Source organism: Neobacillus camarae (genome assembly GCF_054950115.1).
In genome coordinates this window covers 398,187-628,872 of record NZ_JBUCKX010000004.1, presented here as the reverse complement: position 1 = coordinate 628,872, position 230,686 = coordinate 398,187, and the positions used below count along the sequence as shown (strand labels likewise).

The window sequence follows — 230,686 nt, the reverse complement described above, 5'->3', positions numbered from 1 at the left end:
ACTCACCGCATGAACATATGTCCACATATGGCAAATAAGCTTTAATGGCTTCCCCAGCTTCCTGCTGGCTCCATAGTTTGGCCCGATAATTAAAGTCAAAGCTGGTCATGACCCCAAGTTCCTTGGCTTTCTGCAAAGAAACCAAGACCACTTCCCTCATGCCTGGTGCCAGTGCGGCGGTTATGCCGGAAACATGGAACAGGGAGGCATCTTTGAAAATTTCATCCCAATCAAGTTCGGCCACCGTCAACTGCGAAACACTGGAGTACTTACGGTCATAGGTGACTTGGGCGCTTCGTGGGCCCACTCCTGACTCCACATAGTAGGTGCCCAGCCGGTCTCCGCCTTTCAGCAGATAATCAGTATGGACCCCGTAGGATTTTAAATGATTTTCCACTGCCGTTCCCAAACTGTTATTGGGCACTTTACTGACATAATAAACATCATGGCCAAACAGTGAGAGTGAAACACTGACATTGGCTTCGGCCCCGCCATATAGCATATTGATTTGTCTTGCTTGGGTCAGCCGCTCTCCCACATTGGTCGATAATCTTAATAGAATTTCTCCAAATGTCACGACTTTTTTCATAGTTTATGCCTCTCTAGCCGCTTGTACTTTTTCTACATAAAGACGAGCCATTTCCGTAACTTTATCGAAATCACCCGTTTTAGCAGGCGCTACCAAGTTCCCGCCAACACCTACGGCGACACAGCCATTTTTAATCCACTTATCCACATTTTCCAGGCTCACACCGCCAGTTGGCATGATATTGACCTGTGGAAGCGGTGCCTTAACCGCTTTCACGAAGTCCGGACCGAAGGCACTTCCAGGGAACAGTTTCACAACGTCTACCCCGGCTTCTAATGCTTGCGTCATTTCCGTAATCGTCATGCAGCCTGGCATATATGGTATTTGGTACAAGTTACATAGTTTCGCAGTTTCATCATCAAAGCTCGGGCTCACGATATACTGGGCACCTGCCAAGATGGCGATTCTGGCTGTTTGTGCATCAAGCACCGTACCGGCACCGATGACAACATCTTGATTGTTTTCGTAAAAAGAGGTTAGTTCTTTAATGACGACATCGGCATCTTTCACTGTGAAAGTGACTTCAATCCCGTAGATTCCGCCTTTCACGCATGCTTCAGAGATATTAATCGCTTCTTCTTTAGAGTCTGCTCTAACGACAGCGACCACACCGCAATCTACTAATTTTGTGAGCGTTGTTAGTTTTTTCATCTTATCACCTGCTAGTTATTATTTCCTATTTGGAAATTTGATTTACTATATAGAAACTTACAAGACAATTATATATAATTGTATTGAGGATTACAACGAATATCTGAAATTCTATAAAATTTTCACTTTTATCTAAGGTTCTGTTAAATCGGGCTGTTGATTGCAGCGAAAGGTGCTCAGCTAACCCGCGGGGGTCGAGCTTATCTGCTCCAATCAACAGCTAAAAAAATCAACATAATGGTTTAACAAAGCCTTATCTAAAATAATTTACAATACGAAAAAAGTTGGGTGGAATTATGACGGAGACTAAACAGCTTTACGGCACCGTTCTCATTAAAGCAGATCAAATATTGGCGTATTTAGCCGCAGCGGACACGCCACAGTCACTAAATCAAATTGCAAAAGGGGCAGGTTTGACGAATCCCACTGCCTTAAAGATTCTCGACACCTTAACGGTAATCGGTTATGTCCGTAAAGATGAAGAAACGAAGAAGTTCAAGCTTGGCCCGTCTCTTATCCGGTATGCCAACAGGGCGATGAATCAATATGATATCAAGGAACTTGCCCAACCCTATCTGAAACAGTTGCAAACCGAAACAGGAGAAACTGTCCACCTCGGCATTCAAAACAATTCCCATATCGTGTATATCAACAAATTGGAAAGCAACAAGCCGATTTGTTTATATTCCCAAGTTGGAAAAAATTTACCGTTATACTGTTCCGCAATGGGCAAAGCAATACTGGCGGAAAAGCCCGATTCAGAAATCCAATCTTATATAGATCAAACGGAGTTTAACCGGTTTACTCCGTACACCATTACCGATAGTCAACTGTTCATGGATGAAATCGGCCGGATTCGAAAACTTGGCTATGCATTTGATAACCGTGAACATGAGGACGAAGTTTTTTGCATCGGCATGAGCCTTACCTTAAATGAAAAAAATTTCGGCGCCTTCAGTGTCAGCATCCCCTTTTTCAGGATCAATGAAGCGTTTCTCCACGATATCCTAGCGGCGATGAACAAATGCAGACAGAATCTATTAATAGACTTGGAAGATGCTTTTCCGGTTTAAAACAACAAAAGCTCCATCAGCCAGAGATTGCCTTTACAGCTGATGGAGTATTTTTTTAGAAATTTTTCCGGTATTCTGCCGGAGTATAACCCGTATATTTCTTAAAACAAATGCTGAAATACTGCGGGTTGCTGTAGCCTACCTTTTCGCTGACATCGCTTGTCCTGACTTTGCCTTCCCGCAACAACTCCATCGCTTTTTTCATGCGGAGCTCAAGCAAATAATCCCCAAAGTTAAACCCTTTTTCCAATTTAAACAAGTTGCTTAAATAAGGTGTGCTAACATGGATTACTTCAGCCAACTTTTGCAGGGTCAAGCCCCTGTCATGATAATTCTCTTTCATGTACTCAATGGCTTGGTCAACATGGCTAAAATTATTTTTATCCTTCCGTTTCAACATCGCTGCTGACCATTGCTCGACCAGTTTATTGAGAATCTCTATCATATCAGTAAGCGTTTGCATCCCCATGATGGTTCCATACATTTCCGAGGTGTTAAAGCTTTCTGTCTGTTCCTCATTCCACTTCTCCATTTCAAAAATCAGCAGGGTGCTGAATTTCAGGGCGATGACTCTTAAATCGGCTAACGTAACCGTCTTTGTTTCAAGGACAGCCTGGTTTAGCTGTTCGAGTGTTTGTTTCACTTTATCCGGTAAGCCGAGCTTGATTTGGTTTTCCAGTTTGGCTTGTAAATTCGCCAAATCTGTCTCCGGTTGATGATCCCCGGAAACCGTATCCTCGAAAGAAATGACTCTGCCAGTGCCCATGATATGCCGCAAATCCAAGGCCAGGCGGGATTCCAGATACGCATGGCGGAGTTCAAACAAGTTACCATAGGTTCTGCCATAGCTAATCGTGACAGGCTGCATGGCCTTACGGCTCACAAAGTCAAATAATTCTTGGGCAAGCTGCACCTTGGCGCCATCTTGGTCATTTTCCAATGATAATAAAGCCGCTATTTCATTGGGGCCCGCATCCAAAACAACTGAATCCACATTGGCAAACAAGGCTTCAGTGATTTCTGCCACTAGTGCCTTAAAATTGGGCCCTTCTGCCTCTTTGTTATACTGCACTAGCATAACTGAAAAGTACGGCCCCGCCATTTGAATCCCTAAATCAGCCAGTTCTTGTTCGATATCCATTTGTTGTTCATTAGCCTCTGCCAGCTTTTGAAAAAAGTTTTGTTGAAGCAACGGGATCGTTTCATGGATGCGTTTCTCCTGCGACATTTTCTCTTCCCATTCCGCCGCCGCCTCTTTTGCCTTCTGGAGCAGCTGATCACCTGTAACCGGTTTTAACAGGTAGTCAAAAGCCCTCAATTTAATAGCCTCTTGGGCATATTTAAACTCTTCGTATCCGGTCAAAAAAATAATTTTGGTGTCCGGGCTGACTTCTTTTACATGTTTAGCCATTTCCAGACCGCTCATAAATGGCATATTAATGTCAGATACCACCACTTGCGGCTGTTCTTTTTTGATTAGATCCAGGGCAACCGCACCGTCGGGGGCTTCTCCTGCCAAGATAAATCCATGCTCCTTCCAAGGGATTGCCTGGCATAGCCCACGGCGAATAATCCGGTCATCCTCCACAACGATTACCTTATGCATGTTTCACACTCTCCCCTTTTGTTTTGGGAATATGGACCCTCACGGTGGTCCCAAGGCCTGGTTCACTTAAAATCGTCAGTCCGTATTCTTTACCAAAATGGATCTTGATCCGTTCATTGACACTTTTCAGACCAATCCCGATAAACGTCTTTTCATCTCGGTAAGAAGACTCTACTTCTCTTGTGATTTCGTTCAATTTCTCTTTTTCTATTCCATTTCCATCGTCTGCCACGTCTAATATAATGTCCGTTCCCGATTGATAGCCTTTGATAGTGATATTCCCTTTACCGCGTTTTTGTTTCACGCCATGGTAGATCGCATTTTCAATCAATGGCTGTAACGAGAGTTTAATAATATTATAGGATAAAATTTCCTCATCGACATCTATGTGATAGGCAAAGTCATCCCCATAGCGCATCTCCTGAATGTACAGGTAATGCTGAATATGCTCCACTTCTTCCCGGATGCTGATAATTTCCCGCCCTTTGCTGATGCCTATCCGGAAGAAACTGGACAATGCGCTGATCATTTGACTGGCATCCTTATTCAGCCCCATATCACACAATCCTTTAATTGAGTAAAGAGTATTGTATAAAAAGTGCGGGTTGATTTGCGCATGCATAATCGCGAATTCGAGTTGCCGTTTCTCCTCCTGTTCCATTTGAATCTGCTCCATTAGCGTATTAATCCGCACAATTAATTCCTTAAAACCGTTATGAAGGATTTTCATTTCCTCGGGGCCAGACATTTCATGGTCTAAGTCAAGGTTCTTTTCATTAAATCGCGCCATCTGAAAAGCCATCCTTTCAAACGGTTTTGAAATAAACCTACCGATAAAATGGGCAAGGAAGATCGCAAAAAAGGCCAGCACGACAATTAATAAAATCGTAAAATGCTTGATATAATTCACCTTGTTAAGGATTTCACTTTCGGGGACAACGGCGGCAATTTTCCAGTTGTTCGACTCAAGGGTATCGTAAATCACAATCATATTTCCACCGACATTACTCTTATAGGTAAACTGACCTTTTTCCTTCGACTCTTTTTGCACGGCATGCAACGTTTCTTGATCCAGCTTGTACTCATTTTTTACATTTTTCGATTCAAAATTTCCATCGGGACTAATTAAGGTCAGGTAGCCATTTTTACCAATTAACGATTTATTCAATACCTTTTCAAAAAAATCTGTCCGTAAGTTAAATAACACCATACCTCTGGTTTTTTCTCCTTCCAACAACCGGAACACCGACATGACTTTATTGGTTTTGTCAAAATTGATGTCGGGGTGGAGATTTTCCCAATAGTAACCTTCCCTGTTCCCCTTAAATTTAGAAAAATATTCATTATAATGGATGGAAGGATAGTAATTATAGGAAGTCCGAAAAAACGAATGCTGCCCGTGTTCATATCCAATCAACACAGATTCCAAAATAACGCTATATCGCGTGTAAATCATTTGTAAATTCCGGTCGATATCTATCCTCGTTTCAGGACTCACTTCCGATTCATCCGTTTCCAATAGTGATTGGACCTTTGGGTCACTTGATAGCGACACAAGCTGCAAAAAGACATCCGATAGCATGTAATCCAGATAATTCTTCGTTTGAAAGATGGTATCATTGACATTTTTATAGGCATTTTCTTCAATTTGCGAGGTGGCCAAAACGGAAGAAACCCACCCTGAAATGAATATAAAAATAATAATGATGGGTAAGTACAGCGTATTGATTGTCGATTTAAACGAGTTGAAAAAATAACGGTTAAAAAAGTTCCTGATCTTTGCAGCCATCATTACCAGACTCCCCGTAAGCAGTTCATGGAAGCGTTTGCTCCTACATAAACAATAAACTATATTTGCCGCTTGGTAAACAGGTATATTTTATCTTAAACTGTTAATTAATGAAGTGAGTTTTCTCTCATTTAAGGAAAAGAGAAAGCTTCCCGCCATTGAAAAGCTTTCTCTTTTTAAAAAAAGCTCTGTTAGATTAGGCTGTCATTTCCGCTCCAATCCACAGTACTTATAAAATCTATCGTTTACCAGAACCTTTAAAAAAATATCATTATATTATTTTTTCAGACCATTTCCATTTCCGTTGCTACGGCTAAAATCCTTATTAAGCGTCAGTGTGATGCTCGGGCCAAAACCGCTCCACCTATATCCTGAGACTGCGGCAAGACCATCCGGGAACTCCTCAGTACCAGCTAATCTTTCACGCTTTGAATATTTGATTCCCTTTGCCACTGCTTCGACTTTAAAGGTATATTCTTTCCCTCTCTTAAGACCCGTTATAGTATAAGATGTTTCTTTTGTGGTCATATCACTATTGATTGGGGTAAATTCTGCTCCCTCAGGCTTAATGGGCTGGCCATTAACATACACCCGATAACCGATGACTTCTTGATTGGCAGCTGTTGCCTTGTTCCAAGAAAGGGTTACACTTTTCCCATCGTCCCCCATTTCCGGATTGATGCCGCCCGCAAACTTAGGAGCCCCGATTGCGTAAGGAACCGCTGTTTCCAGTTCATACGAGGAACCGTATCGCGTTTTATTTCCGGCCAGGTCTACTGCTTCAACCTCAATGATATATTTCGTACCAGGCTGGAGTTCCGTTAACGTATAGTTATTGGATTCAGCGAACCCATAGAATTCTCCGTTTGCATAGACGTTATAGCCAGCGATGCCTGTCTCATCCGTTGCCGGCTTCCAACTAACAGATGCCCAAGTGAATCCCGGGTAAACCACATCCACTGCTTGGCCACTAAAGGTGTCACTTGCAGAAATGGCTGTAGTGGGTTCTTTAATCCGGGTATCATTTGGAAGACCTGGTGCTGTGTTATCTGCCGTTCCCTTCGTTGTCACTTTAGTTTCCGGACCTTCGGAAGTGCGGTTTCCTATTGCGTCTGTTGCTTCCACTTTAAATGAATACTCCTTAGCTGGACTTAGTCCGGTGACTGTTAAGCTTGTCGTTTTCGTTGTTGTATAATCTGCGCTGATTTTCTTTCCATCTTTATAGATGGTATATCCCGCGACTCCTGTTGCGTCGGTTGCCCCATACCAGGTTAAAGTAACGCTCTTTCCATCTTCAGACGATACAGCTTCAACCTTTGCGTCATCTGACCATTGAGGTTCTTGGGACGCATCCGCAGGTGCTGCTGTTGTATTGTCAAAGACAATTCCTGTGGAATTCGTAATTCTCCACGGGTTTCCCCTATTATCTTTAACGTTCGTAAAGGACACATTTTTAAAGGTAAAATCTTTCGCGTAATCCATTTTTACGGAATAGACGTTGTCAAATTTGACATTTTCAAAGGTAATATTTTCGTGATAGACTTCCCCTACATCATTATTGCCTTGTACGAGTATCGCTTGCTTCTTACTGCCGCCTTGATTACGGACTGTTGTATTCTCAACCCTTATGTCCTTAAATTGAGATATTTTTTGTGCCGGTTCGTAAAGAATGGCCGCATTGGCATCTTCATAAGAGGATGTAAACACGAATGGTCCATCTCCATCAATTCCTTCTAATGCATTATCCCGGAAAAGGATGTCTCTTGCTCCGCCGCCCATTGGCGTGTTGGTTTTGGCACGCAGGCCGACATCTGTTTTGTACATAATGTTATCTTCGATTAAAAAGTCCTGGATCCAGCTGCCGGTATGGCTGCCTGTTACCACTCCGCCATGTCCTTCACGGATATAGTTGTTAAAAATCCACGCCTCTCCGGTCGGTTCCTCATCAGCAGCGGCTTGTCCCATCCCGGCTGCAAAGTTAATGGCATCATCACCTGTGTCTACAAAGTTATTAAACACGATAATGTTTTGGGAATCGCCAAACTCAAACCCATCGGCATTGTTGGCATCATAAGTTTTTGCTGTTGTGCCATTTACGACAATGTTTTTGCTGTGAAGGTTGACAATCCCATGGAAGGATGGGTTAAGCTGGGTAATTCCTTCATAATACATGCCGTCAACACCGCGTACGGTAATGAGATTGGAACGGGTAGAATAGGCTGACTTAGCAATCATTCCATCCACTTGAGCTGCATACGTTTGGGCTGCTGCCAATATCCCATATGTATTAGGAGAATCAAGGTTGAGCGGGCTCATTTTCCCATTTTCAACTTTAACGTCGCCGGTTACTTTTGAATTGCTGCCAGCCATTAATTTAGGGAGTTCATTCCCGGCTTCATCAATGGTTGGGGAACTCGGATCTTGCTTCCATCCATTGCCATCGATTGTGCCTTTTCCGACAATGCGGATGTTCTTGAGGCTGCCGTAATCATAAGTATGGGCATTGATGAGGGCATAGGAACGCTCATCTGTTGAGTAATCGTACACCCAGAAATTTCCGCTGTAATCTGCAGGGTCCGGTGAGCCAAGCAAATAGCCGTCCACTTGTAAAGTCATATCAGATTTTAGCCAGATGGCTCCAGAGATAAACTTCCCTTCTGGAATCACTACTTTTGCGCCAGGAGTGGCTGCGTCAATAGCTGCTTGAATGGCTTTCGTATCCTTTGTGTCATCATTCGGTGTGGCACCATAATCAACAATATTAAAAACCTTCGGCACAGCCGTTGTTTTTCCAACTATTTTGTTGGATGGTACAGATTCAATTCCTTCAGCATTGACAGAAGTGACATAAAATTCATAAGACTTATTTGGTATAAGATTTTCAACAGTAAAATTATGAATCAGAATATCAACATGATAATTATCTTTATCGATATTTTTATAGAAATTATCGATATAAGTTTTTGCCGGACCACCATTATCCTTTAAAGCGCTTCCAATTTTCTTGTCATTCATATAGACATTGAAGTCAACAATATCTTTGTAATTCTCTGGTTTGTCCCATACAAGAGTGATGCTGTCTTCATCAAAAGCAAGGTTCGGTATCTGCAGGTTAATAGGAGATGCTGGCGCCGGGGTGCCAGTTTCTGCAAGTGTTTTGGCGCCAAAATTACTTAACGCCAGTAATAAAACTAATATTATTGATAGTGCAGCTTTCAACCTCTTCAACATTTTTCCACCTTTCACCGTCTTTTTATATCAGTCTAGTACAATAGTCCTCCTTCCCCCAAAATTATAGAAACCTTTTCCTATGCATAAAAAGTCAGCATAAGAAAAGGTTTCTATCAGCGTTTTTATAATAAAAATTTAGCAGCCATATCCATTATTTAATCAGGTCGTAGTATGCCATGCTTCCTAAAATAAACGCGCCCATCCCATGCAGGTCATTCGTGGATGTCGGGCGTTCCACATAATAATCATACACCCCTGCTGAAGTGCCAATACAGATGCCGTTTAGATCAAGAGTAGTTTCTTTTTCTTCTACCATGTGTTCCAACAATCCCTTATATGCCTTGTCTACGACGGCACGGTAAGAATCGTCCACATAGCCATGTTGAATGGCTTTGGAAATGAAGTAAATAAACAAAGCGGAGCAGGAAGACTCGAGCCAGTTGTCTTCAAGGCCACCTTTATCAACTACTTGATGCCATAAGCCTGATTTTTCATCCTGGAACTGGACAATCGCCGGGATAAAGCTTTGAAGAGACTGGATTAATTGCTCTTGGCCGCGTTTCTTGTCACCAAGAATTTCAATTAAGTCAATCAATGCCGTCCCATACCAGCCAACGGAACGGCCCCAGAATTCCGGTGAACAGCCTGTCTCAGGGTCTGCCCATGGCTGAACTTTTTTCTCATCCCAAGCGTGATAAAGCAAGCCCGTTTTTTCGTCAATCATATGTTTTCTCATCAGCTTTTCCTGCAAGAGAACCATTTGAATCAATTCCTCTTCATGGAATTGCTGGCTGTACATCAGCATGAACGGTCCGCCCATGAACAGGCCATCGAGCCACATTTGATACGGATATTTTTCTTTGTGCCAGAAACCATTTTCGGAAGTCCGGTTAATGGTATCCAGAGCACTTCTTAAGCGTTTTGCCGCAATCAGGTATTTTGGATTCTTCGTTTTTTCATATAATGGAAACAGCAATATTCCCGTCATGGTAGAGTCCAACTGGTCACGCTCAAAACATACATTTCCTTCTTCATCAATCAGATTATCATAATAGGCTTTGATATATTCAAAGTACTCTTCATTACCGGTAGCCAGATACACTCGATAGACCCCATATAGGTAAACTCCCTGATGATAGTGGAAAGCATTGACCGGCGGCAGATCCTCGGCACGGAATTTTTCCATTAAGGCACGGCTAGCTTTTTCCGCCATCATTAACGGCGTTTCAGTTGTGATTTGTTTGGTTGTCATTCTCCTGTCTCCCTTAACTATTAGATTTTTCCGATTTATTTCCACATTTTACAATTTTATTTACGAATTTACTAGTTTTAATTGCGAATTCCAAGGATATAGACAAACTGGGTGTCAATCGAATCAACACCCAGTCAGGCTATCTTACTTTTTGTTAAAAGTCTTGTCGTATTTAGCTTTCGAATCTTCGATTGCTTTTGCCCATTGATCCAAAAATTCCTTAGCGGTCATCTTACCGCTCATAACAGATTGCACACCTGGGTCAACAATGGTATCAAGGATGGTGCGGTAATCTGGCAGATAGAATGGAGGCATATAAACCTTGGTTTTTGGATTATTATAAATTTCAAATGCTACTTTAATATGTTGTGCGTTTTGTACCCAACTATCTTTTAATACATCTTTGTTGGTTGGGATTTGACCAGTTTGTTCGTTCCAGTAACTTTGTGCTTCGTGAGAGTTTACGAATTCGATAAATTTCCAAGCTTCATCCGGATGTTTAGTAGATTTAAACATACCTAAGTTAACAGCGTTTCCGCCTTCCACTACATAGTTGCCTTTATCTGTTGTTGGAAGTGGGATTAACTTATAGGTGCCATCTTGTAGTGCCTTTTTGTGCTCGCCGTAAGAACCTGGGTTGTGGTGAACCATTGCTGCAACGCCAGTATCAAATGCAGCGATCATCTCTTTATAACCATTGGTGATATCGCTCTTTGGAGTCCATTTGTCATAGTAAGAGAAGTACTTTTTAACAAATTCTTCGTTCTTTGGATCATTGATGTTCGTTTTACCGTTTTTATCAAAGTAATCCAGTCCGCTGTATGCAAACATCGCACGTTGGATGGTGAAGGATGCACCAGCACCGCCGCGGATGGTAAAGCCATAACGGTTTTGAGCCGGGTCACGCAGTTTTTCGATGTCAGTAAAGAAGTCATCCCAAGTTTTTGGTTCTTGTAAACCAGCTTGCTCAAACCAGTCAGTACGGATCCAGAGAGCATCTACGTTTTGTGCATATGGAATACCATAAAGCTTTTTATCCTGGGTAATTTCTTTGTTTACATTAACGGCACCTTCGTTCAATTTCTTGCTGATTTCCGATTTATTATAGTAAGAATCAAGCGGTTTCAAAGCTCCGCGGATGGCAAACTCCGGAAGCCAAGTGGTTTGCAAGGAACCAAGGTCTGGAGTATCCTCAGCAGCAATGGCCGCGTCGTATTTTGATTTTGCCTCACTGTTAGGAATACCTACATATTCGACTGTAATATTTGGATATTTTGCCTCGAACCGCTTAATGACTTCCTCCCATACTGGTGTACGTGCAGGTCCTGCGTTTTCATCCCAGAACGTAAGGGTAACCGGTTCATCGGATTTTTCTGCTGTTTTTTTGGTCGTGCTGGCTTTTTCCTCTGTGCTGCCCCCGCCGCAAGCAGTTAGAAACATACTGGATGCTACAGTAAGAGCAAGAGCAGTCGTTGCAAATTTTTTCTTTAACATGAAACTGCCTCCCTTTATTTTTTTGCCGTTAGGAAAGGATAAAACTTTCCTATCAGGCATAAGTGCAACTACGCCTCATGAACCGCCCTTTAGGGCTCGCCAGTTGGCGAGTTTTCTAATATTAACCTTTCACAGCCCCACCCATACCATTGACAAGGTGCTTCTGCGCATAGGCGAATAACAAGATTGCCGGAATTAAAGCGATTACACTTCCTGCTGCCAAAGCTCCATAGTTGACGTTAAACTCACCCAACATTGTACTTAATCCTACTGGGAGGGTGAACTTGTCTTGCTTGTTGGTCAGCATCAATGCGATAAGAAACTCATTCCAAGTATAAATGAAGGTGAATACACCTGTTGCAACTATACCTGGCAGTAATAATGGAAAGACTACATGGCGTAATGATTGTAGTTTGGAACAGCCATCAATCATCGCTGCTTCTTCTAACTCTTTTGGCACGTTTGAAATGAATCCGCTCATTAAGATGGTGGTAAACGGAATTTCAACCGCTGAATAAGTGATTATTAAGGAAAGTGGATTACTGATTAACCCGAGATTCTTGAAAATGATGAACAACGGAATAATCATCATCGCCCTTGGGATAAACTGGGTGCATAAGAGCATGAGCATGAAAACTCGTTTTCCTTTAAACTGGTATCTTGCTAATGCATAACCCGATAAAGTTGCGCAGACAAGAACCACAATCACGGCTGATACACCGACGATCGCACTATTTTTAAAGAAAGTGGCAAATCCGATATTTGTCCAAGCATTGACAAAGTTATCAATCGTCGGATGTGCCGGCAGGTATTGCAATGGACGTTTGATAATATCTCCCTCTGGCTTAAACGCTGTATTAACTGTCCAGTATAACGGGAAAATAGTGAAGCACAGCATAAAAGTGATGGGAAGATACATGGTTAAAAATCTGTCAGCTTTTTTATTATTAAATAACATCCCAGACGTCACTCCTTTTCATAACGGGATAATTTCAGATAAACCATTGCAAAGATTAACAGGATGGCGAAGGAAACGACTGTTAATGCAGAGCCATATCCGAAATTGCTTCCATGGACCGCTAAGTCAGCTATATACATGGTAAGAGTGGTTGTTGAATGTGCTGGACCACCGCCCGTTAAATTAAACAATAGATCGACGTTGTTGAATTCCCAAACAACCCTTAGTAAGGTAGTCAGGACAATCGTATTTTTTAGTTGTGGCAAGATCACATAGATAAAGGTTTTCCATCTGCTGGCACCATCCACTTTAGACGCTTCATATAATTCTGTAGGAATACTTTGTAAGGAAGCCAGCAAGGTAATCGCGAAGAATGGAATCCCCCTCCACATTTCGGCAATGATTACGGCTGTAAATGCAGTAGTTGTACCGGCCAAGAAAGCCTGTGGTTCATCCACCAATCCTAATTTCATGAGCAAATCGTTCAGTACCCCCATATGTTCGTTAAAGATTAACGACCACATTGAGGATGCAAGTACTCCGGATATCGCCCAAGGAATGAAGGCAACCGCCCGCACCAATCCTCTAAGTTTAAAAGTTTGATTTAATAGTAATGCAACGATCATACCAAAAACCAATTGAAGGCCCACTTCTGATACGACCCATTTCAAGCTGTTTAGCAAGCTTGGGAGAAACATTTTGTCTTCTGTAAAGATGTTTTTAAAGTTATCCAAACCGGCAAAACCATTATAGAATGGTGCTGCCACATCATAGTTTTGAAGACTGTAGTAAAATACTGTCCCTATCGGATAAAATAGAAACCCTATGACTAAGACAAGAGAGGGAAGTATGAATAGGTAAGGGGTAAGATTTCCCTTAGTTATCTTTTTCTTTTTTAATGACTTTTCTGTGTTGATTGTGTTTTCTGTCACTCCGCTTGAAACATTCATCTTGTTTCCTCCTTTCTTGACTACATTCTAAATGAAAACGGTTTCTTAAATAATTAAAGATTTTAATATGTTTTAATAAAATTTTAAGATATTAATGTCTTTTTTTGTCGATTTATTCACAAATTCAGCTCGGTTTACATTTAACATAGCTAAAAATACATAAATGGCTTTACATTGTGCTTTTAGTAACAAACTTCGGGCCCGAACATGCGTAATGCCTTAACCGGGGCTGGGCCATTATTTATGATGGTAAAACTGATGACTTGGGCAGGAATAAACAGCTGATCACCTTTTTTTAGATCTTGGTGATGGTCACCTGTCATGATGGCGGCACTGCCGGAGAGGAGATAAAGTCCCGAAAAAACCCCATCACCCTTTATTTCCATTTGATTTTCTACTTCTACTTGCGTCATGCGAAAATAAGGGGTCCGTTTATAGCCGATTAATTCCACTTCGCGATTGCTCTCCGATTCCGTTAAAGTTTCCGGAGCAACTTGCCATTTCCCCAGAGTTTCCTCCCATGAATAGGAATCGTATTTAAAAATGTCAAACATCTTATCAAACCCAATGCCTTGATGAATTAAGTAATCCTCAATATGCAAGCCGGAAGGGGATGTTCTTTCCATGCGGATAGTAAAATCAGTCGGCTCTTGAATCTCGACCAGCAGGCAGCCTGGCCCGATGGCATGGGGAATCCCCGCTTCAATCAGGAAAGTATCGCCGGGTGAAACATAATATTTATGAAGGCAGCTTAGCATGCCCTCGATATCTTGTTTGTCAAACAACTCTTTCCAATATTCTGTTGTAACACCGGATTTAAAGCCAACATACACATGCGGCGGTTCACCATTAATCTCCCGGCCGCCTACAAAATGCCAGCATTCGGTTTTGCCATAACTTGAATCAAAAAATTGCTTTGCTTTCTCCTTATCGGGGTGAACCTGAACGATCAAACGTTCTGCTGAATCAATTAGCTTGACTAATACTCCCGTCTGGGTGCCGAATCTTTCCACATGCCTTTTTCCTAAAAATTCTTCCGGATTGGCTTCCACTATTTCTTTCAACGTAATGTCCGCATCCAGAAGATCGAGCTTGTTCAACCCGTCATCCTCACGGCCAATTGTTCGGCTGGAAACTATGGAAATCATCCATTCTTCCGGGAAATGACTGTCCTTTGGGTTTTCGGCACCATGGAGTTCTTCAATCAGTTTTCCACCCAAATAGGTCCGCCAAGATCTAGTGGGCTTTAATTTAATCGGATTGGCGCTATCAATTTTCACTCGAGTGTCGTTCATAACCTGTCTGCCTCCCTGATAATTGTGTACCTCCCTTTACATGTTACTTGAAAACGATTTCAGGAAAAATGGATAATTTTTTGGGTTTATTATAAAATTTTAAGATAATTATAGAGATGTCTTTTTACTCTGCTAAATCGGCTGTTGATTTCCGCTTTAGACGTTCAGCGTACCCGCAGGCGATCCGGGGAGCGTCTTCCGCTCCAATCAACAGAGTAAAAAATCAACAGTATCGTTTAACAAAGCCTTTTTTAAAAGGGATTAATAGCATATAAAAAAACATACTAACAGTCATGAATCACTGTTAGTATGTTTTTTATGTTTATATTACTTTTCCACTAACTCTTTAGAATCCTGTAATAACTCCTCTATCTTAATCGGACGCTTTTCTTGGACAGAGCGCCATACACCTTCTCCAACAGCTATAGAATAGGCCCCTGCTTCAGAACCGGCTAGGATAGGGTACTTTCTCGCTGGGTCTGGTCCTAGGAATAAGTCGGAAATCAACACGGGATCGCCTCCGCCATGTCCTCCTGCATTTTTCACGACTTCTATCGTCTCTTTGCCGCCAAATAGCGGGTAATACTCAATCGTCTGCTCTGGATATTTAAATGGAATCCGAGACGGTTCATGGTACTCGGTTGTTTCAATCCGGCCTTTTGTTCCATTGATTGCCAAGCGGTAACCTTCATATGGCAGTGAGAAGTTAATGGAATAGCTAAGCAGGCTGCCGCCATCATATTTCACTGTCGCCGTGTAAGTATCCTCAATGTTGATCCCCTCGTCATAGATACAGGCATCCGGGCGATAGTCTGTGTAAGGGACTTCCTTATATACGCCTGCCAAGAGGTGGTCATCCTTTACACTGTTTTTGCCGCTGCGCGGGTTCCAGCGCATAAAGTAATCACAATTAGCTTGGTCTTCACAAGTGCCGCAAAACCGGCTTGGCACTTTTTGCGGATTAAGGCCGCCGTTCGGACCATAATAGTTAAGAGCGCCAAACGAAAATACTTCCTCCGGTTTTTGATCCAGCCACCAGTTCACTAAATCAAAGTGATGGGTCGATTTATGGATGGACAAGCCTCCTGAGATTTCCCGGTACCGGTTCCACCTTCTGAAGTAGCTGGAGCCATGGAAAGTATCAATATACCAGTTTAAGTCAACGGATGTAATTCTGCCCAATTTGCCTTCCAGAATCATTTCTTTAATTTTTCGATGGAAAGGATTATATCGATAATTGAATGTCACGGTCACATTCGCTTTGCTCTGTTTTTCCGCCTGCATGACCCGGTAAGCATCGGCAGCATTCGTTACCATTGGCTTTTCTGTCATAACGTCAATATCCCTTTTTAAGGCCCCTAGAATATAATCCACATGGGAATCATCTCTGCCTGCAACAACGACACAATCCGGTTTGGTTTGGTCAATCATTTGATCAAATTGATCTGGCGAAAAGGTTGGTACTTGTTCAAGCTGTGGAAATTGATTTTTGCAAACGTTAAAGCGCAGCGAATCCGGGTCTAGCAGTCCAACAATCTGGTTTTCTTCTGAAAATTCATTGATGAGGGGTTTAATAAACATATTAATTGCCCGGTTACTAACTCCACAAATGACATACTTTTTCATTCTCTGGCCTCCAAGTGTATGTGTTGAATAATGTTAACGTTAACATTTTAGCGTGCACAAATATGTTATCGCTTTCTTTTATTTTAATAGATTTTGATTTTTATTCAATGAAAAATATATGAAAAATTAGATGGCCGCTATTTTATATAAAAACTTTTCCTATGATTATCTCCCCCCACTCCAAAAACACAGGAGTAAAGGGGGATAAAAGCTTTGTTTTAGCAGGCTAAACCACAGGAGCAGCGTGTCTTTCCGAGTAATATGGAATAGGCGGCCGGGAATTCCTGATTTACGCGCTGGACCTCTTTGGCAAATTCCTCCTCGGTTTTTGGTACTTCTTTTAATGAATCGGCTTTGGCTTGTGTATCGATGTAAGCCCCTGGGGGAACGAACCGGTTGGGCTTAATGGTCACTCCACCAGTTACGACAGCAGTGGATGAGATAAAGCTGCCTTCCCCAATGGTGGCATTATAGACAATCGCTTTAAATCCAATAAATACTTGATCCTCTATTAAACTTGGCCCATGGATGAGCGACCCATGGGCGCAAGATACTTCATTTCCGATATAAATGGAGAATTTTTGATCGTTTTTATCCACATATTTTTCCTTTAGGCCATGAAGGATCACCCCATCCTGCAAATTGGTGTTACGGCCAATATAAAAAGGCGTACCTTCATCCGCTCGTATACTGACGAACGGTGCGGCAAAGGAGTTTTCGCGGATGGTGACATCGCCTACAACAAAGGTAAATGGACTTAATAACGCTGTCTGGTGGATTTTTGGGGTCAACGGATTCGGATTCCATGATGTCGGTGGATTAGAGCCGACGAAGTAACTGTATATATTATATGGCCCATGATGATGAATTGAATGATTTCTCACTATTAAAGGCCTCCTTTCTGCAACTCCTTATGATTAAATACTTACGTACGATTCTGGAATTCATTCTACATTTCTTGGCTCTTAAATGTGTCTGTTGATTGCAGCGAAAGAAGCTCAGCGAACCCGCGGGCGTGCCGGTCAGCCTCCGGCCCCGTACACCCGCAGGAGTCGAGCTTATCCGCTCCAATCAACAGGGTTACAGCTTGCTTAATGAACAAGCTTGAAGTCAACAATTCAGCTAAATTCAGCTTTGGATTTTTCTAGTATAAAACTAATAATCAGGTGAGAGATTAAAATTAGTTACAAACCGTATATTTGACAACGAACATGGCCTGTAATATCTTATTTAAGGTTGAAATTATTATCCCAATATAATAACTAGGAGTTGAAAGACCGTCATGAGGAAAATCGCACTAATTTTAACAGCACTCCTTTTCGCCCTCACTTTGAGTGCCTGCGGCAATAAAGATAGCAAAAAGGGGAGTACTAGCGAGAAACAAAGCCATTACGACCAAATCAAAGACAAAGGTGAAATTACCATAGGAACGGAGGGAACCTATGCCCCGTTTACGTTCCATGATGATTCTGGCAAACTGACCGGTTTCGATGTAGAAATTGCCAAAGAGGTGTTTAAGCGATTAGGCATTAAACCAGTCTTTGTGGAGACGAAATGGGATGGCATGATTGCCGGCCTTGATTCCAAGCGTTATGACATGGTGGCAAATGAAGTGGCAGTCCGCCCGGAACGCTTAGAGAAATACGACATGTCCGATCCGTATATTGTTTCAAAAGCCGTTTTGATTGTCAGTGAAAACAATAACGATATCAAAACCCTGGATGACTTAAAAGGCAAAAAAGTAGGACAATCTCTAGACAGTAACTACCGTAAAATTGCCGAAGAACATGGAGCAACCAATACCGTGGTTGACGGATTTAATCAAGCCATTGACCTAATTACTTCAGGCCGTATCGATGCAACCCTTAACGACAGTCTTTCTTACCTTGATTTGAAAAAGCAGCGCCCGGAACTGCCGATTAAAGTCGCTTATGACAAAATTGAGAGTACAAACAATGCGTTCCTTTTCAGAAAAGGTGAAGATGAACTTGCCAAAGCAGTGAATGGTGCTCTTGCAGATATGAAAAAAGACGGTACGTACCTAAAAATTTCAAACAAATATTTTAACGAGGACGTATCTAAGTAAAGGACTGGAGCCAAATGTTTGCCGATCAAGAACGATTTGACCGTATTGTAGGAATCCTTAGTGATTCCTTTTTTCCTATTTTGAAAGCCGGGATTCAGTTTACCATACCATTAACATTAATCACTTTCGTATTAGGACTTATCCTGGCCTTCTTTATTGCCTTAGCCCGTATAACCAATATCAAAGTACTTAATGGAGCGGCTAGATTCTTCGTTTGGATTTTCCGCGGCACCCCTTTGCTGGTGCAAATTTTTATTTTGTTTTATGGACTGCCAAGTTTGGGCATTACCCTGAACCCGTTTCCGGCCGCCATCATTGCCTTTACCATCAACGTGGGAGCCTATAGCTCGGAAATTATCCGCGCAGCGATCCTTTCCATCCCGAAAGGACAATGGGAAGCAGCTTACTCGATTGGGATGACTCAATCGCAAGCGATGAGACGGATTATTATCCCGCAAGCGGTCCGCGTTTCCCTGCCGCCGCTTGGCAACTCGTTTATTAGTTTAGTCAAAGATACGTCTCTCGCCGCCACGATTACGGTGACGGAATTATTCCAAAAAGGTCAGCAGATTGCCGCGTATACCTATGAGCCGCTTTGGATTTACATCGAAGTCGCCTTCATTTACCTGATATTCAGTACGATTCTCTCTTATCTCCAAAACAAGTTGGAAGTCCGGTTTGAGAGAAGTGTTGCTAAATAATGGAGGTGAAATCATGATTACAATCAATAATTTGCATAAAGCGTTCGACGGCCTCGAAGTTTTAAAAGGGATTGACCTTTCCATCCCAAAAGGGACAACCGCCGTCATCATAGGGCCGTCCGGCTCAGGAAAAACCACCTTGCTGCGCTGTTTGAACCTGCTGGAAACTCCTGATCAAGGCACAATCGAATTAGGGAACCACTCCATTCAGTTTCAATCAGGCATGAAACTGAAATCGAATAATGTGGTTGAATTTCGAAAGAATACCGGGATGGTGTTTCAAGGATACAATTTATTCCCCCATTTGACCGCCTTAGAAAATGTCATGGAAGGACAAGTCGTTGTTCTAAAAAGGTCAAAAGCCGAGGCGGAAGCTAAGGCAAGAAAACTTTTGGAAAAGGTCGGTCTGAAGGACCGGGCGGATATGTATCCCCATCAATTATCCGGCGGCCAGCAGCAGCGTGTCGGTATCGCAAGGGCGATGGCGATGGACCCGCAAGTCTTGCTGTTTGACGAACCAACTTCTGCTTTGGACCCTGAACTAGTCGGAGAAGTATTAAAGGTCATGAAGGATTTAGCTAAGGAAAATATGACGATGGTCATTGTGACACATGAAATGCAATTTGCACAAGATGTGGCAGACCAAGTCATTTTCATGGACCAAGGTGTGGTAGTTGAAAAAGGCACACCTGAAGAAGTCTTCCAAAAAACGCAAAATCCACGAACTTTACAATTTTTAAATAAAGTATCGGAGAGATAATAATCCAGGTCTAACAAGGAAGAAGCTGAACTATTCAGCTTCTTTTTTGTTTTCCAGCAAATACCTCCAGGGGTTATGATACATCTCACAGACTGACGCCCGAGAAAGGATTACTATGTGTAGGTACAACAGAATGGAGGAAATGAACATGGCACGATTTGAACAGCAGAGAAATTTTTTAAAGTCTAACTTTGTTGAATTTAAAAAAATCAGAACGGACAAAATGAACGGTTTTCCCAAACCGCCGAGCATAAAAACTTATGACCCTTCCGCATCTGTCATTGATCTCCCGGAGGTAACAGAAGATGTTGTAAAAAAACAAAATATATATGATTGCATAAAGGACAGGAGAAGCACCAGATTTTATTGTGATCAGTCCATAAGCATAGAAGAATTATCTTATTTATTGTGGGCCACCCAAGGAATAACGGGCACGACCAAATCCGGGCTGACATTGAGAACGGTCCCCTGCAGCGGCGCCACCCATACATTTGAAACGTATCTTTTCATTATGCGGGTCGACGGCATACCACAGGGAATCTATCGGTATTTGCCAGTCGAGCACAAACTTTTATTTATGTTTGAACTCGATGAAATTGACAATAAACTCGATGAGATTACGCTCGAACAGCCGTTTGTCCCTAATTTCGCCAAAAAAGCTGCTGTTGGATTTGCATGGAGCACGACCCCTTATCGCTCTGAGTGGAAATATGATATTTCTGCCCATAAAAAAATTCTTATCGATATTGGGCATGTCAGCCAGAGTCTTTATTTAGCCAGTGAATCCATCGATGCCGGAGCCTGCGCGATTGGCATTTACGACCAAAACATGGTCGATGGGATTTTACAATTGGACGGCGAAGATGAATTTGTCGTGTTCATGGGTGCAGTTGGAAAAAAACGAAAATAAGCATAAACCATAAACAGGCTGACTCGAATGGGTCAGCCTTCGTTTTCACTTACTTTTGATATTTAGATAATTTGGATGTGACAGATTCTGCTTTTCTTTGTTGTTTCACCTTCAGATTGGAGGCCCATTGGATTTTCGATTCATATTTTTGGGAATGTTCTTTGCTTACCAAGCTTTGCAGCCGGTCCCGATTCTTTTCAATCGATTCCACCAGGGCTTTCAGCCGGCGAGCAGGAAAGGACAGACCAGCTAATACCGTGGTGACCGTAGGGTCCGATTCAGTAATATAGGTTCCCTCGAATAATTCCAGCGGTTCCCCGACCGGCTCAAATATCGATGGTGCATTAATCAGTTTCGCCATTGCTTCAGGCCCTTCATAGATTAACCCGGCGCGGATAACCCCGGTGGATTCAACTGGACAGAAGATGGAGTTTAACCAGGATTGCTGGATTTTACCGGTAACATCGGCCGTGGTTTTTGCATCCGTAATGGCGGCAGAGGAGATGACAGTTACCCCTCGTGTACTGAGGATATTCATTAAATCCGTTTCATCAAAGTTCCCATAAAACGAACTCTTTTTCGTGATTTGGATCACGTGATTAATAGCTTCCATTACCTGTCGATTAGAAGATAGATAGATTTGATGTTTACTGGATTGCGGGTTGGCGCGGCGCAGCTGGTCATTGTCCACAAGGAAGACAGAAGAAAGTGAATCAATTTTTGAGATTTCCTCCAGGCATTCAGCAGCGTTAATCCGGTTGCCTGCCAGTACGTTCCGTTCAGGTACAATAGCGATTGCGCCAATTTGGACACCTGGCAGCTGGTCCAATAGAAGATCAATCAATAACGGGCTCATTCCGGACCCTGTTCCGCCATCTGTCGAGAAGGCCACCAACAGCAGACGGATATTTTTGAATGACTTTTGAACAAAGTCAACCATTTCACGGTAGTTTTCATTAACGGCTTTTAGGCCGATGGATCGGTCCTGTCCGGCACCACTGAACCCTGGAACAAAATACTTCTTTTCCACCCTGGTATTAACGGCCCCGTCGCGCTGGTTTGTATTAATCAGCGCCGCCTGATACCCCATCGTAGAAGCGATTTCTGCTATATTCCCGCCGGCTTGACCGACGCCTAAAATTCCAACTGATTTCATCCTATCCCTCCTTTTCTTACTAAAATAATACTCATGTTTTACCAAATTAGACTTGTTCATTTTAAAATGCACGAAAATAGTTGGAGATCTTTCCACAAAAAAGCCGGTCATGGGAAGAGACCCGGCCGGCAAGAAACTTTGAGTATACTTAGGACCTTAATATTATTGCCATTAAGGATTTATCATCCTTAAGGTTCCAATCGATAAAAATATCCAATACAGATTTATCAAAAATATCCTCGAACCGGCCATCCCGATGAAAATATTTCTTTTCCAGCTCATCCTTCGTAAATAGGAGTTCGGCATCAAAACCTTTTTCAAATAATGCCTTTTCAATTTGAATAAGTATACCCACTCTTTCTATTAAAACAATCGTTGGTGAAATCGGATAGGTAATGATTTTATCTGGTACCTTTTCAACCATGAAGCTAATTCGGGCGATTTCCGACTCAATCTTTTGAATATCGATATTCCCTTTAAAGTTCTCCCCGGTCGACCCTTCTAACACCAAAATAATGATGCCGGAGTTATTGGGGAAATTCCAATCCTGATAGTATTCTTTTACCTCTACTCCAAAAGTCACTTGCACAGCACCTTTTATTTCTTCCAATAGGTGATTAAAAATCTCCCTTCTGGCATGGTCTACATACTTGTTCATCCCTTGCTGCAGCAAGATACTTTCCATCGGAGTTAAAAACCCGCGCATACAGGCAACAAGATGGCTCCTCCCGATAGACGTCTGACACGTCTGAGGACCCCTGCCAAAGTTCTTTCTGATCAGCTTACTAATGTAGCTGCTTATGTATTCTTCTTTGTTATGGTCCAACACCATCTTCAGACTCCTTATTTAACAAATAAAAAAGATGCTGACTAGAAAATTCCATCTATTGTATTATGGACGAAAGCCACAAAGTTATTACTATAATGCAAAAAAAAACACATTGTATAAGGAAATCCTATTACAACATGTTTTTTCTTGTACTTTTAGATATTTCGGTTAAATACAAAAACAAGATAATTCCGATCATGCTCATAATCCCATAAAATAAACAAGTCTTCTATCTGGCGGGGAAAAAGATCCCCAAATAATGTTTTGTGCATCAAATAGCCCCGCTTAATCTCTTTTGATTGATACATTAACAAATCCAGGTTCCCTTTTTTATAAACTAACTCTTCCAGCTGCGAGAGGACCCCATTTGCTTCGATGGCACAAATATTTTGGGTGAATTTTACAATCTTTTGGTTAGAAGGACTTTTATGGTAAAGGGAGCCTACCTTTTCTACCAAATTAAACAGAGCATTCTCAAAAGGCATATTGATTTTTTTCTCTTCGTCAAAAGCACCGTTTTCCAGTAGAACCATTCCTGTATTGGTATCATAATTCCAATCATGCAGGAATGAATCAAACGATACTCCCAAAACCTCTGAAACTACCGGAAAAAATTCCTTGATTACTGCGTTAATCACAGTGGACCGGAAATTTTGCGCCAGGTATAGCTCATTATTTTCCAGAAGCACTTCTTCTGCAGGTGTTATAAAACTCCGCATGTAGACATATAGTCTCATTCCCTTAAAGGATACATAACAGGTCTCTGGTCCTTTGCCAAACCTGCGCTTTACCAGTTTGCTGAACACGCTGCTCAGATAGAGCAAATTTTCCTGAGTTGACTTAATAGTTACCCCCCCTTTCGGCAAAAAACAAAAATGGCCTAACTTCTGGGAAAGAAGTTAGGCCACGGCTAAGACGACTATTTTTATAGTTTCTTCCATTTACCAAACAATACTGAGTATTATTTTGTTTTCTGTAAAAGTTTCATATTACTTTCTGCCAATGACTGCTAGACATTAGCCATTATTATTTTACCACGATAGTTCTATGGCAAGCAAACAAATATTACGAAATGACCGGTAGTTTTACTTCAATCCTGGTTCCTTCTCCGTTACTTTCAATATGAATATTCCCGTTATGCTCTTCAATGATCTGGTAACTTACAGGCATGCCCAGTCCGGTACCATGTTCCTTGGTCGTAAAAAATGGTTCGCTGATTTGGTGGATGATGTCACCTGGAATGCCACATCCTTGATCCATTATCCGGACCCTGACCCATCCTTCATCCTGACAGGACCCTTCAATTCGAAGTACTCCTCCATTCGGCATCGACTCAATGGCGTTTTTTGTATAATTAATAAACACTTGCTTTAACTGGTTTTCGTCCCCGATTATGATTTCCTCACTGAAGCTGTACTGTTTTTCTACTTGAATATTATTTAACAGGGCCTGAGACTCCATAATGGCCAATACTTGTTCCAATAATAAGCGGATATTTAGTTTACCGTAATTCTTTTTGGTTGGTTTCGCAAGAACCATGAGTTCTTTTAAAATCACTTCAATTCTGTTAATCTCCGATTCCGCCACTTTAAAGTACATGGTTTCTCCCTTATGTTCACTCATGATTAGCTGCAAAAATCCTTTGATGGCGGTGATGGGGTTTCTGATTTCATGGGCAATGCCGGCAGCAAGCTGACCAGCCAACGCCTGCTTTTCCGCCAGCAATTCTCTTTCCCGTTTAATTAACGTAATATCATCGATTATCACATAGTTTCCAACCACTTCCCGATCAAACAGGATTGGAAAAGCTGTGACATTTACGTCCATCATTTTCCCTGATTTTATGCGGGTTTTCGAATCAAAATTGGCTAATTTCGCCCTGCTTTTCCTACGAAAAAAAGACTGATCATCATTTAAAATTTCTTCACCGAACAAGCTGCACAAAGTCAGCTCTAATAATTCAACCTCATTCACCCCCAAAAGTGTTTTACAGCAATCGTTCATATAAGCTAATTGCCCCGACATATTTACGATAAAGAAAGGGTCTGCATGATTTGATAGAACAGAGAAATAGCGGTCCACATTTACATCAATATAGATTTCCAGTAAACAATTTAGTCGTTTTATTTCCTCAATCTCCTGCTGCATTCAATCCCTCCCCAAAGTCAAAATAAAAAGCCAAAATAAGCACAGCCATTTCTGTGTCTTATTTTGGCTTAAGAATCTAGCATTCATATCTAGAAAATCATTGCCTATTCAAATTAAACCTTTGGCCTCATACAAGCTAATTTTTTTGCCAATAGATTAGAGCAATTTTCCCTATATCCAATTCTAATACTACACTTTTTTGGATAATTTTACTAGTTATTTTTTTTAATTATACAAGCTTATGGGCATACCACTTTTTCCCTTTGAACCTCATAACAAAAATGGTGCCCCGGACGCCCCACTCGACAATCATGGCAACCCAAACGCCGATGATCCCAAACCCGAAGGTAATTCCCAATAAATAACCAAGGATGACCCTTAGCAGCCACATCGACAGTAATGAGGCAACCGATGTGAAATTGGAATCTCCAGCCGCCCTTAATGCAGATGGCATATTAAAACTTGCTGGCCATAACAAGGGCTGGGCAATCGCCGATACAACAATCAGGGTAAAGATGGTTGGGACAATTTCCGCCGGTGTATGAAAAAGTTTCATTAACAAGTGGAAAAACGGCATCAAAATCACTGAAGTGGCCGCGAAAAGGATGGAGGAAAGTGCCATTAGTGATTTAGTAAATTTCCTTGCATCCTGAATGTTTTTTCTTCCTATACATTGGCCAACCACTGTCACCAAAGCAATACCTATGGCATTAGGACCGATTTGAAACAATAATGTGATTGACCCGCCTATGGCATTGGCTGTCAAGGCCAAAGTCCCCAACTGGACAATAAACGTTTGAGTCAGCAGCTTGCCCCCATTAAAGAAAATCTGTTCCGCTGCAAACGGGAGCCCGATAAACATGACTTTTTTTAAGATGGAAAAATCAAGATGGATTGCGTTTTTTATTTTAAAATGAATCGTTTCGTTGTATTTAACCACATAGACCAGCGACGCCGCCATCCCCAACAATCTGGCAGCAATCGTTGCGATAATCAGGCCTTCCACACCCAAACCCAACACAATGATTAACAATACGTTAAGGATCGTGTTAGTCAGGTTTAACAATAACGAAAGGTTCAAGCACGGCTTGGTTTCTCCTACACCCCTTAGAGCGCCCGTTACTGCTTGAAAGATGGCGATGAGCGGATAGGAGATGCAGCTTCCAATTAAATAGATCTTGGCGTTTTGCATGACATCGGCATCCGCCCTCCCAAACAAGAGGGTTAAAAGGGAAGAATGAAATATGATTACGAGTGCGCCAAGTAATACGGAAAAGAGGCTAACCGCTGATATGGCTTGGGTGGCTGTTTTCGAAACCATTTTCATGTTACCACTGCCCTTAAATTGGGCAACAATGACTGTTCCCCCTGTCGCGACCGCAATAAAAACGTTGACCAAAAAGATATTCAATGAATCTACCATACTCACAGCGCTGACAGCCGCCACACCGGCCGAGCTGACCATCGCTGTATTCAATAGGCTCATGATCACCAAAAAAGCCTGATCGACAAACAGTGGAATGATAATATCAATAATCTGTTTGTAATCTATAGAATCGCCAGTCAAATATTTATTTAGTAAAAAAACAGTCTTTTGCTTTGTCCTCAGTGTCAAAGTTTTCATATCGCTATACTTCTTTTTTGGATAGTGTCAAAAACCTTCATTAATAATACGCAATATTATAGCATGATTATCTGGAAAAAACAGTGTTTTTTCGCCTATCTAAATAAATTGTAATATTTTAACAGATCGACATTTCCTTCATACCTGCATTATGTGCAGCAATCCATAGAATGATATAAAATAGGGGTTACCAGCATACATAAGGAAGGAAGATTTGATGAGTATTACATACGAGGTACTATCCGAAGAAAATATTCATTTCATTCAGGATTTATGTAATGATTTAATGGCTTACCAAAAGTCCAAGGCATGTATTCATCCGGAATTCTTCGATAATATGAACTTTGAAACGAGAATGATCCCTTCATTGAAGAGTGCAACAGCGAATTATATCATCGTTGCCAAAGACGGCAGCGAACCGGTGGGCTATGCCTATAGCAATCTTGCTCCAAAGCACACCTACTCCGGGGGCTTTGCAACCTTAAATTGTGACGCCTTTTTCGACTTTGATTCTGTCCCAACGGAAGAAGTTGGCTGTCTGTCCCAATTCTATATCAAAGACGAATACCGAAGTTTGGGAATCGGCAGTAAATTGTTTCAGTTATCGATGGATTGGCTGCATTCATTTGACCACATAAAGGACCATTTTATATTTGTCTCAAACGGCAACGACCAGGCCTTAGAATTCTATCAGCACAAAGGCTTTAAAGTCAGCCATCAAATCCTTGATGGGTTTATAACCGTATTGAGAAATCGTTAATTTCACGAAAAATATTTTTTCAGAATACCACAGTAAAGAGGAACCTGTCTTTAGGACAGGTTCCTTTTTGTTAACTCCGCTAATAAAACAAGTTCTTAAACCATAATAGGACCGGTTTCACGCTATGTCGATAAACCCACCGTATCGGATGATAAATACAAGTCTTCCAGAGCCAGCGGACAGGGTAATAGACAAAATGCAGCCAAAGCCATTTAAGCCCTTTAAGCAGAAGCTTCACAGTTAAACCGCAAATGCGCAGAACTGGAACCAAGACCTCCCGGTAAAACCAGCGCAGGACATATTTCCAAATCAGATAAAACGGATAATAAAGGATGTAATACAAAAATGGAAAAAGCAGATAAAACCAAACAAATTTGCAAACCGGGACGAGAACCTTTCTCCAAATAAAGAAGCAAATCGAATATAAGAATTGCTGCCATATCCATCGAAAAGGAAGGTAGATTAGATAGTGCCAGATCGGAGTCAAAATGGATTTCCCGATGAATCGAAGGATTGGCAAAAAAATCGTGTCCCATAACCATTGAAGCGGTAAAGCAATCAGATAAGACCAAATGAATTTTATAGCTTGCCATAGCAAATAAAAAGGAAAATAAACAATGAAAACGATGCCCCGTAGTATATATATAATGGATGACTCGATTTCTTTCAAAAACTTCACTTCCTTGAAAAATAAACTTTCAATCTTTTATTCTACATTAAATTGGTTCGGATTGCTGGTATGAGTTCAGTAAAAATCTCATAAACAATGCCACCGAACACAACAATTGCCGGGACAATCAGCAGACCAAAAATAATGTAGGTCAGAATCATTCGGCCCCTTGTTTGGCTGAACCAGTTCGTCATTCGATGGACGAAAAAGGATAGAAGAAATCCCCCGATAATGAACAGACCGGAAAATAAACCAATTCCTAACGGGGCTTGGGGTCCAAACAGTTCGTTGTTTGGATTCGATAAAAAGAAGGGAATACCGAGGATGACTAAATTTATACATCCGTATAACAGGCCCTTACGTCCCCATCTCTTCGGCAGGAAAGAATAAATCATGGTAAAAATAATGCTGTTCGCCAGTGTAAAGCCAATTCCCACTACTACTAACATAAAAGTACCCATGAACGTCAATCCTGATGCCATTTGTGGGAATGCGAGGGCAATGATTTTCATGATTAACCGCAGCAGGAGGCCTGAAATAAGTCCCGTAACAATGGCAGCAAGAAAGCTAACCCCGAACCTGCTGGCGATTTTTGAAAATCGTACCGAGGCTGACTCTTTTACCAATGAATCGCTTTGGATTTGGCTTTTCAATAATGGCCACTCCTTTTCATTTTAAAAATGGGATCCAATGAATATGGTTTACCACCTTAATTATATTTTAATGTTCTTCATTAAGAACATGCAATAATATCTTTTTGGGAGCTGTAAGTGGCGAAAAAAAAAAGCAGGAAACCCCAATCAGGTTCCTGCTTTTGAAATGGCTGATTTATTTCCTGTACTCGGTCTTCACGAATTTCTCCAATGCGGCTAATGAGCGTTCCACTTTTTCGGTATCAATACAATAGGCCATCCGGAAATAGCCCGGACACCCGAAACTGTCGCCTGGGACCAGAATCAGGTCATATTTTAAGGCCTTCTTGCAGAATACATTGGCATCTTCCTCGAGCGCCTTTGGAAAAATGTAAAACGTCCCGTCTGGTTTGACACAGGTGAATCCCAGTTCGATTAATTTTTCATAAAGGAGATTCATATTCGTTTCGTAGACAGACATATCGGATGTCAAATCGACTACTTCTGCTACAGCCAGTTGAATTAGGGATGGCGGACAGTTATGGCCGATGCCTCTGGAAATCTGCCCGCACATGCTGACAATCGAACCGGAATCTTTGCAGGCAGGATTGACGGCAACATAGCCGATCCGCTCTCCCGGCAGCGAAAGAGATTTCGAATAAGAATAGCAGGATAGTGTGTTGTCGTAATAATTAGACACATAAATAGGCTTTGCGCCAGAAAATAAAATCTCTCGATAAGGTTCATCAGATATAATAAAAATTTCATGTCCGTATTCTTCTTGCTTTGCACGGAGAAGTTCGGCGAGTTTAGTAATGGTCTCCGAGGAATAAACAACGCCAGATGGATTGTTTGGCGAGTTTATTAGCACCGCAGCCACCTTCTCTGTCAACATTTCTTCAAACAGTGCAAAATTTATTTGAAAATCTTCTGGATTGGGTGGTACAACTTTCAAGACAGCCCCTGTTAAATCAATGTAAGGATGGTATTCAGGAAAGAATGGAGCAAATGTCAGTATTTCGTCTCCCGGTTCCGTCACACATCGTACAGCATGGGCAATCGCTCCGGCCGCACCGGATGTCATAAAAATATGATTTTCCGTATACTCCATCCCGAACCGCCGATTCAAAGAATCAGCGATTTTTCTCCTGATCGAAGGTATTCCCAAACTAGGACTATATCCGTGAAGCTCTGCAGGGCTTTTACTGGACAATAAATGGATCATTACCTGGGTAAATTCTTCCGGAACCGGAACGGAAGGATTTCCAAGGCTGTAATCAAATACGTTTTCGTAGCCGACTTCTTTTCCTCGTTCAGCGGCAAACTCTGCCAGTTCCCTGATAACTGATTTCCCTTGCAGCATCTTCTTGTATTTTTCTGCTATCATTTATTTTTCCTCCCTGATTTTATAATCCGTTGACAACATGATCTGGACGCCTTCCATTTAAGGCAGTTGCAATATTATTCCAGTTTTTCTTGTGTGCGCGGTAGAAATAACTTGTCGTAATCCCGCCAATATGAGGTGAAAATATTATTCGGTCTTCAAATTCACTTGGCAAATTCAAAAGAAGGTTATCACGGGTGGTTGGTTCCGGAGCCACCGTATCCAACCCTGCCCCTTTAATCGTGCCAGTTACTATCGCATCATAAAGGGCTTCATTGTCAACGATTTCCCCACGAGCAGTATTCACGATATAGGAAGTTGGCTTCATATGGCTTAAAAACTCACGGTTAATCATTCCCGTCGTTTCAGGAGTGACCGGACAATGAATACTGATGATATCGCAGGTACGGGCCATTTCATCCAAATCCATATACGACACATGATATTCCTCTTCCATATCTGCTGGCTTTCTGGTTTTTGTGTAATAGTATGTATCACATTCAAAAGGATCCAGTCGCTTGGCTGTTGCCTTGGCAATGTCCCCAAAACCAATCAGGCCAATTTTACAGTCAGCCAACTCGGTAATCCCCTCGACCATCATTCTTTCCTTTATTTGAATCTGATGGCCTTCCCGTTCTGTCCGGTCACCAACAAGGATGTTTCGAAGCAAGGCCAGCATTAACAGAACCGTCTGCTCGGCTACGGCACCAGCATTGGCCCCTTTGCAATTGCAGACATATATGCCTCTTTGTTTCGCTGTTTCACAGTCAATTCCGTTAAACCCTACCCCTTCTGACTGAATGATTTTCAGTTTCGGCATTTGTCGGATGACGTTTCCGGAAAGCTGCGCCATCGGATCTATCGCAATTGCGTCTGCGTCGGAGGCTGCTTGCAACAGTTCCTCATCACTTGCCCCCCTCGGGCAGAACACCATTGTAATCTGTTTCACTATATCCAGATCAGGCATGTATTTTTTATATCGGTCTTCATTTCCAATAATCAATATTTTCACTACTGTGCCCCTTTCTATAAAAAGTATATAAGATTACTATAAACCTTTTAGCAAAAAGAGAGTTAAATGTTTTTTGTTTTTTTATAAATTTAGAAATTTTCCGCATAAATACTATTTATTCAAATTATCATTTGATTTAAACTTCATGACAAATATCCTATATATTTAGTTTTGAACTTAACCAATTCTTTCATCTTTATATAATTATCCCCATATGGGAATAACTTATATCTTACCCCCAGGTTGGGTTGTATAATAGACTTTTACACAATTGTTATACACCCAAGAAGATATAATTCAATAATCTCAATTTATTTAGATGGGGCAGACTTCAATTTAGCGCAAGTATCGAATGACATTTTCACAAAAAATAACTTCAAGATAGAAAAAGCATCCAAAATCTAGTAAGATATCCACATGTAACATTAGATAAGGGGTTAAAAAAATGAGCGTATTAAATGTACAAAATTTAAGTCACGGTTTCGGTGATCGTGCGATTTTTAATGACGTGTCTTTTAGACTTTTAAAAGGAGAACACGTTGGACTTGTTGGGGCAAATGGTGAGGGTAAGTCTACTTTCATGAATATTGTGACTGGAAAGTTGCAACCCGACGAGGGGAAAGTTGAGTGGTCCCGAAAAGTTCGGGTTGGTTATTTAGATCAGCATGCTGTACTTCAAAAAGGCACTACGATGCGCGACGCATTGAGTACTGCTTTTCAATATCTTTTTGATGCTGAAGCAGAGATCAATGAGCTTTATGCCAAAATGGGTGATGAAGGCGCTGATATCGATGCATTACTTGCAGAAGTTGGAGAGCTACAAGAAACTTTAGATAGTAATGATTTCTATCGAATTAATTCAAAAGTTGAGGAAGTTGCACGTGGTCTAGGATTAGACGATGTTGGACTCGATCGAGATGTAGATGATCTTAGCGGTGGACAGCGTACGAAAGTATTGCTAGCTAAGCTCTTATTGGAAAAGCCTGAAATCCTATTACTAGACGAGCCAACCAACTATTTGGATGAACAGCATATCGAATGGTTGAAGCGCTATTTGCAGGAATATGAGAATGCATTTATCTTGATTTCACATGATATCCCATTCTTGAACAATGTTGTGAACTTAATCTATCACATGGAAAACCAAGAGTTGAATCGTTACGTTGGTGACTATGATAACTTCTTAAAAATATATGAAATGAAGAAGCAGCAGCTAGAGTCCGCTTATAAGCGTCAACAACAAGAAATTGCGGATTTGAAAGACTTTGTTGCTCGTAACAAGGCAAGTGTTGCGACTCGTAATATGGCGATGTCCCGCCAGAAGAAGCTCGACAAAATGGAAGTTATTGAATTGGGGAGAGAGAAGCCGAAACCAGAGTTTATTTTCAAAGAAGCACGTGCAGCTAGTCGTTATATTTTCACGACTGAAGATCTCGTTATTGGTTACAATGAACCACTTTCCCGCCCTCTGAATTTGAAAATGGAACGCGGACAAAAAATTGCATTCGTGGGTGCAAACGGTATAGGTAAGTCTACACTTTTAAAAAGTATTCTTGGGTTGATTGATCCGCTGGAGGGTAAAGTGGAACGTGGTGAGTATCAACACATTGGTTACTTTGAACAAGAAGTGAAACAGTCTAACTACAACACTTGTATTGAAGAGATTTGGAGCGAGTTCCCAAGTATGAATCAGGCTGAAGTCCGTGCTGCTCTTGCAAAATGTGGATTAACGACGAAACATATTGAAAGTAAAGTCGAGGTCCTTTCTGGTGGCGAAAAAGCCAAAGTTCGCTTGTGTAAAATATTAAATACAGAAACAAATATATTAATTCTAGACGAACCTACCAATCACTTGGATGTGGACGCAAAAGAAGAATTGAAGCGTGCCTTAAAGGCATATCGCGGAAGTATTGTGATGGTATCCCACGAACCTGATTTCTATCGTGAAATTGCGACCGATATTTGGAATTGTGAGGATTGGACTACGAAAGTGTTTTAAATAAAGATTAAGGGGTACCCACTGGATAAAATTCCACTTGGGTACCCCTTTTTATTAACCATCCAAAATTTTTAATAAAAATATACTTTAGATTTTTATTAAAAGCTCATCCATTCTAAAGTTAGAATCTATTTCAAAGTTAACTTTGCAACAGCTTCCACATGCACGGTATGCGGGAACAAATCAACAGGCTGTACAACCTTTAGCTCATACCCGAACGCTTCCAATTCTTTAATATCAGTAGCAAATGTATCCGGATTGCAAGAGATATAAACAATTCGTTCCGGTTTGGAACGGCCGATTCTTCTCATCACTTTTCCTCCGGCACCCGAGCGTGGAGGATCCAGCACTAATAATTCTGGATTTCCAAAGCTCTCCAACACTTCGTCAATGCCTTTTCGCGCATCTCTAGCCAAGAAATAGGTGTTGATTATTCCATTATCACTGGCGTTTCGTTTCGCCGATTCAATCGAACTCTCGACAATTTCAATGCCGGCCATTTTTCCCACGCGGCTGGCAAATGGCAGCGAGAAAGTACCGACACCGCAGAAAAGGTCAATCATACTTTCCGTATTCTTCGGCTGGCCCATTTCCAACGCTAAATCCACCAGCTTTTGAGCCTGTGTCGGGTTGGTTTGGAAAAACGTATCAAACCAAAGACGGTAACGGTAGCCGCTCATTTCGTCATAAATAAAGTCTCGGCCGGCTAAAATATTTGTATTTTCCGATTGTGTGCGGTCAGCCCAGTCCGTGTTTTCAAGCCATAACAGGCTCTCCACCTGAGGGAACTTTTGTACAATTCGTTTTACTAAATCGTCCGCAGCCTGCTGGTGCACTTCAGGTGCCTCGGTTGCAAATAAAGCCAGCATCATTTCCCCTGTCGCAAATGACTGTCTGACCATCAAATGGCGCAGCAGGCCTTCATGCAAGTCTTTGTTGTACCCGGTCAGTTGATGCTCTTTTGCCCATGCTGCCACTTCCATGGCTGCTTCGACCATTTCTTTCCCAGCAATTAAGCAGGATTCAAGGGAGATAATTTTTCTAAAGTTGCCTTGCTCATGAAGTCCCAGCGAACCATCGGGTGCGAATGTAAACTCCATTTTATTGCGGTAATGCCAAGGATCATTCATGCCAATCGTGTCTTTCACAAGATTTGGGTCAAATCCTTGTGATTCAACTGCTTGTTTCACATGGAACGTCTTCTGATTTAATTGTCCCTGGTAATCCCAATGCTGCCATACACAACCACCGCACGTTTCGAAGTGAGGGCAGGCTGGTCCAATTCTTTCCGGATGCGTCTCGAGGATTTCATCCGGCATTGCTTTTCTTCTTCTGCGATCCGGCTTGTCCACAGTTACTCGGACTTTTTCCCCAGGCAGCGTTTGCGGGATGGTAAGTCTTAACTTACGCTTGTTGCCCTGTTCATTTTCAAGCCATACATTCACTTGACCTGAACCTTTTTCATCTAATTTTTTTATCTCAACAACCATTTCTTCTGGTTTCGTTATAGTCAATTTCTTTTACCTCCTCAAAAAAAAGGAATTCATAAACAATCATTATACTTCAATTAACATCACTAAACTAGTATATCGGACAAAGAAACAAATGGGAATATCACATACTTAGCAGTTTTCGGTAACATATTATACTTTTTTCCATATTGTTTAATAGTTAGACAAAATAACACAATAAAAGCCGGGAACTAGTCCCGGCTTTTACTTTTTATAGGTTTTCTCCATTAGTTGCAATCACATCTTTATACCAGAAGAATGATTTCTTTCGACTGCGTTCCATTGTTCCGCTGCCGTCGTCATGCTTGTCGACATAGATGAAACCATAACGTTTGGAATATTCACCAGATGATGCACTGACAAGGTCAATACAGCCCCAGCTGGTGTACCCCATCAAGTCAACGCCATCCTCGATTGCTTCACCCATCGCTTTAACGTGTTCACGAAGGTAATCAATACGGTAATCGTCGTTGATAGAGCCGTCTTCTTCAACCTTATCATATGCGCCTAAGCCGTTTTCTACGACAAACAAAGGTACTCGATAACGGTCATAAAGCTTGTTTAAAGAAATGCGCAGTCCTTCAGGGTCAATTTCCCAGCCCCAGTCGCTGGCTTTCAAGAATGGGTTCTTCACGCCGCCAATCATATTACCTTGGCCAATTTCTTCAGCTGTCTTATTCTTTTTCTCGGTACGGGACATATAGTAGCTGAAACCGATATAGTCCACTGTCCCTTCCTTGATTAATTCAAGGTCGCCAGGCTGAATTTCCAGGTTGATATTGTGCTCTTTAAAGTAGCGTTTAATGAACGCTGGATATTCGCCGCGCACCTGAACATCACCGCAGAAGAAGTTGAATATGCGCTCTTGATCAAGGGCATACATGACATTTTCAGGGTTGCAATCAAAGGAATACGTCGGTGCGAAAATGATCATACAGCCGATTTGTGATCCAGGAATGATTTCATGTCCAAGTTTAACCGCTTTGGCACTTGCAAGAAATTGGTGATGATAGGCCTGGAATGTTGGCTGATACTTGTCTTCTTCCTTTTGAATCGCAAAACCAAGGCCCATGATTGGCATCATTAAGCCGCTGTTGATTTCGTTAAACGTCATCCAGTATTTTACCTTGTTTTTATAACGGTTGAAAATCGCCGTGACATAGCGTTCAAAGAAGGTCACCACTTCACGGTTTCTCCAGCCGCCATACTCTTTAACAAGGGTTACTGGCATTTCGTAGTGGGAAATCGTCACTACCGGTTCGATACCGTATTTATGAAGCTCGTCAAATACTCGGTCATAGAACGCCAAACCATCTTCATTCGGCTCGAGCTCATCCCCTCTTGGGAAAATCCGTGTCCACGCGATAGACATCCGGAATGCCTTGAAGCCCATTTCAGCAAACAAGGCAATATCCTCTTTATAACGATGATAAAAATCAATACCCTCGTGGTTTGGATAATATTTATCCGGATCAATTTCAAAATTAAATCCAGGCTCTGCCAGAATGCTTAGACGCTGTTTACCACCAGGCAGGACATCGGCAATATTTAAACCTTTGCCGCCTTCATGAAATCCACCCTCCATTTGGTTGGCTGCTGTCGCACCGCCCCATAAAAAACCTTCAGGGAACTTGTATGCCATGGTTTACTCCTCCATTCTTTCCGCTCTTTATTTTGCTAAATCATTGGTGCTTAATACTTCCGCTAGAGAAGCAATTGCGGCATCCTCATCACTGCCGTTGGCAATCACTTTGATCTCCGCTCCTTCACGGACTCCAAGAGACATTACGCCCATGATGGATTTTAAATTAACCGCTTTTCCGTTGTACTCCAATTTGACTTCGGAATCAAATTTGCTTGCTGCCTGTACCAAGACAGTTGCCGGTCTTGCATGAATTCCTGCTGGATCGATTACTTTAAATGTTTTTTCTGCCATGTTGCATTTCTCCTTTCAAATTAAAAAACCTAAATAAGCATGCCTTGGGTAGACCAATAGCATTCTTATTTAGGTTTTGCCTGCCGGACAGTAACAATCCTTAAAAATTAGATTAAATTTTAAAGTTGCTCACCATTTGAGGCGATAACTTCTTTATACCATTTAAAGCTCTTTTTCTCAAGTCTTTTGAGTGTGCCTTTTCCCTCATTGTCCCGGTCCACGTAAATATAACCGTATCGTTTCTTCATTTCACCGGTACCGGCGCTCACCAAGTCAATCGGTCCCCAACTGGTGTAACCAAGGATCTCAACGCCATCTTTAATCGCTTCGCCCATGGCAGCGATGTGTTTTTTCAAGTAATCAATGCGGTAGTCGTCGTTGATTTCTCCTTCAGAAGTCACTTCGTCAACCGCACCGAGACCATTTTCGACAATAAACAAAGGCTTTTGATAGCGGTCATGCAGCTGATTGGCAGTAATTCGCAAGCCTTTCGGGTCAATCGTCCAGCCCCAATCGGATTTTTCAAGGTAAGGATTTTCAATGGATCCGAACACGTTGCCTCCCGTCACATTTTTCAGCACCTCAGGGTCGGTGCTGGCGGTGCGGCTGGCATAATAACTGAACCCAATATAATCAACCGTGCCCTCTTCCAGAAGCTCTAAGTCGCCTTCTTCCATTTGGATATCTAAATGATTTTCCTCGAAAAATCTTAGAGCGTAACCAGGATATTTTCCTCGAGACTGTACATCAATGAAGAAAAAGTTTTCCCGGTCTTTGTTCATTGCCTCAAAAACATCATCTGGGTTACATGTGTAGGAATAGGTTTGTCCAGCTGCCAGCATACAGCCAATCTTGGCATCCGGAATGATTTTGTGAGCTGCCTTCACCGCAAGGGCGCTTGCCACAAGCTGATGGTGCGCTGCTTGATACTTGATTTGATTTTGGTCTTCCCCTTCCTTGAAAACAAGGCCGGCTCCTACGAACGGCAGGTGAAGCAGCATGTTGATTTCGTTGAAGGTCATCCAATATTTCACTTTATCTTTATATCGTTTAAAAAGTGTAGTCGCATACGTTTCAAAAAACTTAACCAACTTGCGGTTCCGCCAGCTTCCGTACCGTTCCACAAGGGAAACTGGAATATCAAAGTGAGCAATTGTCACAACCGGCTGGATCCCGTATTTTAACAACTCATCAAATAAATCATCATAAAATTTCAGGCCGGCTTCGTTCGGAGTTTCATCGTCGCCGTTAGGGAAAATACGCGCCCATGAAATGGATAGACGAAGCGCTTTGAAGCCCATTTTAGCAAACAGGGCAATATCTTCTTTATATCTATGGTAAAAATCAATCGCTTCATGAGAAGGATAAAATTCTCCCTCAACTGGATTGAAAGAATCAAGATTACCTTGAGCAATCTCCCAACGCTTTTTCCCTGTTGGCAGTAGGTCTACAGTAGTCAGACCCTTGCCACCTTCAAGGTATGCTCCCTCTGCTTGATTGGCAGCAATCGCGCCGCCCCATAAGAATCCTTCAGGAAAAGTTGATTTTGTCATATGTTAAACTCCTCTCTAACATAGAAGGAAAGCAACCAATTGCTTTCCTTCTCATTTACTATTTGTTATTATGCTTGGATTAATAATTCTCCGGCTTTTAGTTGTTTTTTCTCTGTAGTAACAATTTTGTATTGATCTGGGTTAGTTACAACAACCGGAGTGGTTACAGGATAACCAGCAGCTTTAATGGCCTCGATATCAAATTCAATTAATAGTTGTCCTTTTTCTACACGCGCACCTTGTTTTGTGTGTGCAGTAAAGTGTTGTCCGTTTAACTGTACAGTGTCCATACCGATGTGAACCAATAGTTCTGCGCCATCATCAGTAGTAATACCAATCGCATGGTTAGTTGGGAAAAGAACTGAAACGGTTCCAGATACCGGCGAAACCAATTTTCCTTCTGACGGTTCGATTGCCACACCTTTACCAAGTGCACCTGAAGCGAAGGCAGCATCTTCAATTTCAGATAATGCCATTACATTCCCTGTTAATGGGCTTGCCACAACTAAATTTGCAACTTTTACATCTGTAGTATTAGCTTGTACTTTCTCATTACCAGATGGTTGACCAGCATCTTTTTCTTTTCCCATACCGAATAGGTATGTTAGAACAAATCCTACTACAAAACTTACTACTATTGAAATAATGGATCCCCAGAATGCCATACCAAGACTTGAGCCTGGTTTGATAAAGGCCGGTATAACGAATACTCCCATTCCGCCGAACATCCATAGTTTACCTGCAGTTGCACCGATAACAGCACCGCCGACACCACCACCGATACAGCTCATGATGAATGGCTTTTTAAGTGGTAAAGTAACACCGTAAATGGCTGGTTCTGTTACACCAAAAATACCGGAAATGAATGCTGGAATACTTAGAGATTTCAAAGATTTGTTTTTCGTCCTTAGCATAACCGCTAAAACCGCACCGATTTGGGCAAAACATACCATAACGGTGGTAGCTAGAATTGGGTCGAACTTCATTGTTGCGATATTGTTCATGGCGATTGGAACAAGACCCCAGTGAAGGCCAAACATTACAAATACTTGCCAGAAACCTCCGAGAAGTAAGCCAGCCACAACAGGGCTTACATTATAGAGCCAAATGGTTGCAGAACCTAGCAGGCTGCCAGCCCAAGTAGAAACTGGTCCGATGATTAGGAAGGTTAATGGAACCATGATTAAAATCGTAAAGAATGGAACTAAGAATGTTTTTACAACGTCTGGAATGATCTTTTTTAAGCCTTTTTCAACTTTTGTAGCAACAAAAGCAGAAAGGATAATCGGAATAACACTTGATGCATAGCTCATTAAAATAACAGGAATTCCTAAGAATTTAATGTATACGGCTGATTCAAAGATGGTACCTTTGAAGAGTGTGGTTAGGGCATCACCTGTTGTCAATGTTGATAATGTTGGGTGCACAAGTGCGGCTGCAATCGCCATACCAACAAACGGTGTACCTCCAAATTTCTTCATTGCTGTGTAGCCCAAGAAAATTGGCAAGAAGTTAAATAAACCATCGCCAGCAATATTCAATATGTTATACGTTCCTGAAGTCGCTTCCACCCAATGCAACGCTAAAACTAATGCCGCAAGACCTTTAATCATACCTGTTGCGGCTAAAACGCCAAGCACCGGAGTGAACACGCCTGAAATCATGTCTATGAATCTAGCGCCCAAGCCAAGTTTTTCTCCACTATCTGAGCCATCGTTATCAACAGGACCGCCGCCGCTTAAATTTCCTACCGCTAAAACAGCTGCATATACATCTGGAACGTGGTTACCGATAACAACCTGGTACTGTCCGCCGCTTTTCATTACAGTCACGACGCCATCCATATTTTTCAAAACTTCTGTATTGGCTTTTCCTTCATCTTTTAACTTAAACCGTAGCCGGGTCACACAGTGAACCACACTGTTAACGTTTTCACGTCCGCCGACATTTTGGATTATATCTTTGGCTAATTGCTCGTATTTCATGTTTGTACCTTCTTCCAATGTTTTTTAGAAATAAAAAACCTGATCCAGATTTGAATTCACACACTGGATGTATGTGTTTTCAATCTAGATCAGGTTATGCCCTTTACAGGTAACATTCCTTCGAAGAAATCATATTAAACTTTATATTGAGATAATAACACGCTTACATTTAGCTGTCAACGTTTTCATATGAAATATTTTTTATTTTTTTCCATCCTCATTTTTATTGAGCTGATGCCTGTTTGTCACCCTGTGAATATGGACCGTCAAGTAGATTTCTTCATCCCTGGACAGACTCCATTTAAAGTTGCTTTCTAAATAGGTAGCGATTTTTTGGGTACAATTAAATGCTTCAGTGTACTTGTGGGCGATCTGCTCATAGAAAAATTCATCAATGGTATCATCAAGCTTTTCTCTTCTTACAAAGCGAACTGCAAAGAACCGCAAATGGGTTAAAAATCGCTCGTAATTTAACGAGCTTTCGTCCAGTTCCATTTTGAAATGGTATTTCACAATGTTAAGGATCGTATTCACCATTTCAGTCACTTGAATAGCCGTCGCCATATTTTCACCAGAAAGCTGGCTGTTAACCAAATGCAGTGCAATTGCTGCCGCTTCGTCTTCTCCAAGCCGCACTCCTGTACCTTCTTCAATGATATCGAGCGCTTGTAACCCTACTTGGTATTCTTGCTTATAATATTTGCGAATTTCCCACTGCAATGGATTCTTGAGCTCAATCCCCTGTTTATGCCGGCTGATGGCAAAACTTAAGTGGTCGGTCAGTGCGACATATAAATAATCATCCAATTTGTACGAAAGCCGGGACTGGGCATATTCAATAATTTTGGATGAGATATTCAAATATTGCTCTGGTGTTTCTTTCAACAATTTAGCCAGTTTTTCCGTCATTCCATGGGTCTCAAGGACAAAGGTCTTCTCTATTTGGGATGCATCAATCTCCTGGCCGATTTTTTTCTGGAAGGCCAGTCCTCTGCCCATGACCACGACTTCTTGGTTTCCTGAATTAGTTGACACGACGACATTATTATTTAAGATTTTTTTTATTTCCATATCGCACTCGTCCTTGATTAATGTATTAAAAAACAAACCTAAATTTGCAAATGAGATTGAAAATGTAATCCTTCACAAATTTAGGTTTTGCCTGCAGAGCAGTAACAATCCGTTTTTTATGGTAAATAATATTTGATTTTATACTTCCTTATCTTTGACTGTCAATCATTTTTTGCAAAATTTGTCGAATTCACTCATTTTTTCTTAGTTAAATTGAACTCTAATAAACAAAAGGCTCCCCTGAAAATAAACGAGCTTAAATAAAGAACAAACATTATTGACAAGTTTGCTTATTTCCATGACCCATGGTGCAATTTTTGTTGCACGGGTGTCTCTGTTGAATAAGGCTGTTGATTTCCGCTCCAGGCGCTCTCTTTCCGCGGGATACGGGAGCTTCCCCGGTCTCCGTATCCCGCAGGAGTAGAGCTTATCCGCTCCAATCAACAGAGTTTTATAAATCAACAATATCACTTAACAGAGCCAAACAAAAAAATAGTCCAATTAGATAAACTGGACTATTTGTGAGATATCAATTTTCAAAGGGATTTAAACGCATATTTTCCTTCACCGATGGTCAGCGTTTTTCCCGCTAATTGTTCTGAGGAAGCCTTATAATTAATCTGGGTCAGCTGATTGGCTTGGCCCCGTGCAAAGATAAACTGTTTGTCCCCAATCGACAATGTCACGGATGACGGGTCATGTGAGTCAACAATAGAAAGGTCAAATAAATTCTGCCAATGTTGTGCAGTGGCTATAGGATCCGAGACGGTAAAAAGAGCACTTTCAATCGTCACCTCTCCAGCCGGATGGGGCTGGATGACACCCGTTTCAGCTAAATTCTTCAAGCGCTCCTCATCCGTTCCTTTCCACTGAATGACAAACGGATAAACAAGCCCTTGAAAATCGCCATCAATGGTTACCATTTTCCATTCAATCAACTGGCCATGTGCATTTAAACGTTTCCCAGCCATAATCGGGGATACCGCCAACCCATTTGCTTTCAATCTTTCAACTGTCTCCTCGATATTGTCCGACCGGATTGCCACCCGGCTCAACGCTTCATGTTCAGGCAATGTCGTTACCGCATCCTTTACCACCCGGTTCGGCTCTTGAATAGAGCTGGCCAATTCACGATTCTCGATCGCCAAAAATTCAATGTACGTCAGACCAAAATAACTGAGGGCGTTATAGGTCCCCCAAAACTTATGTGAGCCGCCTTTAAATGCAATCAGCCCATTGTCTTTAAACACTTGAATAGGTTTTTTGAGGTCATTCACATAATGTACGACATGATCCCAGCTTAACGTTGTCAATTGGATTCCTCTCCCAACTCAGTGGTCCGCTTCACAGCCGCCTTGACGGCCCGCTGCAGCCCCGCGGCAAAATCACTGTTGTTTAATTCATAAAGGGCATGGATTCCCACGCCGCCGGCCGAATTATTTATGTCCAGCAATTGTCTTGGGTGCAGACCGCTTTTCTTTAACATTACGACAGAACCAGCAACGTTTTCAAGTGCCACCTGCCAAGCCTGCTCACGTGATAACCCGGCCAGCACACCAGCATCGGCAAAAGATTCGATGAAATAATAGACATAATTGGGGCCGGCAACTCCAAAGCCAGTAAATACATCAATTAATTTTTCATCCAAATAAAGGACTTTTCCAAAGCCGTTTAAAAATGCATCGACTTGTTCCTTTTTTGCATATGGGTTTAAAGCGGCCCCACTGTAGCCCAAACCGGTATCGGTCAATGTATTGGGAATGACCCGGATAATCGGGCGGGTGTCGCCAATGAATTCGCTCAGTTGTTGGATGGTCACTCCTGCCACAATCGATAAAATAGGAATATTGGAACTCGTATACTGGCGGATGGACTCACCCACTTGCGCCAAATGATCCTGCGGCCGGACCGCAATCACGACCAATTCAGCTTCCGCAAGGGGAATGGTCTGGTCAACGGAGTGACGCACTCCGTATTTATTACTTAACAGCTCACAGCGCTGCACATTGATATCTGCCACACTAATCTGGTCAGCCAGTACTACGCCATTTGCGATTACCGCCCGGATCATCGCTTCGGCCATCTGTCCGCCGCCGATAAAATGAATCTGCTTCATGCTTGCCACCTGCTATCCTTATTTATTCGAAGAATCCACTAAAATAAATCCATCATATTTGTCTTGCGATTTGATATAGTCAGCAAAATCCTTTGATTCATAAGCCGCTTTCAAGTCTTTTGCCCATTGTTTGTTCTCATCCTTCTTATTGATAGAAACAATAATCCGGTGCTGTTTTGGTGTATTTTCAATTTTTAAGGCATCGGTAATTTTCTTGCCGGCATTGGCAATGTAGTTACCATTAATAACCCCATAATCCACGTCTTGTAAGGAGACCATAATTTGGGCCGGATCCAATACTTTAAAGGAAATATCATATTTATCAGGCACAACACTGCTTAAATTGAAATCGGTTGTTCCAGCATTTGCTTTGACTTTCACCCAGCCAAGTTCCTCCAAAATTCTGACGGCGCGTTCCTGGTTAACTGGATCATTCGGAAGGGCCACTGTTGTGCCATCCTTCACGTCATCCAGTGACTTATGTTTTTGGGAGTAAAGGCCTTGTGGAGCTGTTGGCACAAAGGTGATTCCCTTCATGTCCATATCGAGCTGTTCGTTAATCCCTTCCATATAAGCAGTACTTTGGAAGATGCTGGCATCAATCGATCCCTCTTTCATGGCCGGGTTGACCTGCATGTTTTGCGAGAAAGTCTTGATGTTCACTTTGTAGCCTTTTTCCTCTAAAATCGGCAAGATGCCCTTGCTAAATTGTTCTTCATAAGTTCCTACGCCAAACCCCACTGTGATTTCCTTTTTCTCTGCTGATGCTGTTTTCTCTGTTCCGCATGCCGATAAGAATAGTAGTAGTCCAATCGCTGCTAATAAGAATAACTTTTTCATCTTTTTAACCCCCTTTTACAAAATAGTATTTTTTAGTTGATATAAGGCTTCATCTTTTACTGTAATTGGAATGGAACAATTCGGCGCCAGGATAAATGGCTGGCCGGCCATCAGGTGCAGTGCTTCCTTGGCCTGCTCCTGGATTTGCCGGATATCATTTTTCGCAAATAATTCATGGTCCACGCCGCCAACCTTAGTTGCTTTTAGGTCTCCTGTTAATTCCAGGTTTCCCGCTGCTCCCGTATCCCAGCTGATTCCTTCAATCGGATAGTCGTTAAACCGCTCCGGCTGGGAATAGGGGCCGCAGGTATGTAAGACCCGCTTTCCATACGAAGCTGCTTCCAGCACGATTAAGTCATATGGCCGGGAAAATTCATTGAACATAGCTTCATTGAATAGTTTAGGATGAGCCGTGCCAGTTACCGCATAAAAGACCCCGTCTGCTCCAGCCCTCTCGAGTTCTGTCACATAATCAGCAAGTGTTAAACTAATCGCATGCAATGCCTTATGTACCCCGCTTCTCTGCTCCGAAAATAAAGCTTCATACGAAACTGGTTCTTCGATGCCAAAAATGGTTTCATAGACATAGGCGGACCTTCCAGCTAAGAACATCAAAACGGTCAAGGGTGAAAAGATGGTTTGAATGATTGGCGTTTCCGGCAGCCCCTCCCGTATTTGTTTGACAGCCTGCAATTGTTCCTGCAGTGGTGCTGAACCTGCAGCAGATTTTGCTTGGATATTCCATACATCTTCCGGTGCAGCTATGGCCGCATTGGTTTGTCTTGGGAAAACGGTGCGATAATCTTGAAAATCATAGGTATTGCCCCAAATTTCTGATAGATAGGTGGCACGCGGATTGATTTTTACCCAATCCCAATCGTACTGTTTGGTAAATTCAATGGTTGTTTCTGCTAAATCCTTTGCATTTTGCTCTTTATCTGTAAAATGGCGCCAGCCGCTTACGATCGGGCGATCGGCCATTTCACCGGACAACAGCGCATTAAAGCGGTCCTTTTTGTTCCATCCACTCATGGATATTCCCTCCTTGTTGTCTACTAAATTTAAAAAATCTAATTTCTTCTTATTTTTCTAGCCAGATAGTTCCCCAAGGATTGAATCCCTTGGACAAATATGATTAAGACTACAACTGTGGCAACCATAACGAATGTATCAAAACGCTGGTATCCATACGAAATGGCCAAGTCCCCCACTCCGCCTCCGCCAACGGTTCCAGCCATAGCCGTGGCACCGATTAAGCCGATGGTCGCTGTTGTCAATGTTAAAATTAACGAACCAAATGCTTCCGGCAGGAGAAAATGCCAAATGACCTGAAAAGGAGTCGCCCCCATGGCTTCGGCTGCTTCCAAAATCCCCGGATTTACATCCAATAACGAATTTTCTACAAGACGGCCAATATACGGTGCGATATAAATAATCGGCGGGACAATCGCTGCGCTCGTTCCAATGGATGTATGGACAATCAATCTCGTAAACGGAATGATGGCAACCAATAGAATAATAAATGGCAGAGATCGGACAATATTGATAACCGGGTTCAAAAGGCTGTAAACCCATTTATTTTGCAGAATGCCGCCTGGCCGGGTCACCACCAAAAAGATGCCAAGTGGAATCCCAATCAATGCGCCAATGAGTAATGACATCCCTACCATATAAATTGTATCGATAATCGCCTGCCCAAATTGATCTGCGGTAATGGTGGTTGAAATCATATGGCTTGCACCTCCTCTACGTCAACACCTTGCGCCTTCAAAAAGGATACGGCTAGTTGGATCGCCTCTGACTTACCATTCAGTTGAATGACCATGTTGCCTAATGTCGTATCCTGAATTTCAGTTGTGCTGGCAAATAATATATTGAATTTGATATCGTATTGACGGACTAACTCATACAAAATGGGTTCGGAGGCTTTTTCCCCTACAAACTCTAGCTTAAATAAATACTGGGTGGTTCCCTGAACAAGCGATTTCTTCATACTGCCCGGCAGCGAATTTTGAATGACCGTCCGGACAAAATTCTCTGTGGTGGGATGCTTAGGATGGCCAAATACCTCCAGAACTGACCCTTGTTCGATAATCTGGCCGTTTTCCATGACGGCCACCCGATTGCAGATTTCCTGGATGACCGACATTTCATGGGTAATGATCATAATCGTGATGTTATATTCCTTATTGATTTTTTTAAGTAATTGCAAGATGGATTGTGTGGTTTGCGGGTCGAGCGCCGATGTGGCTTCGTCACACAATAAAATGGACGGATTGGAGGCCAGCGCCCTTGCGATTCCGACACGCTGTTTCTGACCGCCGGATAATTCGCTTGGATAGCTGTTTGCCTTGTCACTCAGCCCCACGAACTCCAGCAATTCGCTTACCCTCGCTTGGATTTGTTTTTTATCCTTTTTGGCTAATATAAGCGGCATGGCCACGTTATCGAAAACCTTTTTGGATTCGAGCAAATTGAAATGCTGAAACACCATGCCAATTTTTCGTTTGACCGCCCGCAATTCTTTATCATTGTAGGTATCCAATGCTTTTCCTTCTATTAGGACCTGCCCCTTTGTGGGTCTTTCCAAATAATTCACCAGGCGGATTAGCGTGCTTTTTCCAGCCCCGCTATAGCCGATAACACCGAAAATATCTCCTTTTTGGATCTTTAAATTAATTCCTTTTAATGCCTCATTGGAGATTCCTTTTCGATAGAAGGTTTTATGTACGTCTATCAGTTCAATCATATGCAGTCCCCTCGTTCCCGCAAATTTCTTAGTAAGAAGTAAATAACACAGTTTTTTTATCGGAATAATTGGATGCTATCATTTTCAAAAATATCCTTCAATAGTATGTGATTTTATTCACAAATATGTAAAAATTAGCAGTATATTTCATGATTTTTTTGAAAAATTCTTGACTTTCCCCTCTATTTGATTCTTGGAAAAAAGTCCTTTAAAAATAACCATATACTTTATGTTACAATTGGTGATATTCCGAACCGATTAGGATTTTAAAAATATAGGTGGTGAGTGTTCTATGAAAAAAGTTGGTTTAGTCATGAGGAAGATCCAGTTTACAGAGAACCATGGACCGCGGATTTTTGCGGAAAGGTTAAAAGCGATTTGCCGCGAGTTTGGGGTTGAAATTGTATTTATTTCACCGGAACGGCATGTGAGCGGCTATGACCACCTTCCTGGATACGAACATGAGAAAGGCGATCTGGTAAACTACGATGTTGTTTTGGACAAGCTTTATGCCAAAAACATTGACCATGTGATATATACTGTATCGGGATTTACTTTTTTAAAAATGTTTATAAAAAATGGCGTGCTATTCCCGCATAGTTTTCCTGATCCTGCTTTGACCGGCTATGAGATGATGAAACCCTTTTACTCCATTGTCGACAAGGCGATCGTTCAGACTGAGTTTCTTAAGCGGGAGCTACATTCTAATTTTGGGGTGGATGATATCACAGTCATACCGATCGGGTTTGATGAAAGATTAGCAGAAAAGCATTTTGATCCTGCTCAAATCGTGGATAACCGCGTCCTTTGGATTGGCAGGGACGAAGAGAACCGACAACCCCAAGTAGTGCTGGAGTATGCAAGGCAAAATCCTCACGCAGAAGTGGTCATGGTGTTTGGCGGAGAACGTTACCGAGAAAGCGTCAAGAAATACAGTATTCCAGATAATGTGAAACTGGAGTTTGCTCTTTCGCAAGATGAGGTTTTTGCTCTGATGAACACAGCCAAAGTGTATTGGAATAGTTCTAAGTTTGATACCTTTGCCATGCCGTTAACAGAAGCCTTGGCCATGGGTAAAATTATCGTAAAGCCTTCACATCCTTGTTATAGCCACATAGATTCAAGACATACATTTTCAGGTAACGACCAAAACTGGTTTGAGTTAGTGAACATGGCTCTAGCCTCGAATGCAAAATATTCACTAGACAATCGCATTGCCGGCTTTGAGAGATTTTCAAGCACCGTGATGAAAAAAGGCTACTATGACTTCTTCGATCAATGGCTAGCAGGAGTGGGGCCTGTCCCCCAGCCTACTAACGCCTTAACACGTTAAATCAAAGAATTCCTTCTTAGATACAAGGAGGGGTTCTTTTTTTATAATTTCGTGTTCGGGATGCATGAGATATAATGATATATATGAAAGGAGAGGTGAATACATATGAAATATCGTTCATTAGGCAATACCGGTATACAGGTAAGTGAAGTCAGTTTCGGAACATGGGCAGTCGGCGGCAGCTGGGGAAAAACAAATGACGAAGAATCGCTAAAAGCTATTAACTACGCCATTGAAAAAGGGGTCAATTTCTTTGATACAGCCGATGTCTATGGTGATGGACATAGCGAGGAATTGCTGGCTAAAGCAACAAAAGGGAAAGAAGATCAAATATTTATTGCCACGAAGTTTTGCCGAAAAGGAGATATCCACGACCATAATAATTACTCCTATGAAACCGTAAGCTCTTATTGCGAAGCTAGTTTAAAGCGTTTACAGCGTGAAGCAATCGATTTATATCAAATCCATTGCCCCGCAACAGATATTTTAAAAGACGGAGAAGTTTTCCACGTATTGGACCGGCTTCAACAAGAAGGAAAGATTAGAAATTACGGGGTTAGCGTTGAGTCGGTCGAAGAAGGACTAATCTGCTTAGAACACCCAAATGTGAAAGCTCTGCAAGTCATCTTTAATATTTTCCGGCAAAAACCACTAGAGGAGCTTTTCCCTAAAGCATACGAACAAGGAGTGGGCATTCTTGCAAGGGTTCCTCTTGCAAGTGGATTACTGACAGGCAAATTTACAAGAGACCATGTCTTCGAACAGGACGATCACCGCCGCTACAATGAAAATGGTGAATCTTTTAATGTCGGGGAAACCTTCGCTGGTGTAGGTTTTAAAACTGGAGTAGAACTCGCAGATCAGTTAAGGTGGATTGCCGATGGAAGACCATCGATGGCAAGTGCAGCACTCCGTTGGATTCTTGATCAAAAAGAAGTATCCTGCGTAATCCCAGGTTTTAAAAATTCCGGGCAAATCGACAGCAATCTACAAGCATTGGATACTGTTCCTTTCACTCAGGAGGAACTCGCCAAGCTCAAAAACTTCTACAATACTCAAGTTAAAGATTTAATTCGCGGCGTATATTAATTTAAAATGTTTATATCTGCGATACTACAAGATATGGTGTAGTAAAAGAGCATCCGATACGTTGGATGCTCTTTTATCTGTAATTTTCGTAAGCCCTCGATTTTTTCCCGGGAAATATCGACAAAAAACGAGCAGTCCTTGGTACTTAAACTAGGTGCTAGTTGGAAGAAAACTAACTGTTAACTTACTTAGCGTTATACTTCATCCCCATATAAAGCCAACCAGAATGCAGTTCGTCTAACATTTGCTTCAATCTTTTTTCTCTTGTTTCCGGACGTTTAGCCCGTGTAATCCACCCAATATAATCGTTTTGCTGATACGGAGGCCTCATTTTGTATCTTTCCAGTAAATCTGCTTCTTGCAATCTCGCTTCCACATCGTCTGGCATCGGGTAGACAGCACGTTTTAACCTTGATATGTCCATTGAATCTCCTCCCATCTCATCAGGAACTTAACCAAAATTCCATTGCAACATCCAGCTCTCTGCTTAATTCAAGTTTCCTTTCATAAAGCCTGTTAAGTTCCTGATAGTCTTTTTTTCCGTCAGCCATGACCAAATCTATTTCACTAATTTCCTTCTCAAGACTCTCTATCTTTACAAGAGCCTCGGCCGCAGCGGCTTCCTTCTTGATATCTTTATTACCTTCCCTTTGTTTCTTGACCTTATCAACCTTTTTAACAGGCTCATCATTCTTCTGGGAACTGTGCTTCTCCTTTTCAATCTTATAATCATTATAATTTCCAGGATAGCTTTTCAATAAACAATCCTCTAAAGCAATCACCCGATCAGCCATTTTATTAATGAAATACCGGTCGTGTGAAATAAAAAAGATTGTGCCTTTAAAGTCTTCTAGAGCCTCCTCCAAGGTTTCTATGGAATCAATATCCAAATGATTCGTCGGCTCATCCAGAATTAACAGATTGATTTCTTGATATAAGAGCATCGCCAGCTTCAGCCGGATCCGCTCTCCCCCTGACAACTGTTTTACCTTTTTAAACACACTGCTTTTATAAAACATGAATTTTGCCAAGTACTCCCGAGCCTTGCCCTCAAGAATGGAAACATCCTCCCGAAACGCCTCAAGCACGGTCAGCTCTTCATTTTTAAAAATAATGTTCTGCGGCAAATAAGCTGCCCGCACATTAGCACCTAACTCGACCACTCCGTGATCCGGATGCACCTCACCCAACAGCATCTTTAAGAACGTGGTTTTCCCGCTGCCATTTGGTCCGATCAACCCCACTCTTTCGCCGTAATGAATCATCATATCAGCTTCTTTAAAGATTACTTTGTCCTGATAGCGCTTAGAAAGTCCGGCTGCCTTAATGGTCTCCTTTCCGGATCGATGTGTCGCTTTAAAGTCGAGCCGCATATTCCGCCTCTCAAAAATGGGCTTATCGATTCGCTCCATTTTATCAAGCTTCTTTTGGATGCTTGCCGCTCTTCGGAAGAACTTGTCATTACCTCCGCGCATCGCCCAGTCCCTCAGAGTCGTGACGGTATGCTCCATATTGCCAATCTTTTTTTGCTGTTCTCGAAAATGCTCATATTGAATCCGCAAATTTTCTTCTTTCTGGCTGACAAACGAGGAATAATTGCCCTTGTAGGTGATGGACTCCATATCCTCGATTTCCACGATTTTTGAGACGACATTGTCAAGAAAATATCGGTCATGAGACACGATAAGAACTATTCCTTTATAGTTCTTCAAATACCCCTCCAGCCATTCAATTGATGGCATATCCAAATGGTTGGTCGGCTCATCCAGCAGTAAAAAGTCCGGTTGATGGATTAACAGCTTTCCAAGCACGACCGTTGTTTTTTCACCGCCGCTAAGCAAATCAAAATCTCTATTTAAAAAACTGTCAGAGAAGTGAAGGCCGGTACAAACCCTGCTTATTTTTTCTTCTCGTTCGTAGCCGCCTTTTACTTCATATAAATGGAAAAATTCACTGTACTTACTTAACGCCTTCTCTAACTGGGCACCATCCAATGTCTTCATTTGTCCCTCTAATTCGCGCATCTGCTTCTCGATGCTGTCAATTTCTTCAAAGGCCGAATTCAATACATCGTTGACCTTTAACCCCTCCGGATATACCGGTGTCTGTTCCAGATACGCTCTGGTGGCACCGCGAGGCAGGTGAATCAGCCCCTCATCGTACCCAGGGCTTGAAGTCTGCGGATAACCGGGGTAATAATTCATTGGTTCGATGCCGGCAATTAGTTTAAGAATGGTGCTCTTGCCGCTGCCGTTCGCACCAACAATCCCGACCTTTTCCCCTTCATATGCTTCAAGGCTTATATTCTTAACCACAAGGGTCGCTTCCATAAACTTTTTAACGCCTTGCAACTTCAATTCCAACATAAGAATTCCTTCTTCCATCCATAATATTTCGATTTTATGGACAAGGCAAAAAAAGACATTATTTACTTGAAAAATAAAAAAGACCATAAGAAGAGGGTTCTTCTTACAGTCTTGTGTTCTTGAATATAATTTCATACAGACTAAAGCAAAAATTTGCTCAAAGCATGCGGAATACTTAAATTAAAGTACCCAAAATTATAATCCCGATATCAGTAAAGTAAGTTACCATCTAATTTGCCTTGGTTCCATAAAGAGCATGCCAAATAAACCTGCATAATTAGGCAATTCTCCACTCCTTACAAAATCCTATTAATTTTTTAAAAATTAAAATTGGCAATTAGCTGGTTCCATAAACTTACTTCCCTCCTCTGGTATTTCCTTTATTATCCCATTTTTACATATAATTGTAAATATAAAATCAACCTGCGTAACCCTGGGTTAATTGATTATTATATAGGTTGAAATAGAAACCATTCTTCCTTAATAGCTCATTATGGGACCCTTGCTCAACAACTTCGCCATTATTGATGACCAATATGGCATCTGCCTCCCGGATGGTGCTGAGCCTGTGGGCAATGACAAAACTAGTTCTGCCCTTCATTAGAGTCTTCATCGCCTCTTGGATGTGAAACTCCGTCCGGGTATCTACACTGCTGGTGGCTTCATCCAAAATGAGTACCGATGGATTGGCTAGCACCGCTCTGGCTATGGTCAACAGCTGCTTTTGTCCTTGGCTAAGGTTGCTTCCTTCCGCTTGTAACTCCGTGTCGTAGCCCTTAGGCAGCTTCCTGATAAACGAATCGGCATTCGCCAAACGAGCCGCTTCCTCCACTTCTTGATCCGTCGCATCCAGACGGCCATAACGGATGTTTTCCCGAATCGTTCCGGAAAACACATAAGCATCCTGCAGCACCAGTCCGATATGTTTTCTTAAAAATTGTTTGCCCATTTTATGGATGTCTTTACCGTCAATTAGAATCTTGCCGGATTGAATTTCATAGAATCGCGTTAATAGGTTAATGATGGTCGTTTTCCCTGCCCCAGTAGGGCCTACCAATGCAATCATCTGGCCAGGCTCAGCATGGAACGTAACATTCTTCAGAACAGGAGCATCCGGTGCATACCCAAAGTAAACCTGATCAAAGGTGACGTCTCCAATTATTTTTTGGTCAGACTCCGTAACTTTCTCATCTGAAAATTCCGAATCTAGCTCCATTACCTCAAAAACCCGCTCCGCACCGGCAATGGCCGATTGAAGCAAATTGTATTGGTTAGCCAATTGATTAATCGGCTGGCTGAATTGGCTGGAATAGTTCAAGAAACTCACGATAATCCCAATTGTAATAATATCATGGTAGGTAAGAATTCCACCGACGGCAGCAATAATCACAAAGGTCAAATTACGCGTCATATTCATCAGCGGTCCCATCGAACCGGAAATGCTTTGGGCCTTCAAACCCACTGAACGCAATCGTTCGTTCATCTCGCGGAATTCCTCCAAGGATTTTGCTTCCCGTCCAAACACTTTAATGACCCGCAGGCCTGAGATGCTTTCTTGGACAAACCCGTTGACTTGGCCCAAGCTTTTCTGCTGTTCAGAAAAATACTTGCGTGTATATTTCGTTATTTTTTTCGTTATTGTGGTAATCAACGGCACCGTTAACATGACAATTAGGGTCATCCAAACACTTAAACTCAGCATCATCGCCACACTGCCCACGAGCATGAACACACTGGAAATCAGCTGGACCACTGTCTGGTTCAGTGTATTGGACACGTTTTCCAAGTCATTGGTCGTTCGGCTCATGAGCTCCCCATGTGTTCGTTGGTCAAAAAACGGTATCGGCAGCTGCTGATATTTTTCAAAAAGATCTTGGCGCATTTCCTTTACCGTATTCTGAGCCAACCCCGCTGCGACATATTGCTGGAGCCAGGTAAATACTGCACCTAAAAGGTAAACTCCGAGCAAGGCCATACCCATGAGCAAAAAACCGTTTAGTTGGTGAGGGATAATATAATGGTCAATCGTTTTTCCGATTAAATAAGGTCCCAATAGCGCGAAGCAGGAGACTAAAGCGGTGCAAATGATGACAAGCCACAGGGCTTGCTGCTGCCTCTTTAAAAAGGCCCATATTCTAAGCAGGGTCCTCTTCGCATTCTTTGACCTTTCTTTCGGAACCTCGCCTGGCCGCGGGCCCCGATTAGACATTTGAAAAGGGTTTGGATTATTGTTAGCTTGATTGCTGTTGTTCGACATAATACTCCTCCTCCCTCCCACCATATTGGGACCGATAAATATCCTGATAGACGGCACACGTTTCCATCAATTGTTGATGGGTCCCGATACCTGCAATCGCACCATCCTCCATGACAAGAATTTTTTCAGCGTTCATCACGGACGAGATTTTTTGGGCGATTAAGAATGTGATGCTTTCTTTCATTCTATTGGCTAAGGCATCACGGAGCCGTTTTTCGGTCCCCAGGTCCAGGGCACTCGTGCTGTCATCCAAAATTAAAATGGGAGGCTTGACCAGCAGGGCTCGGGCAATGGCGAGCCTCTGTTTTTGTCCGCCCGACAAATTGACGCCTCTTTGCCCCACCTTTGTTTCATAGCCGTTTGGCAATCTGGTGATAAAATCATGCGCCTGGGCGATTTTGGCAGCATTCTCAATCTCTACTTGTGTGGCATCTGGTTTACCAAAGGAAATATTATCCTTTATGGAACCTGTAAATAAAAATGATTCTTGGAGAACCATCCCGATTTGGCCTCTCAGCTCTGGCAAGGGCAGCTGTCGGCTATCCTTCCCATCTAGCAAAATCGAACCAGCCGTGACATCATACAATCTCGGAATCAGCTGGACAAGCGTGGACTTGCCGGAACCTGTCGACCCGATGATGGCGACGGTTTCTCCTTGAACGGCTTCAAAGCTGACTTCCCGCAAGATCGACTCTTTTTGATTAGACAATCCTCCATATGAGAATCCAACCCTATCAAACTTGATATGTTTTGCTTGAACGTTGGAGTCCTTTGCTATTGGATTGCTTTTAATAGTTGGTTCCGTTGATAGAACCTGTTGGATCCGTGTGGCAGAAACATTGGACTGTGAAATGTTCACAAGCAGGGTACTCACCATTAGCAAGGACGAAAGAACTTGTGTGACATAATTAATAAACGCCACCAAATCCCCCACCTGGACAGACTTCATCCAAACCAAGTCCCCGCCGTACATCAAGATGCCAACCAAGCAGGCATTCATGATGAGTGTGACAATCGGCGTATTCATCGCAATGACCCGAGCCGCTTTTATGGCCGACTGTGCGTAGTTTTTATTGGCCTGTTCAAATTGGTTTTTTTCATAATCCAAACGAACAAAGGCTTTGACTACCCTGATGCCGGCCAAATTTTCCTGAAGCCGATTGTTCACGGCGTCTAGTTTAGCTTGGACGTTAGCAAACAACGGATAAGAATATCGGATAATGACAATCAGGATGAAAACCAAGACAAACAGTGTCCCTAAAAGGATGAGTCCCAAATGGAGGTTCAGTAATAGCGCCATGGTCACGCTGCCGATTAATAATCCGGGTGTTCGGATCAATGACTGCAAAAATATTCTCAGTAAATTTTGGACTTGGACGACATCATTGGTCATCCGTGTAATTAATGACCCTGTTTGAAAGCTATCCAGATTTTCAAACGAAAAGGTTTGCACCTTTGTGAATAGGCCTTCCCTAATATCGGCACCAAAATTCTGCGATGCTCGGCTGGCAAATATATTGCATCCAACGCCTCCCAATAAACCGAGTATCGCCACTATCACCATTAGGGCTCCTGTATGCTGTATGGTTTGCAAATCTCTCCCGACCACTCCCTGGTTGACGATCTTGGCCGCAAGGGTCGGCTGGAGCAAATCCGAAAACACTTCAATCAGCATAAATAAGGGTGCGATTAAAACCGATTTCCAGTATGGTTTTATGTAGTGTCTTAATCCCCACATGTTTTTTCTCCTTTACTAAACATTCATATCTGCCTCTCGGGCATTTAGGGCTCGCACTCCTCGTTAGGGATTATTCGATGACCCTTCATCCTCTAATTCTCCCAGTCTAGCGCTCTTTGTCCTATCTACCACTTCGTAGAGTTCAAATTGCTGGATAAATTCCTCGATAATAAGCTCAACCGCTTTTAACTCCCCAAGAATAACCGGTTTGATTGCTTGGAACTCTGGCGCCTCTACTTGCTGCTTTAAGGACACTTGTTTTAAGCGAAGCTTTTCTAAAAAATCCAGTGCCCGTCCGCGGCGGAAGGTTTGTGCCCCACAGCGATCCTTTCGTTTATGCCTCCCTCCCTGATGCTTTTCACCTTTCCAATGACTATTCATATCTTCGTTCTTCATCTAGACCCCTCCAGTGCATACAATTGTATACATTCATTTTATAGATTAATTATTTGTGGATAAAATGTCAATATATTCTGTTATTAATGCAAACTAAAAAAAGGCTGAAAGAAGACAAATCTCCTTACAGCCTTTATAACTACTTTTCGTCAAACTTTGAACCACCATATAGGATACCTTTTTGACTTTTTAAGATATCAGCTTTTCCTGAGGGAAATAACTTTCATTTATTGAAGCGGACCGCCCGTTTCTTCAACATCCGTTAGTTTAGAGAACTTTTTATAATTATGGCGGAACTTCATCGAGAGTTCTTTGGCTTTCTCAGCGTAAGCTTTTGGATTCTTCCACGTTTTATGAGGCTGGAGAACATCATCTGGAACTCCTGGAACATGAAGCGGAATGCACAATCCGAAATAGGGCTCTTTGACCGTTTCAATATGGTCCAATGCCCCTTCAATAGCAGCATTCACCATGGCTCTAGTATAGGAAAGCTTCATTCTTTGGCCGACACCGTATTCTCCTCCTGTCCAGCCTGTGTTAACGAGAAAAACATTGGCGTTATCCTCGATAATCTTTTGAATAAACATTTCTGAATATCGAGTGGCAGGAAGCGGCAGGAAAGGTGCTCCAAAGCAGGTCGAAAAGGTTGCTTCAGGAGCTGTAACACCTCGCTCGGTTCCAGCCAGTTTCGATGTATAACCGCTTAGGAAGTGATATTCGGCCTGTTCCTTTGTTAATTTGGAAATCGGCGGCAAAACGCCAAAAGCATCGGCTGTAAGAAATATAATCGTTTTAGGGTGACCCGCCAGGCTTGGTTCAACAAAATGAGTAAGCGCATCAAGTGAATAAGCGGCACGCGTATTCTCCGTCAAGGTAGAATCACCAAAGTCAGCTACCCTCGAATGGGTGTCGGAAACAATATTTTCAAGAACGGTGCCAAATCGGATCGCGTTAAAAATTTCAGGTTCTTTTTCTGGAGATAGGTTAAGCGTCTTCGCATAGCAGCCGCCTTCCATATTAAAAACCCCATTTGCTGACCAGCCATGTTCGTCATCACCGATTAGCCAGCGGTCTGGATGGGCGGATAAAGTGGTTTTTCCTGTTCCGGACAAACCAAAGAATAGGGCAACGTCATCTTCACGGCCGACATTCGCCGAACAATGCATAGGCAAAACACCATTTTCAGGGAGCAGATAGTTCATAACCGAAAAAATGGCCTTTTTCATTTCACCTGCATACTCTGTTCCACCAATAAGGATGGTCTTCCGCTCAAAGGAAACTATGATAAAGACTTCAGAATGGGTCCCGTCCACCTTTGGGTCGGCCTTGAAACCAGGAGCACAAATGACAGTAAACTCAGGTTGATGGTTTTGTAACTCTGCTTCATTCGGCCTGATAAATAATTGATGGGCAAATAGGTTGTGCCATGCATATTCATTAATGACCCTTATGGGCAATTGATAAATAGGATCAGCACCAGCAAATCCCTCAAATATAAAAAGTTCATCCTGTTGGTCCAAATAATGTATCATCTTATCAAGAAGCTTGGAATAGTAGTTTTCAGAAATCGACTGGTTAATGGAGCCCCAGGCAATTTTGTTTTTGGTTGTTTCCTCCTCGACAATAAATTTGTCGCGGGGTGAACGCCCTGTATATTTTCCAGTGGCCACACTGATGGCACCCACTGATGTTAGTTTCCCCTCTTTACGCTCTATTACCTTTTCAACCAATTGTGGGACCGATAATTGTTTGTGCACGTTATCTTTTGACAAAAGCTGAACTATTTCATTCGTAAAAAGAATGGAATTCATATGGCGGGTACCTTCTTTTTTATTTTATAGAACTGCCGTCATTTCAATTTGCACCCTGAGTCCTTCTCGTAAATTCTTAACAGATGTATGCCTTGCAGGACGATCGTCTTCATTCGGGAACATTTTAAGCCACTCTACATTAACTATTTTTTTATATTCACGGTCCGTCACGGATACACTTAAATGAGCAATATCGTCGGTCGTCCCACCGGCAAGCTCCATAATCTCCCTCATATAATGAAAAAGATTGGCCACTTCGTCTTCCACCCGTTCTGGCATCTCGCCTGTTTCAGGGTCCGATCCAATAATGGCTGAAGTGTAGACCATATTTCCAATTTTTACTGCGGTGGGGATTGGGTTCTGGTGGTTCGATCCTTTCACATGTAAAACTTCACGTTTCGCCATACCATTCACTCCTCTCGAAATAGTTAAGCTCGACCGTTATCTCAATTCAGGTACTAAATGTTTTTTAAACTCCGCTTCATCCTCATAATAAATAACTTGTTCATTTTCCAATGTCGGCCTTAAGTTGTAAAAGTCTACACTTAATTCGCCTCTGGCAATTTTCTCTTTGGTTCCTTCTTCTGTTAGTAACCGTTGCTTAGATGAATCTAATGCAAACTGCAGATCTGACTTTTTGACCACCACTACCCCGTCATCATCTGCCATAATCAGATCCCCCGGCTCGACAGATGTCCCTCCGCAGACAGTTGGCGCATTCACCCAGCCCCCCTTTATCTTGGTAGTTCCTTGGGAGAAAACAGCCTTCGTCCAAATGGGAAAGCCCAGTTCACGGATTCTGGCGACATCTCTTATTCCTGAGTCAATAATGACGCCTTGAACTCCGCGCTTCATCAAAGCGGTTACAATTAATTCCCCAATCATTCCGGCTGTCCCTTCACCAATGGTTGTAATGACGAGGACATCACCAGGTTTGCACACTTCAACGGCAGCGTGAATCATCAGGTTATCGCCTGCAGGGCAAACGACTGTAACAGCAGGACCGCAAATCATCCTATTGTTTAAAATAGGCTTCAATTGATAATCCATGAGGCCAAGTTTTCCCTGGGCTTCGTAAACGGTGGAAACATCTAGCTGTTTAAATTCTTCGATGATTTTTTCGCCAGGACGGGTAATGTTTTTGAGGACATATTTTTGCATTAGATAAATTCACCTCCAACATAAGGGAAAAAGCGGCTAAATGCTTCCGCATACTTATAGTCATTATTGCCGGAACATCTTCGGGCATGGTTTCCGCGAAGCTGGGCTTTTGCTCCGTAGTAATCTATTAAATGTTTTTGGGCTTTGAAGCAATTCATGGCGGCCTGTTTTTGTTCAAAGGTTTCCGTGATATCGATAATCACTTCAGGCTTGAAGTCGCTGATTTCGGATTGGTGTGGTTCAAAGCCGAATATGCTTGCTTGTTTGGCCGTTTTGGTGCCCTCGAGTCTCACACCATTGGAAGTTGATAAAACGCCTGCATCAAATACATACTTTGAAACCGTTTCGTGGTCCGGATTAAAGGCATCCCGCGGCCCATGTGTAAGAATATGATGTGGCCTAACCTCTCTTATCTTACGAACCAGGCAATCCATTCTCTCAGAATTAATTTCCATATGATAATCCTGATAATCCCAAATTTCAAAGTTTTCCACACCCAAGCACTGGGCAGCTGCTTCAATTTCACTCTGGCGATGGGCTTTCACATTTTCCATTGTCTGACCTTCAATATTCCAAAGGTCATTGGATTCTCCCCTTGCCCCGTAGCTTAAAATAACGAGGTGTACATTGGCGCCATGCTTAACGTATTTGGCAATTGTCCCGCCGCCTCTCCAAACAAAGTCGGCAGCGTGTGCGCTAACTACTAATAGATTCGTATTATGATCAATCATGTGTCTTCCCCCAGTTTTTTTATAATCTATTATTCCGATATTGTTGAACAATTTTGTTTAAAATCATTATAAAATGTTCAATATATCCGTGTCAATAATATTCACTAAATTCAGAAAAAAGGTTTGTTTAAAACAAAAGGCAGAGATTGCTCCCTGCCTCCTTTTCTACTCCATGGTGAGATTAGCTAATGCATTCAATACTTCACGATAGTCTTCAGGGACTTGGTGGTTTAACTGTCCCCTTAAATCTATTTCTACCAATCTCATTAACTTTTCCTTGGCCGCTTTAGACATAGACGAGTCCACCTCCAGCATGTCGAGTGTTTTGATGACTTCTCCCATCTCCGCTACCCTGCGTTCAGCATGGATGGCCGTTCTTGTCATCAGCATATTTGCCGTCTCTTCAAATGATTTTTGCCGAAACGTTTCAGCCAATGAATCCATAATCATTTGGTCTGCCCCGTATTTGTGTGAAGCCTGCAGCGTTTCAAACAGCAGCATCGTATACCCTTTCATAAAAATGCTTCTAAACATTTTGATTGCCGATGAACTCCCGGCTGTTTCATTGATCATTGTAAGATTCATACTAAAATCTCGGCCGAACTGCAAGAATTCTTTTGCCCCGCTCCCGCTGATAAAAATGGGAACTTGATGTTTTCTTAATGGAACCGGCTCCATTACTGCAGCATCCACAAACTTGGCACCTGTCTCTTTGACCAAAAGCGCAATATTTTCCTTTACCATAGGTGAAGCTGCATTCAAATCAATATAAATTTGGTCTGCTGCCAAGTATTCCTTTGCTTTAACCGCAATTAATTCCGCCACTTTCGCACTTGCAGCACAGAAAACAATGGGACAATTTTTAACCAAATCGGCTAATGAGTCTGCCAGACTAATATTTAATTGGGCCGCACGCTCCCGAATGGTTGGACCCAGTTCTGCATGGTGGGCATTCACGTCAAAAGCGTGAATTTCTATTACCCCTTCACCTTGAAGACCTTGGGCCATTAAAAAGGCTGCTTCTCCTAAGCCAATAAATCCGATTACAGGGACTGGCATGGGAATTCCCCCTTACATTTATTATAAAAACAATATTGTTCAACAATCGCAGATACAGCATTTAGTATACTTCCACACTTTTATTTCTGTCAATATAGAATTATCTGAAATCTATTAAGCATAAAAAAATGGTGAAATCTCTCTCACCATTTAAATAATAAAACGTTTTAAGACAAATAGGCATAGTGGGTTTGTATCGTTTTCCGGATGTTGAAGATATGAAGCCTAACCGCTTTGTCCGCCAGCTCTTCATTACGTTCCTTTAACGCCTTTAGGATATTTTGATGCTCCGTCAGTGATTCCTGGTTTCTGCCGGGAATCAGGATAGTTCTGAGCTGATATCTTAACAATTGGGTTTTGATAACGTTGATCATTTCTACCGCTTGTTTGTTTTCTGATGCCTTATAAATGATACTATGAAACACTTTATTTAAACTGGAATATTCATCATACCGGTTATTTTCAAGGTGCCCCTTCATTTGCCCAACAATCTTCTCCAATTCTTTCAAATCCGGCTCCGTTAAATGCGCCACTGCTCTCCTGGCCACTAATCCTTCCAAGACTTCCCGGACTTCCATATAATTGAGAACTTCATCAAGACTGTATGATTTGACATTGGCCCCTTTATTTTCTTCAATGTCCACTAAATGCTCCTGCTGCAGTTTTAATAAAGCTTTCTTGATGGTATTTCGGCTGACGCCAATATCCTTCGATAAATCAATTTCATTCAATTTTTGTGATGGTTTATAGGTACCATCCAATATTCGTTCTTTTATGAATTGATAGGCAATATCCATCGGTCGATTCATTCCTATATTCCCTCATTTACCAATATTGTTTAACAATTCTATTATACATAATTTTATGATAAGTTTCACTACCAATTAGTGTGGCAAGTAATATACTTCAGACTATTTAGATTATTGTGTTGACTTGTTGTAAACGGTGTCATATACTCGAATTGTTGAACAATAATGTTAAAACATAGGAGGGGAGATAATGGTTCAACGGGAAGAGCCGATACATGATATTGCGCACCTGGGCCATGTGGAACTGTTAACGCCAAAACTGGAGGAAAGCGTTTCTTTCTTTACCGATATTCTTGGCATGCAGGAAGTGTATAGATATGGAGAGTCTGCCTATCTTCGCTGCTGGGGAGATTATGAAGAATATTCCTTAATCCTGACCAAATCAGCTCAGGCCGGAGTAGGCCATACTGCCTTAAGAACGATGAGCCCGCAGGCCTTGGAAAGACGGGTAAAGGCCATTGAAGCGACTGGACTTGGAATTGGCTGGATTGATGGGGATAAAGGACACGGCAAGGCTTATCAATATAAGGGTCCTGACGGCCATTTAATGGAGCTTTATTATGATTCCAATTACTATGACCCGCCAGAGCACCTGCGGCCAACCTTAAAAAATCAGCCGCAAAAATTCACCGGCCACGGTGCTGCTGTAAAAAGCCTGGACCATATCAATTACTTGTCTTCTAACCCGGAGGCGGACGGCGATTTTGCAGAACAATTCCTTGGTTTAAAATTGACCGAACAGATCCAGCTTGATAATGGCCGCCGACCTGGCGTATGGTATAGGGCAGCCAATAAGTCCTATGATGTCGTCTATACACAGGATGCAACCGATTCCAAGGGCCGCTTCCATCACATCGCATTTGCGGTTGATACGAATGAAGGGATTTGGCGGGCCGCAAACCTTTTTGTCGACCATAACGTGTTCATCGAGTTCGCTCCAAGCAAGCATGCCATCAATCAGACCTATTTTGTATACGTTTACGAACCCGGCGGCAACCGAATTGAAATATGTTCCGGCGGCTACTTAGTGTTAGCGCCAGACTGGAAACCGATTACATGGACAGAAGCGGAGCGCAAGCGCGGACAGGCTTGGGGTAATCAAACCGTCCCGACATTCCACTCCTATGGAACTCCCGTTGTCCCGGAAAAAACTCCTATTGAAAAATAAACCGACATGGTCCCAAGAATGATGGGACCATTTCCTGTTTCATTTACCAATTTAGACAGATGCTTCAATTTTATTTAATAGTTTTAACAAAAAAAAAGGAGGAGAATGGCATCGCCCGCACCAGTTCTCTCCTGCTATTTTTTCAGCAATAAATAAATAAAATACGGAGCCCCAATCAAAGCAGTCATGATTCCGGCGGGAATGCCATCCGGTTCAAGGAGATTTCTTCCAATCGTATCAGCAAACACGAGCAGCCAGCCTCCGATTAGAACGGCAATCGGAAGATATAACTGATGCCTCGGACCAATTAATGCTTTAGCAATGTGGGGTGCCATTAATCCGATAAATGCGATTCCTCCCGTTACGGAAACTGCCGATGCAGCTAGACCGACAGCGGCCAGCAAAAGAACCATCCGTTCTTTCTCTATCGATAAGCCCATGCCTATTGCAATCGGGTCATTTAGATTAAGAAGGTTGAGCCGGTTTGCTTTATAAAGCGTATAGGGAATCAGGATTACCAGCCATGGCAAGATCGCCCAGATGAACGGCCAATCCGTTCCCCAGATATTCCCTGCAAGCCACCTAGCGATAAAGTCCACCTTTTGCTGTTCGGCCGATGAAATAAGGACAATCATTGCTCCTGACAGAGCCATCGAAAACCCAATACCAACCAAGATTAACCGAACCGGTTGAAAACCCAGGCCCTTTTTATAAGAAAACAGATAAATAAGCAATGCCGTGACCAAGGCACCTACGAACCCAACGGCTGGAAGTAAGTAAGCAAATGAGGCAGCATCAATCGGAAAATATAAAAAGAAGACAGCAATCCCTACACCTGCCCCGGAATTAATCCCAATGATACCTGGGTCGGCCAGGTCATTTCGCGTCAACGTTTGCAGGATGGAGCCAGAAACCGCCAGCGCAATCCCGGCAAGCAGTGTAACGACAATCCGCGGCAGCCGGATGGAAAACAACACAAATTCCTCTTTAAACGTACCATTGCCAAGGATTGCGGGGAGAATCCGATTATAGGAAACGGACGAGTATCCCAGACCAAGGCTTACCACGATAGTTCCTAAGATGAGTATGGCTAGTAAACACAGAATGATTTTTTGTTTTCTGAGGATAGATGGATGAATCATGAAATGGTCTTCCCCCCTCTATGGACGATGAAAAGAAAGAAAGGCAGACCAATCATGGAAACAATTGCATAAACAGAAGTTTCATAAGGCGCATTGATGGTCCTCCCAATTGTATCGGCGGCGAGCATAAAGGCAGCCCCAATGATTGCCGACATGGGCAGGACAAAACGATAATCCGTCCCGACGATCATTCGGACAATATGTGGAACCATCAGGCCAAGAAAAGCCATATTTCCGACCAGGGCCACGGAAGCTCCTGCAAGCAGAACAATCATGACAAACAGGATGAATTTGATTTGGGTCGTTTTCTGCCCTAATCCTACTGCAACCTCTTCGCTTAAACTCAAGATTGTCAGCTGTCGGGAAAGATAAAGAGATATGAGGATGCCGGCCACAATAAACGGAATAATGATTTTCACCTGGTCCCACGAGGTGCCCATAAGTCCTCCGGCTGTCCACATGGATACATCTTTAGAGATTTTGAAATATAAACCGGTGCCTTGCGCAATGGCATTCAAAAAGGCAGTAACAGCTGCACCGGCAAGCACAATCCTTAATGGAGAAAAACCGCCTTTTTTCATCGTCCCAATGCCAAAGACCAGAATCACTCCCACTGCTGCTCCAATAAAACACGCAATCGTTATGGCTAAATATCCGGCTGAAGGAATCAAGGCCATTACAAATGCCAAGGCTGCATTGGCACCTGCTGTTAGTCCCAACAGGCCTGGATCTGCGAGCGGATTACGGGTCATTCCCTGCATGATAGCTCCTGCAACAGAAAGCGCCGCACCAACAAAGATGGCGGCAACCTCCCTTGGCAGGCGAATTTCCCGGATCATCGTAATCGTATCTGTTTTTTCATTGGAAGCAATCGCCAGCCAAACTTCTTGCACACTGGTTTCTGCCGCACCCAATTTCATCGCTGCCAAAAACGCACCAATTAATATAATCAGTCCAAGGATGAATTTATATATCAGTGAAATGGCATTTTTTTGTGTCACCATAGGCATCACATCTTTCCGATTAGCAAGAAGAGGAATTCACCGGGAATTCCTCCTGCCAGTATTTATTAGTCTAAAAATGATTTCTTAAAGAATTCCAATTGATACTCCAATGAAATCGGGTCATTGAAGTAGAATGCCTTCGCATTGGCTTCAAATACATGCTTGTTCTTTACAGCAGGGATATTCTTATACGTTTCGGTTTGTTGGAAGGAAGTGTCGTTATCGGCATTTTTACTAAAAATGATATAGTCCCCGGCATAGTCTGATAAAACCTCAGGCGAGATGGCATAATATCCTGGTTTAAGCGCGTCGGCTTTCACTTTTTCAGGCATATTCAGTTTCATTTCCTGGTAGAGGATTTCGGTTCCCCGCGCCCAGTTATCCCCAAAAACATATAGCTGCTTGTCAAAGTTTTCTATGACAGACACGGTCGCGTCCTCACCAATCTTCGCTTTTATGTCTTCCCCTGCAGCAGCAGCGTCCTTTTTAAACTGTTCTACCCATTTCTTCGCTTCATCTTCTTTATTTAGCAGTTTTCCAATCTCAATATGTTGATTGAGGTAATCCAGTTTTCCGTACGTAAAGGTAACCGTTGGAGCAATTTCCTTTAATTTATCTACGTTTTTAATGGTAGATAGTCCGATAATCAAGTCAGGATTTAATTCAATGATTTTCTCAAGGTTTTCATCGGTTACTTCTTCAACATCTTTTAGCTGTTTAAATTCCGGGTTCATTTTTGACCACGAATCAACCCCGACGATATTTACCCCAAGTGACAGCACGTTACCTGCAAAAGAGGATAGAACAATCACTCGTTTGGGATTGGCGGGCACTTCCACTGGACCGGTCTCTGATTGGTATGTAATGGTATCAGTTCCTGCTGTTTTCTTATTGTCTTTTGACCCTTCCGATTGATTTGCTCCTCCACAGGCACTAAGTATGAGCACCAGAATAAGCAGGATAGACAGGACGGACTTCTTCATTTTCATCTTCTCCCTTAAGTAAATTATAGGTGATGCACATTGGCTTTTGGGTGCGCGGATCCTTTCCAATCACGGCATCCACTTGAAACACATGTTTTAACACTTCCCGGTTAATCACTTCTTCTCCAGACCCGGTCTTTATGATATTTCCATCTTTCATGGCGATGAGATGGTCGGCAAATCTTGCGGCTTGGTTCAAATCATGAAGAACCATAATGATGGTTCTTTGCTGTTCCTGATTTAGATGGTGCAAAAGTTCGAGGATTTCGAGTTGATGAGCCATGTCCAAGTAGGTAGTTGGCTCATCTAGGAAAATCATATCGGTCTCCTGTGCCAAAGCCAAGGCAATCCAGACCCGCTGGCGCTGGCCTCCCGATAGAGAATCAACCGCTTGGTATTTGTAGTCGGTTGTTCCCGTCACATCCATTGCCCAGTTAATCACATCCAAATCCTTTTTGGTCAGTCTCCCGAATCCTCTTTGATAAGGAAACCGCCCGTAGGAAACCAATTCCCCTACCGAAAGCCCCGCTGCGCTTTCCGGAGTTTGCGGAAGGATGGCCATTTTTTTCGCCAAACTCTTGGTGTCTTCCTTGGTGATGCTTTCCCCGTCAAGGATGATGGATCCGGATTGGTGGGAAATGATTCGCGAGATCGCTTTTAACAGGGTTGATTTGCCGCATCCGTTTGGGCCAATGATGATGGTAATTTTTTGGTCAGGAATTTCAACCGACAAGTCTTTCACGATTGTTTTTTCCCCATAACCCACTTCCAAATGAGAGGTATACAACCGGACCATTACGTTGCCTCCATTTTTAAATTTTAATTGATAATGATTATCATTGTCGTTTATAATGACACTATAAAATGTTTTAATAAAACCGTCAATCATATTTTATGAAAAAATATAAAAACTAAACTTTGGTGGTGTTGATAAACATGTCACAAATCGAAGTATTCGATGTAACCATTATCGGAGGCGGGCCTGCGGGGCTTTACTCTGCGTTTTATGCAGGGCTCCGTGAAATGAAAACGAAAATAATCGAAGCCCAGCCCGACCTTGGCGGCAAGATTCATGTATACCCCGAAAAAGTCATTTGGGACGTCGGAGGCTTAGGGCCAACCACAGGACTTCAACTAATGGAGCAGCTAAAGGAACAGGGATTAACGTTCCAGCCGGAAGTGGTTTTAGGAGAAAAAGTAGTCAATATTTCCAAAGATGATAAAGGCTTATTTCTGTTAGAGGCTGAGTCTGGTTATTATCATTATTCCAAAACCGTGATTATGGCCATCGGGAGCGGGATTCTCAAACCCCAAAAACTGAATCTTGAGGGGGCCGACCGCTATGAAATCACCAACTTGAACTATACCGTTCCTTCGGTTAAACGGTTTAAAGATAAAACGGTCCTGATTTCTGGAGGTGGAAACGCCGCCATTGATTGGGCCAATCTCCTGGAACCCGTGGCCAAAAAAGTCTATCTTGTTCACAGAAGAGGTGCCCTTCAGGGACATGAGTCCCAAGTTAGCCAGTTGTTAAGCAGTTCTGTGGAGTGTATTCTCAACTCCTCCATTACGAACCTGATTGCTTGTAAAAATTATCAAATCATTGAACGGGTTGAAATCACGAATGGTCTGAATGGGGAGCCCATTTTTCTAGACGTTGATGAAGTTCTCATTAACCATGGATTTGACCAAGATACCTCCCTTCTTGATCACAGTAAGTTGAATGTTGAGCGAATCGACAACTTTTATATAAGCGGCACCCCGATGAGTGAAACCTCGATTCCTGGCCTATTTGCCGCTGGAGATATACTTAAGCACGAAGGAAAATTGAACTTGATTGCCGGGGCGTTCCAGGATGCCGCAAATGCAGTGAACAAAGCGAAGCAATTTATTGAACCGCAAGCAGAGCAGGCAGCAATGGTCTCCTCTCATAACGATGCCTTTATCAATCGGAACAAGGAGATTCTTTTTCAAATGGTAAAATAGTGCCCTCCCCTTGTCTTTATTCGTGTTCACCGTGCATGCACATCATTTCCCCTCGGTATGGTACACTGTAAAAGACATATCATATGGTTTGCAATAGAGGTGGCAGAAGTGAAAACAGCAGTGGTCATTGGCGGGGGGATTACGGGTTTATCCGCCCTTTATGAATTACAAAAATGGAAGAAGACAACTGGTGCGGATATCCGCCTGGTTCTCATAGAAGCATCTCATAAATTAGGTGGGAAAATCCGTACCGTCAAACAAAAAGGCTTTGTTATGGAAGCAGGTGCGGACTCGATTGTGGCCCGAAAAATGGAGTCCTCACCTTTGATTGAAGAACTAGGTTTACAAAACGAAGTAGTCTACAATGCAACTGGCCGTTCTTTTATATACATTGACGGAGAATTGAAGCCGATCCCTGAGGATGCAGTCTTTGGAATTCCGGCAAGCATAGAATCCTTAGTTTCGAGCACCCTGATTTCAGCGGAAGGAAAAGTTGCCGCGCTGAAGGATTTTTATACGAAAAATGAAACGTTTACCAAAAACGATTCCATTGGTGCGTTTCTTGAGCATTTTCTAGGGAAGGAAATTGTTGAAAAGCAAATTGCTCCTGTGCTTTCCGGCGTCTATTCAGGAAATTTGCATGACTTGACCATAGCCTCCACCCTTCCGTATTTGCTTGATTACAAGAACCAGTACGGCAGCATCATCAAAGGGCTGGAAGAGAATAAACAAAGATTCAAAGGCGGGGAAAGAAAATTTCTCTCTTTTAAAAATGGCTTAGATTCTTTGATTGAGGCATTTGAGGAAAAACTGGATGAAGCGGAAATTTTTAAAAACACGAAAGTAAATAAAATACTGAAAACCGATAAAAATTATCAAGTATATCTTAGCAATCACGATGTGATAGAAGCGGATACTATCATCCTTAGCATCCCGCATACATCTACGGAAGGCTTACTTGATGATTCGGAGCTTCAAACTGAATTTTCCGGATTGAAAAACAGTTCGCTGATTAGTGTGTACCTTGGTTTTGACGTTCCAGACAGCATCCTTCCAGCTGACGGGACGGGCTTCATTACCGCCAATACGGATGAATTGTCGTGCAACGCCTGCACATGGACGAGCAGGAAGTGGGAGCATACCTCCCGTTCCGGAAACCTGCTGGTCAGACTGTTTTATAAAAGCAGCCACCCAGCCTTTGCGAAGCTGAAAGAGATGAATCACCAGGAATTGCTTGGGGCTGCGCTTGAAGATATTCATAAAAGCTTTGGGCTAAACGCCCAGCCTGTTGTTAGTGAAATAACCAAGTGGACCAATCAGATGCCGAATTATTTGATTACCCATCCGAAAAGTGTGGAAGCACTTGAAAGCAAGATGGCCGTTTCCTACCCAGGAATTGTCCTTGCGGGTAGTTCCTATTACGGTGTGGGTATTCCGAATTGTATCGAAAACGGGATTATTTCAGCAAAGAAGATTATTCAAATGTTACAGTAATGTACCTGTCATGCCCGAATAGCCAAACCAGTAATTTTGGCTTGTTTCGGGCATGATTTTTTTATTTGAAACCCCAGTTGACGATTACATCGAAAAACCTATTTACATTGTGAAATAGTGAACATTTTATGAATTGACATATTTGAGTGACAATTGTCATACAGCCTTCCATTATCAGATTGCTAACATTATTAATGTGAAAACAAATAATACAAATGGAGGCTTAGTATCATGTCACTAAATTATGATAAGCTTTTTACTCCTTATAAAATTGGAAAAATGGAAGTGAAAAACAGAATTGTCATGTCTCCGATGGGGACCAACTCAGCATCACCTGACGGCAGAATTTCTGAAGACGAAATTGACTATTTTGAAACTCGTGCCCGCGGCGGTGCCGGCATGATCATCATGGGCTGCCAATTCCTAACCGAGGACTTAGCCCAAGGCTCACTAGAAGGAATTTTAGAAAAAGACTATGTCATCCCCTTATTAACCGATATATGTGAAGCGGTCCAAAGATATGGGACTAAGCTTGTGGCGCAAATCAGCTGCGGAACAGGTAGAAACGCTTTCCCTAATATGTACGGCGAACCGCCAGTATCAGCTTCGGCCATTCCATCCACCTTTAATCCGGATGTGCTTTGCCGCCCACTAACTGTGGAGGACATTCAAAAGATTATGGCTCAATTTGCCGACTCAGCCAAACGGGTTAAAGCAGCTGGTTTTGATGCCATCGAAATTCACGGACATGCCGGTTATTTAATCGACCAGTTTATGTCACCGATTTGGAATAAGCGTGAAGATGAATATGGCGGCACATTAGAAAAACGGATGCGTTTCCCTGTGGAAATTGTCCAATCCATCCGCGGTGCAGTCGGACCAGACATGCCAATTCTATTCAGGATTTCCTGCGACCACCGTTTTAATGGCGGCAGAACGATTGAAGAAAGCATGGAAATTTTAAAAATTCTTGAAGCCGCCGGTGTGGATGCACTCGATATCGATGCTGGTTCATATGAAACGATTGATTATATTTTCCCGCCAGCTTATTTAGGCGATGCGTGTATGGATTACGTTTGCGAACCAGCCCGCCAAGCTGTCAGCATTCCGCTTTTAAATTCAGGAAATCACACTCCGGAAACCGCCTTGCGCTTAGTTGAATCAGGGAACGCTGATTTTGCGATGTTTGGCCGTCCGTTGATTGCCGACCCGGATCTTCCAAACAAATTATTGGCGGGCCTTCGCGAGGATGTACGTCCATGCATCCGCTGTAATGAGGAGTGTATCGGAAGAATTGCCGGCCGATTGACAAAACTAAGCTGCGCAGTGAATATCCAAGCATGTAATGAAAAACGGTTTGCGATTGAAAAAACCACCTCTCCAAAACAAATCGTCGTGATTGGTGGAGGCCCTGCTGGAATGGAGGCTGCCAGGGTGGCTGCATTAGAAGGCCATACTGTTACGTTATTTGAAAAAGAATCTGTTTTAGGCGGCCAGCTTGCGAGCGCGGCAACACCTCCATTCAAAAACAAGCTTCGCGAACTAATCGGCTGGTATGAAACCCAGTTGGCTAAACTTGGTGTGACCGTAAACCTGAACACCCTTGTATCCGCGGACGATCCGGTGCTGGAAGCATGTGACCAAATCTTTATCGGAACTGGCGCTGTTCCAATTATTCCTCCGATTCCTGGAATCCGTGAGAATACTATCGGAGCGATCGACGCCCACTTGCAACGCGAATCTGTCAAGGGTGAGCACATCGTGATTGCCGGCGGCGGATTAACCGGCTGCGACTTGGCATTGGAGCTTGCGATGGAAGACAAAAAAGTAACGATTGTCGAAATGAAGGACGCATTAGCACCAGAGGTCTTCTTTATAAATGCGGCTTCGTTAATGCCGATGCTTGATAAATATCAAGTGCAGCAATTAACAGAGCACCGTGTGCTCTCCTTTGAGGAAAATGGAGTTCGTGCCCAAAAAGCGGATGGCAGCGAGATATTTATTGAAGCAGATACCATCATCAACGCTTTTGGCATGAAGCCGAACACTGATACTGCAAACCCAATCAGTGTAAAATATCCTAGCAAGACCCGCAGGATTGGCGATGTTGTCAATATCGGCAAGGTTGGAAATGCTGTCCGTGCCGGATTCTTTGCAGCACTATCCATTGATGCCGTTCCAGCTAAGCAACGCGAATTGCAGTATAACTGATTTTTTCTTTAATACCGGTGTCCCTATAGCAGAATGCATAGGGACACCTTTTTTGCGAAGAGGAAGGTTTTTAATAATTTAAACTGGTCTAATCTACTCTCGGATAGCTTGGAATTACTCTCGGATAAACGGTAAATACTCTTGCATAAAGCAGATTTACTCTCGGATAACATATTATTCTCGGTCGGATGAGCTGCATTAACTTCGGATAGGACAAGCTTTCTCTCGGATAAGCCACAATTACTCTCGCAGCCATACGATTTTTCATTATATTATTACATACAAAAAACAAGGCACGAACCTCGATAGGAGTTTCGTGCCTTGTTTGTGTTGAGAATTTTTTATATCTGGATTACAATTCATCCCCGTTTGTAGCGATGACATTTTTGTACCAGTCGAAGGATTTTTTCTTTCTTCTTTCCAGCGTGCCGTTGCCGTAATCGTCTTGATCGACATAGATAAATCCGTAACGTTTGGACATTTCGGAAGTGCTCGCACTGATTAAATCAATACAGCCCCAGCTTGTGTAGCCCATTACTTCTACTCCATCTTGAATAGCTTCACCCATTTGATCAATATGGGCCCGCATATAGTCAATCCGATAGTCATCGTTGATGGAGCCGTCTTCCTCGACTTTATCGTATGCTCCTAAACCATTTTCAACGATAAATAATGGCACTTGGTAACGGTCATACATTTTCTTCAAAGTAATCCGAAGCCCTTTAGGGTCAATTTGCCAGCCCCAATCCGATGCTTCTAAATAAGGGTTTTTGACTCCCATGAAGAAGTTTCCAATTTCTTTTTCTTTATCCGCACCGCTGGCAACCATAGACATGTAGTAGCTGAAGGATAAGAAATCTACTGGATGCTGAAGAAGAAGTTCTTCATCGCCAGGAAGCATGTCGATTTGGATATTATTTTTCTCAAAATAGCTTAGCATATAGCTTGGATAATAGCCGCGTACTTGAACATCGGTAAAGAATAGGTTCTTCTGGTCTTCTTCCAATGCCGCTAAAACATCATCTGGGTTGCATGTTTCCGGATATACTTCCATACGAGCCAACATACAGCCGATTTGAGCACCAGGAATCATTTCATGGCAAGCCTTTACAGCTCTTGAGCTGGCAACAAACTGGTGATGCAGCGCTTGGTAAACCGCTTGTTCTTTATTTTCCACACGGTCAACCAGGATCCCCGCACCAATGTATGGTGAATGGGTAGAAATATTGATTTCATTAAATGTTAACCAGTATTTCACTTTGTCTTTATAACGCTTGAATACTGTTTCAGCATAATGAACAAAGAAATCTACCAAGCGGCGGTCAGTCCAGCCGTTATATTTTTGCACTAAATGAAGTGGGATTTCATAGTGAGATAGCGTTACTAACGGTTCAATCCCATATTTTTGTAACTCATCAAATACCTTATCGTAGAAAGCTAAACCTTCTTCATTTGGCTCCAATTCATCCCCGTTTGGAAAAATCCGAGGCCAAGAGATGGACAAACGGAAGGTTTTGAAGCCCATTTCCGCAAACAACGCAATATCTTCTTTATAGCGATGGTAGAAATCAATACCGCGGCGTTTCGGGAAGTTGCCTTCGCCTTTGTCAGCTAATAATTCTTCTAATTCTTTTTCGCTATATACATCCATCGAGAAATTATTCCCGCGCTCTTCCTTTGGCACAAATTGAACCATATCAAAAATCGACAGCCCTTTGCCGCCTTCATTATAAGCACCCTCTAATTGATTGGCAGCTGTAGCACCGCCCCATAAAAACCCTTCAGGAAAACGACCTTGTTTCATTGGGATTCCCTCCTGTTATCTATTAATAATTCATCTAAATTTAAAACCACGCATTAATCTTAATCCGAATACCCAGCTTAGTAAATAAGCATAGGTAATCTAGTTTATAATAACCTCAATCGTCACTTGTTACATATTTGTAACACCTTGTTTCACACACTATATGTTACAATATGCTTATACACTCTGTAGGGAAAGTCCCCAACAGAGTAACGCGTTAAAGGAGTGGGGGCCTGTCCCCCAGCAAGGCAACGCGTTAATAGAACGGGGTACAATCCCCCCCTAGAAGGGAATTTTATATGTTTTCTAATGACATCATTGCTTCTTTCAATGAGTTGGAAACTTCTATTTATAATTATATTTGCCAGAATGGAGATAAAGTTGCTTATATGCGGATTCGGGAGCTGGCGGATGAGACGCATGTTTCGACAGCGACTATTCTGCGGTTCTGCCGAAAACTGGATTGTGAGGGCTTTTCTGAATTTAAAGTGAAGCTGAAGATGTATTTGGAGAAAGAGCCGAAGACTTCTGTTAAAAGTTCCCAACACTCAATCGTGGAGTTTTTTGAAAGGACTTTAAAAGGCGATCTAGATGAGAAAATTAAACAGGCTGCAGAGTTGGTTACCCATGCGGATAGCGTTATTTTCATTGGGATTGGCAGTTCCGGCATCCTGGCTGAATATGGGGCCCGCTACTTTTCCAGCCTAGGGAAGTTTTCCATGTACATTAAAGATTTTTCTTTCCCGATTCACTCCAAGCTCCGGCACAACAGTGTAACCATCGCCTTATCTGTGTCGGGAGAAAATGAGTTTACCGTCACCCATCTGAACCAGCTTAAACAAATTGGAAGTAGAATCATTAGTATTACGAATGACAAACTTTCAACGATTGCCAAAATCTCCGATATCAACATTCCTTATTTTGTAACGGAAGAATATTTTGAATATACGAATATTACCACCCAAGTTCCCGTGGTTTATATTCTTGAATCCTTGGCTCGTGAAATACACAGACTGCAGCAATAACTCGCTTAAAAATAACGGGCTGGTTTCTAATTATACAGCCCCTTCTTAATTTTCCACGCAGAAAATTCAATTGGCCAAACGAATTCTTAGGTCTTAAATTTTTTCACAAAATTGACAATATTTCGACATCCGCACCTAATGTTTGCTTGATATAATATAGTTGTGTAAGCTTAACCTTCTATTTTTACCCCTGCGAACCACTAAAATACCCTTGTTGTTTATACCCTTTCGCCAAGTGAATTGATTAAATAGGTTTTACACCTATTTATATATATCTACCAAAACAAAGGAGGTTTTTTATTATGGAAGTTTGCATCTCTTGTGGACAGGAATTGGCGATAATGGAAAGGAATCGGGCTGAATGCTGGGAGTGCCGAGATAAAGCCATTGAGTCCTACTCGGATGATGAAGATATGGGATTAGCAGGATCTGAGTCGGTCCCGCCTCAAAATCACCAAACCACTAATCAATCAATATTCCACCAACACGTCTAGGCCCTAAGCCATCTCATTTTATCCCAATAATAATTTCATAGGTGTATTTTTCAAAGCAAAAGCAACGCATCGCAGTGCGTTGCTTTGTTTTGTTATGGTCCATTACATGATTTCCCTTTATTCATCAACAGGGGTGGTACAAGCCTTCAAAGCATCTTCTACGTTTAAAAGATATTTACTCCTGTCTTCTTCCGGCCAATGGAAACAATCCTCCATGTAAGCAATGACATGACTTCCCCATTTTTGGACGTTTTCAATGTTAAATAGAAGATCTCCTGTCCTGCGATTCAAGAAATCAATCGGGGTAGCCACCATTTCATGTTCTATCGCATAGACAAGCCGGGCAAATAACTCCAAAGGCAGATTATACTTTTCTGCACCTTCCTTTTTCGCGGCTAACAGGTCAAATACAGTATAAGAATTAGAGCCGTAGATCCTTGTTAGCCTTAGTGCCTCTTCCTCCGATAGTCCAGCTTCCATTCCTTTGCCATAATGTTTAGAGATATAGGATGGATAATTCTCCGATCCACCTACATTCCCTCCTGAGATTGGCAGGTGTTTCGTTTGGCAGTCTGGAAAACTTTTTTCTTCTTCCTTATGGAATTTGGCCGCTAAAAGGTCGACCACGGTTTCCGCCATTTTCCGGTACCCGGTCAGTTTTCCACCGGCTATCGTAATCAGGCCCGAGTCGGATTCCCAAATTTCATCCTTCCGGGAAATTTCCGAAGCACTTTTCCCTTCCTCATAAATCAGCGGGCGAACGCCGGCCCAGCTGGACTCGATATCCTTTTCACTGATCTCCACAACCGGAAACATGTAGTTAATTGCCTTGATAATGTAGCTGCGATCGCTGACAGTCATATATGGATTAACGGCATCTTCATTATAGAAGGTATCAGTCGTGCCCACATAGGTTTTGCCGTCCCTAGGAATGGCAAACACCATCCGGCCATCAGGTGTATCAAAATAAACGGCTTGTTTCAAAGGAAAACGGGATTGGTCAATGACCAGGTGGACCCCTTTGGAAAGCTGCAGTATTTTTCCTTTTTTTGAACGATCCATTTCTCGGATTTGGTCGACCCATGGTCCAGTGGCATTGACGACTTTCTTAGCCCGGATTTCATATTCTGCTCCTGTTATTAGGTCCTGTACGAGGGCGCCGGCGACTTTGCTATTTTTATAGATAAGCTTTAATACTTTTGAATAGTTGAGGGCGATTGCCCCTTTTTCAACGGAAGCTTTCATGACTTCAATCGTTAACCGGGCATCATCGGTCCGATATTCGACGTAATAACCGCCGCCCTTGAGCCCAATCTTTTTAATTAGCGGCTCTTTAGCCAGTGTTTCCTCTGCGGACAACATGGTTCGGCGCTCTGATTTTTTAACACCGGCGAGAGAATCATAGACTCTTAGACCAATGGATGTTGAAAATTTGCCGAACGTCCCGCCTTGATGCAGGGGCAGCAGCATCCATGCCGGGGTGGTGACATGGGGGCCGTTTTCGTATACAATCGCCCGCTCTTTCCCGACTTCGGCGACCATCCCAACCTCAAATTGTTTTAAGTAACGGAGCCCGCCATGGACCAGTTTGGTTGAGCGGCTTGAGGTGCCGGCGGCAAAGTCTTGCATTTCCACGAGTGCTGTCTTCATGCCTCTAGTCTGGGCATCGAGGGCGATTCCCGCTCCGGTGATTCCGCCGCCGATAACCAGCACATCATAATCATCTTCTTTAAGTTGCTTCACTATTTCATCACGATATAAGTTTGAAAATTTCATGGTTTTTCCTCCTAGAATTAAGAGCCATTTATTTTATGCTTAACAAACTTTATTGGATATAGAATGAGGTCCTTTCTGACGAGGGCGGCCAAGGGCCAAGCCCTTAAGGTTTTTCCATGAAGACAAATCTTAGGCTGTTCCCGTCACTTTTGTCCTCATGACGGCTTCATGGAGACAAATCTTGGGCTGCTCTCATCGTTTTTGTCCTCATGACGGTTTCATGAAGACAAATCCTAGGCTGCCCGCATCGCTTTTGTACTCATGGCATGGCCACTTCATGACGACAAAACACCAGGCCGTTTCATGATTCTTGTCCTCCTGACGGTTTCATGGCTATAAAACCTGGGCCTAATTGTCGGCTTTATAACCGTCCTGTCTATTTATTTTTTCAGGCACTTTTGTGCTCCTCTCTCTGTTACCAATACCCACCATTTTTCCGCATCACGGGCACAGTCACCCCTTCTCGTTGACCGTCCCCCCTTTTTTTCTGCTTCACGGTCACTGACTATTCCAATAATCATAAGGACAATAAAAAAGAGACCACAAAAGACATTACTGTAATAAGTAATGTTTCGTGGTCTCTCCAGGTCTCCTGACAATTATTAACTTGCTATGATTATATCACATAATTCATATTGTTTATGTTTTTATTTGAAAGCGATGGCCGCTTGAACCGCTTTTTTCCAGCCATTATATAACTGATGGCGAGTATCTTCAGGCATTTTTGGTGTGAATTGCCGCTCCACTTTCCATTGTTTAGAAATCTCCTCTTGGTCTTTCCAGAAACCAACAGCAAGCCCCGCTAAATAAGCAGCGCCCAAAGCGGTGGTTTCATTAATAACCGGTCGCTCCACCAGAACGTTCAAAATATCACTCTGGAAATCCATTAAAAAGTTATTTTTCACTGCGCCCCCATCAACGCGGAGAGTTTTTAATTCAATACCGGAATCAGCTTCCATTGCAGACAGGACATCTTTTGTTTGATAGGCAAGCGATTCCAACGTAGCCCGGATAAAGTGTTCCTTCGATGTACCGCGCGTTAAGCCAAACACGGCTCCGCGGACATCACTATCCCAATAAGGAGTCCCCAGGCCAACAAATGCAGGGACTACATACACGCCGTCTGTCGATTCGACCTTTACCGCATATCCCTCGCTATCCTTAGCATCCTTAAGCATCCTCAAACCATCCCGCAGCCATTGAATCGCGGATCCAGCCACGAAAATACTGCCTTCAAGCGCATATTCCACTTTGCCGTTGATCCCCCAGGCTATCGTGGTTAGCAAACCATGCTTGGAATCTACTGCCTGCTCGCCAGTATTCATTAACATAAAGCAGCCCGTACCATAGGTGTTTTTGGCCATTCCCTCTTCAAAACAAGCCTGGCCGAATAAGGCTGCCTGCTGGTCCCCAGCAACCCCGGCAATCGGCACTTCCCTGCCAAAGAAATGATAATCCACCGTGTTCGCATAAACTTCCGAAGAAGGGCGAACATCCGGGAGCATCGATTTGGGCACGCCAAGGATTTCCAATAATTCATCGTCCCACTTGAGCTCATATATATTGAACATCAAGGTCCGCGATGCGTTGGAATAATCGGTCACATGGGCTCGGCCGCCGGAAAGCTTCCAAATTAACCAAGTATCAACGGTGCCGAACAACAGCTTTCCTTGCTCCGCTTTTTCCCGTGCCCCCGGAACGTTGTCCAGAATCCATTTGACCTTTGTGCCTGAAAAATAAGGGTCAATCAGAAGCCCCGTTTTTTTGTGGAACAGATCATCATAACCGCTTGCCTTTAATTCATCGCAAATGGCGCTCGTTTGCCTGGATTGCCATACAATCGCGTTATAGACCGGCTGACCCGTTTCCTTATCCCAAACCACTGCGGTTTCCCGCTGGTTCGTGATCCCAATGCCCGCTATTTGTTCAGGCACGATCCCCGCTTCCGATAACACTTCGGAGATCACCGAAAGGATCGAGCCCCAGATTTCATTCGCGTTATGCTCGACCCAGCCCGGTTTTGGAAAATATTGCGTGAATTCTTTTTGCGCGCTAAAAACACTTTCTCCTTTTTGATTAAAAAGGATTGCACGTGAACTTGTTGTACCCTGGTCCAAAGATAGAATATACTTTTCCACTTTTTGGCCCCTCCCGATATGAATGACTGATTTTATCATTTTAACGTTTATCTGCAAAATAGTCCCATAAGTCCCGTTTTGAAGTGGTAATTGCCTCTGCACCAGCCTCTAGTGCTGCCAGAACTTCTTCCACTGAACGAATTAATCCGCCCGCAAATATCGGGATTTGTACCCGTTCTTTGACCTCCATAATCATCCACGGCATCGCGCCAGGCAGCACTTCAATATAATCCGGCTGCGTTTTCTCAATCAATTTATAGCTTTTTTCCAAGGCATGGCTGTCAATCAGAAATACGCGTTGGATAGCCAGCACTCCTTTTTGTTTCGCCGTTTGAATCACGTTAGCCTTGGTTGAAATCAGCCCATAGGGTTTATATTCCTGACAAATATATTCCGTGGCATACTCATCACTTTTCATTCCACGGATTAAATCCACGTGATAAATCATTTTCTTGTCATTTTGTCTTGCCATCAAGTGGATATTTTTTAATTGTGCGATATGCATATCCAGAAACACACCAATCTCATAGGGGCTTTGCAAAAATCGTTCGAATTCCTTCATGTTGCCCGAAGCAGGCAATATTTTTTGATTCATGAATACTAGCAGCCCTTTCTTGGTTTACACAAATTCCATGCCTCACAGATGGGCATTTACCCAATCCATTATATCCTTTTGTACCTCTTCTTTGTTGATTTCGTTTAGTAATTCATGACGGGCATCCGGATATAGTTTTACTGTGACATCCTGTACACCGGCCTGTTTAAATTGCTTCACAGTCTCGATGACGCCTTTTCCATTCTTCCCTCCGACAGGGTCCTTGTCTCCTGAGATCAGAAATATCGGAAGCCTGGCTGGTACCTTATTTATGTTTTCTAGAATATTGATAGTTCCAATCCCATCCAGAAAATCATAGAAAAAGCCGGCAGTAAAAATGCCTCCGCATAACGGGTCCGCGATATATCGATCGACCTCCTTTTCATCCCTCGTCAGCCAATCAAACTCGGTCTTGTTGGGACGGAAAGCCTTATTGTAATTTCCGAAGGTCAGGTTATTTAATAAGGGGCTGGGCGTCTTCCGGCCCTTCTTTTTGCCCTCTCTCGCCGCAATCATTCTGCCGATTTTCCCCATCAAGCCGGGGTCCCCGCCGGTACCGCACAGAATGACGCCGGACAGCCGGTCACCGTACAATTGGATATATCGTCTGGCTAAAAAGGATCCCATGCTATGGCCAAATAAAAAAATCGGTACATCCGGATAGTCTTTTTCAATAATGTCAGTCAGTTTCCGCATGTCTTCAACCACTTTTGCAAACCCGTTTTCGTCGGCAAAATATCCGATACTGTTTGTCTTTTCCCCTGTCTCCCCATGGCCGCGATGATCATTCCCAAATATAAACACATTCCCTGAGACCAGTGCGTTTGCAAAAGAATCGTACCGGGCAATATGTTCAGCCATGCCATGTGAGATTTGAACGATGGCTTTTGGTTTGCTCTTGCTTTCCAAGGACCACTTTTTCGCAAAGATATCGGTACCATCGTCTGATTGAAACGTAAACCCGGATCCTCCTGCCATTGATACATCTCCCTTTGGTTTGATATTTTAAAGCGATTCGCAAAATACAGCGCTTACATTTTAAAAATTTCCTCTCCCTTAGAATACAAAAAGAACAGCAGATATTAAAGAGCCAACCACTCCTATTCTACGAAATTTTTTCTTTAGAATAAAAGAGGTATATTTGAAACTATCAACTACGAAAACCTTCACATGCAAAGGAGAATCACCATCCTTCAAACCTAATAGCTTATATTGAAAAAACCCGATAATCTTATGAAGGAGTCTCGGGTTTTTTTTTATACACCAGTCAGCCTTTGATGAAGGGTCTTCCTTTTACTCTGTATACTTATAGAATAATGATTGGCCGTATTCTTTTTTGCCGAAATTCGCAATGACGTCTTGTGTTTGATGGTCTACCATGAATTCGACAAATTTCTTCGCATCGGTGCTATTGATTTTGACATCTTTGTGTTTATCAGGATTTACCTGCATGACGTGATAAATGTTCATTAAATCATTGCCACCCTCAACGACAATTTTTAGTCCGTTCAAATTTTTCTCTTGTGCAAGCCATGTAGCGCGGTCGGTTAAAACATAGCCTTTTTTCTCAGCTGCCACTTGCAAGGTTTGTCCCATTCCCTGGCCGGTCTTTACATACCATGTACCAGCAGGCTGCACATTTACCTTTGTCCAGATATCTAGCTCTTTTTTGTTCGTGCCAGAATCGTCGCCTCTAGATACAAAAACGGATCCCGTTTCAGACAGTTTTTTGAAAGCCGCCTGAATGTCATTACCACTCACACCGGCCGGATTTTCAGAAGGGTCGTTTAAAATGAAATCGTTGTACATGACTCGCTTGTAGTTAATGGCATCGCCGCTATCAATCAGTGGCTGCTCTGATTTTGGAGCATGCACAAGCATAACGTCTGCCGCTCCCTTTTGTCCTAAAGCAAGTGCTTCACCCGTTCCGACTGCAAGGGTTTTCACTTTTACGTTGTTTTGTTTTTCAAACATCGGGATCAGCACATCAAGTAAGCCGCTGTCTTGTGTACTTGTAGTGGTGGCTAGGATCATTTCTGTTGGCGCCTTCGCTGCTGTATCTTTCGCTGTATCCTTTATATTAGCATTACCGCAAGCTGATAACATCAGGAGTAATAGAGCAAACAGGATGGCCAAGTAACGATTTTTAAACATGTTGTTCCCCCATTTATGAAAATATTATTTAACCGCTATCAAGTATAAAAGGTGTTTGGCTTTGTACCTATTCGTTATATCACTAGTGTCGTCAAGTTTCATTCAGTTTCGTTGAGTTTTGTTAAGTTTATGTGACGATTCTCTCGTATTTATTTACTAAATATTGTAAACATGATGAAATAATCTTAACTAAATCTTATTGAGGCGAGAAAATACATGTCATACAAAATGGAAATTCCTCAACAGGAACAGGAAATAACCCATCTATTTTTGAGTATCGCTTTGGGCGGCCATTCCTTTTTACATCCTTATATTGAGGAATGTTATCGAAAAAACGAGTGGGAATTTTACGAAGCATATCAAGGAAGCAGCTTGAAAGGAAATCCTTTATTTTCAACGTACACGACCAAAAGTGAGGAAAAAATCCGTCAAGCGGCTGGAATCATTGAATGGAGTAACCAGAATCAACAATTTCACCACGTTGATTACTTGATTAAAAAAGGATACAAATTTGTTTTTCAATATTTACAGCAGCATCATCAAATTGAATTCGAACATTTTATGCGAAACTTCGCTAAAAGACAAAAGAGCAAGCCGGTAAAGGAAATAGAATTAATCTACCAAAATATCGTCCTTTGGTATCTTTGCGTTCGGGAAAATCGATTTTACAATACAAAAAGTGTTGCCTGGAAGTCTTTTCAGAAAGTATTATACACATCCCTGAATGACATGAGAATGCAAGAAGTCATGTTCTCGAAGACGGCATGTGAGAATCATAGAGACGAAATTGATAGGCTTTATGAGGAATACAAAATACCTCAAAATATACGTTTTGATTCGTTGGGTGTTTTTTTAGAATTTATGATTAGTTCTAATGTTAAAAATACGAAGGAAACCAATCCTCATTGTGATATGGAGTGGGTGGAGCAGCACGTGTTTCAAGTCTCTCCCACTAAATTTATCGGAGCACTAGGCGGCTGGCTCAAAACATTGGGAATTCATGAGTTGGATGCAACCGAACAAATCCCTTTTACCAAAGAAGATTTGGATCGGGTATTTATGGAGATCTTGTATGCTCAAAAATATAATTGCCTGACAAAAGAGGAGCAGGATTTGTTTTTTATCACCTGCCTTTACCAACAATGCCTTAGTTCACTTTATCTGGAAACGAAAACGTTATATCTGGATCAGTCAAAAGAAGATTTTTACCTAAGGATCCGTGCCAAAGAAGCAAGAATTAACGAGCAGGAGGCCCATTTACTACGAAAGCAGCAGGAATGGCGATTTACTTATAAAAGGCAGCAAAAAGAAATAGAAGGATTAACAGAGGATTTACGGGCGGCAAACGCCAGAATCCGTCAATTGGGACAGCAACTGGAGAATATGGAGGATTTTGCTGAAGAAGTGCATGCCCTTCGGAATTTTGTGTATCGAGAAGAAGAGGAAGATGACCATCCTCCTTCCTTATTTAACATGGTTGAGTTTATTCAATCTAAAAATATAGTATTATTCGGCGGCTCCTTGAATTGGCAGCTGAAACTGAAAGAGATCCTCCCTACCATAAAGTTTATCAATGCTGGTGAGAAGAACAGAGATATTTCCAAGATACAGAGAGTCGATGCTGTCTTTATTAATACCACGGTATTTGCCCATGCCTTTTATAAAAAAATCATGAAGGAATTGAGTTTAACACAAACCCCATTGTTTTATTTAACTGGGCAAAGAAATATGGATAAAACCATTCTAGAAATTTACAAATGGCTCACAGAATAAATCTAATTTAATCGGATGCACTGGCATCCTTTTTTATTGTCTCGGAAGAAATACCTTTATTTAATACTTGTATGCATTCGGTTTCTGTTTATAATCATATACATGTGATGGAAATCTATTAAACTAATCGTTGGAGGAAACATGTCAATACAAGTTCAAGATTTAAATAAATCTTTTCGCGTCCATGTCCGGCAGGAGGGCTGGACGGAAGCGTTACGCAGTTTGTTCAAACGGGAATACGAAACCGTTCAAGCGGTGAAGGACGTGTCCTTCACCATCAATACAGGAGAAATTGTGGGTTTTTTAGGGCCCAATGGAGCCGGAAAAACCACCACGATGAAGATGTTAGCCGGCCTGCTGCATCCTACTTCGGGTTCTATTGAAGTAGACGGCTTTAAACCACAGGAACAAAAGAATGAGTTTAAAAAGACTATGAGCCTTGTCATGGGACAGAAAAGCCAATTGATTTGGGATATCCCGCCGATGGAGACGTTTCTCGTCAATAAGAGTGTGTATGAAATTGATGACCAATCATTTCGCCAAACCCTAGACGAATTAGTTGAATTACTGGAATTGGCACCCTTGCTCGGGCGCCCCGTCCGGAACATGAGCTTGGGACAGCGGATGAAATGTGAACTGGCTTGCTCGTTATTGCACCGTCCATCCGTTCTGTTTTTGGATGAACCGACGATTGGATTGGATGTCAATACACAGGAAAAAGTGCGTCAATTCATTGCCAACTATAATCGGGAACACAAAACAACGATTCTTCTAACCTCCCATTATATGGGCGATGTCACCGCCCTCTGCGACCGGGTCATGATTATTAATCACGGGAAACTTCTTTACGACGGAGAGCTGCAAGTTTTATCAGAAAAATTAACTCCTTATAAATTGCTAGAGGTTCGTCTCCCTTCCAGCACCCGTGGTCCTTGGGAATCTTACGGTGAAGTGGTTTCATTCGAAGATGGAAGATTGACGCTGCGGGTTGCAAGGGATCGTGTACCCGTTGTCTCATCCGAGCTTCTGGCCAACTACGAAATCAATGACCTCAATATCCAAGACCCGCCAATGGAAGAAGTCATTACGCTGGCATTCCAGGAGGAGTCCCATGATCACTAAGTATCGGGCGATTTTACGGATGAAATATGTTGAGATGTTTGCTTACCAGCTCTCTACCATGATCTGGATGTTCGGTACGATGGTCCAGCCTTTGATCACCATGATGGTATGGATGAATATTTATCCCGATCAAGGAGAATCTTTCATTTTATATTTTGTGGCTCTGATTATGGTAGAGCGCATGACGAGTGCTTGGGATGTTTGGGAAATGGACCGGCAAATACGGGAAGGCACGTTTTCCTATCAGATTGTGCGGCCCTTTCATCCAGTTCATTGGGCAATAGCTGAGAACATTATTTATAAAGGATTATTTTTAGTGGTCCTTGTCCCTTGTTGGATCATTTTAGCTATTTTTATTCCTGTCCTTCAGTTGCATCTACCGATAAGCGGATGGGGGTTGTTTCTAGCCGCACTATTACTCGGGGCGGTTATCCGGTTCGCGATGAGTTTTTTATTCGGAATCTTATGTTTTTGGATGAACAAGGTGACCGCCATCTATGCGATGTTTGAAACAGTCTCGTTGTTTCTGTCCGGGCAAATCGCGCCGTTTTCCCTTTTGCCGCCCGTTGTCAAACAAATCAGCACCTTCTTTCCATATCGCTATATGATCGGCTTCCCTTTGGAAATCCTGACAGGTACAGCAGATTCTCATACCCTCTTGGTCGGATTCTTAGGCTCGTTCATTTGGGCGATGGTTCTGATTGTGGCAATCGGGGTGCTGTGGAAGGCTGGTTTAAAGAAAAATCAGGCGGTGGGGGGATAACATGAGGCGTTATTGGCGTATATTTAAGGAATTCTTTCGGACTTGTCTGGTAGAGGAACTCGAATACCGCAGCGAATTTATGGGAAATCTCTTTTCCAGTCTGTTGGGTATCATTGTTTCAATTTTAATGGTTCAAATCTTCTTTTATCAAACAGATCAATTGGGCGGCTGGGTCTATGCGGATGTATTGATTCTTCTCGGTATTTTCAATACGTTGCAGGGGTTGATTAATTTCGCACTCCGCCCCAATATGCCGCGGCTTCTTTTGCATATCCGGATGGGCACTCTGGATTATGTGCTGACCAAACCGGTTGACAGCATGTTTTTCGTCAGCCTAAGGCATCTTGTTTTCTGGCGCTTGATTGATGTGGTGTTGGGAATAGGACTCATTATCTATGGTCTGGTTCAAAAGCACTTCATCCCATCTCTGCTTGATGTCGGGTTCTTTTTGGTTACCATCCTTGCGGCGTTGCTGATTATTTATTCGTTATGGATGCTGTTGATGACGACCGCTTTTTGGGTAATCAGGATGGATGATTTATCCTTCCTATTTAACTCCTTTTTTGAAACAACCCGGTTCCCGATCACGATGTATAAAGGATGGCTCCGGATGGCGTTAACGTATGTACTTCCGGCCGCATTTGTTACCTTTACACCCGCGAGTTCGTTGATTGGCAAATGGGATGGCGTGACAACCATAGCGTCCCTGCTGGTTGCGGTGATTTTCCTTTGGCTGGCCCGCCGGTTTTGGAAATTTGCTTTGGCGAATTACACCAGCGCTAGCAGTTAAAAAATCGGGGCCTGTCCCCCACCGCTTTAAATTGGTAACGCGGTGGGGGACAGGCCCCCTAACTATTTCTTTACAAGGACTTGTTGAAAAAAATTCAACACTTTTGGGAAAGCATCCCTTGCTGCCACCACATTGTAGGATGCCCTATTATCATTAAAAAAGGCGTGAGGGGTGTCTTGATACATTTCATATTCAAAGGTCTTTCCGTTCCTCTTCATCTGATCCGCAAAAGCCGGAATATGATCAGAGATTCTCTTATCAAGTGCACCATAAAAACCATATAGAGGACAATTAATGTTTTTAATCTCTTCCTCAGAAGGCGAGTTTCCATAAAAAATGACGGCTCCTTGTAATTGGGGATCCCGGCAGGCAAGTAACCCAGATAGAGCGCCGCCCATACAGAAACCGATGGAAGCCACACCTTGGCCTTTTGAAGCTTCGCATTCATTCCGTAAAAATGAAGTAGCTGCTAATAGGTTTTCGATATAAACAGAAGATTGGATTCCTCCAAACATTTTTTCAAAGGTCTTGGTAACACGGGTCTGCTTACCTTCTTCAAGTTGACGAATGGCTTGCTCCCTTTCTCCTGGATTATTCCAAACCGTATGTGGCAACGAATCTAAAAACTCCCTGACCTCTACGACTCGTTCCTCTTTTAAATCTTCCATTCTACTCCCGTTTTCTGCATAAAGATCTGGTGCAAAAGCAAGGTAACCTGCCTTTGCAAATCGTTCGGTTATATCTTGAATATGAGCATCTATTCCCCATATTTCTTGAATAACAAGAACCGCCGGCAGATTTTCATTTACCCGATCCTGCTTTGCCAGGTATCCAATATATTCTTGATTTTCCCCATAACGAACCCATTTCGTTCCCAATGCCACTTCAAGTCCTCCATTCAATAAACATTAGCTAATTATACAGGTAAAAATTTCTTTCTCTGCAGACAGCCTGGTATTTATTACTACCAATACCATGTATTATAATTTAACCATATTTATCCCAATATTCCAAAGGTGTTATATTCCGATTATCAGTAAACAAAGGCGGCCTAATCTTTATTGTTATAGTTTCTTACATTACTGTAGATAGTATGGTGCATTACACTTAAGATTTAAATTAGGGGGGTTTTTTATGGATATTAAAAAAGATGATTTAACTGGGGCCGAAGTGGCTGAATTAATACGTGAGCATCTTCATGGCATGAAGTTGAATTCTCCACCGGAGAGCATCCATGCTTTAAATTTAGAAAAGCTGAAACAACCGAATATCACCTTTTGGAGCGCCTGGGATGGCAATGAATTGGCAGGCATGGGAGCGCTAAAAGAACTTGACCAATTTCATGGTGAGGTTAAATCCATGAGAACATCTTCCTCATTTCTAAGAAAAGGTGTAGCCACACGAATGCTCCAGCACATTCTTGAGGAAGCCATGATGCGGGGGTATAAACGGGTCAGTTTGGAAACGGGGTCGATGGCTGCTTTTGAACCGGCAAGAAAACTATATGAGAGGTTCGGCTTTGAATACTGTGAGCCCTTTGCAGACTATATCGATGACCCGAACAGCGTTTTTATGACTAGAGAGCTGGGATAAGCTATGCTATGCTGCGACTTCCAGCCAATAAGGAGAAATATTGTATAGATCACGGTGCAGATTCCACTGCACCATTATTTTTGATTGCTTTTTCATATTAAGTGCACTAATATCCTTTAACAAATGCTATCTTTGTGAACCCATAACGAGAATCCTGAAAACCCGTGTTGATTGCTAAAGTACGCCTGCATTGACTCATTCTTGTTACCCTATGGGTCAGAAATAAGTCCCATAAAAACGATGGCTCCGGATTCCTCCTCCGTAATAGCAAAGAAAAATGGCCGGTTCACTTCCATATAGAACGGTCTTTCACCTATCCTCGCTGACTCCTTTTTCATTTCAACAGAGGTTGCTGCAGCTGCTTCTGTCCCTTTTTCATTAACTTCGATATAGGTTTTATGTTTCACTTTATCTACCCATATCTGATCCTTCTCTTTAATCATTTTTGAAAAGTTAGCGAGCTGGCTGTCAAAAGCTTTAACCATTCCTAGTTACTTCAATGTTTCATTCATGGTTAGCTCATTGTCTAACTCAAATTTTGGCAGTAGAATGCTCCCTTCTTTTTCAGCAAAATCTGTTTTCCGCTTTTCCCATTTTTCAGGCGTCAACCTGTTCTGTAAATCTTCTAAACTGGAATTCTCCCTTGGAAGAAATACGTTCATGCTCCACTTCCCGTCACCATATGGAAGGGAGACTGCTTGGAAATCTTCATTTTCTAGATAGGATAACTTTTCATTCAATCTCATAAGGGATACTTTTTTTGTAGTTCCATCCGACAGATAAAAAGTCCGTTTTTCCGTTTGCTTTTGATTAAATTCATGCTTCCAATTTCCTTTAAAATAAATCGCATTAATGAGGATGGCCACTAGATTGGGATCTAATGGAGACTCCACCATTTCTTTTATTTTTCCATTGGTCGACTTGTTTACCCAGTCATTAATCCTTTTAGGGGATTGGCTATCCAACATACTGATTTCCTCGATCTTGGCGTGATAATAATCCTTGCTGCTGTTGGCGAAATCAGTCTGAAAGTGATTTTGTTTATTGATCCAGATAGAATTTGCTATGTCTATATGTATTTGTTTCGAATTCCGTTGCAGCAGTGACATCAGGGAAGCATTCGCTTTACTCATCTCATTGGGGTCCATACCGGCAGACTGTAAGACCTTGCCTATTTCCTCCTTCGTCTCCCCATCGGCGCCGTTATAAACCATGGATAAGGCCATGAACAAACTAACAGGGGAAATAAGCGTGTTGCCACCCCCAGTACCGCTGATTATTTTTAACATGTCCATTCCAAATTGATTATTCGAGGCAACGACTTTTTTGTAGTCTTCATTGTGAAAGGCGGTTTCGCTTGGAAATCCATGATTATTAACGGAGGATCTACTTGAGTCCCCTTTAGCTCCGGAATTTCCGCCAACAGCCCATACTGAAAAAGTTAAGACACTCATTACAACCATTAGAACAATCCATTTCTTCAAGCTCATCACCCTCCTTTACCAACTTAGACTATCATCGTAAGCCCAAGGTTACACAGCTAATCCAGTTTTTGTCTATTCATAAAAAAACAACGCTAAACCGCGTTGCTTCTTTAACTATTTGATTTTTGTGCCAGATTGGTTGCAGTGTTGGCAGCCGTCAAATCAACCTGCAGCTGTTCACTTAATTCATGCGGATGATAAAAACCCTTTGCCACCATAAAGTTGGTAATATCCTCATGGGTTTGGATGGCGGCCCGCAAATGATCTCTTAGGACAGCCCGCAGTTCAGGAGTAGCCGATTCGGTTATGGCAACCGTATAGTTTCTGACAGCTGCCTTTGCGGATATAAGAAAATCTGTCGCTATCACTTGGTCGGTCATTCCGCCCATCCCGATCATATTTTGGATAAATTGGTTCATTGTTGTGCCTCCCGATTGGTTAAAAATTGCTGCAATTGCTCAATATGCACTTGGCCTGTTGCCGCATCGTTTGCCAATATCGTTTTTAATTCCTCATCCACCGCTAATGCGCTCATCGTGGCTGATTTGGTTAAACTGAGATTTTTAAAAGTCAACAACTCGTGAAGGTCCAGCGTTTCATGCAGTCCTAAATATTTGGCCATTTTTTTCACTCCAAAATTCGTTATTTACTTCCTTATCATTTCAATAAGTGGAGGTCGATATTCTCATTTTTCGATCAGCCAGTATTGTTTATTCCCGTTCATTTGCATAAAAGAAAAACCTGGTTGGGGAAAATAAGTTTGTTATTGAAAGATCATGGAGGTGAGGAAATGGATCAAGATATGCTTGCTTTACATGAAACATTAGAAACACATGAAATCATTAATTTTAAAACCGTCTGTTTACTAAGATCCAAATTAATGCAGGGAATTTGTTTTAATAATGAGTTAAAAGAATTGATGGAAAAAGACGTGAAGCAAACGATTCAAGACATCAATGAATTGCTTCCATTTTATAAACAAAGTCAAATACTTCATTAAATTCGGAGGTGAAAAAATGCAGGATTACCTAGACCCGAGAAACGCAGAGGGTATGCCCAATTTAGCAGATTCTACCTTTGCAATGGACTTTTTATTATCGGTTAAAAACGGGATTCGCAATTATGGTTTTGCCATTACAGAGACGGCGAACCCGGAACTGAGGCGAGTTTTAGCAAAACAACTTGAAGCGGCAATTGATTTGCACGGGGATATTTCGGATTTGATGATAAAAAACGGATGGCTCAATCCTCATGACTTTAAGGAGCAGTACAAAGTCGATATGAAAGGGACAGAAACCGCTGTCCAAATTGCCCAGATGACCCTGTTTCCAATTGACACGGACCGTGGCGGAATGTTTGCGACACCAAACCAATAAAAGGAGGGATATGCCTAGATGAAAGCTGTTACCTACCAAGGGATTAAAAATGTAGAAGTTAGAGATGTAAAGGATCCCTCAATTAAGAATTCAGATGATATCATTGTGAAAGTCACGTCCTCAGCCATTTGCGGATCCGACCTCCATTTAATTCACGGAATGATTCCCAATACCCCAACAGATTTTGTCATTGGACACGAGCCAATGGGAGTGGTTGAAGAAGTAGGGCCAGGTGTCCGTGATTTAAAGAAAGGCGATCGGGTCATCATCCCTTTTAATGTCAGCTGCGGATCCTGCTGGTATTGCCAGCATGACCTGACCAGCCAATGTGACAACTCCAATCCCCACGGTGATATGGGCGGTTTTTTTGGATATTCCGAGACGACCGGCGGCTATGCTGGAGGTCAAGCCGAATACATGAGGGTACCTTACGGGAATTTTACTCCGTTTAAAATCCCGGAAGATTGCGAAGTGGAAGATGAAAAACTCGTATTGCTTGCAGATGCGGCGGGGACAGCCTATTGGTCCGTTGACCATGCCGGTGTCAAAGATGGAGACACTGTCATCGTCCTGGGCTGTGGTCCTGTTGGCTTACTAGCGCAAAAGTTTGCTTGGTATAAAGGCGCAAAACGTGTGATTGCTGTCGACTATATTGACTACCGTCTGCAACATGCGAAACGGACAAACAATGTAGAAATTGTTAACTTTGAGCAGCATGAAAACACAGGCCTATACTTAAAGGAAATCACAAAAGGCGGAGCCGACGTTGTCATTGATGCTGTGGGAATGGACGGAAAATGGACACCGATGGAATTTCTGGCCAGCGGGCTCAAGCTTCAAGGCGGGGCAATGGGCGCCATCGTAATTGCTAGCCAAGCAGTCCGAAAAGGCGGCACCATCCAAATCACAGGGGTATACGGGGGACGCTATAACGCTTTCCCACTAGGGGATTTATTCCAGCGTAATATTGACCTTAAAATGGGTCAGGCACCGGTTATTCCTTACATGCCTTTCTTATACGATTTATTTGCTTCAGGAAAAATCGACCCTAGCGATATCGTGACACATGTCCTGCCATTAGATCAAGCCAAACATGGCTATGAAGTTTTCGATACAAGAACCGAGGACTGCATTAAAGTAATACTAAAACCATAAAAAACAAACCCAGTTTCAAAACATTTAGTTTTTGGCTGGGTCTTTTTTTGGTAATCGTATTTTTCATAATATTAGCAAGGTTGGTTAAACTAACTCAAACATTCATGGCAGGGGTAAACTTCATGGACAAAAACCAATTGCGGCATATCGAGAAACTAAAACAATTAGAACTGGAACATTCACATAGCTATTGGGATTATTGGCTCCAGTATTCCGCTTTAAACCAGTGGCACTTTTGGGCGGTCCTGGCTTTGTTACTTGTTCCTTTAATACTTCTTTTACTATTTATGGATCGAAAAAAGGCCTTATTACTTGGTTTTTATGGATATAATGTCCATGTGTTTTTTTCCTATATCGATGCATTTGGGGCCAACAAGTCATTTTGGTTCTATCCTTATAAAGTATTGCCTGTTTTTCCATCCAGTTTTTCACTCGATGTCTCGTTTGTTCCAGTCTCCTATATATTTCTTTACCAATGGACCCTAAATAAAAATAAAAACTATTACCTTTACATGATTGGACTGGCAATGATTCTATCCTTTATTTTCAAACCAATCCTCAGTGCTTTGGAATTATTCCAACTAGACAGAGAGGCCAACTACTTTCATCTATTTCTGGGTTACGTACTAGTTGGTATCGTAGCCAAACTTGTCACAAATTTGTTTCTTTATTTGCAAAGACATCCTAAAAGGAGTACCTAATGTAGATATGGGGCCTGTCCCCCAATCCACTAAAGTTTAACGCGGTAAAGCAGTGGGGGACAGGCCCCCACTCTGCTAAAGTTCAACGCGGTGAAGCGGTGGGGGTCAGGCCCTCAATAAATTCAAACTGATGTTTACCACTGCTGACATTAACTCTTACGATCAAATCATTCGATGTTTCTTGTTGTTTTCCATTGTGGGTAATACTACTGTTTCCAGGGAGTACGACTGTAGCTGTGGTATTGGCTGGTATTTCAATATCTAGTTTTATCGTTTTATCTAATTTTGTCCATGCAGAAGTTAATAATCCGTAGCCGGTTTTAAGTTCTGCTTTTGCTGCAGTTAGCCCACAATCGATATGGGGTTCAATGATACTGGTTTTATATCCTGGTAGGTCTGGCTTTATTCCGGCAATATGGCGGTATAGCCAATCCCCTACACATCCAAATGCATAATGGTTAAAGGACATATGGCCAACAGTTCCATCTTGTGCGATTGCAGACCACGACTCCCATATGGTCGTTGCCCCATTTTCAACCTCATAAAGCCAGGATGGGCATTCCGTTTGATAGAGTAAACGGTAGGCGATATCAGCATGGCCATCTTGACACAGCACATCTAATAAATACGGTACCGAAAGGAATCCTGTATCAAGTTTATAGCCATTTTCCTTTATTAATTCTCCTAATTGCTTTGCAACTTGCAGACGCTTTGAGTCAGAAACCATATTCATTTGAAGGGCCAAAATATAGATGCCCTGAAAATGGGCACTGATTCGGCCATTGTCAACGATATACTCTTCTTCAAACGCTTTTCGAATTTTACTATTTAAATCTTTATACATGGCAGCAAGATCAGCCTTGCCAAGTAGTTCAGAAATAGAAGCCATAAGATTCACAGAGTTTGCGTAGAAACAAGTGGCTACAAGTTCTTTTGTCCTGATGGCACTTTCCATAGGATTACCTATGCTCGGGATGAGCCAGTCTCCAAAATGAAACCCTGTGTTCCACAAATACTTCTGCCGTTCTAGTCGAGTTGAGTCGGATTCCTCTAAACCTTCCGGAATCTCCGTTTCCGCTATACTCCGCACATACTGGATCCACTTTGTCATCGCTTCATAATTTTCTTCCAGAATTCGTGTATCTCCATATCTCTCATATAATACCCAAGGAACTATTATAATGGCATCGCCCCATCCGGCACTCGATAGCTGGCCCATGGCGGAGCTTTCCCGGACATAGTACTTGCCCGTGGGGACAAAATTGGCGATTTGCCCATCAGGGAATTGTTCCATCCGTACATCACCCAGCCATCTCGCAAGGAAGGAGTAGACATCCATGTTAAACGCGGCAGTTGGGGCAAATACTTGAATATCTCCCGTCCAGCCAGCGCGTTCCCGCTGAGGGCAATCGGTAGGAATCGATAGCATATTCGTTTTTTGACTCCATTGGATGTTCTGCTGCAATTGATTCAATCTAGGGTCGGAACATTCGAAGTTACCCGTTCTCTCCATTTCACTATATAAAACAATGGCTTGTACATCATCGGTTTGAATATCTTTAGGATGACCCGTCACCCGGACATAACGGAACCCATGAAAAACAAAACTAGGTTCAAACGTTTCAGGACCGTTTCCTTTTGCAATATAAATATCGATTTGGTCCTTATTGCGGCCCATGATATTCATAAAGAACTTTCCGTCTTTATCAAGAACCTCACTATGTTCCATGCAAATCGTGGTACCCTCAGGGACATCCATGCGAATACGAACCCGTCCTGCAATGATTTGACCGAAGTCAATAATCTGCGCCCCTTCCTCTTCGCGGTGGATATCACATGGTACCAATTCCTCCATCGCCCGGACACTTGGTCCATATTGGGCCGTTAGGTTTTCAAGGGAGTATTCTGCCAAAAGGGCCGGAGTCCACTCACTGTCATTAAAAAGCGGTTTGCTCCAGTTGGTCTGCTCCAGGCGGGCATCATATTTTTCACCGATAAATAGATCGGCATATTGCCAAGGACCTGTGCTTGAGACAAATTTGTCATCCGATATGATAGATTCCGTTGTTCCATCTTGGTATTCCAATTCTAATTGCAGCAATAAGCCCAGTTTGTCACCAAATTGACAGCTATGCCCTGTCAGCTGGATACGGCCAATATACCAGCCATCAGCCAATATGGCACCGAGGACATTGCTTCCTTTTTCAATTAAATCCGTGACGTCATAGGTCTGATATTGCAAATGTACACCATAGGCAGTAAAATCGGGTGCGAACTCAATATCCCCCACTCTTTTTCCGTTCAGTTCCAGTTTGTATATCCCGTGACTAGTGACATACAGACGTGCTTTCTTTAGAGCTTTTTCTGCTGAAAAGGCGCGGCGCAATAATTGCGGCGGGCGAAGGTCTTTTGCTCTTTCCTCAAGACTAGTAACCTTTAAGCCGCCGGAAAAGATATCTTGCACAGTGATAAAAGGCTCTTCTACTGCCTCCTGCTGCACTGGTTCAATCCAGTTTGCCGCCCAATCTTCTTGTTTCAATAATCCCATTTCCCAGCAGGCCCGTTCGCTCCACTCTGACTCATTCCCTTGGTTGTCCCATAATTTAACCTTACAGTTATATTGCTTACGGGATTTTAATTGGGGACCTCCGTACTCAACCCAAAGTGATTGGTCACTCTCAATTTTCCCAGTATTCCATACCTCATCCCCATTATCCTCTGTCACTATTAGGTGGTAAGCCAATTGTAAAATCCCCGTTTGATTTGTCTGGATGAGCCAGCTAAAACGTGGTTTAGGGACATCAATTCCTAAAGGATTTTTCTGATTTTCTACTTTTAAATCTTTTACAGCTAAACGATTATCCATTGATCACACCATCTTTGATTGTCTTGTTTTTTGTTTCCGTATGATTGGTTTTATAGAAGAACATCAACACCGCAAAAATAAGAGCACAGGCCGCAGGAACTAACGCCGCGGTCACCAAAATCCCTTCCAGGCTTCTAGCAGTAGGAGCACCGCCTGATTTATAGCCGTATGCAGCTAGAATAAAACCTGCTAAACCACCAGAAAGAGAGGAACCTAATTTTTGAATAAAGTTATAAAGAGAATAATATACACCCTCAATGTGCAGCCCATTTTGTTTAATCGAATACGAAATGGCATCCGGCAGGATACCCCACGCAGCAAACATAGTTAAACCTGTAAATGCACCAGCCAAAATATTAAGGACCAATACGATTGGTGGATTGCTGGTTGGTGCGAAATAGATCAAAAGGTAATCCAGAATAGTCAATACCCCTATGGAAATATAATAGTTTTTCATTCCGATTTTCATGACTAAAGCAGGAGAGAGGAATGTCAGGATTAAACCGACGATTCCGCCAACAGCTGAAACAACACTGAATAGGTTGGCATTCCCAACATTGTAGATAAAGTAATAGATTCCCGCGGCTCCGCGTACACCTAAACTCAATTGTGCCAGCAAAAAGGCTGCACATAATATGACATAAGGTTTATTGGTAAAAATCGTTTTAATCGCAAGCTTAAATGGAACTTGCTCACTAGTTTCACTTACTGCCACCTGCTCTGCGGTCCCTTTAAAACAAGTAAGAATCAATATAATCGCTAGTACACCGATAAGGACCCCCATGAAGAAATAACCACTTTTTTCACTTGGGAACAGACCAACAATGGGAACGGTAATAGCACCAGCGACAGCAGCAGCTATGCCCGAGAAAATGATCAGGTATTTCGATAATTGCGTTCTTTCTTGGACATTGTCCGTCATGACCGTGTTTAAAGCAGCATGAGGGATACTAACGACGCTATATAAAACACTTATGAGCAAATATAAGGTAAAAGCATAGAATACCTTTCCTGAACCAGAGAAATTTGGTGCGTAAAAGAGGAAAGCAGCTACGATACCATAGGGGATTGCACCGAATAATAAATAAGGCCTTAATTTCCCCCACTTCGTTTTCGTTTTGTCGACTAAAAATCCGAATGGTATATCAAATCCGGCATCAATCAACCGGACCAATAGTAAAATAGAGCCTGCTGTCGTAGCTGAAATTTTCAATACATCTGTAAAATAGTACAAAATATACATGGATATAAAAATATAAACAAAATCCTTACCAAATGCACCCGATCCAAAGGCTAACTTTTGTTTTAACGAAATACCGGACGGATCCTTCTTCTTCATTTTCTCAACTCCCTTAAAATTGTTAATCGCTTACAAATAATGATTTAATAACATTATTAAACTTTTTTTCGAAACCTATTTAGCAACTAAAATGGTAATAAAAAGTGCTTGATAGTTTGGTGTAAGCGATGTCATAATTATCTTACCTGATATTTTCTGAATTTTTTATATCAAATTAAGCTGTGTTTTATGACAAATCATAACTTTTTTAATAGGAATTTAGGAGTGCAAAGATGCATAAAAAAGAGTTGGAAACATTACTAAAGTCTTACGATGAAATGGAAACTATATCTATTAATCATGATATAAAATATCTAGAGGAAATCTTAGCAAGGATTCATCAACAACCTGTGGAAATGTACAAAAGCGATATACTTACTGCAGATATTTTGATGAAAAATACGGAGAAAATTTCGTTTATGAAGCATCCGCGTTTTGTTGAAATAAAAAAACATAAACATGATTATTTAGAGATGAGCTATGCATTCCGCGGCAATTTTACCCAAGTGATCAATGACCAAGTAGTGGAGATGAGCGAAGGCGACCTCACGATTCTAGATACCGATGTCGTCCATAGTATCAACAGAGTAGATAAGGATACCATCATCATTAATATTCTTCTAAGAAAGGACTACTTTAATCAGTATATTTTATCCCATCTGGCAGAAAATGACCTTATTTCAGAGTTCGTCATTGATGCGATTTATCGCCCCAATATAACCGGCAGGTATCTTTACTTTCCTGCCCATGGTAATAATAAAGTCAGACACTATATCAGTACCGCCATGTGCGAATACTTGGATCCTGACCTTGCCTCAGTGGAAGTAGTAAATTGCAACATCATCCTGCTCTTTACTGAATTATTGCGGATTTCCAGAAGAAATAAACTTCAGGTTAATGACGAAATGCCTATTAAGACATCCTTTGTGGAAATATTAAAGTACATTGAAGAAAATTATCTAACGGCAACTCTCACGGAAGTCGCCATTCGGTTTCATTTTCATCCCAATTATTTAAGCAGAATCCTGAAGGAGAACTTAGGCAAGACGTTTAGTGACATGATTCAAGAGCTCCGCCTCCGTCAAGCTAAGCTTTTACTCGAAAATACTGAACTTCAAATTAACCGTATTGCGGAGGAAGTGGGATACTCCAATTTCCATCATTTTTATAAAAAGTTCAAGGAATATTATCATGTCACTCCTGCAGAGTACCGTAAACAAATCAAAGATTAATAGATTAAGTTAATTCATTAACGGTACCAATTAAAGTATTTTTTCATGTTACGCGTTGTTACACTTATGTAACAAGTGACTTTTGCCGTTATTTTAGTCTAGATTATCCCCATATATATACCAATAGTTTTAATTGAATTAAGATATCTTTAGAGTTTCTTATATTATTTTTACTATGAAGTGATTAAACACGATAAAAATAGATTTAGTAGGTGTCAAGATGCATAAAATTATTTTCTTGGATATAGACGGAACACTGGTAAATCATCACGGCGTTATGCCAGAGTCAGCGAAACTTGCCGTACAAAAGGCAAGGGAAAATGGACATCTTGTGTTTATAAATACGGGGCGATCTAAATCACAACTATTTCCTGAAATACTCCAGGTGGGTTTTGATGGAATCATTGGAGCCGCTGGCGGGTATATCGAAATAGAAGAAGAGGTTTTATTTCATGAAGGGATTAAAAAAGCCGATGTTCAACTACTGGTGGAATTTTTTATCAAGCATGAAATTGACTTTTTTTTAGAATCAAATAACGGTGTATTTGCCAGCCCGAACAGTAAAAGGTATTTTCAATCTATAATAGACAAAATGATATTGGAAAAACCTGAGGCAAAAGCAGATATTGAAAAAGGGATCCAACCATTTTTTGATTTAATCATAGTAGAGGATGATTTGATTAGGGATGATATTAATAAAGTCTCGTTTTTTAGTTCGGATTTCCCCCTCGAAATCATAGGGCAAGAATTCGCGCCGAGATTCACAGTCATTCCCAGCACAGTGTCTGCTATGGGAAGGAATAGCGGAGAGCTATCGATTCAAGGCATTACCAAAGCAACCGCTATCGAAAAATTGATTTCCCATTTACATATCCCAAAAGAAAATACCTTTGCATACGGTGATGGTTACAACGACATCGAGATGCTTGAATTTGTCCAACACGGAATTGCTATGGGAAATGCACAAGAAGCCGTTAAGAATGTAGCTAATGATATTGCCGATTCAGTTGATGAAGATGGAATCTATAATAGCTTTAAGAAATATGGTTTAATCTAATGAAGTCTGTCCCTCATCGCATTAAAGCATTACTAGGGTGGGGGCCTGTCCCCCACCCCAATAAAGATTTAACGCGGTAAAGCAGAAATCATTAAGATTTGGCTATTCATGGTTATTTTGAGGATGGAAGTGAGATTTCGTCAGGATTTCTTTCGTTGAGGTCCATTTTGTATAAATGCCATTCCCCATCATTGTCTTTTCCGAATTTGGCATCGACCATGAAATAAACTATCTCCCCGTCAGCAGCAACAATTGGGTGTGATGCATAACTGCCCATTTTGGTGAGCTGCTGTTCCTCCTTGTTCTCCATGCTGTATGAATACAGCTCATACTGGAAAGTGCCGCCGCTGTCCGGGTTAGCGACCGATTGGAAAATTAAATTCTTCCCATCAGGTGTGAAAGAGAAGTCAAATATATCCGTTTCTTTCTCGGAATCTGAAAAAACATTGTATTGCTCCGGATGATCAAGCGAAACGGAGAAAACCCGCTGCTTCGTTTGGAATATTTCATCTGCATTTTTCGCTTCCGAATCATCATCACTTTGAAAATAAAGGGTACTGTCATCCCCGGAAACCACCAAAGACGTCATGCTGTATTTCTTCGTATCTGTCAATTTTTCGATTCCTTTTGAATCGAAGCTGTATTCAAAAATATCAAAATCATGCGGCCTTTTCCCTGTAATCGGCGAGTAATTGGTAAAGGTACCGGCACCGAGGAAAAACAAGGACTCACCATTCCTTCCAAACTCCACTTCGGTCACAAGGTCTTTGTTCGAGAAAAGTTCCCTCGCCTTTTGGGTTTCAAGGTCAATTACTTGAACACTTGAATAAGGATGATTTTCCATGTCCTTGCTAGCCACAACAAAGGCCAGGAGTTTTCCATCCGCTGAAAAACTGGGGTCCAATATACGCTTATCATTTTCTAGTTCCAAAATTTTTTGACTCTCGTCATTTTCATTCTTAAAAAGATTCAATATCGGTTTTCCTTGTTTATAAGATACATAGGCAATCGTATTGTTTTCGGATACATCGTATTGGTTAGTAAGACCTTCATCCTTTTCGTTGTCTTCCTTTGCCAAAAGGAGACCGGCTGAAAGAAGGGAAACTAGCAAAAGCGCCGGCACACTTAAGACCAGCATCCATTTTTTCCTGTTCAATAATAGCAACTCCTTATGTAAATAATGGCAGCAGCAAATAACCGACAATGATAAGGGATAATAAAACTGGGAGAACTGGCGTCCATAGCACAATTCTTTTGTGTTTTTCCCACTGGACAAGCTGCAGCCGGTACAATGCACCCCAAATAGCCAAAGGCGTTATAAACACCAACATCATAAAATGCAACTTTCCTATCATCATAAGACCGCCAAAGATAAAAAATAAACATGCCGTACAAATAATGAGGCCTGTCGTAATATAAAGAATGTGTATGACCTTTTTGCCGCCCGGAACTTTTGTTTCTTGCGCGCCAGGCAAAAGCGCTGTTTGATAAAGCAGGACAGCCGTCAATATAATATTCAGCCAGGTCAAAAGCAACATAATGCTTTCAATCGCACCACCTGAAAGATTCGCAGCACCAAGCAGGCCATACGACCACAGCAGCAGATGGGCCACAAGGATAAAGATACTCCAGCGCTTTCTCAAGGTACTCCTGAAATGGGAAAATGCCAAGACCAGCAGAATGGTTCCAAGACCGATTGATGAAATCAGCCAGTCATACTCTGCATCCCCATTAATCAACAGGAAAGCAAGATAGAGCCCGGAAGCGGAAAATAGAGATAGCATGGCCAAGATGATAAATAATTGCTTCCGGAACGGATATAACACTTGCTGCATTTCCCGGCCGATGTTTTCTTCATCACCAAACTGCTTGATCGCCATTTTGGCTGCCTCCTGTTCTGAAAAGCCTTTTCCTATGTACTCCTCCATCAACAATTCAAGATGGACAAGCATTTCTTCTGCCATGTCCTCCTTATCTTCAGGAGTTCCGTCAATCCCTGCGACAATCCTGTTTACATAATTTTTGAGCCGTTCGGTCATGTCAGTCCCTCTTCCACACGACGAACAAGATTCTGGACCAAACTCCAGTTTTTCCGCTTCTCCTCCAATTCAGCCGCACCATTATCTGTAAGATGATAATACTTCCTTCTCCCGGAATCGGTATCCGTCCAATAGGACTCGATCCACTCCTTTTTTTCGAGCCTTTTAAGTGCGGGGTAGAGTGTCCCCTCCCCCATTTCATACTGTTCCCCGCTCGTCTCCCTCAGGATTTTCATGATTTCGTATCCATACAAATCGCGCTGGGAGATCAACGACAGCAGCAACAGGTCGATACTCCCTTTTAGCATTTCTTTGTCCATAGAGACCACCTCTTATTACTGATTAACTATATCGTATCACCCTGTATATCGTATTACAAGGTATATAACAAAAAATCCCAACATTTTTAGTATCTAAAGAAACTCGCCCTCGTGAGGATAAGGATAGCCTATCCGCCGCCCCGTTTAATTATTTCCTCCTTAAGAACTGTTCTCAAAGACAGTTCTCCTGATTTTTCCCTGGCTTTTGTCGTTAAGATCCTCCTTAACGACAATTCCACTGATATTCCAATAGTTTTTGTCGTTAACGATAAAAAAATGGCACAATCAGCAAATCCGCCAATCGTGCCTCATTAGAGTAAGTGCGTTTTCCATAATGAGAATCGCACTAGGGAATTAATTTAGTAGCCTTTGCCCTTTCAGCCGTGCGGTCCAACCAAGGGCTAAGAGGCTTTTTCAACACCAGCGCGACTAAGAAGCTGAAACCCGCAAAACCAAGCAAATACAGTATATCCTTGATAACCACTTCCTTTATCATCCCGCCAACGGTCTCCCGCAGCATACTAACCGCATAAGTGAACGGCATAAACGGATACAATTTTTGAAAAAAGGAAGAAGTCACGACGACTGGAAAGGTGGCCCCTGAGCTTGAGATTTGCAGCACCAAGAAGATAATCGCCAAACCCTTTCCAATATTTCCAAACACCGAGCATAAGGTGTAAGTAATGATAACGAACACGATGCCGATAAAGACACTCAATAGGACAAACCAAAGCTTGTCGACCACGTAGGAATGGAGGATATACAAATCCCCAAGTGATACAATAATTGCTTGAAAGATGCCGATGGTAAGAAACGTGAATAGCCTGCCAAAATAAAGCTGGTATTGTTTATACTGCTTCTCCGGATTTTCCACATCCACCCTTAGGGAGGAGATGAGAAGCATCCCTCCGACCCATAGGGCTAACATTGTGTAAAATGGCGTCATCGCAGAACCATAATTGGGGATTGGAAAGATGCGTTTCGTCTTCAACTGGATAGGGCTTGATAAAAAATTGCCTTCTGCCTCCGGGTCATGCGTTAAAAATTCAATCAAATCATGAATATTGACACTTTGATTAAATTGTCTGATCCGGCCTGCCGCCGTCCGTATTTCATCTTCGAATCCCGGAAGATCATTTCTTGCCAAGTCCGCTGCCTTATGTATGACCCTTACCACTTCTGGCAACTTCGTTCGGATCAAGTCCGCCGCTTTCCGGATATCATCCTCCACTTTAGGCAGATCGTTTCGAACGAAATCGGCTGCTTTATGGATTTTCCCCTCAATTGTCGGAAGATCATTTTTCACAAAATCAGCTGCCGTATTAATGCCTCCCACTACTATGTCCACCTGCTGTAATATATCATTTCGGTGGTCTTGGATATCTTGATGAATGGTCTTCAATTCGTTAAAAAGGGAATTCAGCTGATCCTGATTGGCGGATGTGTCCGATTGGTTCGCCTCACCCAAGCTATCGATAGCTTGGCTGATTTTTGTTTCAATTTCTGTTAGATTTGAAACCACATCACTCATAATGGCCGTTGTGCCCTGTATATCAGAGAGCTTGTCCTGCAATGCCACGATTTGCTTCCCTGCCTCCTCTACCGTCGGCAGGTTTGCCTCTACTTTTAGAATACTGTCCCCAGCACTGTCCAGTTCTGGGATTCTCTGTTCAAGTTGAATGATTTGCTGGCCTTTTTCTTGTATCTCCGGCAGCTTTCCTTCAAGCTCGATGGCTTTATTTCCCATGGCTTCAATCTGCGGCAAAGCCTTTTCCAAGTCAAGGATTTGGCTGGCAACGTTTTGGATGGATGGCCATTCTTTTTGGAGTTCGACACCGGCCTGATAAAAAGCTGAAAAAATGGCATCGCCGACAGTTTCTGTAAAGGCATCACTAATCTGAGCAGTAACACTGGATGCACCTGAGCTGGTAATTTTCGGGGCAATCGCATTGATTTTCTCATTTACCCCGAAAACAATCTCAGGTTTCTGTGGGTTCGCTTCGATAATGCTCGCCAGTTTCTTGGAAAAATCCTTCGGGATGATGAGGTAGGCATAATAATCCCCATACTTTACTCCCTTTATGGCTTGATTCCGTTTTACAAACACCCAACCCAGCTTCCGATTTTTTTTTAACTTCTTAACGGTCTCAGCTCCTGCATTAAATTTTTTATCGAGGACTTCTGCCCCCTCGTCCTCGTTCGCCACCGCCACTTGAATGCCTGATGTATTCCCGTAGGGGTCCCACATCGACTTAATATTAAACCAAGCATAAGCAGATGGCAGGACCATCAGTCCAGCCACCAATAGCAGAACAGTTGGTACGCGGAATATATTTTTCCAATCCGTTATATAGATGTGCCAAATCTTGCCCATTTTTCCCCACCTCAACCAATAAGCGCTAGTTTTATTATTAGAAGTGGCTAGGTTATTATCCATTCATTTCCTTGTAGAGCAATAAAAAGCCGGCACAAGTTGGAAGAAAACCGATTCAGCTGCCTTTAAAGATATTCACAAAAAAACTTGAAAACAAGTTACGTTTTCAAGTCTGCTTAGAATTTGCAAGAATATTAGCCTTCAGATGAATGAATAAGTTCATTCAGGGTCCGTCGTACTGCCCCTGGACCTTGTATAAGAAGTTTAAAGTATTCTTCTACTCTTCTTCCCATTCCAACCTCATATAAATCTACCCCAAAGATTCTTTGGTTAGACAGAATGGGGGTTAAGTGTTGACCTACGGATTCTGGATTGCCGAATTCTATATTTTTCATATATCGCTGCACTTCTTCTAAAAGAGGGTCAGGACTCAGCTTCATTTCTCTCCCCTCATCATTAATACCCTTGAGGTAACGGCACCAACCTGCTAACGTCAGTGGGATAAATGTTAAATCATCGACATCTAAGTCGTCCCTTTGGACATACGATTTTACGGTTTCCCCAAACCGAATGGCGAGCTTTTGGGAGGTATCGGTTGCAATCCTTTGTGGCGTATCCGGATTATTTGGATTAGGGAATCGCACTTCAAGGACTTCTTTAATAAAGTTCATAGGGTCAATGATACCAGGATGGGTGACCGTCTTCATCCCTTCCACATATCCAATTCTTTCAACCAAGGCTTTTAGGTCGTCATCCTTCATTTCGTCCGAAATCAAATGATAATCCAGCAAGCAGCCAAAAATAGCCAATGCAGTATGAAGCGGGTTCAAACAGGTGCATACCTTCATTCTCTCCACTTGGTCCACAATGTTTCTTTCCGTAAAATACACGCCGGCCTTTTCCAATGCAGGACGGCCATTTGGAAAATGATCTTCAATCACTAAATACTCCGCTTCCTCTGTATTCACAAAGGACGCAAGTGCCGGCCGATTTGGTTTTGGATAGATCAGCTGAGCGCTGCCATAACCTAACTGTGTCAATTTATCTGCCACGATTTTAGATGGCTGGGGTGTAATTTTATCAATCATGCTCCAAGGGAAGGTGATTTTTGTTTCATCAGCCAGATAATTTATGAACCCTTCATCCACAAAACCAAGCTGCTTCCAGATGGATGCTACTTTCAATATCGCCTCTTTCAGCTTATCTCCATTATGGGAGAAGTTATCCGTACTGACTAAAGCTAACGGCATTTTTCCATTTTGATACCTTGCATGCAAAAGGGCCGCAATCATAACCATTGTATGATTGGGGTGAATCAGTCCCTTTTCGATTTCCGTTTTTACATTTTCACGAATTTCCCCACTAAAGTCTGTTAAGTCATAACCTTTTTCTGTGATGGAAAAAGTAACAAGTTGAAGAGATGGATTTTGAAAAATTTCGTTTAAGCGCTGCCACGATGCAGGATTATTTTTTGTGGCGATGCTTTCCGCCACGCTGGCGATCACTTCCATATCGAGTGCCCCATCTAGTTTCATGACGACATTCAGGCTTAAATTATCATGGGGACGATAGATTTTTTCAGCCACCTCATTGCTATGGGTGGAAACCACAATAATTCCTTTGTCGGTTTCGCCGTTTTCGATTAAACGCTGTTGCAGGACTGAATGGAACGCTCTAAATAAGTTCCCAGGACCAAAGTGCACCCAGACCGGCGATTCTTTGGTGTTCTCCCAGATTTCCTCAAAATCATAATTAGGTGTCTTAATGCCAAGTGTTAAAAACTGGTCTTTTTCCTTTTTGAGTTGTTCTTTACCTAAATGAAGCAATCTTATTACCCCTTTGTTTATATTTCTTATAAACATTTTCATAAGTTTGTCCAGCACTTGTACCAATATAAGCTAATATCCTCACCAAAGATTGGAGGCGTTTCCTTCCTCTTGGTTTTATTTTACAGGTTATATAACAGGATTTCACTATTAAAAGTTATGGTGATTGATATGAGTTAATGTTTGCGGCAAGTCGGATATAAAAAATACCCATTGATGGGAACTCTTATGAGCGTCCTATCTATGGGTATCCTCTTCTCTTAAACTACTTCCCTAGCTCTTTCTTTATTAGTCGGTGCAATCGAGATACCGGTTGTTTCTTCAAAGTTGTAGAGGCTGACGGGCAAATCAGTAAATCGCTCTAATTCGTTATAGGCAGGGATCCCGTGATACGACATATCCAAGCCTTCCTCTTCCTCGCGTTCAGTTGCTCGAAGGCTGACTGTTTTTTCACATATTATGGCAATGAATGTACCCCCGATTAACCCCCAGAGGATGACTACCACCGCCCCTAAAGCTTGGGTTTCCAAAAGAGAAAAGTTCCCCGTTATCAGAAAGCCATGGGCAGTATCAAACAATCCAACCGCAATCGTTCCAAACACCCCGTTGAAGCCGTGAACCGCCACTGCCCCCACCGGGTCATCAACTTTCAAATTGTCCACAAATAATGTGGCATAAATAACAATAAATCCACTCACAACACCTATTATAATAGCACTCCATTGAGAAACGTAGGCGCACCCCGCTGTTATGGCCACTAATCCTGCCAGTACTCCATTGATCGTCATACTCGGGTCAGCTTTGCCAAATTTTTTCATGGTCAAAAACAAAGCGGCTGTACCTCCGCTTGCCCCGGCAAGCATCGTGTTAATGGCAATGGAAGGCAAGGCACTGTTTGAGGCATCCAATGTGCTTCCCGCATTAAAAGCAAACCAGCCAAACCATAAAATAAATGCACCTGCCGACGCCAAAGGAATATTACTAGGGGCAAAGACATTGACGCTGCCGTCCGAGTTAAACCTTCCTTTTCTAGGTCCCAACCGTTTTGCCATCGCAAGAGCAGTAAAGCCTCCAAGCGAATGGATGGCTGCTGACCCGGCAAAATCCTTCATTCCCAGTTTCGCCAGCCAGCCGTCACTATTCCAAATCCAATGGCCAGACAGGGGATAAACAATCGTACAAATAAGCGCGGCTGTTACTATATAGGCTTTAAAATTCATCCGTTCGGCAACCGCACCAGAAACAATCGAGATACATGCCACTGCAAATCCCATTTGGAACAGCACATAGGCAGCGCTTGGTAAATGAATCGATAGGGAAATCTTTTCAGGATTGCCGAATAAGGTGGTACCAATCAAGCCGAATGCATCATGTCCATACATCATGCCAAAACCAATCATCCAAAAAGCCAATGCCCCAACGGTTAAATCGACAAAGATTTTCATGGTGACATTGACTGCATTTTTCGTTCGAACAAAACCAGCTTCTAGTAAACTGAATCCACCTTCCATAAACAACACCATGGCGGCAGCCAACACGACCCATACGGTATTTAAAAACATCAGTTCCACGAATGTTATTCCTCCTGGTTTAATTCATCAATATCAAAGTCTGGTTTTCCTGTCCGTATATTATAAGCTTCATAGATTGGATAAACATAAATCTTACCGTCCCCATCCTCTCCGGTTTGGGTATTTTCCACAATGGTTTTGATTGTGCGCTCCACCATGTAATCAGAAAGGACGATCTCCAGTTTTACCTTAGGGTGGAGAGTGACGTTATAATTCTTCCCACGGTATACCCCTTGGGTATCTTTTTGTTTTCCTCGTCCAACCACTTGAGATACGGTAAATCCAGTTACCCCTATATTTTTTAGACCCTTAATGGTCTCAGTGAGCTTTTCTGGCCTTATAATGGCCTCAATTTTTTTCATTCATGGTCACCTTCTTGCGTACGTTAGGTTTTCTTACATGATATGTAATATCATATAACGTTTATATCATTCCGTCAATTAAGAAAAAAAGGCATTTGTTTCATATTTCTGAATTTTAGCCCCCCGCACAAGAATAGGCCCCATTTCATTAGGATAAAAAGCTGCAACAGAAACAAAATAATGGTGGAATATACAGATGAGGTGATGAAAACGTATGAAAGCAATAGTCATTGACCAGTACGGCGGCAAAGAAGAACTCAAGGAAAGGGACGTGCCCAAACCGGTTCCCCAAGAAGGAGAAGTCTTAATCGAAATGCACGCCGCTTCCATCAATCCAATTGACTGGAAACTTCGAGAAGGACACCTTAAAGAAATGCTGCCCTTTCAGTTTCCTATCATTTTGGGCTGGGATGCGGCGGGTATCATTTCGGAAATCGGACCCCTTGTAACTAAATTCAATGTGGGCGACCGTGTATTCGTAAGACCTGAAACTACCGCACAGGGAACCTATGCAGAGTATATCGTGACCCAGGAACACCTGCTGGCAAAGATTCCTGACAATATCAGTTTTGAAGAGGCAGCAGCTGTCCCCCTTGCAGGACTGACAGCTTATCAATGTTTGGTTAATTTTGCCCAATTAAAAGCAGGTGACAAAGTATTGATCCATGCCGGCTCCGGCGGCGTGGGCAGTTTAGGAATCCAAATTGCCAAAAGCCTTGGTTATTATGTAGCCACAACTGCCAGCAGCAAAAATGAGGAATTCCTGAAATCATTGGGTGCTGACCTGGTCATTCCATATGATCAACAGGATTTCGAAAAGGAATTGAGAAATTATGATTTAGTAGTCGACACGATGGGGGGCGAAATCCAAAATAAAAGCTATCAAGTGTTAAAGAAAGGTGGTACTCTGGTATCGATAGCGCAGCCACCGGATGAAAAAACGGCCGAGGAAATAGGGATTCACGTTAAATTCCACTGGCTTATTCCAAATGGAAAACAACTAACTGAATTAGCCGATTTAATGGAGAAGGGCAAATTAAAGCCAATCATCGGAAATGTGTTTGATCTTAGTGAACAAGGTCTCCGGGATGCCCATGCCCTCAGCGAAACCCATCATGCAAAAGGGAAAATTGTTATTAAAATTAAATGATGCTTGGAAAAACGCAATGTTCCATGTTTCTATGCCCCCTCCCATTCTTTCCCCCAAGATCAAGTAAGAATTAGGGTGTAATTGTTGAAAAATGGATAATTTCGCCATAAAATTAAATCGAAAGGGCTTTCAATAAACTAGGAGGGTTTTTTTATGAAGCTGTCTAATAAAGTTGCCATCGTGACGGGCGCAGCATCCGGGATGGGAAAAGCCATTGCTGAGTTGTATGCCAAAGAAGGGGCAAAAGTCATTGCAGCCGACCTCAACATTGAAGGGGCAAAAGCGGTTGTGGAGGCCATCACCAATAACGGCGGTACCTCCATTGCTGTTCAGGCGAACGTAGCCAAATTGGAAGATATCGAAAACATGATTGACACCGCTGTGAAAGAATTTGGGACTTTAGATATCTTGGTCAACAATGCCGGCATTATGGATGGGTTTGAACCTGTTGGTGAATTAACGACGAAAAATGGGATTTAATTTTTGACATTAATACCAAAAGTGTTATGCGTTCAATGCGCAAAGCGATTCCTATCTTTTTGGAAAAAGGAAAAGGCGTCATCATCAATGTCGCTTCAACCGGAGGCTTAAATGGGGCTCACGCAGGCGTTGCGTATGGTGCGTCCAAACATGCTGTAGTCGGTCTGACAAAGAATACCGGGTACATGTATGCCAACAAAGGCATTCGCTGTAATGCCATTGCCCCAGGCGGCGTAAAAACAAACATTGCCGCCTCGATGAAGAATATTAATGAATTCGGCATGAGCCGTACACAAGCTGTACAGGCTGTCATGCCAAGAATAGGCGAGGCAGACGAAATTGCCCAAGTAGCTTTATTCTTAGCTTCAGACGAATCCAGCTTTATAAACGGAACCGTTGTGGTTGCCGATGGCGGATTGACTGCAGCGTTTTAATTAGTTGACTGTAATCTATATTATAAAAAATAACGTTCACCGTAGTGGACGTTATTTTTTTCCTTATACCAAAAAACAAGGATGAAATGAACCTTCAATTAAACTCTTATTCCAAAGTAAAAGGAGGAACACCTAACGACAATAGGCGCACCTCCTTTTTTAGATTCTATTAAACTTATTTTAAAACTCTAGAAGCACTGCTGAATTTTGATGGGTCGAATGATGCAATTTTTACTACATCTCCCGTTTGTGGAGCATGGATATACTGTCCGCCTCCAATATAAATACCAACATGGTAGGCTGGTGATCCTCTAAATACTAAATCTCCGGGTTGCACCTGGCTTAAAGGAATCTTGGTTCCAAAATTTTGTTGGGAGCTTGAAACCCTCGGAAGACTAATGCCCACTGCATTTCTAAATACATAGGAAGTGAATCCGGAACAGTCAAACCCGCTTGGTGTCGAACCACCCCAAACATATGGAACACCTAAAAATTGTTTTGCATAAGCGATGAGCTTGCTTGCAGCTTCTGGGCTTGCTGCACTGACTGGAGCCACTGTTGGTGCCGATGATGCAGCAACAGATGCGGTTTTGGCAGCGCTGGTGGCTGCAGCTGGCTGTACTGATGCAGCTTGGCGCTGGGCTTGCTGTTGGGCTGCTAATTGAGCTTGACGCGCTGCCTCTTCCTGGGCACGCTGCTGGGCTAATTGAGCTTGGCGTGCAGCTTCTTCTTCCGCAGCTTTCTGACTTTCTAGGGTTTGCAGATTGGATTGCGCACTGGTTAACGCTTGGGCAATTTCTTGCTTATCAGCCTCAATCTTTTGCTGCTGAGCAGCCAATTCAGTCTTGCTTTGCTCCAGATTGTGCAATTCGGTATGTAACTTTTGCTCTGCATCATCTAAAACTTGCTGCTTATCTTTTAGACCTTGCAGTAAGTCTGTGTCACTTTCAATAATTTTTGAAATCGCCGTAAAGCGGGTTAAAAACTCGGAAAGATTTTCGGAAGTGAACAAGATCTCCGCATAAGTAGCAACGGACTGTTTTCCCTCTGACTGGATGCTTTTTAACCGTTCAGCATATACCTGCTTATGAGCATCCAAATCTTTCTTAGCTTGATCAATTTGAGTTTCTGTTTCTGTTATTTTTTGTTGCTGCGTATCAATTTGACTGCTTAGCTTTTCGCTCTTGTCGATTGCCGTACTGATTTGGTTGTCTAATTGTTGAACCTTGGTTTCAAAGTCCTCAACTTGGCCTTTAGCATCATCTATTTGTTTTTGAGTCACAGGTGCGGCAAAAGCAGGTGTGACGGATAGTTGAATCATTGTGGCGAGAATGGCAGCGGATACAGTATATTTAAAAAACTTTTTTTTCATTGAAAGTCTCCTCTTGTAAAACATTAGTATTTCCTGTCCTAATATATTACTAGTTTAAATGGCATAGGGAGGAAAAACAATGATACCGTCGGATTTGTAATATAAATGTAATTTTATGTAGAATATTCTGTTAAAATTTCGACTTATTTTACATAACAGAAACAAGAAGTAAAAATGCCTGCCGCCACCCGATGCGGCTGAAAAAAATTCGACAAATCACGGGTAGTATCAGGCATTATAATTTAAATATTTCTATAGCAAATTGGTTTTGAGGTGACTTAATGCCAGAATCAGCAATGAGACTATCAATAAGATCAGACAAATATAGGCCGTTTTGAGTAGTACGGAACCGTTCTTTATGGAGTGAATGATATTTTTCGCCTGCTTGTTAAACTGGTAGAAATAGCTGAGGAATCTTGTCCCAATTAATTTCACCAGGCTTCCCGGCGATCCCTCCCTTGTAAAAAAGCTCCAGGTTATAATAGTTGCAATCATTAAAAATCCGATCAGTAAAATCCCTTTGGTAATGATGACTTTTTCAAGCGACCATGACCAATGTTCCATTATATAACTTAGAACTTTATCCGTTATGATTAAAGGAATAAGACCGAAGAAAATTAGGAGTATATTCATTCTTTTTGTATAATTCATGGTCAATGACCGTTCTAATTCATCCAGGGTGGTTCGGATCTTTTCGGAATCCTTCAACACCCCCATACTATCTTTAACCATACTTTCCAAATTCCCAACTTCCGCTATTCCTGCTAAATTTAAATTGGATAATATACTATTCAACTTATCTCTTTTCACAAAAAAATAGCGATTATTCCCCTCGTAAACATTTAATTCTGGCAAGGCAATGTTTAACAGATAGCGCAAGATGGACACATTCTCCAAAACAATTAACGGTCCATTATTTAAACCCGCTATATCCGGTGGATTTACGACGGAATCTCTGCTGTTTTCTATATTGTATAAAGCGGATCTTTTATGATGGAATCTAGCGTATTTTTGGAATAGCTCACTGCTTGTAAAATTGAACATTAATACGGTGTGGTCGAAACTAAAAATATTAAAAAATTCCCGTGAATGCCAAGATTCTAATGTTCGCTTGGAGGCCACATCCTTCGGAACAAAAGGATAGCCGCTATCACCGGCCAATAGCCCATATATGTGATTCGGGTACTTTTCATAGAACTCTCCCTCCATCACTTGACCATCTGTGTCTACTATTTTTCTAATTTCAATCATGGTGGAAACCACAATGTTTTGCTCAATCGGATGTGTTGTGAACGTTTGAATAATTTTCTGAATATATGGTTTGCAGACTTCGTCTCTAATGGAATGAATTTCTTTTACCGGAACAGGGCTTATGCACGAAGGAGCATCCTTTAGGAACATTTCTGTTTTTGCAGAGTGTATAAAGGCAGATCTTACAAAAATGATGTCATCGGCTGTACATTCATTGATTGATACCTGAAAAGTTAAGATGGCTATTTCCAACTCAGGATAGATGGTAAGAAAGGGGCGGGCTTTAGTCACTGGACACACCTGATGGAAATATGTACTATTCGGCCATTCAACCTCAAACCCTTCCAGTTCCAGTCTAAATTTCTCTTTGTTTTTATGAAAGAACCTTTCCATATCCGCAAATTTTTCAATATAATCCGGGTTCCACCAAGCATGCAGCCTATGTTTCTCATCCAATTTCTTTATGACCATCTCTTCGGTTAAATAGATATGCTTTGTTTTTTCGATAAGGCTTTCTGAAATGCTTTTTAAAGAAAACACATGCAAAAAACCAACCATAACATTATGGAATATTGGGTTATGACTCGTCATATTAAAAGAATTCAAATCAGAAAGCATTTGGTCGATATCAGTTTCCAGCAGCAAAAAACAGAACCCTCACTTTCCTTATAGCAATCTTACAAACTTCACTTCATTCGCCATTATTTCTACGTTGAAGAAATATGCTTCGTCCTTAATTAGTATAATTTTCCTATAATCTTCAAAGATTATCAATATTAAATTGATTGATTAGTTCATACTGTTCATGCAAAAATTTTCTTCTCGAATTACTTGAAATATTAGTTTATACGCCTTATAATAATTTCAATTTATTGAAATCAATGGCAATGATGAGGAAAAGTAGAATGATGATACTTTCAACAGAGAGCTTCGGGAGCTGAAAAGAAGCAAAGTGATTCATTTGAACAATGGCCTCTGAGCCCCGTACTGAACCTGACTTTTGTTAAGTAGTAGGCTGCGGCGAGTGTTGGTACTCGTTATCAAAACCACAGTATAAGTGCCTTTCATTAAACATGGCTCCGTACTTGCAGAGGCTGATTGTGTGAGCAATTAGCGAATTAAGGTGGTACCACGCGGATTAATAACCCCGTCCTTATCTATTTTTAGATATGGACGGGGTTTTTTGTTTTTACTAAAAAGGAGGAATTTGAAATGACTATTTATATTGGAGGAGCTTGGCCTTACGCCAATGGCTCCCTGCATCTCGGCCACATCGCGAGCTTATTGCCAGGAGATATTTTGGCTCGTTATTTTCGTCAAAAGGGGGAAAGAGTTTTATATGTTTCGGGGAGTGATTGCAACGGCACGCCGATTACGATCCGGGCCAAACAGGAAGGCTTGACTCCAACGGAGATCGCTGACCGCTATCATCAGGAATTTGCGGATAATTTTAAAAGACTCGGTTTTTCCTATGATTGTTACACACGAACCGACACCCCCCACCACCATCAAACCGTACAATCGATTTTTCTTGAGTTGCTGAACAATGGCTATATTTATAAAAAGTGGATTGAACAAACCTTTTGCACGACCTGTGATCAGTTTCTGCCTGACCGTTATGTGGAAGGAACCTGCCCCAACTGCGGACAGCCGGCACGGGGCGACCAATGTGATTATTGCTCTGCTATCCTTGATCCCGTTGAATTAGCGGATAAAAAATGCAAAATTTGCGGCACCACTCCTATTGTGAAGGAAACAGAACACTTCTATTTCTCATTGGATAAATTCGAAGAGCCTCTGAAACAATTGGTGGAGGAAGCGAAGAAGAGTTCTTCCTGGCGGGAAAATGCAATCCATTTATCTGAACGGTATATTCGGGAGGGATTACAAGATAGGGCAGTATCAAGAGATTTGCCTGTTGGTGTCAGCGTACCAGTCGAAGGGTATGAGGACAAAAAAATTTACGTTTGGATTGAGGCGGTTTCCGGCTATTACTCTGCCAGTAAAAAATGGGCAATCGAATCAGGAAAGGATGACGCTGAATTCTGGGGTAAGGAGGCCCTTTCCTATTATGTTCATGGAAAGGACAATATCCCGTTTCATACCATCATTTGGCCGGCTATCCTGTTGGGAATCCATCAGCAAAAACTGCCGGACCACATTGTTTCCAATGAATATTTAACTTTGGAAAAGAAGAAAATCTCGACAAGCCGGAATTGGGCGGTTTGGGTGCCGGATATGTTAGACCGCTACCATCCCGATTCCATTCGCTATTTTTTAACTATCAATGCTCCGGAAAACCGCGATACAGACTTCTCATGGCGGGAATTCATCTACAGCCATAACTCCGAGCTGCTTGGCGGATACGGGAATTTAGTCAATCGCACTTTGAAGCTTATTAGTAAATACTATAATAGCAAGATACCACAGGGTTCGGTTGATCCTGCTATAAAAAATAAAATCAAATCCGTGTATGAGTCAGCGGGGAATTTAATCGAGGCAAGCCACTTCAAGCGCGCATTGGAGGAAATTTTTGAGCTGGTTCGTTTTGCAAATAAGTACTTTGATGAGCAAAAGCCTTGGAAACAAATCCTTGAGGAACAAGCAGGATGCGACCAGACGATTTTTAACTGTACTGTCATCATTGTAAATCTCGCACAGTTGCTGTCGCCTTTTTTACCCTTTACCAGTGAACAACTGAATAGATTTTTGGGACACAAGGAACTTCATTGGAACTTTACGGACTCTGTTCCAAGTGAGATTGGAGAAGTAAAACCACTGTTCGAGAGAATTGATGCCATCGCAATAGAACAAGAAATAGAAAGATTGAATCGCCAACTTACAAAATAGCCTGGACCTGACCTTTACTATTCTATTATCGCGGTTTAAAAGGCTTAACTAAGGACCCTCTTAGTTAAGCCTACTCTATGTTTTTTAAAGAGCCTTTTTAATAAAATCTAAGGTGCCGTCTATAATCGCTTGCTGGTCATTATCGAGTGTAGCGACATGGTAGCTGTCTTTTAGATATCGGATCTCCTTTATTTCAGAACGAATGCCATCATAGATGATTTGGGCATTATCGGGTGGAACCACATGATCCTCATCCGATACAAAAATGAGTGCCGGACAGGTAACATTGGTTAATTCCGCTTTTACCTCTTCCATAAAGTTTAAAATCTCTTTTACGGAGCGGACAGGTGTCTTTTCATAAGCCAGTTCCTTCACTCCCGGCTTTTTAATGTCAGATCCAATGGCATCTAGAAATCGAATATCTTGGAGTTGGCGGACCGGTTCCATCCCAGGAACACTGACGGCGGCATTAATCAGGATAATGGCACGAACCTCTGGATGATTTTCGGCCATGTATAGTGTCAGCGTCCCTCCCATGGACAGACCTGTCACAAAAATGGTATCACATCGCTCTTTTAACCATTGGTACCCTTCTTCAATTGAGAGGATCCAATCCTGGTAAGTGGTTTGTTCCATCTCTTCATAATGAGTGCCGTGCCCTGTAAGACGCGGCCCGCAAACCGTATATCCAGCGGCAGCGTATGCCTCACCTAACGGCCGCATGCTCTGGGTGGACCCCGTAAACCCATGGGAAACTAATATCCCCACCCGGTTTCCTTCAAAATAAAAAGGTTCAGCACCTTCCAAAACTGGATAACACTCTGACATTAAACTTCCTCCTTTTTAAACAAAGACGGAGCTCACCATGATTCTATAAGAATCAAAATCAAGTGAGCTCCCTATCTCCATCTCGAATATTAACTTGTTACCAATATATTACAATATGAAAACGTTGTCAATATGATACACCATGTTCACAACAGGCTTACAAAATTGGAAAATATCCTCTCTCCTAATTGAAAGAGGATATCATGACTCTAGAAATTAAATGGAAGGCTTATAAAATTTTGCACAAAATAGAAGCCTGCATAAACGGTCTGACCAACCAGGGCCAATCCCAACACAATCGCGGGAACAAATTTTGTTTGGACAAGCGCAATCTTCCTTGCCGGGTTGCTTCTTGACATAAAGCTTTGCTTGCAGACTTGGACGGCACAAATAACTGACTGAACAAACAAGACTGAAGCTAGAAAAATACTAATATGAACAAGAATCATTTCATAGTTAATTGTGAGAGGCAAGTCCATTTGATACCTAATAAAGGACGGTAAGGCCGTTTGGAAGTGGAAGTAGACCGGCAAGGCTAATAAAAGTGAAACAGAAAGTCCCCAAACGATTCCAAACAGGTTGCGGATCCACAATAATAAGGCCAATACTGTAAGCCCTAAAAATAGATAAATAACCAAATAATAGCTGCCACTTACAACCAAATAAAACAAACCAATCGCTGCCACCGAAGCGCCTGTATAGCCCACATAAGAGATTAGAGCTTTCTTGAAGGTGGACTCCAGGGTCCCGGTGGTCTGTGCTGACCCATCCCGTTGCAGGTGGATTTTGTTCCTGCCGCCTTCCAAGCAAACACTAATGACTTGGCTGACCAGGTTATGGACATGGGCCAAAAACACGCGGATAAAAGGAAGCCTGCTCCCGATAAGCGCAATTCCCAAGTAAATAAGAATTAATGTAGTCGTACTCATTCTACATCCTCCTTTCTTCATTATTCAGGAATAGAAGCACCAAACCTTTCGTGGTGGCGCCTCTCTTTCGTGAATTATAATGCTGCTGCTTTTTCCTGCTTTAATTTTTCCATTTCGTTTGCTAATTCTTCCTCGCTCACATAGCTGCTGAAATTCGCGTCAAACTGTGCTGCCGGAGCGGGAAACTGATTCCCCGCCTGAACCTCCGCTTCCATGAATAAAATCTTTTCTTCAGCACGGGCCACGCCTCTGGCAATATCATCGGTGTTGAAGGATACCGTTGCTTTCTGGATTTGCTTCATGGACTGGGCCACATTAGCACGAGAAGCCAACAGGATTTTCTTTTGCTGCATTTGGTTATACGTATCTTTCAGCTGATCCAGTTTTTCGGTGAGGATTTGGGTCTGACCCTTAATCGTCTCCAACTGTTCTTGGTAAACACGCAGCTGCTGTTCATGGTGAAGCTTTTCCTGTACAGCCAATTTAGCAATCGTTTCGTCCTCTTGCTCAATTGCCAGTTTAGCCTGACGGGTACGCTTGTCCACCATTGATTTCGTCTGATAAATGAGCTCCTCTTGCTTTTTCTCCACAAAAATTTGTTTTGCTAAAGCATACTGGCCTTTAACTATTTCCTGCTCCATTTCCCTAGAATACTCATTTAGCATCACAATCGGATCTTCCATCCCGTCTAAGACTCCGTTGATTTCTGCTGATGTTATCGTTTTTAATCTTTTAAAAATACCCATGTTATTCATTCTCCTTTTTGGTTAATAGACTTTTTTCCCATTGGTCCAACAAATTTGCATTCTGATTGGCCACTGGTATATGTGAACTGACAAGAGAGGTATCAATAAACCGTTGCATGGAAGCTGCCTTTGACTTGTTTCTTAGCCATTTTACTAATAAAACGACAGCCACTATTCCGATAATAAGGAAAAGCCAAGGAAATCCTCCTCCGTGTTGGTAGGCGCCATTCATCATTTGATGTGAAGCGAATCCATGATGCATCATTTCTTTTCTCCTTTCGTTACTTGATGTACTAAATATTAATAGAGATTGGTGAAATCTTGGTGAAAAGGGAAAAAACAATTTTAATAATAAGGAGATGATTTTGCCCATTCACTTGAACGCTAGCTATCTAAGATAAAAGCTGTTAAAATGGTTGAAATTCAACTAACAGGAGCATCCAGCATGAAACAAATTTCATTTTCTTCCTACGCGGTTATTGGAACGATGTTGTTCGGAATGTTTTTTGGTGCGGGGAATTTGATTTTCCCGATTCAAATGGGACAACTTGCCGGCACGAACTTCTGGCCGGCATTAATCGGTTTTTTGGTTACAGCCATCGGTCTCCCCTTCATAGGAATATTGGCGTTTGGCCTGTCAGGAAGCAATGGCTTGCGGGAATTGGCAGGGCGCGTCCATCCCTTGTTTGGCCTTGGCTTCTCCATCGCGCTTTACTTAACCATTGGACCTTTTTTTGCGATTCCACGTACGGCTACGGTCCCATTCGTGGTCGGTTTTGAACCTTATATGAATCCTGGACACACTAGTGTATATCTGGCTGTCTTTAGCTTTTTATTTTTTGCCATCGTCTATTATTTCTCATTGAATCCGGCAAAAATCATTGACTATATCGGCAAATATTTAACACCCGCGTTTTTAGTGTTTTTATTCCTATTAATTGCCGTTGCCATCATCAAGCCGATGGGCAGTTTCGAAAAGCCTGTGGGAGACTATAAAAGTTTGGCCTTTATCACTGGCTTCAAAGAGGGATATAACACAATGGATGCTCTGGCATCCCTAGCATTTGGCATTATTGTGATCCATGCTATTAAGGGGCAAGGCATCACGGATAAAAAAGAGATTGCAAAAGCCACTTGGAAGTCTGGCATTTTTGCCATGGCACTCATGATGCTGATATACGGACTCATTACCTATATGGGAGCTTCGAGCGTAACAGCAACCGGTACATTCGACAATGGCGGGTTGATTTTTGCTGCGGTGGCTCAACATTATTTCGGGCCATTTGGGGCTATTTTACTTGCGATCATTATCGTCCTGGCCTGCTTAAAGACTAGTATCGGTCTAATTACGTCATGCAGTGAATTTTTCCAAACCGTATTTCCGAAAGTAAGCTATAAATCATTTGTACTCTTCCTTTGCCTTGTATCTTTTATCATTGCTAACTTCGGCCTGAACAATATCATTCAATTTGCCGTTCCTGTATTAATGTTGTTGTATCCGTTAGCGATTGTCCTGATCATATTGACTCTCTTTTCACCACTATTCGGCCATAAGCAAAGTGTGTATGCGGTGTCTATGTTCTTAACTTTCTGTGTCAGTCTTCTTGACGGATACAGCACGTTAGCAGGGAGTTTACCAGGGGCATCCGTTTCTTTGTTCGAGTCATGGAAAGCATTCTACGAACATTATCTGCCGTTCTACCATCTTGGTCTTGGCTGGATGCTGCCGGCTGCAGCAGGTGCGGTTGTCGGCTATCTTTGGCCAAAAACAAAAAAGGAGAAGCACTAACCGTAAATGGTTGGGCTTCTCTTCTTCTATTACAATTTATTGTTGAGCTTATCAATTTCCTGGTTTAATTCTTCCTCGCTCACATAGCTGTTATATGCCGCATCATACTGGGCTAAAGGAGTAGAGAACTGATTTCCTGCTTGGACCTCGGCTTCCATGAATAAAATCTTCTCTTCGGCACGGGCGACACCTCGAGCAATATCATCCGTATGGAAGGAAACCGTTACCTTCTGGATTTGTTTCATCGACTGTGCCACATTGGCACGGGAAGATAGCAAGATTTTCTTTTGCTGCATTTGGCTATACGTATCTTTCAATTGATCTAACTTTTCGTTCAGGAGCTGGGTCTGTTCTTTAATCGCCTCCAACTGCTCCTGATAAACTTGTAATTGCCTTTCATGATTGAGCTTTTCTTGAACCGCCAATTTCGCTACAAGGTCATCCTCTTGACCGATCGCCAGCCTCGCTTGACGAGCACGCTTCACTACCAACTCTCTCGTTTCTCCAATGAGAGCTTTCTGTTTATTCTCGACAAAAAGTTGTCGGGCTAAAGCCTGCTGGCCTTTAGCAATTTCCTGTTCCATTTCTCTGGAATACTCATTTAGCATGGCAATCGGATCTTCCATCCCATCCAATAATCCGTTAATTTCTGCTGAAGTGATTGTTTTTAATCGTTTAAAAAATCCCATGTTGTTGATTCTCCTTTTTAATTAAAATATTATTTTCATTGGTTACTCGTATATTCGAAAGTAGAAGAAGACTTCTATTTTTTCCTTAGACATTTGATTACAAAAACCAGAACAGCCAATCCGAAGATAAGCGGAAGCTTTCCCAATAGAAATTGGAATACATTTAAGGCAAATAATCCGGCGGCGATAAGCATTCCCCAGAAAACAGCTTTTTTGACTATTGAATTCATTTCATAATCTCCTTTCGTTACTTGATGTAATGAATAATATCGAAGGTTGGTGAAATATCGGTGAAAAAACAAAAGAATTTCGTTTGAACCAAATTGAATGGATTGATCAAAAAAGGGAAGCACCGTCCTCAAACGGTGCTTCCCTTTCCTTTAATTAAATACCACGGATTTTTCCTTCTTTAACTTTTCAATTTCCTGATTTAGCTCTTCCTCGCTCACATAGCTATCGTATGCCGCATCAAACTGCGCTAATGGTGCCGCAAACTGATTTCCTGCCTGCGCCTCTGCTTCCATGAATAAAATCTTCTCTTCGGCACGAGCCACGCCTCTTGCAATATCATCCGTATTGAAGGAAACCGTTACCTTCTGGATCTGTTTCATAGAGTGAGCCACATTGGCGCGGGAAGCCAACAAGATTTTCTTTTGCTGTAGTTGGTTATACGTGTCTTTCAATTGATTCAATTTCTCTGTCAAGAGCTGGGTTTGTCCCTTAATCGATTCTAACTGCTCCTGATAGACATGTAGCTGTTTTTCATGGTTCAGCTTTTCTTGTACGGCCAGTTTGGCAATCGTGTCATCACCTTGGCCAATCGCAAGCTTTGCTTGGCGTGCCCGTTTCGCCACTAAATCCCTCGTTTCTGCAATCAGGGCTTCCTGTTTTTTCCCCACAAAAATTTGTCTGGCTAAAGCATGTTGGCCTTTCCTGATTTCATGTTCCATTTCCCTGGAATACTCATTTAGCATGGCGATTGGATCTTCCATTCCGTCCAATAGTCCGTTAATTTCTGCTGATGTAATTGTTTTTAATCGTTTAAAAATACCCATTGTTATTCATTCTCCTTTTTAGTTAATAGATTTTTTTCCCATTGGTCCAAAAGATTAGCATTTTGATTGGTTACTGGTATATGTGATCCTACAAGAGAGGTGTCGATAAACTGTTGCATCGAAGTTGCCTTTGATTTGTTTCTAAGCCATCTTACTACTAGTACTAGAACAGCTAGTCCAATGATTAGGAAGAGCCACGGAAATCCGCCGCCTTGGTGAGGGGCATTCATCATTTGATGGGAAGTGAATCCCCCGCCATGCATTCCCCTGCCGTCAAAGCCATGTCCTTGTGGACCTCTGGCATATGCGCTGCTGCCTCCTAGTAGAAAGTGGAACACATTGAACGCGATTACCATAGAGGCAACGATAGCTCCCCAGAAAATACCTTTTTTAAGTTTAGTATTCAATCTCATTTCCTCCTTTCGTTCCTGATGTAATGAATAATAATAGAGAACGGTGAAAACTTGGTGAAAAGAGAGAACTATTTTTTCATTTGTGGCTTATTAAAATAAAACGACTATTTCTTCTTTTAGTATAAAAAAAAGAACCTATCCGGTTCCTTTTTTTATAGATGTATAGCGTACGCCTTTTTGCAATAAAACTTCTAATCGCTCTCCTTTACAGGATCAGCTGTAATAATATCCTTCACGGGTGAAGAACCTGTTCCATTATCAATATAAACAGGTGAATTATCATAATCTATTTGGGTATATTGGAATACCATTTGGTCATCATTCCCCTGTGAATCAATTGAATTTGCCACAATAGAACCTTTAAAGGAGGCATTTAGGTATACTTTTGCCAAAGGGGCATAAAGCATCTTCCCTGGGGCACTTGCAGAAGTATCGTTACTCAAGATACTAACATTGATTCCACCTGTAATTACATGACCTGTAACGCCAACCCCATTGAGATTGTTAATAATAATATCGGAATTTTTGGCATAGATAGACCCATTAATCAATCCAGATAACAGAGTTCCTTGTCCACTATCTAAGAAAATAAATACATCTTCAAAATCGCCGCCTGCATTCATAATACTTCCAGAACTCATAGAAAGCGACTTCGTATAAATGAATAATTTTCCGGTTCCTCCATTATTATCGATAACAATTTTTGCATTCGTTCCTAGGCTAAGTTTATTGATTACTAGATTACGGTTATAGGTTCCCATTTTTATGGACAATGTACTATTGTTATTAACTGTAAGATTATTAAAAGCCTTATCTTTATCCATCGTTAAAGTTTTGTCATTAAAATTTGAATAATTGGCGGGTGGATCAAAGGCTGGGAAATCTGGAAGCGCTAGACTGGTATTTACATATTTATTCATGCTTCCAGATATACTGGCCTGCCCGCCTTGTAAGGTAATGTTGCCGTTTGAACCGACTGAACCCGTTACTTTATAGTTTTTGACCGTGTAACTTTCCTTCGAAAAAATGACGGTACTGGCGGGTATGGTTACTTTACTTTTTGGCTTCCAAGTAATATGGATAACCTTCGAAACTGTTCTGGAGCGGTTATTAATCGTGCCTGTAGACGTTATCTTGTAGGTTTTTGAATAGGAAACTAGAGAGTCACTCGGCAATTTTTCTATTTTCACATTGGCCTTCGGTTCCTGGCCAAAAGAAGAATCAAAATCAGTGTAAACAACGTTTGTACCGAGATTAAGGGCTGCATCGATGCGATTAAAGAAATTTGTTATATCCGTTGCAGGTGCGTACGCGGATTTTAATTGCGGACTAATATCATTCACTCGTGCATTGATCCCTGACTCAGCAATGTAATAGGCAGATTGATAATTGCGGTCCCCAGTGGCCATCGTCATATTCGATGCGGCCAAACCCAGAATGGCCAGCCCCAAGATGGTGACAACTATAAAAACCATTAAAACAACAACTAATGCTGCACCTTGCTCATTGTTATAAGATTGAAGACGATTGAGGCTTTTTTTCATCCTAACACCTATTTCCTTAAATAGATAGTTGTCGTTAAATTAGTGGCTGGCAGAGAAGCAGAGGTAACAGTTATGTCTACATAATCAATGGATGTGCTATTTGGATAAGGGCTAAAGGAGCAATTTTGTAAATCCGTAATGAGTGGCTCACTGTTCTTCTTTAATGAGTTATTTTCGAACTTATAAATATCGGTTCCAGTGGAGTTGGCTATGGTTAATTGATTACTAGTGTTTGAGACAGCTATACTGTCAGCACTTCTGATTTCTTTCGTGAGAATATCCATGGCAAGCCTTGCATTCGATTGATTCTGAGTATCAGTAGATTGCTCATTTGATTGTTTTTGGCTAAAAAAATAAAAGGAACTGGCAGAAAGAGTGATGATTGATAAAAGGGCGAGGCTTGCCAAAAGTTCCACTAAAGTAAATCCCATATTCTTTTTTAACATTTTCATTCACCTACTGCTGCTTCCAAGATACTAACATCTCCATCTGTGCTTCCAACTTACTCATTGAGCTATCTTGATAAACTTTTACTTTTATACTAATCATCGGACTTGTCTTCGGCACTAAAACAACACGAACAAAATAACCTGCCGGATTAGGACTTTTTTCAAAAGTAGAGGTCGTTCCTGTGACCTTGCTGTACCCGCTGAGCGAAAGTAGGTTTAAATCTGAAGGCTGAACAGTTGTGGAAATTGTGTTATTTACTTCCTCCATCGCTTTTACGGCAATATAGGTGGCACTTTGCATCTTTTTTGTGTTGGTATTAGCCAGAGAAGACTGGGCAAAAAAGGACATTAAGGAAATAACGATTATAGATAGAATGACAATGGAAGCCAATATTTCAATTAATGTCACCCCTTTTTGAGAGGCCAAACCCCTAGTCAATTTTTCCATATCTATTACCCAACTCCCCCAGAACTAGTTTAGGCCATTTTTTTCGTAGAACTAAACTGCAATAACACAGTATCTTTGTCATGTTTATTGTACATAGAAAGACAATTTATTATCTATTTCATCAAATTTCGACAACAAGAGCAACAAGAAGTTATTGTAAAAAACAACACTTTTCTTCGTTATTTTATAGCTAGCTTTAGGTCCACTATATAATGTTACTAACATGAATACATTAGTTATATATGACAGATTTTCGACAGTTCCAAATAGAGTCAGGAATTTTCAATCTCACTCTACACTATGCTAAACAAAAAAGCTGCCGCAGCAGCTTCTCAATTCAAACATTATATTCATTTTTGAATTACCTTTTAAATGAAAATAAATGCCGTCTCTTCAATATTTACATACTATCATTTCTCCCGAATCCAAACACTCATCTCACCAGGTTCCCGGTTTCCCCATACAAAGTACGGAACGGCTTTAATACGTTTTTCTTCAAGCACTTTTGGCTTGACCCTGTAAAGCGTATGCCCCCAATCGGATTTTTCTTCTTGAACAGCACACGCTTCTAAAGTCACCACACCGTCAAGAATGGAAGCATCGAATTGATCCGTCAACAATGCATCATCTGGCAAAAGAATTGAATCAATCGTTTTCCCGTTGTCCACTTCCTCTAAACAATAAACGAACGGTCCCCTTTGTAAAGCGGTTTTTCCTGCATTTGCCCTTACTTCCGGATGAGCGTACAGGCGTTGTATTCCCATATCCATTTGCAGTTCTATCTGATCCCCTTGTTGCCATTGGCGGTGAATATAAGCATAACCATCACGGATTTCCGGAATCAGTTCTTGACCATTGACAACAAACTTAACGGCAGAGGTCCATCCCGGTACACGGAATGCCAAAGTAAAGGAGGAGGATTGTTCGGGATTCACGGTAACCTGCACATAACCGTTCCATTCATAATCACTATCCATCACTAAATGGATGTTACCTTGAGCAAGCGTAACATTTGTTTCGTTACCTATATATAAATGGGTGAATATTGTATTCTCATTGTTTGTATAAATATATTCACCTAAAGACGTGATGAGGCGGGCTACATTCGGTGGGCAGCAGGAGCAGCCATACCATTTTTGCCGCACCGGTTTCACATGTCGTTTTCCCGGGTCCTTTTCACTCGCTTCAGGTAAAACTTCAAGAGGATTGACATAAAAGTAATGCTTCCCATCGGCTGACATTCCCGCAATTACGTTATTATATAACGCTCTTTCCAGTACATCTGCATATTCCCCCTTCGCTTCCAGTTGAAGCATCCGTTGGGCAAAGAAAATTAATCCGATTGATGCACAAGTTTCAGCGTAGTTTGTATCATTGGGCAGGTCATAGTTAAAAGTAAAAGCTTCACCTTGATAAGTGGAACCAATGCCTCCAGTAATATACATTTGCTTATGAACCATATTTCCCCATAGACGTCGGCATGCTTCAAATAAGCCTTCGTCATTGGTGTATTTTACAAGGTCGGCCATTGCCGTATACATATAGACTGCACGGACGGAATGGCCAACCGCTTCCGTTTGTTCCCGAACCGGTACATGTGCTTGATTATACTTCGGATAATGAGGTGCAGGGACTCTACGCCCAGCCCAATGGGACATTCCACCACGCTTCTCCCATTCCTCAACAAAGAAATTAGGCTCTTTGCCTCGTTCATCAATAAAAAATTGACTTAACTTTAAATACTTTTCATTGTCTGTCACTTGAAATAGCTTTACCAGTGCAAGCTCTATTTCCTGATGTCCATCATAACCACGGATTTTTCCAGGTTCTGCTCCAAAGTACTCATCGATATGATCGGCAAATTTGCACATCGCATCAAGCAGTTTCCGTTTTCCTGTTGCGCGATAATAAGCTACCGCTGCCTCCATCATATGCCCGGCACAATACATTTCATGACATTCATACAAATTTGTCCATCTTTTGCCTGGTTCTTTAATGGTAAAATAGGTATTTAAATAACCGTCCTCATGTTGCGCATCAACTATTAGATCAATCACTTCGTCCGCGGTTTTCTCCAGGGCGGGATTTCGTTCCACAGATAGTGAATATCCGACTGCTTCAAGCCATTTCGCCACATCACTATCCTGGAAAACCATCCCGCCAAACTCACCTTTTTTTCTGTCTGCTGCAATTTCGAAATTACGGATGGCATAACTTGGTTCAGCATCTTTAATCCGATCGTTTAATGCCTCCCACTGATACGGGATCACAGTGTCTTTTACAAGATTCATATACTTTGTCCAAAATGAATCGTTTATTTGGATTCTCTGGAGAGAAACCGCTTGATAGCTACCGTTAAGACTTATTCCCATTATTATCACCTTTATTATTAATAGTTTTAATTCATCCTTTTGTATAATTCCTTTCCATTATAACTCCTAACTGGATATAAATGCCATTTACAAAAGTATTATAGTTTAGTCATCCAAAATGAAAGAGGCCAAATGCCACATCTTGAAAATGGCACCGGCCTCTCTTATTTTTCTGTAAAGGTGAAGTATTAAAATTATTGGGTACAGAATTTAACTAATTGTTAGGTACCTCAACCAATCCATCTACTGCTGCCTGTAAAGAGGTCTTTGCAGCTACCACTTTCTCTAGAGTGGATTCAGGATTTTGCAATACCTCTTTGGCTGATTGAAATGCTTTATGGAAGGTTTTCCAGCTTTCATCAGTGTAATTCTTTTGGTCTAGACTAAGATTGGCATCATACACTTTCTGAAGTTTGGTTTTATCGACTTCCACTTTATTTCGGCCAGTAATGACATCAATACCGTCCAAAGTAAAGGTACCACCTTTAATCACAACTTTAGCCATATGCTTGGCATCCTTTAGTCCACGGACATTATAGGAGGTTTGCCGGTCGCTTTTTGCGTAGATTCTGTAATTCTCATCTATCAATTGGCCATCAACATAGACGTCAATCAAAGCATCCGGAGTTGCACCAAACAAATTGAAACCAGACCCATCAAAATGGAAGACCATGCTGCTCTTAGGGCTATCCGCTTTTGGTGTGCTATAGATGTTGACCCCGCGATAATCCATGAAGGTTTCGATTCTAGCATTATCTTTAAGAGATACCTTTAACGTATGCGCCTTTTCTTCTAGACCTCTGACTGAATACATGACACCGCTGGCATTAACACTAAAGTTGCCTGCATCTGTACCGTCAAGTTCAAAGTTATACTTTTGCGCAGCATTAGGTTGAGCCAAAAAGTCAATTCCTGAACCGGTGAAGTTGATAAGAACATACGGACTGTCATTGAAATTCGCCCATGCATTTGTGCTATTAGATCCCCAGTCAGATCCTTTTCTGAAGAGATAAACCGTGTTTTCTTTATTTTCAATCTTTGATTCATCTGATGTTTTAACAATATCAGTCGGTCCTAATTTTTGGACAGCTAATACAGGATCAGTCGTTTCAACCTCAGCTTTGGTAAAGCTAATATACTTCTCTTTAGCCACCACTTTCAGGGTATGCTCTTTGTCTTCCAGATCCGCAGCAGACCAAACCATTTGCGTCACACTGCTATTATTTACGTAATTCGCTTCACCGACTAACTGTCCATCGAGATATACATCACCCTTGCCGTTTGATGGATTGGTTTCGCCAAATAATCTGATTTCCGTTCCTTTAAATTTAATTTCAAGCGACCCGCCAACGGAAGCCCACGCATTGCTGCTGTTGGACGACCAGCCTGAAGAGTAGAACACTTTGTTCAGTGTACCTTGTACCGCAGTAGAGTCCTTGTGTCCTACGGTTACACCGTTCCAAACCGGTACATCGGTTTTTGCAGTCATTTGAGTACGGTTAAAATGGGCATATCCTGCTTGTGTATAATCCCATGGGCCAAGATAGGCAATAGGATTCAAGGTATCTTGATTATTCAAAGCCGCCTCTTCGGAATCATATTTCTTGCCTTGGGCACTATCAATTTTATCTGAAGTATAAGTGTAGCCTTTAACTGGATCAACACGGAAGTTGTCCATCAGAGTTTCGTAATAACCAGAACCGATTGTTACTCTTCCTGCCATAACGCTGGAATCCTTGTCCGTATAGGCATCGACTTCTTTCCCATCTAGATACAGGGTAAATACATTTTCTTTAGCTTCAAAGGCTAGATTATGCCATACCTTGTTATCGAAGTTCTCAATCGTTCCGCTCTTTTCCACTTTTCCAAGCTTAAGAATTTCATATTTACCATCGGCAAAGATGCGGGCATTGTATGGCGCATTGGAATCCGTGCCGCCGGCTTTTACCTGTCTTACTCCAATTAAGGCATAGTTGCTTCTGCCTAGTGCTTCTGGTGTATGCGTATCTAGTAAAAAGTCATAGGAAGCTTTGTAGTTGACCCACCGATGGTCACCGATATTGGTAAATGGGTTGCTTGAAGATGCGGTTCCATCCTTTCCGCCCCAAACGGCCCAATCCGCTCCAATAATGTCTGGAGTCATTTTTTGCTGCAGCATGTTTCCATGAGCCTTTGCATCCGGAATTTGCAGATCAGTACGTGCAGCACTTCCACTTGCTGCAGGTTGGGATGCTTTTTTCACAACTTCAAAAGCGCCCATTTGGTCCGTTGTGTATCGTGGAGTTCCGCCGCGGCGGTCCACATAATCCCGGCCTTTTTCATCGGCAGGATATTTTTTGTATTCAAAATCATCGGTGTACGGCAACGGCAAGATGGTGTCTTTCGAAACATCTACTGGTTCCGGTTGATATTCAAAGTCTTCCACTTCCGACTTCTTGTCTAATGTAGAAATGGTTACGATAGAATACGGTTTTACTTCAATTTCGTATACACCGTCGTTTGGTGTTACTTTGCCCACATTTTTAAACCAGTTGGCATCCACGTTTTCTCCCTTATCGGAACCGCGGGTCTCCCAAACATAAACAGGGGCATCTTCTTTTCCTTTTAGATTTTCAAGTTTAACCGTATATTTGCGGGTATTTTTTGTATTATTGGCAAAAACGGTTGAATAGTCATTCGTTTTCGGATCTTTTAAGGTTAAATAATTGTGTGTACTCGTATCGACATCGACACCGCCGTCAAAGAAGGCACCGTCACTATAGGTGGCTCCTTTTACATACATCCAGCTCTCATCTTCAGGGGTGGAGGGATCGTCCTCTCCAACAAAGTTCATCACATGACGGACACCTTCTAAACCGCCATCAGCTTCATAAAAACCGGACCATGGGTCGTACGCGCTAATCAGGTGTTTTGGATTATAGGCAGCACCTTCATAGAAAGCTGCGACAGAAGGCTGGAAGTCAAATGAAACGGCATTAAGCGGTGTATTGCCCGCACCGGTCCAGTTGTAGACAGAAATAATCCTTGACGTGACATCAATGATTCCTGCTTTTCCTCCAAGCCCATTATAATTCGGCTCCATGTTTTCACGGTACCGTGCGTTAATCATTGGGGCAATTCCCTCTGACACCCAGTTTTCTTTTGGCTGTTTGCCCTCTGAAATCAATTTATTTTGTAATTGGTTGAGTTCATTTGACCCCGTCAGTCCATAATGGGAGCTGATGACATCAATTTCATCGATTAAATCCGGATTATTAAGCAGCACTTGACTAATGGACTTGGTGTCACGATAGCCATCGGCCGCAACTAGTTTAATACCTTTATAATCTGTATCATAATTAGGTTCTTGCTTGATTCTTGAAGTAAAAAATTTCAGCCAGTCCACTTCGTTTCGGCTGTCACTAACACTATTATTTTGGGTTTTCTCATTTTGAGAAATTCCAATATAGTCTAGTTTAAAACCATACTCTTTATAAACCGCATCGAAAGTCTGCTTATACCATTGGTAGCGGTTCTCGTATTCATTATTCGCTGCTCCGTTCCAAGTCCAACGCGGCTCACCCCAGCGCAGGATTTCAACCGTGATATTTGGATTGATTGATTTGGCGTCAGCGGCAAATTGGAACCCCGCCCCTCGCAGCACATTGGCCGGTTCATCCTGATAACGCATCGTGGCAGGCTCCGTACCCGATGAGGAGTTCACATCGGCTCCAAGCTCTACTTTAATATGTGTTAACCCGGCTCCTGTGCCTTTATTAAACAGTTTGTTCATGATTTCCCAGTATTCTTTTGGATGCTCTTCCTTGTAATCCAGCAATAATCGGGATGTATTGTTGGCCGTTACCGTTCCAAAACCTTTAAAACGATTATATTGATCTGTATCGTTGCCATTTATTGTAATGGTTTTCGAGATGACATCCGCCTTTGAAACATTGGCACCGACAAATCCAACGGATCCCAATACCATGGAAGCCGCACATAAACTCCTTAATATCTTTTTAGCCTTTTTTCTTCCCACTTTTATAATCTTCCCCTTCTTTTCGCTCAAGACAAAAAAAACGAAATCAACATATGATTACGCTATTTTCTATTAGAGTTTTATGAACTTACCTGGCGTTATTAAAAGATTCTGAGGTTATTCTATGGAGGCGTGTTAACATGTTGTCATTCTAAGGAGTCAAAATGGTAAACATTTGTAAGGATTCTTATCATAGCCCTCCTTTTAACTTCGATTTTCCAAAGGAATATTGATAACGCTTTCATTATTTCATAGATTCTTTTCGTCCTTATAGCATTATATTGACTATATTCATTGTTTTTTTTACATCTTCTTCCTTCTATACTTTTTCAATTGGGCCTTCTGAAATACAGCTGTTGATTGTGACGAGAGGAGCTCAGCGAACCATTCTCATTTGTTGATTATCGATTTGACTTCATGCTCTTTGTCACAACACTTATCCTATTCCCAATATACTCCTTACTATTAAATCGCCTTGTTTTTGCGGGCGAGGCCAATCCATTTAGAAAAACAACCTATCCCTTTTCACTCTTATGCTTAATCGGTATCGGCTGCGCCTTTATGAGCTGGTCCATGATACCGTTGATTTATGAACAGTAGACAGCAAAAACGCCTCCCTGACTGCGGAGGCGTTCTTACTTATAAATAATTCGTCGCAATTACTCTACTACATGCCAACTCTATGAATCATAAACTCAAATTCCAGGTTCTCATTCGCCTTGAGGAGGTGCTCCTCATGAACCGGTGACCCCCAGCTATCATCCCCGCCGACTCCCATTTGCTTGCCAGCCACGGTGACAACCGTATAGTGGACGTTAGGCAGCTCGTAAACATGCTGAGCGTTCTCAAGCTCGATAGCTGTATAAGGAGAAAAATTGCACTCCAATGGTTCTGTTAAAGAACGAATTTCAATTCCCTGCTGGTTTCCGTCCGTTAAGCTTACTCGTCTGACACCGGTACGATTGCCGGACTCTTGCGGCATCACATATCCTGATAAATTGTCTGTTACGTTATTTTGAAAGATACCGAGTCGTGCTCCCTTGTTTCGATCAGAGTAATTCTCTTCCGGCCCCATTGCATACCATTCTAGTTGGTTATAATCTGCAGGAACCTTAAAGGAAAGGGCAAAAATCGGCAGCTGTGGTAGACTCTCGGCACCTTTATACGCCGATTTTACCCGTACACTAGCATCAGAATAAACCGTGTACGCTGTTCTCACCTCTATCTCCTGGTTAATTGAGAACTTATATGTGAAGCTAACAGTCACTTGCCCCTTGTTTTCCTCGACTTGAATATCCACGCATTTCCTTGCTAAGCTGGCAGCATACCAAAGACCAGAATGGAAGCCTTGGGAAAATCCCCGATCATTGTCGGTGGTTGCTCTCCAGAATAACGGTGCCGGCGGCAAGGCAATCATCTCTTTTCCAGCGTAATTCAAGGAAATCAGACTTCCTTGCTGCTTTGAAAACATGACCGTAAAGTCCTTGCCATGTACACCAATATTGACATCTCCATGAGCGACCCGCAATTCACCTTTAGGGAGGGCTAACTCCTTTGAGCCGGACTGGTACACATATTGCCCAAACGCAATTTCATATCCTTCTTCCGCCCATGCCGTGCTCTCCTTCAGCTTTAAAGCTGTATGGACACAGTACTCGCCATTAACTTCCGTGATGCCTGCAGGCCAGGTAAACTCAAAGCGTCCCGTGCTTTGCGGTCCAACAGCGGCCGCCAGCGTGTTACGGTACACTTCCTGCCCCTCCAGGTACAGGGCATATTCCAAGACATAGTCATCCGTATTAGAGAATAGGCTTTCATTTTTAATGGTTAGACCGTTTTGGTCAGGTTGAAGCTTAAAGTTTTGATATAAAAATTTGACCTCCTGCATCTTGGGTGACAGCTCCCGATTGGCATACACTATCCCATTTGTACAGAAGCCATAATCTGTCGGCCTGTCCCCAAAGTCACCGCCATATGCGAGGTATTCATTGCCATACCGGTCCTTCTTATAAATGGCCTGGTCAATATAATCCCAAATAAACCCGCCTTGATACATGGGATACTTTTGTTCTAAAGCGGTGTATTTGTACATGCCGCCCACCGAATTGCCCATTGCATGCATATATTCACAGCTGATGTACGGCTTCTCCGGGTTTTCCGTCAAATATTTTTCAATAGCGGCTGGCTTTGCATACATCCGGCTTTCCATATCGCTTGTATCATTATATTCGCGGTTATGGAATACCCCTTCGTAATGGACCAAGCGGCTTGGGTCGGTTTTTCTGAAATACTGGGATACATTCAGAATGACCGACCCAGCATAGGATTCATTGCCACACGACCAAATGAGGATCGAAGGGTGGTTCTTATCCCTCTCCACCATCGAAATGGCACGGTCCATGACAATGTTTTCCCATTCGGGCCTGTTTCCCGGAACGTTCCAAGATGGTTCTACTTTGCCCATCTTTTGCCACGAGCCATGGGTTTCCAAATTCATTTCATCTATGACATAGATACCATATTCATCACATAATTGGTACCAATAGCTTTGATTTGGATAATGGGACGTCCTTACCGCGTTGATATTATTTCGCTTCAACGTCTTAATATCCCATAGCATATCTTCCTTTGTAACGGCACGGCCACGGCGGGGATTGAATTCATGGCGGTTTACCCCTTTGAAGACAATCCGTTCCCCATTAATCCGCATGATTTTATCAACAAGCTCAAATCTTCTGAAACCAACCCTTTGCGGAACGACTTCCACCAATTGTCCTAACTCGTTATAGAGCTGGATATGTAATTTGTACAAATAAGGATTTTCCGCGCTCCACAGATTAGGCTTGTCTACAATGATGGAGAATGACCATTTGCCGTCCTTCTCGTTCCCGGTGGCGCTGGCAACAAGATTCCCTTTTGCATCCACTACCTCGGCTGTTATTTTTGAAGGAGCCAGCCCTTGAAGCTTTAAATCTGCTGCCAATGTCCCCTTGGTAAAAGTGGAGTCCAGTTCCGGACGGACAAATACATCTTGGACATGAATTTCCGGCACCGTGTAGAGAAAAACATCGCGAAAGATCCCCGAAAATCTCCAAAAATCCTGGTCCTCCAGCCAGCTTCCCGTACTGCGCTGATATACCTCAACGGCAAGTTTATTCTCTCCTTCTGCCAGATAAGGAGTCAGTTCAAACTCTGCCGGAGTGAACGAGTCCTCACTATATCCGACAAACTCTCCGTTTAACCAAACGAAGAATGCGGACTCGACTCCTTGGAATGAGATATAAACCGGCTTATCTTGAAAATGGGCCGGGACTTCAAAATACTTTATATAGCTCCCAACTGGATTATGTTCGGCAGGAATCTCCGGCGGCCGAATCTCTTCGTGCCCATCCCATGGATACATGGTATTGACATATTGTGGTTTCCCATAGCCTTGCAGCTGGATATGGCCCGGAACTGTGATGTCTCCCCAACCGGAGCATTGAAAATCTGTCTTATAGAATTCAGCCGGGCGGATGCCCGGGTTCACACTATAGCTAAACTTCCAATTCCCGTTCAAATCCTGACGGAATCTCATGGGAGCACCACTTTGAGCTTCTTCCACTGATTCATAATATTCATGGTCCGAGTGCGCCGGAACACGATTAACCGCAAACACATTGACATCAGTCAGCCAATCTATGGTTGGAATGGTTTTTCTTATGTTTGGAATCACCGTCATACTTTTCACATCCTATCTATTTTATATAAAAATGGGAAATAGAATTCTACCAAAATAATTCCTTGTACCCTTTTAAACTCGCAAGTCCTTCGACAAAAAAGTAATCCCCATAAATCAACGGATTATCGGTGAATTTTCCTTCAGGGAAATGGCTGGTACCATGGAGAATCAGTCCCTCTTCCATCCCTTCCCAATCACCATAATTTTTATATAATGATTCAAGAATTTTCTCCCCGGCCTTTTGATAAACAGGTGATTCTTCCGTCCGTACTTTTTTTGCTAATAACAGGAGACCGCACGCAGCAATGGCACCTGCGGAAGAATCCCTTGGGGACTCGACTTCAGCTGGAAGTCGGAAATCCCAAACAGGAACAAAATCCTCTGGCAGATGGGAGATAAAGAAATGGGCGACCCTTTTGGCTGTTTCTAGGTATTTTTCTTCTCCTGTATAGTGATAGCTTAATGTCAGACCATAAATCGCCCAAGCGGTTCCTCTTGCCCAAGCAGAATAAGGGGCATAACCTTGCCCGCCTAGCGCTTCCACTTTTTCACCGGTATCAGGATCGAATCGAATAATATGATGAACCCCTCCATCACTCCGGATAAAATGTTCCAACACTGTATCAGCGTGCCTTTTGGCAACACTTTTGAACCTAGGATCACCGGTTTCCTCGGTAGCCCAGTAAAGTAACGGCAAATTCATCATGCAATCAATGATTGCGACCCCTCTATTGTCTTCTCCTTCACTCCACGGATTCCACGCACGGATGAAGTTTCCATTGGCATTGAAGCGCCCCATCAGAAGGTTGGCAGCAAGCAAGGCCCGCCGTTTGGAATCCTCATCCCCAGTAATCTTATACTGAGCAATACTTGTTAATGTCCACATAAACCCCATATCGTGATCAAGACGGTAATAATCATTTTGGACCTTATCGAGCTTATCCTCGCATTCTTGAGCCAGTTGCTTTATTGCATCATCCTTTGTTTCCCGATACACTTGCCACAGAACACCAGGCCAGAAGCCTGCCGTCCACCAGTGCGGTTCTTCCAAAATATACTCCCCTTTATCACTTGCATGGGGAAAATTGGCCCCTATCCTCTTGCTTGTTCTCGTTACTTTTTTCGTTACTTGCTCCCACGCCTCATTAATCCAGTGCAATTCTTCTGCCATTTTCCTCACCTTTCCTGTTCATCCAGGAAACATATGAAGCTGCGCACCTTTAGGAATCGCTTTCAAAAACGGCGGCAACCTGTTTCCTAGGTTATCTTTTTTAGTTTCATTATAGGATAGAGGCAGATTGGATGATTAACGCTATTTTGATAACTATATAAACATTTTTGACCATTCTTTCCCCTTTTAGATAAAAAAAGCCCAGTCATGCACTGGACCTGAATACGGAGAATACTTTACCCCACTGAAACTTTTCCGCTTCGATACTCAACAGGGGTGACTCCCACATGGGTTTTAAATAGTTTTATAAAGTAGCTTTGATTATCGTAACCAAGACGTTCGCAAATTTCCCCAACTGAGCCAGCCGTTTGTTCTAGCAATTCTTTAGCCCTGGCGATTTTCATTTTGGTCACGAATTCAACAAAGGTTTCCCCCATCTCCTTCTTAAACAATCGGCTAAAGTAACTTTGGTTTAAGTACAGGTGACTCGCAACCTCCTCAAGGCTGATTCTCTTTTCCAAATGAGCAGACACATAACTAATGGCATCCAAAATTTCCTTGCGTTTCGTCCGATTGTAAACTTCATTTAAGAAGTGCAGTAACGTTTTAAAATAATCTATTAGCAGGGATTTTAACTCACATAAAAAATCGCAGGTCAGGATTTTTTGATGGAGGCATTCCATCGAATGCCCGGAACGGAAATAATGGGATGCCTGCAATCTAATCTTAAGATCTAACAGAAGCTTTAGGATCCATTCCTTTACCTGCTCGGAAGAGTAATTCTTTTCTTCTATCAGTTGTATCCATTTGGAGAAAGTGGGATCTAACTTGCTTTCATCTCTCGTTAGCACCAGTTCCTTAAAATCCGCCGATGCTTTATCGTAATAGGAAAACAAGTCTTCCGACACTGCGGGAACAACGGTCTCCCTTTTTACGATGGAGCCTTTCTGCATATAAAAACTCTGATGCTTGGCATTTAATAACTGGGACAGCTCCTGCCTTAATTCAGGTAAGTTGGAGACATTCCCGCCAATTAAAAAAGATATCTCAATATTCAATATTCCCTTTAACGCCTTCTGGATCTTTTTCATATTTTCATAGGCTCTGTCAAAGGGATCTAAATTGATGGGTTGAGAATACGGAAATAAAAGGATGAACTCTTTTGGACTGAAGCAGAAGTGAAGAGCGTTCCAGTCCAGCTCTGTTATTACCTCTTCCATGACATTATTAAGAGCAAAGGTGAGCATATCCTCCGTCAGAAACCGTTCGTTCACTTTGTGAAAATCATGGACCAATAGAAGCGCGGGCATGTACCTTTCATCATCTAATTCCAGTCCCAGGGCCTTGGCATCCATGGACCATTCCTTTTCAGAAATTTGTGTTTGCTGGATGGTTCTCCGGATGAATTGGTCTTTTACATTCTCTCTATTTCTGTCTAACAAATGCTGCATTTGAAGCTGCTCGAATGTCTGCTGTTTTTTTTCGTCAAGGGACTCTTTTACCTTTTGGATTACCCGATACAAATCTTGAGGATCAAATGTATCTTTTACTAAATAATCTTGGACCTGAAGTTTTAGCGCTTGTTTGGCAAATTCGAATTCAGAATGGCAGGACAGGATGATGACCTGCAGGGCAGGATTGATCTCCTTTAAGCGTTTGGTCAATTCAATCCCACTCATTTTTGGCATGCCGATATCCGTTATCAGTATATCAGGCATTTCGTCCATTGCTTTTTCATAAGCGCTTACACCATTTTCATGCGTACTCTGAAGAGTTACTCCGAGTTCTTCCCACTCAATCGCTTCAGATAAAAATTCCACTACCGGATAGTCATCGTCAACTAGCATTACTTTGTACATTAGACCTGATGCCTCCTTTAGGTATGGATAGGATGACTTGAGTTCCCTTACCTGGTTCACTTTTTATATCCATTTTGAATTCCGGGCCAAACGACATATACATCCGTTCATACACATTCGACAAACCCATTGAAGAAAAGCCCTTTTTATTGCTGCTATTCGAGTAATCAGTGCCGTTTGATAGGATGAGCTTGCTCTTCAACTGTTTCAAAGTCTCTTCGTCCATCCCTTGCCCATCATCCTCTATCGCAATCATTACCCTAGAGTCATCGATTTTTGTCGTGACTTTAATGGTCCCGGCACTCTGATTAAGACCATGGATAATGCTGTTTTCAATGATTGGCTGCAGGACAAACCTGGGAATCATGATGGAATTCGTTTCCTCCTGTATCGATAATTCCACATTTACCTTTTCCTTTTGCCGCATATTCATAATATTGATAAAGTCTGAGACAATCTGGATTTCCTCATGAAAAGCAATGGTCTTTTTCTCTTTTGATATTGTCATGCGCAACAGTTTTGACAACGAACTGATCATATTGGCACTTTCTTTGTCGCCTTTTACCATAACCTTCATTCGGATGGAATTCAGGACATTAAACAGAAAGTGTGGATTGATTTGCGCTTGGAGCATATCCAGTTCTGCTTTTCTTTTTCTTTCCTCCGTTATGGTAATTTCCTCAATCATTTCATTGATGCGGTCGAGCATCAAATCAAAGGATTTTGATAATTTCCCAATCTCATCCTTGCTGTAAATCCGGGAGCGAATCGTTAAATCTCCTTGCTGGACGTTTTCCGCAACTGTTCCCAGACGGGCAATCGGCTTTGTAATGGTCCTTAATAAATAAATCATAAGGGCGATAAAGATGGCGAAAAACAGAACTTGAACTAAAATGACTTTGTTAAAAATGGAATTCACTTTATTGGTTGCTTCTTTATAAGGGACAACAGAGACTAGTTTCCATCCTGTGAATGAAACTTTATGTTCTGCAAGGATATAGTTCTTCTTGGAAACCTGGAAAATATTAGAGTAGTTCTTTTCTTTTAATTGGTCTCTGTACTCGAATAATTTGCCAATTTTTGAATGATTGCTGCTTGAAAGCATGTGATTAGAAGAATCCAAGAGGACCATTTCTTCTTGGCCATCCATGTTTTCGAATATTTCACTGATTTTACTTTCCATGATTGTCACGATGACATAGCCATATATATTTAAATTTTCATCCCTTAATGTCCGGGCAACAGAAATTTGATAGGGATTCTTTTTTTTCTCTGATTTAAATACGGTTGGCTGGCTTCCAATCCAAACGGATTCATATCCCTTTGTTTGATTCAATTGCTTAAACCATTCTTCATGGAATAAATCATTCGGATTATATTCATTAATAGAATAGTTGGTATACGATTGACCATTTTTTAAAAGGATTGTGACGTAGGATTTTCCTCCGAGCAAAGTGATATTTTCAATCGTTTCGTTGATTTTGCTATCATCCATAAATAGTTGGTAGCTTTGGTCAGGGGATGTCCCTACAGTATTTTTTGAATTTCTTTTCAATAGGGTATTCATCTCAGCATCCACTTGGATAAAGTTTGTAATATACATCATATCCTCGAAGAGCTTTTGCACATATTCATTCGCTATGGTCAGCTCCCGATTGGCATTCGATAATGCTTGGTCCCTAATGGTATCTTTCGTTAAATAGTTATAGATAAATAACGTCATCGCTGCCGGTATGAGCAAACAAATGATGGAAATGAAAATAACTTTATAACGAAATGAACGAGCCGACAGTATTGTTTGAATCTTGTTCACCATTTGCTCAGTCCTTTAATCAAAGTAGGTCGACTAAAATACCCTTACTACTCCGTATTATTGATTATTCTCGATAATTTCTTGAGTTCTTGCTTGACATGCTTTGATTGTTTCATCCAAATTCTGTTCCCCAAAAATTAACTTTTCATATTCTTCGTTGATGACCTTATAAATTTCTTCCTGGTAAGGAGCGGGTGAAATAAACTTGGATGACTTCGCATTCAATAACACACTTTTTAAGGATTCTTTATCCACTTTTTCAGGATTCTTTGTTCCACTGATGACCTTGTCAATTATATTGGTTAACTCACTGTTACTGGCCTTGTTCCAAGATGGGATATTTTTACCTTGTACGATTTGCCCTTCCGTCGTATACCAGCGTATAAATGTATAAGCTTCTTTTTTATGTTTGGAGTTGGCAGCAATTGCCATATAGTCTGTTGTGACCAGCGTATAACCGCCAGTATCTGTTTTTTTATTTTTCGGGAAAGGAGCAACTGCCACATTAAAATTTAGTGGATATAGGTCTGTTCCACCCAGTTCTGTGTTCATCCAGCTTCCGATTATAATGGAACTGGCATGTTGATTAAAGAACTCCTCCCGGTAATGGAGTTTTTTGGAAATTGTTTCTGCATAGGGAACAGCAGATTGATCTTCTTTTTCCATTTTAAGTCTGATATCCAATGATTTCTTAAACAACGGGTTGTCTAAATTTGATTTCCCGTCCCCGGTTACGAATTCAGAGTTTTCGGGCTCACTTGCAAGCGCGAGCCTCATATACTCCAGCCAGCCATCGTCTTGCGGTCCATGAAAGTATGTTCCGTAATGGCCGTCTTTGGTAAGCGCTTTAGCATATTCCAAAAATTCATCCCAGGTCCAATCTGTTGGCACCTTAAGTCCTGCTGCATCCAAATGGTCTTTGTTTAACAGGACATACCATGGATTAAATTTACCTGGGAGTGCGTAATACTTTCCGTTTATTTGCGTATCTACTTTGTATTCCTCTGAAACTTGATATCCTTCTTGATGAATGAATTCATCCAAGGGCGCGGCCATCCCCATGTTGACATGCTGAGCATAGCTAGCGGAGTCACTGAACATCAGAACATCCATTTGTTCTCCCGTTGCTGCGGCAAGGTCCAGTTTTTTGATGGACTCCCTCGTGTCCCCCTTATCACTGAGAACCACTAAATCAATATCAATGTTTGGATATTTTTTTTCAAATGCCTTTATGGTTTTCTTCCAGTTGTAATTCGCCTCGGTCCCGTGGGAATAGAATTTCAATGTGATTTTCTTGTCCTTTTTTGGAGCTGACGCGGCCTTGCTTTCGTTGTTCGAACAGCCGGCAATTAGACCTGAAATGAGTATGGTGCTAATCAATAAAGGCCATATTTTTTTCTTCATTCTACTACCCCCAGGAGTCGGGCTTCCATAGAAAGCCCTTTCAAAAATCCTATCGAATTTTATCGAACCAGTATAAGCTTATTATACTAGTTTAGGAGAAAATATGACATGGTATTTTCCTCCCGGAGGAGATTGGGGGTGAAGCTTCATTATTGTTGCTTCGAAACTTCCTCTTTATTATAAGTGAAACCAAATTTTTCAATTTAACGTTATTTTGATACATTCAGCTATATTTTTTACCATCTTGCCTAGTCATTCTTCCTGATGACTTAGTGGTTATTCTATGAATAGAAAAAGACCTTTTACAAAGAAAGGGCTCCCCCTTCTTGTAAAAGGCCAGTGCTTATTTGATCAAGAAGTCTTCAATTTCATTTTCAATGTCTAATAAGTGTTTAGGGATCAAAACCGTCGCTTGGCCAACTGATAGAACAACCTCTTTCTCTCCAACAGAGCATTTCGGTTCAAGAATCATATCTCCCACAACATCCCCATAAAAGCCATGGATGAATAAATGACTGCCTTTTTTAGCTGTATCCCTTGCAGTTGGAATATAGGTTTGCTGGCTCATAATATTGGAATTCGGCTCACCATAAACAAATTCCAATTGTGATTGGTGACTAAAATCCAACACCCCTGCCTGATGTTCACCATTGGTAACCTTATAATGGCCAGGCTCCTCTACCCTATTTTTCTGCATATCAACGCCGTCAGTATCAAACCCAAGCGCAAAGCCTCCATCGGCTAGATAAATCGTCTTATCTGTTTCCACCACATGGATGCGGAAGTGGAATGGTGTAAACGGAACAATGATGCTGCGAATCTTAACACCATCATATGGATGCCACTTGGTTACTAAATAATCTTCCGTTATTTGATAGGCTGCTTTTTCATAGCGCATTTTGTAATATCTTTCCGGGTCCAAACTCACGGCGAGTGTATTATCAAAAGCCCCTTGCCGTAAATTAAGCTGACCTTTCGAAACACTGAAGCCAAATACGCTGGAATAGACGAACTTTTCATATTTCGCATCACAATGGGTATGTGGCTCACAATGCAGCCCGACGGTATACAACTGAACTTGGTGATTGCTTTGGTCTCGTGTCACCAACATCCGCGCCGGAGCAATTAACTTTTTCGCAGGAAGGCTCGGTGCCTTCTCAGGTATCGACCAAAAAGGATGGTCTTCAGGGAGACCCAATAACAAAAAGGTCTTAAATGCCCAATAAGGTGAACCAAAGGCATTGTATCCTTCCGTGTACACCTGGTTTCGATAATAGTACCCCACTGTCAGCAAACCTTCATGGCTAAAAATGGGTTGTTTCATCCAATGTTTTAAGTGCTGGACCACCAACCACTTCATTTCAGCATATGGCAATACTTCCACCTCAGCGAAGATGGCGGCACTAAAGAATGCCACTTGGGAAAAACGGTAAGTCATACTCCGGCCAAATGGGACGGCTGCCCCATTCCCATCAAAGAAACAAGCGAACGATTGGGCAAATTCCTTGGACCGCTCAATAAAAATCTTTGCATCCGGATCATCTGCAGCCGCTGTTTTGGCATACACCAAACCGTAGAAATGGAGGGCAAACGCCACATAATAGTCTACTTGGTCGGGATAACCGTCGACATACCACCCTTCAGCGCGATAAAACGAGTGAACCGTCTCCAAGTCCTCCTTCAGCCTTGCTGCATCATAGGCAAAGCCATTAAGACGAAACCCATGATTGATTAAAATCCGGAAGAAAAGCCAATTGTTTCTTGGAATATTTCGTTCATTGATTTGATTAAGCCAGGCATGGAGCTGTTTCTGTTCCGATTCTGTAAAGTAACTTAACCACTTATCCCCGCAAATGCATAAGGCTAACCCAATCACGGCCATTTCCACAAGGCGCTGGTCATAATCATTCGTTTCTCCAAAGTAATGGGGATGCTCCGGATTAAAGCCATCCTTAAGTTTGCCGATAAATGGCTCCAGTCCTTTGTATTCTGTCCCTCCGGCAAGCAATGGGACGATTCCCCACAGCGGCCTGAACAAGGCCTCCATTTGACGCGTCTTTTCACTGTAATGCGTGCCGCCTGTGTCAAACTTCAGTCCCGGTCCCCCTTGGTCAAAATGCGGTAATAGGGGATCCGCCAATTTTTCTAAAATAGCAGTAATATCTTTCCTGCTGGTTGCGTTCATCGTTTCTACCTTATTCATCCTTTTCACCATCCAGCCAAGTTACCTTTATATCATACTCGAGTCTTTTGTGATCCTTAGAAATAAGCTTCAGATTGTAGACCGTTTCCTTTTCGCCAAAGTGATTGCTTATTTCCAACTCTTCCAGCTCTACTTTAAATAGATCTTTCTCATAATGGAGAGTCCATTGTCCATGATTCCAAGAAAGCGCTCCCGAGAGAACATCCGGCTTCATTCTTGTGATAAAGTGTGTTTCATAGGGAATTGGTTGCGTAAAAGCATCTTTAATCCACAGTTCCCGTTTATTGACGGCTAATGTGTAGGTACGTGTATAATAACTTTCTCTGGTGATTGGATAAGCTTTATGAAGGTCATACACAACCGAAAATTGACCGGGTCTCTGGCTAATCTCTACAATAGAAGATTGATAGTCTGCGCCTTCCCTTTGTTCTTGATGATCTAAATATGGAACAGAATGATAATAAGATCTTGTATGGGCAAATTCATAACGCTTCTCTCCAAAATAGTCAGCCGTGTAAACCGGGGCACCTAAGTCATCCAATACTAATCCCTCGGCATTCCCTAAAATAAAATGCCCCAAATCATTGTGGTTATGGGATTCGTCATTATGGCCGCCTTTGGCGGCAAAATAGAAATCAGGCTGCTTCGTTATGACCCATTTTGCATCATCGAAAATAAACTCACCATTTAGTTGTTGAAAGGAATCTCTTACTTCCTGCTTACTCCACCACAAAATCCGGCTAAGGTGGCCCCAGCGGTAACAATGATCAAAGTGGAAGTCTGTTACGGCAGTTTCTTGTGCAGGAACAATCCCGAACTTTTTCATAAAAAACGCATTTAAGCCGGATGGAATGGTCACTTTATCGGGTGAGTCCGAAAAAGGAAGATATTTTCCCGAAGGCATCATGGCTTTTAGAGGAAACGCTGCAATGTTTCGCCATTTGGGTGCGGTAAATAAGTCCTTTCCTTCCACTTGCTCATACATGTCCGCGAAATAGCTATAGTAACCTACACCATATACCCAATAGCCCATTCCTTCCACGCAGGCTCCATCTTCCCCATATCCTTGCAAGAAGCATTCCATCGCCTTTTCTACCCTTTGCAAAATCCGGCGCATTGTTTCCCCGTCTTCTACTAAAATCATCGCGGCCATACCGATGGACCCGGCACAGACCGCACTCCAGTTATTCGTAAGCCTCTCAAACTTCCAATCCTTATTCACGAATGGGGTTAATACCCGTCTTTGAATTTCCGTTTTCATCATGCACAATAATGCTGGAGTTAACTTGTTTTTAAAAATAACCGTACACTCTGCCAAAAAGTGTGCCGTTTCCGATGCAAATAAATCTACCGTTTCATATGCCTCTATATAACTATTTTTTTCGTCACTGATCGAAATGTGGGCAGGCAGGGCCCAGCTATATTCCTGGCAAATAGAAAATAGCATTTCTTCAAACAGTCGCCATTTTTCTTCATCTTGGTCCCATTGCAAATAAAGCGCTAAAGATGTGGCATCTTTTCTGCGCTTAAAATAGACCTCCTCTAACAGCTTTCGATTCCCTTCTTCCAAGTACGCCAGATAGCCTTCGAACTTAGGAAGTAGAAAAGTTTCATCACTGTTCAGTGTCTTAATATGCTGTTTTACTTCATCTTGAAATACCTTTGTATAGGGTTGATCTATGCGATGACCGGAGAAATACTCCTCTATCGATTTCAATTTTGGGCACTTCCTTTAATGATTGTCATTTCATTCCGAAAAATTGCTGAACTATTACGCACTATCAAGAAGAAAATGAGACTCGGCAGCACCATGAGGGCAAATACCGGCTTGATAAATAAAATGAGCAGGAAAAAGCTTGCCAAAAACAGATTCAAAAACGTAATATAAAACTTTTTGATAGCATAATAGAACGACAGGATCAAAAGTGTTTTTAAGGTATGTTTCGTTTCTGTAAGGATCACCAAGCCACATATTGCCATATTGATTAATAGGATGGCTAAGATAATAAATAAGGGAGAAGCAATCGCAAAAAATGACTGATTAGCAAACATCGCCATATCCATTGCTAAAATGAATAGCAGGGCAAGAGTAACGAGCCAAAGCTTCATGGAGCTTGAGAAATTCCCCTTATAAAATCTCCAAAAGTCTTTTGTTACACTAATATCTTTTTCAACTACTATTTTTTTCAAGGCCGCAATTAAGGCTGCAAGGGCTGGGCCCATCGGAATAAGGGCAGCAAAATAGTAAACTATATTGGATGGAACCAGCTGCAATAGCACGAAAGCCGCTATCAACGGAATATTGGCAAGTGCAAAATATAGATTTAACATGAGAAACCAATAGCCATAATTAAACAATGCAGCATATTGAAAATGTGACAGGTTCATTCGAAACATACAGATCAGCCTTTCATACCAGTCGTTGCAATTCCTTCAATAATGTATCGTTGGGCAAAGATGAACACAATGGCAATCGGAATAATCGATATCAATGAAGCAGCCATAATCAGCGCATACTGGGCATCATACAAAGTGACAAACATCCGCAAACCTAACTGAATCGTTTTCACTTCGGTTGAATTTAAATAAATAAACGGCCCCATGTAATCGTTCCAGGTATTAACGAAAGTTAAAACGGCCAGAGTGGTTAGGGCCGGTTTTGATAACGGCAAAATAATCTTAAAGTAGATTCCGTATTCGTTTAGCCCATCCACACGGGCGGCTTCACTTAGTTCCTCTGGAATACTCATATAAAACTGTCTCATTAAGAAAACACCAAATGCACTAAAGGCCTGCAATAGCACCAATGACCACAATGTATCAGTCAGATGCACTTCCCTCATCATGATAAACTGGGGAATCATATACGCCTGCCATGGAACCGCAATCGTGCCAATATAAGCTAGAAACAGTGTATCTCTACCCTTAAACCTCATTTTAGAGAATCCATAAGCAGCAAAACTGCTGGTCAACACTTGAATGATGGTAATGACTACACTTAAAAAGATCGTATTTTTAAAGAAGGTTAATAACGGGATTTGATCCCAAATAACGACAAAGTTATTCCATTGTGGTTTGGAAGGAATCCATTCCATTGGGATACTAAATACCTGGTTATCTTGTTTTAATGAGGATGAAATCATCCAGAAAAATGGGATCAATACCAACAAAGATAGTAAAAGTAAAAAGATATACGTAATGGCATTTCCGATTTTTTCTTTTGTTCTTCGTGACATCACTGGGCTTTTTGCCGAGTTATCCATTGTTTTTGCTGAAGCGTCCAAGTTGTTCACCCCCTAAAAGTCTGTATTCTTTTCCTGAACTCGGAATTGAATAATCGTAATTCCTAAAACAATGATGAATAATACTAATGAAATGGCAGACGCAAAACCAAAGTCATAATTGACAAATGCTTCGTTGTAAATGAGGTAAACTAACACGTTGGTAGCACGGCCCGGTCCACCCATTGTCATGACCTGAATCAAGTCAAATACTTTAAAGCTGGAAATGGTCAATAAAATTAATACTAAGAAAGTAGTTGGTGCAAGCATTGGCAATGTCACATGCCTAAATTCCTGCCAAGTATTTGCGCCGTCAATTTTAGCAGCTTCATATAATTCCCTCGGTATACTTTGTAATCCTGCTAAATAGAGGACCATGTAATAGCCCATTCCGCGCCAAACACTTACGATAATAATGGCTGGCATCGCCCATTTGGAAGAAGATGTCCATCCCGGAGGATTGTCAATTCCAATCCAGCGTAAAAAGTCATTTATTAGCCCCATATCTGGGTGAAATAACATATTCCATACCACGGCAATAGCGACTAAAGAAGTGACATACGGGAAAAAGATGGCGGCACGAAAGGTGCTGATTCCGCGGACTTTTTTATTAAGTAAAATGGCTAACAGCAAAGCGGCAATTAAGGTCAGTGGTACGGTGCCGATTGTATAATAGACCGTATTCCAAAGGGAGATCCAAAATGTCTGGTTGTGAATCATTGATTTAAAGTTCTCAAAACCAACAAATTCTGGAGCGGAAAAGGCATCCCACTTCATAAAGGCAATAACAAAGGAAGCTATTACAGGGACTAAGGTAAAAATGGCGAATCCAAGGAAATTTGGGGTAATAAAGGACCATGCAATTAAGTTATTTCTTCTTCGCCGCTGCTTTTCTGTGACTATTTTTGGAGTAGTATTAAGCATCAAGTTTGTATTACTCATATTGGCCCGCTGTTTTTAATTTAGCGGTTCTCTCCTTTCAACAAAGGGGTTAAATGGGGACAAAAGCGAGGATACATTCCCCCTCGCTTTTGCCCCATTTATTGTGTTTCTACTTTTTCAATACTTCAGATTTTACACGGTCTTCCATTTCTTTGAGGCCTTTATCCACACTGTTTTCGCCAATCATGATTAAGTCATGTTCTTCACCTAAAACTTTGTCAATGGCAGCAGAGTTTTTGTCCATTGGCATTTCAATATTGAAGAAGTCAGGCTCGAACGCTTTCTTAGAAAGTTCATCGCTTGGCATTCCAGCAACTTTAAAGTAGGTGTCATTAATGGCATCCGTACGATATGCCGGCACGACGCCAACTCCCGCAACCACTTTTGCACCCTCTTCGCCAGAAGCCCATTTCACAAACTTTTCAGCTTCTTTGCTGTGGGCAGCATTTTTATTAACCGCGAAAGCAGTTGGTGATCCCCAAGTTTTTACTTTGCCTTTTTCTGCTTGCGGAAGTGGTGCAATTGCCCAATCTACATTGGTTTTACCTGCGTTTTTCGAATTAAGGACACCAGCCATATACCAAGTACCCATTGGAAGCATTGCAGCTTTTTCTGTTTCAAATTGGGATGCATAAGTCGTGTTGGTTGATTTTGCAGTACCATAATCTAGAACACTCTTATCTTCCTGCATGCCTAAGAAAGTTTTATACATATCTTTAATGAAGCTATAATCGCCTTTTACTAATGCATCTGGCTTACCAACAACTTGTGCGGCAGCAGTAGAGTTTGTAATGGATCTCCAAACATGGTTATAAGCACCGTATACTTTTGTATCTCCTGAGCCAGAGGTTAGTTTCTTCGCTAAGTCTCTGTATTCTTCCCAAGTGATGTTGTCCGGATATTTTACGCCTGCTTGGTCAAACAGTTTTTTGTTGTAATAAAGTACCCAGAAGTCGTTCCGGTAAGGCAATGCGTAGATTTTTCCATTATCATCTTTCATATAATCTAAAGTGCCCATATACTTTTCTTCGTCTAATGTTTTTGCGTAGGAAGTCATGTCTTTTAATTGACCACGGTATGCATAGTTGGAATACCCAATCAAGTTTTTCATGGTTAATACGTCTGAATCATCGTTACCAGCCAGCATAGTAGTTAGTTTTTGGTCATACTGGGCTGCTTCAATATCAACCGGTTCGATGGTGACATTAGGATTTTCCTTTTCATAGGCTGTGAATAAAGCTTTGAATTCAGGTGTTGTATCGTAGTTCCATACTGTGACTTTTAATGTCACTTTTTCATTGCCACCCTTGGTATCTTTTGAATCGCTTGATGCGGTATCTTTTGAACCGCAACCCACCAATACACTACTCATTAACAGGATGAGTGTAAATATTAAGCCGAGACTCTTTTTCATAATGAACCTCCCATTTTTGATTTTGAAAATTGTTTTTGAAAACCTTTACATTTAAAGATTATCAAATTTGACTGCTCATCCTATAAGATTAATTTTACTGGTTATATGATTTTTTTGACTTTATTGCTCCAATAAAAAGAGGACTTTGTTACTCCATATTCGTGGAGTAAACAAAGTCCTCTATATCCAAATACCTATGTAATGTTCATCAAGCAAGACTTCTGGCTGTCACAGCACTTTTTATTTTGCGGTTTCATCCGGCTGATGAATACCAAAAATATTTCCTTCTGTATCTATGTAATAACCTTGCCAAGCCATTCCTGGCAGTGCGTATTTAGGCAAGGCCACCTTGCCGCCATTGTTTAGTATTTTGGCTTCCGTTGCATCATAATCTCCCACGCCCATTGTACAAGCATAGCCGTTTAATGGCTGGTTTGATCCCGGGGGAGGACTTTGACGTTTCATCAGCGCCCCATTGATTCCAAGTTCGCTTTCATCTCCCGTTACGGCCCCATAATAAGGCATTCCCGCATACTCACTCCAATCTTGAAATGACCATCCGAAAACCTCTCCATAAAATTTCATCGCCCGTTCCATGTCATCCACATGAATCTCGAAATGAACTAATCTTCCCATGATAACCTCCTAAATTACTATGTTATAGTCTTATGCTCCTCTCTATTATAGCGTAAGAATAATAAATATATTCAATCTTCAAAAAATAGATAAGGTTTATTAAATGTGGCTATTGAACCGCTCCAGTCAATCGCCTTCTGCTCCAATCAACAGATAAAAAAGCAACAAAATCGTTTAACAGAGTCTATGAAAAAAGCCAATCTTTCACCTATAAATGGGTGTTGGACTGGCTTGATATCATTAAGCTGCTTTTACTTGTAAGACTCTTTTTTCTTGTGTTTCCGGGAAGGTTGCCACCATAAAAATGTAAATACTGGATACCGCAATAAAGAAGATCATCGCCGGTGTATAACCCGCAGAACCCAAAATATAACTCCAGATTATCGTTGCAATGGTTTGGCCGGCGTAAGCAATCGCCCAGAACAGGCCAAACATAATCGTCAATTTTTGCGGTGTCATCCCTCTTAATTCGTGAGGAAGATTTAAAAAGATTGGGTACTGGATATACATCACAAACCCGGAAATAGCGATCATCATATAGGAAAGGAGCGGAACACTATTAGCAAATAGGATTGCCAATGCAAAGGTTCCCACCATAGCAATACCAGACATTATCAGGACATGTTTCCGTTGCACTCCTTTGTTTCCAATGGAAATCCCAGCAAAAGTCCCCAAGATGCCAAAACCGGATATCAATAAGTTGGTCACCGAACCATTTAATAGTGTATATTGATCGAAAATCGCTTTAAAGCTGACAAGCGACAAAACATATAAAGTTAAAAATGAGGCAAAGGCAATGCCGTAGCGCCATAGAAACCCATCCTTGATGGCATCTTTATATCCATACACCTCGTGTTTGGATGACTTTTCTTTTGTTTCAAAGTTCTCAGCTTTCCAGAGCCAGCCAGCAAAAAACAAAATCGTTAAAGAGGCAAAAAAGGTTAATGTAAGCCGCCAATTGGCCACCATTTGATTAGCAAAAACAGTAAACAGGACAGCGACAATGAAAGCACCGGCATTATAGGCAACCGTATTCGCCGCATTAATCCGCAGTTTTAACTTTGAGTCAGTTATATAATGGGCAACAACCGGATTCATGTAGACAATGACCATCGAACCGCCAACTGCCATAACCATCCGGGCTGCTGTATAGGCCCAATAGTTCGGAAGATAAATGGCTACCAGTCCCATGATCAATAGTCCGATAGCTGTTCCAGCCGCTTTTTTCGGCCCTAATTTCATTAAAACCATCGCAGCTAAAATGTTGGCAAATACCCGCGCCGTCGTGATCGAGTAGTTGACTAGTTGAGAGATGAGCGGATTAACTGATCCTCCAAAAAACGTCTGGGTTATTTGTGGGGTAAGCGATGAGCCTGCCACCCAGTTCATAGCAAAAGTTACATAGGACAACCATAAGACGGCCATCATAAACAAGCCTTTTTTTGTATCATTTGATGTATGCATCATAATCACCTTTCGATTTTATGATCTAATGAATTAAACTGTATTATCAAGTTGACTATGTTAGTATATCACCGTTATTGTGAAGTATTTCACATGATATTTGACTAAAATATGAACTTTTAATAGTAGTCCCAAACACCTCATTTTCTAAGGAGGTTACCCGAATACTGAAAAAGGGAACCAGCCTATTTTAAAATAGTTGATTCCCTTATCCTTGCCATTCTAGTTTGTGCCAGAATGCAGCTTTCTAAATCATGACTTTCTATTTATAATGAAAACCTTGCTTCTTTAAAGTAGGGCTGGAGTTTTTTTCGTATTGTTCAAATCCCATATCATAAAAACGGGCGACTTTGCTGGACCAGTCACTGTTATCTTGCCCACCCGTCCGTTCAGACATATAGGAAGAAATGGATTGGTCATATTCGTCGACGATTTCCATTTGGATTTTATTATCATAGTGTTCTTTCTGAAGGGTGGCCTTAAGAGGCAGCCGTGGTTTTTGCCCGGGGACCTTTCTTGGATGACCGATGACCAGGCCAGTAACCGGGAAAACATATTCCGGAAGATTCAAAACCTCCACAAAGGTTGGTGAGTTTTTCCTGATTCCTCCGATTGGAACCGTCCCGAGTCCCATCGATTCTGCTGCCGTAACCGCGCATCCCAACGCAATTCCTACATCTGTCGAACCGACAATAACGGCCTCTATATCCTCGACGATCCTAAAATCAGCACCATTTTTATCAGCGGCCAGTTTCGCCCGATAAAAATCCATGCAAAAAACCAGAAAAACTGGAGCCTCTTCAATCCATCTTTGGCTGCCTGCAGCTTTTGCCAATGCCGACTTCCTTTCAGGATCCCTCACTTCAATGACGGTCACCTGCTGTCCATTAATCCAATTAGGGGCAGCCAAAGCCGCCTGAACAATCGTTTCAATCTCTAGTTCACTTACATCTTTTCCCGGATCAAAATCCCTTACTGAGCGATGGTTTATTAAGGTTTTTATGGTTTCATTCATACAATCACTCCTCGTGTATACGATACTACACGAGAGGCTATCATTTCAAACCCAGCTTTAGAACATGCAATGAAAAAAGGAATCTTCCATTGGTATGGATGATTCCCTTTTTCCCTAATCCGGACATATTACTTGTTCATTTTGTCATCCTCAAAAAATCCGTCCAGTCCTTGCCTTTCCAATTCTTCCACCACAATTCTTGCCAGTTCGGTGGCACCTTTTCGGTTCGGATGCAAAGTGTCAGGCATATAATGCTCAAGGGTAGCTTCAGGGCCAATAGAGCTGAAATATACAGAGCTTAGTACATTCAGGTCTACCAACGGAACATTTTCCTCCTGGGCCAGAGCAACCGTGGAATGACGGTACCATCTATCTACAGAAGAATGAATTCCCTGTTCGTTAAAATCGATGGCCTTCCCCTGCGGTGCTGATAAAATAACCGTGGCCCCTTTCTCCTTGACCTGGCGGACCATATCCCTCATGATCTCTTTAAATTGTTCCTCTGTGGTACTATTTTTGGCCGCGGTATCATTAATACCAAATTGCAGGATAAAATAATCTCCTGGTTTGATATATTTTAAGATTGCCTCAAACTGTCCGTCGTCTCTAAAACCTCTTGCAAACTGACCGCCTGTGGCCATGTTTCTAATTTGAAACTCATCCGTATTTACAAACTCAGGAAGCAGTTGGCCCCAACCAGCCTGTACACTTGTATCCAAAGGATAGTAGTTACAAACGGTAGAGTCCCCGCCAATATAAATCGTTCTATTGGTTACTGGATGACGTGATAACTTCCTAACTTCCAAAGCACTTAAAGTAAAGGCCGTTCCAGCCTTTCCTTCTGTCACTAGCAGGTTTAATTGACCATCAGTGATTGGTATTTGGAAAGTATCGGCAGCGCCATTACCGGTCATGTTCATCACTTGGAAAACGCCTTCTGCCGCGATACTGGCTCTCGCTGTATTTCCTAAAGTTACTTTCACCTCATACAAGCCATTTGGCAGGTCGACATTAAAGGTGTTCTCACTTTTTGTGCCAAATTGAAGAAACCGGACAGCATCACTGGCAACACCGGTTCCGGATGCCGAAACATCGATCATGTTCTCGGGAGTATTAAAGCCATAACGTTTCTTTTCATCATATTTATCTGACGCACTCACGCCAATGTACCCTTTTTCTACCTCACCATTGCCAAAGTCAAACATGTAATGGCTAGGCTCTGCATATGCAGGTGCATTTCCCCAACCTGAAACTAAAACAAGAATAAACATCAGGATGCTGAATCCCTTAAACCAAAATCCTTTTTTCATCATTTCCTCCTTAAGTTTTTTTTGCTTTACCGGTAAATTTTCCAGTTTATGTAAGTGCTTACACATTTATTTTACTAAATGTAAAAAAAATCCAGATATAATTTTCCGGTATTTTTGTTCAAAATTCAGTGGTATTTAATTTTTTATTATTAATCCCTAGTACATTTTTTTGACAGCAAATAACCTGCCATTTTCAAGGCAGGTTATGGTTGCATATTTTATTCTCCAACTATCTTGGCGTCCTTAAGCTGATCATCCTTTAGAATAACTCCCTCTTCTTGGGCTGCCTTTTTGTTGATATACAGCTCTAATTTATCAGGGAACCCTACTGGAATATCACTCGGTTTTTTTCCTTTCAAAATGTCCACTGCCATTTTTCCGGTCTTAACCCCGAGATCATGGTAATCCAGTCCATAAGATGCGAAGGCGCCGCGCTTTACGGAATCTCCTTCTCCTACAAATAACGGGATATCTTGGTCGTTAGCTACCGTTATGACAGATTCCAAGGCCGAAACTACAGTATTGTCTTTTGGAATATAGATCACATCCACGCGCCCTACCATTGATTCAGCTGCCTGCTTTACTTCGGAACTCGCTGTTATCGTGGTTTCCACTGCCTCAAGCCCAGCTTCCTTTAAAGCCTCCTTGGCATTTTTGACATTGACGACAGAGTTAGGTTCACCATTGTTATAGATGATTCCCACCTTCTTGGCGTCTGGAACAAAGGTTTTGATCGAGCCAATCGTTTTCTTTATGGCATCCGGGTGTGTGTCAGATGTTCCCGTCACATTCCCGCCAGGCTTGTCCAAGCTTTTCACAAGCTGCGCCCCGACCGGGTCGGTAATAGCCGTGAATAAAATCGGAATATCCTTTGTCGATTTCACGACCGCTTGGGCGCTGGCAGTGGCAATCGCCAAAATAAGGTCATTCTTGTCTGCTGTCAAGTTTTGAGCAATGGACATGTTATTGTTCATGTCGCCTTGGGCATTTTGATAATCAAGCTTCAGGTTCTTACCTTCTTCATAGCCGGCATCCTTCAAAGCCGCTATAAAACCTTCCCTTGCCGCATCCAAGGAGGGATGCTCGACTAGTTGGGTAATTCCGATTTTCACCACTTTCTCTTTTTTCTCTCCAGCCGTTTCCTTACTTCCCCCTCCGCATGCCGAGAGCAGCAGTAACAGTCCACACATTACTAGTGCCAAACTCTTTTTCATGGTTTTCCCCCTTATTGTAAGAAAATCTTACAAATAATTTATAATATTCAGATTTTGCCACATGTTGTAATTATGGGAAATAGAAATGTTTGTGTCGAATGATACTTTTTTCTAAACTAATTTTATCCTTGTCTCTTTATTGAAAGAAAAATGCGTTAAACCTCTATTAATGAAGGTTTAACGCATTGGGGCCCCTTTTTTTAAAGGCAAGGGAATTTTTTGATAAAGTTAGGAAGGACTTTCATAAAAGCTTTAATTTAAATGTGAGTTTATTGGGAAGGCAACATCAATCGTTGTGCCTTTATTGGGTTCACTCACAATCGTTAATTCACCAAATTCTTACTGATTATAAAGCCTAATCCTGTTCCTTTTTCTTTTCTGGTATAAAACGGCAGCCCTAGTTTGTCGAGGATTTCTTTTGGCATCCCCATACCCTCATCCATGATGCGAATGATGATTTGATGATTGTTTCGTTTACCGATTTCAATCGTTAGCTGTCCGCCTTTAGGCATGGCTTAAATGGCATTCTTAATAAAATTAATGAATACCTGTTTTAATTGATTCTCGTCACATCCAATTTTCGGCACTCCCGTTTGGAATTCTGCGACAATCTCTACATTGTTTTAGATGGCTTGTGTATCCATGAGGGTAATTACTTGTGATAACAATTCCCTAGGGTCTTTCGTATTATACCGAAAGGATCCAATCGGAAAGATCATTTATCACTTGCTTGTCTACATTTTGTGGAATCTTATATTCTTTTTGCACTTTTAATAATTTCCCATAAATCGATGGCATAAACAAATGATTCAAGTTTGGATAAAGTTTAAAGGTTTTGTTGGGCAGTCCGCCCAAGATTTTTTTGTAACCTTCATAATCTTTTTCTAATGAAGCTTGGACATCCATTTCTCCTTGCAGGACGAAAACTGGTTTTTCTAAATCCAAAAGATACTGAACAGATGGATGTTCTCCCATCTCTTTAAAATAGTAGGCTTTGATGTTTTTCCCCAAGATTGGAGTAGCTTTCGCCTCATCATCGCTTAATTGATAAATCCGATCAAGCTTGGACGATAATGCGGCCACTTGCTTCTTGGCAATCATTCTCACAAACTTATTTAATGTGTTTAAAACATCTTCGTTTTGACTCATCATAATTTCTTCCAGTTTACGAGGTGAACCAGCCATAATGATAATTCCTGCAAAGTTTCCCCCTTCAGCGTCAATTCGTGGAGCCATCATCCCCCCAAAACTATGACCTATGATAAATATTTTGTTTGCATCGATACGCGGATCATTCTTTAAAAGGTTAGCAGCAAGAATGGCATCTTCAATCGTTTCTTCTTTAACAGTCAGGCTCGTATCTGTTTTCATTTCTTTTCCATATACGTATGTTCTCTTGTCGTAACGCAGCGCGGCTATGCCCTTATTGGTTAAACCCTCGGCAATTTCTTTAAAAAAATAGTTATTTCCTACTTTTGCATCCATATTCGCTGGACCGGACCCGTGCACCAACACTACCGCAGGAAGCAAACCCTCCGCACCATCAGGAATGGTTAACATTCCATTTAGCGGGTACTTTGTCCCGGCACCTATCACAAGTTTTTCCTCAGCCATCGTCTTTACCCCCGTTTTACTATTATGCTTTTTTTAAATACTTCCTTTTTTCTAGTAAAAAATGACTATATTAATCTTTTCGGGATTACCCATTCTTTAACCTGCTTACAAAATGAAACTGCGTGATCATTTCCATCTTCATTCGTTAATCAATAGAATAAGTATTCTTTTATTACGGTAAAAATGCCTTTAAAATGGAATCTCTTATGGTCACTCACGTAAGTGAATTTCCTACTTAAGGAGTTGGGCCAGCTTGTCTGGAGAATTTGTAAACTCCCCGTCAACACCAAGCGAAAGAAGGCCAGCTATATCTTCCCGTGAATTGACAGTCCACGGATGAACTACAAGCTGGTTTCGGTGGGCAGCTTCCATTAGTTGGGGAACCACGAGTTCCTTACTAGGACCTACTCCATAGGCATAATCGGAGATTCGTTTAAATTCTTGATAGACATCTTTACCTTTCAGCATACTTGCTGTGTAGAGTTGAATGAGCTTTACATTAGGAACCATAGATTTCAACTTACGGAGGCTGTCCTCACTGAATGATTCGATAATTAGATTCTGATCATCGATGACATTATTTTTTTTCAGAGTATCTATCAATTCCTCTTCCATTTCGGGATAGATATTTGGTGCCTTTGTTTCCATATAAAGGCTTACTTTCCCATTCGCCTGATGTGTTATAAATTTAATCGCTTCATCTAATGTTGGAACATGTAGACCCATATATTCTTTTTGAGCAAGGTTGGGATATGCCTGATTGAACCATGAGCCAGCATCCAATTGACGAATCTCTTCTAGTGTAAAATCTTTTATACGCCATGGAGCACGATTTGGATAAATCTGCTTTACATTTGTGGTTCTAGCAAGTGTTTCATCATGCATAGCGATTAATTGACCATCTTTTGTCATTTGTAAGTCGAGCTCTACATAATTTGCTTTCATCTTAATGGCCTGCTTATAGGCTGGCAATGTATGTTCCGGCGCGTATGCAGATGCTCCACGGTGAGCAATGACTGATACATGGGAGGTAATCGGGAGTAAGAAAGATTGTTTAGTATTAGCAGCAATGTTTTGTTTTGAGGCCAGCGCATTAACTGCCCAAAGAACTGCTATAGTTACCGATAGAACAAGGCAGGCAAGACCAGCTATAAAACGGTACTTCATTATGATAAACATCCCCAATATTTTTAATTGTTTTCTCTGCAGTATGGAGAGTTGCGAAAGTTGGTTTAACAATACTAATAATAAAAACGGGCTAACTAGAAAGTCGGTAAAACCGAGTTTCTGGTTAGCCATTGAATAAACATAATGGTGGCATAAAAAAGGATTAATGATTAAACCATTGTCTCCCACATATTTTTAAGGGCAATCGCTCTTTCAGGAAAATCTGTAATAATCGCTTTGACCTGTAATTCTAAAAGTCGGGCAATATGTTCTGGATCATTAACCGTCCAAACTCGTACGTTTTCATATAACCCAATTAAATTCATCGTATGAATCTCATTTGGCAATACGATTTCCTTGTTAAGATGTAAAGCTTCGAGACCCAGCGTTTCGATATGATCAGCTGGGAGTGAGATTTCTTCATTTAATAACCAAGCAATGTTTGCATCTGGATTTACCTTTTTCATTCGTAATAAAGACGGCAAATGGAACGAAGAGTAAACCACTTTTCTCCCATTTCCATATTTTTCAACGATTGATTGGACTTTTTCTTCTATCCCTTCATAGGCCACTGCGTAAGTTTTTAACTCAATATTAAGTTCTGTCTGATAAGGGGCCAGCAATTCCAGAACTTCCGTTAGTGTCGGTACCATTTCAAAATCCCAGGTTTCATGATACTCGGGAAAATGGGTAAAGGAGCTTCCGACACTAACCTGTTTCATTTCTTCTAACGTCATATCTTTAATCCAGCCGGTTCCATTTGTGGTACGATCAAGTGTTTCATCATGGATTACGACCACTTCACCATCTTTAGTCAGATGGACATCTAATTCAAGACCGTCAACACCTTGTTCGATGGCTTTTTTGAAACTGAGCAATGTATTTTCAGGATAGCTGCCTTTGGCACCGCGATGTCCATAAATTTTGGTCATTGAAAAATTCACCCTTCCTTATATGATATGAAAAGAAGGAAAAAGCATGGAAGCCCACACCCTTTCCTCTAATCCTATGCTTATTCTCCTCTAGCCTTGTTCGCCTGTTTAATCGCTTCATTATATTGTTGTACAGCAGTATCATAGGCTTTATCAACATCTCCGCCATTAAATACTGTTTCAAGTGCCGTTTCCATAATTTTACGGCCTTCAGGTAGCATATCCATTAATGCACCTTGAGTGGCATAAGATGACTTTGTTGATTGTAATTGTTCTACCGTTACTTTTAATTGCGGTTTTTCAGTCCAAGCATCTTTCACAGCTTTCTCATCATAGGCATCCGGGTTAATGGCAAAGTAACCTGTACCGACATGCCATTTCGCCTGAACTTCAGGTTTTTGAAGATATTTCATGAATTCCCAAGCAGCCTGAGATTCTGCATTTGGTTTGCCATCGATCATCCATAGGCTTGCACCGCCGATTACAACGCCTTCGCGATTTTTGTTCTCGGGATGTGGAAGGAAAGCAATCCCTACCTCGAATGGAGCATTGTCGATGACGTCTCTGGCACTTGCGGAAGATTGCAAGAACATTGAAACGTCACCTGCTAAGAAACCAGCAACCATGTTGTCGCCGTTTGTACCATAGTTTGCGAAAGTACCGTCATCAACCATATTTTTTACCCAGTTAAAAATGGACTTACCTTCTTCTTCCTTCCAGCCGATTTTCGTTGGCGTATCAGTACGGCCATTATCGTTGTTTAACAATAAAGCACCTTGGTTCGCAAGAAGCTGTTCCCACAACCAACCGTAAGCCTGCAGGGCAAAACCTTTCATTTTTGGATTTGATTTTGTGATGGATTTTGCAGCTTTTTCCACTTCTTCAAATGTCTCGGGTGCTTGATCTGGATCAAGGCCAGCTGCTTTAAATGCATCTTTATTATAGTACATAACAGGTGTCGAAGAGTTAAATGGCATTGAATAGAATTTACCATCTAATGAATAGTAATTCGTAATGTTCTTTTCTAATCCGCTCATATCATAATCATCTTTATCAACAAACTCTTGGATAGGGATGATATTTCCGCTGTTAATCATAGACTTTGTTCCAATTTCAAAGGTTTGCATCATCGTTGGCGCACTATCTGTACCAGCAACAGCATTAAATTTAGTCAAAGCCTCGTCATAGGTCCCTTGAAATTCAGCCTTTACCTGGATTTTATCTTGAGACTTATTGAAATCATCCACGATGCTGTTCAATGTTTCCTGACCTGCACCACTCATCGAATGCCAAAAAGTGACAGTTTGTTTTTCACCGCTTTTTTCAGATTCTTTGTTTTCAGAGCTGTTCCCAGAAGTTGCATTTCCGCCACATGCCGTTAACAGCAATAGAATACCAAGTGTAAGAATCGACAGGATTTTCTTCTTCATTTTTTATTCTCCTTTTTTGGTTAAGTGTTTAAACAAGGAGCACAGTTATTTGACTGCACCTTCCGTTAACCCTTTTTGCAATTTCTTTTGACCTAGGAAAAGCAAGATTAAGGTAGGGATGATGACAATCACAGCACCTGCCATAATGACCCCCCATTGGTTCAATTGTTCCTGGGTTCGCAATTGCTTCAAACCGATTTGAATGGTACGCACGGTATCGTTCGTGGAAGCCAATAGCGGCCATAGGTACATATTCCACGAAGTTAAAAAGCCATAAATCCCGAGCGTGACCAAACTCGTTCTGGAAACAGGCAGGACTACCGTTAAAAAGAACTTGAAATCGCCCATTCCAGCAATCAGACTGGCTTCTCGCAATTCCTTTGGTATCTGCTTGAAATTTTGCCTCAATAAGAAGGTTCCAAATGTTGTGGCAAAAAAGGGTACCGTCAGTCCGGCATAGCTGTCGATCCAGCCTAGATTACGGATCATGTGAAAGTTTGGAATGACTGACGCTTCAAAAGGGACCATCATCGTCGCAATAAAAAGATAGAACAGGAAATCTCTCCCTTTAAACTCCAAAAACACAAACGCATAGGCGGCCAATGATGATAAAATGAGCTGCCCAAGCGTGATGATAATTGAAACCACCAAACTGTTAAAAAGAAATTGAAGCAATGGCAAGCGGTCAAAAGCCGCGATATAATTATCGAAAGTAAAGGTCTTAGGCAAGCTTCCGGTCAAAATATCCTGATTGGTCATAAAACTCATAACGATTGCCATTATGGCAGGACCAGCAAGCAGAAGGGCCGAAATGACCAGCAGCACGTAAAAGATGATCTTTTTTCCCGTTGGCAGCATCATTGATAATGAACCTTCCTTTCGCCCAGCTTAAATTGCAATGCCGTCATCAGTAGAATAAGAATGAATAACACAACGGCCTGGGCACTGGCCGACCCAAACTGATAATTCACAAAGGCTTCCCGATAAATCGAATAGACAATTAAATGGGTCCCATTTGCTGGACCGCCTTGGGTTAAAATATCAATCTGTCCAAAGGTTTGAAACGCATTAATGATCGATACGGTGATCACAAAGAAAAAGGTTGGCGACAGCATCGGGATGGTAATTCTGCGAAGCTTGTAAAAGTAGCCTGTTCCTTCAATATCGGCACTTTCATAAAGTGAAGAATCAATCGATTGCAATCCGCCCAGTAAAATTAAAAAGGTAAAACCGATATTCATCCAAATGGTCGTGACGGACACAGCTAAAAGCGCCCACTTCGGGTCAGTCAGCCATTCAATCGCATCTAGTCCGAATATTTCAAGGGTTTTGTTCAAAAGTCCCATTGTCGGATTAAATAAATACAGCCAAAATACGGAAGCCGCTGCAACCGATACCCCCATGGTGGAGGAGAAAATTGTCCGGAAAAAGCCGATCCCCTTTAATTTTTCATTGGCCATAACGGCTAAAGCTAAACTAATCACAATCGTGGGTGGTACCGTATAGAACACAAATAAAAAGGTATTTTTTACGCTCTTCAAAAAAATGGGATCTGCCACTAGATCTTTATAGTTATACCAGCCTACAAAAATAGTCGTTGCCCCCTGCGCATTTGTCAGAAAGAAGCTTAAGTAAATGGTCTTAAACATGGGATAGAACACGAAAACACCAAATAAAAGTATCGAAGGCAATAAGAACAACATTCCTTTTAAGAAACTCTTCATCCGGTTTTGCTTTTTTACACGTTCTGCTTGAAAAATATAAGTTTCATTGGTTTCGAGCGTGGGGTAGATCATACTCATACGGTCACAACCTCTTGTCTTTTCCCAAGTTCTGCAGATTTGATTAATTTTCCTGAATCGGCATCAAAGAATAACAGGAATTCCGGCAGAAGCTGAACAGGTACTTTCTGACCAAAATCAATGGGCCATTGTCCCGGCCATTTCGCCGTCCACACCTCTGAACCCACATCAAAGGCAATCGAGGTTTCATTTCCTAACTGCTCAACATTGACGGCTTCCATATAGTGGATGTTCCCTTTTTTCGATAAACCCGGCGTGAGATGTTCGGCACGAATACCAATTTTAAGATTCCGCCCCCTAGGTATTTCATTGAAAACGGAAGAGTCTACTTGAATATGTATCTGGTTTTCTATTATGAGATATTTTCCATTTTCAGAGAAAACGGCGTTTCCGATATTCATTTTAGGGGAACCGATAAAAGTGGCGACGAACAAATTTTCCGGTTCATTATAGAGTGTAATTGGTTTGCCCACTTGCTGAATCTGCCCATCATTGAGCACCATGATCCTATCTCCCATCGTCATCGCTTCCACTTGGTCATGGGTCACATAAATCATCGTCAGCCCTAACCTTTTTTGCAGCCGCCGGATTTCAATCCGCATATTGGCCCGAAGTTTGGCGTCTAAATTGGAAAGAGGTTCATCCATTAAGCAAAGCGGTGCATGGCTTACAACGGAACGACCAAGTGCAACCCGCTGTCTCTGACCGCCCGAAAGTTCTCTAGGTTTTCGTTTCAATAGTTCTTGCAGCCCCAACATCTCTGCCGCTTCATTGAGTCTTCTCCGCTGTTCTTGTTTATCGACTTTCCGGCCCTTTAAGCCAAAGAGAATATTCTCTTTCACCGATAAATGTGGATATAAGGCATAATTTTGAAAGACCATAGATAAATTCCGATCTTTTGGAGGAAGATGGTTCACGATTTGACCGTTAACTTTCAAGAAACCTCCGGAAATTTCCTCAAGTCCCGCAATCATTCTAAGCAAGGTGCTTTTTCCAGAACCAGAAGGACCAACAAGAACAAAAAACTCACCTTCTTCAATCGATAAATGAATTCCGTTAAGTACGTCCTTTTGTTTATCGTATGATTTAGATACATTGACCAGTTCTATATGACTCATACATGCCCCCCTTTCTAAATACAACATTATTAAAACATAATTTCTTCTAAAAAATAGGCAATTTACATATTACTTACAGGTAATTTACATTCACTCGACTATGTAAAAATTCATTTCAAATTAATTTTCTAAATTTACATGTTATTAACAAAAAATACCCTAAAAATTATTGTTAAATCATATTACTAGTTCTAACCTGTGGGAGTGATTTTCTGTGCTTTTGGATGTGATTCTATAAAAAAAAGAGTAGCCGCAGCCGCAGTTACTCTTGTTCAATATTAACCATATGAAATTTAATAGGCTTTTAATCGCTGCACATCGTTTCATCCATTCATTTCACTCTGTATCCGTCTTGGTTAAGTGTGGGCCGAACTAATCTGGCCACTTTTCTTTTTGAAAGGCAAGGAAGAAAGAGCAGATTCATTGAATCCTTTAAAGATTAGCCATACCGCCAAAATCATTTCATTCGCAGCTACTGGCAGTGCCAATAGACCGCCCCAAAAAGAAACTTGTGCGATGACACCGAACATGACTAACAAAGCACAAAGAAACACAAGTGCTGCCCCTGTTATACCCAAGATGGGGATCAATCTGGGCACGAGCTTGGATTTATAAAATATATAACTGTACATCATTGTATTGATGCCCAGCATAAAAAGAGGACCAAGCATAAATGTCCAGTCATGGATTGCTTTTAATACAATACCTGAAGCTTCGAAAGAGGCGATAGCAGAGGCACCTGTAGCTGTGTATTCTCGTCCTAAGGTTACTAGGGACAATACACTGATGACACCGACAGTGATGATGATTGCTTCTAGGAATCGGAAACATACATGCCATAGGGCAATCGTTTCATTATACTTTCTTAAAATAGGAAACATGGTAGTTGCGGTTCCTACGGCTGAAACCACAAGAATTAACTCCATGAATGCTCCGAGAATCAGTTGGTTAGCGTGTTCCGAACTTTTCATCAGGTAATCGGGGGCTTTCAGGATAGGATCGTAGAAAACAAAACTTCCTATTATCGCTGCAGCCGCCGCCAGTATAAACAGGGTCCCCACAATCTTTGCCGCCTTTTTTGAATTCATTTTTATCCCCTTCTTCCAATAAATTCATGACTCCTTTGTGCTATCCCCATAAAAGAATACTTCTTCCAACGGTAGCTCAAAGACGTGAGCAATACGAAAAGCCAGTTCTAAAGATGGGGAGTAATTTCCCTTTTCGAGGGCCACGATGGTTTGTCTGGTTACGCCTACCTTGTCAGCCAGTTGCTGCTGAGTCATTTCGTCATGTTCAAATCGTAATTTTCTGATATGATTGCCGACAAGATTTTTTCCCATGATTAAACTCCTTTCCGATAATGATAAAGTTTTGTAACGGAGCCGGTCACATCGGATATGAATCCTGAAGTGACTAAAATGATGAACATCCACTGTGAGGGCTGAAAGAAGACCAGCGATCCCATTGCAAATAGAAAACCGATGACAAACACAAAAAATGAATTTCGGAAAGCCTTCAAGGCTATTAACTTATCCAGCTCATCTTCAAATTTTGGTTCCTTTTCCTTTGTCGTCATTCTAAAAACAATGTTGAAAATAATGCTGATTATGATGTGGGCAATGATGGAAACCAAAGTCAAGACAAGAACGAAAGAACCCCAAAAGCGAAAGGTTTCCAGCGAATCCAAGCCCCCATCGGGATATCGCGGGTACATGTACATACAAAACGAGATGAAAATGAGAATGGCGCTAATCAACGACACAATGCTTTTCTTTTCTTGATAAGTCATGGTTATTTTACACCCCCTTGTATATTTATTTTGACATGATGTAAAGTTTGTTATACACAATGTAATATAAACTATACACCAAGTCAAGTACTTTTTACCCAAAAATAACAGCCCGGCACATTGCCTACTATCTGCATGTGCCGGGCTACGTTGAATCTTCAATATGGGAAAGCGTGGAATGATTGATAAAAGACAGCGATACTACACCTTACTTTTCAAAGGTAAAGTAATGGTAAACGTAGTTCCTTCGTTAACCGCACTTTCGACTTGAATGGATCCCTTATGGCTTTCAATAATTTGAAAACAGACCATCAAGCCAAGACCTGTCCCTTTTTCCTTGGTTGTATAAAAGGGCTCTCCTAACTTATCCAACAGCTCCTTAGGGATACCGCAGCCTTGATCAATGACTTTAACTATAACGTCTTCCTTCTGCTCGTCTATAACAATGACAATTTTCCCTGGATTCTTCATGGAGTCTATTGAGTTCTTAATTAAATTAATAAACACTTGCTTAATTTTGGTATTTTCACAGTTTAAATTTATTCTCTCGGTATTGGTCCTTTTGACCATTTCGATATTTTTCATATTTGCCTGTGGTGTTAACAATACCATCACATCATCAATAAGTTTAATAATGTTACAATCACTTTTATTCTCTGAATGGGGCTTTGCCAGCGTCAATAATTCACTTGAAATTTGCTCAATACGAGCCAGTTCATTCTCTATCACACTGTAATAAAGCTCATTTTCTTCTTTTTCGGTAGTTAATATCTGAAAGAAACCCTTTATTGCCGTAAGTGGGTTACGTAATTCGTGAGCGATACTTGCAGCAAGTTCTCCCACAATATTCATTTTTTCAGAACGGACCATTAAAAATTCATTTTCTTTCTCATGGGTAATATCTACAAAAGAGTGCAGGGTTGCTGGTTCATCCTCATAATTAAGCTGAATGGATTTTACTAGGTAGTATTTGACACTACCATTATGAAAAGTAAATTGATGTTTTGCTAATTTCTTATTTTCCAAAAGTGCAGAGTTTATATCGTAATTATCAAAGAAACGGTGTAATTGTTCCTCTTCAATTCTTCCATTTTTAATGTAGAATTGTTTTTTTGCCTCCTCGTTTAATAAGAGTACACAGGTCCCTCTCCTAATAACCGTTGGGATAGGAAGTTGGTCAATAATATGACGAATTTTCTGCTCGCTTTGAGCGATCAATTCATTCTTTAATTTAACAATATTGTTTTCTATCGTTAGGTGATTGTTAAGGTCACTTAGTTCCTTATTTTGTTTTTGCAGGATTCGCAACCTTTCAATTTCCTCACTGGATGTGGCGCGTTCATTTTCCTTTTTGTACAGTGGTGATACACTAAAGTCACTGTCTGTCATAAAGTACTTATGTGACCTCATTAATTCATTCTGAACGTAGGCAGGGATTAACAAACCATTATAGGCACAGACAGATATCATCTTGTTATGAGAGACTAGTTCGTCGCTAATATTTTCGTAGATTTTTATTCTTTCAAGTGTAGATTCAAACTCAGGAAAAGGAACATTTCCCCACGTTCTTATGGCATGGCCTTTTTCCAAGTACGGTTTTATTCGATTGATTAGATTCTCTGCTTGATTCACATCAAAATGATCCCCTGCCAGATAGGTATCATTGCTTTTCATTACCATTAAGTTCTGAAAAGAGATGATTTCAAGACCATTCGATTTCATCATTCCCTTAACTTTTTCAACCACTGGATCTATATCCACAAATGCAACAACCTCATTTTGGGCTAAACCTTCAACTATAAAATCAAATGCATTGGCAATATATCTTTCTAACTCGTTGTAGATATAAAGAATATGAGCTCTAGTATTTACATGTGAAGACATATTTTCAAAATGATTCATACGATTTACATCTAACATCTCTTTACCCCTGTTTTATTATTTGCAGTACAGTTGCATTTATCGTTATCATTTCCTATTGATTAAAAACGGGACGAATCAACCTGCCTTTTTGCTCTAAGATAGTCAGATATAAGGGAAATAAACTTCCCATTGCTCGGTTTATTCTTCCATTGGTCATGTCCAAATAGGGTTTCCAATACATCCATATTGCCTCGATTCCATCCAACTTCAATAGCATGTCTGATCGCTCTTTCCACACGGCTGACAGTCGTATGATGCTTTCTTGCTATTGCTGGATATATGGCTGTTGTCAGACCCCAACTTTCCCCCAATGAATGCTCGTCATGATCCATCATTTGAATCGCTTCTCTTAAAAAAAAGTATCCCTTTAGATTGGCAGTAATACCTATAGAACGGAGAATTTCAGTGATTTTTAATTCTACATCCTCCCCTTTATTATCCAACAAAGATTGATTTTTTCCTGAAGTCTTTTTGGGGAATTTCCTTTCATTTAAGAAAATAGACTCGATCGTGTCATATAAATGGTTTAGTTCAACCGGTTTCATTAAGAAGTAAGCGGCTCCCAACTCCTTAGCTTTCCTGATTATATGCTCAGTGCCTAGCGATGTGAGTATTAAAACCTTTACATGTCTGTACTCCTTGTAGAGATTTTCCAATAATGAAAGCCCATCTGAAAATGGCATGATTACATCTAATATAACGAGATCCGGTTCTTCCCCGCTTATTAACTTCATCCCATCTGCCCCATTATGCTTTACCCCAATCACCTCTATATTTTCCTGGATAGATAAGTATTCTTTGAGAATCTCTGTAAATTCCACGTTATCATCAATGATAGCAATCTTTATCATGTTGACTCCTCCCCCTTTTCATCTATTTATTTACTGTTTATTCATAGTAAGATAGTCCCGTTAAAATAAAAAAAGCCAAGACAGGTTAATACCCATCTTGACTTATGACCAGCTCAATTATATTGTCTAGCACATTCAGCCTATTTATAAAAAGTGTTCTATAACTCAAATCAATATCTCAATATGACTTTTGAACCCAAATAGGAGCAAAAATTCTCCTATCCAAAATATTATTCTAATGTAAGAAATAGTAAATTTCAAGTATTTTCACTATATTTAGTTTTTTAATCCCGTTTATAGCTCTTTACCGAATGTCCTTTCCTGAGTCTGGAAAATTAGCAGCGCAACGTATTTCTAAAGGGACATTCGGTCAAAACTAGAGGCGGAGAAAAATCTGTAACTATTGTAGGAAACAACGAAAGAACCCGTATCCGAACGGTGGAACGGCTGTTTCGGGAAAGGAATTAATTATTATGACAAAGGATGAAGTAATGAAACTGTTGGTGCTGACGGAAAGGGTTTATCCCAAATTTGTATTCAAGGATGAGACAATTCAGCAATGGTTTGAATTTTGCGGCCAAATGGATTTTGAAAAAGTGATGGCCAAGCTGCAATCCCACATTAGGTTAAGTCCCTACCCTCCTACCATCGCTGACATTGCCGTTTTTACTTATAAAGAAAATGACTACTTTCCAAATAGGTTACAGGAATGGTGGAAGGAAAGCCGCGAAAGAATGGAACGGGAACATCACCATGCCAATAGCAAACACCTGCCAAATTGGCTCGTTGAATATTCAGCAAGAAAACCCGTTTAAAGCGGAAGCACCCCTTTTAGATGTCGGCACATTCTTTTTTTAAACAGGAAGGTTATTATATTTGTTTAATATTCTTTGGGAAGAGTAAGAGTATAAACTAAAGTTTAGCACAAGAAAGAGGAAAAAACGTGTATCAAGGGATTTGGACAAGTGCCAATGTTTTGCTTATTGCAGGCTCGATTATTTATATTTGGTTTTTTCATCCGCTTGTAAGCACAATGATTATCATCAGCCGTTTTTTGGCCCAAATAGCCCTAGTCCTATTTATCTTTAATATCAATATGTATTTTATTTTTTTGCTGATTCGGAAAATCAAACAAAGAGACATAAAGGTTTGGCTTGCTTCCCTGGCCAGTTTTATGAAATGGCATATTAAAATTGCCATTACCTCTACTATTCTTATTATCGGACATAGTGGAAGTAATCTTTCTCAGATTGGCCCTGCCATAGGATACGGTCAGGCCAAACTGCTGATGGGATATTTGTCGTTCCTGTTTCTTTTGGTCACTCTGCTGGCAGGATATTTGCGCCACAAAAAAGCATCCGGATTTCGGAAAAGATTCCACAGAACCATGGCAATGATTTTCACCGTTTTGTTTTTAATCCATATGCTTTTTCCGGTTTAATAGAAAAGTGCCCGACACCACCCAAAAATGGGCAGTGACGGGCACCAATTTTTCAATTGGAATCAAAACTTCCGCCTTTTTGCTACTTATTCAATTGTAATACTTTTATTACCGTTTGGCTGTCCAAATCCCAAAGCTCAATTTGTCCATTTTCATAAAACGCAAATGAGCTTGTCCCATCCTTTGGAATGGTGGTGCTTCCTGGGTTCAGCATAATGATTCCATCCTGTTCCCTGAGCACCTTGACATGCGTATGGCCAGAAATCACGACATGGCACCCTAGCTCTTTGGCCCGCTGGATTCGTTCTTCTTCCGTTTCTTCATAGCCATGTACAAGATAAAACTTATAGTTGTCAAAGCTGATTACCCGTGACTTTTGGGAAAGGTCCTGCTCCAACACCATCTCATCAACATCCGCATCGCAATTGCCACGGACATAGACAATATCTGACCGCCCTGCGAGAAATTCAGCTAATTGTTTCGGATTATAGGTTTCTGGAATATCGTTGCGCGGGCCATGATAGAGGACATCACCGATATGGCAAATTTGTTCCGCGCCTTTCAGCAGTTCCAAAGCTCTTAGAGTATTTTCATAACCCCCATGTGTATCGCTAATAATTCCCAGCTTCATCTTTTCATCCCTCACATTCAGCGTCAACCGCCACTATTTTTATAACCATTATATTAAAACTGTATAAAAGGATAAAGCCATGGCAGAAGGATTGAAGTAATAATCGCCGCAAAGCCCATTGCCATACTAGAAACGGCTCCTTGAATCGGACCCTCTATCATGATTTGACTGGTGCCAATCCCATGGGAAACCGTACCGATACCGAGCCCCCGAGAAAAGGGGTCTGTAATTTTCATAAACGTTAATAAGATAGGTCCCAGCACGGCCCCAAAAATACCTGCTGTAATGACAAATGCTGCTGCAAGGGGAGGGTTTCCACCAATAATGGCTGCCGCCTCAATGGCCACAGGCGTTGTAACAGCTTTTACAGCAGACGTTGCTTGGATGGTGTCGGATAAACCCAATAATTTCGAAAGCCAAACGGCAGAGGTAATCGTGGCGATGGTTCCGATGACCAAACCCAAGACAGCTGGCTTTAATTTTTCCTTTATAATATTTTGATTATTATACATAGGCACTGCAAGAGCAACAGTAGCAGGCCCTAACAAAAAGGTCATCCAATCTTTTGCCATCGTGTAGTCTTTATAGCTAATATGCAGCAAGCTCAAAACAGCGATAATGACGATTGTGGCTGTTAGGATCGGTGTAGTAAACGGCGATGGCACACGCTTTGCCAGTTTGGTTGCACCTATAAACACAGCAATTGTAATGAGAATATTAAGCAGAGTGAGACTGTCCATGGTAAGTCTTATCCTCCTCGGATGCGCTTCTATCTTTCTTCGTCAAATACTGGGTTATTCCGGCCGTTATCGCTAGTCCAATCATCGTGCTGCCTGCTATCATGAGCAGCAATTGAAGTCCATGTGCTTTGATCAATCCTCCATAGTTCATTAAGCCCACGGCAATCGGAACGAAGAAAAAGCCTAAGTGCTTGTTTAAAAAGGCTGCTCCCTTCTCGATAAACCTTACCTGAATGATGTTACAAGATAACAGGACATATAAAATGACCATCCCCAATACACTCGATGGAATTGGAATATGAAAGTTCTCCACTAAGTATTTTGAAAATGCATAAATAGCCCAAATAAAGACTAGTTGAGCGACAAATAGGAAGGCATTTTTCACCAAAGACATCCCTTTCTCTTTCCTTTTAAGTTATGATACTACTTTATCAAGGGCAGACAGATTTGAAAAGAATGAATGCAGGCCATCATAATTATTAACCTTTTTTTCAGGGCAAGCGTTAGATGGAGAGATTTTTGTATGAAATATAAAAGGATTAGCCCTCGCTAGGACTAACCCTTTTACATGATAGTATGTTTATTTAAATACTAAGATTCTGCCAACCGTCCCATCTGCACTTTGGCCGACTACGCGAACCTTAAGTCCGAACTTTGGAATATTGCGGCCAACATCCGGTAATTGTGGGTTGCTGTAGTCCTTGCTATCATCAAACAACGCATTGCTTTGGGTGAAGTTGTCTTTTAGATAGAAAGATGGATCGCCAATTGTTACATCGCTGCCTTTGTTTAGGCTGAATGCAGCGTCGTGCATTTGATAGCTGTTTGAGCCTAATAATTTATCAACAGAAGCTGAAGTTGTTTTGGTCTTATCTAACCAAACATTATTATGCTGGTCTGCATCTACTACTCCTAGGAAGCCGTCACCAGGGTGGTAGCCAGCTCCTACCCAGTTGTTATCATAGGAATTATCTACATACCAAACTACTAAACCTTGGTCGTATGAAAGCATCGTTCCTTTACGGTTTACATTGGCTAAACCTGAGTCAGAACCATTATGGGTTCTCCATTCTAATAGATAGTATTGGCTTGTTTTCTTTGTCCCATCGGATTTTGCGAAACCTTTGAATGCGAATTGTGCAGCTCCTTCGGCGTCATCGGAAAGAACAGCCTGTCCATCAGTCGTTACTTTTACATCATCCACATAGAATCCTGGAAGTGCTAAACCACCGTCTGTGACGTAATTAAAGCTAAGTTTTACGGACTGGCCGGCAAATTGTGACAAGTCAAATGTAGCATCTACCCATTTCCCATCTGAATCTCCTGTAATACCATTTCCAGGATTTGATCCTTGAGGATTGTCAGTAGTTGTGATGTTACCCTTAATTGGTGTACCGTTCACACGAACCGTAGCATAATCATAATCTTGCTCAATAGAATACCAAGTCTTAAATGTTAATTGGGCCGATGCTGCGTTGGTTAAATCAACTGTTGTTGACATTTCATTGGACAAATTATTGCCGCTTCCACTGAAATACTCTGACTTTCCACTTGCCGGAGTGTTCACAACCGTCACCTTATCAGGGAGATTCACTTTTACCACGTCGTTATTTGTTCCTTTTGAACTCGCCTCATCAAGCAAGTATTCCTGGCCTTTCGAAGTCACGTCACTTACGTTAATTTCACTTCCGGTCTGCCAATTTGGCGTAAAGCTGTCAGTTGTCATGGACTGCTGTAAGTATTCTTTATCGTATGGGCTGAATCCAGATGGCTCTGTTCCAGGAATTTTCCCTGTCCAGCTTCCGCTTGACATAATGGACCAGTAGCTGACTGCTTCACCTGCACCGCTATAGATGGTGTCATATTCATCTGGCAATCCAAGGTTGTGGCCGAATTCATGGGCGAATACCCCTGCAGCACCATCTTCTGGTTCAACTGTGTAAGCGAGTCCAGCTAATTCCCCGCCCCAATAAGGGACGTCTGATTTAGTATTTGGTATATTAGATACTCCGCCCAAATCCCAGCTATGTGACCAAATAGCATCTTCGCCAATTTTTCCCCCGCCTGCTTCTTCCCCTACACCAGAGTGAATGACCATTAAGTGGTCGATAATTCCATCGGTTTCACGAGTATTGCCGTCGCCATCTAAATCATAAGGATCCTCTTTATCGTACTTATTTAAATCCCCTACCTTAGGGTCTTTAGCTGCATCCGCTAACGCTTCCTTAATAAGCGCTCTAGGATCTATGTCGTTATCATCATTTTCAGTATGAGCACCATAATAAGCAGCCGGATTCTTTGCTGTATACCAGCCCGCAACTTCACCTTCAACGCTATAGCTTCCGCCAGATTGCTGTTCATAGAACTGCTTCATGGAAATCAATGTCTTTCCATTTGGACCAACATAACCATTATCACCAAAAATCATATCTTGATAATGCTGGTGGGAATAGGCGTCGGAACCACTATAGTACATATCGGTTTCATCTTTACTTAATTGACCGTGGGGAAGATCTGGAAAATCAATTAAAAGAACAAGTACCTCATCTTTTCGCTCTTGTCCATCCCAACCTTCTTTTTGCACTGGTGCAACTGTGTTTTGTTTAGCTTGTCCCAATTTATTGCCTTTTCCTGTTGTAATTCCGTTAGAATCCATTTCGGCTTTCACTTTTGCTTTTAACTCAGACTGCTTTTTAGCAAACTCATTTTCACTCTTGCCAGTTGCCGCATTCGTTGCTAGCTTATGAAGATACTGTTGTAATGCCTTTTCTGCTTCCGCAGCATTGGCATCTTTGGCGATGGTGCCATTTTTCTTTAGCATTTCAATTAACCGGTCATTATTGGCAATCGCTAAATCAACCGGCGCTGATTCTTTCGCGGTCACCTTTAATGCCGGTGCATTCAAGTTTTGTTGACTTACAACACCGGGTGCAAAAGCGCTAAATGCAAGTCCCGCAGAAAATAATGGCATGCTGATTCTCTTTTTCCAGCTCAAATTTATTCCCCCTAATTATATAAAACTAATATTCTAAAAAAATAATATTTTAGTCGTAATAACCATTATACTCCGGGACCCTAAATAAACAACGGTACTTTCAGACTATTTTAACTAGTTGGAAAAATAGGGGTTGTGGTAAATTACTAGAACGTTTCCATGAGGATTTCTTGAATTTATTGTGACCTTTGTTGGGTTGGAAATTTCCTATAGTATACTAGAGTAGAGTATATAAAGGGAATGGAGGTGAATTTCAAACTATGAAACTAAAACTCATGACAGTTACCTTACTGGCTGCCAGTTTGTTGGCCGCTTGCAGCGGGAACAGTTCAGATGAGGGAACTGCTGCAAAAGGAAATAAACCAAGTGACATTAAAGCATTGGTACGTGATTATAGTGCACACAATATAAAGGACCAAAATGCTTCCATCACCTCGGAGAAACTTATTGTCACGGACAAGGCAGGAAAAGAGACCGTGTATGATTTGCCGAAAGATGAGTTCTTTGTGTCGATTGCACCTTATAACCAACAGACCCATCCTTGAACGAATCATAGCTTGACAGGTTGTCAAGGTGAACTGGCAAAAGAAAAATTTGAGGTGTATGTTGAAGACACGGAGGGGAATGTGGTCGTGGACAAAGCGGTTACCTCCCAATCGAACGGTTTTATCGACCTGTGGCTCCCGCGTGACAAAACCTATAAGGTCAAGATTACTCATGAAGGAAAAAAGGCGGAATCCCAAATTACCACATTTGAAAATGACGCTACTTGTATTACCAGCATGCAAGCTGTTATAAAAAATTATAGGGACGGTTTACGTGGCCAAAGCAACCAGCAGAACCATCCCTATAATCTTTTATTCTTCTTTATAAAATCTCTCTCCGGTATCCGGGTTAAAATAAACGGTTAATTTTTTATTGGTTGTCGGATCTATGGACACTTCATTTGTTCGGACAAAGCCCTCGGGCACTTGCTGGCCATGCTTTTTTTTAAAGCGCCGGTCCCAGATAAACCAAGAACCGATGAATAGAATAACCACAATAAGGATTTGAAAGCCGAAATAGCCAAGAATCCACTTCATCGCTATTCCTCTTCTGCGATAACAGCCGTGCCATAAGCGACAATTTCACTCATATTTTGGCCAATTTCACCGGAGTCAAAGCGCATCATAGTAATAGCGTTGGCTCCCATCGCTTGGGCATTTACAACCATCCGATCGATTGCTTGTTTTCGGGCATCTTCCAGCATTTCTGTATATTGATTGATTTCTCCGCCGACAAGTCCCTTCAAGGAAGCCATGATGTCCTTTCCGAGTCCGCGTGCCCGAACTGTCAACCCGAATACCGGTCCCTTTACTTCTGTAATTTTATAGTTTGCTATTCTTTCCGTCGTGACAATAATCATTATAAAATCCCCTCCTTTGTAATTGGATTGTCTATATGTTCATTGTACTTCCAGCTGGTATAATATACCATTGTTTTTTTAAAATAAAATCGGTGTCTTGCAGGGTCTATTTTTATATAAAAAACGATAATTAACTTTCGCTGATTTGCAGTTTAGACAAAAAATATTGAACATGCTGAGTCCTTTTTTTCTAGCTCATGAATATCTCTTTGAAACCTCCTCCGTTTCCCTACATTGAATATACTATTAGAATAGAGTTGATATTAGACCGCCTATACGAGCAAACAAATTCCATAAATAAATAACGAAAATAGGTATTTATTCCTCAGATTTTACTGTCTTTTCATTCTTTCTATTTTTCTATAAAAAACAAGAGGCAGCGCCAATAAGTTTCACACTTATAGCACTGCCTCTTATATACGCTAAACACGTCTCCTATTTTAAAGAAATCTTGAAAGAATAAATCGTACGCTCACCCACATCGACCCTAACTTTATAGTCGCCGGCAGACATGGACTTCGTGCTGAGATTGAAGATATATTGATTTGCATCAGCATCATAGCGGAACGAATTATCATTTACGGCTGAACTGGCGGATACGCCATTTGCGTCTTCTACATAAATCTTTGCCGCTGCGCCAGTCAGGTAATTGCCATCTTTATCCGTTAACTGGAACTTCACCGGAATCGTGCTGCCTGCCTTGTGGGATGACGATCCATCTGTTTTAACAGGTGCAAGAATTCCGCTTGAATTGATCGTATCGCTGGCTGCGACAATCGGCAAATTCGATTCTCCTTCGCTGTTCACTGCCGTCACTTTATAGTAAGAGGTGCCGATAGGTGACGTTTTGTCAGTAAACTCAGGGATAGAAGAAGTTCCAATTTTTTCATACTGTCCATCCGGAGTGGAGGAACGATAAATATTGTATTTCTCAATACCTAATACAGGAATCCAGCTTACATCCATATCCGCGCTATTGTTAACAGCGGCTTTAATCCCTGCTGGGACGAGGTTTTTAATGGTCAAATCATATCTTCGGGAATCATAACGGCTGAAGTTGTAGTTTCGGAAGTCAGACATCCGTGTTGCACCTGTAATATGTTCCTTTAGATTGCTAGTACCATTCGAATATATATAGGCTGAAAGGTCCCCTGTAAGGTTATATACAATTAATTCATCTCTGGAATCACCAGCCATGTCTGCAACCATTACCTGCTCTTTAGCATCCGTATGTCCATCAAATGTAACAATCGGATTAAAATATCCATCATAAAGCTTTGGCACGACACCATTTGGATGGTCTGCATCTTTCCCTCTTCTGTACGCCGTAATAAGCGGTGAATAGCTGCCTGTCCAGTTGTCAAGAGGACGTACGATACTTCCCCAATCGCCCTTCGCACGTTGTTCATGGTATAGAGTTTCGCCTTTTGAAGTGAACAGGAACATTCCATCCTGGCCTGGGTTACTTCTGTTCACCCGGTCCAAACCTGCCAGCTCCAAGCCTGGAGAGTCTATACGGTAATCTCCCACCAGTATTTGCTGCGGTTCTACTGTATCACCATTACGGAATATTTGGTTACCGTTGACATCAAAGGCATACGTATCAGAACCGCCAAGAATGATTTCCATCTCACCGTCGCCATTTAAATCCGCTACCCAGTGAGTATCAACATGATCCGGCAATTCCTTTCTCCATAGCTCCTTGCCATCGTAAGAAAGTAGGGAATAGTTGTTGACTAACTCATCCCTGCCATCCCCGTCAAAATCATAAGGAAGCAAGCCATGACCAGTTTTTCCATCATAATGCCAAAGCTGATTGCCATCATTGTCTAAGGCCCAAATGTCTGAATATCGATCCTTTAATAAAATATCCTGTGGAGTGGGGTTGCCTGAGAAATTGGCGATAAAAATCGCATCATGGGCTCTTTGACTCGGGAGTTTAAACTTTTTCTTTACCTCACCCGTTTTCCCGTTAAAAATATAAAAATATTTTTCTGTATCGTCTCCCATCTGCATAACGGTCAGCACTTCGTTTTCGCCATCTGCATCAATATCATAGACCTGAGCAGGCTCATCCGCTCCGCTCGTTGTCACCCTCGGGTCCACTTTTCCTTGCTCCCATAAAAGGTTTCCTTCAATATCATAGGCTGCCAGGTGGGCTACATAACGAGGATTACGGGCATCATCTTTTACATAGGCTGGCTGCACCATTAAAAGATCGTAACGCCCGTCTCCATTCAAGTCACCGATACGCATTCGATTGCCGGTTCCGGCTGCGCTGATATCAATCTTGCTGATTAGGTTTGGAAAGGACCACTGTGTCATGCCTAACACCTCTGCCGATCGATTCCCTTCCCCGGAGGCATTTACGGCCGATACTTTGTATAAATAACTTGAATCTTTTTCTACAGTGGCATCAGTAAAATCTGTAGTTTGTGTGTTGCCAATAAGCTTATAATCTTTATAACCCAATTTAGCCCTATAAACATTGTAACCTGAGGCACCCTCTACAGGCTTCCAGTTCAAGGAAATAGAGGTTTGGGTAACTGCAGGAATTAAAACTTCACTTGGGGCTGATAGATTTGTATGTACTTCAGTATCCGCAAATGCCTGTTGGCTTAATGGTACAAATTCAGTCACTAGTGATAAAGATACCATCGTAGCTAGTAACGTTTTTGATTTTTTTAACATATCCTTCTCCCCTATTGATTAAAAGTAATTTATTACAATATTGATAAGCCCTTCTATTAACACGATTCAGTTATCTGGCTACCACAATGTTCACGTTTGCAATTTAGAATTTATTTAATAGCACCGAAGTATTTTCAAAGTGAGGTTGTATAAGATGTTCTTTCAATGTGATAAGGATTCTATGAAGAGTTTTGATGCTCAGAAATGGAGCTGCCAAATTAATACTGATAAATGAGTACATTCAAAAAAGAGCTTTAGTAAAAATTTACTTGAAATGTTTGTCCTATCCCACCACCCCTCTTTTCTGGAAATCGCTTACATCTTAACATGTTGTACATTCCAGAAACAGGTAAAAATTTACTAATTTTTTAAATAAATTAGTGAATTTTAATAACTGCATGATCCTTTTGGAAAAATAAAAATGATAATGTTTGGACTCGATATCTTTTGGTGATATAATAAAAGCGACACTATTTGGTGTTATATTTTGTTTTTTTAGGAGGCAATAATATGGACAAGCAAGGCCAGGAAATGTTTTTAAATTTTATTTTGCAAAGGGTTCAAGAAGGCAAGGAGGATGAAGCAAGAGCAATACTTGCAGAAAACTTCAAGAAACAGGATGAAGGCACTTTTACAAAAGAGGATGTCGAAAAGTTTGTCCCTAAGATGATGAGCATTATTAAGCCAGAAAAATTACCGGAGATTCAAGCAGTTGCGAAGCAATTTGCCGGGAGTTTCGGCGATCAATAAGGCCGACGAATCGAAACACGATGTTTTCCAAGCCATTTCAGACCCCACCCGCCGCAATATGTTAAAGTTGCTTGCGGAAAGAGAAATGTCGATAGCTGAAATGGTGGATTGCTTTCCCATCACCCGCACGGCCGTGAATAAGCATCTTCACATTCTTTCTGACGCAGGCCTTGTCAGGAGTCGGAAGGCAGGACGTGAAACCCGTTATAGGCTTATACCGCAACCGTTAGTTCAAATACAAGATTGGCTGACCTTTTTTGAACATTATTGGGAAGACAAACTGTCTGCTCTTAAAAAATATGTAGAAGAAAACGATTAGTTGGAAGAGAACCGGGATGTGTTGAACAACACTCCCGGTTCTGTCTGTTTTTATAATGTTTCAGCCTAAAATGATTTCACCTTTTATACCCGTTTTAAAAAGGAACAAATCGTCAGGATGCCTTTATCAAAGTTCTCCAAGTTAAAATGTTCGTTCGGAGCGTGAAGGTTTTCATCCGGCAAACCGAATCCCATTAAGACGACAGGAGCGTTCAGTGCTTGGTTGAAATCCGAAACAATTGGGATCGAGCCGCCTTCTCTTTTATAAACAGGCGCTTTCCCATACACATCCTCATAAGCTTCCGCCGCTTTTTGGATCATTGGGCTGTCAATCGGTGTTAAAAATGGATTTCCCGTATCGCCAAGCGATATTTTTATGGTACATCCTTTTGGCACATGCTCTTCCAGATGCTTCTTAAGTAATTGCTGAACTTTTTCAGGATTTTGATTGTGGACTAAACGGCAGGTGATTTTGGCATGCGCCTCGTTCGGAATTACTGTTTTTGTGCCTTCTCCTTGGAATCCGCCCCATAAGCCGTTGATTTCCAATGTTGGCCGGGAACTGATTCTCTCAGGATAAGGATAATTGTGTTCCCCTCCCGTTAGGTCCGTTAGCCCTAACGATTGTTTTAGCTTCTCCTCATTGAAGCCTAATGCTTTAATTTGATCCTTTTCAAATTCTGTCAGCTCCACGACATCATCATAAAAATGCTTCACATTGATTTTTCCATTTTCGTCATGAAGGGTGGATAGGAGCTGTACTAATAAATGGTTGGCGTTTTGTACTCCTCCGCCGAACATGCCAGAGTGCAAATCGGAATTAGCCGTCTTAAGGGAGAATTCCAATGAACAAAGGCCTCTTAGTGAATAGGTAATCGCAGGGACGCCTCTGTCCCACATGTCGGAATCGGAAATTACCACCACATCACAGGCTAGTTTTTCATGGTTTTCGGAAAGGAACCCTGGCAGATTTGGACTTCCAATTTCCTCTTCCCCTTCAATGCAAAATTTCACGTTAACCGGCAGTTTTCCTTCCGACTCCAATAAAGTTTCCACTGCTTTGATATGTAAGAACATCTGTCCCTTGTCATCGGTTGCCCCTCTGGCAAAGATCTTTTCATCACGGATGGTCGGTTCAAATGGAGGAGTTTCCCATAAATGAACAGGGTCAACAGGCTGTACGTCATAATGGCCGTATACCAATACGGTCGGGGCATTTTCCTGATGAAGCCAATCGGCATAAATGATGGGATGACCTTTTGTCTGGGCGATTTCTACATGTTCCATGCCAATTCTTTCTAATTCATTGGCAATCCATGAGGCTGCCTTTTGAACATCCGGTTTATGTTCGGATATGGCACTTATGCTTTGAATCCGAAGCAATTCTTTTAATTCTTCGAGATTTTTTTCATGATTTTTGGAGACAATTTCGGATAATTGACTCATGTTATCACCTTTTCCTTTTTATTATCTATTCTATTTTATACAAAAGTAATGGAGAAAACCTAAAATCAACTCTTTGTATTTAAAAAGGCCCCCTCATGTTTCCCAACGAGAGGTGCCCTTTTTGCACGAAATTTATTTAGAATGGGTTTGTTGCCAGCATGCTTGCAGTTTTCACATAGATACGCGGATGCAATTTTAATTGAGAAACGATTACTTCGGCAATGTCTTCCGGCTGCATGAATTTTTGGTCATTGTTTTCTGCGATTAAGTTCGTTTTCACCGCAAGTTCAGTAGCAACCGTGCTTGGCGTTAAGGCGGTAACGCGGATATTGTTTCGGCGGACTTCTTGGGCCAATGATTCCGTTAAGCCAATCAATCCGAATTTGGACGCACTATAGGCACTTGATGTGGCCGCGCCGTTTAGCCCGTTTGTAGACGAAATGTTGATGATATCGCCACCGTTTTTCTCCATTAATTGCGGAAGTACCGCACGTGTGACATAATACGGACCCATTAAGTTGACATCAATGATTCTCTTCCATTCTTTAGGATCCATGTCTAACAATGTGGCAAATCCGCCGATTCCTGCATTATTAATCAGAATATCAGCTGCACCTAGCTCGTCCGTTATTTTTTTAATGGCTTGGTCCACTTCTTCCTGAGAAGAAACATCAACGGCCGCATAGGCAGCTCGCACTCCTAAACCTTCCACTTCTCTGACGGTATCCTTTAAGTCGGTCTCAGTTCTAGCAAGCAGCCCGACGTTAACCCCTTCTTTTGCTAGCGCCAGCGCAACTGCCCGGCCAATCCCTTTTCCGGCACCAGTGACAAATGCCGTTTTTCCATTTAATGATTGTGCCATAATCAACAACTCCTTCCACATCTCATTATAGTATTGTGGAATAATTAATCTAACAGTATGCTCAAAACTTTCGATTCTTTGAAATCATGAATGGTTCTGCTGGATTTATGAAATCAATAATAAAAAGTGCCTGTCATCACCCCAAACATGTCGAGTGAAATTCGACATGTTACGGGAAATGACAGGCACTTGCATGATTTAACTAATCAAGCTTCCATTTAAACAGGCACGGGGACGGTATGGGCCTACGGGGACTTGGATGAGGCTAGTGATTTGTTCTGCTTCCGCTCTATAAAGTTCGTCACATTGTTTCACATCAAACCCTAATAGCGGGTGCCCTCCCATCCCTAAAGCACCTGATATCAAGAGCATCCGTTGCAAGAGTATACCTGCCTCCATCTGTTGAATTCGGTATCCTCTATATCCCAATTCTCTTTTGAGGTGATCCTTGCCCCCAACAATATGCAGGCAGAGCGGAACTTGAAACAGATTGACATTGTGCATGGTTAACCCGCCTTGCAAAACCTCACGGAAATCCCCACTCGTGACTCTTCGAAGTGCATGAGCCTCTTTGTCATAAGCATAGGCACCATTTGGAATACCCTCCACGTTATAAAAGAAGCCGTTCAATGATAAACGAGTTTCAGGATTCTCCTGCATGCCGTCAAGGTCATTCTGATACGAAAAGGAGAATGTCTCTCTTAACAAAGTGGATATTGTTTTTATACTGACACTCCCCATCATAAAATCCAAATCAGGAGAATGTCTCTCTCTGCAAGCAGCGGCAAAGTCATATGAAAAGGGCTCCGTATAGGGCAGCATGATGAACTCCGTACCAATAAACTTTTTCACACGTTCCTCTCTTTTTATCCCCGCAAATGACTGGGTCGTTTCAAGGATGGATACATGATTCATCTCTTTGATCAGCGGGTAATCACGAACTCTCTTTGAACGGTTATAAGTTTCAACATTCAACACTGATACTTCACGGGATAATGCAACCGACGAAACTTCTTCTCTATTAACATTGCCTACGCTTGGGATAGACGGCTGAATCGATAATGGGATGACGGCATAAACGCTTTCTTCTTGATCGGGAAGCCCCAGCAAATGATTAATAGACTGGTCAAGAAATTGGTAACATACCCTTGATGAGAACCCCATCCTATCCGCCACTTCTAATGCCTGCCCTATTACCACACCTGCATCTAAGCCTTGAAGCCTGTAGGAAAAATTATTATATTTGTAGAAGTTTTTCCAAAAAACAGTCGACACAAAAACGGTGCAGAAACAATCAGAAATGTCACAGCTATTGCCCATGCTTCTGGATACATAGGAATCGTAATTTCCTTCCCGCAGCATAAGGAGGCGGTGATGGGCCGCATCGTAATGGTAAATTCCCTCGGGTACTACCTCCAGTTTTACATAGACATATAATTCGTTGGGATACAATGCCCCGCCAGAGGGAACAAATCTGCGAAATAACTGGGCATAGCTTACAGCTTCTTTCTCCTCAGTGCCCTCCATAAATGCCATTTGAACGTATCTGGTAATGCCGAATACATACCATAAGAAATTTCCTAGCTCCTCGAGTCCCGGTTGTGACTGGGGTTCTCGTGGGGTGAGCTTTAATGGAACATCTCCGGATAATTGTATATCAGGCAAGCCGCGGTACAATTTATAGGGAAGCGGTGCGTCCCCCCAGTCCACTTCCCAATCCGGCGGCACAACTTTTTCTGTATCGTAGTGTAGATGATGCAGAAATGTTTCAAGATTCACTTTAACACCTCCAGCCTTCATTAAGGGAATGGGTGAGGATATGGATTAAGCTGTTCATACGCTAACGGCTGATTGGCGAATCCAAGTTTCATTGGTACTTGGAGGACCCGTTCGAGCCCTTTGACACGGGTAAGGTGATGTCCGAATGTCATCGGCAACATACCAGGAATCAATACTTTTACACAGTATAATCCATTACGTTTGGTTATGGGGGTGGTTTGATCCACCACAATGACCTCTAGGTCTAATTGGCGAAACCTTTGAAGGATTTCCTGAAGATCATCCTTCAAGTCTGCATGAACAGGGGGCTTCTTGTATTCCTCAGCAAAAGACCGCAATGGTCGATCCTCATCCAGTAAAAAGTTCAGCCGTTCCTCTGCTTCCCTGAGACCATAGAGCAGGCCATGATCCTCCATGGTTTGGACGGCAAATGAATCTCTTAACATTCCCTCATATTGCTTTCGGTTTTTCTCCAATTTCTCGTCATGCCGAACCATCATTCCCGCGAGCTCGTAGATTGAGCTTTTTACAGCTCGTATCGGATCAGGGCTGGCACCTGCTGCACAAATGAGGTTCACACCTTTTGAACTTCTATTTTTCGCCACGGCCCAAACGCTGGGAATCCCGTGTTCCATTGTTGAATTGTAAAAATAAACATCATATCCCGCCACATCACGTAAACGGTCGACCATCAGCTCTAATTCCTTATCGTTAGCAGTATAAGGGTCAAGACGCGGAAGGGGAAGGTGAGCATACCATGTCAATAAGAAGGAATCGCGCTCAACGACCTCCATAATCCCATGGAATATGGCCTCCTCCATGCTCCCCCCTAATGCACACCCGTTAGAGGTTTCATAAACAAAGCCCTCCCCATATCCCAAACTGTAATAGGCGAGTAACTCCGGAATTAATATTGGCCGTTCTTGTAAAAAAGAATATCCCCACACCCAATTGATTGGGGTATCAGGATTAAACGGTTTAAACGGGAAATCAGGCTTTGCATATTGTTCGTCGTCATGTAAACCCACTCTTGCTGGATTTAAAGCAATGTCCTTTAGATGATGGTAGCTATCACGGACTTTCTTCCTTTTGCCTTGAGGCTCAATTCCACAATGCCGCTCCAACCCCTCCAATATGGCCGTGAGCTCACTCATCCCATAAGAATTCGTGCGTCCAGCCACTCCCTCATCCGCTCCAAACAACGGCATGTTAACTAAAACATCTGCAAATGGGAGCCTGATATCCTCCATTTTTCCATTCATGATTCCAGTACGCTCATCCAGATAATCATTTACCAGCACTGATTTTAAATCCTCCATTGAACGGCTGCGATAGCCAGGCCCAGCTAATTTAGGACTGGACTTTAACCTAATCTGTGCTAATTCAGGCGTGTCCTCCGGTATTGGACTGCAAACAGGACACAATGGATCTGGCAAGAAAAAGTGACTATAGTTCGTTAAGGTTCTCAGATTGGAAATGAACATCCTTTCTTCCAAGGAGGAGGGTGCTCCCTGAAGAACTTTCTGCACTTCATCACAAATCAAGCCAGCCATATGCAACAGCCCCGATCGTGAAGCCCATGCATCTCGCAAACCGCTTGGTCCAGTTCCCATTCTCGTTTGAAGGAGCCACATTTCAAGACGGTCCTGACCAGCTAACAAACGCCGTTTATCCGCACAGAGAGAACATCCCGGTTTGACATGATGAACTAGTGGACCAATGATTCCCTCGCCAAACGATACGAAACCTCGAAGCCAAGGAATTCCAGCGAACTTAAACCTCTCTTCCGCCTTTTGATACATCGATGGGTGCCATGCATCGTTAAGCACCAGAGCCAATTCTATACCCTCGGGAATATCATCCAAGAGGCTTTGACGTGTTACTAAATAGTTGGTTGACAGGTGGGCATAGACATACTGCGCTAATAAACCGTCCCCGACCATGAGGATATGTGCAGTCATTGAGAATCCCCCTCCCGTACTTGCACACCATACACACCCGCCAGCCCTTCTTTCAAAAACGGTTCGATTGACAGGTCGTAGACCAATAGTTGTTTTTTGTTTTTATTCAAAACTTGAATGGCTGATTGCAATAGGTCTAAATGTGTCATTTCCTCACAAGAAGGAATTTCTAATTTGGTATCCCGTTTTTCAAGGTAAATCATCGACCCCTTCTCTTGCCTATCAACCGGATTTCTTTGATTCTGAGCATCTAAAAGAGCTTGCTGCAAGGCATTTTGCAATGCCAATGTGATATTTAAACCTGCTCCTGTGTACCAATGGCGCTTCGACTTTACCCCAACCACCGGGAAGCCTAGCACCTCCTCTTTTAAACCTATGACCGGTGGACCGCTCAGGGTCGTGAGGGCATTTAAATAGAAGCGGCACTTTTTATCTTCTATAGCTTCGATTGGCACACGAAAAACCGTATTCCGGCGATCCCCCTTTTGATTTTTCAATTCTTTCTCCAGGCAGGCTTGCATCCCCCGGCAAACAGCCTCCACGATGCTTTCCCCTGAACCGATGCCCATAAATCCCTCTAGAAGCATCTCATCGACCCTAGTGTCCTGATTTAGTGACTGGATCAATTTGTCTACATACATTTCAATGCCCTTCAAACCGGCATTTCTTCTTGCTTCTTCATGAGTCATTCCCGAGCAGATAACCTTCGGCAGCAATTCTGCTGGTCCGTCTGAAGCAGGATTGACTACTTGAACACAGCACTGAGACAGAGGAAGCTGTGACAAATCTTGTTCCTCCCAAGTATGGAAAATGCCTATTTCCTTTGACGTTAATCGACTGAAATATTCCAACAGCCACCCTTGTTGTTCATCCCTGCCCGAATCTTGTTTCAGTCTTGCATCAAGATTTTCAACCAGCTCGGGTTTAACACTTTTGGATATAACGGATGGATGTGTAATGAAGGATAGCCAGTCTCCTTCCAACGTATCAAGATTGAGCAGGTAAATTTGATTACTTTGTTCAGAGCCTGCAATACCTGTGGCTCTTTTGAAAAGTTCAAATACAGAGACATTTGCCAGAATCGCTCCTGCTGTGGGAGAGAACTTCTGAGGCTGCTCATCTGACTTTAGCGAAGATTGATGGATTCTGCGCCATGCAGACTCGAAGCACCCATCTGTATCCGGGTGAGTCAGCGGACCTGCGAGCCCAACTTTATCTAAACAAATGGCCGGAAGGAATGCTTTCTTTTCATCTTTACAAACTTGATTTAGGCTCCTTAATTCATTTACATTGCCATCCTGAGAAACATATAGAATCCAATCAAATTTGCGAACTACTTCTTTCCAAAAATTAGCCCCTTCCCCTTTAAAGTAGGGTATTTCCACCAACTCCACATCGGAATCAAGTTCCCTGGAGTTTTGCACTAACTCATTGAGCCGCTTCCTATTGGTTTTAACCGCGTCCGTGACCATGACATTTAATTTGGGCAGTCCTGATTCTATTAAGGCCGATACCAATGATACAAGGAAGGGGCCAGAACCAACAGTCAGGATCTTAGCCTGACGATATTTTTGAAAATGGTACGCGCCCGATTCAGCAAAACTTTCAATGAATTCGATTTGTGAAGCATACTTTTCAAGAACCTGACGATTTAATTGGTGCGGCAAATCTTTACTAACATCGCGAACAAACCCATTCTTGTACAACGTTTCCCCAATTTCATATACCCTGTTACGGTAGGGCAGCGTTAATCCCTCAGTGATTGTTGCCAGCGTTTGTTCCCCATTGAACATCGGCAGCAACTTTTCAATCCATTGGTAAATCGTATTTCCTTCCATTCGGAATGAGCTCACGTTATTTCTAAAATAGACACCCCCTTTTTGATCTGGGAGAAAAACGGTATCCCTTTTAACCTTCAGACGTGAGGACGAATTAAGTTCTGCCACTGGAGTTCCTCCTTATTCCTCAATGTCACTACTTCCGCACTATCAGTTTATGTACGATTTTTTGTCCAATATGTTAAACACTGAAAAGAAGTGCCTCCTGCGGCACAAGTACATGCAGGAGGCACTTTCTTTCGTAGAATCATATTTTCCTAACGTTTCACGGATTCCAAACCAATTAAATAAAACCGAAACCGATGCCAAAACAGCTAAAGCAGCCAAAGCCGCCAAAACCACCACAGCCGAAACAGCCTCCACAACCGCCGCAGCCTCCGCAGCCTCCGCAACGGAATCCGCCACAACGGAAGCCTCCGCAATGAAAGCCCCCGCAACGGAAACCGCCACAGCGGCCCCATAAGCGCGTATCCTCGAATTGCGGACCGATTGCAACTAACTCACCAGTTTGATAAGGATCGATTCCCAATCCTTGCAGCTCATTTTGAAAGTTTTGCATATGTTCCTCCCCTTTGTATTTATTCAGAGTAGAGAGTTGAAAATGATTCGTTTGTGTAACACCCGATTCAATGTGTACTCTCTTCAACAAATTATGTTTCCATTTAGGTCGCTGTTACTAAAGAAAGAGCCTATTTTACACTGCGAACTGCTCAAAAAATGGCTCAACCTTTTTTACCTATAACAGTTAAGGTCCCTTCTTTCCAACTGGATTGAATCAGTAAATCCATCAAGAAAAAAGGGACAGTACCTAAGAAAAAAAGGCACTGTCCCTTATAAATTTTATTCATATAACATATCCCTCGTATACTTTATTGATGCCTTCATACTCCCGCAGCAATGGGAACAGCAGCCCATATGCTGCCCATCAAGCAATGTAAAACCATTGCGTATCTATTCATTCGCTTTGCTCACGATATAAAATCTTTTTTCCCCCACCCATTTTTCTCCCTTATAATCGACCGTAATAGTTGCCGTGTAATCTCCATCCATTTCAATGTCTGCGTTCCCAACATACACTCCATCTTCTGCTTCTTGCATCTTTATCGATAGAATTCCATGACTCATGCCTTTCATCTTCAAGTCCGCCCTCACCTTTGCGCCTATTACCGGTTTACCGTCTGAATCTTGGACCTTTAATTGGATGGGAGAAGACTGGCCTAATGTAAAGAATTTTGGGGCTGAGAGTTGTATTTGAAATTTATTGTAATCACAACCTGCCATTACAACCAATAATAAGCTGATAACAAAGGCCAGACTTTTGTGTTTATTCATTTCACCACAACCTTTCATGCCTAATCTTTATAAAAATAACCCAGGGTACTCCTTAGTTCAGTAATGTCTTCCTGTTGCCAATATTTTAATCCTTATTTTCAGCAACAGCTAGTCTTGCTCGACTCCGGTCCTTCTCTGCCCGCTTCGGTAAGCGCTAGGCGAGATGCCATTAAGCTGTTTGAACATCTTGCTGAAGTGATATTCTTCTAAAAAACCGCATAGCTTGGCGATTTCCTTGATGGGGTAATCCGTAAATATTAGGTACCGGCATGCCTGCTGGTTCCGTAAGTGGATCAAATATTCTTTCGGGCCCATACCTGTATACTTGAGAAAAAGTTTTCGAAGGTACGAAGCTGAAATGCTATATTCCTCAGCCAACTGTTCGATTCGCTGGTTTTCCATGTATCCGCTCTCCAAATGCTTCCTGATCTGCTCGTAGGCGGAAAATGCTCCCGATTCCGTTAAGCTCCATTCTAGTTGCTTGATTTGATGAAGCTTGTGCAGCATAATTTGTAACTTGGCCTGGGAAACGGCCGCTCCATCGGCTATTCCCGGGAACCAATCCCGCTGGATTTCCCAAAACAACAGGCCCAGTTCCTCCGCCTGTGTGGCGCCATACTGACTCAGAAAGGGAAGCTTCAATTTTCCTATTGGTGTTACATCTTTCCATACCGCATCGTAAATGAGCTCTGCGCAATCAAAAAGCACCATAGTCATGCGAAGCGGGTTCTGTGGCTCCGAGCGCATGGACATCTCGAGTCCGGGCCTTAGATACGCCATCATCCCCGCCTTCACCCTGTGTTCCTTATTTGTCAGGAAAGTCCCCTCTCCCTCATGTATCCAGTACAAGCTGTGAACATTCACCAGATTTCGAATATCTTCCCACCCGGGGTAGGTTACTTTATCGAGAACAAAGTGAACATGCACCACGAGGTGGTTTAAATTATACTCAAGTGCTGCCAAACTTGTCTCTCCCCTTCTGCCTCGCGGCCAAATAAGCTCGAATTTTACAAGAAGTCCTTGTTTTTTTCCATTCAGAACCAGTACACATCATGTTACTATCCATATTAACAGAGCCTCGTTAAGATGGCTATGAGGACTTATATTCCGAGGAGGAAACACACTTGTTAAGGACGTTTCGAGAGCATCATATACGCACCACAGAGATTTTAGATGGGCCCTGGGACTTTGTGATAGATCCAGGAAATAGGGGTATTCAGGAAAATTGGTTTGAGCGTTTTCCACATGTTTCACAATCAATGTACGTTCCAGCCTGTTGGAATAATGAACTGAACCTGTACGACTATGAAGGTGTCGCCTGGTACAGAAAGACAATCCGAATCGAAGAAACGCAGAATGCCAGACTAATCTTCCACGCTATCCTGGGTCATGCCGATGTGTTTCTGGATGGGAAGCATCTCGGTTATCACTACGGTGGCTACACGCCATTTGAATTTATCATTTCCTCCTTATCCACAGGAGAACATGAGTTGGTTGTTCGAACAGACAGTACTCTGGACCCCCTTACCATTCCGACAGAGCATGTCGACTGGTTTCATTACGGCGGCATTATCCGTCCGGTCGAGCTGCAGCGTTTACCGGATTTGTACATTGAGCAGCTCAAGATTGATTATGAGCTAGATAGAGCAGATGCTGAAGTCAGTATTCAAGTGCGGATCAGCTCCTTGTCGCAAACGGAGCAGACTACCGCGCTGACCTTGTTTGAGGGTGGTCGTGAAATTCACTCGGAACAGGTAAAAGTGGTGCCAGGTCAAACATCTATCTGCATAGCGAAACTGCACTGGAAAGACGTTCGGCTGTGGAATGTCGGCCGTCCGGAGCTGTATACAATCCAGGCCCGAACAGAGGATGATGACAAGATTGATCGGATCGGCTTTCGACGGATTGAAACGAGGGACCACAGGATTCTCGTTAACAGCACGCCGGTCTATCTGAAGGGCGTAAACCGCCACGAGGAACACCCGGAATGGGGCTTCGCCTTCCCACCAAAGCTGATGCATAAGGACCTCGATATCATTCGAGAACTAGGCTGCAATTCAGTTCGCGGGTCTCATTATCCTCAGAGTCCTTATTGGCTGGATTTGTTGGACGAAAATGGTATTGTCTTTTGGAGTGAAATCCCTATTTGGGGAGCCTTCTTGCCAAACGAAACGGTCAATGAGCCATTGTTCCAGGACCGGGCGTTGACCATGATGAAAGAGATGGTCGACATGCACTATCACCATCCATCCGTTTTATTTTGGTCGGTTCATAATGAAATAGACACTCGTACCCAGGAAGCCTACGAAATGACGCAGCGTCTCGTTCAGTTGGTAAAGCAGCTGGATACCACCAGGCTGGTAACCTACGCCACGATGCGTCCGCTGGAGGACATTCTTCTGCCGCTTTTCGATGTGATTGGCATCAACAAATACTCTGGCTGGTATGAAGGTGACGTGAACGGCTTCAAGGATATGCTAGAACAGTTCCACGAGCGGGCGGAACAGATGGGGGCTGGCGAGAAGCCGGTGCTTATGACTGAGTTCGGCGGCGCCGGCATCTTTGGAGACATCGGGTGGGAGCCGAGATTATTCAGCGAGGATTATCAGTCGCAAATCGTTGCGGAGGCTCTGGCCATCTTTCGAGACGACCCAAAGGTTGGCGGAACCTATGTATGGCAGTTTGCAGACACACGGGGCGATTTGAAGAGTAACGGAAAATACTTCCGCGACCGGGCGCGCAGCTTTAACAACAAGGGCTTGGTTAACGAGTATCGCAAGCCTAAGCAAGCGTTCCGTGAAGTGCGGCGAATCTACCAATCTTGGGGCGATGAGACTTAATTAAGATAAAAACTTAAATTTAATATTTTTACGAATAAAAGGGGGAAATAGAATGAAGAAGTTTATGGCCTTATTTTTTACCTTTCTGCTAGTCTTATCAATGGCAGCATGCAGCGGAAGCAGCACAACAAGCAAGAATGAATCTGCTAGCAAAAAGAATGAAAGCGGCAGCAAGGATGAGAAGGTTACACTTCGTATAGCATGGTGGGGTTCACAGCCGCGACATGACTATACCCTAAAGATTATTGACATGTATCAAAAGCAGCATCCAAATGTAAAGATAGAGGCTGAATATGCTGCCTGGGATGATTACTGGAAGAAGCTAGCTCCACAAGCGGCTGCGAACGAACTGCCGGATATCATCCAGATGGATTTATCGTACTTCTCCCAATATGCTGAGAATGGCCAAATAGCTGATTTAACTCCATATGCTGGTAAAGAAATTAACACAAAAGATATAAGTAAAAATGTTATCGATGGCGGTAAAATTGGCGATAAGCTTTATGGAATAAATACAGGTGTAAACGTTGTAGGTTTCCATTATGATCCTGCTACCCTAAAAAAAGCAGGTGTAGACTCTATCCCTGAAGATTGGACTTGGGATGATCTTAAAGAAATTGCAAACAAAGCAGCAGATGCAGGTTTGTATTTTGGCAGCCAAATGAAAGCGGATGTATTTTTTAACTACTACTTAAGAACAAAAGGGAAATCCTTATATAGCAAAGATGGCACATCTCTTGGATATAAAGATGATCAGTTGTTCGTAGATTTCTTTAAAATGAAAGCTGATTTAGTAAAGATGAAAGCAACTCCAACCCCTGACTATTTTGCTCAACTTAAGGGTCTTGAAGATTCTCCAGTAGTCACACAGAAGGGAATCGGCACCTGGCAATGGTCTAACCAGTTTGTAGGTTTACAACAAGTAGCTAATAGGGAGCTAATTATCGCTCCAATGCCAGGTCCTAACAGCGAAAAAGGCCTATATTTAAAACCGGCGATGTTCTGGTCCGTTGGAAATAATTCCAAGAACAAAGCAGAAGCAGCTAAGTTTATCGACTTCATGATCAATGATATTGAAGCAAATAAATTAAACCTTGGTGACCGAGGTGTTCCTGGTTCCTCTGTTGTAAAGGATGCTTTAAAGCCACTGCTTGCACCAGCACAAGTACAAGTATTTGATTATGTAGAATGGGCAGAGAAACACAGCTCATCATTCGATGGTCCAGACCCAGTTGGTGCCGGAGAAATCATCGAAACATTGGACAGCCTAGATGAACAAATCGCCTACGGAAATATAAAAGTGGAAGATGCGGCAAAACAGTTTAGACAGCAAGCTGAAAGCATCTTGGCGCAAAACAAAAAATAATAACCTAATCTGATAGCTGGTCCTTTTCGGACCAGCTATCGCTCTTTATTCTTTGGTAATTGTCCGCAGGAAAGCAGAAGAAAAATCAGTGTAAGTACCCTGGACTTCAGTAGGAAAAGCTTCCACATGATTACCAACCTTTAGACAGTAAAAAGCCCCTAGAAAAACTTATTGGCATTCCCAAGGGCTAAAGATTTTTTACTCAGTGCTGCACAGCATCTGATGCCGGGTCAACGGTTTACTGCTCCCTGCTCGATTTCAGCGACTTCCCTCCCCTACATACTTTACAGAAAAATCCTTTACCTTCAATTCGTTAACATTAATAAACTCAATACTCTTACTTACAGTTGCTAGTATATCAATTCCTTGGATATCTATCATTTCCACATCACTGCATACTATAGCACTGTCCGCACTTAAATGAATGTTTTCAAGACTAATAGATTTTAACAGGTGTTCAGGCAGCCCTTTGATTTCTACGGCCATTTTCGCACCTTTCCCCGTAATATCCATGACGTTGATATTATTGAAATCGGGAGGCGTATTGGTTTTGGGAACAACCGTGCTATAGCCGTAATACATATTGATTTGTACGGCCTCTTTCCTCACATTATTGATTTCTATGTTTTCAAACCAGACATTTTCTACGAATCCGCCCCTGCCGCGCATGGACTTCAGGCGGATTCCTTGGTCTCCCCCGCTGATATTACAATCATGGGCGTAGACATTTCGAACTCCTCCTGACATACCGCTTCCTATGACCAATCCGCCATGGCCTTCCTTCATCCGGCAATTCCTAATTACTATATTTTCACAAGGTTTATTGACCCGCCATCCATCCTCATTCATGCCGGAGTTGATGGCAATACAATCGTCCCCTGTTTCAAAACTGCAATCCTCTATCAGCACATTTTTGCACGAGTCGGGATTCAAGCCGTCGGTATTAGGTCCGCGGCTGATAATATCCACTTTTCGTATGATGACGTTTTCGCAGTATACTGGATGGAGTGTCCATTGAGGGCCATCCTTGATGGAGAGTCCTTCAATAATCACATTTTTACAGTTGATCGGTTGGATAAAGGATGGCCTTAAGGCATCTTCCTCTGAGCCGAATATACGATCTTGAACGGGTATTCCCAGGCTCTCGGCATAGCAGAGCTGATTGGCAGCATTTTGCTGAAGCTTTTTCCAATGCCACCACGCTTCCCCATTCCCAATCAACGTGCCTTCTCCTGTTATCGCAATATTTTCGCAATCTCTGGCATAAATAAGGGGTGAATAGTTATAGCACTCCATGCCCTCCCACCTTGTAAAAACAACAGGAAGATAATCATTAAAATTAGCGCTGAATCTAATCACGACGCCTTCTTCAAACTTTAGATGAATGTTGCTTTTTAAATGGATTGGTCCCGACACCCATTCTCCTTGTGACATAACGACCGTCCCACCGCCACTTTCAGAGCATGCATCCACTGCCCTTTGGATAACACCATAGTCTGCTTGTCGGTCACTTTTTAGAAATTCCTCTACATGGAAAAATTCCTCGGGGAACTCCGGAACGGGTATTTTCTCCATATCGAATGGTGTCCCATAAAAATTGCTGCTCATAAGAATCTTAGTACCACCCTTCACAAGATAGATATTACCCCACAGGCAGCTTGCCAATGGTTATGATTATTAAGATAGTATCATGTTGCATACTAGTTTGGAATGGAAAAAAACGAGTGGCACTTGTAAGATTCGAGCATATAAAAACGGACCATGGGGACCGGTTATGGTTTCTGGAACCAAGCATCAACATGGCATCATCTATGAAAAATTATTTAATAGATGAAACTTTTGTATAATCTATGAAAAAATTGGCCATCCTTCAGCTATAACATAGCCTAGGAGAGTGGGGAAAATGATTTGGTTTGGCCTTGGGAAAGAGAGGTCCAAGCTGGGGCGCTATATTGATCAGCACGGGATTAGCCAGAAAGAGTTAGAGAAATCGGGTGTCAGCAGGGCAACCATTAGCCGGTTATGTTCGGATGACGAACACCAGCCGACGATTGGCACAGCCAGAAAAATCATTCAATTTCTTCGAAAGTATGACACAACTGTGGATTACAAAGATTTTTTTGATATGTAGGGAGAGTGCAGCCATGGGCACAGAAGAATTAAGTAAAATGATTGCGGTCAAAAAAATGGATTTAGAAGAATGTGAACACGAGCTTAACAACCGTTATTACCCGTCAGTGGTGAGATTGGCCATGACACGTTACATATCCGAGCTGCGGCATCAAATAGAACTGTACAGTGGCGATGATTTAAACAAAATTGAAAATGGCTAAGTAAAATACTATAGGGGCGGTTCCAATGGCTTTTTCAACCCCATCAAGAGCCAGGAGAACTGCCCCTGCACTTATAATAAAAAGTTTAATACCTCGCGATTGAATTCTTCTACCTTTTCAATTTTCCCCATATGACCAGCTTTTTTGATTGTATAAATCTTGGAGTTCGGTATTAATTTGTTCATTCTTTTTTGAAAGAAAGCGGGACAGATTTTATCCTGCTGATTGGAAATGACTAGAGTTGGGACCATGATATTTTTCAGCGTTTCCCGATAGTCAATTTGGAGGCAGGCTCTCCAGGATGGTATGAAACCATCCAGTTGGTTGGACCAAACGGGCATTACTTTTTGGACCATTTCTTCACTTTGATTATAGAGACAGCTAAAGGTCGCTTGACGTTTAAATTGTTCAATTGTCATGGTTTCAAATTTCCTAAAAAACAATAGTAATAGTTTTTCAAGCCACTTGGGTATGTAAAAAACTGTGTTTGCCAGAATGAAGGATTTTACTTTTTCAGGGCGGATTTTGTAGATTTCTTGTGATATGATTCCCCCCATGGAGAAGCCGAGTATATGGGCTTGTTCGATGCCTAAGTCATCCAGCAAGCCGATAATATCTTTTGCAAAAGCGTTCATGGAAATACCTTGGCCTTCGGGACATTGGGTATGCCCAAACCCCCGTAAATCTGGGACGATAACATCGAAGTGTTCGGCAAGGCCATGCTGAAGCTTCCATCCTTCTTTACTTTCCCCCAATCCATGAATCAGCACAAGTGGCTGCCCGCTTCCCAGCCTGTCATAATAAAGATTTGTTCCATTAACGAGTGCGTGATACATACTGAACAACACTTCCTCTTATAGGATCCTATAATTCTTTCTGTTTTTTCCAAACAGCATATTTCTCAGGAAGGCACACCGCACATGGTCTGAATCCAGCAGCAATGGCGGTTTCTTCATCGGCGAAAAATACCCTTTCCTTTACATAACCGCCTTTTTCTATTGCCTGCAATGCGGCCCGGCAATCCATACGGCCATAAATCTTGCTTTTTCGGTACCCGCCATATATGCCTGGCGTATCACTCCAATAGGGTTTTCTATCAGGGCCCAACAATTTGTATTTTTTCTCAGATAGTCGATGATCGACCTTTCCGTCATTTATCTCCATCATCCAGTTGCCTCCTTCTATTCACATATGATATATTTCGACAAAAACCTTTCAAGACCTGTATCATCGGGGCGATTCTATTAGCTTTTTTGGGTGACATAAACCTTTCAAAAAGCCAAAAGAACCATCCCTTCGGATTCGTTTATAATGGATAGTAATACAATCTAAATCACTCGAGGAAACTACGATGAATATCGAAAAGATAAAGTATTTTATTGAACTGGTAGAATGCAAAAATTTCACCGAGACCGCCAAGAAGAATTTTGTCTCGCAAACCACGATAAGCCAACAAATCGCTTCACTAGAAAAAGAGTTCGGCCTACAATTGATCGACCGAAAACAAACTCCGATTGAGCCAACACAAGCCGGGTGGCTTTTTTATGGAGAGGCCATGATTCTCTGGAAACAATACAATCATATGAAAGCCAGAATGGAAAACTACCGTCAGGATGACAAACAAATGTTAGCGATTGAATATTCAGCCATCACCGACATGCAAAGTTTGCTAAAATTTATTCCTGCTTTTAGAGAACAACATCCCAATATTCAGCTGGAATTAAATAAGGTTTTACTAAAAGATGTCTCTGAATTCCTGGAAAAAGGAATATATGACATTGCAATTGCCTTTGATTCGGCCTTTAAAGGGAAAGAGGATATTCAAACGTATCCGTTATATCAAGGACAGTACTGTGCCGTGTTAAGTCATTATCATCCCCTTTTCCATCATGAATCGATTTCAAAAAGGGAGCTATATGATTATCCGCTGGTTATGTTAAGTCCGACCGTTATAGGAGAATCTTATAACTTGATGATTCAGCATGCGTTAGAGGATGGATTTCAGCCCAATATCCTCCGTACGGTCGATGACGTGGAAACAGAGCTGTTCCATATCCTAACCGAAAATCTGATTGGCTTTTTTCCAGATAATTATCAGCTTCCATATCCAAAAGAGGAAGTGCGGTTAATTCCGTTAGAGGATTCCCATCATACGTTTAAAATAGAAATCGGGTATTTAAAGGCGAATATGAATCCGGCCCTGAAGCCTTTTCTTCTTCAAATACATGATTCGTTTTGCCAATAGGCAATACGATTTTTCTATTAGACTTTGCTCACTATTTCACATACTATACACTTGTAAGACATTCAACGAGGAGTGTTTAAGATGGGGAAATTATTATTAACTGGTGTCGATGGAAACTTAGGAAAACAAGCAGCCGAATATTTATTGGACTTAGTCGGCAAAGATCAAGTGATTTTTTGCGGCTATAACCCATCATCATTAAAAGAGTACGAAGAACAAGGAATTGAAACCCACGTAACCAATTTTAATAAAATCGAGGGTCTGGCAGAAGCCTTTGCTGGTGCAGACAAACTCGCTTTAATATCCATGCCTTTCGTTGGCGCCAAACGTCAAAATGCCCATAAAAATGTGGTGGACGCTGCAAAAGCTGCCGGCGTTAAACAGATCATCTACACTTCATTAGTGAATGCGGCCGATGAAACCAATCCAAGTGTTGAAAAAATCGATCATGCTTTTACTGAAAATTACGTTAAGAGCATCGGACTGGATTATATTTTTCTTCGCAATTCTCAATACGCGGAAGCGATGGTCACCAATTACTTTACATTTGTGAAAATGGACGGTATTTTAAGAAATAGCCAAGGCGATGGCAAAATGGCGTATATCTCCCGGAAGGACTGTGCGAAAGCTGTGGCTTATGCATTGGCCTCCCATGATTACCATGAAGCAATATTAAATATCAATGGACCTGAACTTATGACCATTGCCGACTTTGTTGCCATCGGAAATGCAGCGACAGGAAATCACATTAGTTATCAAGAAATAACCGACGAAGAAAATTATGCCATCTTTGATGCCATGGGTGTTCCGAGAACAACGGACGGTGTATTTCAAGAAGGTTCCGAAGCCCCATTCTCCTCCGAAGGGATGGTTACCTTCGCACAAGCCATCCGTTTAGGCAAAATGAACAATTTTACGGATGACTTCGAAAAGCTTACTGGCCAAAAAGCAATTACGGTGAAATACATGTTTGATCATGCTGATGAGTTCCAGGTTGGCGAGCGTCACTCAAAGGATAACTAGCCAAAATATCGCCTATTTTTAAAGAAACTGCCCATCCTTGTTAGCATACAAAGGTGGGCAGTTTTTTCATATTAAATTTATCCTCTCCTTTTTGTTTGTAATGGCCGTTAACTTAAAATCTCTTTTGCCTTTTCTTTCATTTCCTTATATCGTTGATTCAAAAGTTCTAACTTGGTGCCGTCGGCGGTAAAGTGCATGACGATGGACTGTATTTCCCGCTTGTGGAATCTTCCATGGTCATAGATTCTTTGGCCCCTGCCGTTAAGTTTCAATCCAACCATAAAACTATCGGCTGGTTTTCCTTCTTCCCTCGGATAAACTTGAAGAAAATGAAGAGCTGCTTCTTGGCAAGTACAATCGGGATTCATGCAATACGAATCAGCAATCAAAAATAACTTGCCCATATAAACAAGGTGGAAATAGTCATCACCTTCATTAGGGAAGACCTCAGAGTAACAAACCGTGATGCCTTTTGCCATTTTACTCAGGACTGCATGCATATACTACCGCTCCTTTTTAAACTCGTGATTAAACCGGCATCTTTCCCATTTATTAAGTTATTCATTTAAATAATCAGCCTCAACACTTTAACAGGAAGTTATGAAAGAATATGATGTTTGTGGATTTAAAAGGATGAAAATGAAAGGAGAAAAGGGGAAAATGGCAGCTTATTAGAAGAAAATAATAGAAATAATATTTAATGATACTTATCGCAATATGGCTATTGGACCTTTTTGCCTCCCTTCTGGAAAAAATTATATCACACTACATTCTAAAGGAATTTCGTTTAGTCTAAATGTTTTCTACAACTCTGTGAACAAATACATATGGACGGTTCTGCAGGCTTTTCTCGGTCGACTGACCACAAGAAAAGCCTTAAGCCCCCATGTTTGAAATCTCTCCTGTTTTGCCATAATTGAATATAGAACAGAATCAACACGCCATTGAACTAGGCTGGTGGTTTTTGTGATATTTAATTTAAGAGGTGATAGTATGACTTTACAGCGTACCTTTATCATGGTTAAACCTGATGGAGTTAGACGAGGGCTAATAGGAGAAATCCTCAAGCGTTTTGAGCAAAAAGGATTCACCTTATTGAACGCAGAGCTTATGACTCTTGACCGTAAGAGAGCCGAGTATCATTATATGGAACATCAAGACAAGCCGTTCTTCGGTGAATTGGTCGACTTTATTACTTCCGGTCCTGTTTTTGCCATGGTCTGGGAAGGAGAAAATATCATTGAAGTATCTCGGCTTATGATTGGAAAGACAAGTCCATCGGAAGCATTGCCAGGTACCATTCGTGGTGACTTCGCTTTTACGAAAGAAGAAAATGTTATCCATGGTTCAGATTCTCTCACAAGTGCCGAACGGGAAATAGAGAATTTCTTTGGCCTGTTGAAAAGACGCGGCTTAGAGGATGATTTCCCGTTTGAAGGCCGAAAATTGGTTTAATCACAATTATTATGAAAAGGGTGCCCCAAAAGTAAAACTTTCAGGTGCACCCTTTTTTATCGTTTCTGAAAGCCTATGATCTTTTTTCTATCCTTCCATCACCATGGCGGGCAAATCTTCCGGCATCCCGCTCATTAACTGGGTCAAGCCGGCCCCATGGCCAGCCGCCAAATTGCGTTCTACGATAGTCATTGTATGCCTCGCGTATCTCCTGTTCTGAATTCATGACAAACGGACCATACTGGGCTACTGGTTCTTGAATCGGCTCACCTTGGAGCACAAGAATAAATGCCTCTTTTTTCCCATTGGAAAGTTGGATTTCTTGGTCCCCTGCCAATTTAACGCGGTGGGAAACGGATAGAGCGGTATCATCCAGATGAATCTCTTCGCCCTCATAAAAATACAAATTTCGGTTTAAGGTTGCCGACACGGCCGGCAAAGTAAACGACGCTTCCGACTCCATGCGAATTAAATAAATGCCGACATGATGACTTGGGTCTTTTGCCCACGAAGCAGATGCCGGTTCCAAACTGTTTTTGCCTTGCAAGCTGCCGCCAATCAGCCGGACTGTGGTCTTCCTTCCGTTTGTCCCAATTGATTCAACTTCTGGAATATCTTCGGCCCACAGCATCTTATAGTCAGGCTCAGCGGATTTTTCTTTTGATTCCAAGTTCAGCCAAATTTGGAACAGTTCCAACGGATTACCTTTGTCTTTATGAACGAGTGGAAACATTTCCGTATGTAGACAGCCCTTACCGGTCGTCAGCCACTGGACATCCCCATTGCCATATCGCCCTCTTGCCCCGGTTGAATCAAAGTGGTCGACAAAACCTTCAAGGACAATCGTGACGGTTTCAAATCCTTTATGCGGATGCGCCGGAAATCCTGGAACCGTCGTTCCATGATACATCCTAAAGCCATCCCGAAGTGTGAAATCTTGCCCAAGATTACGTCCTTCCAGCGATGTGCTTGGTCCCTGCTCTTCATTTCCCGGCGGATACGCATCTTTATGATGCATGGCCACTAGAAATGGGTCTTCGGTTTCCCATTGGAAGCCAAGTGGTTGTATTTTAAGGATTTTCTGATTAGACATTTTTTTCTCCTTCTTGACTCAATCATTTATTTCTCCTTGCTCAACTGCCTTTTCAGTTTAGAATTTCCCCTTTTCCTTAGCAACTTTCCGGATTTTGCTTATGGCCACAGAATGTTACATGCGTTTTCCTAAATGATGTTATATTTGTTTAAAATCAACTTTTCAATTGCATAGGCTACTCCATTTTCATTATTGGATAATGTATGGAACTGAGCCGCTTCTGTTACGACGGATTCAGCATTGCCCATTGCCACTCCACAGCCGGCATACTCAATCATACTTAAATCATTCTCTCCATCCCCGATACAAATGACTTCTTCCCGATTAATAGAAAGTTTCTCAGCCAATTGTTTTACTGCATTCCCTTTACTAACACGTGGATCAAGAATTTCTAAAAAGAACGGAGAACTTTTCACCAGCGTATATTTTTTCCAAACCGATTCAGGTATTTTGGCAATAATTTGATCCAAGCGCTCCGGTTCATCAATAAACATGACTTTCGGAATCATCAGATTCTTCGGTACTTCATCAATCGGCCGATAGTGAAGAGGAATTTGGTTGATATAAGCCTCATGAATGGTGTAACGGTTAATATCGCTATTTGGTGTATAAAGATTTTCAGTATCAAAAAAATGAAGCGGTGAATTGACTTTTAGGCTTAATTCATACAATTCTTTTAAGTCATCATAGGTTAAAGTAATTTGGGATTCTACCTCTTTGGTGTGAGTATTTTGCACAAGGGCACCATTAAATGTGATGACATAGTCATCTTGATCATTTAATTTTAATTCTTTAATGATTGGTTGGACACCCACGATGGGCCTCCCCGTACAGACAACAACCCGCACTCCTTTTGCTCGTGCAGCTTGAATGGCGTCATTTACTTCTTTTGTGATCTCTTTTCGATCATTCATCAGCGTACCATCAATATCTATTGCCACTAATTTATACAATTCTCTTCCTCCTGAATCATGCTGTGAATAAAGCATATTACTTTTAAAACATGAAGGTCAATGATTAAAGCCAGCAGACCCAAAAATAACATAAGCCGCCATTCCTACAACCATTTTAGCAAAAAAGTATCTGGCAACCTAAGCCAAGGATACTTTTAACATATTACCTCTTAAGTCAAGTCAAAATATCCGGCTAAACAAAGACATTTCATTATAATCACAAGAATAAATAAAAAATGTCCCCAATTGTTGCCAACCTAACAATTGGAGACATTTTTTTATTTGCATATGGCCATTTGTGCTAAGTTAGCCCTCAGTCACAGCGGGTAGCTTTACGATAAATGTGGTTCCTTCATTCCATTTGCTTTCTACGTTGATTTCCCCGTTATGGGTTTTGACAATTTGATAGGTGACCATAAGACCAAGTCCTGTCCCTGTTTCTTTTGTCGTGTAAAACGGTTCCCCCAAGTGTCCTAATTGGTCTTCTGTCATTCCCACTCCATTGTCATGTATAGAAACAGAGACCATCCCATCGCACATTTCCACCTTAATCCCAATATTCCCTCCATTAGGCATTCCTTCAATTGCATTCTTTATAAGGTTTAGGAACACTTTTTTTAGTTCCGTACCCACGCCATTTACCATAATCTTCTCCTGAGGGAAGCTTGCCTGGAATAGAATCGATTTTCTAAAGGCTTCTTTTTCTAATAGATTTATGACATTTTTCACAAGTTCCTTAAGATCCACTTTCATAAAATCTAGATGGTAAGGTTTCGCAAGAGTAAGGAACTCGCTCGAAATCACATTGATTCTTTCTAATTCATTCTCCATTATGTTGAGAATCTCCTTATTAGGAACGGTATCCTCGCGAAAAAGTTGGACAAAACCTTTTAAGGACGTTAAGGGGTTTCGGATTTCATGAGCAATTCCAGCCGCAATCTGTGCGACCACATTCATCTTTTCTGCTTGAATCTTCAAATCCTCTGCCCGTTTCCGTTCGGTTACATCCTGAATGATCAGCTGCTTGGCTACTCTTCCTTTAAATATACTCGGAATCAACACCGCTTCCGTATAAATTTCCTTGCCATTAAGGATTTTCCAGTTAAAACGAAACTTGGAATCTTCTACACCGAATTCCTTCAGTCTATTATATTCCTCCATAAACTCCGGGGAGAGCATGTCATAAATACTTCTACCTAGTAATTGCTCTTTCGAGTCGGCTCCAAACAAGGCTAAAGCTGCCCTATTGGCGAAGACCCACTTATCATCTTGTAAGACGACAATTCCATTGGTCGATGATTCGACTAACCTCTGATATTGGTCCTTGGTCTCACGAATCTCTTTCTCGGATTTTTTTCTATTCGAGATGTCCCTGCAAACAGATAATGTGTAGCTTTCTCCTTCAATTTCAAGGAGATGGGTGTTGATTTCGACCGGTACGTGACTTCCATCTTTGCCTATATGAACAGACTCAAATGTTAACGTTTGATTATTTTTTATCATTTTAAGCATTTGGATAAGTTCGTCTTTCTCATGGTAATCGATATCGAAAGGAGTTAAGTTCAAGGCTTCTTCACGTGTATACCCCAGCCTGCTATGGGCCGCTCGGTTCACCTCAATAAAGTTTCCGGCCGTTCCATTATCTTCTATCTTCAGATAATAGATTGCATCTGAAATGCTATTAAAAAGATGTTCAAACTTTATCTCACTTCCATCAAGATGCGTACTAACCGCTTTTGATCCTGTTAGCTGCGACTTTAACTGTTCATTCTCCCTTTTTAATCGTACCATTTCATCAAGCAGATGCTGATTACCCCGATCCACATCGTTCATGATTTTCAAGTTGTTTCACCGACTTCTAATAGTATCCTTTAACTATATTATACATAAATACATTTTTGAACATCATGGAAACAATTACAATATTATTTGAAATGAGAACCGACCTTAGGGCACTCTTAGCTAATTTTTCTTTATCAAAGAGGAATATCCTTTGTGGTATCGAAATAAATAAGCGGTGATTATACTATGAAACAATTAAGCTTACTCCAACAAGTCATCGACTATATAGATGAGCACATTAGGGAAGACTTGAAACCTGAAAATCTCGCAAAAATGGTTGGTTATTCTCCCTATCATTTTTATCGTCTTTTTCAAAAACATATTGGCTATACGCTGATGGATTACGTTTTAAAAAGGAAACTGCAGTTTGCTCTGCATGAGTTGATTAACGGCAAAAAAGTCATAGAAATTGCCATGGATTATGGTTTCGAAACTCACTCTGGGTTTACGAAGGCGTTTAAGAAATGCTTTGGCAGCCCTCCTAGTTTATACAAGCTTCACTGCCCTCTTTCCTTGCCGCAAAAGCCTGATTTATGGAGAATCCATCAAAAGAGTCTGGGCGGCATCGTGATGCAGCCAAAGATTGTGAATCGTCCCTCCTTTTGGGTCGCAGGCAAGACCTTCGACGGCTATATATCAAATATTTCCTATACAAGGGATGAGCCTGCCTATTGGAATGCGCGGGGATTAACAGATGGGGCTGTGGAAACCATGTTATATGAATGCGTAAAGCCCAGAAAACACGGAGAGTATTGCATCAATTTACAAAGCAACGAAACCGATGGAGGTTTTCTTTACTTATTTTCCGTAGAGTTTGAGGAACAAAACGAGCTGCCAGACGAATTAACTAGTTTTCAAATACCAGCTGCCACCTATGCCGTTTTTAAGACGCCTGCCGTCATCCCGGACCAGTTTGTTCCTGCCATTAAAGGGACATGGCAATATATTTTGGAAGACTGGCTCCCGCAATCGTCCTATGAGGTGGATGAAGCCGCCTTTGACTTCGAATATTACGATGAAAACTGCCATTACTGGGATTTTGAAAAAATTTATATGGAGATTCATATACCTATAAAGAAAACTCGCCAATTGGCAAGCCATTAGGCAAAGACAGAGAGGTAGTTGCACTTATGCGTTAGGAAAAAGATAGATTGTGACAGGTCACGATCTATCTTTTTTCAATACCAAATAATATAACAGCAATACTGGCGCCAGCAAAAGGGCGCTTATGACAAAGGCGGACTTAACCATGAATGTCGCGGCGACCATCCCCATCACGGGACCGCCGCTGATTTGCCCAATGGCATCCACCTGCCCCTTGACAGAAAAAAGGGTGGCACGTGTTTTCGAATCTTTGATGAGATTATTCAACCAGATATCCATTAGAGGATACATGGCCTCTCTGCTGGTTTGAATGATGAAATAAAAGATGAGCAAACTGAAAACGAAAGTGGAAAATGCAAACCCGACTAGCGAAACGATAATGAGCAAACTGCCGATAAACAGCGAGAGGTATAGATACCTTTGCCTTTGATAAATAGAACTTTCGCTCATATAATGAAGGACCCCAAAGGAAATCAGGACCACCATAAATTTGATTCCTCCCATAAATAGCACCAGTTCTGATTCTGTAAACATCGAAAGATTCCCTGCATCGATGAAATGGGTCATCCAGAGGCGATCAAATCCTTCACTGTAAAATCCAAACAATAACGCAATCAGGAGCAGCATTCTCATGATGAAACTTGCTCTGGCATAATAGATAATTTTTTTTATATTGTTTTTCATGTGATTCCATCCAGATACGCGATCTCCTTTGTTCACTGGCTTAAATTGTTCTTCCCGCATAAAGAAGAATAAGAACAACGACAGCCCTGCCATCGAAAAACCACCGATAATGATTGGTAAGTTCACCATAAAATACCCGGCAACCATACTTAAAGGTATCGCAATGACTTTGCCAAAGTTAGCGGCTTTTGCCCCTTTTAGGTAAGCGGATGCGGCCTTTTCCTCGCCCATTTCATCGGCAATCCAGGCCTGTGTGGCACCACTGGTAAAGGTATAGCCAATCCCCCAAAGAATCTGCGACAGAATAACAGCTGTAAAAAACGGAAAGAGGCCTTCCATTATAAAGCCAACCCCAATTACAAAATAACCAATCATAATTGAGAGTTTCCTGCTTTTTATATCAGCAACCAATCCAGTCGGAATTTCAAACAAAAAGACCGTCAGTTCCAAAACGGTTCCCACCAACACAAGCTGCAGGGGGTCTAACTTGACGATTTGGACATGATAGAGCAAATTGACGGTAAAAACCAAGGTAAACATAAATGCGGACAAACCACAGGTGTAAATATAGACCGTATAAGGGTCCTTCGCTTTCAATAACTTCATCACTCTCTGCCTCCTCTGCTTCATTATAAAAAGGAGGCTGATTGATTTCTGTTCCAAATTTGCGATATTTACAACTTCTCAAAAAATGCATAGGCACTGGGAATCGAGATATTTACACATTTCCCCACTTCTACACATATAGTAATTTAGCTAAAAATGCCTATGGAGGTTACTATGATTATACATGTTGTTAGTGCCGGGGAGACGCTCTGGCAGATTGCCAATCGTCATGCCGTAAGTATCAATTCCATTGTTACCATAAATCAATTGGCAAACGCGAATCAGTTAGTGGTTGGTCAAGCATTAGTGATTCCAAAGCCTGTTACGACTCATGTCGTTAAATACGGGGAGACATTATGGTCGATTGCCCAAAGGTACGGCGTTTCCATTCCTGCGATTGTTCAATCAAGCCAATTAACCAATCCGAATCTTTTATATCCAGGAACTACCCTCTACATTCCCTTAATCACCCATACTGTCCAACCCGGTGAGGCTTTATGGCAAATTGCCAGTCGCTACGGAACCACTGTACAGGCCATCATTAATGAAAACCAAATTGCAAATCCCAATTTAATATCTGCTGGTTTGCAACTGGTCATACCGAGAGCAAAACAAACCATAGAAGTGAACGCCTATACCTATCAACCGAGTGGTGAAGCCGTTCAAACCATTAATGACATTGGTAATTTGCTCACCTACCTTAGTCCATTTGCATATCTCATTGCGGCAGATGGCAGTTTAAGCCCCGTCAAAAATGATGCAGACCTGGTGAAAGCATCTCTTTCCAAAAATGTCGTACCCATGATGTCTGTTACCAACTTCACTTCAACCGCCGCCGGTTCAAATGTAGCGCATACTATTTTGGCCACTCCAGAAATAAGGGAAAAGGTCCTTACCAACATTCTTCAAGTCATGGATACCAAAGGTTATAAAGGAGTTAACATTGATTTTGAAAATGTATTGCCAGCAGACCGCGAGCTATACAACCAGTTCCTGCAGCAGACAGTGAACCGCCTCCATGCAAGAGGATATTTTGTCTCAACGGCGCTGGCACCAAAAGTGGGTGCCACTCAAGCGGGTCTTTTATATGAAGCACACGATTATGAGGCACATGGTAGGATTGCCGATTTTGTGGTGCTGATGACGTATGAATGGGGATACCGGTTAGGTCCGCCACAGGCAATCTCCCCTGTTGACCAAATGAGAAGAGTAGTGGAATACGCGCTGTCCGTTATGCCGGCGGAAAAAATCTTTTTGGGCTTTCAAATTTATGCTCGCGATTGGAAACTTCCACACGTTCAAGGCCAAGAAGCCGAGACCTTCAGCCCGCAGGAAGCCCTTAACCGTGCAGTAAAATATGGCGCCTCCATCCAATATGATACGACAGCCCAATCTCCATTCTTCCGCTATGTAGACGAAAAGGGCCAGGGACATGAGGTTTGGTTTGAAGATGCCCGGAGCGCTCAAGCAAAATTCAATTTGGTCAAAGACTATAACCTGCGCGGCGTCAGTTACTGGGCATTGGGTTATCCGTATCCAGAGAACTGGGCATTATTGAGAGACAATTTTACAATCAAAAAATTGATGTAATAAGTTAGCAAGTGATTTTTTATTTGAAATCGATCTTGTATGGGATACCATAATTTAAAGACAGTTACTTTCTGCCTCCACCGCTCTATTTTTAATAAGGAGGCAGTTTTATTTTTCCCAAAATTTGTGGTGTATCTCCTTGTCAAAAATTATTCCCGCGGCTTTAGAGGAGAAAGCTGATTCCGTGGCGAATTACTTTTTTCAGATAGATACACCTCCATTAACATCCATCCCCAGTACTTTCATTTACCAAATCCCCGAAAGGAAGACCCTCAATGGAAAAAGAATATCTTGATTTAAAGTTGGATTTTATGTTCAAGCAATTATTTGGGCAGAAGAATTGCAAACACATTACACTCGCATTTCTCAATGATTTATTAGGACGAAAAGGAGATGATAGGTTAACTGATTTGCATTTTGAGCATACGGAGAATGTAAAAGACAAATCGGATGAGAGCACAGTCATTTTCGATGCAACGGTTTTTACATCATTAGGAGAACGGATTAACATCGAAATTCAGCTTATCAATCAGCAGAATATGGCTGAACGAACACTTTATTACTGGTCACGAGTGTTTTCCTCCAGCCTGCATTCCGGAGATTCGTATTTAGACCTTCCCCCAACAATCATCATTCCCATTTTAAACTTTCCCTTATTTTCAATCGAAACCGAGCGATTTCATACTGTATTCCATATCAGGGAGGACAAAGAAGGATTTTTATGGTCTGACCTGCTGGAGATTCACTTCATTGATTTAAGTAAGTTCAAGGTACAATGGAAAAAATTCCGCAGAAAACTTAAGGAGGAAAATCATCAGGAATTGCCTTGGCTAATGATGCTTTCAGCTGCAGATGTCCAATGGAAAAAACTAGACGAGGAAATGTTTGCTGAACTGGAGGAACGGGCGACGAATATGGAAGAAGTGAGAGAAGCGTTAATCGAATGGGAAAATCTAAGCTCTAAAAAGAAAAATCAGGTTGAGTATGAAGCACGCTTAAAAGATCTTCGTGATCTTCTGAATAATTATAAAGGCTACCACAGAATGGGGAAAGAAGAAGGAATTGAGGAAGGGATTCATGAAGGAATCCAAATTGGACTCCAAAAGGTAGCAAAGAAAATGTTGGATAAAGGGGACCCAATTTCAGAAATCGTTGAAGTTACAGGATTAACAGAAGGAGAGATACGGAATCTTTAATAAATCGTGGCTGCCACTGCCCGATTAATGTCGAGGGAAATTTGACTAATTACAAGTTATCACGGGTAGTGACAGGCACATGCATATGTTTTCCTAGAACATTGACGGACGTATTGCGTATAGCAAGGCACTTCTCCAGCAAGAATTGTTGTTTTTTCCACATTAGACTACCAGAAGAAGTAATAGCTTATTACCTATTATAAACTACCTTACGCTTTGAAAAAACGCTGGGCCGGTCGTTAATAGCCCTTATTAACGACCGAACTCTCTGAAAAAGTGCGGGTCTGGTCGTTTATACCCCTTATAAGCGACCGTACACTAGGAAAAAACGCTGAGCCCACGGGTAGTGACAGGCACTTGCATTGACTATGGTTGATCAGGACTGTTTACCATAATGGCGGCTACTTGGGTCAATCGGTTATAAAACGCCTGCCCTGCCGGAGTTTGGTCAAGCCCAATTTCTTGAAAGGCTTCCTTCATACAACGCAACCAAGCTATGGCACGTTTTGGGGTTACCTCGTGTGGTATATGCCGGTGCCGCATGGCTGGAGGTCCGAATTCCTGACTATACAAAGCAGGGCCGCCTAAAAATTGGGGTAAAAACATTTTTTGCTTCCGTTTAATCTCTTCCATATCGCCTTGAAATAAAGGAGCTAGGTCTGGATCTGCATATACGCGCGGATAAAATGCCTCTACCAGTTTATCGATTGTCTCCTGTTCACCTATCTCGTGATAAAGCGTCCGTAATGGATATTCCAATTTCTTCACCATCCCAAATGAAAGTTTATAGTTAATTTTGATTATATAGGAGTTGTTAATAGTGTTTAGTGATGTAAATCACGCTTAGATCAATTTCCTACTATAATTGCTGATGTGACCGGGTGAACAGAAGACGAGATAAGAAATCTTTAATAAATCGTGGCTGTCATTGCCCGATTAATGTCGAGGGAATCGGGGCGATGTCTTAACGACAAAACCGAAAGAGATTTTCGAGAGATTGTCGTTAAGAGGCTGTCTTGACGACAAAATTAAAGCAAAGTCATGAGAACTTGTCGTTAATCAGCCCTCTTGTGCCGGAGACTTTGCCTAGACCTTACTAAATCTGTTTTAACAAGTATTCACAAATTTTGCTTGAACTCAGTCTTACCGCCACATAAGGCGGCTGGACTCCTCTGGCGCCTTCAAGTGGTAGTCCTAGCCACAAAACCTTCTCGTCTATCATCACAAACGGAAACGGAAAGCTCTCATCAATCCAGATATCGGCATTGCTCCACTTTTGATTGGAGATGATCGTCAATTTTCGCTTCCCTCTATTCACCAGCTGCTGGTTCCATTCTTCTGATAATTTGGTCCCCTCCGGCAAGGAAATCGTAATCGATGACTTTGCCGAATTCAGGTCTCGAAAAACAGCTTCTAATTTTCGGGCGTGCATCCATCTTACTTTAGGAAGTTGGTTCTGAATCCAAGAACCAATCTCTTTTGTGTTCACCATTTGATTGCTCCGGACCTGATGGTTAACGAGCTGCCGCAGCGTTTTTCCCTGATAAACATGCTTCTCAATAAAATTCCGATTACTGACGTGAAGAAATTTCCCCTTTGTCCTCGTAATGGCTACATTAATCAGACGTTCGCTGTCCTTGCCGGTTAACAGCATGCCTGCCCGGTCTTGCGGGTCACTGTCCACCGTATCAAAAATCATCACATCCCGCTCGCTTCCCTGGAATCGATGGACCGTTGCCGCAATAATATCCCCTTGACGGAGCTCTTTCTCATATATCTCTTCAAGGAGCATTTCCATAAGATTCGCTTGGGCCCGGTAGGGTGTCACGTACCCGATCGATTTCGCCCCACCAAGGTAAGCTTCATGTATCAGTTGAAACGAGAGCAACAGCTGCCATAGATTAAATCTGGAATTGGTCGCTTTATCACTCATACCATGCAAGCCCGTGAAACTCGTATCCACCAGCACAGCAGCCTGGTCTTTAAAAGGAGCCTGGCTTACTATCTTATTTCTGCTTTTGTAGACACTTTCGTGATCTCCGACCAGTGAATGATAGATGTACCGATTGGTAAAGGCAGATATATCTGGATGCATCCTTCGCTGTTCTTTTAATAAAAACAGCTGAGGATGCAGTATTCCCTCATTCAACGAATCCACCACTCCCGCGTGGTGGAATACATCCTCCTTCAGCCATTTGGCCACTAACTCATCCCGGCTCGAAGCAATCGGCGGCAGTTGCTTGAAGTCGCCGCATATGATGACCCGATGACCCAGGGTGGCCGCAAAAGCTGCCTGCGGGACATAGGCCATACTGGCTTCATCCAAGATGACGACATCATAATCCTGCTCGTAAACGGCATTGTCGCTGGCTGCCTTTGCTAGTGTCGTGCCGACAATCAACGCATCTTTTACTAGTTGGACTTCCTTTTTCCGGACCTTTTCCAACAGCCTGGCAATCTGTGTTTCCAGTTCTAGCAGTTGATCCGAATCTCTTTTACTAAAGGACTGGGCTAAGTCCTGCTTTAAGGAATGCCTTTCTTCAAATAGCCTCTCCCGATCCTTGGCAAGGAGCGGATCCTGCTTTTCAATCAGCAGATTGGTAGTTATTTCGTGATGGGCTCCCAGCATTACCCCTCGGTTCCCTCCGTAGCGGAGCACATCTCCTTCGCGGAATCGCTTTTTCTTTTTAATAAATTCAGTCAGTTCATCCATCAACACATCGACCGCTTGATTGCTATGCGAAAGGATCAACACCTTTTTCCCCTGAAAATATTTGTTGGCCGCTGTTCTGGCCAAGGTATAGGTTTTTCCTGTACCCGGCGGCCCCCAGACAAACGTGACGGGATTGTATTTAGAACGCAAAACCAACTCATGGACATTACTCTTAATCTTTTCTATAGGATGCTTGGTTTCCATAGAAGGATTCATTAACCGTTTTACTCTCAGCCGTTTTTGTTTGCTTTTCTTGATGTCATCCAAGCGCTCGATTAATTGTTCAAGCAACTCCCACGGGTCATGAAGCAGATGCGCATCCGGGATGAGGTCGCCAAAGCTTTGCTCTAATGCCAGAATGATTCCCCTGCCCTCAGAGGACAGCACTTTGCCGCTTGTTTTCATTTTGCCCCATTCTAATTTGATAGAAGAACCAACGGGAATTCTTAAAGTGATGGTGGTATCAAAATAATAGCTATAAGGCCCGTCGTTGGATAACAGGCGTCCATTTGTGACGGAATATCGGCTGCCGCCAAACTTTTTTAGGTGATGAATTTCTTGTTGCAGCGCTTGCTGCCACTCTTTAATATAGATTTTGGTAGTTGTCATTGTTTACCCCTTGTCTTTGTTGCTTTTCAGATTGTATCAAAGTTAGCGCTAATTGCAAAAGTGGTTACTTTCGTTACGAAAATGTCTATTTAAGAGTAAAAAAATCAAATATAAAAAAAGTGCCTGTTACCTCCCGAAGCATGCAGATGGAGTCTCGGCAATTCACGGGTGGTAATTGGCACTTACCTAAATATTTAATATTTCTCTAATCTCTTGTTCCGTGATTCTTGACGCTGTTTGTTCTCCTGGTTGAACCACGGTTTCAATGAGTTCCTTTTTGTTTTGCTGCAATTCATACATTTTCTCTTCTATCGTTCCTTGTGCAATGAGTCGGATGACTTGTACCACCTTTTTTTGCCCAATTCGATGGGCCCTTCCTGCTGCTTGCTCCTCAACAGCCGGATTCCACCAAAGATCATATAAAATCACCGTATCCGCACCTGTCAAATTGAGCCCCGTATTCCCCGCTTTTAAGGAAATCAGGAAAATGTCAGCCTCTCCTTGGTTAAAAGAATCTACCATTTGAACCCGTTCTTTTGGAGCTGTTTTTCCGTCCAAGTAGAAGAATTTTAACCCTGCATCCGTAAACTGATCGCGAATTATGGAAAGCATACTGGTAAATTGTGAAAAGATTAGCAGCCGCCTGCCATTGTCAATGGCATTGCTGACAATCTCCATAAGCTGTTGCAGCTTCCCTGATTCGCCTTGATAGTTCTCCAAAAACAAAGAGGGATGGCAGCATAATTGACGAAGTCTGGTTAAGGCCGCCAAGATTTTGATACGGCTCTTTTGAAACCCTTCGCCTTCCAGCGATTCGACGGTGTCCTTTTGGATTTTTTCCAGATAGGCCAAATAGAGCTCTTTTTGCTGCTTCGTCAACTCCGAATAGTTGACCGTTTCTATTTTGTCCGGCAACTCTTTTAATACATCCTTCTTCACCCTGCGCAATAAAAATGGGCGTATCATTTTTGCCACCTTTTCCGGTTCTAGCTGGCGGAATTGCTTCTGTTGAGGAAAGAACCCTGGCAAGACCGTTTGAAAAATCGACCAAAGCTCATCAAGAGAATTCTCGATTGGTGTTCCGCTCAGGGCAAAGCGTGTTTCTGCTTGAATATCTCTTACCGCCTTCGCTGTTTTGGTGGCATAATTTTTAATCGCCTGGGCTTCGTCCAAGATCAACGTACTAAATTCATGTTGCCTATAAAAATCAATATCCTGCCTCAAAGTAGGATAGGATGTAATCCATACATCCGGAAGCCGGTCACTTTGCAGTTTCTCCATCCGCTCTTGCGGCGTCCCAATCATCACTTCCGTTGTCATAGAAGGGGCAAACTTGTTAAATTCATTTCTCCAATTATAGATAAGCGATGCAGGGGCAACAATTAAGGCCGGCTTGGGGTTTTTTTCTGATAAAATAAAGGCAATACTTTGCAGTGTCTTCCCTAGGCCCATATCGTCTGCAAGAATACCGCCAAGCCTGTAATACTTAAGCGTCTTAAGCCACTGAAATCCATAATTCTGATAGTCTCTTAATGTGGCATGCAGCGTATCAGGCAGCTCAAATTCCAACTCTTCGGGGTTTTTCAAACGGTTGAGCAGACGGCGGAACTGTTTTCCATACTTGGCATCCCTGCTTTTTTCCTTATGAACAATTTCATCCAGTTGCAATCCCCTGTATATTGGAAGCTGAATCGTGTCGTTTTGCCATTTGTCCGGTTTCATGTTTAACTCTTGTATCATGTTTTGGATGATTTGGAATTCATCTGATTCCAGCGAAACAAATGCCCCGCTTGAAAGCCTGTAATATTTTTTCTTTTCGACCAAAGATTGCATGATATCCCTGACTTCCTTTTTCTCAATCCCTGCCATATCAAAGCTCACCTCCAGCCAATCACCTGAAGAATCAACATCAATATGGGTAACCGGGGCATGCCTCTCCGGTAATACCAATGACCTCACAGAACTCGTTAAGAATATTTCCGTTAGCTCCTCGAGCTTCGGTAAAATTTCATATAAAAACTCGAATATCTCCGCTTCGCCTTCTACATTCAGAAATTTTCCATCGACCCTTAGTGAGGCAGACTCGAGCACTTCCATGATGGACCGTTCCCTCTCCGCCTCCCTCATTAAAATGGGTCCGCTTTTTTCAAGAGCCATTGGTTCAAATGGATTGATACTACTTTCACCGTAATGGAATTCCAGTGTAGCTTGGAGAAGATCATCCATTCGGTCTACATACAGCTTGGCCTCCAAAGGAAATTTGACAATATTGCTTGAAACGGTTTCTGAAATTTCTAATTGGCCAATTTCTTTCATTTTGGGGACCACTAGGGAGATAAACGGTTCAATCTGGTCACTAGTAATTGGCAACACAGAACTGTTTGACTGGTCCATTAATTTCTTCAGTTGTTTAATGAGCTGTTGTTGTTCATCTGTAATTTTATAGAAGTGATTTTCTATTATAATATATCCATATAAATCTAAGTATTTAACAGTCGCCAGAGCCGTTAAGTCCAGTTTGAAATTACCGGTTATTCCTTTATCTAACTGAAACGAAACAGGCAATTCTGATTGATGGATTTTTATTTCATTAAAGGCTTTACTACCGATTTCCACGCGGACCCCTTTGGTCTCGAGCCCTTTTAGTAAGTCATCGGCTATCATCGGGGGAATCGTCAGAGTGCGTTCATCTGAAGAACCATAGCTTCTGTAAAAACTAGGCTGCAGTTCCTGGTATATCTCCTCATAACTGACCACATCCTGCAAAAGATGAATAATCTCTTGATCTACCTGCAAAAACTCTTGTTCATATGAATCATAGATAAAACTTTTGGTAAATGGATACTGTTCCTGGCTTTTAACCGCCTTAAGAAACTCCTTAATTTTTTTAACCACATAGGTTCTCTTCTGGCCTATTTTCATTTCCAGCGTTAGAAAATTTTTGGATGAATGGTAGGGTTTATAAACTTTCAAAATCCATTCAACCAGTAAGGAGTCCTTGCCGCCCTCCGGCTTCGGTTCCTCATTTGCTGGCGAAATAATAGAAAAGCTTTGAATAAATTGGCTGGTCAGCTGCTTGACATAAATGGCTTGTCGTTCTTCACGTTGTCTTTCTATTTCTAATAGACGCCTTTGTACTGCTTCTTCCTGTCGTTGTTTTCTCTCAGCATAACTTAGCGTATGGTTAGGAGTAGAGTTTTCCTCCGGATTATCGTAAATTTTCAGCAGTACAGCAGCAATATGTTTACAAGGTTCCCCATATTGATGATAAGCAGGACAGTTGCACTCTGGGAGTAACCCTGATTCATCATCCTCAATGGTCACTTGATAGGTTTTTGAACCCTTTACTTTTGCAGTCCAGATATTTTTAACAGGATCATGGTTTACATCTATTACGCGTCCATCTCGAAAGTAACCGAACCCACGACGGTATACGGCATTTGAAAAAATATCTTGAATGTCGGATTTGGTTAAATGCTCAATCATATGGTTACCTCCACTTAAACATAGAAAATATGAATTCTATCCTACTATCTTATCGTAATTAGGCTCTTGTCGCTCTTTTTTTAAATAGGATTGGGCATTCTCTTCATAAGTATTGCCGTTTTTTCTATTTTGCAGAAGTTTATTTTCATGGATTTCTGGTAATAAAAAAGCCGGCTGATTGTTTTACAAATCAGTCGGCAATAAGTTTTTTTCGTATGGTGACAGGTACGTTGTGCAGGCACAATCAAACAGAACTACTTTAATCCAACAAAAACTTCTTCCCCTCCAATCACCATTTTATCCACCTGGTCGGTAGCGGAAAAATAGAGATGACTTAAAATGATACTTCTATTTATTAATGTTTGGTGTTCTTCCATTAATTGTTGAAAGTCTTTTGAACACGATACATAAAGCTCTACTCTTTTATCAACCGGCAAATCCAGCTTTTTGCGAAGGTCTTGAACCCCTCTAATGAAATCACGAACCAATCCTTCTCTTTTTAATTCTTCACTGATATGGATATCAACAATGACAGTGAAATTCCGGTTAGAAGCTTCAGAATAGCCTTGTAAAACCGCCGTTTTCTGTACCACAATATCTTCTTTTCCCAGAGTGACAGCCTCTTGGTTTTCTAATTTCACTTCAAGTGAATCTTCATTTAGGAAATGCTCTATCTCGTTTGCCGCTGCCCGGCTAAGGAGTTGATTCACTTCATTAACCACTTTACCCAATCTCGGGCCGGCTGATTTAAAGTTTAGCTTCAACTTATACTCGATATACTCATTCGAGCTATCCGCCCACTCCACTGCTTTTACGTTCAATTCGTCTTTGATAATCTCTTCAAAAGGGGCAAGTGTCCCTGCCTCATGACCATTGGAGACAATCACCATTTTTGCAAGCGGCTGTTTTGTTTTGATTTGATGCTTATTTCGGACGCTTCTGCCCAACTCCACAATTTCCAAAACAGCCTGCATTTGTTTTTCAAGCTTTTGGTCCATGAACTCTTTCTGTTCTTCCGGATATTCTGCTAGGTGGACACTTTCCCCTGTTAAGGAATAATGGATTTCCTCTGAAATAAAGGGAACAAAAGGAGCCACCAGTTTGGACGTATCCAATAATAATTTTTTTAGTGTATGAAAAGCTGCCTTTTTATCGTCAGACATTCCTTGGCTCCAAAAGCGCTCCCTGTTTCTTCGCACATACCAATTGCTGACCTCTTCAATAAACTGACCAGCCAATCGTGCAGCGTTTGTTACTTGATAATGTTCCATTTCTTTTTTCATTAAAAGGGTCGTCGTCGTTAGCCTTGACAGAATCCAACGGTCCATAAGCGATATTGCCCCATTGTCATGCAGCTCGGGGTTAAATGAATCAATTTCAGCATAAAGGTTGTAAAAATGATAAAGACTTGACAATGTATCAATTAGCTTGGATTTCGCTTCCTGAACATTTCGTTCCGAAAACCTCTTGGCATTCCACGGGGCACTGTCTTCAATCAGCGACCATCTCAGCGCATCCGCACCAAATGACTTTATGAGATCCATTGGATCCAGTGCATTCCCTTTGCTTTTTGACATTTTTTGTCCGTGTTCATCTAAAACATGTCCAGTGGCCAGCACATTTTTATAAGGGGCCTTGCCTGTATAAAGAACTGAAACGGCCAGCAATGAGTAAAACCATCCCCGCGTTTGATCAATCCCTTCGATTACGACATCGGCCGGGAATTGTTTTTTAAACAGTTCTTCATTCTCAAATGGGGTATGGTATTGGGCAAATGGCATGGAACCGCTGTCGAACCAAACATCTATCACTTCAGGAGTCCTATACATGGTTCCCTTACAGGATGGACATGTAAACGTAATTGCATCTACGTATGGTTTATGAAGCTCCATATCGGAGACCTCTGCATTGGCCCTTTCCTTCAGGTCTTTAATGCTCTTTGGTGCCACTTCAGTTTCACAGGAAGAACAAGCCCAGACATTTAAAGGGGTCCCCCAATACCGCTTCCTGCTAATATTCCAATCCACCAAGCTTTCTAAAAAGTTACCAAACCGGCCATTCTTAATGTGGTCTGGATGCCAGTTTACTTTCTGATTTTCGTTTATCAATTCATCTTTTAATGCAGTGGTTTTGATAAACCAGCTTTCGGTTGCATAGTAAAGTAAAGGAGTGTCACAACGCCAGCAATGTGGATAGGAATGTTCATACTTTTCTTTATGGAAAAGCAGTCCTTTTTCATGCAAAAGCTTCACAATCTCTACATCACATTCTTTTACAAGCTTCCCGGCAAGTGGCTTAACTACATCCATATATTTGCCGCTTTCATCCACTACATTGATAAAAGATAACCCGTTTTCCCTTACAACACGATAATCATCTTCCCCATATGCAGGGGCGAGATGGACTATTCCGGTGCCGCTATCATCCGTGACAAAATCGCCTTCTATGATTCGATGGCCATTCTTCACCTCAACGAAATCAAATGGCGGCTGGTAAGTAAGCCCCACCAGCTCTTTTCCTTTTATTTTTCCAAGGATTTTATAAGGTGATTTTATGACCTCATCTACTCTTGCGGAAGATACAACATAGATTTCATCATCCTTTTCCACTCTTACATAGTCAAAGTCTCCATTTACAGCCAGCGCCACATTTGCCGGGAGCGTCCAAGGGGTAGTGGTCCAGCCGAGTACGTATTCATTTTCGTGGATTTTAAATTTCACTGTCGCACTTAAGTCTTTCACCACTTTATAGCCTTGTGCCACTTCATGGGAACTCAAAGAAGTCTGGCAGCTGGGACAATAAGGTGAAACACGGTGCCCTTTATAAAGCCATCCTTTTTCATGAATGGTACCCAGGATATTCCACACAGATTCAATATAGTGATTATCCATTGTCATATATGGATCGTCCATATCCACCCAATAGCCCAATTCTCTTGTAAATTCTCTCCATTGTATCTCATAGGAAAAAACACTTTCCTTACACTTATGAATAAACGCTTCAACACCGTATTCCTCGATTTCCTGCTTGCCTGAAATGCCCAAGGCTTTTTCTACGCCTAATTCGACTGGCAATCCGTGTGTATCCCAACCTGCTTTTCTTACTACATGCTTTCCGTTCATCGTATGGTACCTGGCAATAATGTCTTTAAGAGTCCTTCCTAATGCATGGCCGACATGGGGAAGGCCATTTGCTGTGGGCGGACCTTCATAAAACACAAATGTCTCTTGATCCTTTCGATTTTCCACCGACTTGTGAAAAATGTGGTCTCGCTCCCAATATTCCAATATCCGATTTTCACGCTCTACACTGCTTTCCTTCTGATTGCTAACATCCATGTTAGAACCTCCTTTTTGTAAAAATGAAAATAAAAAACACCCGTCCCTTAGAAAAGGGACGAGTGTATTACCCGCGTTACCACCCAAATACTGTTGAAAAATACAACAGCTCTTTGTCAACGTACCATCATACGTGTTCCTTTTAACGGCGGAAACCCGTCAAGACTTACTCGTACATGTCCAGTTCCGGCGCCTAGGTGCTCGGGACATAAGCCAATCCGTCAAAAAGGTTAAAGAGCAACCTTCTCGCCGGCTCGTCTTATGCCTGTCGCACCTGTGCAAGGCGCCTCCACTTTTCGTATTTTCAGTCTTGCATCTCAGAGATGATTTTTTCCGATAAGGCTTCCTCACTGGCTCCCACCAAACCCAGCTCGCTGTTAGAGTCTTTCCTTACGTACTTGTTCTCTTCATTGATTTTATCATTGAATATTTGGTATATATTAACATTTATTCGTTTCAAAAACAATACCTTTTTCTTATTTTTCCCAAAAAGGCTGAATTTTAAAGCTAGAAAATGAATGACCAAGAATTCTTTGAAAATTTTTAAAAAACCATTGACCCTCACATTAATGTTAGGGTTTATAATTTAATTGACCTCATAAGAAAGGGGGACCCCGATGAAAATTGGTGAGTTATCCAGGCTTACCGGAGTGAGTATCCGGTCACTACGGTACTATGAAGAACAAGGAATCCTAATCCCAACCCGTTTAATTAACGGCTATCGCGAATATAATGAAACCGCAGTGGAACAAGTATCCACCATTAAATTTTATCTAAATTTGGGGCTCACAATAGAACAGATTTCAGGCTTTTTGAATTGTGTTTTAAAAAACAAAGAAGCATTCTGTCATGAAATCCTTCCCATCTATGAAGAAAAGCTGGAGGAGTTAAATCAACAAATCCAGTTACTAAACATGATCCGCTCAAACCTAGTGGAACGGATTGCAGCGATAAAGGAAGAACGTTCCCAACTCGGCGGGCTAAATTAAAAGGAGGTTTTTTAATGGTGAAAGAACTTGACTCCCATAGTTTTGAAAAGGAAATAGAAAAAGGCGTCTCCTTAATTGAGTTTGGAGCACCCAGGTGTGCCCCATGCCGAATCCAAGAACCAATCTTGGAGGAACTGGCTCTTGATTTGGGAGATACCATAAAAATCGCTAAAATAAATGCAGATGAAGAAATGGAACTTGCTGCAAAGTATCATATTCAAGGAATTCCCACACTTGTCTTGTTTAAAGACGGAACTATGATGAATTCTCTACGAGGGCTCCATTATTTAGATGAGATCAAATCAAAATTGAACAGCATCGACTAATCTGATAGATAAATGTTTTTAAAAAAATGCCTGAATCTTTAGGTACAGGACCCAATCTTGATTCAGGCAGCTTTCTTATCAGCAAGGCTTAATCATAGACTATCTGCTCACCGAAATTTGCCACAATGGCGTCCGCTTCGTTCTCAAACTTCTCGACAATGGCTGGGTGGGAGAGTAAAAAAGAAACAATCTTAACCGAATTTTATTATTTTATGACTTTTGTAAAAACAACACCAGTTCCGTACGATTGTTGAGCTCGAGCTTATCAAGAATTCGGGAAATATAATTTTTGACTGTCCCTTCCGTTAAAAACAACGCACTCCCGATTTGTTTATTACTTTTTCCTTGCATGATCAATTCCACGACTTCAATTTCCCTTGGTGTCAGCTTATTACCCAATTGTTCCTTGACCCTATTTTCCTTGCTTGCTGCCTGTTCCATGGAATACAGGACTTTGGAAATTTTCGAGCTGACCTGAGAATTAAGCAGCATACCACCCTCACATGCCGCCTGGATTGCTTTGATAATTTCCTTGGAATTGGAGTCCTTGAGAACATAGCCATCCGCGCCAAATTTAAGTCCGTTGAATATATACTCATCTTCATTAAAGGTGGTCAGAATGATGACTTTCAAACCCGGATAAGTTTCCTTCACGATTTTTAACGTTTCTATGCCGTCCATCACCGGCATCCGAATATCCATCAGAATAATTTCAGGCAGTTTATTCTGCAATAAAGCAAGCAATTCCTCCCCGTTCGATGCTTCCCCTACTATTTCAATTTCTTCATGCAGGCTCAAAATCATTTTTAAGCCTTCCCTAACCATTTCCTGGTCATCGACAATCATGATCTCCGTCATTTACATCCTCTCCAACCTTGTCGCATTTGTGATCTATCAGGCAGGTATTTCAGCAGACATAATAAATCCTCGTCCATTTTCTGAGGAGAAACTCACTGTCCCATTCAGCAAACTAATGCGTTCTTCAATCCCTTGCAGGCCATTGGATTTCTTGATTTGGCCACAGCCTGTGCCATTGTCTTCTACCATCACTCTGATGCTTTCGCCGCTTTTGGCGATGTCGATGAGGAACTGCTGGGCTTTTCCGTGCTTTAAACCATTGGTCACTGCTTCACGCACCGAATTATAAATACAATTTTTCATATCCTGACTGCCAGCCTCTACCTCTTGGTCAAAATTCAGGGTAAACTTTAGTTTTCCTGAGGTTTCTAAGCTTTCTATCATATCATTCAGTAATTCCCCTAGCTCAATTTGGCTGCTTGCTGATTGATCTTTTAAAACGGCTACAGCCTTCCTGAGTTCATAAATCGATTTTTGCGAAAAAGTGTGGGCTTTCGAAATGGCCTCCCCTGCTTTCTGCGGATTAGCCTCCATTATATTTTCGGCAAACTCTAAATGCATGCGCAATGCAATCAGGGAATGCCCAATGGAGTCGTGCATTTCCTGAGCGATTCTCGTTCTTTCCTTTACAATCGTAATTTCTTTCAGCTTGGCATGCGCCTCCACCAACTCAGCATTTAACAGCTGCCCTTTTTCTCTCTCCAAACTGACGGCCCGAAACAAATAGACCAGCATGAACATGGCAATGTAAGAGATTAATGAGGTTTGAATATCTGCCTTCGCCGCTTCCATTCCCGCCAAATACACCAAAACATGAAGTGCCACAATGCCGCTCGGGACCGATTGGCCGGACAGGAACATCTCTGCAAGGGGAAAAACATAATAAACACTCGTTGCAGCACTATCAAGCACCACCATATAAATACCAAGCACGGCAATATTCACTACCATTGAGACCGTGTACAGAATTCGATTGCGATCAATTAAGCGATAGTGGCCTCTGATAAAATCATTCCCTTGGATCAGCAAAATACCTGTAATCCATACCGCTTTCATTTCTCCTGAAAGGCTATCCCGTGTCACGATATCATAAAGAATAGATAAGATAAGCACCGCTTTGAAGGCCCAAAGCATCTTTCCAGACTTCCGGTTAAGCATCCTCTCTCCTCCCAAACCCTATATAAGCCTATTATACTATTTCATTTAGATGAAAGAACATAACCCATTGTCACCTCAAAATAATGACTAAAGTCATATAGCAATTACTTACGGAGGTTACTATTTAGGGGACCGCCAGCAACCTATAATCAAGGTGTGAAGACGAAAAACAACACTCATTAAAAATAAACCCATTGAAAAAGGAGAATGAAAAATGAATGGTTCAGCAATTTATGGAATTATGATTCTGATTGTCGGTTTGGTAGCTTGGAGACGTACGAGGGCAATGGTCCGGCCGATAAAAGGTTCTGGGATTAAAATATTGCTTCCCATTATTTATTTAATCCCGGGAATATATGCCTTATCGACTCTTGCCTTGCAATTGAGGCTAGGACAAATTGTCATTGCGGCTGTAGTTGGGGTATTGCTTTCCGTCCCGCTAATGTTTACTACTAATTATGAAATCCGCCAGGACGGCCAGATTTATGCTCAAAAAAATAAAAGCTTTTTTATCGCATTATTTGCAGTGGTAGCGCTCCGAATCGTATTAAGACAGTTTATTTCGGGCATTGACCCAGCAAGCTTGACGTTTCTGTTCTTTACAGTAGCTTGCGGTTATATTGTCCCTTGGAGAATCGTTTCCTTTATTAAATTTAAAATGGTAAAACAGTCACAAAATCTTGATAACGGCATGGCATCCGTTAAAGCATAATCAAGTTAGCATAGGGTACCTCACAAAGACACTTTCGTCCAATGTGAGGTACCTTTCTATTTATACTTTTACAGTTGCGCTGGGCCATTTCCCAGCCTAAATAGTGCATCGGTCAATCTTTACTTTGCTTGAAGCACACCATCCGGATCAACCAAACCTGCAAAAGACCATGTTTCCCCTTGATTATAAGAGGTAAACTTTGCCAATACCTTTCCGCCCAAATAATCACCTTCCGAGCCTTGATTTACTAACAAAGTTCCTTCTGTCCCGTGAAAGGTTGGAACATCTGCTATTGTGAAATAGCCAAGATATTCTTCCGGTATCGGTACCTCTACACGTTCCCAGTTTGCGCCCCCATCGGCAGTCCTATATATATTAGGGATTGGCGGCTGAGAATCATAGCGGTATTCACCAAAGGAGATAAACCCTAATTGATCGTTAATAAATCCTCCACCTGTGACTAAAGAATAAACGTCATCCACCGATCCGATACTGTACCATGACTGTCCGCCATCGTTTGTTTTAAATACAAAGTTGGCCTCACTCCCCATCGTTTTATCACCTGTAACGATGAGATAACCATCCTGGTCCGACGTAAACCCTAGTATTCGCATGCGTAAAGCTGGCAGCTGATCCGAAACCAGCACCTCACTCCAGGATCTCCCTTTATCCTTGCTAATCAAGACCCGTAAACCTTTGTTAAGCACAAACGCTGTTATCTCCGGTGTAATCACATAGCTGCCATCGATTAACTGTTGTTCCGAATCGTTATCTCCCCTTAATAAATTTTCAATCGCGACAGGAACAATCGTCCAATCCTTTCCATTATTATATGTAACCCTTAACTTTTGATCATTAATCTCATAATCTATGCTTTTCGATGGCTCCTTGATTCCGGCATTCTTCCGGTAGTTCTCCGTCGTTTCCACAGGCGGCAAGCCGATTTGCGTATCGGTTGTTCTTTCAATACTGGTTAATGTGTAACTTAAGTTTTCACCCTTATTGATTGTCAGTTTCCAAACGATATTGGGAACCATCCGATTATCCTTCATCTCTCCCCAACTGTAATCGATTTTGGGTAATCCTTCAGGTAACTGAACTTCAAAAACTACCGCTGCCACAAAAGAGTTATCATCTCCTGATAACTTGGTGAACCTAGTAAATCTTGCATCGGTAATTGCCCCTTCGGTCTCCAAACGATTCATGAAGTCAAACCAGATTCGGTATGCAATCGTTTCCGGTTTTTGGTCCAATTCTGCTACCTGAAGCGTGTAGGGGAGTTTACTGTTGATATCTTCCTTTTTTACTTCGACTGGTTTTGGACTTGGATTTTCATTCCCCTTATCAACCTTTTGCAAGATAATGAAAATAACTACTACTAAAGAAATGATAATAAGGAAGCGAATTTGCGCCTTTTTCAATGGGATCATCCTTACTCTTCACGATAAAATGGTTTAAATACATAACGCTGCGGGATAATCCGTTCCTCCTTGCCCGGAATGTATAAGGAGATCGTTGGACCTGTGTTTACTATATCAGGATTTGAAGGAATAAATGCCTTGCCATTTTCATCTATAAAACGAATTCCCTCCATACTATTCCATCTCCTTATTCCTTTGTACAGGACAGCATTCTTTTCTTCATTCCAACGTTTTACTTCCTCTTTAACGGGTATCCATTTCAACATATTGGCTACCAGCGATAAATCATTGTTCGGGTCGTAAACCGTTGTTCCTTTCCCATTCCAATCTTGGGTATGAATCGTTACCTTATTGCCCTTTGTTTTATCATAATAAATTAAGTATCCTGATTGTAACTTCCGATTTTGGTCAAACCCGTAAATATATGTATCAATAGATGTAATTGTCCCATCTTTATCAAATTCTATTTTTAAATCATTGGTCATTAAATACGGTTCCATTTCCATCTTTGTTTTAACAGAATCTATGATTCCATCAAGCTTTGTTTTATAAAAATTATCATTCTTTAGCTTTATTCTAGTATCTGTTTTCAGCTCTTGGATTTTCCAGGCTAATGCTCCATTATAATGGACAGCATTTTGGCCAACATAATATCCTCCAACCATGGTAATCAGTGAAAAGAAAATCGCTGTCCATTTCCCAAAGATAGGATGAACCGTTTTAGATACATTAAAATATTTTTTTATTTGTTCAAAAGAGTGTTCGGGCTTCTTGGAAATGGGGATAAATGTATAATCTTGAAAGTAGAGAAAATACCATTTCTTATTTTCCTTTATTGTTGCTATATTTTTAAGCGGAAAAACATGGCGGTCCATGGAATTACTTGATGCAATGGCCAATTGAGTCTCATTAATTTCAATTTGGATGCTAGTTTGGAATAAGAAGTCTTTTTTTACATGCTTACGATAAACAATGAAAATACGGAACAGCACTATTACCAGCAGCAAGCTAAGTCCTAAAAATATCGGAACATTAACTTTTAGTTGTCCTATTTGGGTAATGGTGTATAAACTCCTCCACAAAAATACATAAAGCAAAAGGATCATCAGGCTGCTTTTGCTTCCAAAAATTAAATCCCGCAGAATCAGTCTGCGATATAACTTTTTTGTCAATGTATTTTTAATGACCATTCTTATATCACTCCTTCCCCTCCATTTATCATAGCAAATAGAATCAATCTAAGGAAAATATCTATGATTTTATAACGCAAATAAAAAGGCACCCTACCGCCCGATTAATGCCGAGGGATTTTGGCAATTTGCGGGGATAACAGTGCACTAGTGTTGTAGCTTTGGTAAGCAGGAGGGCAGACGCTGCAAATTATTTCAACAAAATCTTTACAACATCGTCCGGATATGTCGTTGTGGTATATCCAAAAATTTGCAGCCTCTTTGGGGTCACTTCTTCCGTAGTGGCATCACTAAGTAACCCCATGGTTTGAACCGTAATGAAATAACGTGGCTGCTCGATCTCCTCGTATGAGAAAGGTGTCTGATTCTCATTGTATTCTATCCCGTTTTTGTCAATGAAAACTCCTTCAAAATTCATATCCGTTGTAACTGGTGAATTTTCATCCTCACCCACAAAAAAGAATTGCAGTGACTCATATGCCCGATTCTCAATTTCACGATTGCTTATGACCATCTTGGTTGATTGTCCATCTTCTAGCTTGTCGATGGAAATTGTACTGCCTGCATATTCAAACGTTTGAGGATATCCCTTAGCAGCATCCAGCTCAACGGCTTTTTGTTCCTCAACAGTTAAAGAAATGGCTCCAAAGTGAATGTTAACCTCTTTTGGCTTTTCACCAAAAAGGGAGTCAAAATTTGTTTGAAAGGTATACCAATTTGGATCTTGAGGTGAATCTATAAAAGCGCCTCCATACATATCAGGTTTCACTTTCCTTTGGTTCACTTCCAAATTGTCAAAGTTAACAGCATCTATCCGTTTCCCTGATTGATTATTATTTAAACTATATTGGAGAATCGTCGCTGTTGGAGCAAGGATTAGTTTGTCCACCCGGAACGGAATTCCTTCTAGTTCTGTTTCTTTTTCCAAGACATATTCTTTGGAAGGCTGTTTGGTTACAGGGACCTCGAAGTCCCACTCCCCTGTTTCAAACATATCCTCGTAATCACTAGCTTCAATTTGATCTGAGGAATCTCGGATCAATTTCTGAAGTTTTGCGATTTTCAGTTTGATAGTCCCATTTTCTTTGGATAGTGGCTGCAGACTGATTTTCCCTTGAAACACGTTCTTTTCTTTTTTATTTACATCCGATTCTAGGTCAGGAGGATAGTATCGTGTATTAGCTTCACGTTCCATGATATCATATCGGTTCTCCACAAAAACCCCATCATCATAATTTATCATATATTGGTTGTTTTCTTCGGTATCTTCTATTTCATAGAAAACCAGCGTCTGAACATCATCAGCAATTATGCCCTTAATCCGTATTTTTACTCCATTGCTTTCCTCTTCCAGGCTCAGCCTATCACCAAAACCCTGCTGAAGATAGGCACGCAATTGTGGATTTTTTTCTGTCGTATAGTAGAGATACGTAAATGCTCCTGTAAAATAACCGATCCCCAATAATAAAGCTAATGCCCCCGCAAAAATAAGTCCGATCTTTTTACGTTTACTGGTCTTCTTTTGTCTCTGCTTTTCCTTATCCGCGAGCCTTGCCTTGACATGATTCATGAAACCAGATGGCACTTGGAGAGCCTCAATTTCTTCAGTAAGATTTAACATGACCTCCTGAAAGGTTGCCAAATCCTCCTGGCAGTCTTGACAGTGATAAATATGTATCTCAAAATCAACCTTTTTCGATCGTTCCATGTTTCTTTCTATATAATCGATGTAATCCTTGTGATACTCCCTACAGCCATTAAAGGTAAATATATACCCGATTTCTTTTCTAAGAGAACGAATTCCGGAAAACAATATCTCTTTCAGCACTTCCACTGAAACATGGAGAAGCTGTGCCGCTTCCTCCTTAGACATTCCTTTTACATAGGTCAAGATTACTGCTTCTTTCTCGTCTTCTTTCAAATGATCCAGTGCCTTAAAAAATTCCTGACGTGGCTCATTTTCCTCTGAAGTTACTAAACTTCCGTCCTTTGAAAGCTCTCGGCAGGTTTGTATAAAAATGGATGTAACCCATGTTTCGAATGAGGTTTCACTTTTAAATCGCGGCAATGTCTTGTGAACTTTTATAATAGATTGGTAGAACAGCTCTTCCATTTGCTGCTGATTACTAAGATAGGACCACCCAAGTGTATAAAACGATTTGAGATGAAACTCAAACCAATCGAAGATGGATTCCACGCTTCTCTCTCTTATCCTATTGATTGGAATGGAATCTATTTTTGCTGGAATCATAAACATGTTTCCCCCCTTTACTTCACAACCTATTGGATGTCACTATTGTCGCACAGAAAAAGGCCTGTCACCACCCGAATCATGTCGGGGAGATTCGACAAATTACGAGTAACGACAGGCACATATCTACTTTATTGTATTGAACGCAGCTTTTGGATTTCTTTTAAATGGTAGGCAATCACACAGACAAGACTTCCTAAAATGCCAGTGCATAAGAACATGACCGCCATGCCGCTTCCTTTCCCAGAACCAACAATCCAGTGAAGCGCACTAGCTATAGCGCTGTCCGAATCCATAAATGGTTCAAATACGTAGTCAGCTAGATATCCACCTAGTAAAATACCAATTGGTATGGTACTAAACTGGATGGCATTACGCACAGAAAACACTCTGCCTTGCATTTCTTCAGGAATCGTTTTATACAAAATGGTCTCTTGTCCTGCGATAATGAACGGAATGGGAGCACTTGCCGCAATTCCCGCAATACCCCATGCAATCCCTCCACGGCCTATTCCCATTATGACATCGCCCAACAAAAAGGAAAGACCCGCTGAAAAATAGATCATCCTCACTTTATCCTTTGAGAACTTACCTGCTGACACAATAAAACCGCCTACAATTCCGCCTATTCCTAACACAGCATTTACTATTCCAAGGATTTCAGTATTGCCGCCATTTCTCGCGAGAATCATAGGTGATAATATGTTTTCATACGTCAATCTAGAAAAGAAATTGACTACTGCCAAGGTTATCACAATATACCATAAGCCTCTGTGTGCTAATAAAAAGCGGAAGCCATCACTACATCCGGCAATGGCCGATTTGCTTTCAGCCTCTTGCACCATGCTTTCTGGTATTTTAATGAAAAAAAGCAAGACCAAGAAGGCAAATAAAAAGGTAACCAAATCAACAATTATCACAATCTCTAAACCCAAAAAGGCAAATAACGATGAAGCCAATACTGGCGAAACCACTGTTACCAAATTGGTCGAAAAGGAATTCATACCGCTTGCTTGGGACAGCTTCTCTTCAGGTACTAATTTTCCAATCGCCACCGAACGGGCTGGTGATTGAAAGGCATTCATAAAACCGATCACAAAATTAACTATATAAATGTGCCAAATCTGCAAATCCCCAAGCTGCCATAAAATCACCACAGATACGGAACATACAGCTGCCATAAAATCTGAGCATAGCATAATCGTTTTCTTATTGTGACTGTCAATAAAAGCACCCACAAATAAACTCACAATAATATAAGGCAGATAAGAACAGAATGCCATCAATGACACGGCCATCACTGAACTCGTCTGTGTATATGCCCAAATGACAAGAGCAAAACTGGTCATGGCACTTCCAAATTGGGAAACGGCCTGACTAAACCAAAATACTACATATCGCTTAAAATTTTTATTCATTGGATGATCTCCTTATAGAATTATCGTTTTCCATAAGTGCAAGATCCAATGAGGACGAATGGATCAATTTGTCTCTGCACAAGTTTCGTCCAGCCATTAGACCTTGTGCAGAGAAGGAACTCTGTTTTAATGACCAAAGGACATAACATGTACAATCCCTCCTTTAGCTTTCTCATTATTGTAAATATACATTTACGAGTGGAATGGGGTTTCTATACGGTCATTTTCCAGCTAGATAAAGCCAGCCAATTTTCCTTTTCTTTATAATCAGGCATTATTTTTCCAACCAGGCGCCAAAAGGAACGGTCGTGGTTCATATGAACCATATGGCACATTTCGTGAACCACTACATAGTCGATGACCTCCCTTGGTGCCATTGCCAGTTTCCAATTAAAGGTTAACTGCTGCCTGGAATCGCATGTTCCCCAAGTCGTTTTGCTATCGGAGATACGAATGGAACGTGGTTTGGTTTTGAAGTTGCTCTGATAGCAAGATATGCTTTTTACCACCAGAGCCTTACACTGCTGATAATAAAAGCGTTTTAATGCTTGTTTTATTTTTTCCCCATCAACCTGCTTCACATAGATATGCAGCTTCTCTTCCTTAAAAACAACCTGTTCTTGTGTTATATTGGGATCCTGAATGATTTCGATTGGATAGGAGTTGCCCAAATAAAGAAAAATCTCACCATATTCATAGACTTTTTCCTGTGGTCCTTGCAGCCTATCTTCCATTTCTTTAACTTTTTGCTGAATAGGTTCCCAGTTTTGCTCTAATGCATGAAGCACCACACCATTAGTTGTTCCCTTCGGAGCTTGGACTTCAATATTTCCATAGCTATCTATAGTGATTCCAATAGATGTCCGATTTTTGTAATGGATATCAAAACGGATAGTTTGACCTAAATAGGTATGTATCATGTCATCACCTATAACTTCTTTCATGCATTATGCTCTGTATTTAATAGCCAGCCCTTTCAAGAAATTCCTGGCAAACTTATCTCCACACTCTTTATAATTCTTATGTCCTTCTTTTCTTAATAAGGCTCCGAGTTCTCCTTTTGAAACCGTAATTCCTGCCTGATCGAAGATATCCAGCATATCCTCGGTGGTTAATGCTAGTGCAATTTTTACTTTCTTTAGCAGGAGATTATTAACATTTGCACTTTTCTTAATGGCTGGTTCTGGTGCAATAGGCTGGCCAGGTTTGGGCTCTTGCTTGCCTCTTTTAAAAATAATCAAACCATTTAAAAACGAATCGAACATGCTGTTATTACATTTGATTTGATTGTCATTTTCATCATCATCTTCGTCTGATTTGGTTAGAATTTTTATGACTTCTGGCACCGTCACATCGACGCCGCCAAGCTTAAAGATCTCAGCCATTTCTTTATTTTTTATTTCCAAAGCATATCTCAACCGAATCAATATATCGTTATTATCCACAATGGACCTCCAAAATTTATAAATTGTCCTTAAAGCAATGATTGTTTCAATCCAACTTGTTTCTAGGCTCCCTTGAATTATTCTGACCCTGTTTTGTTAGTAATACACAATGTTGTTGCATGACTTTAAATATAATATATAATTCTACTTTTGGCATTCCTTTTAAAAAAATAAGCGAACACCATATAATAGTGTTCGCTCTCTATTACCTTATCCCCAAATTTCTTTAGAAATGTCTACAATATATTTCAACTTCGCCCATTGCTCTTCCTCAGTTAAAATATTTCCATGATGAGTAGATGCAAAGCCGCATTGAGGACTGATACATAATTGCTCTAGTGGCACGTATTTTGTTGCTTCTTCAACGCGCGCTTTAATATTTTCCTTGTCTTCCAGTTGACCATGTTTCGAGGTGAATACACCCAGAACGACTTGGGGGCCGCCATTTGGAATGAATTCCAGTGGACCAAAGTCACCTGAACGGTCATCATCATATTCTAGGAAAAATCCGTTCACCTTTTCTTTTGCAAATAAGGTTGGGGCGATTTTTGCATAACTGCCTTCAAATGCCCATTTAGAACGGTAGTTACCACGGCAAAGGTGTGTGGTGATTGTGAGATCTTCCGGTTTATCTTCCAAGACTCCATTCACCACTCGTAAGGCTAAGTCGATTAATTGTTCCCGGGAATAGCCGCTATCGTTAAAGGGAATTTCCGGAGCATTCAGGCCAGCAATGTAGACATCATCTAGCTGCAAGTAACGGCAGCCTGCATCATAAAAGGCTTTGATGGCATCACGGTAGGTTTGAATCACATCATTTGTATACTCTTCCAAATCCGGATAAACTTCTAGATTCCGGATACCAGCGTTAAATAATTGATTGGGACTTGGGATGGTTTGTTTGGCAACAGCACGGTCCCCGACAATTTCTTTAAATTCAATAAAGTCTTTAATATGCGGGTGATCCGGGGTAAACGAGATTTTTCCGATAACTCGCACATCATATCTTTCTGTTTCCTCGCCTTTGAAGGCAAATCCATGATTTGGTACGTAACCTTCTATCCCATTTAAATGCTCAAGAAAATCCGTATGCCAAAATCTTCTGCGAAATTCTCCGTCTGTAACAGCTTGAAGACCGACTTCGATTTGCTTATCAACGATTTTTTTAATTTCCTCTGTTTCAATTTCGTGTAGCTGTTGTGCTGTAATATTGCCTTCTTGGAAATCCTTTCTTGCCTTATGAATGGTTTCCGGACGTAATAAACTTCCTACATGGTCTGCTCTAAATGGAGCGCGAACGAGTGTCTTTGTCATCATTAATCCCTGCTTTCCTCAAAATATTCTTTATTTTTCGATAAGGAAAGTGTAGCATAGCAAAATCATTATAGAGTAACACGAAAAAACTATCTCTTGTTATAGCTTTAAACTATACCTGCCACAATTCTTCTTCAATGGTTTCTTTTAAATATTGAATATAAATGTTGGCCAACGTACTGTTTGCGACGTTTTTATGGGTAATATAGCCAACATTCATCCGCTCATCCACTTTCAAAGGAACTGCAATAATGTCTTTACCATTGAGTTTCTGGCTAATGACGCCCGTTGAAATGGTATAGCCGTTTAGTCCAATAAGCAAGTTAAACAAGGTGGCCCGATCACTCACTCGTATGTTCTTCGGTCTAGAAAGAGTGCTAAGAATCTCCTCGGAAAAGTAGAAGGAATTATAGTCCCCTTGCTCAAAAGACAGATAAGGGTACGGATCCAAATCCTCTAAGGTGACAAAGTCCTTTTTCGCCAGCGGGTTGGTAGAGCTAATAAAGACATGGGGTTTTGCTTCAAAGAGTTCATGGAACTTTAAATTCCCTTCTCGCAAAAACTTTTGAATGACCTTCCTATTAAAATCATTCACATATAAAATGCCTATTTCACTGCGCAGGTTTTTCACGTCAT

At 41.7% G+C, this 230,686-nt stretch carries 192 protein-coding genes, 3 pseudogenes and 2 other annotated features (2 of these 197 only partly in view); of the genes and pseudogenes, 48 read left to right on the top strand and 147 right to left on the bottom strand.

Annotated features, from left to right (window positions below):
• A protein-coding gene (locus ACY8D0_RS24385) for a PfkB family carbohydrate kinase (protein ID WP_462413037.1) crosses the window boundary here: on the bottom strand, positions 1-589 show its 5' portion. 425 nt of this gene lie to the left of the window's left edge; only the first 589 of its 1,014 coding nucleotides appear in the window; the start codon lies at positions 587-589; its stop codon lies off the left edge, out of view.
• A 3-nt stretch (positions 590-592) separates the two neighbouring features.
• A complete protein-coding gene (locus tag ACY8D0_RS24380) occupies positions 593-1,240 on the bottom strand; it encodes a bifunctional 4-hydroxy-2-oxoglutarate aldolase/2-dehydro-3-deoxy-phosphogluconate aldolase (RefSeq protein WP_462413036.1) in 648 nt (215 codons plus the stop codon).
• A gap of 296 nt (positions 1,241-1,536) precedes the next feature.
• Between ACY8D0_RS24380 and ACY8D0_RS24375 the strand changes: the two genes are divergently transcribed.
• Positions 1,537-2,313, top strand: a complete 777-nt coding sequence (locus ACY8D0_RS24375) for an IclR family transcriptional regulator (RefSeq protein ID WP_462413035.1) — start codon at positions 1,537-1,539, stop codon at positions 2,311-2,313.
• Positions 2,314-2,368: 55 nt separating this feature from the next.
• On the opposite strand, the gene ACY8D0_RS24370 is transcribed toward ACY8D0_RS24375, so the two are convergent.
• From ACY8D0_RS24370 to ACY8D0_RS24325, 10 genes are all read right to left on the bottom strand, one after another.
• On the bottom strand, positions 2,369-3,919 hold the full coding sequence (locus ACY8D0_RS24370; protein WP_462413034.1) for a response regulator: 1,551 nt from the start codon (positions 3,917-3,919) through the stop codon (positions 2,369-2,371).
• Positions 3,912-5,711, bottom strand: a complete 1,800-nt coding sequence (locus ACY8D0_RS24365) for a sensor histidine kinase (protein WP_462413033.1) — start codon at positions 5,709-5,711, stop codon at positions 3,912-3,914. Before ACY8D0_RS24365 ends, ACY8D0_RS24370 begins: the two co-directional genes overlap by 8 nt.
• Before the next feature lie 273 nt (positions 5,712-5,984).
• Positions 5,985-8,939, bottom strand: a complete 2,955-nt coding sequence (locus tag ACY8D0_RS24360) for a fibronectin type III domain-containing protein (protein ID WP_462413032.1) — start codon at positions 8,937-8,939, stop codon at positions 5,985-5,987.
• Positions 8,940-9,090: 151 nt separating this feature from the next.
• Positions 9,091-10,191, bottom strand: a complete 1,101-nt coding sequence (locus ACY8D0_RS24355; RefSeq protein ID WP_462413031.1) for a glycoside hydrolase family 88/105 protein — start codon at positions 10,189-10,191, stop codon at positions 9,091-9,093.
• A gap of 144 nt (positions 10,192-10,335) precedes the next feature.
• Entirely contained in the window at positions 10,336-11,685 is a 1,350-nt protein-coding gene (locus ACY8D0_RS24350; protein WP_462413030.1) for an ABC transporter substrate-binding protein, read from the bottom strand.
• A gap of 121 nt (positions 11,686-11,806) precedes the next feature.
• On the bottom strand, positions 11,807-12,643 hold the full coding sequence (locus tag ACY8D0_RS24345; protein ID WP_462413029.1) for a carbohydrate ABC transporter permease: 837 nt from the start codon (positions 12,641-12,643) through the stop codon (positions 11,807-11,809).
• 8 nt (positions 12,644-12,651) lie between these two features.
• A complete protein-coding gene (locus ACY8D0_RS24340) occupies positions 12,652-13,593 on the bottom strand; it encodes a carbohydrate ABC transporter permease (protein ID WP_462413028.1) in 942 nt (313 codons plus the stop codon).
• Positions 13,594-13,775: 182 nt separating this feature from the next.
• Positions 13,776-14,888 (bottom strand): type I phosphomannose isomerase catalytic subunit, encoded by a 1,113-nt coding sequence (locus tag ACY8D0_RS24335; protein WP_462413027.1) that lies wholly within the window; start codon positions 14,886-14,888, stop codon positions 13,776-13,778.
• Between the two features lie 327 nt (positions 14,889-15,215).
• Positions 15,216-16,514 (bottom strand): Gfo/Idh/MocA family protein, encoded by a 1,299-nt coding sequence (locus tag ACY8D0_RS24330; protein ID WP_462413026.1) that lies wholly within the window; start codon positions 16,512-16,514, stop codon positions 15,216-15,218.
• A 218-nt stretch (positions 16,515-16,732) separates the two neighbouring features.
• Positions 16,733-17,398, bottom strand: a complete 666-nt coding sequence (locus tag ACY8D0_RS24325) for an LbetaH domain-containing protein (protein ID WP_462413025.1) — start codon at positions 17,396-17,398, stop codon at positions 16,733-16,735.
• Between the two features lie 398 nt (positions 17,399-17,796).
• On the opposite strand from ACY8D0_RS24325, the gene ACY8D0_RS24320 reads away from it, so the two are divergent.
• From ACY8D0_RS24320 to ACY8D0_RS24305, 4 genes are all read left to right on the top strand, one after another.
• Positions 17,797-18,600 (top strand): amino acid ABC transporter substrate-binding protein, encoded by an 804-nt coding sequence (locus ACY8D0_RS24320; protein WP_462413024.1) that lies wholly within the window; start codon positions 17,797-17,799, stop codon positions 18,598-18,600.
• Between the two features lie 14 nt (positions 18,601-18,614).
• Positions 18,615-19,301, top strand: a complete 687-nt coding sequence (locus ACY8D0_RS24315; RefSeq protein ID WP_462413023.1) for an amino acid ABC transporter permease — start codon at positions 18,615-18,617, stop codon at positions 19,299-19,301.
• 13 nt (positions 19,302-19,314) lie between these two features.
• The gene (locus tag ACY8D0_RS24310) at positions 19,315-20,061 is read left to right on the top strand and encodes an amino acid ABC transporter ATP-binding protein (RefSeq protein WP_462413022.1); all 747 of its coding nucleotides are present in this window, start codon (positions 19,315-19,317) and stop codon (positions 20,059-20,061) included.
• Positions 20,062-20,209: 148 nt separating this feature from the next.
• Complete coding sequence (locus tag ACY8D0_RS24305) at positions 20,210-20,971, top strand: SagB/ThcOx family dehydrogenase (RefSeq protein ID WP_462413021.1); 762 nt, start codon at positions 20,210-20,212, stop codon at positions 20,969-20,971.
• 49 nt (positions 20,972-21,020) lie between these two features.
• Here the strand turns inward: ACY8D0_RS24305 and ACY8D0_RS24300 are convergent, their stop codons facing one another.
• From ACY8D0_RS24300 to ACY8D0_RS24280, 5 genes are all read right to left on the bottom strand, one after another.
• A complete protein-coding gene (locus tag ACY8D0_RS24300) occupies positions 21,021-22,127 on the bottom strand; it encodes an FtsZ/tubulin family protein (RefSeq protein ID WP_462413020.1) in 1,107 nt (368 codons plus the stop codon).
• A 148-nt stretch (positions 22,128-22,275) separates the two neighbouring features.
• Positions 22,276-22,959, bottom strand: a complete 684-nt coding sequence (locus tag ACY8D0_RS24295) for a Na-translocating system protein MpsC family protein (protein WP_462413019.1) — start codon at positions 22,957-22,959, stop codon at positions 22,276-22,278.
• Between the two features lie 152 nt (positions 22,960-23,111).
• Positions 23,112-23,762, bottom strand: coding sequence for a Na-translocating system protein MpsC family protein (locus ACY8D0_RS24290; RefSeq protein WP_462413018.1), 651 nt, complete (start codon positions 23,760-23,762; stop codon positions 23,112-23,114).
• 259 nt (positions 23,763-24,021) lie between these two features.
• A complete protein-coding gene (locus ACY8D0_RS24285; RefSeq protein WP_462413017.1) occupies positions 24,022-25,104 on the bottom strand; it encodes an ATP-binding protein in 1,083 nt (360 codons plus the stop codon).
• Positions 25,105-25,333: 229 nt separating this feature from the next.
• The gene (locus tag ACY8D0_RS24280; protein ID WP_462413016.1) at positions 25,334-26,728 is read right to left on the bottom strand and encodes an MATE family efflux transporter; all 1,395 of its coding nucleotides are present in this window, start codon (positions 26,726-26,728) and stop codon (positions 25,334-25,336) included.
• 217 nt (positions 26,729-26,945) lie between these two features.
• Here ACY8D0_RS24280 and ACY8D0_RS24275 point away from each other — a divergent pair, with 217 nt between their 5' ends.
• Positions 26,946-27,488 (top strand): GNAT family N-acetyltransferase, encoded by a 543-nt coding sequence (locus tag ACY8D0_RS24275; protein WP_462413015.1) that lies wholly within the window; start codon positions 26,946-26,948, stop codon positions 27,486-27,488.
• Between the two features lie 711 nt (positions 27,489-28,199).
• On the opposite strand, the gene ACY8D0_RS24270 is transcribed toward ACY8D0_RS24275, so the two are convergent.
• The 3 genes from ACY8D0_RS24270 to ACY8D0_RS24260 all read right to left on the bottom strand — a co-directional run bounded on the left by ACY8D0_RS24270 (position 28,200) and on the right by ACY8D0_RS24260 (position 31,186).
• Complete coding sequence (locus tag ACY8D0_RS24270; protein ID WP_462413014.1) at positions 28,200-28,811, bottom strand: hypothetical protein; 612 nt, start codon at positions 28,809-28,811, stop codon at positions 28,200-28,202.
• Between the two features lie 175 nt (positions 28,812-28,986).
• Complete coding sequence (locus tag ACY8D0_RS24265; RefSeq protein ID WP_462413013.1) at positions 28,987-30,177, bottom strand: pyridoxal phosphate-dependent aminotransferase; 1,191 nt, start codon at positions 30,175-30,177, stop codon at positions 28,987-28,989.
• A 19-nt stretch (positions 30,178-30,196) separates the two neighbouring features.
• Complete coding sequence (locus tag ACY8D0_RS24260; protein ID WP_462413012.1) at positions 30,197-31,186, bottom strand: NAD(P)-dependent oxidoreductase; 990 nt, start codon at positions 31,184-31,186, stop codon at positions 30,197-30,199.
• Between the two features lie 445 nt (positions 31,187-31,631).
• Here ACY8D0_RS24260 and ACY8D0_RS24255 point away from each other — a divergent pair, with 445 nt between their 5' ends.
• The gene (locus tag ACY8D0_RS24255; protein WP_462413011.1) at positions 31,632-33,185 is read left to right on the top strand and encodes an ABC-F family ATP-binding cassette domain-containing protein; all 1,554 of its coding nucleotides are present in this window, start codon (positions 31,632-31,634) and stop codon (positions 33,183-33,185) included.
• A gap of 128 nt (positions 33,186-33,313) precedes the next feature.
• On the opposite strand, the gene rlmD is transcribed toward ACY8D0_RS24255, so the two are convergent.
• The 12 genes from rlmD to ACY8D0_RS24195 all read right to left on the bottom strand — a co-directional run bounded on the left by rlmD (position 33,314) and on the right by ACY8D0_RS24195 (position 46,946).
• The gene (gene rlmD, locus ACY8D0_RS24250) at positions 33,314-34,675 is read right to left on the bottom strand and encodes a 23S rRNA (uracil(1939)-C(5))-methyltransferase RlmD (protein ID WP_462413168.1); all 1,362 of its coding nucleotides are present in this window, start codon (positions 34,673-34,675) and stop codon (positions 33,314-33,316) included.
• A gap of 232 nt (positions 34,676-34,907) precedes the next feature.
• On the bottom strand, positions 34,908-36,338 hold the full coding sequence (locus ACY8D0_RS24245; RefSeq protein WP_462413010.1) for a glycoside hydrolase family 1 protein: 1,431 nt from the start codon (positions 36,336-36,338) through the stop codon (positions 34,908-34,910).
• 27 nt (positions 36,339-36,365) lie between these two features.
• Positions 36,366-36,632: a phosphocarrier protein HPr gene (locus tag ACY8D0_RS24240; RefSeq protein ID WP_462413009.1), complete on the bottom strand. Its 267-nt coding sequence runs from the start codon at positions 36,630-36,632 to the stop codon at positions 36,366-36,368.
• Between the two features lie 119 nt (positions 36,633-36,751).
• Positions 36,752-38,185, bottom strand: a complete 1,434-nt coding sequence (locus ACY8D0_RS24235; RefSeq protein WP_462413008.1) for a 6-phospho-beta-glucosidase — start codon at positions 38,183-38,185, stop codon at positions 36,752-36,754.
• Positions 38,186-38,253: 68 nt separating this feature from the next.
• A complete protein-coding gene (locus tag ACY8D0_RS24230) occupies positions 38,254-40,170 on the bottom strand; it encodes a beta-glucoside-specific PTS transporter subunit IIABC (RefSeq protein ID WP_462413007.1) in 1,917 nt (638 codons plus the stop codon).
• 201 nt (positions 40,171-40,371) lie between these two features.
• Positions 40,372-41,241 (bottom strand): BglG family transcription antiterminator LicT, encoded by an 870-nt coding sequence (gene licT, locus ACY8D0_RS24225; protein WP_462413006.1) that lies wholly within the window; start codon positions 41,239-41,241, stop codon positions 40,372-40,374.
• 536 nt (positions 41,242-41,777) lie between these two features.
• Positions 41,778-42,554 carry a VOC family protein gene (locus tag ACY8D0_RS24220; protein WP_462413005.1) on the bottom strand — a complete coding sequence of 259 codons (777 nt, stop codon included), beginning with the start codon at positions 42,552-42,554 and terminating at the stop codon, positions 41,778-41,780.
• Complete coding sequence (locus ACY8D0_RS24215) at positions 42,551-43,357, bottom strand: pyrroline-5-carboxylate reductase family protein (protein ID WP_462413004.1); 807 nt, start codon at positions 43,355-43,357, stop codon at positions 42,551-42,553. Before ACY8D0_RS24215 ends, ACY8D0_RS24220 begins: the two co-directional genes overlap by 4 nt.
• An 18-nt stretch (positions 43,358-43,375) precedes the next feature.
• Entirely contained in the window at positions 43,376-44,197 is an 822-nt protein-coding gene (locus ACY8D0_RS24210; RefSeq protein WP_462413003.1) for a MetQ/NlpA family ABC transporter substrate-binding protein, read from the bottom strand.
• 15 nt (positions 44,198-44,212) lie between these two features.
• Positions 44,213-45,229, bottom strand: coding sequence for a uroporphyrinogen decarboxylase family protein (locus ACY8D0_RS24205; protein ID WP_462413002.1), 1,017 nt, complete (start codon positions 45,227-45,229; stop codon positions 44,213-44,215).
• 38 nt (positions 45,230-45,267) lie between these two features.
• The gene (locus tag ACY8D0_RS24200) at positions 45,268-45,927 is read right to left on the bottom strand and encodes a methionine ABC transporter permease (RefSeq protein ID WP_462413001.1); all 660 of its coding nucleotides are present in this window, start codon (positions 45,925-45,927) and stop codon (positions 45,268-45,270) included.
• The gene (locus ACY8D0_RS24195; protein WP_462413000.1) at positions 45,924-46,946 is read right to left on the bottom strand and encodes a methionine ABC transporter ATP-binding protein; all 1,023 of its coding nucleotides are present in this window, start codon (positions 46,944-46,946) and stop codon (positions 45,924-45,926) included. Before ACY8D0_RS24195 ends, ACY8D0_RS24200 begins: the two co-directional genes overlap by 4 nt.
• Before the next feature lie 292 nt (positions 46,947-47,238).
• Here ACY8D0_RS24195 and ACY8D0_RS24190 point away from each other — a divergent pair, with 292 nt between their 5' ends.
• Together ACY8D0_RS24190 and ACY8D0_RS24185 are read left to right on the top strand one after the other, a co-directional pair.
• Positions 47,239-48,279, top strand: a complete 1,041-nt coding sequence (locus ACY8D0_RS24190; protein ID WP_462412999.1) for a glycosyltransferase — start codon at positions 47,239-47,241, stop codon at positions 48,277-48,279.
• A 105-nt stretch (positions 48,280-48,384) separates the two neighbouring features.
• The gene (locus tag ACY8D0_RS24185; protein WP_462412998.1) at positions 48,385-49,368 is read left to right on the top strand and encodes an aldo/keto reductase; all 984 of its coding nucleotides are present in this window, start codon (positions 48,385-48,387) and stop codon (positions 49,366-49,368) included.
• Between the two features lie 184 nt (positions 49,369-49,552).
• On the opposite strand, the gene ACY8D0_RS24180 is transcribed toward ACY8D0_RS24185, so the two are convergent.
• From ACY8D0_RS24180 to ACY8D0_RS24130, 11 genes are all read right to left on the bottom strand, one after another.
• A complete protein-coding gene (locus ACY8D0_RS24180) occupies positions 49,553-49,792 on the bottom strand; it encodes a YdeI/OmpD-associated family protein (RefSeq protein WP_462412997.1) in 240 nt (79 codons plus the stop codon).
• 19 nt (positions 49,793-49,811) lie between these two features.
• Positions 49,812-51,734, bottom strand: a complete 1,923-nt coding sequence (abc-f, locus tag ACY8D0_RS24175) for a ribosomal protection-like ABC-F family protein (protein ID WP_462412996.1) — start codon at positions 51,732-51,734, stop codon at positions 49,812-49,814.
• Between the two features lie 418 nt (positions 51,735-52,152).
• Positions 52,153-53,991, bottom strand: a complete 1,839-nt coding sequence (locus ACY8D0_RS24170) for an ABC transporter ATP-binding protein (RefSeq protein WP_462412995.1) — start codon at positions 53,989-53,991, stop codon at positions 52,153-52,155.
• On the bottom strand, positions 53,966-55,729 hold the full coding sequence (locus ACY8D0_RS24165; RefSeq protein ID WP_462412994.1) for an ABC transporter ATP-binding protein: 1,764 nt from the start codon (positions 55,727-55,729) through the stop codon (positions 53,966-53,968). The genes ACY8D0_RS24170 and ACY8D0_RS24165 overlap by 26 nt, the downstream gene beginning before the upstream one ends.
• Positions 55,730-55,792: 63 nt before the next feature.
• Positions 55,793-56,125 (bottom strand): hypothetical protein, encoded by a 333-nt coding sequence (locus ACY8D0_RS24160; protein WP_462412993.1) that lies wholly within the window; start codon positions 56,123-56,125, stop codon positions 55,793-55,795.
• A gap of 227 nt (positions 56,126-56,352) precedes the next feature.
• On the bottom strand, positions 56,353-57,936 hold the full coding sequence (gene pckA / locus ACY8D0_RS24155; RefSeq protein ID WP_462412992.1) for a phosphoenolpyruvate carboxykinase (ATP): 1,584 nt from the start codon (positions 57,934-57,936) through the stop codon (positions 56,353-56,355).
• Between the two features lie 24 nt (positions 57,937-57,960).
• On the bottom strand, positions 57,961-58,341 hold the full coding sequence (locus ACY8D0_RS24150; RefSeq protein ID WP_462412991.1) for a RidA family protein: 381 nt from the start codon (positions 58,339-58,341) through the stop codon (positions 57,961-57,963).
• Positions 58,342-58,377: 36 nt separating this feature from the next.
• Positions 58,378-59,097, bottom strand: a complete 720-nt coding sequence (locus ACY8D0_RS24145; protein ID WP_462412990.1) for a 4-carboxy-4-hydroxy-2-oxoadipate aldolase/oxaloacetate decarboxylase — start codon at positions 59,095-59,097, stop codon at positions 58,378-58,380.
• Entirely contained in the window at positions 59,097-59,828 is a 732-nt protein-coding gene (locus ACY8D0_RS24140) for a PIG-L deacetylase family protein (RefSeq protein ID WP_462412989.1), read from the bottom strand. Before ACY8D0_RS24140 ends, ACY8D0_RS24145 begins: the two co-directional genes overlap by 1 nt.
• Before the next feature lie 165 nt (positions 59,829-59,993).
• Positions 59,994-60,887 (bottom strand): DUF1932 domain-containing protein, encoded by an 894-nt coding sequence (locus tag ACY8D0_RS24135; protein ID WP_462412988.1) that lies wholly within the window; start codon positions 60,885-60,887, stop codon positions 59,994-59,996.
• A 167-nt stretch (positions 60,888-61,054) separates the two neighbouring features.
• Entirely contained in the window at positions 61,055-61,696 is a 642-nt protein-coding gene (locus tag ACY8D0_RS24130; protein ID WP_462412987.1) for a GntR family transcriptional regulator, read from the bottom strand.
• Positions 61,697-61,886: 190 nt separating this feature from the next.
• Between ACY8D0_RS24130 and ACY8D0_RS24125 the strand changes: the two genes are divergently transcribed.
• Positions 61,887-62,864 (top strand): catechol 2,3-dioxygenase, encoded by a 978-nt coding sequence (locus tag ACY8D0_RS24125; RefSeq protein WP_462412986.1) that lies wholly within the window; start codon positions 61,887-61,889, stop codon positions 62,862-62,864.
• Positions 62,865-62,998: 134 nt separating this feature from the next.
• Here ACY8D0_RS24125 and ACY8D0_RS24120 read toward each other — a convergent pair whose 3' ends face one another.
• The 4 genes from ACY8D0_RS24120 to ACY8D0_RS24105 all read right to left on the bottom strand — a co-directional run bounded on the left by ACY8D0_RS24120 (position 62,999) and on the right by ACY8D0_RS24105 (position 66,789).
• Positions 62,999-64,006: a FecCD family ABC transporter permease gene (locus tag ACY8D0_RS24120; RefSeq protein WP_462412985.1), complete on the bottom strand. Its 1,008-nt coding sequence runs from the start codon at positions 64,004-64,006 to the stop codon at positions 62,999-63,001.
• Entirely contained in the window at positions 64,003-65,010 is a 1,008-nt protein-coding gene (locus ACY8D0_RS24115; RefSeq protein ID WP_462412984.1) for a FecCD family ABC transporter permease, read from the bottom strand. Before ACY8D0_RS24115 ends, ACY8D0_RS24120 begins: the two co-directional genes overlap by 4 nt.
• Positions 65,011-65,075: 65 nt before the next feature.
• A complete protein-coding gene (locus ACY8D0_RS24110) occupies positions 65,076-65,993 on the bottom strand; it encodes an iron-hydroxamate ABC transporter substrate-binding protein (protein ID WP_462412983.1) in 918 nt (305 codons plus the stop codon).
• Complete coding sequence (locus ACY8D0_RS24105; RefSeq protein ID WP_462412982.1) at positions 65,944-66,789, bottom strand: ABC transporter ATP-binding protein; 846 nt, start codon at positions 66,787-66,789, stop codon at positions 65,944-65,946. Before ACY8D0_RS24105 ends, ACY8D0_RS24110 begins: the two co-directional genes overlap by 50 nt.
• 140 nt (positions 66,790-66,929) lie before the next feature.
• Between ACY8D0_RS24105 and ACY8D0_RS24100 the strand changes: the two genes are divergently transcribed.
• The 3 genes from ACY8D0_RS24100 (at position 66,930) to ACY8D0_RS24090 (ending at position 71,684) form a co-directional block, all read left to right on the top strand.
• The gene (locus tag ACY8D0_RS24100) at positions 66,930-67,979 is read left to right on the top strand and encodes an NAD(P)/FAD-dependent oxidoreductase (RefSeq protein WP_462412981.1); all 1,050 of its coding nucleotides are present in this window, start codon (positions 66,930-66,932) and stop codon (positions 67,977-67,979) included.
• A 108-nt stretch (positions 67,980-68,087) separates the two neighbouring features.
• Positions 68,088-69,473 (top strand): protoporphyrinogen oxidase, encoded by a 1,386-nt coding sequence (hemG, locus tag ACY8D0_RS24095; RefSeq protein WP_462412980.1) that lies wholly within the window; start codon positions 68,088-68,090, stop codon positions 69,471-69,473.
• Positions 69,474-69,704: 231 nt separating this feature from the next.
• On the top strand, positions 69,705-71,684 hold the full coding sequence (locus ACY8D0_RS24090; protein ID WP_462412979.1) for an NAD(P)/FAD-dependent oxidoreductase: 1,980 nt from the start codon (positions 69,705-69,707) through the stop codon (positions 71,682-71,684).
• A gap of 352 nt (positions 71,685-72,036) precedes the next feature.
• On the opposite strand, the gene ACY8D0_RS24085 is transcribed toward ACY8D0_RS24090, so the two are convergent.
• Positions 72,037-73,488 (bottom strand): glycoside hydrolase family 1 protein, encoded by a 1,452-nt coding sequence (locus tag ACY8D0_RS24085; protein ID WP_462412978.1) that lies wholly within the window; start codon positions 73,486-73,488, stop codon positions 72,037-72,039.
• 299 nt (positions 73,489-73,787) lie between these two features.
• On the opposite strand from ACY8D0_RS24085, the gene ACY8D0_RS24080 reads away from it, so the two are divergent.
• Positions 73,788-74,513 carry a MurR/RpiR family transcriptional regulator gene (locus ACY8D0_RS24080; RefSeq protein ID WP_462412977.1) on the top strand — a complete coding sequence of 242 codons (726 nt, stop codon included), beginning with the start codon at positions 73,788-73,790 and terminating at the stop codon, positions 74,511-74,513.
• Between the two features lie 302 nt (positions 74,514-74,815).
• A complete protein-coding gene (locus tag ACY8D0_RS24075; protein ID WP_462412976.1) occupies positions 74,816-75,007 on the top strand; it encodes a hypothetical protein in 192 nt (63 codons plus the stop codon).
• A 117-nt stretch (positions 75,008-75,124) separates the two neighbouring features.
• Here ACY8D0_RS24075 and ACY8D0_RS24070 read toward each other — a convergent pair whose 3' ends face one another.
• The 5 genes from ACY8D0_RS24070 to ACY8D0_RS24050 all read right to left on the bottom strand — a co-directional run bounded on the left by ACY8D0_RS24070 (position 75,125) and on the right by ACY8D0_RS24050 (position 81,670).
• Positions 75,125-76,783, bottom strand: a complete 1,659-nt coding sequence (locus tag ACY8D0_RS24070) for a glycerol-3-phosphate dehydrogenase/oxidase (protein WP_462412975.1) — start codon at positions 76,781-76,783, stop codon at positions 75,125-75,127.
• A 647-nt stretch (positions 76,784-77,430) separates the two neighbouring features.
• Complete coding sequence (gene glpK, locus ACY8D0_RS24065; protein ID WP_462412974.1) at positions 77,431-78,921, bottom strand: glycerol kinase GlpK; 1,491 nt, start codon at positions 78,919-78,921, stop codon at positions 77,431-77,433.
• 40 nt (positions 78,922-78,961) lie between these two features.
• Positions 78,962-79,516, bottom strand: a complete 555-nt coding sequence (locus tag ACY8D0_RS24060) for a glycerol-3-phosphate responsive antiterminator (RefSeq protein ID WP_462412973.1) — start codon at positions 79,514-79,516, stop codon at positions 78,962-78,964.
• Between the two features lie 42 nt (positions 79,517-79,558).
• Entirely contained in the window at positions 79,559-80,494 is a 936-nt protein-coding gene (locus tag ACY8D0_RS24055; protein ID WP_462412972.1) for an alpha/beta hydrolase, read from the bottom strand.
• 315 nt (positions 80,495-80,809) lie between these two features.
• Complete coding sequence (locus tag ACY8D0_RS24050; protein WP_462412971.1) at positions 80,810-81,670, bottom strand: ABC transporter substrate-binding protein; 861 nt, start codon at positions 81,668-81,670, stop codon at positions 80,810-80,812.
• A gap of 216 nt (positions 81,671-81,886) precedes the next feature.
• Between ACY8D0_RS24050 and ACY8D0_RS24045 the strand changes: the two genes are divergently transcribed.
• The 4 genes from ACY8D0_RS24045 to ACY8D0_RS24030 all read left to right on the top strand — a co-directional run bounded on the left by ACY8D0_RS24045 (position 81,887) and on the right by ACY8D0_RS24030 (position 86,118).
• Positions 81,887-83,443, top strand: a complete 1,557-nt coding sequence (locus tag ACY8D0_RS24045) for a hypothetical protein (protein ID WP_462412970.1) — start codon at positions 81,887-81,889, stop codon at positions 83,441-83,443.
• Positions 83,444-83,584: 141 nt separating this feature from the next.
• Positions 83,585-84,565, top strand: a complete 981-nt coding sequence (locus ACY8D0_RS24040) for an ABC transporter ATP-binding protein (protein WP_462412969.1) — start codon at positions 83,585-83,587, stop codon at positions 84,563-84,565.
• Positions 84,555-85,328, top strand: coding sequence for an ABC transporter permease (locus tag ACY8D0_RS24035; RefSeq protein WP_462412968.1), 774 nt, complete (start codon positions 84,555-84,557; stop codon positions 85,326-85,328). Before ACY8D0_RS24040 ends, ACY8D0_RS24035 begins: the two co-directional genes overlap by 11 nt.
• A 1-nt stretch (position 85,329) precedes the next feature.
• The gene (locus tag ACY8D0_RS24030) at positions 85,330-86,118 is read left to right on the top strand and encodes an ABC transporter permease (RefSeq protein WP_462412967.1); all 789 of its coding nucleotides are present in this window, start codon (positions 85,330-85,332) and stop codon (positions 86,116-86,118) included.
• A gap of 62 nt (positions 86,119-86,180) precedes the next feature.
• Here the strand turns inward: ACY8D0_RS24030 and ACY8D0_RS24025 are convergent, their stop codons facing one another.
• Positions 86,181-87,002: a dienelactone hydrolase family protein gene (locus ACY8D0_RS24025; RefSeq protein WP_462412966.1), complete on the bottom strand. Its 822-nt coding sequence runs from the start codon at positions 87,000-87,002 to the stop codon at positions 86,181-86,183.
• 250 nt (positions 87,003-87,252) lie between these two features.
• On the opposite strand from ACY8D0_RS24025, the gene ACY8D0_RS24020 reads away from it, so the two are divergent.
• Positions 87,253-87,711 carry a GNAT family N-acetyltransferase gene (locus tag ACY8D0_RS24020; protein WP_462412965.1) on the top strand — a complete coding sequence of 153 codons (459 nt, stop codon included), beginning with the start codon at positions 87,253-87,255 and terminating at the stop codon, positions 87,709-87,711.
• Between the two features lie 209 nt (positions 87,712-87,920).
• Here the strand turns inward: ACY8D0_RS24020 and ACY8D0_RS24015 are convergent.
• The 3 genes and pseudogenes from ACY8D0_RS24015 to ACY8D0_RS24005 form a co-directional block, all read right to left on the bottom strand.
• A pseudogene (locus ACY8D0_RS24015) lies at positions 87,921-89,165 on the bottom strand (serpin family protein).
• 140 nt (positions 89,166-89,305) lie between these two features.
• The gene (locus ACY8D0_RS24010) at positions 89,306-89,614 is read right to left on the bottom strand and encodes a spore coat protein (protein WP_462412964.1); all 309 of its coding nucleotides are present in this window, start codon (positions 89,612-89,614) and stop codon (positions 89,306-89,308) included.
• A complete protein-coding gene (locus ACY8D0_RS24005; RefSeq protein WP_462412963.1) occupies positions 89,611-89,817 on the bottom strand; it encodes a hypothetical protein in 207 nt (68 codons plus the stop codon). The genes ACY8D0_RS24010 and ACY8D0_RS24005 overlap by 4 nt, the downstream gene beginning before the upstream one ends.
• 168 nt (positions 89,818-89,985) lie before the next feature.
• Here ACY8D0_RS24005 and ACY8D0_RS24000 point away from each other — a divergent pair, with 168 nt between their 5' ends.
• The 4 genes from ACY8D0_RS24000 (at position 89,986) to ACY8D0_RS23985 (ending at position 92,427) form a co-directional block, all read left to right on the top strand.
• A complete protein-coding gene (locus ACY8D0_RS24000) occupies positions 89,986-90,195 on the top strand; it encodes a spore coat protein (RefSeq protein ID WP_462413167.1) in 210 nt (69 codons plus the stop codon).
• A gap of 16 nt (positions 90,196-90,211) precedes the next feature.
• On the top strand, positions 90,212-90,571 hold the full coding sequence (locus tag ACY8D0_RS23995) for a spore coat protein (protein ID WP_462412962.1): 360 nt from the start codon (positions 90,212-90,214) through the stop codon (positions 90,569-90,571).
• A gap of 18 nt (positions 90,572-90,589) precedes the next feature.
• A complete protein-coding gene (locus tag ACY8D0_RS23990; protein WP_462412961.1) occupies positions 90,590-91,726 on the top strand; it encodes a zinc-dependent alcohol dehydrogenase in 1,137 nt (378 codons plus the stop codon).
• Positions 91,727-91,848: 122 nt separating this feature from the next.
• Complete coding sequence (locus ACY8D0_RS23985; RefSeq protein WP_462412960.1) at positions 91,849-92,427, top strand: CBO0543 family protein; 579 nt, start codon at positions 91,849-91,851, stop codon at positions 92,425-92,427.
• Positions 92,428-92,509: 82 nt separating this feature from the next.
• Here the strand turns inward: ACY8D0_RS23985 and ACY8D0_RS23980 are convergent, their stop codons facing one another.
• Both ACY8D0_RS23980 and ACY8D0_RS23975 read right to left on the bottom strand, forming a co-directional pair.
• Complete coding sequence (locus ACY8D0_RS23980; RefSeq protein ID WP_462412959.1) at positions 92,510-95,293, bottom strand: alpha-L-rhamnosidase; 2,784 nt, start codon at positions 95,291-95,293, stop codon at positions 92,510-92,512.
• Positions 95,286-96,632 (bottom strand): MFS transporter, encoded by a 1,347-nt coding sequence (locus tag ACY8D0_RS23975; protein ID WP_462412958.1) that lies wholly within the window; start codon positions 96,630-96,632, stop codon positions 95,286-95,288. Before ACY8D0_RS23975 ends, ACY8D0_RS23980 begins: the two co-directional genes overlap by 8 nt.
• Before the next feature lie 233 nt (positions 96,633-96,865).
• Between ACY8D0_RS23975 and ACY8D0_RS23970 the strand changes: the two genes are divergently transcribed.
• Both ACY8D0_RS23970 and ACY8D0_RS23965 read left to right on the top strand, forming a co-directional pair.
• Positions 96,866-97,864: an AraC family transcriptional regulator gene (locus ACY8D0_RS23970; protein ID WP_462412957.1), complete on the top strand. Its 999-nt coding sequence runs from the start codon at positions 96,866-96,868 to the stop codon at positions 97,862-97,864.
• Positions 97,865-98,084: 220 nt separating this feature from the next.
• Complete coding sequence (locus ACY8D0_RS23965) at positions 98,085-98,921, top strand: HAD family hydrolase (RefSeq protein ID WP_462412956.1); 837 nt, start codon at positions 98,085-98,087, stop codon at positions 98,919-98,921.
• A gap of 112 nt (positions 98,922-99,033) precedes the next feature.
• Here ACY8D0_RS23965 and ACY8D0_RS23960 read toward each other — a convergent pair whose 3' ends face one another.
• The 7 genes from ACY8D0_RS23960 to ACY8D0_RS23930 all read right to left on the bottom strand — a co-directional run bounded on the left by ACY8D0_RS23960 (position 99,034) and on the right by ACY8D0_RS23930 (position 107,413).
• Positions 99,034-100,077 (bottom strand): TolB family protein, encoded by a 1,044-nt coding sequence (locus tag ACY8D0_RS23960; protein WP_462412955.1) that lies wholly within the window; start codon positions 100,075-100,077, stop codon positions 99,034-99,036.
• Positions 100,078-100,090: 13 nt separating this feature from the next.
• Positions 100,091-100,960 (bottom strand): permease prefix domain 1-containing protein, encoded by an 870-nt coding sequence (locus tag ACY8D0_RS23955; protein ID WP_462412954.1) that lies wholly within the window; start codon positions 100,958-100,960, stop codon positions 100,091-100,093.
• On the bottom strand, positions 100,957-101,280 hold the full coding sequence (locus tag ACY8D0_RS23950) for a PadR family transcriptional regulator (protein ID WP_462412953.1): 324 nt from the start codon (positions 101,278-101,280) through the stop codon (positions 100,957-100,959). Before ACY8D0_RS23950 ends, ACY8D0_RS23955 begins: the two co-directional genes overlap by 4 nt.
• Positions 101,281-101,626: 346 nt before the next feature.
• Positions 101,627-103,654 (bottom strand): YhgE/Pip domain-containing protein, encoded by a 2,028-nt coding sequence (locus ACY8D0_RS23945; protein ID WP_462412952.1) that lies wholly within the window; start codon positions 103,652-103,654, stop codon positions 101,627-101,629.
• Positions 103,655-103,848: 194 nt separating this feature from the next.
• On the bottom strand, positions 103,849-105,480 hold the full coding sequence (locus tag ACY8D0_RS23940; RefSeq protein ID WP_462412951.1) for a mannitol dehydrogenase family protein: 1,632 nt from the start codon (positions 105,478-105,480) through the stop codon (positions 103,849-103,851).
• A 260-nt stretch (positions 105,481-105,740) separates the two neighbouring features.
• Complete coding sequence (locus ACY8D0_RS23935) at positions 105,741-107,051, bottom strand: ammonium transporter (RefSeq protein ID WP_462412950.1); 1,311 nt, start codon at positions 107,049-107,051, stop codon at positions 105,741-105,743.
• A 5-nt stretch (positions 107,052-107,056) separates the two neighbouring features.
• On the bottom strand, positions 107,057-107,413 hold the full coding sequence (locus ACY8D0_RS23930; RefSeq protein WP_462412949.1) for a P-II family nitrogen regulator: 357 nt from the start codon (positions 107,411-107,413) through the stop codon (positions 107,057-107,059).
• Between the two features lie 214 nt (positions 107,414-107,627).
• Here ACY8D0_RS23930 and ACY8D0_RS23925 point away from each other — a divergent pair, with 214 nt between their 5' ends.
• Positions 107,628-108,563, top strand: coding sequence for an NADP-dependent oxidoreductase (locus tag ACY8D0_RS23925; protein ID WP_462412948.1), 936 nt, complete (start codon positions 107,628-107,630; stop codon positions 108,561-108,563).
• 153 nt (positions 108,564-108,716) lie between these two features.
• Positions 108,717-109,477, top strand: a pseudogene (locus ACY8D0_RS23920) (SDR family oxidoreductase).
• Positions 109,478-109,652: 175 nt separating this feature from the next.
• On the opposite strand, the gene ACY8D0_RS23915 reads toward ACY8D0_RS23920, so the two are convergent.
• Positions 109,653-110,849, bottom strand: a complete 1,197-nt coding sequence (locus tag ACY8D0_RS23915; RefSeq protein ID WP_462412947.1) for a C40 family peptidase — start codon at positions 110,847-110,849, stop codon at positions 109,653-109,655.
• Between the two features lie 252 nt (positions 110,850-111,101).
• Positions 111,102-112,745: a hypothetical protein gene (locus ACY8D0_RS23910; protein WP_462412946.1), complete on the bottom strand. Its 1,644-nt coding sequence runs from the start codon at positions 112,743-112,745 to the stop codon at positions 111,102-111,104.
• A 233-nt stretch (positions 112,746-112,978) separates the two neighbouring features.
• Positions 112,979-113,258: a binding site (T-box leader), on the top strand.
• Positions 113,259-113,312: 54 nt separating this feature from the next.
• Here ACY8D0_RS23910 and metG point away from each other — a divergent pair.
• Positions 113,313-114,950: a methionine--tRNA ligase gene (gene metG, locus ACY8D0_RS23905; RefSeq protein WP_462412945.1), complete on the top strand. Its 1,638-nt coding sequence runs from the start codon at positions 113,313-113,315 to the stop codon at positions 114,948-114,950.
• 84 nt (positions 114,951-115,034) lie between these two features.
• On the opposite strand, the gene ACY8D0_RS23900 is transcribed toward metG, so the two are convergent.
• From ACY8D0_RS23900 to ACY8D0_RS23885, 4 genes are all read right to left on the bottom strand, one after another.
• Positions 115,035-115,778, bottom strand: coding sequence for an alpha/beta hydrolase (locus ACY8D0_RS23900; protein WP_462412944.1), 744 nt, complete (start codon positions 115,776-115,778; stop codon positions 115,035-115,037).
• A gap of 209 nt (positions 115,779-115,987) precedes the next feature.
• Complete coding sequence (locus tag ACY8D0_RS23895) at positions 115,988-116,707, bottom strand: M50 family metallopeptidase (RefSeq protein ID WP_462412943.1); 720 nt, start codon at positions 116,705-116,707, stop codon at positions 115,988-115,990.
• A 74-nt stretch (positions 116,708-116,781) separates the two neighbouring features.
• A complete protein-coding gene (locus tag ACY8D0_RS23890; protein ID WP_462412942.1) occupies positions 116,782-117,453 on the bottom strand; it encodes a PspA/IM30 family protein in 672 nt (223 codons plus the stop codon).
• 1 nt (position 117,454) lies between these two features.
• Positions 117,455-117,718, bottom strand: a complete 264-nt coding sequence (locus tag ACY8D0_RS23885) for a hypothetical protein (RefSeq protein WP_462412941.1) — start codon at positions 117,716-117,718, stop codon at positions 117,455-117,457.
• Between the two features lie 180 nt (positions 117,719-117,898).
• On the opposite strand from ACY8D0_RS23885, the gene brnQ reads away from it, so the two are divergent.
• Positions 117,899-119,242, top strand: coding sequence for a branched-chain amino acid transport system II carrier protein (gene brnQ, locus ACY8D0_RS23880; protein ID WP_462412940.1), 1,344 nt, complete (start codon positions 117,899-117,901; stop codon positions 119,240-119,242).
• 29 nt (positions 119,243-119,271) lie between these two features.
• Here brnQ and ACY8D0_RS23875 read toward each other — a convergent pair whose 3' ends face one another.
• The 38 genes from ACY8D0_RS23875 to spo0A all read right to left on the bottom strand — a co-directional run bounded on the left by ACY8D0_RS23875 (position 119,272) and on the right by spo0A (position 166,303).
• On the bottom strand, positions 119,272-119,931 hold the full coding sequence (locus ACY8D0_RS23875) for a PspA/IM30 family protein (protein ID WP_462412939.1): 660 nt from the start codon (positions 119,929-119,931) through the stop codon (positions 119,272-119,274).
• Between the two features lie 74 nt (positions 119,932-120,005).
• Entirely contained in the window at positions 120,006-120,161 is a 156-nt protein-coding gene (locus ACY8D0_RS23870) for a hypothetical protein (RefSeq protein WP_462412938.1), read from the bottom strand.
• A gap of 150 nt (positions 120,162-120,311) precedes the next feature.
• The gene (locus ACY8D0_RS23865) at positions 120,312-120,986 is read right to left on the bottom strand and encodes a PspA/IM30 family protein (protein WP_462412937.1); all 675 of its coding nucleotides are present in this window, start codon (positions 120,984-120,986) and stop codon (positions 120,312-120,314) included.
• A gap of 2 nt (positions 120,987-120,988) precedes the next feature.
• Positions 120,989-121,393, bottom strand: coding sequence for a hypothetical protein (locus tag ACY8D0_RS23860; RefSeq protein WP_462412936.1), 405 nt, complete (start codon positions 121,391-121,393; stop codon positions 120,989-120,991).
• Positions 121,394-121,590: 197 nt separating this feature from the next.
• Positions 121,591-122,943: a pilus assembly PilX N-terminal domain-containing protein gene (locus tag ACY8D0_RS23855; RefSeq protein WP_462412935.1), complete on the bottom strand. Its 1,353-nt coding sequence runs from the start codon at positions 122,941-122,943 to the stop codon at positions 121,591-121,593.
• Between the two features lie 8 nt (positions 122,944-122,951).
• Entirely contained in the window at positions 122,952-123,389 is a 438-nt protein-coding gene (locus tag ACY8D0_RS23850; RefSeq protein WP_462412934.1) for a PilW family protein, read from the bottom strand.
• Positions 123,390-123,399: 10 nt separating this feature from the next.
• Entirely contained in the window at positions 123,400-123,840 is a 441-nt protein-coding gene (locus tag ACY8D0_RS23845; protein ID WP_462412933.1) for a prepilin-type N-terminal cleavage/methylation domain-containing protein, read from the bottom strand.
• A 410-nt stretch (positions 123,841-124,250) separates the two neighbouring features.
• Positions 124,251-126,212, bottom strand: coding sequence for a glycoside hydrolase family 127 protein (locus tag ACY8D0_RS23840; RefSeq protein WP_462412932.1), 1,962 nt, complete (start codon positions 126,210-126,212; stop codon positions 124,251-124,253).
• A gap of 214 nt (positions 126,213-126,426) precedes the next feature.
• Positions 126,427-130,230, bottom strand: a complete 3,804-nt coding sequence (locus ACY8D0_RS23835) for an S-layer protein (RefSeq protein ID WP_462412931.1) — start codon at positions 130,228-130,230, stop codon at positions 126,427-126,429.
• Between the two features lie 667 nt (positions 130,231-130,897).
• Positions 130,898-133,951: a beta-galactosidase, LacZ type gene (gene lacZ, locus ACY8D0_RS23830; protein ID WP_462412930.1), complete on the bottom strand. Its 3,054-nt coding sequence runs from the start codon at positions 133,949-133,951 to the stop codon at positions 130,898-130,900.
• Between the two features lie 46 nt (positions 133,952-133,997).
• The gene (locus ACY8D0_RS23825; protein ID WP_462412929.1) at positions 133,998-135,122 is read right to left on the bottom strand and encodes a glycoside hydrolase family 88 protein; all 1,125 of its coding nucleotides are present in this window, start codon (positions 135,120-135,122) and stop codon (positions 133,998-134,000) included.
• 236 nt (positions 135,123-135,358) lie between these two features.
• Positions 135,359-136,981, bottom strand: coding sequence for a response regulator transcription factor (locus tag ACY8D0_RS23820; protein WP_462412928.1), 1,623 nt, complete (start codon positions 136,979-136,981; stop codon positions 135,359-135,361).
• Positions 136,959-138,797 (bottom strand): sensor histidine kinase, encoded by a 1,839-nt coding sequence (locus ACY8D0_RS23815; RefSeq protein WP_462412927.1) that lies wholly within the window; start codon positions 138,795-138,797, stop codon positions 136,959-136,961. The genes ACY8D0_RS23820 and ACY8D0_RS23815 overlap by 23 nt, the downstream gene beginning before the upstream one ends.
• Before the next feature lie 54 nt (positions 138,798-138,851).
• Positions 138,852-140,198 (bottom strand): ABC transporter substrate-binding protein, encoded by a 1,347-nt coding sequence (locus ACY8D0_RS23810; protein ID WP_462412926.1) that lies wholly within the window; start codon positions 140,196-140,198, stop codon positions 138,852-138,854.
• 343 nt (positions 140,199-140,541) lie between these two features.
• On the bottom strand, positions 140,542-142,401 hold the full coding sequence (locus tag ACY8D0_RS23805; RefSeq protein ID WP_462412925.1) for a DUF2264 domain-containing protein: 1,860 nt from the start codon (positions 142,399-142,401) through the stop codon (positions 140,542-140,544).
• On the bottom strand, positions 142,394-144,118 hold the full coding sequence (locus ACY8D0_RS23800; RefSeq protein WP_462412924.1) for a heparinase II/III family protein: 1,725 nt from the start codon (positions 144,116-144,118) through the stop codon (positions 142,394-142,396). The genes ACY8D0_RS23805 and ACY8D0_RS23800 overlap by 8 nt, the downstream gene beginning before the upstream one ends.
• Positions 144,115-144,798 carry a DUF624 domain-containing protein gene (locus ACY8D0_RS23795; RefSeq protein ID WP_462412923.1) on the bottom strand — a complete coding sequence of 228 codons (684 nt, stop codon included), beginning with the start codon at positions 144,796-144,798 and terminating at the stop codon, positions 144,115-144,117. The genes ACY8D0_RS23800 and ACY8D0_RS23795 overlap by 4 nt, the downstream gene beginning before the upstream one ends.
• Before the next feature lie 5 nt (positions 144,799-144,803).
• Complete coding sequence (locus ACY8D0_RS23790) at positions 144,804-145,685, bottom strand: carbohydrate ABC transporter permease (protein ID WP_462412922.1); 882 nt, start codon at positions 145,683-145,685, stop codon at positions 144,804-144,806.
• Between the two features lie 12 nt (positions 145,686-145,697).
• Positions 145,698-146,624, bottom strand: a complete 927-nt coding sequence (locus tag ACY8D0_RS23785) for a carbohydrate ABC transporter permease (RefSeq protein WP_235714655.1) — start codon at positions 146,622-146,624, stop codon at positions 145,698-145,700.
• 109 nt (positions 146,625-146,733) lie between these two features.
• Positions 146,734-148,038, bottom strand: a complete 1,305-nt coding sequence (locus ACY8D0_RS23780) for an ABC transporter substrate-binding protein (RefSeq protein ID WP_462412921.1) — start codon at positions 148,036-148,038, stop codon at positions 146,734-146,736.
• Positions 148,039-148,278: 240 nt separating this feature from the next.
• Positions 148,279-148,674, bottom strand: coding sequence for a VOC family protein (locus tag ACY8D0_RS23775; RefSeq protein ID WP_462412920.1), 396 nt, complete (start codon positions 148,672-148,674; stop codon positions 148,279-148,281).
• 240 nt (positions 148,675-148,914) lie between these two features.
• The gene (locus tag ACY8D0_RS23770) at positions 148,915-150,141 is read right to left on the bottom strand and encodes an MFS transporter (protein ID WP_462412919.1); all 1,227 of its coding nucleotides are present in this window, start codon (positions 150,139-150,141) and stop codon (positions 148,915-148,917) included.
• Positions 150,142-150,400: 259 nt separating this feature from the next.
• Complete coding sequence (locus ACY8D0_RS23765; protein ID WP_462412918.1) at positions 150,401-151,153, bottom strand: NADPH-dependent oxidoreductase; 753 nt, start codon at positions 151,151-151,153, stop codon at positions 150,401-150,403.
• A 128-nt stretch (positions 151,154-151,281) separates the two neighbouring features.
• Positions 151,282-152,463, bottom strand: a complete 1,182-nt coding sequence (locus ACY8D0_RS23760) for a rhamnogalacturonan acetylesterase (protein WP_462413166.1) — start codon at positions 152,461-152,463, stop codon at positions 151,282-151,284.
• Between the two features lie 218 nt (positions 152,464-152,681).
• Positions 152,682-153,677, bottom strand: a complete 996-nt coding sequence (locus ACY8D0_RS23755) for an ABC transporter substrate-binding protein (RefSeq protein ID WP_462412917.1) — start codon at positions 153,675-153,677, stop codon at positions 152,682-152,684.
• 323 nt (positions 153,678-154,000) lie between these two features.
• The gene (locus ACY8D0_RS23750) at positions 154,001-154,189 is read right to left on the bottom strand and encodes an ATP-binding protein (RefSeq protein WP_462412916.1); all 189 of its coding nucleotides are present in this window, start codon (positions 154,187-154,189) and stop codon (positions 154,001-154,003) included.
• A 175-nt stretch (positions 154,190-154,364) separates the two neighbouring features.
• Positions 154,365-155,291: an alpha/beta hydrolase family protein gene (locus ACY8D0_RS23745; RefSeq protein ID WP_462412915.1), complete on the bottom strand. Its 927-nt coding sequence runs from the start codon at positions 155,289-155,291 to the stop codon at positions 154,365-154,367.
• Positions 155,292-155,522: 231 nt separating this feature from the next.
• A complete protein-coding gene (locus ACY8D0_RS23740) occupies positions 155,523-156,458 on the bottom strand; it encodes a glycerophosphodiester phosphodiesterase (protein WP_462412914.1) in 936 nt (311 codons plus the stop codon).
• 170 nt (positions 156,459-156,628) lie between these two features.
• Positions 156,629-157,390 (bottom strand): glycerophosphodiester phosphodiesterase, encoded by a 762-nt coding sequence (locus ACY8D0_RS23735; RefSeq protein ID WP_462412913.1) that lies wholly within the window; start codon positions 157,388-157,390, stop codon positions 156,629-156,631.
• 80 nt (positions 157,391-157,470) lie between these two features.
• Positions 157,471-158,820 (bottom strand): ABC transporter substrate-binding protein, encoded by a 1,350-nt coding sequence (locus ACY8D0_RS23730; RefSeq protein ID WP_462412912.1) that lies wholly within the window; start codon positions 158,818-158,820, stop codon positions 157,471-157,473.
• 45 nt (positions 158,821-158,865) lie between these two features.
• A complete protein-coding gene (locus ACY8D0_RS23725; RefSeq protein WP_462412911.1) occupies positions 158,866-159,681 on the bottom strand; it encodes a carbohydrate ABC transporter permease in 816 nt (271 codons plus the stop codon).
• Entirely contained in the window at positions 159,678-160,544 is an 867-nt protein-coding gene (locus tag ACY8D0_RS23720) for a carbohydrate ABC transporter permease (protein ID WP_462413165.1), read from the bottom strand. The genes ACY8D0_RS23725 and ACY8D0_RS23720 overlap by 4 nt, the downstream gene beginning before the upstream one ends.
• 74 nt (positions 160,545-160,618) lie before the next feature.
• Positions 160,619-161,740, bottom strand: a complete 1,122-nt coding sequence (locus tag ACY8D0_RS23715) for an ABC transporter ATP-binding protein (protein ID WP_462412910.1) — start codon at positions 161,738-161,740, stop codon at positions 160,619-160,621.
• 356 nt (positions 161,741-162,096) lie between these two features.
• Positions 162,097-162,828, bottom strand: coding sequence for a DUF4386 domain-containing protein (locus ACY8D0_RS23710; protein WP_462412909.1), 732 nt, complete (start codon positions 162,826-162,828; stop codon positions 162,097-162,099).
• Between the two features lie 24 nt (positions 162,829-162,852).
• Positions 162,853-163,080, bottom strand: coding sequence for a helix-turn-helix transcriptional regulator (locus ACY8D0_RS23705; RefSeq protein WP_462412908.1), 228 nt, complete (start codon positions 163,078-163,080; stop codon positions 162,853-162,855).
• A gap of 2 nt (positions 163,081-163,082) precedes the next feature.
• Positions 163,083-163,529 (bottom strand): hypothetical protein, encoded by a 447-nt coding sequence (locus ACY8D0_RS23700; RefSeq protein WP_462412907.1) that lies wholly within the window; start codon positions 163,527-163,529, stop codon positions 163,083-163,085.
• Between the two features lie 201 nt (positions 163,530-163,730).
• A complete protein-coding gene (locus ACY8D0_RS23695; RefSeq protein WP_462412906.1) occupies positions 163,731-165,449 on the bottom strand; it encodes an ATP-binding protein in 1,719 nt (572 codons plus the stop codon).
• A 62-nt stretch (positions 165,450-165,511) separates the two neighbouring features.
• Positions 165,512-166,303, bottom strand: coding sequence for a sporulation transcription factor Spo0A (gene spo0A, locus ACY8D0_RS23690; protein ID WP_462412905.1), 792 nt, complete (start codon positions 166,301-166,303; stop codon positions 165,512-165,514).
• Between the two features lie 473 nt (positions 166,304-166,776).
• Between spo0A and ACY8D0_RS23685 the strand changes: the two genes are divergently transcribed.
• Both ACY8D0_RS23685 and ACY8D0_RS23680 read left to right on the top strand, forming a co-directional pair.
• Positions 166,777-167,118, top strand: coding sequence for a replicative helicase loader/inhibitor (locus tag ACY8D0_RS23685; protein ID WP_462412904.1), 342 nt, complete (start codon positions 166,777-166,779; stop codon positions 167,116-167,118).
• Between the two features lie 128 nt (positions 167,119-167,246).
• Entirely contained in the window at positions 167,247-167,744 is a 498-nt protein-coding gene (locus ACY8D0_RS23680) for a hypothetical protein (protein ID WP_462412903.1), read from the top strand.
• A gap of 82 nt (positions 167,745-167,826) precedes the next feature.
• Here the strand turns inward: ACY8D0_RS23680 and yfcE are convergent, their stop codons facing one another.
• The 4 genes from yfcE to ACY8D0_RS23660 all read right to left on the bottom strand — a co-directional run bounded on the left by yfcE (position 167,827) and on the right by ACY8D0_RS23660 (position 172,086).
• The gene (yfcE, locus tag ACY8D0_RS23675) at positions 167,827-168,375 is read right to left on the bottom strand and encodes a phosphodiesterase (protein ID WP_462412902.1); all 549 of its coding nucleotides are present in this window, start codon (positions 168,373-168,375) and stop codon (positions 167,827-167,829) included.
• A 53-nt stretch (positions 168,376-168,428) separates the two neighbouring features.
• Positions 168,429-169,115: an LrgB family protein gene (locus ACY8D0_RS23670; RefSeq protein ID WP_462412901.1), complete on the bottom strand. Its 687-nt coding sequence runs from the start codon at positions 169,113-169,115 to the stop codon at positions 168,429-168,431.
• Complete coding sequence (locus tag ACY8D0_RS23665) at positions 169,093-169,509, bottom strand: CidA/LrgA family protein (RefSeq protein WP_462412900.1); 417 nt, start codon at positions 169,507-169,509, stop codon at positions 169,093-169,095. Before ACY8D0_RS23665 ends, ACY8D0_RS23670 begins: the two co-directional genes overlap by 23 nt.
• Positions 169,510-169,695: 186 nt before the next feature.
• Entirely contained in the window at positions 169,696-172,086 is a 2,391-nt protein-coding gene (locus ACY8D0_RS23660; RefSeq protein WP_462413164.1) for an immune inhibitor A domain-containing protein, read from the bottom strand.
• Positions 172,087-172,370: 284 nt separating this feature from the next.
• On the opposite strand from ACY8D0_RS23660, the pseudogene ACY8D0_RS23655 reads away from it, so the two are divergent.
• Positions 172,371-172,898 (top strand): annotated as a pseudogene (locus tag ACY8D0_RS23655) (CueP family metal-binding protein); the annotation flags it as partial.
• A gap of 69 nt (positions 172,899-172,967) precedes the next feature.
• On the opposite strand, the gene ACY8D0_RS23650 reads toward ACY8D0_RS23655, so the two are convergent.
• The 3 genes from ACY8D0_RS23650 to ACY8D0_RS23640 form a co-directional block, all read right to left on the bottom strand.
• Entirely contained in the window at positions 172,968-173,192 is a 225-nt protein-coding gene (locus ACY8D0_RS23650) for a hypothetical protein (RefSeq protein WP_462412899.1), read from the bottom strand.
• A gap of 2 nt (positions 173,193-173,194) precedes the next feature.
• On the bottom strand, positions 173,195-173,515 hold the full coding sequence (locus ACY8D0_RS23645; RefSeq protein WP_462412898.1) for a YbjQ family protein: 321 nt from the start codon (positions 173,513-173,515) through the stop codon (positions 173,195-173,197).
• 435 nt (positions 173,516-173,950) lie between these two features.
• A complete protein-coding gene (locus ACY8D0_RS23640) occupies positions 173,951-176,206 on the bottom strand; it encodes a PxKF domain-containing protein (protein WP_462412897.1) in 2,256 nt (751 codons plus the stop codon).
• A 510-nt stretch (positions 176,207-176,716) separates the two neighbouring features.
• Here ACY8D0_RS23640 and ACY8D0_RS23635 point away from each other — a divergent pair.
• Positions 176,717-176,956 (top strand): hypothetical protein, encoded by a 240-nt coding sequence (locus tag ACY8D0_RS23635; RefSeq protein WP_462412896.1) that lies wholly within the window; start codon positions 176,717-176,719, stop codon positions 176,954-176,956.
• Entirely contained in the window at positions 176,919-177,275 is a 357-nt protein-coding gene (locus ACY8D0_RS23630) for an ArsR/SmtB family transcription factor (RefSeq protein ID WP_462412895.1), read from the top strand. The genes ACY8D0_RS23635 and ACY8D0_RS23630 overlap by 38 nt, the downstream gene beginning before the upstream one ends.
• A gap of 83 nt (positions 177,276-177,358) precedes the next feature.
• Here the strand turns inward: ACY8D0_RS23630 and ACY8D0_RS23625 are convergent, their stop codons facing one another.
• From ACY8D0_RS23625 to ACY8D0_RS23590, 8 genes are all read right to left on the bottom strand, one after another.
• Positions 177,359-178,720, bottom strand: coding sequence for a dipeptidase (locus tag ACY8D0_RS23625; RefSeq protein ID WP_462412894.1), 1,362 nt, complete (start codon positions 178,718-178,720; stop codon positions 177,359-177,361).
• Between the two features lie 136 nt (positions 178,721-178,856).
• Positions 178,857-179,582 (bottom strand): 3-ketoacyl-ACP reductase, encoded by a 726-nt coding sequence (locus ACY8D0_RS23620; protein ID WP_462412893.1) that lies wholly within the window; start codon positions 179,580-179,582, stop codon positions 178,857-178,859.
• 198 nt (positions 179,583-179,780) lie between these two features.
• Positions 179,781-181,361, bottom strand: coding sequence for a SagB family peptide dehydrogenase (locus tag ACY8D0_RS23615; protein WP_462412892.1), 1,581 nt, complete (start codon positions 181,359-181,361; stop codon positions 179,781-179,783).
• A gap of 20 nt (positions 181,362-181,381) precedes the next feature.
• Positions 181,382-183,322, bottom strand: coding sequence for a TOMM precursor leader peptide-binding protein (locus tag ACY8D0_RS23610; protein WP_462412891.1), 1,941 nt, complete (start codon positions 183,320-183,322; stop codon positions 181,382-181,384).
• The gene (locus ACY8D0_RS23605) at positions 183,319-185,268 is read right to left on the bottom strand and encodes a putative thiazole-containing bacteriocin maturation protein (protein WP_462412890.1); all 1,950 of its coding nucleotides are present in this window, start codon (positions 185,266-185,268) and stop codon (positions 183,319-183,321) included. The genes ACY8D0_RS23610 and ACY8D0_RS23605 overlap by 4 nt, the downstream gene beginning before the upstream one ends.
• Positions 185,269-185,443: 175 nt before the next feature.
• Positions 185,444-185,719: a heterocycloanthracin/sonorensin family bacteriocin gene (locus tag ACY8D0_RS23600; RefSeq protein ID WP_462412889.1), complete on the bottom strand. Its 276-nt coding sequence runs from the start codon at positions 185,717-185,719 to the stop codon at positions 185,444-185,446.
• A 392-nt stretch (positions 185,720-186,111) separates the two neighbouring features.
• Positions 186,112-186,492: a FixH family protein gene (locus tag ACY8D0_RS23595; RefSeq protein WP_462412888.1), complete on the bottom strand. Its 381-nt coding sequence runs from the start codon at positions 186,490-186,492 to the stop codon at positions 186,112-186,114.
• Between the two features lie 108 nt (positions 186,493-186,600).
• A complete protein-coding gene (locus tag ACY8D0_RS23590; protein WP_462412887.1) occupies positions 186,601-187,455 on the bottom strand; it encodes an AraC family transcriptional regulator in 855 nt (284 codons plus the stop codon).
• Positions 187,456-187,616: 161 nt separating this feature from the next.
• On the opposite strand from ACY8D0_RS23590, the gene ACY8D0_RS23585 reads away from it, so the two are divergent.
• The gene (locus ACY8D0_RS23585; RefSeq protein WP_462412886.1) at positions 187,617-189,332 is read left to right on the top strand and encodes a glycoside hydrolase family 2 protein; all 1,716 of its coding nucleotides are present in this window, start codon (positions 187,617-187,619) and stop codon (positions 189,330-189,332) included.
• A 52-nt stretch (positions 189,333-189,384) separates the two neighbouring features.
• A complete protein-coding gene (locus ACY8D0_RS23580) occupies positions 189,385-190,698 on the top strand; it encodes an ABC transporter substrate-binding protein (RefSeq protein ID WP_462412885.1) in 1,314 nt (437 codons plus the stop codon).
• Positions 190,699-190,956: 258 nt separating this feature from the next.
• Here the strand turns inward: ACY8D0_RS23580 and ACY8D0_RS23575 are convergent, their stop codons facing one another.
• A complete protein-coding gene (locus ACY8D0_RS23575) occupies positions 190,957-192,306 on the bottom strand; it encodes a glycoside hydrolase family 28 protein (protein ID WP_462412884.1) in 1,350 nt (449 codons plus the stop codon).
• 295 nt (positions 192,307-192,601) lie between these two features.
• Between ACY8D0_RS23575 and ACY8D0_RS23570 the strand changes: the two genes are divergently transcribed.
• A complete protein-coding gene (locus ACY8D0_RS23570; protein ID WP_462412883.1) occupies positions 192,602-192,829 on the top strand; it encodes a helix-turn-helix transcriptional regulator in 228 nt (75 codons plus the stop codon).
• Between the two features lie 13 nt (positions 192,830-192,842).
• Complete coding sequence (locus tag ACY8D0_RS23565) at positions 192,843-193,031, top strand: hypothetical protein (RefSeq protein WP_462412882.1); 189 nt, start codon at positions 192,843-192,845, stop codon at positions 193,029-193,031.
• A 71-nt stretch (positions 193,032-193,102) separates the two neighbouring features.
• On the opposite strand, the gene ACY8D0_RS23560 is transcribed toward ACY8D0_RS23565, so the two are convergent.
• Entirely contained in the window at positions 193,103-193,867 is a 765-nt protein-coding gene (locus ACY8D0_RS23560) for an alpha/beta fold hydrolase (protein WP_462413163.1), read from the bottom strand.
• A gap of 28 nt (positions 193,868-193,895) precedes the next feature.
• Positions 193,896-194,198 (bottom strand): Ada metal-binding domain-containing protein, encoded by a 303-nt coding sequence (locus ACY8D0_RS23555; protein ID WP_462412881.1) that lies wholly within the window; start codon positions 194,196-194,198, stop codon positions 193,896-193,898.
• A 184-nt stretch (positions 194,199-194,382) separates the two neighbouring features.
• On the opposite strand from ACY8D0_RS23555, the gene ACY8D0_RS23550 reads away from it, so the two are divergent.
• Complete coding sequence (locus tag ACY8D0_RS23550) at positions 194,383-195,276, top strand: LysR family transcriptional regulator (RefSeq protein ID WP_462412880.1); 894 nt, start codon at positions 194,383-194,385, stop codon at positions 195,274-195,276.
• 81 nt (positions 195,277-195,357) lie between these two features.
• Positions 195,358-196,299 carry an NAD(P)H-binding protein gene (locus tag ACY8D0_RS23545; RefSeq protein ID WP_462412879.1) on the top strand — a complete coding sequence of 314 codons (942 nt, stop codon included), beginning with the start codon at positions 195,358-195,360 and terminating at the stop codon, positions 196,297-196,299.
• A gap of 107 nt (positions 196,300-196,406) precedes the next feature.
• On the opposite strand, the gene ACY8D0_RS23540 is transcribed toward ACY8D0_RS23545, so the two are convergent.
• A complete protein-coding gene (locus ACY8D0_RS23540; RefSeq protein WP_462412878.1) occupies positions 196,407-196,799 on the bottom strand; it encodes a hypothetical protein in 393 nt (130 codons plus the stop codon).
• 493 nt (positions 196,800-197,292) lie between these two features.
• On the opposite strand from ACY8D0_RS23540, the gene ndk reads away from it, so the two are divergent.
• Entirely contained in the window at positions 197,293-197,754 is a 462-nt protein-coding gene (gene ndk / locus ACY8D0_RS23535) for a nucleoside-diphosphate kinase (protein ID WP_462412877.1), read from the top strand.
• A 73-nt stretch (positions 197,755-197,827) separates the two neighbouring features.
• Here ndk and ACY8D0_RS23530 read toward each other — a convergent pair whose 3' ends face one another.
• From ACY8D0_RS23530 to ACY8D0_RS23520, 3 genes are all read right to left on the bottom strand, one after another.
• The gene (locus ACY8D0_RS23530; protein ID WP_462412876.1) at positions 197,828-198,847 is read right to left on the bottom strand and encodes a pirin family protein; all 1,020 of its coding nucleotides are present in this window, start codon (positions 198,845-198,847) and stop codon (positions 197,828-197,830) included.
• Positions 198,848-198,975: 128 nt separating this feature from the next.
• Positions 198,976-199,800, bottom strand: coding sequence for a sugar-phosphatase (gene yidA / locus ACY8D0_RS23525; protein WP_462412875.1), 825 nt, complete (start codon positions 199,798-199,800; stop codon positions 198,976-198,978).
• 306 nt (positions 199,801-200,106) lie between these two features.
• Positions 200,107-201,633 (bottom strand): PAS domain S-box protein, encoded by a 1,527-nt coding sequence (locus tag ACY8D0_RS23520; RefSeq protein WP_462413162.1) that lies wholly within the window; start codon positions 201,631-201,633, stop codon positions 200,107-200,109.
• 195 nt (positions 201,634-201,828) lie between these two features.
• Here ACY8D0_RS23520 and ACY8D0_RS23515 point away from each other — a divergent pair, with 195 nt between their 5' ends.
• On the top strand, positions 201,829-202,746 hold the full coding sequence (locus tag ACY8D0_RS23515) for an AraC family transcriptional regulator (protein ID WP_462412874.1): 918 nt from the start codon (positions 201,829-201,831) through the stop codon (positions 202,744-202,746).
• A gap of 57 nt (positions 202,747-202,803) precedes the next feature.
• On the opposite strand, the gene ACY8D0_RS23510 is transcribed toward ACY8D0_RS23515, so the two are convergent.
• Positions 202,804-204,036 (bottom strand): MFS transporter, encoded by a 1,233-nt coding sequence (locus tag ACY8D0_RS23510; RefSeq protein WP_462412873.1) that lies wholly within the window; start codon positions 204,034-204,036, stop codon positions 202,804-202,806.
• A 174-nt stretch (positions 204,037-204,210) separates the two neighbouring features.
• Here ACY8D0_RS23510 and ACY8D0_RS23505 point away from each other — a divergent pair, with 174 nt between their 5' ends.
• Together ACY8D0_RS23505 and ACY8D0_RS23500 are read left to right on the top strand one after the other, a co-directional pair.
• A complete protein-coding gene (locus tag ACY8D0_RS23505; RefSeq protein WP_462412872.1) occupies positions 204,211-205,626 on the top strand; it encodes a glycoside hydrolase family 18 protein in 1,416 nt (471 codons plus the stop codon).
• A gap of 275 nt (positions 205,627-205,901) precedes the next feature.
• Complete coding sequence (locus ACY8D0_RS23500) at positions 205,902-206,822, top strand: Rpn family recombination-promoting nuclease/putative transposase (protein WP_462412871.1); 921 nt, start codon at positions 205,902-205,904, stop codon at positions 206,820-206,822.
• Positions 206,823-207,188: 366 nt separating this feature from the next.
• On the opposite strand, the gene ACY8D0_RS23495 is transcribed toward ACY8D0_RS23500, so the two are convergent.
• The 4 genes from ACY8D0_RS23495 to ileS form a co-directional block, all read right to left on the bottom strand.
• A complete protein-coding gene (locus ACY8D0_RS23495) occupies positions 207,189-207,593 on the bottom strand; it encodes a globin domain-containing protein (protein WP_462412870.1) in 405 nt (134 codons plus the stop codon).
• 325 nt (positions 207,594-207,918) lie between these two features.
• Positions 207,919-210,144, bottom strand: a complete 2,226-nt coding sequence (locus ACY8D0_RS23490) for a DEAD/DEAH box helicase (RefSeq protein ID WP_462412869.1) — start codon at positions 210,142-210,144, stop codon at positions 207,919-207,921.
• Between the two features lie 186 nt (positions 210,145-210,330).
• Complete coding sequence (locus ACY8D0_RS23485) at positions 210,331-213,630, bottom strand: DEAD/DEAH box helicase (RefSeq protein WP_462412868.1); 3,300 nt, start codon at positions 213,628-213,630, stop codon at positions 210,331-210,333.
• Positions 213,631-213,884: 254 nt separating this feature from the next.
• On the bottom strand, positions 213,885-216,968 hold the full coding sequence (gene ileS, locus ACY8D0_RS23480; protein ID WP_462412867.1) for an isoleucine--tRNA ligase: 3,084 nt from the start codon (positions 216,966-216,968) through the stop codon (positions 213,885-213,887).
• A 51-nt stretch (positions 216,969-217,019) separates the two neighbouring features.
• Positions 217,020-217,388 (bottom strand) — a binding site (T-box leader).
• Between the two features lie 197 nt (positions 217,389-217,585).
• Between ileS and ACY8D0_RS23475 the strand changes: the two genes are divergently transcribed.
• Together ACY8D0_RS23475 and ACY8D0_RS23470 are read left to right on the top strand one after the other, a co-directional pair.
• A complete protein-coding gene (locus ACY8D0_RS23475) occupies positions 217,586-217,957 on the top strand; it encodes a MerR family transcriptional regulator (protein WP_462412866.1) in 372 nt (123 codons plus the stop codon).
• A 14-nt stretch (positions 217,958-217,971) separates the two neighbouring features.
• Complete coding sequence (locus tag ACY8D0_RS23470) at positions 217,972-218,283, top strand: thioredoxin family protein (RefSeq protein ID WP_462412865.1); 312 nt, start codon at positions 217,972-217,974, stop codon at positions 218,281-218,283.
• A 210-nt stretch (positions 218,284-218,493) separates the two neighbouring features.
• On the opposite strand, the gene ACY8D0_RS23465 is transcribed toward ACY8D0_RS23470, so the two are convergent.
• Together ACY8D0_RS23465 and ACY8D0_RS23460 are read right to left on the bottom strand one after the other, a co-directional pair.
• Positions 218,494-219,141 (bottom strand): response regulator transcription factor, encoded by a 648-nt coding sequence (locus tag ACY8D0_RS23465; protein WP_462412864.1) that lies wholly within the window; start codon positions 219,139-219,141, stop codon positions 218,494-218,496.
• A 36-nt stretch (positions 219,142-219,177) separates the two neighbouring features.
• On the bottom strand, positions 219,178-220,299 hold the full coding sequence (locus ACY8D0_RS23460; RefSeq protein WP_462412863.1) for a sensor histidine kinase: 1,122 nt from the start codon (positions 220,297-220,299) through the stop codon (positions 219,178-219,180).
• Between the two features lie 214 nt (positions 220,300-220,513).
• On the opposite strand from ACY8D0_RS23460, the gene ACY8D0_RS23455 reads away from it, so the two are divergent.
• The gene (locus ACY8D0_RS23455) at positions 220,514-221,011 is read left to right on the top strand and encodes a CcdC family protein (RefSeq protein ID WP_462412862.1); all 498 of its coding nucleotides are present in this window, start codon (positions 220,514-220,516) and stop codon (positions 221,009-221,011) included.
• Positions 221,012-221,130: 119 nt separating this feature from the next.
• Here the strand turns inward: ACY8D0_RS23455 and ACY8D0_RS23450 are convergent, their stop codons facing one another.
• The 8 genes from ACY8D0_RS23450 to ACY8D0_RS23415 form a co-directional block, all read right to left on the bottom strand.
• Positions 221,131-222,432 (bottom strand): WD40/YVTN/BNR-like repeat-containing protein, encoded by a 1,302-nt coding sequence (locus ACY8D0_RS23450; protein WP_462412861.1) that lies wholly within the window; start codon positions 222,430-222,432, stop codon positions 221,131-221,133.
• 11 nt (positions 222,433-222,443) lie between these two features.
• Positions 222,444-223,622: a hypothetical protein gene (locus tag ACY8D0_RS23445; protein WP_462412860.1), complete on the bottom strand. Its 1,179-nt coding sequence runs from the start codon at positions 223,620-223,622 to the stop codon at positions 222,444-222,446.
• Positions 223,623-223,812: 190 nt separating this feature from the next.
• Entirely contained in the window at positions 223,813-225,879 is a 2,067-nt protein-coding gene (locus ACY8D0_RS23440) for a sigma-70 family RNA polymerase sigma factor (protein WP_462412859.1), read from the bottom strand.
• A 125-nt stretch (positions 225,880-226,004) separates the two neighbouring features.
• Positions 226,005-227,291, bottom strand: a complete 1,287-nt coding sequence (locus ACY8D0_RS23435; RefSeq protein ID WP_462412858.1) for an MFS transporter — start codon at positions 227,289-227,291, stop codon at positions 226,005-226,007.
• Between the two features lie 212 nt (positions 227,292-227,503).
• Entirely contained in the window at positions 227,504-228,211 is a 708-nt protein-coding gene (locus tag ACY8D0_RS23430; protein WP_462413161.1) for a M48 family metallopeptidase, read from the bottom strand.
• Positions 228,212-228,238: 27 nt separating this feature from the next.
• Positions 228,239-228,736, bottom strand: coding sequence for a YehS family protein (locus ACY8D0_RS23425; RefSeq protein ID WP_462412857.1), 498 nt, complete (start codon positions 228,734-228,736; stop codon positions 228,239-228,241).
• A 210-nt stretch (positions 228,737-228,946) separates the two neighbouring features.
• On the bottom strand, positions 228,947-230,050 hold the full coding sequence (locus ACY8D0_RS23420) for a 5-methyltetrahydropteroyltriglutamate--homocysteine S-methyltransferase (protein ID WP_462413160.1): 1,104 nt from the start codon (positions 230,048-230,050) through the stop codon (positions 228,947-228,949).
• Positions 230,051-230,162: 112 nt separating this feature from the next.
• Positions 230,163-230,686 carry the 3' portion of a LysR family transcriptional regulator gene (locus ACY8D0_RS23415; RefSeq protein ID WP_462413159.1) on the bottom strand. It continues 394 nt past the right edge of the window, so the window shows 524 of its 918 coding nt (coding positions 395-918); the start codon falls outside the window, past its right edge; it ends in the stop codon at positions 230,163-230,165.

What these genes read in the sequence shown, in the direction of transcription:
- ACY8D0_RS23440 (WP_462412859.1), bottom strand. Translation starts at nt 225,879, where the DNA reads ATGTTTATGATTCCAGCAAAAATAGATTCCATTCCAATCAATAGGATA.
- ACY8D0_RS24200 (WP_462413001.1), bottom strand. Translation starts at nt 45,927, where the DNA reads ATGATTTCAACCACCATTACCGCAGATCAATTTGGGCAGGCGATTATC.
- ACY8D0_RS23560 (WP_462413163.1), bottom strand. Translation starts at nt 193,867, where the DNA reads ATGTATCACGCACTCGTTAATGGAACAAATCTTTATTATGACAGGCTG.
- ACY8D0_RS23720 (WP_462413165.1), bottom strand. Translation starts at nt 160,544, where the DNA reads ATGAAGAGTTTCTTAAAAGGAATGTTGTTCTTATTGCCTTCGATACTT.
- ACY8D0_RS23755 (WP_462412917.1), bottom strand. Translation starts at nt 153,677, where the DNA reads ATGAAAAAGAGTTTGGCACTAGTAATGTGTGGACTGTTACTGCTGCTC.
- ACY8D0_RS24075 (WP_462412976.1), top strand. Translation starts at nt 74,816, where the DNA reads ATGGAAGTTTGCATCTCTTGTGGACAGGAATTGGCGATAATGGAAAGG.
- ACY8D0_RS23855 (WP_462412935.1), bottom strand. Translation starts at nt 122,943, where the DNA reads ATGAAAAAAAGCCTCAATCGTCTTCAATCTTATAACAATGAGCAAGGT.
- ACY8D0_RS24125 (WP_462412986.1), top strand. Translation starts at nt 61,887, where the DNA reads ATGGTTCAACGGGAAGAGCCGATACATGATATTGCGCACCTGGGCCAT.
- ACY8D0_RS24090 (WP_462412979.1), top strand. Translation starts at nt 69,705, where the DNA reads ATGTCACTAAATTATGATAAGCTTTTTACTCCTTATAAAATTGGAAAA.
- ACY8D0_RS24170 (WP_462412995.1), bottom strand. Translation starts at nt 53,991, where the DNA reads ATGTCGAACAACAGCAATCAAGCTAACAATAATCCAAACCCTTTTCAA.
- ACY8D0_RS23460 (WP_462412863.1), bottom strand. Translation starts at nt 220,299, where the DNA reads ATGCTTAACCGGAAGTCTGGAAAGATGCTTTGGGCCTTCAAAGCGGTG.
- ACY8D0_RS23490 (WP_462412869.1), bottom strand. Translation starts at nt 210,144, where the DNA reads ATGACAACTACCAAAATCTATATTAAAGAGTGGCAGCAAGCGCTGCAA.
- ACY8D0_RS23820 (WP_462412928.1), bottom strand. Translation starts at nt 136,981, where the DNA reads ATGTACAAAGTAATGCTAGTTGACGATGACTATCCGGTAGTGGAATTT.
- ACY8D0_RS23810 (WP_462412926.1), bottom strand. Translation starts at nt 140,198, where the DNA reads ATGAAGAAAAAAATATGGCCTTTATTGATTAGCACCATACTCATTTCA.
- ACY8D0_RS23650 (WP_462412899.1), bottom strand. Translation starts at nt 173,192, where the DNA reads ATGAAGTGGATTCTTGGCTATTTCGGCTTTCAAATCCTTATTGTGGTT.
- ACY8D0_RS23455 (WP_462412862.1), top strand. Translation starts at nt 220,514, where the DNA reads ATGAATGGTTCAGCAATTTATGGAATTATGATTCTGATTGTCGGTTTG.
- ACY8D0_RS23575 (WP_462412884.1), bottom strand. Translation starts at nt 192,306, where the DNA reads ATGAGCAGCAATTTTTATGGGACACCATTCGATATGGAGAAAATACCC.
- ACY8D0_RS23990 (WP_462412961.1), top strand. Translation starts at nt 90,590, where the DNA reads ATGAAAGCTGTTACCTACCAAGGGATTAAAAATGTAGAAGTTAGAGAT.
- ACY8D0_RS24115 (WP_462412984.1), bottom strand. Translation starts at nt 65,010, where the DNA reads ATGGTGACACAAAAAAATGCCATTTCACTGATATATAAATTCATCCTT.
- ACY8D0_RS24050 (WP_462412971.1), bottom strand. Translation starts at nt 81,670, where the DNA reads ATGTTTAAAAATCGTTACTTGGCCATCCTGTTTGCTCTATTACTCCTG.
- ACY8D0_RS24295 (WP_462413019.1), bottom strand. Translation starts at nt 22,959, where the DNA reads ATGGTGTTGGACCATAACAAAGAAGAATACATAAGCAGCTACATTAGT.
- ACY8D0_RS23705 (WP_462412908.1), bottom strand. Translation starts at nt 163,080, where the DNA reads ATGGGAAAAAATCTTGTCGGCAATCATATCAGAAAATTACGATTTGAA.
- ACY8D0_RS24160 (WP_462412993.1), bottom strand. Translation starts at nt 56,125, where the DNA reads ATGAAGAACGAAGATATGAATAGTCATTGGAAAGGTGAAAAGCATCAG.
- ACY8D0_RS24035 (WP_462412968.1), top strand. Translation starts at nt 84,555, where the DNA reads ATGATCACTAAGTATCGGGCGATTTTACGGATGAAATATGTTGAGATG.
- ACY8D0_RS23975 (WP_462412958.1), bottom strand. Translation starts at nt 96,632, where the DNA reads ATGAAGAAGAAGGATCCGTCCGGTATTTCGTTAAAACAAAAGTTAGCC.
- ACY8D0_RS24340 (WP_462413028.1), bottom strand. Translation starts at nt 13,593, where the DNA reads ATGAATGTTTCAAGCGGAGTGACAGAAAACACAATCAACACAGAAAAG.
- ACY8D0_RS24105 (WP_462412982.1), bottom strand. Translation starts at nt 66,789, where the DNA reads ATGGTCCGGTTGTATACCTCTCATTTGGAAGTGGGTTATGGGGAAAAA.
- ACY8D0_RS23930 (WP_462412949.1), bottom strand. Translation starts at nt 107,413, where the DNA reads ATGAAAAAAATTGAGGCCATTATAAGGCCAGAAAAGCTCACTGAGACC.
- ACY8D0_RS23550 (WP_462412880.1), top strand. Translation starts at nt 194,383, where the DNA reads ATGAATATCGAAAAGATAAAGTATTTTATTGAACTGGTAGAATGCAAA.
- ACY8D0_RS24210 (WP_462413003.1), bottom strand. Translation starts at nt 44,197, where the DNA reads ATGAAAAAGTTATTCTTATTAGCAGCGATTGGACTACTACTATTCTTA.
- ACY8D0_RS24030 (WP_462412967.1), top strand. Translation starts at nt 85,330, where the DNA reads ATGAGGCGTTATTGGCGTATATTTAAGGAATTCTTTCGGACTTGTCTG.
- ACY8D0_RS24245 (WP_462413010.1), bottom strand. Translation starts at nt 36,338, where the DNA reads ATGGCATACAAGTTCCCTGAAGGTTTTTTATGGGGCGGTGCGACAGCA.
- ACY8D0_RS23515 (WP_462412874.1), top strand. Translation starts at nt 201,829, where the DNA reads ATGAAACAATTAAGCTTACTCCAACAAGTCATCGACTATATAGATGAG.
- ACY8D0_RS23445 (WP_462412860.1), bottom strand. Translation starts at nt 223,622, where the DNA reads ATGGTCATTAAAAATACATTGACAAAAAAGTTATATCGCAGACTGATT.
- ACY8D0_RS23815 (WP_462412927.1), bottom strand. Translation starts at nt 138,797, where the DNA reads ATGGTGAACAAGATTCAAACAATACTGTCGGCTCGTTCATTTCGTTAT.
- ACY8D0_RS23870 (WP_462412938.1), bottom strand. Translation starts at nt 120,161, where the DNA reads ATGAATTCAATAGTCAAAAAAGCTGTTTTCTGGGGAATGCTTATCGCC.
- ndk (WP_462412877.1), top strand. Translation starts at nt 197,293, where the DNA reads ATGACTTTACAGCGTACCTTTATCATGGTTAAACCTGATGGAGTTAGA.
- ACY8D0_RS23985 (WP_462412960.1), top strand. Translation starts at nt 91,849, where the DNA reads ATGGACAAAAACCAATTGCGGCATATCGAGAAACTAAAACAATTAGAA.
- ACY8D0_RS24120 (WP_462412985.1), bottom strand. Translation starts at nt 64,006, where the DNA reads ATGATTCATCCATCTATCCTCAGAAAACAAAAAATCATTCTGTGTTTA.
- ACY8D0_RS23780 (WP_462412921.1), bottom strand. Translation starts at nt 148,038, where the DNA reads ATGAAAAAGAGTCTCGGCTTAATATTTACACTCATCCTGTTAATGAGT.
- ACY8D0_RS24355 (WP_462413031.1), bottom strand. Translation starts at nt 10,191, where the DNA reads ATGACAACCAAACAAATCACAACTGAAACGCCGTTAATGATGGCGGAA.
- ACY8D0_RS23850 (WP_462412934.1), bottom strand. Translation starts at nt 123,389, where the DNA reads ATGTTAAAAAAGAATATGGGATTTACTTTAGTGGAACTTTTGGCAAGC.
- ACY8D0_RS24380 (WP_462413036.1), bottom strand. Translation starts at nt 1,240, where the DNA reads ATGAAAAAACTAACAACGCTCACAAAATTAGTAGATTGCGGTGTGGTC.
- ACY8D0_RS23745 (WP_462412915.1), bottom strand. Translation starts at nt 155,291, where the DNA reads ATGGCTGAGGAAAAACTTGTGATAGGTGCCGGGACAAAGTACCCGCTA.
- ACY8D0_RS24040 (WP_462412969.1), top strand. Translation starts at nt 83,585, where the DNA reads ATGTCAATACAAGTTCAAGATTTAAATAAATCTTTTCGCGTCCATGTC.
- ACY8D0_RS23730 (WP_462412912.1), bottom strand. Translation starts at nt 158,820, where the DNA reads ATGAAGAAGAAAATCCTGTCGATTCTTACACTTGGTATTCTATTGCTG.
- ACY8D0_RS23775 (WP_462412920.1), bottom strand. Translation starts at nt 148,674, where the DNA reads ATGGGAAGATTAGTTCATTTCGAGATTCATGTGGATGACATGGAACGG.
- ACY8D0_RS23765 (WP_462412918.1), bottom strand. Translation starts at nt 151,153, where the DNA reads ATGAATGAAACCATAAAAACCTTAATAAACCATCGCTCAGTAAGGGAT.
- ACY8D0_RS23915 (WP_462412947.1), bottom strand. Translation starts at nt 110,849, where the DNA reads ATGAAAAAAAAGTTTTTTAAATATACTGTATCCGCTGCCATTCTCGCC.
- ACY8D0_RS23840 (WP_462412932.1), bottom strand. Translation starts at nt 126,212, where the DNA reads ATGGGAATAAGTCTTAACGGTAGCTATCAAGCGGTTTCTCTCCAGAGA.
- ACY8D0_RS23670 (WP_462412901.1), bottom strand. Translation starts at nt 169,115, where the DNA reads ATGGACAGTCTCACTCTGCTTAATATTCTCATTACAATTGCTGTGTTT.
- ACY8D0_RS24165 (WP_462412994.1), bottom strand. Translation starts at nt 55,729, where the DNA reads ATGTGGGGATTAAGACACTACATAAAACCATACTGGAAATCGGTTTTA.
- ACY8D0_RS23950 (WP_462412953.1), bottom strand. Translation starts at nt 101,280, where the DNA reads ATGGACAAAGAAATGCTAAAAGGGAGTATCGACCTGTTGCTGCTGTCG.
- ACY8D0_RS24080 (WP_462412977.1), top strand. Translation starts at nt 73,788, where the DNA reads ATGTTTTCTAATGACATCATTGCTTCTTTCAATGAGTTGGAAACTTCT.
- ACY8D0_RS24310 (WP_462413022.1), top strand. Translation starts at nt 19,315, where the DNA reads ATGATTACAATCAATAATTTGCATAAAGCGTTCGACGGCCTCGAAGTT.
- ACY8D0_RS23625 (WP_462412894.1), bottom strand. Translation starts at nt 178,720, where the DNA reads ATGAGTCAATTATCCGAAATTGTCTCCAAAAATCATGAAAAAAATCTC.
- ACY8D0_RS23620 (WP_462412893.1), bottom strand. Translation starts at nt 179,582, where the DNA reads ATGGCACAATCATTAAATGGAAAAACGGCATTTGTCACTGGTGCCGGA.
- ACY8D0_RS24215 (WP_462413004.1), bottom strand. Translation starts at nt 43,357, where the DNA reads ATGAAGCAGATTCATTTTATCGGCGGCGGACAGATGGCCGAAGCGATG.
- ACY8D0_RS24265 (WP_462413013.1), bottom strand. Translation starts at nt 30,177, where the DNA reads ATGATAGCAGAAAAATACAAGAAGATGCTGCAAGGGAAATCAGTTATC.
- ACY8D0_RS23565 (WP_462412882.1), top strand. Translation starts at nt 192,843, where the DNA reads ATGGGCACAGAAGAATTAAGTAAAATGATTGCGGTCAAAAAAATGGAT.
- metG (WP_462412945.1), top strand. Translation starts at nt 113,313, where the DNA reads ATGACTATTTATATTGGAGGAGCTTGGCCTTACGCCAATGGCTCCCTG.
- ACY8D0_RS24235 (WP_462413008.1), bottom strand. Translation starts at nt 38,185, where the DNA reads ATGACAAAATCAACTTTTCCTGAAGGATTCTTATGGGGCGGCGCGATT.
- ACY8D0_RS23510 (WP_462412873.1), bottom strand. Translation starts at nt 204,036, where the DNA reads ATGAAGTTATTGAAAGCGAAGGACCCTTATACGGTCTATATTTACACC.
- ACY8D0_RS24110 (WP_462412983.1), bottom strand. Translation starts at nt 65,993, where the DNA reads ATGAAGAAGTCCGTCCTGTCTATCCTGCTTATTCTGGTGCTCATACTT.
- ACY8D0_RS23595 (WP_462412888.1), bottom strand. Translation starts at nt 186,492, where the DNA reads ATGAATAAACACAAAAGTCTGGCCTTTGTTATCAGCTTATTATTGGTT.
- licT (WP_462413006.1), bottom strand. Translation starts at nt 41,241, where the DNA reads ATGGAAATAAAAAAAATCTTAAATAATAATGTCGTCGTGTCAACTAAT.
- ACY8D0_RS23640 (WP_462412897.1), bottom strand. Translation starts at nt 176,206, where the DNA reads ATGTTAAAAAAATCAAAAACGTTACTAGCTACGATGGTATCTTTATCA.
- ACY8D0_RS24195 (WP_462413000.1), bottom strand. Translation starts at nt 46,946, where the DNA reads ATGATTGAACTGATAGACGTACATAAAACCTTCTATCGAAAAGGAATC.
- ACY8D0_RS24335 (WP_462413027.1), bottom strand. Translation starts at nt 14,888, where the DNA reads ATGAACGACACTCGAGTGAAAATTGATAGCGCCAATCCGATTAAATTA.
- ACY8D0_RS24305 (WP_462413021.1), top strand. Translation starts at nt 20,210, where the DNA reads ATGGCACGATTTGAACAGCAGAGAAATTTTTTAAAGTCTAACTTTGTT.
- ACY8D0_RS24060 (WP_462412973.1), bottom strand. Translation starts at nt 79,516, where the DNA reads ATGAATCAAAAAATATTGCCTGCTTCGGGCAACATGAAGGAATTCGAA.
- ACY8D0_RS24010 (WP_462412964.1), bottom strand. Translation starts at nt 89,614, where the DNA reads ATGAACCAATTTATCCAAAATATGATCGGGATGGGCGGAATGACCGAC.
- ACY8D0_RS23845 (WP_462412933.1), bottom strand. Translation starts at nt 123,840, where the DNA reads ATGGAAAAATTGACTAGGGGTTTGGCCTCTCAAAAAGGGGTGACATTA.
- abc-f (WP_462412996.1), bottom strand. Translation starts at nt 51,734, where the DNA reads ATGTTGGAATTGAAGTTGCAAGGCGTTAAAAAGTTTATGGAAGCGACC.
- ACY8D0_RS23945 (WP_462412952.1), bottom strand. Translation starts at nt 103,654, where the DNA reads ATGGGCAAGATTTGGCACATCTATATAACGGATTGGAAAAATATATTC.
- ACY8D0_RS24020 (WP_462412965.1), top strand. Translation starts at nt 87,253, where the DNA reads ATGGATATTAAAAAAGATGATTTAACTGGGGCCGAAGTGGCTGAATTA.
- ACY8D0_RS23635 (WP_462412896.1), top strand. Translation starts at nt 176,717, where the DNA reads ATGGACAAGCAAGGCCAGGAAATGTTTTTAAATTTTATTTTGCAAAGG.
- ACY8D0_RS23805 (WP_462412925.1), bottom strand. Translation starts at nt 142,401, where the DNA reads ATGAATAAGGTAGAAACGATGAACGCAACCAGCAGGAAAGATATTACT.
- ACY8D0_RS23700 (WP_462412907.1), bottom strand. Translation starts at nt 163,529, where the DNA reads ATGACTTATCAAGAAAAGAAAAGCATTGTGTCGTTGATTAGCGCCATT.
- ACY8D0_RS23875 (WP_462412939.1), bottom strand. Translation starts at nt 119,931, where the DNA reads ATGGGATTTTTTAAACGATTAAAAACAATCACTTCAGCAGAAATTAAC.
- ACY8D0_RS23710 (WP_462412909.1), bottom strand. Translation starts at nt 162,828, where the DNA reads ATGAATTCAAAAAAGGCGGCAAAGATTGTGGGGACCCTGTTTATACTG.
- ACY8D0_RS23980 (WP_462412959.1), bottom strand. Translation starts at nt 95,293, where the DNA reads ATGGATAATCGTTTAGCTGTAAAAGATTTAAAAGTAGAAAATCAGAAA.
- ACY8D0_RS24230 (WP_462413007.1), bottom strand. Translation starts at nt 40,170, where the DNA reads ATGAAATACGAGCAATTAGCCAAAGATATAATCCAAAATGTCGGCGGA.
- ACY8D0_RS23685 (WP_462412904.1), top strand. Translation starts at nt 166,777, where the DNA reads ATGACAAAGGATGAAGTAATGAAACTGTTGGTGCTGACGGAAAGGGTT.
- ACY8D0_RS23610 (WP_462412891.1), bottom strand. Translation starts at nt 183,322, where the DNA reads ATGACTGCACATATCCTCATGGTCGGGGACGGTTTATTAGCGCAGTAT.
- ACY8D0_RS23545 (WP_462412879.1), top strand. Translation starts at nt 195,358, where the DNA reads ATGGGGAAATTATTATTAACTGGTGTCGATGGAAACTTAGGAAAACAA.
- ACY8D0_RS23555 (WP_462412881.1), bottom strand. Translation starts at nt 194,198, where the DNA reads ATGATGGAGATAAATGACGGAAAGGTCGATCATCGACTATCTGAGAAA.
- brnQ (WP_462412940.1), top strand. Translation starts at nt 117,899, where the DNA reads ATGAAACAAATTTCATTTTCTTCCTACGCGGTTATTGGAACGATGTTG.
- ACY8D0_RS23465 (WP_462412864.1), bottom strand. Translation starts at nt 219,141, where the DNA reads ATGACGGAGATCATGATTGTCGATGACCAGGAAATGGTTAGGGAAGGC.
- ACY8D0_RS24345 (WP_462413029.1), bottom strand. Translation starts at nt 12,643, where the DNA reads ATGTTATTTAATAATAAAAAAGCTGACAGATTTTTAACCATGTATCTT.
- ACY8D0_RS23435 (WP_462412858.1), bottom strand. Translation starts at nt 227,291, where the DNA reads ATGAATAAAAATTTTAAGCGATATGTAGTATTTTGGTTTAGTCAGGCC.
- ACY8D0_RS23995 (WP_462412962.1), top strand. Translation starts at nt 90,212, where the DNA reads ATGCAGGATTACCTAGACCCGAGAAACGCAGAGGGTATGCCCAATTTA.
- ACY8D0_RS23925 (WP_462412948.1), top strand. Translation starts at nt 107,628, where the DNA reads ATGAAAGCAATAGTCATTGACCAGTACGGCGGCAAAGAAGAACTCAAG.
- rlmD (WP_462413168.1), bottom strand. Translation starts at nt 34,675, where the DNA reads ATGGTTGTTGAGATAAAAAAATTAGATGAAAAAGGTTCAGGTCAAGTG.
- ACY8D0_RS23495 (WP_462412870.1), bottom strand. Translation starts at nt 207,593, where the DNA reads ATGGTGAAGAAATTGGAATATCCATTACGGACGCTTTATCACGAGATA.
- ACY8D0_RS24185 (WP_462412998.1), top strand. Translation starts at nt 48,385, where the DNA reads ATGAAATATCGTTCATTAGGCAATACCGGTATACAGGTAAGTGAAGTC.
- ACY8D0_RS24280 (WP_462413016.1), bottom strand. Translation starts at nt 26,728, where the DNA reads ATGAAAACTTTGACACTGAGGACAAAGCAAAAGACTGTTTTTTTACTA.
- ACY8D0_RS23865 (WP_462412937.1), bottom strand. Translation starts at nt 120,986, where the DNA reads ATGGGTATTTTTAAACGATTAAAAACAATTACATCAGCAGAAATTAAC.
- ACY8D0_RS23540 (WP_462412878.1), bottom strand. Translation starts at nt 196,799, where the DNA reads ATGCATGCAGTCCTGAGTAAAATGGCAAAAGGCATCACGGTTTGTTAC.
- ACY8D0_RS24375 (WP_462413035.1), top strand. Translation starts at nt 1,537, where the DNA reads ATGACGGAGACTAAACAGCTTTACGGCACCGTTCTCATTAAAGCAGAT.
- ACY8D0_RS23770 (WP_462412919.1), bottom strand. Translation starts at nt 150,141, where the DNA reads ATGATGCATACATCAAATGATACAAAAAAAGGCTTGTTTATGATGGCC.
- ACY8D0_RS23885 (WP_462412941.1), bottom strand. Translation starts at nt 117,718, where the DNA reads ATGATGCATCATGGATTCGCTTCACATCAAATGATGAATGGCGCCTAC.
- ACY8D0_RS23825 (WP_462412929.1), bottom strand. Translation starts at nt 135,122, where the DNA reads ATGGCAGAAGAATTGCACTGGATTAATGAGGCGTGGGAGCAAGTAACG.
- ACY8D0_RS24330 (WP_462413026.1), bottom strand. Translation starts at nt 16,514, where the DNA reads ATGAAAAAGTATGTCATTTGTGGAGTTAGTAACCGGGCAATTAATATG.
- ACY8D0_RS23900 (WP_462412944.1), bottom strand. Translation starts at nt 115,778, where the DNA reads ATGTCAGAGTGTTATCCAGTTTTGGAAGGTGCTGAACCTTTTTATTTT.
- pckA (WP_462412992.1), bottom strand. Translation starts at nt 57,936, where the DNA reads ATGAATTCCATTCTTTTTACGAATGAAATAGTTCAGCTTTTGTCAAAA.
- ACY8D0_RS23750 (WP_462412916.1), bottom strand. Translation starts at nt 154,189, where the DNA reads ATGCCTAAAGGCGGACAGCTAACGATTGAAATCGGTAAACGAAACAAT.
- spo0A (WP_462412905.1), bottom strand. Translation starts at nt 166,303, where the DNA reads ATGATAAAGATTGCTATCATTGATGATAACGTGGAATTTACAGAGATT.
- yfcE (WP_462412902.1), bottom strand. Translation starts at nt 168,375, where the DNA reads ATGAAGCTGGGAATTATTAGCGATACACATGGGGGTTATGAAAATACT.
- ACY8D0_RS24255 (WP_462413011.1), top strand. Translation starts at nt 31,632, where the DNA reads ATGAGCGTATTAAATGTACAAAATTTAAGTCACGGTTTCGGTGATCGT.
- ACY8D0_RS23530 (WP_462412876.1), bottom strand. Translation starts at nt 198,847, where the DNA reads ATGTCTAATCAGAAAATCCTTAAAATACAACCACTTGGCTTCCAATGG.
- ACY8D0_RS24300 (WP_462413020.1), bottom strand. Translation starts at nt 22,127, where the DNA reads ATGAAATCAGTTGGAATTTTAGGCGTCGGTCAAGCCGGCGGGAATATA.
- ACY8D0_RS24085 (WP_462412978.1), bottom strand. Translation starts at nt 73,488, where the DNA reads ATGAAACAAGGTCGTTTTCCTGAAGGGTTTTTATGGGGCGGTGCTACA.
- ACY8D0_RS24370 (WP_462413034.1), bottom strand. Translation starts at nt 3,919, where the DNA reads ATGCATAAGGTAATCGTTGTGGAGGATGACCGGATTATTCGCCGTGGG.
- ACY8D0_RS24240 (WP_462413009.1), bottom strand. Translation starts at nt 36,632, where the DNA reads ATGGCAGAAAAAACATTTAAAGTAATCGATCCAGCAGGAATTCATGCA.
- ACY8D0_RS24150 (WP_462412991.1), bottom strand. Translation starts at nt 58,341, where the DNA reads ATGGCGAAACGTGAAGTTTTACATGTGAAAGGATCGAACCACCAGAAC.
- ACY8D0_RS23970 (WP_462412957.1), top strand. Translation starts at nt 96,866, where the DNA reads ATGCATAAAAAAGAGTTGGAAACATTACTAAAGTCTTACGATGAAATG.
- ACY8D0_RS23580 (WP_462412885.1), top strand. Translation starts at nt 189,385, where the DNA reads ATGAAGAAGTTTATGGCCTTATTTTTTACCTTTCTGCTAGTCTTATCA.
- ACY8D0_RS23500 (WP_462412871.1), top strand. Translation starts at nt 205,902, where the DNA reads ATGGAAAAAGAATATCTTGATTTAAAGTTGGATTTTATGTTCAAGCAA.
- ACY8D0_RS24140 (WP_462412989.1), bottom strand. Translation starts at nt 59,828, where the DNA reads ATGATTGATCATAATACGAATCTATTAGTAGTTAGCGCACACGCTGCC.
- ACY8D0_RS23570 (WP_462412883.1), top strand. Translation starts at nt 192,602, where the DNA reads ATGATTTGGTTTGGCCTTGGGAAAGAGAGGTCCAAGCTGGGGCGCTAT.
- ACY8D0_RS24135 (WP_462412988.1), bottom strand. Translation starts at nt 60,887, where the DNA reads ATGCCAGTCCCTGTAATCGGATTTATTGGCTTAGGAGAAGCAGCCTTT.
- ACY8D0_RS23665 (WP_462412900.1), bottom strand. Translation starts at nt 169,509, where the DNA reads ATGTCTTTGGTGAAAAATGCCTTCCTATTTGTCGCTCAACTAGTCTTT.
- ACY8D0_RS24350 (WP_462413030.1), bottom strand. Translation starts at nt 11,685, where the DNA reads ATGTTAAAGAAAAAATTTGCAACGACTGCTCTTGCTCTTACTGTAGCA.
- ACY8D0_RS24180 (WP_462412997.1), bottom strand. Translation starts at nt 49,792, where the DNA reads ATGGACATATCAAGGTTAAAACGTGCTGTCTACCCGATGCCAGACGAT.
- ACY8D0_RS23965 (WP_462412956.1), top strand. Translation starts at nt 98,085, where the DNA reads ATGCATAAAATTATTTTCTTGGATATAGACGGAACACTGGTAAATCAT.
- lacZ (WP_462412930.1), bottom strand. Translation starts at nt 133,951, where the DNA reads ATGACGGTGATTCCAAACATAAGAAAAACCATTCCAACCATAGATTGG.
- ACY8D0_RS24045 (WP_462412970.1), top strand. Translation starts at nt 81,887, where the DNA reads ATGTCATACAAAATGGAAATTCCTCAACAGGAACAGGAAATAACCCAT.
- ACY8D0_RS23740 (WP_462412914.1), bottom strand. Translation starts at nt 156,458, where the DNA reads ATGAAGTACCGTTTTATAGCTGGTCTTGCCTGCCTTGTTCTATCGGTA.
- ACY8D0_RS23895 (WP_462412943.1), bottom strand. Translation starts at nt 116,707, where the DNA reads ATGAGTACGACTACATTAATTCTTATTTACTTGGGAATTGCGCTTATC.
- ACY8D0_RS24315 (WP_462413023.1), top strand. Translation starts at nt 18,615, where the DNA reads ATGTTTGCCGATCAAGAACGATTTGACCGTATTGTAGGAATCCTTAGT.
- ACY8D0_RS24320 (WP_462413024.1), top strand. Translation starts at nt 17,797, where the DNA reads ATGAGGAAAATCGCACTAATTTTAACAGCACTCCTTTTCGCCCTCACT.
- ACY8D0_RS24190 (WP_462412999.1), top strand. Translation starts at nt 47,239, where the DNA reads ATGAAAAAAGTTGGTTTAGTCATGAGGAAGATCCAGTTTACAGAGAAC.
- ACY8D0_RS24365 (WP_462413033.1), bottom strand. Translation starts at nt 5,711, where the DNA reads ATGATGGCTGCAAAGATCAGGAACTTTTTTAACCGTTATTTTTTCAAC.
- ACY8D0_RS24000 (WP_462413167.1), top strand. Translation starts at nt 89,986, where the DNA reads ATGGATCAAGATATGCTTGCTTTACATGAAACATTAGAAACACATGAA.
- ACY8D0_RS24005 (WP_462412963.1), bottom strand. Translation starts at nt 89,817, where the DNA reads ATGGCCAAATATTTAGGACTGCATGAAACGCTGGACCTTCACGAGTTG.
- ACY8D0_RS23955 (WP_462412954.1), bottom strand. Translation starts at nt 100,960, where the DNA reads ATGACCGAACGGCTCAAAAATTATGTAAACAGGATTGTCGCAGGGATT.
- ACY8D0_RS23505 (WP_462412872.1), top strand. Translation starts at nt 204,211, where the DNA reads ATGATTATACATGTTGTTAGTGCCGGGGAGACGCTCTGGCAGATTGCC.
- ACY8D0_RS24145 (WP_462412990.1), bottom strand. Translation starts at nt 59,097, where the DNA reads ATGCAAAAATATGTCCTCAAAAACATTACCCGTCCTGGCGAAAAAATC.
- ACY8D0_RS23735 (WP_462412913.1), bottom strand. Translation starts at nt 157,390, where the DNA reads ATGACCAAAATTTATGGACATCGCGGTGCCAAAGGCAGCTATCCTGAA.
- ACY8D0_RS23890 (WP_462412942.1), bottom strand. Translation starts at nt 117,453, where the DNA reads ATGGGTATTTTTAAAAGATTAAAAACGATAACATCAGCAGAAATCAAC.
- ACY8D0_RS23420 (WP_462413160.1), bottom strand. Translation starts at nt 230,050, where the DNA reads ATGACAAAGACACTCGTTCGCGCTCCATTTAGAGCAGACCATGTAGGA.
- ACY8D0_RS23660 (WP_462413164.1), bottom strand. Translation starts at nt 172,086, where the DNA reads ATGCCATTATTTTCTGCGGGACTTGCATTTAGCGCTTTTGCACCCGGT.
- ACY8D0_RS24285 (WP_462413017.1), bottom strand. Translation starts at nt 25,104, where the DNA reads ATGCAGCAGGAGATTGAGGAAATAAAACGACTAAATTGTTTACTGGAA.
- ACY8D0_RS23430 (WP_462413161.1), bottom strand. Translation starts at nt 228,211, where the DNA reads ATGATACATACCTATTTAGGTCAAACTATCCGTTTTGATATCCATTAC.
- ACY8D0_RS23520 (WP_462413162.1), bottom strand. Translation starts at nt 201,633, where the DNA reads ATGAACGATGTGGATCGGGGTAATCAGCATCTGCTTGATGAAATGGTA.
- ACY8D0_RS24205 (WP_462413002.1), bottom strand. Translation starts at nt 45,229, where the DNA reads ATGAGTGGATGGAACAAAAAGGACCGCTTTAATGCGCTGTTGTCCGGT.
- ACY8D0_RS23715 (WP_462412910.1), bottom strand. Translation starts at nt 161,740, where the DNA reads ATGAGTCATATAGAACTGGTCAATGTATCTAAATCATACGATAAACAA.
- ACY8D0_RS23600 (WP_462412889.1), bottom strand. Translation starts at nt 185,719, where the DNA reads ATGCAAAACTTTCAAAATGAGCTGCAAGGATTGGGAATCGATCCTTAT.
- ileS (WP_462412867.1), bottom strand. Translation starts at nt 216,968, where the DNA reads ATGGATGTTAGCAATCAGAAGGAAAGCAGTGTAGAGCGTGAAAATCGG.
- ACY8D0_RS24070 (WP_462412975.1), bottom strand. Translation starts at nt 76,783, where the DNA reads ATGAAATTTTCAAACTTATATCGTGATGAAATAGTGAAGCAACTTAAA.
- ACY8D0_RS24275 (WP_462413015.1), top strand. Translation starts at nt 26,946, where the DNA reads ATGAGTATTACATACGAGGTACTATCCGAAGAAAATATTCATTTCATT.
- ACY8D0_RS23475 (WP_462412866.1), top strand. Translation starts at nt 217,586, where the DNA reads ATGAAAATTGGTGAGTTATCCAGGCTTACCGGAGTGAGTATCCGGTCA.
- ACY8D0_RS23795 (WP_462412923.1), bottom strand. Translation starts at nt 144,798, where the DNA reads ATGTTTCGAATGAACCTGTCACATTTTCAATATGCTGCATTGTTTAAT.
- ACY8D0_RS23760 (WP_462413166.1), bottom strand. Translation starts at nt 152,463, where the DNA reads ATGAAAAAAGGATTTTGGTTTAAGGGATTCAGCATCCTGATGTTTATT.
- ACY8D0_RS23785 (WP_235714655.1), bottom strand. Translation starts at nt 146,624, where the DNA reads ATGAGTAATACAAACTTGATGCTTAATACTACTCCAAAAATAGTCACA.
- ACY8D0_RS24360 (WP_462413032.1), bottom strand. Translation starts at nt 8,939, where the DNA reads ATGTTGAAGAGGTTGAAAGCTGCACTATCAATAATATTAGTTTTATTA.
- ACY8D0_RS24130 (WP_462412987.1), bottom strand. Translation starts at nt 61,696, where the DNA reads ATGAATCGACCGATGGATATTGCCTATCAATTCATAAAAGAACGAATA.
- ACY8D0_RS24055 (WP_462412972.1), bottom strand. Translation starts at nt 80,494, where the DNA reads ATGGCAGGAGGATCCGGGTTTACGTTTCAATCAGACGATGGTACCGAT.
- ACY8D0_RS23645 (WP_462412898.1), bottom strand. Translation starts at nt 173,515, where the DNA reads ATGATTATTGTCACGACGGAAAGAATAGCAAACTATAAAATTACAGAA.
- ACY8D0_RS23725 (WP_462412911.1), bottom strand. Translation starts at nt 159,681, where the DNA reads ATGATGCTGCCAACGGGAAAAAAGATCATCTTTTACGTGCTGCTGGTC.
- ACY8D0_RS23695 (WP_462412906.1), bottom strand. Translation starts at nt 165,449, where the DNA reads ATGTTAGATGTAAATCGTATGAATCATTTTGAAAATATGTCTTCACAT.
- ACY8D0_RS23470 (WP_462412865.1), top strand. Translation starts at nt 217,972, where the DNA reads ATGGTGAAAGAACTTGACTCCCATAGTTTTGAAAAGGAAATAGAAAAA.
- ACY8D0_RS24100 (WP_462412981.1), top strand. Translation starts at nt 66,930, where the DNA reads ATGTCACAAATCGAAGTATTCGATGTAACCATTATCGGAGGCGGGCCT.
- ACY8D0_RS23485 (WP_462412868.1), bottom strand. Translation starts at nt 213,630, where the DNA reads ATGATTGAGCATTTAACCAAATCCGACATTCAAGATATTTTTTCAAAT.